This is a genomic window from Planococcus sp. CP5-4_YE, assembly GCF_019042655.1.
Lineage (GTDB): Bacteria > Bacillota > Bacilli > Bacillales_A > Planococcaceae > Planococcus.
In genome coordinates this window covers 1-230,686 of record NZ_JAHPZO010000005.1, presented here as the reverse complement: position 1 = coordinate 230,686, position 230,686 = coordinate 1, and the positions used below count along the sequence as shown (strand labels likewise).

Here is a 230,686-nt window from a genome sequence, read left to right as displayed (position 1 = left end):
CAGGCGGCACGATTGTTGAGCCGACTGCCGGCAACACAGGCATCGGGCTCGCGATAGCGGCAATCGGCAAAGGCTACCGCTTGAAGCTGGTTGTCCCGCAAAAATTCAGTATGGAAAAACAGACGCTTATGCGTGCATTAGGTGCTGAAGTGATCAATACGCCGACCGCTGAAGGCATCAAAGGCGCCATCAAAAAAGCGACTGAAATTGCCGAGCAAGAAGGTGCGTTCATGCCGGCGCAATTCGCAAACGCCGCCAATCCTGATGCCTATGTCCAGACGCTTGGCCCTGAACTTTGGGAGCAGATGGACGGCAAGATTGATATCTTTGTTGCAGGTGCAGGATCAGGCGGTACGTTTATGGGAACTTCCCGTTATTTGAAAGCACAAAACCAGGCAATCAAGACCGTCATTGTAGAACCGGAAGGCTCAATTTTAAACGGCGGGGAATCCGGCCCGCACAAGACGGAAGGCATCGGCATGGAATTGATTCCGCCGTTTATGGATACGCAGTATTTTGAAGACATCCACACGATTACAGATAAAGAGGCGTTTGCAGCTGTGAGTGAACTTGCACAGAAGGAAGGTCTTCTTGTCGGCAGTTCATCGGGCGCTGCATTTGTTGCCGCTTTGCGTGAAGCGCAATCAGCAAAACCGGGCAGCCATATCGCCACGGTCTTTGCCGATTCAAGCGAACGCTATTTGAGCCAAGATATTTACGGAGCTCTTTTTGAGGAGGAACAGCAATGAAACCGAAAACTAGATTGATTCACGGCGGGATCTTCGGAGACGAAGCGACCGGCGCTGTATCGACACCGATTTACCAAGTGAGCACCTACAAGCAAGAAGCTGTAGGCAAATTCAAAGGCTATGAATATTCACGGACAGGCAATCCGACGCGCCATGCGCTGGAAGAGTTGATCGCAGACGTAGAATACGGGCATGCCGGATTTGCATTCGGTTCTGGGATGGCGGCCATCTCTTCTGTCATGATGCTGTTTTCAGCAGGCGACCACGTCATTTTGACGGATGATGTGTACGGTGGGACTTATCGCGTTATCAATAAAGTGTTGAACCGTTTCGGTCTTGAGTTCACGTTTGTGGATACAGGCGATTTGGAACAAGTGAAAGCTGCCGTTCAGGAAAACACAAAAGCGATCTTTATTGAAACACCAACCAATCCGCTCTTGAAAGTGACGGACATTGAAACAATTGCGACTTTTGCTAAAGGAAATGGGCTATTGACGATCGTCGACAACACCTTTATGACCCCTTATTTCCAAAACCCGATTTCTTTAGGCGCTGATATCGTCTTGCATAGCGCAACGAAATACATCGGTGGCCATAGTGATGTCGTGGCTGGGCTTGTTGTTGTCAATACAGCACAACTGGCAGAGGAATTGCATTTCATCCAGAATTCCGTTGGCGCGATTCTTGGGCCACAAGATTCGTGGCTGCTGATGCGTGGGTTGAAAACACTTGGCATCCGCATGGAAGAGACCAACACAAATGCACAGCAAATCGCTGAGTTCTTAGATGGGCATGAGACGGTCGAAGCGGTCATTTATCCGGGACTCGACAGCCATTCCGGCAAAGCTTTGATGGAAAAACAAGCACGCGGCTTCGGCGGGATGATATCGTTTGATGTCGGCAGCAAAGAAAAGGCCGATGAGCTGCTTGCCAAGTTGAAATACTTCACCTTGGCGGAAAGTTTAGGTGCAGTAGAAAGTTTAATCTCAGTTCCGGCCCAGATGACACATGCTTCAATTCCTGAAGACCGCCGTGCAGAACTCGGAATTACCGAAGGCTTGGTACGCATTTCTGTTGGGATTGAAGATGTGGAAGATTTAATAGGAGACTTGCAGCAAGCTTTAGCGTAATTTTTGTAAAAGCGGACATTTGTCCGCTTTTTTTTAATGGAGTTCTATAGATTTTATTAAAAGATAAAGACTGTTAAATCAGAATATTAATATAATTAGCCTATTAAATATACATCTTTGGTATATCTAATATCCTGTACTTCGGGTAGCGAAATAAATAATTTACCCTATTCAGCAAGAACGAAAGAAGTGGTAATATTTAGAAAGAAAAAATATTCAGATATTTCTGGAAGGAGATACATATACATGAAAAAAAGCAAGTGGTTCCCTATTCTATCAGCGAGCGCATTGGCGCTTTCCCTATATTCCCCAGCAGCAAGCGCTGCACCGGTTGAGGGGTTGCCGTCACTCGGCGCTTGGGATGAGGATCGCTATGGCGAACGCATCGATATCGACCAAGAATTAAACCGGTTAACGAATGATGAATCGTTCCAAAAAGAAGCAGAGCAGCGCATCAAGGATCAAGCTGGTGCATTGAATGATGAATCAGCAGACAATGGTGAAGAAGATAAGGCAAGCGAACATTTTACATATGACGGGGGCACGAAAAAATTCTTGAACCGCAATTTATCATTTAAGGATTTCACGCTTCGCAGCGTCGGCGATAACGTGGAAATCTGGGTCGCCAATGATTTAGCGTACGGGCCAAACAACCCGAAACCGGCGGACATCGTAACACAAGCGCAAGTGGATAAGCTGCGTGATGAATTCGACAGCAATATTTATCCTGTCGCAACCGACTTTTTCGGCACCCCGGATTCGCTAGATGGTTCAAACTCGCCGCTTCCTGGCATGGTCGGCCTTCCGGAAGGGTACTACGAAGGTTCGGATAAAGTGATCATGCTCGTCGATAACGTCCAGGACGAAGGCTGGAACAATCCATCCTATCCGTTCTTTGTAGCCGGTTTCTTCTGGCAGACGCTTGAAAATTACACGGACCGCAACATCGTCACTATCGACACGAATTCATGGGAAACGCGCTTGGAGAGCACGTTCTTCGGCACGACAATCCACGAACTTCAGCATTTGATCCAAGCCGATAACGATGGTGGAGAAGAAACATCGGTTAACGAAGGCATGTCAACATTCTCTGAATTCCTCGGCGGATACGGCCACGGTGAAGGATCAATCAACTTCTATTTGGACCACCCGGAAAACTCACTCGTCAACTGGGATGAGCACGGAACAGCGGCAACCGGTCCTGAAACAATCGCAGATTACGGTCAGGTCTACCTGTTTACACTGTATATGTATGATAAATTCGGCCAGGAGTTCATTCGCGAAATTGCAACGGATGGAACGACTCAAGGCATTGCCAGCATCGATAAGGTACTCGAAGACTATGGCACAGACAAAACATTCACTAAACTATACCAGGATTTCATGACGGCATTGACGCTCGATGATGGCACTATCAGCCCGGATTATAAGTTCGATAGCATTGATTTGCGCGAACTGCCAGTCGGTGACGGCGTCCGCGGCAAGACCGTCGACTTCGAGAAAGCAAAAACTTTTGAAAAAGAAGGCGTTCCAGCATGGGGCGGCGACTTTAAGGAATTCAATTTGGACCGCACTGTCCGCGGCATGAAGTTTGACGGCGTGGATTTCCTGCCATTGCAATGGGAAACGGTTGCCAATCCGCTTGACGCTTCTGAGCAAGTGCTTCATGCAAACAATGGCGACGAAGCAGATCAAGCCTTGATCTTCGGGGCGACGGTTCCGATTGCCAACCCGACTTTGAGCTTTGAACATTATTACAATATCGAAGAGCAATGGGATTTTGCAGCAGTCCAAGTGTCGACGGATAACGGCGAAACGTGGAAATCACTCGAGAACGACAACACGCGTTCCGATGTAGTGGAAGAAGGTTACCCGACGATCAAAGAGAACGTTCCAGGCTTTACGGGCAATAAAACGAATTGGTCTACAGAAACCTTCGATTTGGCTGAATACGCAGGACAAGATGTTTTGGTCTCGTTCCGCAACATGACTGACTGGGGTTCTAACGAAGCAGGCTGGTTCATCAAAGATATCCAACTAGGTGATTTCTCGGCAGATGGAACGTCGACAGAGCCATTCCAATCACTTGGCCAGTTGAAAGGTGAGTATGTCGACTTTACGACAACATTCATCCAAACGAAGAAAAATGGCAAGCAGCGTGTATTCAATGTTGATCCGTACAATGTAACGGAAAAAGAAGCGCTCGACTTGCAGCAAGTACTGCGCGAAGGCAACCTGAAAATGATCACTTCTTATGCAGCAGCGCCAGACCAAAAAGAAGCGAAAGAATTCACGTACGAAGTACTGTACAAAGAAGATAAAAGCAAAGGCAAAGGCAAAGGAAAAGGCAACAACAAAAAATAAGTAATTAGAGAGCGGGCAGCTGCCCGCTCTTTTTTATTGTCTTTTTTTACAGCTATATCCGTTGTTACAGCAAAGTGCGAAGCAAATACTTGAATATATAGTACAGCAGGTGTACTATATAAAAATAAAATAAGTACAGGGGGTATACTAATGTCTCAGGAATTATTCACTGCCTACTCAAAATTCAGTGAAGCCATTTTGGAAGTGAATGCATATGTAGCGGACGTATTTGCTAACCACGAAGTGTTAAAAGCCTATTCTCCACAACAATTGCAGACTTTGCGGATCATCAAAAAAAACCCGGCCATTTCCCAAAGTGAAATCGCCGATATTCAAGGTGTCTTTAAAACAGCCATCTCCAATCGAATCAAGAAATTGGAGCAAGCCGGCTTAATTGCCATATTAACGAATCAGGATTTACGAAAAAAAGCCATTTCAATTACTCAAAAAGGAACTGAACTATTGGTAGTAAGTGAGACAGTCATTTTTGAAAATCTAAACGATTTGCTGGCAGAACGCTTTACGGGTGACGAAATCATAAAATTCACGAGTCAATTGGACGAGATCGTCCATTGCTTAAAAATGGAGAAGGACGGCGACAAACGATGATTCATGAACTGAAAACGGTTTTCTCGAAAAAAATGCTTATCATCTCGCTAATCGCCGTCATGTTTTTGCCGGTTATCTACAGCGCTTCATTTTTGACATCCATGTGGGACCCATATGGAAAAACAGAGGATCTCCCGGTTGCGGTCGTCAATGAAGATCAAGCAGCCGAACTCGATGATGAAAACATCCGAATCGGCGAAGAAATTGTGGCGGAACTAAAGAACAACGACGATTTTGAGTGGCATTTCGTCAATAGCAGTGAAGCGCACGAGGGCGTAGTCAAAGGTGATTATTATGCATCCATCACCTTGCCACAAGATTTTTCCGCTAACGCAGCCTCTCTTTTAACTGACAAGCCGGAGGAGATGACCTTGGATGTGGAAACCAATCCAGGCTATAGCTATTCCGGAAAATCAATTGCGGATCAAAGCATCTCGGCCGTAGAAACCACTGTGGCATCCCAAGTTCGGGAATTATATACCGAAAAAGTATTTGAAACAGTAAATGAGATGAATGAAGGCTACAAAGAAGCTTCATCCGGTGCAGAGGAGTTGACGGTTGGGTCACAGCAACTGGCAGAATCTGCAGGACAAGTAGGAGGTGGCATGGAAGCCCTTGCCGGACAATCGCCTTCACCTATCGCTGCAGAGCTGGCTAAATTGATAGAAGGCAACAAGCAAATAAGCCAAGGAATCGATGAGTTGGGAAGCGGATCGGCAAGTTTGAGTGATGAGCTGTCCGCAGCGTCGGAAAAAATTTCAGCTTATGCTTTTGAAACGGTAAATGCGGAGCTCATCAGCGAACCCGTAACGGTCAATAAAGAAACGGTAACGGAAGTCGAAAACTACGGACAGAGCTTTGCGCCTTATATCATTGCGCTCAGTTTATATGTCGGGGCAATCGCTTTTTCTACCATCTATCCTTTCCGGACACGCGATCAGGAATCAACCACACTGATTAGTTGGTGGGGCAGCAAGCTATCGGTCATATTGGCGCAAGGAACGTTCCAAGCGACTTTATTGGCCGTATTCATCTTAAAAGTATTGGATATCCCGGTTGAAAATATGGGGTCCTTCTTGCTGATTCTCTTTGTGATCTCGAACACATGGATGTTGATCTTGTCCTTTTTGGTTGCTGCATTCGATAAAGTAGGGAACTTCCTAGGAATCTTGCTATTGGTGCTGCAACTTGGTGCCAGTGAAGGAACGTTTCCCATCCAATTGACGAATGGTTTTTTCCAAGCCGTTCACCCGTATTCCCCGATGACATATGCAATCAAAGCGTTGAGGGAATCAATTTTCGGTTTTGAAGGGAACGTCCCGTTTGAACAGGCCATTTGGATTCTTGCAGCTATTTTATCGGGGATGATTTTGCTGTTAGGGGCTGTCTATTACTACCGATTCCAAAAAGAAATGAAAACTGCATCTGAACTAGCATAAAGAGGAGCGGGCGTCTGAGGCCTGCTTTTTCTTTTGGAAAAAATGGCGGTGTGATAAGATGGAGTCAGAATTTGTTTTTTGAAAGGAAGAGGACTGTGTCGAAAAAATTAGATGCGTTTTTGGAAGAAAACTTAACGGAATTGAAAGACCAAGGCCTATATAATGAAATCGATCCGGTAGAAGGCCCAAATGGAGCGATCATCAAAATCGGCGGCAAGGACCTAATCAACTTGTCATCGAACAACTACCTAGGGCTTGCGACTGACGAAGGTTTGAAAAAAGTCGCGATCGAAGCAATCGAAAAATACGGTGTCGGGGCAGGCGCTGTCCGTACCATCAACGGAACACTTGACCTTCACGTGCAATTGGAAGAGAAATTGGCTGAGTTCAAAGGAACAGAAGCAGCGATTTCATTCCAATCCGGCTTTAATTGCAATATGGCAGCCATTTCTGCAGTTATGGACAAGAACGATGCGATTCTTTCCGATCAATTGAACCACGCCTCGATCATCGACGGCTGCCGCTTGTCGAAAGCGAAAATCATCGCGTTCAAACACTCGGATATGGAAGATCTTCGCCAAAAAGCGAAAGAAGCGACTGAATCCGGCCAATACAATAAAGTCATGGTCATCACAGACGGCGTCTTCTCTATGGATGGCGACATCGCGAAACTTCCGGAAATTGTGGAAATCGCAAAAGAATTCGACTTGATCACTTACGTGGACGACGCGCACGGTTCAGGCGTCACAGGCAAAGGAAAAGGCACCGTGAAACATTTCGGCTTGGAAAAAGAAGTCGATATGCAGATGGGCACACTTTCGAAAGCAGTCGGCGTTGTCGGCGGTTATGTAGCCGGCAAGAAGCAATTGATCGACTGGCTGCGTGTGCGCTCCCGCCCATTCTTGTTCTCAACAGCGGTGACACCAGGAGACGTTGCAGCGACGACAGCTGCGGTCCAAAAAATCATCGATTCAACAGAACTGCACGACAAGCTATGGGACAACGGCGATTATTTGAAAAAAGGCTTGAAAGAGCTTGGCTTTGATATCGGCGATTCTGCCACGCCAATTACGCCATGCATCATCGGCGACGAAAAATTGACTCAGCAATTCTCGAAACGCTTGTTCGAAGAAGGCGTCTATGCGAAATCGATCGTCTTCCCGACAGTCCCACGCGGCACAGGCCGTGTACGCAATATGCCAACAGCGGCACATACGAAAGAAATGCTCGACGAAGCGATCGAGATCTACGCAAAAGTCGGCAAAGAACTGAACGTCATCAAATAAGACCAAACCCGCACAGCTCATGGAGTTGTGCGGGTTTTTTGATCTTATGAAATAGGAAATGTGAAGAATGGAGATTGCGCTCCAAGGGGCATGCTTGGGGCTCGCAGGATGCGACAGGGCGTCGCCATTTCGAAGATAGATAATAATAGAGCCGTAAGTGGAAGAGATTACGCTGCAAGGGGCACGCTTGCCGAGGGGCGGGTGTTGAGCCAATGTGCCGCAAAGAGCGCGGCACAATTGGCTCGCCAGCCCGCTCGGTCCCTCAGGCGTCGGCCCCTTTCCGCTTCATCTCTAGTTTTAGAGATGAAATATATTTCTTCTTGCACTGATAAAAAAGTGAGAAGCATTGATTAGCTTCAAACTTTCAAATTACATAGCAGGCGATTCATCTCACTACCAAGTCCAACTAAGCGTCTCCACCAACGGATGCACCCAATCAACAGCGACACTTTCTAGCACCTAATATCCAATGAAATCTAACAGCCGAACCGCGCACAAGGGCGAGCCGAAGCAATAAGACAAGTGCTCTTCTTGGCTTATTGCGGGAGGCATGCCCAAAGCGGGAGGCGGCTGCTTCGTGATGAATGAATCAATAGGCGATTCATCTCACTATCAAGTCTAAATAAGTATGATCCACCAGCGGATGAACGTGTGAAAAAGAGATACTTCATCACTCAAGAAATCCAATGAAATCTAACAGCCGAACCGCGCACAAGGGCGGGCCGTAGCAATGAGAAAAGTGCTCTTCTTGGCTCATTGCGGGAGGCCAGCCCAAAGCGGGAGGCGGCTACTTCACGATGAACTGATCAACAGGCGATTCATCTCACTATCAAGTCTAACTAGGCGTCTCCATCAGCGGATGCACCCAATCAAGGGCGATATTTATTCACATACAATATCCAATGAAATCTAACAGCCGAAAAGCGCACAAGGGCGAGCCGGAGCCATAAGACGAGCGCTCTTCTCGGCTTATGGCGGGAGGCATGCCCAAAGCGGGAGGCGACTGCTTGAAGATAAAACAACCAATGAACAATCCATCTCGCTCACTTGCCCATCCCTTTTCCGGTCAGCTTACACTAAAATCCCCCTCCAGCAATAAGCTGAAAGGGGGAATATGCTTTATTATTCTGCAGAATCGGTTTCTGCTTGCTGGGCGTTGAAATAGATGGAAGCGAACACTTTTGCGGTCGTATTCATCGCGTCTTCATTGAAATCGAAGTTTTCGTGATGATGCGGATAGACGAGCGCTTCATCTGCCATTTTTGCCCCGATGAAAAAGAATGCGCCTGGTCTCGCTTGGGTGTAATATGAAAAATCCTCCACTGGCATGATCGGATCGATGTCGATGACATTGTCTTCACCGACGATAGGTCGTGCGGAAGCGCGGACGATTTCTGCCGCACCCGGGTGGTTCCACAGCGAATCGTAGCCGGTCTCGACAATTACTTCGGCGCGAGCACCCATGGCAGCGGCGACGTTTTCTGCGACTGAACGCACACGTTCGCTGGCGAGCTTGCGCAGTTCCGGGTCGAATACACGGATGGTGCCTTCCATGACGGCTTTGCTTGGAATGACATTGTCAGCATCACCCGCATGGAATTTGCCGATCGACACGACGAGTTCTTTCAATGGATCGGCATTACGGCTGACAATCGATTGCAAGGCGACCATAATATGGCTCGCAGCAAGGATCGGATCGATGCCGGTATGAGGCTCGGCGCCATGGGTCCCGGCGCCATAGACGGTGATTTTGATGGCGTCTTCGGAAGCTTGCAAGTAGCCATCGCGAAGATAGACTTTGCCGGATTCCATTTTGCTTTGGAGATGCGCGCCGAACACGAGATCGACGCCATTGAGGCAGCCATCTTCGATCATCGCGCGTGCACCGCCAGGCGATAACTCTTCACCGAATTGATGGATCAGCACGATTGTCCCGGGCAGCTCATCTTTTATCGCCATCATCGCTTTTGCAAATCCCAAGAGACCAGCAGTATGGCCATCGTGTCCACAAGCATGCATGACGCCTGGGACCATCGATTTGTAAGGTGCATCTTTTTGGTCATCAATCGGCAACGCATCAAAATCTGCACGAAAAGCGATCGTCTTGCCGGGTTTGCCGCCACGGATGGTCCCAACGACGCCCCGTCCGCCAACGCCTCGACGCACTTCAACACCCATTTCCTCTAAACGTTCCGCAATATAGGCAGGCGTTTCGACTTCCTGATGGGATAGTTCGGGGTGCATATGCAGATGGCGGCGAATATCCACCATGTCCTGTTGCAAGGAATCGATCAATGTGTCGGTTTGATTTAGTAAATTCATTTTCGGCAAACTCCTTTATACTACAAAAATTTTAAATTACACTGACGCCATTATACGCCGTATTTTAGCAAGCTTCCAAATTATTGCGCTATTTATAAAACTTTTATAGTATAATCATACACGACTACTTATAAATGGGGGGCTTCATTATGAAAATTATACAAGCACGATTGCATGCAGTGCGTTTTCCTTTGCATGAACCATTCATTATCTCCTATGCGACCTATCCGGATATGCCGTCTTTGATTCTTGAACTGGAGACGGATAACGGTTTGGTCGGATACGGGGAGGCTGTACCGGATGAGCATGTAACAGGCGAGTATTTTACGGCGAGCTACGAAGTGCTGAAGGGATTGTTCTTGCCGGCCGTGATTGGCATGAACCCATTCGATATTGAAGCGATCCATCATAAAATGAACGGAATCTTGGCTGGTAATCCGGCGGCGAAGGCCGCAGTCGATATCGCTTGTTACGATTTAATGGGCAAAGCTGCGGGACAGCCGGTCTATAATTTACTTGGCGGGCAGTCAAAAGAACATTTGTCCTATCCGCGCGTTTTGAGCATCGAGTCGCCTGAAATCATGGCATCAAAAGCAAAACAAGCCGTCGAAGCGGGGTATGGTTCGTTGAAATTGAAAGTAGGGGCAGACAATGCACAATTGGACGTGGAACGTATTTTGGCCGTGCGGAATGAAGTGGGACCAGATATGCCGATCCGGGTTGATGTCAACCAGGGCTGGAAATCGGTCGGAACAGCTGTTTCGGCGATTCGCCAACTTGAAATGGCTGGGGTCAGCTGGGTCGAGCAGCCGATCCGCATGGGCGATATCCGCGGCTTAGCCGAAGTGAGGCAAAAAACAGCCGTTCCGATCATGGCAGACGAAACGGTACAATCGATGGAAGATTTGCTTGAAATCATCCGTCTCGATGCAGCCGATGTCATCAACATTAAACTGATGAAATGCGGCGGCATTTTCCATGCGGTGCAAATGGCGAAAACGGCAGAAGCGGCGGGCATGCTGTGCCAGATCGGTTCGATGGTGGAATCATCGGTCGCTTCAAGTGCCGGATATCACGCGGCGATGGCACGGATCAATATCGAAAGCACAGAACTGACAGGGCCGCTGTTATTCAGTGAAGAAATCGGCGACTTGAAGTACGAGCATCCACATGTACTCTTGAGCGGCAAGCCAGGACTCGGCATTGAAGTCGATCCGGAGAAGCTGAAGAAATTGGCGGTCGCATCTTGTATAGTAGGAGGCCAACCTGCATGACGATAAACCTGCAATTTTTGCTTATCAATACGGGGACGGCATCACCAATTCAATCATTCCGACATCTGCTTCTTTAATGGGATATTTGGCAGTAGCTGGAATCCCTTATGAAAAATGGGTGAAATTTGTTTGGAAACTGGTCCTCGTTTGGTTAGCGATTGCGCTTGTCGCACTTGTGGTTGCTGTTATGATCGGTGTTTCCTGAATAACATGAAAAACCCTCGGCGCTTGAGCGCCGAGGGTTTTAAATAGTGTCTGTGTTTTGGATTAGGTTCAAAAAGCGCTGTGTCCGTTCTTCTTTCGGATGATTGAAGACTTCGGCTGGGGTGCCGCGTTCAACGATGCGTCCAGCATCCATGAACAGTACTTCGTCTGCGGCGCCTTTAGCAAAGCGCATTTCGTGGGTCACGACGACCATCGTCATGCCTTCTTGGGCCAAATCTTTCATGACTTGCAGTACTTCTCCAACGAGTTCCGGGTCAAGTGCTGAAGTCGGTTCGTCGAACAGCATGACTTTCGGTTCAAGTGCCAGCGCACGGGCGATGCCGACGCGCTGTTGCTGGCCGCCTGATAGCTGATGTGGGTACGAATCGGCTTTATCCGACAGACCAACTTTCTCGAGCAATGCCAATGCTTTCTTTTTTGCTTCCGCTTTGTCCTTTTTCTGGACAGTGAGGGGGCCTTCTAAAATATTATCAAGTGCGGTCATATGCGGAAACAGATTGTAATGCTGGAAGACCATCGCCGATTGCTTGCGGAAGGCCATGATTTGTTTTTTCGACATCGGCTTCGAGAAATCAGCAACAAGCCCGCCGATTTCAACAGTGCCATCACTTGGTTTCTCCAAAATATTGAGGCATCGGAGAAAAGTAGTTTTTCCTGAACCGGAAGGACCGATGACGACGATGGTCTGTCCTTTTTCGACGTCAAGATCGATACCTTTCAGCACTTCCAGCTCGCCGAAGCTCTTATGCAAATTTTTAATTGAAATCATAATAAACTCCTATCTCTGGATCAATGTGGATTTAACGGGAAACATAGCGGTCAAAACGATTTTCCAATCGCCCTTGGACGAGTGACAGCAAGAAGCAAATGATCCAGTAGATCAAGGCTGCCTGCCCGTAAAGCAGCAGGAACTCGTAATTAGTCGCAGCGATCTGCTGGGCGACGCGGAACATTTCTGTCACCAAAATCAATGCAGCAAGAGAGGTATCTTTGACCAGGCTGATGAACGTGTTGGATAGTGGTGGCACCGAGACGCGCGATGCTTGAGGCAAGATCACGCGCCGCAAAGTTTGTGAATAAGACATGCCAATCGTATCGGCTGCTTCCCATTGGCCTTTTGGAATCGACAAGATCGCTGCGCGGATGACTTCAGAGGCATAAGCGCCGACATTCAAAGAAAACCCGATAACAGCTGCTGGGAATGGGTCAATGGTGACACCGACCGTCGGCAAGCCGTAAAACAGGATAAACAATTGAACAAGCAGCGGCGTGCCCCGGATGATCGAAACGTAGACGCGCGCAATCCATTGGAAAATCCGGACGGTGGAAATGCGGGCAAGTGCAGTGACGACCGCCAGGAAGAGCCCGAGTATAAAAGAAATGACCGAAAGCGGCAAAGTGAATTGCACAGCCGCTTCGATCAAAGGCAAGAAGGAGGACTGGGCGATGTCGCCTAGCCGCTCCAACCGTTCAGGGTTTGAGAAAATACTATTCAAGTACATTTTCGCCGAACCACTTATTGGAGATTTCTTCGTATGTGCCGTCTTCGATCATTTCAGCAAGAGCCTCATTTGCTGCTTCGACGAATGTTTCGTTGCCTTTTCTGAACAATAACGCACTTTGCGCCGCATCGTCAGATTTATCGACGACTTTGATGCCTGCGTCCGGACGTTGGTTCTGGAAGTCTAGGACCGTCAAATTGTCATTGATCGTCGAATCGACACGGCCCGATACCAATAACTCGATTGCCTGGTTAAAGCCTTCAACACTTTCAAGTTCTGCACCGTAGGAAGTAGCTGTTTCGGCGTAATTACTTGTCAATGATTGCGCAGAGAGCTTGCCTTCCAAATCATCAAAACTTTGGATTTCTTCATTGCCTTCAGCTACAACAAGAACTGCTGTTGAAGTGATGTACGGATCTGAGAAATCATAGCTTTCCTGACGTTCTTCGTTAATGCCGACTTGGTTGGCGACCATATCAAAACGCTCGGCATCGAGCCCTGCGAACATCGCATCCCATTGCGTTTCAAGGAATTCCGCTTCGACACCGAGACGGTCCGCGACTTCACGGGCAATTTCCACGTCAAAGCCTGTCAATTCTCCGCTGTCGTCATGGAATGTGAAAGGAGGGTATGTTCCTTCAGTCCCGATGACCAAAGTTCCTTCTTCCTGGATTTCGGCGAGCAAGTCCGTTTCGCCTTCTGAGTTGTTTGAGTCTGTGTTGTCTGCGCTGTCGGAAGATCCGCAAGCTGCTAGAAATAATGCAGCTGCGCCGACCGGCAGAAATGCCCATTGTTTCTTCATCGGTGGTTCCCCATTTCATTAAATTTTTGCCTTCATGGCGTTGTTGTTCTATTTAAACATAATAAAGCTTACCTGTATAGTAGGTTTAATCGGCTGTGTAAAATAAGCAAAAGCCATTGTTTTTTTAAAGAGAACAATTTATAATTAATTTAACGAAAAGCTTGATATGAAAGCATTTGAAAAGACAGCGTTGTCTTTTTAGAGTGGACAAATGTTTTATAGAAAAGGAGTGCTTGAAAAATGAAACGAATCATGGTGACAGGAGCTTTAGGGCAAATCGGCTCAGAATTAGTAGGCAAATTACGTGAAACTTATGGTGCGGAAAATGTATTGGCGACCGATATCCGGCCATCCGATAATCAAGACGGTCCTTTCGAAATCTTGGACGTGACAGATGCAGAACGTATGTTGACTTTAGCGCGTGACTTCGATGCCGACACAATGATCCATATGGCAGCGCTATTGTCTGCGACTGCAGAAGAAAAGCCACTGCTTGCATGGAACTTGAATATGGGCGGATTGGTCAATGCCCTTGAAGCGGCCCGTGAACTCGATATGCAATTTTTCACGCCAAGCTCGATCGGCGCATTCGGCCCTTCAACACCGAAAAACGACACCCCGCAAGACACGCTTCAACGGCCGACAACAATGTACGGTGTCAATAAAGTAGCAGGAGAATTGCTGTGTGATTATTACTTCACGAAATTCGGCGTCGATACCCGCGGCCTTCGTTTCCCTGGCTTGATCTCCAACGTGGCGCCTCCAGGGGGCGGAACGACCGATTACGCTGTGGACATCTATTACCAGGCAATCGAAAAAGGAAGCTACACCTCCTATATTGCTGAGGGCACCCGCATGGACATGATGTATATGCCGGATGCGCTTCAAGCGATCGTCGACTTGATGGAAGCTGATGCAGACAAGCTCGTTCACCGCAACGCATTCAACGTCACGGCGATGAGCTTTGAACCTGAAGAGATCGCGGCATCAATCCGCAAGCATCTCCCGGATTTCAAATTGAGCTATGATGTCGATCCAGCGCGCCAAGCAATCGCAGCCAGCTGGCCGGATAGTATCGATGCCAGTGCCGCAAAAGACGAATGGAACTTCAAAACTGAGTACGACTTGGATGCCATGACGGCAGACATGCTGGAAAAATTAAAACAAAAATTGCAGCAAGCATAATAAAAAGGCGCTTTTCCGAAACCGGAAAAGCGCCTTTTTATTGAGTTAAAACAATAAATGTGCAACACCCGCTATAATTGGCAAGGCGATAATTGTACGAAGCAGGAAGATAATAATTAAATCCACTATATTCACTGGAATCTTAGAACCGAGCAGCAGTCCACCAACTTCGGACATATAAATTAACTGGGTAACAGACATAGTAGCGACAACAAAACGAGTCATCTCAGACTCAATGCCAGCACCTAGAATAGCTGGTAAAAACATGTCCGCAAATCCAATGACCATCAATTGGGCAGCCTCAGCAGCTTCAGGAATTCCGAGTAAGTTTAAATAAGGCTCGAATGGAGTTCCAAGTATGGTGAATGTTGAAGTATACTCAGCAAGAATGAGTGCGATCGTTCCAAATGCCATTACAACAGGAGCGACTCCAATCCACATATCAAGAACGTTTTTGAATCCATCTTTAAAGAAGGTAACTACTGATCGATTGCGATCTGCTTTTTCTAATGCTTTTTCGATACCATGTGAAGCGACATTGTAACCTTTGGGTACGTCTTCTGTTTGAGAATCTTGTGCAGAGCCATCTATAAAAGTAGTAGGTTTGTTAGTTAGAGGGTAGATCCTTGGCATAATTAGAGCAAGTAATACGCCAGTAAGAATAACAGTTCCATAGTACGGAAGGAAATAATTTGCAAGACCGATTTCGCCAATAACAACAATAGCGAATGTAATTGATACTACTGAAAAAGTTGTTCCAATGATAGCGGCTTCTCGTTGCGTGTACTTATTTTCTTCATATTGTTTATTAGTTAAAAGTACGCCGATAGTCCCGTCGCCTACCCATGATGCTAATGCATCGATTGATGAACGACCAGGCAGTCGGAACAGAGGGCGCATAATTTTCGACATCATTGTACCAAAGAATTCTAGAAGCCCAAAATTCATCAATAATGGAAGTAGAAGTCCAGCAAATAAAAAGATTGTAAACAAGAAGGACAATAATCCGTCCTCACCATCTAATAAAAGACCACCTGTTGCATCGCTCCAGATAGCTTCTGGACCAACTTGAAAAAGAACCATAAATGCAAAAATAGCTGCCACTAATCTAGTTATTGTCCAGAATAAATTAACATTAAACAATTTGTTGAAAAATGCTACATTCCCATCAGTAACTGGTTTCTTTGTTATGTACAACAATGATCCTACAGCAGCGATAGTTAAAAGAATTAACAAAATCCACGGGACGATAGAGGTAATTTCTCCAGCCATCCAATTTGCTAAGACTGCAATAGTAACCATCCATTCTGTATCACCATCAGCATTTGTTGTGGGCACTGGAACAAGGAACAACAAGATCCCCAGGAATGACGGAATCAGGAATAATAACCAAGTAGAAGCTGAAAACTTTTTCAAAATAGTATTCCCCTTTTCTTTTTAATGTATGAATAAACGCATATTATACTAATTATACAACACCCTCCCCTTTGGAACCGCTGTCATTAGTAATGTTTATATTATCTGAAAACAGAAGAAAATAATAGTATTTTTGAGAAAGAAAATCTTATTGCTGAATATGGATAATATTGGCGGAGCATCTCCAGCTGTTTATTTTGGGTAGAAAGAGGAATAACGATACTGCTTGACCTGAGATTCGTCAGAAGGAATCTCTGAAGAAGTGTTTTGGAGAACAAAAAAATCCCGCCTAGCAGGTCTTTTCGACGTGCGGGGCGGGATTTGGCGGCATCCTACTCGAAATCCTGGTCCCAGCGGTAAGCGTAGAACCGTTCAAGGGTCAGCCAGTTTTCGGTTTCGGTATCGCCATTCTGCAGCTTGTGTTCCATTTCCTCGAGCATCCAAGCAGTTTGCGAAATATGGGCTTTCATTGAATTCATCTTATGCTCACGTACGGGCTTGATATCGTAGACGATGTCAGGCTCACCGAGCACACCCAGCGTATTGTTGGCGAATGCCACGCAATGAAGTTTCGGGCGGTCTTCCATGCGACGCACAGCACGAACTACGGCGCGCGCTGTTGCTTCGTGGTCAGGATGTACGGCAAAATCCGGATAGAACGTGATGATTAGGGAAGGGTTGGTCTCTTCAATAAGTTCTTCCATCATGCGCACCATTTTTTCATCGTCTTCGAACTCCAGGGTTTTATCGCGTAGGCCCATCATACGAAGGTCTGTCAATCCCATCGCTTCCGCAGAAGCAAGCAGTTCTTTTTTGCGGATAGCAGGCAAAGATTCACGCGTCGCAAACGGCGGGTTGCCAAGATTGCGGCCCATTTCGCCAAGCGTCAAACAAGCGTATGTAACGGGAGTTCCTTGTTGAATGTGTGTGGTAATCGTTCCCGACACTCCGAACGCTTCGTCGTCGGGGTGGGGGAAGATGACCAGTACATGTCGTTCTTTCGGGATGGTCATTATAATTCCTCCTTAATAGCTGAACGGTGTTTTGCTGAGTTGCAGCGCCACCGCCAATTTTCCAGATCCGTCGTGGCCGGCGAGCAGCAAACGGCCTTCTTCATCGATTTCAAAATGGGTAATGCCTTGTGCGTAAACCCAGCCATGCGGCAATTTCAGCCCGACGCGGTGTGGGCTGTCGCCGACAACTTTGCCAAGTTCGAAGTTGATGACGACATTGCGGATAAATGCGCCGGCATTGAAAAAGCCTTCATTGAAATGGCTGGCATAGCTGCCATTCGTTGTTTCCAGATGAAGGTAGACATCCTTGCCGACGAATGAATCGATCGCTGCTTGGAGTTGATTGACTTCTACTAGTTCCATGGTGTTCCTCCTAATTAAATCGGTATTCTATCAGTATAAGGAACTGCGCGGATGAATGCGATTAGTACGCACTGCGTTATGAAGAATAATGGGCGAACATTGAGCGGCAATATTCCCAGAAAGGATGCAAGCTTTCGCTTTAAAATACCTTTATTCGGATAAATGAACAGATAAAAAAGGAGGGCGCTTTGGCACCCTCCTTCTGATAAACTATTGGATTACAGTTCCACAACTTCCACTTCTGCTTTGTGGAATTTATTTGCCGCTCCATGCATGACAGGACCAACGTATTCGTTTAGCTTCCAGCCGTGCGCAATCGCTGTAGAGACAAAGATTTTCGCGTTGTAGACCGCATCTTTGACCGATTGGCCATTGGCAAGGTTGGCAGTGATCGCTGCAGCGAATGTGCAGCCAGCGCCGTGGTTGTAAGTCGTATCGGTTTTCTCGGCTGTTAAGAGGTAATGCTTTTCTCCATCGTATAGAAGGTCGGCTGCTTTTTTGTGCTTCAATTGTTTGCCGCCTTTGATGACCACGAATTTCGTTCCGTGTGCGTGGATTTTCTCTGCCGCTTTCTGCAAGTCTTCAACGGTATGAAGCGTGCCGAGCCCGGACAATTGGCCGGCTTCGACCAAGTTCGGTGTGACGACTTTTGCGTGCGGCAGCAAGTATTTGACCATCGCATCGACATTTTCAGGGAATAGCACTTCATCTTCGCCTTTGCATGCCATTACTGGGTCGATGACAACATCGGTGATACCGGATGCTTCGATGGCCTTGCCAGCCATCTCGATGATATCAACAGTCGGCAGCATGCCGGTTTTCAAGGAGTCGATCCCTGTCGAGAATGCCGTTTTCAATTGGGCATCGAGCGTGTCGAGCGCAATCGGGTGGATGCCATGGCTCCAATGGTTATCCGGATCCATCGTAACGATGACCGTCAACGCATTCATCCCGTATGTGCCGTGTTCCTGGAACGTCTTCAAGTCGGCCTGGATGCCAGCGCCGCCGGAAGTATCGGATCCTGCAATGGTGAGTGTCTTTTTGAGTGTCATAAGTCAATCTCCTTTAGGCTATTTAGTCGTTGAAATAATTTTATAGAAATTTCGATCCATTTACAACGGTTTGGGCCTGTGCGGCCAAGCTAAAGCAAGCACTGTCGCAATGGAAGCGAGCGAAAACAATAGCGTTATGCCCCCGATAACCCAATGGCCGCTAGTGAATAGGCCAATTGCCATCACTAATGTTAAAATGGCTGCTATCACAATTAAACCGATCAGGCAGCCCATGCCTGCGCGTTTCGCGCTTTCAGGAGCACTATCGCCTTTTGTTTTGGAAATATCAGAAACCCTTTGCCGCCAGTCTGCCATATGCTTTTCGCTCCTTTTTTCCATCGTAACACGTGGAACTCGTTAATTGAAGCGCTTGCAGACCGAGATGGCCAAGGGGAAATCGGGTATTGAAAAGAAAAATGACTTATCAAAGGAGAAGATCCAATGACTAAACAAATTTTCAGCAATGACTGGCAGGAAATTCTAGGGAAAGAATTCGGCAAAAGCTATTACCTGGAATTGAGGGAGTTCTTAAAAGAACAATATGCTAATGAAACCATCTATCCGGTAAAAGAGAATATTTGGAATGCCTTTGAACATACGGCTTACCGAGATGTCAAAGTGGTCATCCTTGGGCAAGACCCTTATCATGGGCCGAACCAAGCGCATGGCTTGAGTTTTTCCGTGCAGCCAGGCATACCCCATCCACCGAGCCTGCGTAACATTTTCAAGGAGCTTGCAGACGACATCGGCTGTGGAAAACCGGCGGACGGAACTTTGACGAAATGGTCAGACCAGGGCGTGCTAATGCTCAACACCGTCCTGACAGTCAGGAAGGGGCAAGCACATTCACACCAAAAAAGAGGTTGGGAGCAGTTCACGGACGAAGTGATCCAGAAACTGTCGGCACGAAAAGAACCGGTCATTTTCATTTTATGGGGCAAGCCGGCACAGATGAAAAAGCGGCTGATCGATACGGAAAGACACGATATCATTGAAGCGCCGCATCCGAGCCCACTGAGTGCACATCGCGGATTCTTCGGCAGCAAGCCGTTTTCAAAAGTGAACAAGCTGTTACAATCGCGCGGCGAAGCACCGATTGATTTCTGCCTGGACTGACGAATCCGGCAGGCACGTGGTAAACTGGATGGGACTAACAGCGAGAGGGGCCATGACACATGGGCATCGAAACGACACGCATTTTAGACGAAATCGATAAGCATACCGCCCGCGCAAGGGAAGGCGAACCTGAAAAGATCCGGGAATCCCTTGCCGCTATCCGCGCCTTATGCGACCTGCTTCTCGAAGACGGCATGCAAGCGCCGAAAAAACCGCGTGCCATGCCGCTTGCCGCAACGGAAACGGTGAACCGCCCCCAGTCGGTTCCAGCGGCGACAAGGCTTCAGGAAGAAGGGGCGAACGGCGATTCGCTTTTTGAATTTTAATATGAAAAGAGGACGAAGCAAATGAAGTTTTTCTTAATAGCGGGAGCAGTCAATGGGCTACTAGCCGTCGCTTTAGGCGCTTTCGGGGCGCATATGCTCGAAGGCCGCGTAGCGGATAAATATTTAGATACATGGCAAACCGCAGTGCAATACCAAATGTTCCATTCCATCGGCTTGATTGCTGTCGCCATTTTGATGAGCACAGCACTCATCGGCCCGCTCGGTTCACTCAACTGGGCCGGGTATTTGATGCTTGCCGGCATTGTGATTTTCTCAGGCAGCCTGTATGTCTTGAGCTTGACGGGAATCAGTGTGCTTGGCGCAATCACACCAATCGGCGGCGTTGCGTTCATCGCGGGATGGATTATGCTTATCATTGCCGCATCGAAAGCATTGTGAGTCGAAAAAGAAAACTGCCTGCATGGCATATGCAGGCAGTTTTTTTTGAACTCACTTCACTGAGTTTAATAAGGACTTTAATTTTTCGGGATCATCCACTTTCAATGCGATTTGCGAGATGGGGCGCGTCTTGCCGAAAAACAGCACTGCTTGCTGGGGCACGTTGAAATCGATTACGACTTGGGGTTCCGGTTCTTCAAAATCTTTGGCGACAAATTCCAGTGCATCGGCCTCTGGTTTTGCACCCCAGCGCACCGCTGCAATCGATTCGATCGGTGCACTGATTCGTTTGTTCAACCCTAACGATACATTCAAGTTTCCACCTTTGATGGTCAAGGGGTTCAATCGGGTGGCTTGAATATCGCCAATGAAATAAATGACGCTATAGACATTCAAGATGAGCAGGACAATAGAGAGTACAGCGGATTTATCATGGAGCCACCAATGGATACCGAGGGTCTCGATGACAATGGCGTGGATGAGCATGATGTTAAATGCGATGGAACTGGTGTTTTTATGGAGCGTGATGGATGTCGGGTCTTCTGGGGGACGTTTTTTCCATGTGAAGAAGGCATAGTAAAACGCAAGCGCTTCAGACAGCACGATATGAACGAGTGGATTCGGTTTGATGTTCTCATGCACTGCAGGAAATAAGCTGAACAGAGGGCTGCCCGATTGTTTGCTCATGGAACGCCGTATTTTAGGGATGTGGATGAGCAATATCACGAGCAAGGCCAGTTCTGCCGCCAACACAGATATTTCGATTATGAGGCCCATGTAGAATAGGGGGGCGAAAGGTTCGAAATACAGCGCTGGGATGATAAAGCGCGCGGCAATCAACCCCGTCGCTATGACCGCAAGCAATTGTTTCGCGTTTATGCGGAAAGAGAGCAGCCACAATAAAGGGATGACGATCGCAAAATCAACTAAAGAGCCGACAACGAGCCAAAAGCTATCTTCAGGTATCACACTGGAAGAAAAAGGGGAGCGGTAGACTAAGAAATTGCTGATGAGTACGAGAAACAAGAAAGCAAAAGTCCATCTTGCATAGCGTGTCTGGCGCATCATGAACATACAAACACCTCGTTTTTCTTTTAGTATACCCAGCAAATGAAAGGTGTCGATAGGAAAAGTATGGCGAAAAATAGAAATTATGCTCAAGTTTTATGGCATGGAATGCAAAAAAACGCCGCATCCTTCAATTGGGATGCGGCGTTTATCATACACTTATACTTCTAGGAATTTTGCGGTTTTTTCTTTGTCGAGAATCGTGCCGACATAGAATGAACCGAATTCACCGTAGCGTGCGGACACTTCATCGAAACGCATTTCGTAGACAAGCTTCTTGAATTGGAGAACGTCTTCTGCAAACAACGTGACGCCCCATTCGTAATCGTCAAATCCGACAGAGCCGGAAATGATCTGTTTCACTTTGCCTGCGTAGCTGCGGCCGATTTTGCCGTGCGACAGCATCAAATCTTTACGCTCTTGCATTGGCAGCATGTACCAGTTATCGTTGCCTTCACGGCGCTTGTCCATCGGGTAGAAGCAAATGTACTGGGAGCGTTGAAGCTCTGGGTACAGGCGCGAACGGACATGCGGATTTTGGTAAGGGTCTTCATTGCTTTCGCCTGATAGGTAGTTCGACAGTTCGACGACAGAAACGTAGGAATACGTCGGCACTGTGTAGGCGATCAAGGTCAATTTATTGTATTCGGTTTCGAGCTCGCGCAATTCATCCATCGTTTCACGCAATAACATAAGCATGAGGTCGGCTTTTTGGCCGATGATGGAATAAAGGGCGTGGGCACCGGTTTTGTTTTCGTCAGCTTGGTTAACTTTTTCCATGAAATTATTGAACTCGTCGATTGCGAATTGGCGCTCTTCGTCGTCGAGCATTTTCCAAGCGACCCAGTCCATCGAACGGAAATCATGGAGCACGTACCAGCCGTCTAATGTGATTGCTGCTTCATTCATCAGTAGAACACTCCTTTTATGTGAATCTCTCTTTCACAGTTTATCATATGCAAGACGCAAGTTCCTATCCGAATGCGGCCCGTCACCAATTTGACATGGGCGCAGCGCCTTTGCAGCCTGCACTGAAAAGGGTAAACTGAATACAGCGAACTTAAAAGAGGAGAATGACAGCATGGCTTTATTTATGGAAGAGAAGAAATGGCGCTTTTGGGACCAGTCGCTGAGCTCACGCAAACGCTCGGCGCTCGAATCGTTTGCGGCGGATGACACGCTATGTGAACTGGTCGGCTCGCAGAAAAGCGCGCCGACGGTCCGGACCTGGGTGCATGATGACACGGTCGTACTTGGCATCCAAGACCATCGCTTGCCCCATATCGATAAAGCGATGGCAGTACTAGAAGACAATGGTTACCAGGGAATCGTCCGGAATTCCGGCGGCCTTGCCGTGGTGCTCGATTCCGGCGTCTTGAATATCTCCGTCGTTCTATCGGAAAAAGAAGGCGCCATCGATATTCCGCAAGGCTACAATATGATGGTCGAACTCGTCGAAGCTTTGTTCCCGCAAGCGAAAATCGATGCCTACGAAATCGGCGGTTCGTATTGCCCAGGAAGCTACGATTTAAGCATTGGCGGCAAGAAATTCGCCGGTATCTCCCAGCGCCGCATACGCCGCGGCATCGCCGTGCAAGTGTATTTGTGCATCGAAGGAAGTGGCGCTGGGCGGGCGGAAGTGATCCGCGAGTTTTACGAAGCGGGCAAGCAAGGGGAAGAGACGAAGTTCAGCTACCCGGAGATCCAGCCTGAAGTGATGGCGTCGCTCAGTGAATTGCTCGGCCGCGACATCACAGTTCCTGAAGTGGTGCTCGATTTGCTTGCGTTGCTCGGCTCGCCGCCTCCGAAGCCGCTTCAGGAAGAAGAATTTGAATTGTATTCGTTTTATTTGAAACGGGTGCTTGAACGCAATGAAAAAATGCTCGAACGGACGCTTGAATGAGCGCCTGATTCGTGTAAAATAACCAGTACGATTCGAGGAGGAGTGCCCGTGAGCTACGCGACACAGAAATTAGCTGAAGAAAAAGTGTTCAAAGATCCGGTTCACCGGTATATCCATGTACGCGACCAAGTGATTTGGGATCTCGTCAATTCTAAAGAATTCCAACGCCTGCGCCGCATCAAACAACTCGGGACATCCTACCTCGTCTTCCACGGCGCGGAACATAGCCGATTCAGCCATTCACTTGGTGTCTATGAAATTGTTCGGCGCATCTCGGATGATGTGTTCCACGGCCGCCCGGAATGGGATGAAAGTGAGCGCTTGACGGTCTTGTGCGCAGCGCTCCTTCATGACCTTGGGCATGGCCCGTTTTCGCATTCATTTGAAAAAGTATTCAATGTTGACCACGAGGAATTTACGCGTGCGATTTTGACCGGCGATACGGAAGTGAACGGCATCTTGAAAAAGGTATCGTCTGATTTTCCTGGCCATGTCGCGGAAGTCATCGCGAAAATCTATTCCAATAAACAAGTGATCTCGCTTATTTCGAGTCAGATCGATGCCGACCGAATGGATTATTTGCAGCGTGATGCGTATTACACCGGTGTTTCCTACGGCCATTTTGACATGGAACGCATACTGCGCGTCATGCGGCCGCTTGATGACCAAGTCGTCATCAAATCGAGCGGCATGCACGCGGTCGAAGACTATATCATGAGCCGCTACCAAATGTACTGGCAAGTTTATTTCCACCCGGTCGCGAGAAGCGCCGAAGTCATCTTGCGGAAAATTTTGCAGCGAGCCAAGGAATTGAGCGAAAGCGGCTACGAATTTCAGCAGCCGCCGACACATTTTCTCGCCTTTTTCGACCGCAGCTTCACGCTCGACGATTACTTGGCGCTCGATGAAGGCGTCTTGATGACCTACTTCCAGTTGTGGATAAACGAGCGCGACCCGATCCTTGCCGATTTGTGCGAGCGGTTCGTCAATCGGCGCTTGTTCCAATATGTCGATTTCGATCCGGGGACGGATTATAAAAAGCTCGGGGAACTTTCGGCTTTGTTCAAAAAAGCAGGCATCGATCCTGAATATTATTTGATCGACGATTCGACTTCCGATCTGCCCTACGATTTCTATCGTCCGGGAGAAGAGGAAGAGCGTCTGCCGATCCAGTTATTGATGCCGAACGGCGATATCAAAGAGTTATCCAGATTATCCCAAGTAGTTGACGCCATTTCCGGCAAACGCCGGACCGATTATAAATTATATTTTCCAGCGGAACTGCTCATAGATGGCAAGAAAAAAGCCATCAAGCAGCAAATTCTGGAGATGCTCAGAGAAGGAGGGATTTAGTTGCTCCAAGAACACGCAAGAATCGTCGATTTCATCGCGACGGCCGAAGGAGTAACCGGCCGGAAGAAGCTGCAAAAAATGGTTTATATCATGAAAAAGCTGAACGTACCGTTTAGGGAGAAGTATGAATTCCACATTTACGGGCCATATTCGGAAGAATTGACGGCGCGCATTGAGGAATTATGCGATATGGGCTTTATTTCGGAAGCACTGGAAGACAAAGGTTCCTATGTCCAATATAAATACGCGGTTACGGACGAAGGCATGGAATTCCGGCAAGCCGTTGCCGCATCAATTCCGAAAAACCCTGAAGCCGCCGCTTTGCTCAATGCCAAAAGCGCACGCTTTCTGGAGCTCGCTTCAACTCTTCTGTATTTTGACCACCTAAAGCGTGACGAACAGATCGCCAAATTGCATAGTGTAAAAGGCAAACTGAACTTCACCGAAACTGAAATCGAAGAAGCCTACCGTTTTCTCGGTGAACTGGCACAATTAAAGCTCGCATGAGATGAGCCCATTCATTTACGCATAAAAAAACTCCCCGAGGGGAGTTTTTGTCTACTCTTCGCTTAATAGCTTGCCGTTGACCGCGTATTCGCTTTTCTTCAAGTCTTCGAGAAAAACGACGACTTTCTCGGTCGGGGCGCCGGTTGTTTCAGAAACAGCGGCTGTCACTTTTTCAACGAGTGCGCGTTTTTGTTCGTCTGTGCGGCCTTCAAGCATTTTTACAGTTACGTATGGCATAATGGATGCAGCTCCTTTTCATTGAATGTTAGGCTAATCATATACAGAATGGAGGAATTGTACAAATGGCAAATGAAGAAAAGCCCAAAAAGAAATTGGGATTCACTATTATAAAAGACGATCCGACAGACGGGCATAAAGGCTACGGCATCGGTTCCTTGTCACTTGAGAACGTGTCACCGCTCATCATCGACGTCGAAGAACAAGACGCGGTGCTTGATATCGGCGCGATGCATGCGAGAAGCCAGACGGAACGCGGCATCAAATTCACGACCAACCGCGAAGATTCCGCAGGCGGAAAAGATTATTGGCTCGTGTGGATCACGATCGACTTCAATCCGGCAGGCCCTTATTATGCCGGCGTCACCGCATGTGAAATGGTCGTCAACCGCGAGAAGCGGCGAGGCTATAAAATTTTGGCGGATCACGTCAATTTGATGGATAAGTCGATGAAGCGGAAAATCATCGTCGACCATATGGACGCACCGTCGAAAAAAGTGCTCGCCGAGTATTTGAAGACCCACAACCCTGAAATGTGGGAACGCAGCCTGGAACAATTGCACAATGATTTGTCACAATAAGGCTGGATTTTTGAACGAAATGTGAAAGATGAAATTCGGTTCTTCCGGCAGTTGAAGTTGAGCCGAAAAAAAAGTAAACTGAGAGTACAGCTTTTCAACTAGAAAGCTAGGACACCTGATAGCGGGCAAGTGCTATGAGCCATTGCGACAAACCCAAGCCCAATGCCTCATGTCACTTTCTCCGCGCCCATCAGGCCAAAAAGGTTTTCTGTGCAGGGAATCGATTCCCTTTGCAGAAAGCCTTTTTGCATGCATGAAAACAGAATCCGGGTTAAGTCTTCTAAGTAGGTAAGGTCCGCATTCGCCATGAATAGTCCACGCCAAATCGGGTAAAGAAAAGTGGCGGAAAAGAGTATTGCACTTTTGCGGAAAACACTTATACTTTGTAAAGTGATTTCAATCTGATAAATAAAGGAGTTTGATTATACATGGCAGGATTCTGGTATACCGAAAAACAAACTGAAAACTTCGGCATCACAATGAAAATCAATAGAACGCTTCATACAGAACAAACGGATTTCCAATATTTAGAAATGGCTGAAACAGCCGAATGGGGCAATATGTTGTTCTTGGACGGCATGGTTATGACTTCTGAAAAAGACGAGTTCGTCTATCACGAAATGGTGGCGCACGTCCCGTTGTTCACGCACCCGAACCCGGAGAACGTATTAGTCGTTGGAGGCGGAGACGGCGGCGTCATCCGTGAAATCCTGAAACACCCTTCTGTCAAGAAAGCGACGCTTGTCGATATCGACGGAAAAGTCATCGAGTACTCGAAGAAATTCTTGCCATCGATCGCATCCGGTTTGGAAGATTCCCGCGTTGAAGTAATCGTCGGCGACGGCTTTATGCACATCGCGGAATCGGAAAACGAATTCGATGTTATCATGGTCGATTCTACTGAACCGGTCGGGCCGGCAGTAAATTTGTTCTCGAAAGGCTTCTACGCTGGCATCTCGAAAGCCTTGAAAGAAGACGGCATCTTTGTGGCACAATCGGACAACCCATGGTTCACGCCGGACTTGATCAAACAAGTGCAAAGTGACGTGAAAGAGATTTTCCCGATTACGAAACTTTATCTAGCGAACATCCCGACCTACCCGAGTGGCTTGTGGTCGTTCACGATCGGTTCGAAAAAATACAACCCGCTGGAAGTGCCGGCTGAGCGTTTCCACGACATTGAAACAAAATATTACACACCGGAATTGCACAACGCGGCATTTGTTTTGCCGAAATTTGTGAAAGATTTGACGGGTGAATAAGATGCGCTTTGACGAAACTTATTCAGGAAAAGTATTCATCAAAAGCCATCCGAATTATGAAGAGTCGAAAGCAGTCCTTTATGGCATGCCGATGGATTGGACTGTCAGCTACCGCCCGGGATCGCGTTTTGGCCCGAACAAAATCCGTGAAGTCTCGATTGGGTTGGAAGAATACAGCCCATACCTTGACCGCGAACTTGAAGACGTAAAATTCTTCGATGCAGGGGACATCCCGTTGCCGTTCGGCAATCCGGAAAAATCCCTTCTCGAAATCGAAACATATGTGCACACGCTTTTGGCTGACGGCAAAATCCCAATGGGCATGGGCGGCGAGCATTTGGTGTCGCTGCCGGTCATGAAAGCAGTCGCGAGCCAATACGACGACCTTGCCATCATCCATTTCGATGCGCATACCGACCTGCGTGAAAACTACGAAGGCGAAGAATATTCGCATTCAACGCCGATCCGCAAAATCGCGGATCACATCGGCCCGAAAAATGTCTACTCGTTCGGCATTCGTTCAGGAATGAAAGAAGAATTCGAATGGGCGAAAGAGCAAGGCATGCATTTGTACAAATTCGAAGTGCTCGAACCGTTGAAACAAGTACTGCCCACACTCGACGGCCGCCCGGTCTATATCACGATCGACATGGACGTGCTCGACCCAGCACACGCTCCTGGAACGGGAACAGTCGATGCTGGCGGCATCACATCGCGTGAATTGCTTGCGTCCATCCATGCGATCGCAGCATCCGGCGTCAACGTCGTCGGCTTCGATTTGGTCGAACTGGCACCAGTCTATGACCATTCCGACCAAACCGCCAACACCGCAAGCAAACTCATCCGCGAAATGATCCTTGGGTGGGTTAAATAAGAAAAGCGGAAGCGGCTGTCCTGCCTCGACAGGCGTAAGACGGATGGCCGAAGCGGCGCTCTTCAGCCGCACGGGGCAGTCGGCTTACGACCCGAGAATCTGGGCGCTGGAGCTAGACAAGAAGAAATGCTGAAGCGGCTGTCCTGCCTCGACAGGCGTAAGACGGATGGCCGAAGCGGCGCTCTTCAGCCGCACAGGGTAGTCGGATTACGACCCGAGAGGCAAGCCGCTGGAGCTAGACAATAAGAAAAGCGGAAGCGGCGCTCTTTGCCGCATAGCTAAACATAAAAGCGAAACAGCCGGCCTGGCATCCAACAGGCCGGCTGTTTCGCTTTTTCTATTAATTGTGAAGCGTGAGGGGCCTTTTTCTCGAGATAGATGTTTACACAATCAGTTTTAGAGAAATGGGTAAGAAAAGAAATAAAAGGGGGATGCTGCTCCATGCATGATTTTAATGAAGTCTTCATACAAATATTGATTCTCCTGGCGATTGCAATTGCGGTGGTCGGGGTAGCGAGAAAACTAGGCCAACCTGACACGATTGCACTGGTCTTAGTCGGCTTGTTACTTGGGGTCAGCAATCTCCCGTTTCCCTTGATTGACCATGCAGAAGCGTTCATTACGCAGTCTGAAGTGTTCCAAGTCATTATCATTTCCTTATTTTTGCCGATTCTCTTGGGGGACGCGACGCTCAAGCTTCCTTTTCATCACTTGTATCAACAGAAGAACACAGTCCTTGGAATGGCGCTTGGTGGAACATTTCTATCGTTTGTACTGATTGGTTTCTCGGCGCATTACCTACTGGGGCTGCCCATTGCCGTCGCATTTACCTTTGCGGCATTGATGAGTGCGACAGATCCAATCAGCGTCCTGTCAATCTTCAAATCGGCTGGGGTTTCGCAGAAGCTGTCGACCATCATGGAAGGTGAATCTTTATTCAATGACGGAATCGCCATCGTTCTTTTCCAGATTTCCTCTATTTACTTGCTGACGTACATAGAAATGGGGTGGGCAGGTGTAGGAAGCGGCGTGTGGATGTTTTTAAGATTTGCGGTGGGTGGTGTATTGGTGGGCCTGATTCTCGGATTCATTTTTTCCCAGGTGATCCGCTTTTATGACGACTATCCGTTTGAAATTGCGGTCTCCGCATTGTTGTTTTTCGGCAGTTATTTTATTGCGGAGCAGCTCCATGTGTCGGGTGTTATCGCCGTAGTGGCAGGTGGATTTGTCTTTGGTGATTATGGCGGAAGAATTGGGATGTCGGAAACGACCGAACGCAACATCAATTCCTTTTGGGATGTCATCACTTTGATTGCCAATTCGCTTATCTTCCTTATTGTCGGGTTGGAGATCCGCAATATCGATTTCATGGGGCAATGGGGCATTATTGCATTAGCAATTGCTATCGTCATTATCGCAAGAATCATTGCACTGTTTATCAGCACAATGCCGGCGAAGAGCCTGAACAGGAAAGAACGGATTTTGCTGAACTGGGGTGGATTGAAGGGCAGTCTATCAATTGCCTTGGCTCTCAGTCTCCCGTCTAGTTTCGAAGGAAGGGAGACCATTTTGCTGTTAACTTTTTCTGTCGTGCTATTCTCCTTAATTGTCCAGGGGTTGACGATCAAGCCCTTGATTGGCAAATTGGGACTAAAAGAAAAGGTTTCTGGAGAAGACGCACATTAAGCGGGCTGGCTTGAGAAATTCAAGCTAGCTTTTTTTATGCAAGTAAATAGAGCTTTATCAGTTGAAGGTATCGGATAAAAATATTTTGGATTTTGCAGCAATCTTCAGGAGCTAAGAAGAGTAGTCCGGCTGTTGGTTATTTCACATAATGTCAAAATTGAAACTTAATTGAAAACACCCGTCAATTCGGGCTATAATGAAACGGTTATGAACAAACGGAGAGGCGGATGCATATGAAAAAATCGGTGAAAATCAAATTAACGACGATCATCCGCCAGCCGGGTGCCGAAGATCAAGTGATGGAGCTGCGTTCAGAAGGTGTCCTGACCGAGAAAAATGGTCGTCGCTATCTGCAATATGATGAGCGGCAAGACGAGCTCGATATCCGGACAACGGTCAAACTCGGCGAAACGGATGCCGTTGTGATGCGCAGCGGAGGCTTGCAGATGCGCTTGCCATTCCTGCTGGATAAAGAGCAGACCGGCAATTTGCGCCACGGGGAAGAATCGTTCATGCTGACGACCAAAGCGCATGAACTCATCATGACGGAAACCCGTTTCAAAGTGCGCTATGATCTAGCGCTCGGAAACGATTTTGCCGGCGAATACGAAATGGAAATACAGTTTACGGAGGGAACCAAATGAACGCAGTAGAACAAGTGCAGCAAAACATTAAACAGGCGATTGCCGAAGCGGTCCAAAAAGCGGGTCTTACAGAAGAACCGGTCCAGGTCCAATTGGAATCACCGAGAGATAAAGCGAACGGAGATTATGCGACCAACGTGGCGATGCAATTGACGAAACTTGCGAAAAAGCCACCGCGCGCAATCGCAGAAGCCATTGTGGAAAACTTGGATACACAGTCGGCGAAAATCGAAAAAGTCGAGATCGCTGGCCCAGGATTCATCAACATTGTCATCCAGAAAGATTACCTGAACGATGTGATCAAAACCGTACTGGAGCAAGGCGAGGAATACGGCCGCTCGAATTCGGGCAACAGCCAGCGCATTCAAGTCGAATTCGTCTCTGCGAACCCAACAGGTGATCTTCACTTGGGCCATGCCCGTGGTTCTTCTGTCGGCGATTCGATGTGCAATATTCTGGACCTTGCAGGCTATGACGTGTCCCGTGAGTATTACATCAACGATGCGGGCAACCAGATCAATAATTTGGCCTTGTCGATCGAAGGGCGTTATTTCGAAGCGCTTGGCAAAGGTGAAAGCATGCCTGAAGATGGCTACCGCGGACAGGACATCATCGATATTGCTGCGGCACTCGTTGAAGAACACGGCGATAAATTCCTTCATATGACAGAACAAGAACGCTATAAAGCATTCCGTGAACACGGTTTGAAAGTGGAACTTGCGAAACTGCAAAAAGACTTGGCCGATTTCCGCGTCCATTTCGACGTGTGGTATTCGGAAACATCCCTTTACGAAAACGGTAAGATCGACGCAGCATTGAAAAAACTGCGCGACAATGGCCATATCTACGAAGAAGATGGCGCGACTTGGTTCCGCTCGACGACATTCGGCGACGACAAAGACCGCGTGCTTATCAAAAATGATGGCACGTACACGTATTTGACGCCGGATATCGCTTACCATGAAGACAAAATCCAACGCGGCTTCGACAAGCTCATCAATATTTGGGGAGCTGACCACCACGGCTACATCCCACGTATGAAAGCAGCAATCGAAGCGCTCGGCTACGACCGCGATACGCTTGAAGTAAGCATCATTCAAATGGTGCAATTGTATAAAGACGGAGAAAAGATGAAGATGAGCAAACGTACCGGCAAAGCCGTTACGATGCGCGAATTGGTCGAATTAGTCGGACTAGACGCGGTCCGTTATTTCTTTGCGATGCGTTCTGGCGATTCGCATATGGATTTCGACTTGGATTTGGCCGTTTCCCAATCAAACGAAAACCCGGTTTATTACTCCCAGTATGCACATGCGCGCATCTGCTCGATCTTGCGCCAGGCAGCGGAACAGAACTTTACCGCTTCGACTGAGCATCTGGAGCTGTTGACGGACGAAAAGGAAATCGAAGTATTGAAGAAAATCGGTGATTTCCCGCAAGTCATCGCAGATGCTGCAAAACTTCGTGCGCCTCACCGCGTCACGACGTATATCCACGAATTGGCGTCGAACTTCCACAGTTTCTATAACGCCAACAAAGTATTGGATGCCAGCAATGAAGAATTGACGCGTGCGCGCCTTGCCTTGATCGAAGGCGTTAAGACGACACTCGCAAACGCTTTGAAGACAGTCGGTGTCCAAGCTCCTGAAAAAATGTAGAAGACAATTAGAACTTTCGGTGTATAATGGAGTCATCAAATCAACTGAATAGCAATCATGAAGGTGCTTATGTCTAAGAACATGAGTTAAAAGGGAAGCCGGTGCGATTCCGGCGCGGTCCCGCCACTGTATGTGAGAGCGAACTGCAACAAGCCACTGGGAAATCCCGGGAAGGCGCAGCGAGCGATGATCACAAGCCAGGAGACCTGCCTTCATGAACACCGAACCGAAAGCTTGCGAGGACAGGCCGGACGCGCTTGTTTTTGCGAACCGTCCTGTTAGTCCCCCGCAGTTTCACTGCAGGGGACTTTTTTTAATGAAATGTGGAAGCGGCCGTTATGCCTCGACAGGCGTAAGCCGGATGCCCGAAGCGGCGTTTTTCAGCCGCACAGGGCAGTCGGCTTACGACCCGAGAGGCAGGCCGCTGCAGCTAGACAACAAGAAAAGCGTAAGTGCCCGTTCAGCTCCGACAGGCATAAGACGGTCTGGCGAAGCGGCGCTTTTTGCCGCACAGCCAGAATGGCTTATGACCCGAGGAGTTGGGCACTGGAGTCTAGACAAGAAGAAAAGCGGAAGCGGCTGAGTGGAGGCTAAGCTAAGTGCGCGACGTCCTGTCGCAACGCTTAGCTGACCCACATCCTGTGGGCCCCCGACAGGCATAAGACGATCTGGCGAAGCGGCGCCCTTTGCCGCACAGCCAGAGTGGCTTATGACCCGAGCGAGCGCTTGGTAGGGGAAATACGAAAACAACAGGAGGAAAAAAGATGAAAAATACATGGAAATTCGGAGCGGCAGCAGGAATGGCCGCTATGGTACTGGCTGGATGCGGCGACGGGGCAGCACCTGTCGAAGATCAAGATGTAGAAACACCGGCTGAACCACCATCGGAAGTAGCGGAAGCGGAATTTCCGGTCACCTTAGTCGATGCAATGGGCGATGAAGTGGTCATCGAAGAAGAACCGGAGTCATTCGTTTCGATGATTCCTTCCAATACGGAAATCGCTTATGAACTCGGGTTGGGCGAAAAAATGGTCGGCGTTTCGGATTTTGACAATTATCCCGAAGAAGTAGCAGATCTTGAAAAGATCGGCGGCCAGGAATTCAATGTGGAGAAAATCATTAGCCTGCAGCCGGACGTTGTATTAGCGCATGAATCAGGACTCGGCATGGGAACAGAGGGATATCAACAGCTGCGTGATGCTGGGGTGAATGTCTTTGTGGTAGAAAACGCAGAAACATTTGATGAAGTATACGAAACGATTTCCGTTATCGGCCAAGTGTCAGGCGCAGTAGAAGCAGCAGATGGGTTAATTGAGGAAATGGAAGCGCAAGTCGCGGAAGTTGAAGAACTGGCGGCTGGTGTTGACGAATCCAAATCGGTCTTCGTGGAGATCGGCAGCGAACCGGAACTTTATACAGCTGGGACAGGTACCTTCATCCACGAAATGTTGACGATGATCCAAGCTGAAAATGTTGCAGGAGACCAGGAAGGCTGGATTAGCATGGATCCGGAAGCAGTCGTTGCGGCAAACCCTGAAATCATCATCACGACAGAAGGCGGTTATATCGAAAATGCTGCTGAATTGATCAAAGAGCGCAGCGGTTATCCAGATGTGACGGCCGTGCAAGAAGATGCCATTTATGAATTGAACCCTGATACTGTCACGCGTCCAGGCCCGCGTTTGACGGAAGGCTTGATGACTTTGGCAGAAGTGATTTATCCGGAGACTTTCAGTGAGTAAATCTGCACTCGCCTATGTAGTCTCCCTGATTTTATTGGGCGGGGCAGTAGTGCTCGGAGTGACGGTCGGGACGGTGCCAATTTCACCGGCGGTTATCTGGAACCCTTCATCGGACGAAGCAGCTGCGAATATTTTATGGAATATCCGCATGCCGCGTGTGGTGCTTGCGGGACTAGTCGGTGCGGCACTTGCGATTGCGGGCGCAGCTTTTCAAGGCTTGCTGAAAAACCCGCTCGCTGATCCATATACTTTGGGAGTGTCGTCCGGTGCCGCTGTCGGTGCCGTGATGACGCTTTTTTTCGGCATCTCTATTCCGTTTCTTGGCCTGTTCACCTTGCCGGTCATCAGCATGATCGGCGCATTGATCACGATGCTTGCCGTCATGGGCTTTGCACGGCTTGTCGACCGGTCGATGAAGATGGAAACAGTTATTTTGACCGGCATCATCTTCAGTTCATTCCTGGGGTCGATCATGTCCTTGATGATTGCGTTGACCGGTGAAGAACTGCGTCAGATTATCGGCTGGCTGCTTGGCAGCGTATCGATGCGTGGCTGGCCCTATGTTCAGATGGCGCTGCCGTTTGTGCTTGTCGGTTCATTCGTCTTATGGCTTTACCGCCGTGAATTAAACGCGATGCTATTCGGTGAAGAACGTGCACAACATTTGGGTGTAGACGTCAGGAAGAGCAAGATGGCGATTTTGATCGGCGGATCGGTCCTGACGGGATCAGCAGTTGCAGTATCTGGAACCATCGGCTTTGTTGGCTTGGTCGTACCGCACATCACGCGCCTCGTATGGGGCTCTGACCACCGCCATGTCTTGCCGTTATCGTTTATCAACGGGGCTGCGCTTTTAATCGTTTGCGACTTGGTGGCGCGGACGATCATTTCACCGACCGAATTGCCGATTGGTGTGATCACTGCGTTTATCGGGGCGCCGGTCTTTGCATTCATCTTTTTCCGCCAACGCAGAGGAGGGCTTTAAATGTTGCAAATTGAAAAGTTGTCAGGCGGCTATGGCGACAAGAAAATCGTTGACCGCATTTCATTCGGTGTCGAAAAAGGCCGCATGCTCGGCATACTCGGGCCGAACGGCAGCGGCAAATCTACCTTGATGAAATTGATTAGCGGCGTCTTGGAGCCGACAGCCGGCGTTGTCCGGATCGACGGCAAGCCGGTTGGCGATTTCCCAGCCAAGGAACTGGCCCGTAAGATGGCGGTCTTGCCGCAGCTACACGCGCATGCTTTTTCACACACCGTCCGTGAAACGGTTTCTCTCGGCAGGTATCCGCATCAAAGCGGCTGGTTTTCGTCTTGGTCCGAAGAAGATGAAGCGGCAGTCCAGGAAGCGATGAAGCTCATGGACATCAGCCACTATGAATCGACATTACTTGAAGAGATGTCCGGAGGCGAACAGCAGCGCGTTTTCGTAGCGCAAGCCTTGGCGCAAAACGCGGCGGTCTTGCTCCTTGACGAGCCGACCAACCATCTCGATATCAACCACCAGAAAGAATTGTTGGATACCATCAAAAAACAGGCGATCGAAAAAGAATTGACGGTCATCTCCATCTTCCATGACATCAATTTGGCTTCCATGTATTGCGATGAACTTCTACTGATGGACGAAGGAAGCATCGTCCGAAAAGGTGAACCCCATGAAGTTGTCAGGACGCATGATGTCGAATCTGTCTATCAGACGCGTGTCAGCAATCACCCCCATCCGGAGCTGCCGAAGCCGCAAATCACTTTATTGCCTGGTGTTCGCAGAAAACCGGCAGGGCAGCGAGTGAGAGCCAAAGATTTTCTTGTGACCCCGGAATTTGTCGCTTACCAAAGCCAGCTTCCACTGAAAACCGTTTCGTCTGCCGTCGTCAACGCGGGTTCAGGATGGTTCCGCAATTTCCTCAATCGACGCGTCGATGCCAGCTATAATATCGACAATAGTTTTGAGGAAATGGTCGATTATATCGAAGACAGCGGATTGAAAGCGACGAATACTGTAGCGATGATGACAGCTGTCCGCACAGAGCATGCCATTGTCCGTGAATACGCAAGTGGATTCGGCAGCATCGTCGTGGCGGTGACAGCAGGTGTCGGCAACGGCGTCGATGTATCGCGGGCCGTTGCGCGTGAACAGCGTGTCGGCACCATCAACACGTGGATCATGGTTAACGGGATTCTGTCGGATGAAGCTTTTATCCAAGCGATGATCACGGCGACAGAAGCCAAAACGAAAGCCTTGCAGCACGAAGAAGTCATCGATCCGCTAACCGGGACAATCGCGACGGGCACTTCAACCGATAGTTGCCTGGTTGCCGCTACGCAGCAAGGAGAAGCGCTGCCGTATGCAGGGCCGATTACTGAAGTAGGGAAACTCATCGGCACAGGTGTCTTCGAATGTACAGTGGAAGCGATCCACCTTTACCGCGAGGCGAAAAAGGCATGATCCAACATGTGTTGGCCATCGGCATCGGCCTATTGCTCGACCGCCTAATCGGGGATCCGCCGGCATGGCCCCATCCTGTTCGGTGGATCGGCATCTTGATCAATGGGTTAAAAAAACGGCTGAATGTACCACAGCATGCTTTTCGCAACGGCTTTGTCATGCTTTCGATTGTAGTGGCGATGGTCGCAACAGTTACGGTCGCGATCGTTACTGTTGCCTATTCGCTCCATCCGGTGATCGGAGTTTTAGCAGAAGCGCTGTTGATCGCTTCCGGTTTGTCGCAGAAAAGCTTGAAACAGGCAGCGGAAGATGTGTACACGCCGCTCGTCCAAGGTGATTTTGCGCTTGCCCGCAACAAGCTGTCATGGATTGTCGGGCGCGACACGGAAACTTTGGGAGAAAGCGAGATCACCCGCGGCGTCGTCGAAACGGTTTCCGAAAATACAAGCGATGGCATTACCGCTCCGATGTTTTGGGCGCTATTGTTCGGCGCGCCTGGGTTATGGATCTACAAAGCGGTCAATACGTGCGATTCGATGGTCGGCTATAAAAATGAAGAATTCCATGATTTCGGTTTTGCTTCCGCAAAATTCGATGATGTGTTGAATTACGTGCCGAGCCGTGTGACCGGCTTGTTGATCGTGTTATTCACCCGAAATGAAAGCGGCATGCCGTTGAAACAACGCCTGTCGATCTGGCTGCGCGATGCCAGGAAACATCCGAGCCCGAACAGCGGCTGGCTGGAAGCGGCAACGGCTGTGCAGTTGGGCATCGAACTTGGGGGCGTGAACTCCTATGGCGGCGTTCGGTCAATTCGCGCAAAAATGGGCGAACAATTGTTCAAACTCGAAGCAACACATATTAGAAGTGCAGTGAACCAAATGAATATTGCCGCAATCAGTTTTTTCGCACTGATTGCAATAGGGGGAATCCTGCTTGAAATTGCCTGAACACGGAGCCAATCCACATCGCCTCTATGAACAAGCGGGACACAAGCAACCTTCGGAAGTGATCGATTTCAGTGAAAACGTCCATCCGTTCGGGCCGCCCGTTTTTTTAAAAGAGCAATGGGGAGATTTTTACGATTTGCTCAGTTCATACCCGGATCCGCTAGCAGAGCCGTTTCGTTCGGCAGCGGCCGACTATCACGGCATCGGAAAAGAGCAGGTCGCTGCCGGAAACGGTGCTGCAGAAATCTTTACCTGGCTTGCAAATCGTTACCGCGGCAAACGGGTCGCCTTGGTGGAACCAGCATTTTCTGAATACCGGAGCACTTTGGAATCTGAGAATATCCATATATTAGAAATTAGTTTGAAGCCTGAAAGTGCGTGGCAATTAGAAGTAGAAGATGTAAAAAGACAGTTAGCACAGTGCGATGCATTGTATATTTGCAACCCGCATAATCCGACCGGGCGCTTGCTGGGCTTGGCGAAACTCGAAGAAATCGCCGCGTTGTGCAAAGGAAAGTGTGAGCTGGTAATCGATGAAGCGTTTATTGATTTTATCGGGGAACATACATCGTTCATTCCGCTGCTGAAACGGTATCCGCATGTCATCATCGTCCGTTCGATGACCAAAATGTATGCGCTTGCGGGTCTTCGGCTTGGCTATGTCATTGCCGAGTCCAGCATCATCCGCGAATTGACAGGTGCCGCCGCCCATTGGAATGTCAATGGTTTAGCGGCCGCAGCCGGTGCACGCTGTTTTTCTGAAGAGGCGTACCGGGAGCGAATTATCCGGGCGGCCGACAGTGAACGCACGAAAATGGAAGATTTTCTGGAAATGATGGGTTGTCCGTTCATCCCTTCAGCAGCCAACTTCCTGTGTTTTCAATTACCCAATCCGGTGCGTTCAGAGCCATTTTTCCATGCAATGCTAGAAGCAGGAATCGTCTTGCGCCATACTTATTCATTTAAAGGAATGGACGGCGAATGGTTTCGCATCGGCATGAAAAGCGCCTCAGCAATGGAACGGTTGAGAAAGGAGATGCAGCAATGGTTCAAGGACAATTAGTTTTTGTATCAGGGGGAGTGCGCAGCGGAAAAAGCGCTTATGCTGAAACGCTTGTCCGGCAGGCGACTGGGGGTCGCAATGTATATATTGCCAGTGGCATCGCACGCGACCCGGAAATGGCCGAACGCATCGCGCGCCACCGCAAAGACCGTGCACAAGACGGCTGGTGGACAATTGAACAGCCTCAGCAATTATCAGAAGCCTTGCCGCTCATCCGGCAAAATGACGCGGTGTTGTGGGATTGCGTTACGACCTGGCTCGCAAATGAACTGTATGAAGAGTTTGAGCAAGGCGGTTTATGCGCAGACACGCCCGGCTGCATGGAGCAAAAATGGCATGAGCTAAAAAACACCATCGATTCGATCCGCGCGAAAGCCGTTTATTTTGCCGTCGTTTCCAATGAAGTGCTGGATGAACCGCTTGTCGACCATACTTATCAAGAGTGGCTCGGAAAGATTCACCAATGGCTCGCAAGCCGCGCAGATCAGGCGGTTGAAATGGAGAATGGCCTTGCAATTCGAAGAAAGTGAAGGTGATGCGAATGGCGAATCGGACGCTTGGGGGCTTGCTGCTCGCATTTCAATTCTTTTCATCCATTCCGGTACATAAAGAGATTCCAATGAAAAAACCGCAAGTAACGGCAATGTACAGCTTGTTGCCTGTGGTCGGATTAGTGGCAGGGGCAATGGCTTCAGCCGCGATCTGGCTAATGAAGGAAACCACCGATATCGGTCCATTAATGATTGCGTTTTTGCTGGCTTCATTATTGTGGGCGATAACGGGGGGCTTGCATATGGACGGGCTGGCAGATACCGGCGACGCTTATTTTTCATACCAGAACAAGGATAAACGCCTGGAAATCATGGGAGATCCACGCATTGGCGCATTCGGAGCGATGGTGCTGATTTTTGCGATTGTCGGTAAGATCATCGTTCTTGCAGAACTGATTCCGACTGTGTCACTGATCGCTCTTGCCGCGGTGCCGGTCGTCAGCCGGGTCGGACTCTCTGCTTTATCCGCCACTGCAAAGCCGGCGAAAACAGAAGGGCTCGCGGCTTATTTTCAGCGTTTGATCGACCGCAAGACGATATTGTCAGCAATGTTCGCCTGGTCGCTGCTTATGCTTGCCATCTTATTTATATTCTGTGGCTGGACAGTGGCGATTGCCTTTTTGGTTGTTGTGCCCATTGCGACATTTGCTTATAAAAAATGGTGCGACAAGAATTTCGGCGGTGTCACGGGCGATTTGCTCGGGGCATACGCAGAAGGAATGGAGCTGTTGTTATGGGGAATGCTTTTGTTCTTCGTCTGATCCGCCACGCGCCGACCGCAGGGAATGTGCGGAGGGCATATATCGGCTGGACCGATGAACCGATTTTGCCGTTCAAAGCCAAAGCGGATCATACTATCAACCTCGTGTGGGGGAGCGATTTGCTGCGTTGCCGGCAAACGGCCCAGCTATTGTTTCCGAATGCCAGTTACCGGGCAGTTCCAAATTTGCGGGAACTGAATTTCGGGGATTGGGAAAATTGCACGTACAGCGAGTTGCAATTTAATGAACGCTACCGTAAGTGGATCGATGACCCTGAGGCCGTAAAGCCGCCGAACGGGGAAAGCTTCCAGCAACTGGCGGAACGGGTTGATCGAGCAATAGAAACTTTTTCCGATACAGGAAATTTTACGCTCGTCACTCACGGAGGGCCGATTCGCTACCTGCTGTCCAAAGCAACCGGACAGCCATTCTTTTCCCAGCAGGCAGCACATGGGCATTGTTATACCGTCACATGGGCGAGCAAGTCAGCGTATAAGGAGGGACATCCATGCGTATCGTATTCGGCGGAGCCTTTAACGGCAAACGCAAGTATGTAAAAGATCAGTTGAAGCTAGATTCAAGCGTTTGGCTCGAAGGCGAACTGCCGGCACCGGGTGAGTCCGCAGTGATTGCCGGATTGGAGCAATGGATCCGCAAGCAGCTGGAACAGCAACGCCCGGAACAGGATATAATAGCGGCGATCCGTGAACTTGCGGAAAGCGCAGGCGAACGTATCTGGATTTTGACTGACATCGGCCGCGGCATTGTGCCGCTTGATCAGCTTGAACGCGAATGGCGCGATGTCACCGGACGCAGCTATCAGTATTTATTCGGCAACGCGGAGCACATCACACGCATTTGGTACGGCATTCCACAAACAATCAAAGGAGATGGTCGAGATGAATATTTACACGAAAACCGGGGATAAAGGGCAGACAGGATTAATCGGGGGGCGGACGGACAAAGATGATCCGCGCGTGGAAGCATATGGGACGATCGATGAGGTAAATTCATTTATCGGAAAAGCGATGACAGAACTTGACCGCGATGTGTTCGCCGATCTATTGGAAGATTTGCAGATGATCCAAAATGAATTATTCGATTGCGGCGGCGATCTGGCGGATGTCCGCAACACGCCGCAATACAAGACAAATGAGGAATCAGTCGAACAGCTGGAACGCCGCATCGATGTATTGATGGACGAACCGCCGCTTCTTGAGCGTTTTATCCTTCCGGGAGGCACGCCCGCTGCAGCGACTTTGCATATCGCACGCACGATTACACGCCGTGCGGAGCGCCAAACTGTAAGCCTAGCAAAAACCGGCGAAGAATTCCCAGCGGTCATCCAGCGTTATTTGAACCGTTTGTCGGATTATCTTTTTGCAGCAGCACGCGTTGCCAATTCGCGAATGGATGTAGCGGACAATGAATATGTGCGCAGCGCCAAAGTCTTCAAGGACGGTGGGCGTTCGAAAAAGCGGGAGGAATGACAATGAAGACGCAGACCATTGCCCTGGCCGCTATTTTTATCAGCTTGTCCGCAATCGGCGGCATGGTGAAAATTCCGCTCGGCATCGCGTCGATTGCACTTGATGCCATGTCGGCACTCGTTGCCGCGCTGTTTCTCGCCGCACCGCTTGCCGGTTTTGTCGCCGCGGCAGGTCACTTATTATCGGCTTTATTCGGCGGCATGCCGCTCGGCCCGTTTCATTTATTGATCGCGCTGGAGATGTTTGCGGTCGTCTGGCTGTTCGCGAAACTGCATAGCAACGGCAAGACCTGGTGGAAATGGATAGCATTCATTATCGGAAACGGCGTGTTGGCGGCCGTGCCATTTTATTTCCTATTATCTCCTGCTTTTTTCTATGCCTCCGTCCCGGGATTGCTGTTGGCCGCATCGATTAATGCTGCAGTTGCTGCACTCGTCGCCCCGCTTGTTACAGCAGCTGCAAGGAGATTGGCCTGATGCGCAACGAATTGATGGTCGATGGGTTGGTCATCACGACGGATAACTCAGCCGCAATCGGAGAGAAGCCGCACGACATCGTAAACGTCCCGGATGAAGTCGCCGCGAAGTTCGCGACACGTGTCGCATTGGCAGAACAATGGGCGGCTGGAGGGGAAGCAACTGTCATCCTGCTCCATAATTTCAGTGGTGAAGAGCACTGGCCGCGTTATGTCTCAGGAATCACGCAATTATTTTCCGAGCTCGACATGCCGGTTCCGCCGGTTTCAGGAAGCACAGAAAGCAATATCGAGACGCTGCAATCGGCGCTGGCGGTGACGATCATCGGGCGAAAGCTTCGCATGCTCCCTGATCCGCATGAACTCGAATGGTTCATTTACGGAGAGCCGCTTGTCGGGGAAGCGGTCATTAATCATCCCGACCGGATCGCCGATTTGCGAATCGTAAAGAACGCATTCGACTGCAATCAAATCGAGCGAATCTGGCCGATTGGATCAGGGGGGATTGAGCGGGAAGCTGAAAAGCTGTTCGGCTACAGGATGCCGCTAGCACAAGGAATTGCCAAAGAAGCGTCCGGCGGTCCTGCGACTTGCTTGTTAGTCGGTCTCAAAACAAGCAAAGCCGAGAGAGCAAAACGCCTATTCGGAAAGTATTTTCGCGAATTAATTGAATAGCTCATGAGCCGCCTATCGAGCGGCTATTTTTTTTGGGAAAAAACAGCTGGAGAATGGAGTCATAAAGACCATCGTTGCAAAAGCAGCCGGATGATAGCTGCTTCAATTGTTTTGGCCAGCAGGAACGCAATAAGGGCATGTGGAATATCAGTTTTTGGAAATTATATTTCGGAAAGGCCATAGATTTCTATTGACTGAATGCTCATTCACTTTTAAACTAGAACATAGTATCGACATTCTGCCGCAGTTCACGTACACTTTGGATAAGAATAGGGGATTACACATTCAACAAGGGGGGACTACACGATGGAGTTTTTGCTCATCGCTAACTGGATTTTATTTATACTTGTAACCGCTTACGCTGTTTACTTGTTTATCTACTTGCTGAAGTCGCGCTATGAATACATCAAGCTCGGCAAAAAAGTGGAATTTGAAGAAAACTTCAATGAACGCGTCCGTAAAGTAATGGTCAACGTATTTGGCCAGAAGAAATTATTGAAAGATAAAAAGAGTGGCGCGATACACGTGATGTTCTTCTATGGCTTCCTGCTCGTACAGGCGAGCGCCATCGATTTCATCATTAAAGGCTTATCACCAGATTCACATTTGCCGCTTGGCCCATTGTATCCGGCATTTACGCTGTTTCAGGAATTCGTGACCTTGACCATTTTGGTCGCGGTCATCTGGGCATTCTATAGACGTTATATCGAAAAGCTAGTTCGCCTAAAGCGCGGCTGGAAATCAGGACTTGTCTTGATTTTCATCGGCGGTTTGATGGTGACAGTTCTTGTCGGCAACGGCATGGGCATGATCTGGCACGGGCACGAAGGCGCTTGGACAGAGCCGGTTGCAAGCGTCATCGCCGCAGCATTTGCTTGGCTCCCGGAAGCGGCTGCAGTCACCATCTTCTACGTCATGTGGTGGGCGCATCTCTTGTTCCTATTGACGTTCTTGGTCTATGTCCCGCAATCCAAGCATGCTCACTTGATCTTCGGGCCAGTCAATACATGGTTCCACCGTTTGGATCATGTCGGCCGCTTGAAGCCAATCAATTTTGAGGATATGGAAGAGGAAAACGAAGAAGACCCAGACGCGATGCCAACATTCGGTGTCGGAAAAATCACGGATTTTACGCAAGCCCAAATGATCGATTTCTACGCTTGTGTGGAATGTGGGCGATGCACGAATATGTGTCCGGCTACCGGAACCGGTAAAATGCTGTCTCCGATGGATCTGATCACCAAACTACGTGACAACCTGACGAACACGGGTGCTGTCATGACCCAGAAAAAACCATGGGTGCCAGCTATGGCATTCAGCAACACGCAAGGAAACCAATTGGCGATGGCTGCTGGCGCTGAAGGTATCTCTATTGATGAACTATACAGCCCGAGCTTAATCGGCGATGTTATCACAGAAGAAGAAATTTGGGCTTGTACAACATGCCGTAATTGTGAAGACCAATGCCCAGTTATGAACGAACACGTCGACAAAATCATCGACCTTCGCCGTTACTTAGTCATGACGGAAGGGAAAATGGACAAAGATGCCCAGCGCGCGATGACCAATATCGAAAAGCAAGGCAATCCATGGGGCTTGAACCGCAAGGAAAAAGAAAACTGGAGAGATGCTCGTCCAGATATCTCAATCCCAACGGTCAAAGAAGTCAGCAAAGCTGGAGAAGAGTTCGAGTATTTGTTCTGGGTCGGTTCGATGGGCTCATTTGACAGCCGTTCACAGAAAATCGCGCTTTCCTTTGCACGTTTGATGAACGAAGCGGGCATCAAATTCGCGATTCTCGGCAACAAAGAAAAGAACTCGGGCGATACGCCGCGCCGTCTCGGCAATGAATTCTTATTCCAGGAACTCGCAGCTGCCAATATTAAAGAATTCGAAAAAGCGGGCGTGACGAAAATCGTGACGATCGACCCGCATGCCTATAATATCTTCAAAAACGAATATCCTGATTTCGGCTTTGAAGCAGAAGTCTATCACCATACAGAAATGCTCTTTGACCTTGTCCAGCAAGGCAAGTTGAAGCCGCAGCATGCAGTGAACGAGAAAATCACTTTCCATGATTCCTGCTACCTCGGCCGTTACAACGATGTATACGATGCGCCGCGTGAAATCCTGAAAGCGATTGAAGGCGTCGAGCTCGTGGAAATGAAACGCAATCGCCAAGACGGCATGTGCTGTGGAGCCGGCGGCGGACTCATGTGGATGGAAGAAGACGCCGGACACCGCGTCAACGTTGCCCGCACTGAGCAGGCGCTTGAAGTGAGCCCGACGATGATTTCTTCCGGATGCCCGTACTGCTTAACGATGCTGTCAGATGGAACGAAAGCGAAAGAAGTCGAAGAGCAAGTCGGCACATACGATGTCGCTGAACTCCTTGAGATGGCTGTTCTCGGAAAAGACGCACCACCAGTTGAGGAAATCGTCCAATAAATAGATTTGCCAACTGACAGAAAATTGAGTAGAATAACAGCATAGAGAAAAAATGAAAGGGAGTGCTACACTCCCTTTTCTTATGTAATCAAGTCGAGCGAGCGTTCAGTCAACCAAGAAAAGCAAAACCAGCCGATTAGGTTCGACAGGCATAAGACTAACCGGCGAAGTGGCGCTATTTGCCACACAGCCGGGTTGGCTTATGACCCGAGAACCTGGCTGGAATTTGCTAGACACCAAGAAAAGCAAAACCAGCCGATTAGGTTCGACAGGCATAAGACGAACCGGCGAAGTGGCGCTATTTGCCACACAGCCGGGTTGGCTTATGACCCGAGAACCTGGCTGGAATTTGCTAGACATCAAGAAAAGCAAAATCAGCCGATTGTGGCTGAAAAAATTTTTATCGTTATGAAAACGTTTCCAAAATATGAGGAGGAATTGTAAATGGCAAAAACGGTCATCATTGATGGAGCACGCACAGCATTCGGAAAATTCGGCGGGGCACTCAGTTCATTCACAGCAAGCGACCTAGGGGCAGCGGCGATCAAGGAAGCGCTGAAGCGTTCAGAGGTAAAACCTGAAGATGTTCAAGAAGTCATCATGGGCAATGTCCTGCAAGCAGGCCAAGGGCAAATCCCTTCCCGCCAAGCGGCTTATAAAGCGGGCATTCCTTACAACGTCAAATCCGAAACAATCAATAAAGTATGTGCATCCGGTTTACGTTCTGTCACGCTAGCAGACCAAATCATTCGCTTGGGAGACGAAGAGTTGATCGTTGCAGGCGGCATGGAATCAATGTCGAATGCGCCTTATTATTTGCCGAAAGCACGCTTTGGCCTTCGCATGGGCGATTCTCAAGTCATTGATGGCATGGTCCACGACGGCTTGTCATGTTCATTCCATCCAGACAAAGTGCATATGGGCACATACGGCAACTCAACGGCAGAAACTTTCGAGCTGACACGTGAAAGACAAGACGAATGGTCAGCCCGTTCCCATGAACGCGCAATTAAAGCACGCGATCATTTTTCACAAGAAATTACGGCAATGGAAGTGCCTCAACGTAAAAGCGATCCAATTACAGTCGACCAAGATGAAGCGCCGCGTGAAGGCACAACATCAGAAGTGTTGGCGAAACTGCGCCCGGCATTCGGAAAAGACGGCACGATTACGGCGGGTAATGCACCAGGAATCAATGATGGAGCGGCAGCACTTGTATTGATGAGTGAAGAACGCGCCCAAAAAGATGGGAAAGCCGTATTGGCTCACGTCCTAGGACACACAGAAGTCGCGGTCGAACCGCACCGTTTCCCTGAAACGCCGGGGCTCGTCATCAACGAATTATTGAAGAAAACCGGCAAGACTTTGGAAGAAATCGATCTTTTTGAAATCAATGAAGCATTTGCGGCGGTTGCGCTGGCAAGCTCGAAAATTGCTGGTCTCGACGAAGAGAAAGTCAATGTCAACGGAGGATCCGTTGCACTTGGCCATCCAATCGGGGCGAGCGGAGCGCGCATCATCTTGACGCTCGCTTATGAATTGAAACGCCGCGGAGGCGGCATCGGAATTGCCGCTATCTGTTCAGGCGGCGGGCAAGGCGATGCAGTGATGATCGAAGTACCGAAGGAGGAAAACTAAAGATGTCTATCCAAAACGTCATGATCATCGGAGCCGGCCAAATGGGCTCCGGTATCGCGCAAGTCTGCGCGCAAGCTGGATTTAACGTAAAACTGAACGATATGAAACAAGAAGCATACGAACGCGGCATCGCGAGCATCTCGAAAAATTTGTCGCGCAATGTCGAAAAAGGCCGCATGACAGAAGACGAGAAGTCGCAAGTACTTGGACGCATCCAATCTTCATTGGATTTGAAAGATGCACACGATGTCGACATCGTCATTGAAGCCGCTGTCGAGAACATGGAAATCAAATCGACGATCTTCAAGACTTTGGACGAAGTGGCACCGAAGCATGCCATTCTTGCATCGAATACATCTTCACTGCCGATCACTGAAATCGCAGCAGCAACGAACCGCCCGGAACAAGTCATCGGCATGCACTTCATGAACCCGGTACCGGTGATGAAATTGGTCGAGATCATTCGCGGCCTTGCAACAACGGACGAAGTATATCAGGCAGTTGAAGACATGACAGTGAAATTATCGAAAACGCCAGTTGAAGTAAATGACTTCCCTGGTTTCGTTTCGAACCGCATTTTGATGCCGATGATCAATGAAGCGATCTTCACGCTGCAAGAAGGCGTCGCGACAAAAGAAGCAATCGACGAAGTGATGAAGCTCGGCATGAACCACCCGATGGGGCCTCTTCAATTGGCTGATTTCATCGGACTGGATACTTGCCTTTACATTATGGAAGTGCTGCACGACGGTTTCGGCGACAGCAAATACCGTCCAAGCCCGCTCCTGCGCCAATACGTGAAAGCCGGCTGGCTCGGCAAAAAGACCGGACGCGGTTTCTACGAATACAACTAAGATTTAGGGGGAGCCTTAATGGACCTGCATTTTACAGACGAACAATTGATGATGCGCAATATGGTGCGCGATTTTGCAAAAGAAGAAATCATGCCTTTTATCGAACGCATGGAAAAAGGCGAATTCCCGACGGAGATACTCAAGAAAATGGGCGGGCTCGGATTGATGGGCATCACCGCACCAGAAAAATACGGCGGCTCGGAAATGGATTTCACATCTTACATCACAGCCATACACGAATTGTCTAAAGCGAGCGGCGTTATCGGCGTCATTTTGTCGGTTCATACATCGGTCGGCACCAACCCGATCATCAATTTCGGAACGGAACAGCAAATTGCAAAGTACGTTCCGAAACTGGCGACGGGCGAATATTTGGGCGCATTCTGTTTGACAGAGCCATCGGCCGGATCCGATGCAGCGGCGCTGAAAACGCGTGCTGTTAAAAAGGATGGGAAATATATCCTGAACGGATCGAAAGTCTATATCACAAACGGCGGCGAAGCCGATACGTACATCGTGTTCGCATCGACCAATCCGGAAGCAGGCCCTCGTGGAGTTTCTGCCTTTATCGTGGAAAAAGATTTTCCAGGGTTTGTGGTCGGGAAAGACGAAAGAAAAATGGGGCTTCACGGTTCGCGGACCGTGCAGTTGACGTTTGAGAATATGGAAGTACCAGCTGAAAACCTGCTTGGGGAAGAAGGCAAAGGATTTTCGATCGCGATGGCGAACTTGAACGCCGGGCGCATCGGCATCGCCGCACAAGCTTTGGGCATCGCCGAGTCTGCTTATGAATACGCAGTAGCATACGCCAAAGAGCGTGAGCAATTCGGAAAACCAATCGCCCAGCAGCAAGGCATCGGGTTCAAACTTGCCGATATGGCGACTCAAGTCGAAGCGGCTAAACTTTTGGTTTATAACGCAGCCGATATGTACGCAAAAGGAATCGAGTGCAATAAGGAATCGTCAATGGCGAAGCTGTTTGCTTCAAAAGCGGCGATGGACATCACGACGGAAGCCATCCAAGTTTACGGTGGCTACGGCTACACGAAAGACTATCCGGTCGAGCGATTGTTCCGCGACGCCAAAGTCACAGAAATCTACGAAGGCACGAGCGAAATCCAACGCATAGTTATCAGCAAACAACTACTAAAATAATTGGGGGAAATAACACAATGAACTTTCAACTATCTGAGGAACATAAAATGATCCGTAAAATGGTCCGCGACTTCGCGAAAAACGAAGTGGCGCCGACAGCAGAACAGCGCGACGAAGAAGAAAGCTTCGATATGAAAATCTTCCATCAAATGGCGGAACTCGGACTGACAGGCATTCCGTGGCCGGAAGAGTACGGCGGTATCGGTTCAGATTACTTGGCATACTGCATCGCGGTTGAAGAGTTGTCCCGTGTGGACGGTTCTGTCGGCGTTATCTTGTCTGCCCACACATCACTTGCCGGATGGCCGGTCTATACATTCGGAACGGAAGAGCAAAAGCAGAAATACTTGCGCCCGATGGCTGAAGGCACAAAAGTCGGCGCTTACGGACTAACAGAACCATCTGCAGGGTCAGATGCAGGAAGCATGAAAACCAGCGCGAAAGAGGACGGCGACCATTATATCTTGAACGGTTCTAAAATCTTCATTACCAACGGTGGAATCGCAGACATTTATGTCGTTTTCGCTGTGACAGATCCGGACTCGAAACATAAAGGCACGACTGCATTTATTGTTGAAAAAGATTTCGAAGGCTTCTCAGTCGGCAAGAAAGAGAAAAAACTCGGCATCCGTTCAAGCCCAACAACTGAAATCATCTTCGACAACTGCCGCGTACCGAAAGAAAACGTGCTTGGCGAACTGGGCCAAGGCTTCAAAATTGCCATGCAGACGCTTGACGGCGGCCGCAACGGCATCGCAGCACAAGCTGTCGGAATCGCACAAGGCGCGATGGACGCAGCGATTGACTACGCGAAAGAGCGTGAACAATTCGGCAAGCCGATCACAGCGAACCAAGGGATTTCCTTCAAGCTTGCAGACATGGCGACAGGAATCGAAGCGTCTCGCCTATTGACGTACCAGGCAGCTTGGCTCGAGTCGAACAAATTGTCCTATAGCAAAGAGTCCGCCATGGCGAAATTGATGGCTGGCGATACAGCGATGAAAGTGACGACAGAAGCGGTTCAAGTCTTCGGTGGCTACGGTTACACGAAAGACTACCCGGTTGAACGTTTCATGCGCGATGCCAAAATCACGCAAATCTACGAAGGCACACAGGAAGTCCAGCGTTTGGTTATTTCCCGTATGGTCACAAAATAAACGGAGGGTCGGCCCATGACGAAAAAGCGTGAAATTCAGTCCTCCGTAAAAGACGAAAGCCTGATTGAAAAGCGCCGTGAACAGATGATCAGCGGCGCTGTCACGCTTTTTAAAGAAAAGGGCTTTCACCGGACGACGACGAGGGAAATCGCAAAAGCAGCCGGTTTCAGCATCGGCACATTGTATGAATATATCCGCACCAAAGAAGACGTACTCTATCTCGTGTGCGACTCGATTTACGACGAAGTCAACGCACGGCTCGACCGGCTGGATTTGGAGGAAGGGTCGCTTGAGACGCTGGTAAAAGCACTCGAGCAATACTATACATTGATCGACGATATGCAAGATGAATTCGTCGTCATGTATCAGGAGTCCAAATCGCTGCCGAAAGACGCACTGCGTTATGTGTTGAACAAGGAACTCGAAATGACGGCCTTGTTTGAACGGCTTCTGTCGAAATGCGCGGCGTCGGGGGAATTGCCCCTGTCGCAAAAAGAAATTGTCCTGGCTTCCCATCATTTGTTCGTGCAAGGACAAATGTGGGCATTTAGGCGCTGGGCAATGGATGAGTACACCATTGGGGAATTTATTGAAATGCAAACGAAGTTTCTGCTGCAGGGGATGGCAGGGGAAAAAATCACCATACAGGGGGCTTGACCATAATGGCTACTATACAAGAAAACACCACTTATCAGCCAAAGCACCACATTCGCTTTGTGACGGCATCCGCTCTTTTTGACGGCCACGATGCTTCGATCAATATTATGCGCCGCATTTTACAGGGGAACGGAGTGGAAGTAATCCACCTCGGGCACAATCGTTCGGTTGAAGAAGTCGTCAATGCGGCGATCCAGGAAGATGTGCAGGGAATCGCTATTTCTTCTTACCAAGGCGGGCATGTAGAGTATTTTAAATACATGTATGACTTGCTCCAAGAACGCGGAGCTGAAAATATCCGCATTTACGGAGGCGGAGGCGGGGTTATCTTGCCGCGCGAGATACGTGAACTGGAAGATTACGGCATTGCCGGCATTTTCTCGCCTGAAGACGGGCGTAAAAAAGGATTGCAAGGCATGATTGCGGAAATTGTCGAAGAATGCGATTTTTCAACAGCGAAAGAAGACGTTACGCTGGACGGTTTGACTGCTGAAAACCCGGTGGCGCTTGCCAATGTCATCACGACTGCAGAAGAAGCGCACACACGAAACCTCGATACGGGCGATTTGATGAAAGCGGTCCGTGAAAAATCGAAAAACACGCCAGTTCTCGGGATCACCGGAACGGGCGGTGCTGGGAAAAGTTCCTTGACGGATGAATTGATCCGCCGCTTCCTCACTGAACTTCCGGACAAAAAAATCGCTATCTTATCAATCGACCCAACAAAACAAAAAACGGGCGGGGCTCTTCTCGGCGACCGCATCCGCATGAATGCTATCTTCAATAAACGCGTATTTATGAGAAGCTTGGCCACGCGCGGGTCCAGAACGGAATTGTCCGCAGCCATCAGCGATGTTCTGGATGTCGCAAAAGCGGCTGGCTTCGACCTGATCGTTGTGGAAACGAGCGGAATTGGTCAAGGGGATGCCGAAATTGCCGGTATTTCTGATGTATCGATGTATGTCATGACGAGCGAATTCGGTGCGCCGACACAGCTCGAAAAAATTGACATGATCGATTATGCTGATCTGATTGTCATCAATAAATTCGAACGCAAAGGCTCAGAAGATGCACTGCGCCAAGTACAAAAACAGTACCAGCGCAGCCACCTGCTATGGGAAAACGAGTTGGATAACATGCCGGTTTACGGCACGATAGCAAGCCAGTTCAACGATAAAGGCACCAATGCCTTGTTCGCTGCACTTGTCGCGACGGTTAACAAGAAATGCGGCATGGACTGGGAAACAAGCTATGAAGCTTTCGCTAAAACACAAAAAGAAAATCTTATCATCCCGAACGACCGCCGTTATTATCTGCGTGAAATTACAGATGCGGTCCGTGGCTATCATGCGAGAAACGAAGAACAGGCCGATTTCGCACGCCGTCTGTTCCAGCTAGAAGGCGCCATTGAAGAGGTCCAGAAAAAAGCTCCGGATGACGCCCTGGTCCAATCCTTGCAATCACTCGCTACAGGCGTCCGCGATGAATTGACGGCTGAGTCGAAGCGCATCCTCGATAACTGGAATTCCCTTCAGGAAGATTACGCAGGCGACGAATTGGTGACGAAAGTCCGTGACAAGGAACTTCGCACATTGCTGCGGACAGAAAGCTTGTCCGGCATTAAAATTCCAAGGGTTGCTTTGCCGAAATTCAAGGATTATGGCGAAATTCTGCGCTGGGTCTATGCCGAAAACGTGCCGGGAGCTTTCCCGTATACGGCAGGCGTGTTCCCATTCAAACGTGCAGGTGAAGATCCGAAGCGTCAGTTTGCGGGAGAAGGAACCCCGGAACGCACAAATAGAAGGTTCCATTATCTGTCAAAAGGCGATGATGCGAAACGCTTATCAACGGCATTTGATTCCGTGACGCTTTATGGGGAAGATCCAGACCACCGTCCGGACATCTACGGAAAAGTCGGCGAATCAGGCGTTTCAATCTGTACACTGGAAGATATGAAGAAACTATATGATGGATTCGACCTTTGCGCACCGTCCACTTCCGTGTCGATGACGATTAACGGACCGGCGCCGATCATTTTGGCCATGTTCATGAACACGGCCATCGATCAGCAAGTGAAAAAGCGTGAAGAAGAACTCGGCCGCACATTGACGGTCGAAGAATTCACCGAGGTCCGTGAAGGCACCTTGCAAGTCGTGCGCGGAACGGTCCAAGCTGACATCCTGAAAGAAGACCAAGGGCAGAACACATGCATCTTCTCGACGGAATTCGCACTGCGCATGATGGGTGATATTCAGCAATACTTCATCGACCACAAAGTGCGCAATTATTACTCGGTATCGATTTCTGGCTACCACATCGCGGAAGCCGGCGCGAACCCGATTTCGCAATTGGCGTTCACCTTGTCGAACGGCTTCACCTACGTTGAGTATTATTTGAGCCGCGGCATGAACATTGATGATTTTGCACCGAACTTGTCGTTCTTCTTCTCGAACGGTTTGGATCCGGAATACACGGTCATCGGTCGTGTCGCACGCCGCATTTGGGCAATTGTCATGCGCGATAAATACGGCGCGAATGAACGCAGCCAGAAACTGAAATACCACGTCCAGACATCTGGGCGCAGCTTGCACGCACAGGAAATCGACTTTAACGATATCCGTACGACATTGCAGGCATTGATGGCGCTTCAGGACAACTGTAACTCGCTTCATACGAATGCTTACGATGAAGCGATCACGACGCCGACGGAAGAATCCGTACGCCGCGCGATGGCCATCCAGATGATCATCACGAAAGAGCACGGATTATCGAAAAACGAAAATCCATTGCAAGGCGCATTCGTGGTGGAAGAATTGACGCAATTGGTCGAAGAAGCCGTTATGACGGAATTCGACCGCATCAACGACCGCGGCGGTGTTCTTGGCGCAATGGAAACACAATACCAGCGCGGCAAAATCCAGGAAGAATCCATGCACTATGAAATGAAGAAGCATACCGGCGAATTGCCAATCATAGGGGTCAACACGTATTTGAACCCGAACCCGCAATCGGATGACGACATCAACGCGATGGAAATCGCCCGTGCGACAAAAGAAGAAAAAGAAACGCAAATCAATAATTTGCGCGCGTTCCAGGAACGCAATCCTTCAGATGAAGCGTTGAAGCGTTTGAAAAAAGTCGCAAAAGAAGGCGGCAATATTTTCGAAGAGTTGATGGATACCGTCAAAGTCGCAAGCCTTGGCCAGATCACTTCAGCTCTCTACGAAGTAGGCGGCCAGTACCGCAGAAACATGTAAGATCACATCCCTTTGCCTGGCAACAGGCAAGGGGATTTTTTTTTGCATTATTTTGAGCACAAGGTGTCATCAGCTTTGTGATGTTTTTCTGAATCGGAGTGTGGAGAAGTGAGCTGGACAGGTGAGTGGAATGGATAGTTCGTTGAATTATTTCATCACTAAATCGCCGCCTCCCGCTTGGGGCTGGCCTCTCACAATGAGCCGAAAAGAACGTTCGTCTCATTGCTTCGGCTCGCCCTTGTGCGCGGTTTGGCTAATAGAATTCACTATATTTTGCATGCGAGGAAGTGTCGCTGCTAGTTGACTTCATCCGCTGGTGGAGACGCTTAGTTGGACTTGAAAATTTCAGAGATACTTTATATCTGTTCAATTTGAATTTACGAAGTAGATTGAAGTTGCTGAAGCTTAATTCATTGAGAGACAAATTTCAATTCTTCTCTCAAACTAGAGATGGAGCGAAAAGGGGCGACTCTGGAGGGATCAGGACGAGCTGAAGACGCTGGACTGAGCGTTAGCGAGGGAAGCGGCTGAAGCCGGCCTCCGGGCAGCCGAAAACGCGACGTCCTGTCGCATCGGCTGCATGACCCGCATCCTGCGGGCCTAAAGCGTCGCCTTGTAGCGGAATCTCTTCTACTTAGTATTTCCTACATCCAGTGCTCGACAGATTTCATTCGTCACCATAGCAACAAATAGAATCATCCGGCACTTCGGTCGATTTGACGGGGCAAGTCCGTTATAATAGGAGAAGTTGAAACTCTAAAGAAAAGAGATGGATCATGCCATGCCTAAAGCTGCCCATTACGCCATTATTATTGTCGCGGTCGTGCTATTAATTGTTCTGTACAATAGAGCACTCGGTTCGATACCGTTTTTAATCCTGTCCGCCTATTTTTTTTATTTTGGCTGGGCTCAGCTTGCGCGCAGAAAAAAGAAATCTCGGTAGCGAACAGCAAGGACTTTGTATATAATGGATAGAGTTACGATACAAGAAGGGACGTGCACGAATGAACATCCGTGAATTAACGAAAGAAGAATTGCTAGAAGAGTCGTTCGTCGACTTAACATATGCCATTTTGGAAGAAACCAAAGAAACGAAAACCTTTTTAGAGCTTGTTGCGGAATTGCAGCGATTGATCGGGCTTTCCGAAGAAGAAATGAAAGCGCATCTTGCACAGTATTATACTGACATGAACATTGATGGCCGCTTCCTGATCCTTGGCGAAAATCGCTGGGGCCTTCGCGAATGGTATCCGGTCGAGCAGATTGAAGAAGAATCTGCACCGACGGTCAAAGCCCGCAAGAAGAAGAAATCGAAATCGACAGATGATGATTTCGACGATATGGATCTCGAGTTGGAAGATGAACTTGACTTTGAAGACTTCGGTGAAGATGATGGCGATGTCTCTTCGGATGATGACGATGATGACGATGATGATGAAGTGGCGGTCAAAGCACCGGTCGCTGATCTTGATTTCGATTCAACCGCCGATGATGATGATGAAGTAGAAGATGTCGGAGTTCTCGTTGAAGACCTTGATGGCAACATCATCGATGAAGAGGAAGACGATGAAGATGAAGAAGAAGAGGATGGGCTCAAGTAGTCTGAACTTTTTTTCACCTTGACGGAAACGGCTGTACAGGATAAGATTTTATTGGGCTCCTTAAAATAGGAGAGATGATTCGTATAGCTAACGCGCTCCCCCTGCACGCTTTGCAGGAGGAGCGCTTTTTATTTTTTAGTGCTGCTAAACGGCGGCAAATCAATGTGCCATCCACCTTTTAGGATGGCTAAAGCTTTTTATGGCTGAACGCGATTCGGGACTGTATGACGTGGAACAATCACATTTTATCTCATTACTCGAGGAGGAAACAGAGCATGACAAAGTATATATTCGTAACAGGTGGAGTGGTTTCATCACTAGGGAAAGGGATCACAGCAGCCTCTCTTGGGCGCTTGCTGAAAAACCGCGGCCTGAGTGTGACGATCCAGAAATTCGACCCATACATCAATATTGACCCGGGTACGATGAGCCCTTACCAACACGGAGAAGTCTTCGTTACAGACGACGGCGCGGAAACAGATTTGGATCTTGGCCATTATGAGCGCTTCATTGACATCAACTTGAACAAGTATTCGAACGTGACGACGGGGAAAGTCTACTCAACGGTCATCCAAAAAGAACGCCGCGGCGATTATTTGGGTGGAACGGTCCAAGTCATTCCGCATATCACGAATGAAATCAAAGACCGTCTATTGCGTGCAGCGAAAACAGCTCAAGCTGATGTGGTCATCACGGAAATCGGCGGAACGGTCGGCGATATCGAATCCTTACCATTCCTTGAAGCGATCCGCCAAATGCGTTCAGATCTAGGCCGCGAAGAAGTTATGTACATCCACTGTACGCTCATTCCTTACCTCGGCGCTGCAAAAGAAATGAAAACGAAACCGACACAACACAGCGTAAAAGAATTGCGCAGCCTCGGCATCCAGCCAAACCTGATCGTGGTACGCACGGAATATCCAGTGCCTCAGGACATGAAAGATAAAATCGCGTTGTTCTGCGATATCAAATCCGAAGAAGTCATCGAATCCCGCGACGTCGATGTCATTTACGAAATGCCGCTTCGCTTGCAGGAGCAGCACATGGACCAAATCGTTCTGGATCATTTCGGCATCGAAGCGCCGGAAGCGGACATGACGGAATGGAACGGCCTTGTCGAAAAAGTGAAATCCTTGAAGAAATCCGTGAAGATTGGCCTTGTCGGTAAGTACGTAGAACTCCAAGATGCTTATATCTCTGTCGTGGAATCCTTGAAGCATGCCGGTTTCGCATTCGACTCGGATATTGAAGTCGACTGGATCAACGCAGAGCACGTCAACGCTGAAAACGTAGCGGAAACGCTCGAAGGCTGCGACGGAATTCTCGTACCCGGCGGTTTCGGCGACCGCGGTGTGGAAGGAAAAGTTCTTGCCACGCAATATGCTCGCGAAAACAAAGTGCCATTCTTCGGCATCTGTCTCGGGATGCAGCTTGCTTCTGTTGAATTTGCGCGCAATATCATGAATATGGATGGTGCACATTCGTCAGAACTGGATCCGAAAACATTGTATCCGGTTATCGACTTGCTGCCAGAGCAAAAAGATATCGAAGACCTAGGCGGCACACTACGCCTTGGCCTATACCCAGCGAAGCTCGACAAAAATTCAAAAGCATATGAAGCTTATGGAGAAGAACTTGTTTACGAAAGACATCGCCATCGCTATGAATTCAATAACGAATTCCGCGAGCAGTTCGAAAAAGCCGGTTTCAAATTCACTGGCACGAGCCCGGACGGCCGACTGGTTGAAATTATCGAAGTCGCTGACCATCCTTGGTTCGTCGCTTGCCAGTTCCACCCGGAATTCATCTCGCGCCCGAACCGTCCGCAACCATTGTTCCGTGAATTTGTTCGCGCATCTTTGGGCAACCAGTAATCAGCACGTGAAAAGCCGCTTCATCTCCTGGAAGGCAGGCATCGATCAGATGAAAAAAGCCTTCCCTGTTCCAGGGGAGGCTTTTTTACGGCTTGTCAATCTACGAGCATTTCATCGATGGCCAATTTAACTGCATGGTAGACATACAAAGCACCGAGCCCATGGGGAATCATAATGCGCTCGCCGTCTTCGCCTGGCAGCAAGCCCTTGTCGATGTTCAAGGAGAGAAGAACATCTGCCGTTTCACTGCTATGGCTTTCAGCTGTCAGCATTGCGAACGGGATGGCGCATTTCGCCAATTCATGGGCCAAGGAGTCGCCTTCGTCTTTCCGAGCTAGAATCCACACCCGGTCAGCTGTCGACAGTTTAGCAGATGTGTCATAACGAACCGCTGATTGGAGCGTTTCAGGGCCGTTCAAAGCGGACGCCGAGACAGCTTCTAGTTCACCGAAAGCAGCCAGATGGATGCGGCCTTCACCGATGGCAGCTTGCGCGAGAAGTCGTGCCGTATCTTCGATGGCTTGTTCTTCCTTGGCGAGGCGCTGAAACAGGCCAGTCAATTGTGTCGTCAATATTTTCAAATGGGTTCACCTCAAACCGAGTATAGCAGAATGTGCTGCGCTTCGAAAAAGGTGGAAAGGAGTGGCTGATGTGAGAAGGATTCTAATAGTAGATGATCAACAAGGCATCCGCCTGTTATTGAAAGAAGTATTCGAGCGGGAAGGGTACGAGACCTTGATTGCCGGCAGTGGGAAAGAAGCATTGGAACTTATGGAAGAAGCATGTCCCGATATGGTGCTGATGGACATGAAGATGCCGGGCATGGATGGCATTGAATTGCTGAAGCGGTTAAAGAAGCGGAGACACGATTGCAAAGTGATCATGATGACGGCTTATGGCGAAATGGGCGTGATCGAAGAATTGATGAATTGGGGAGTGGTGCGTTATTTCACTAAACCTTTCGATGTTTTCGAATTGCGCGATGCCGTTCGCGAGCTGATTGGCGATTAAACAGGCACCGAGTGGCGAAACAGCGCCATTTTTGATATAGTGAAAAAGATATTGGGCTTGTGCCTATTCTGAGGAGGAAAAATAATAATGCCATTAGTTTCAATGAAAGAAATGATGATAAAAGGTAAGAAGGACGGTTATGCCATCGGGCAATTTAACCTGAACAACCTGGAATTTACACAAGCGATCCTGCAGGCGGCGGAGGAAGAAAAATCCCCGGTCATCTGCGGCGTCTCAGAAGGTGCAGCACGCTATATGGGTGGATTCACGACTGTCGTACATATGGTGAAAGGCCTAATGCATGATTACAATATCACAGTTCCGGTCGCTATCCATCTAGATCACGGTTCCAGTTTTGAAAAATGCAAAGAAGCGATCGATGCAGGTTTCACATCCGTGATGATCGATGCATCGCATCATCCATTCGAAGAAAATATTGAAATTACGCGCAAAGTGGTTGAGTACGCACACGCTAAAGGCGTTTCCGTGGAAGCGGAACTGGGCATAGTTGGCGGCCAGGAAGATGATGTCATCGCAGAAGGCGTTATCTATGCCGATCCGAAAGAATGCCAGACGCTTGTCGAACAGACAGGCATCGATTGCCTAGCGCCAGCGCTCGGCTCGGTCCACGGGCCTTATAAAGGCGAACCGAACCTCGGATTTGCTGAAATGGAAGAAATTTCACAGCTTTGCGACGTGCCGCTTGTCTTGCACGGCGGAACAGGCATCCCATTAAAAGATGTTCAACGTGCAGTATCCCTTGGTACATCAAAAATCAACGTCAACACGGAAAGCCAATTGGCGGCATCAAAAGCCATCCGTGAAAAATTGGCATCTGATGCAGATGTCTACGACCCACGTAAGTATTTGACGCCAGCACGTGATGCTATCAAGGCGACTGTCATCGGCAAAATGCGCGATTTCGGTAGTTCACAACAAGCAAATTCATAAAAACTTAGGGAGAGAGGCGGATCCGTCTCTTTTTCCACATATAGGAGGAAATCATTCATGAAATTTTTTATTGATACAGCAAACTTCGACGAAATTAAAGAAGCACACGCTTGGGGCATTCTCTCAGGTGTCACGACTAATCCATCACTTGTCGCAAAAGAAAAAGATGTCTCGTTCCATGACCGCCTGAAAGAAATCGCCGACCTTGTCGACGGATCAATCAGCGGTGAAGTCATCGCCCTTGATTCAGAAGGCATGATCAAAGAAGGCCGTGAACTGGCTGAACTTGCACCAAACATCACAGTAAAATTGCCGATGACTCCGGATGGCTTGAAAGCATGCGCGGTTCTTGCAGGTGAAGGGAAAAAAGTCAATGTTACATTGATCTTCAGCGCCAACCAAGCGCTTCTAGCAGCACGCGCTGGAGCAGCTTACGTTTCCCCATTCCTTGGGCGCCTTGATGATATCGGGCACAACGGCATGGATTTGATTGCACAGATTGCTGAGATTTTCGCAATCCACGACATCGATTCAGAAATTATCGCCGCATCGATCCGCCATCCGCAGCACGTGACAGAAGCAGCGCTTAACGGTGCGCATATCGGCACAATGCCGATGAAAGTGCTTGAAATGATGTTCAAGCATCCGTTGACGGATAAAGGAATCGAAGCATTCCTAGCCGATTGGGAAACCCGCTCTGTGAAATAAGGCTGACAGGGAAAAGGAGAAATACAATGGACGTTTATAAAATAAAAGGCGGCAAACGCCTTACCGGAACGATCAAAGTCAACGGTGCTAAAAACAGTGCCGTGGCGCTGATTCCAGCTTCGATTTTGGCGAATTCGCCAGTATCGATTGAAGGTTTGCCGGAAATTTCTGATGTGTGGACATTGAAAAGTATTTTAGAAGAAATTGGAGGTTCCGTCACATTCGAAGACGGCGTCATGCAAATCGACCCGACTGAAATGGTCGACATGCCTTTGCCAAACGGCAACGTCAAAAAATTGCGGGCTTCCTACTATATGATGGGCGCAATGCTTGGACGCTTCAAGCACGCTGCGATTGGCCTTCCAGGAGGCTGCTTCCTCGGGCCGCGACCAATCGACCAGCATATTAAAGGTTTCGAAGCGCTAGGTGCAAAAGTGACCAACGAGCACGGTGCGATTTATTTGCGTGCTGACGAACTCCGCGGCGCGAAAATTTATCTAGACGTTGTCAGCGTAGGCGCAACAATCAATATCATGCTGGCAGCTGTGCGTGCGAAAGGTCAGACGGTGATTGAAAACGCGGCGAAAGAGCCGGAAATCATCGATGTCGCGACGCTTCTCACCAATATGGGTGCGAAAATCAAAGGTGCTGGTACCAATGTCATCCGTATCGAAGGTGTCGATGAACTTCATGGTACCAATCACACCATCATTCCAGACCGCATCGAAGCCGGTACTTTCATGATTATGGCGGCAGCTGCTGGTGACGGGGTAACGATTGATAACGTTATTCCTTTCCATATGGAAGCATTAACTGCGAAGCTCCGTGAAATGGGCGTTGAAGTTCAGGAAGATGAAGAATCGATTCACATCCCGAAAACCGAAAATTTGCAGCCGATCGACGTCAAGACTTTGGTGTATCCAGGGTTTGCAACCGATCTGCAGCAGCCGTTCTCGGTCTTGATGACACAAGCACACGGATCTTCCATGATCACCGACACGATTTATTCGGCGCGCTTCAAGCATGTCGATGAGTTACGGCGCATGAACGCGGTCGGGCGAGTGGAAGGGCGTGCTGCGATTATCACCGGGCCGACGCCTTTGACTGCGGCAACCGTTGTCGCATCCGATTTGCGTGCTGGCGCTGCACTTGTCATCGCCGGCTTGCTTGCTGAAGGTGAAACGGAAGTGCGGGAAATCTATCATATCGAACGTGGCTATTCAAACATTATTGAAAAGCTGCGTGGCCTGGGCGCTGACATTCGCCGGGAAACGATTGACCCGGTGGCAAGCGGCAAGTCGTCCGACCTCAGTTCTGACATGAATTGACTCTCTAAAGGCGTTTAGATATATGCTACAATGTAAAATGGCATATACAAAGATTGAACGGAGGAAATGAATTATGGAACGAAGTCTTTCGATGGAATTAGTGCGGATTACAGAAGCGGCAGCAATCGCCTCTTCAAAATGGATGGGCCGCGGCCTAAAAAATGAAGCGGACGATGCGGCAACGGAAGCGATGCGCACTGTATTCGATACGATTCCGATGCGCGGTACCGTCGTTATCGGCGAAGGCGAAATGGACGAAGCACCGATGCTCTACATCGGCGAAGAACTTGGTTCAGGCGATGGTCCTGAAGTGGATGTCGCGGTCGACCCTGTAGAAGGCACGAACATTGTCGCTGCCGGTGGTTGGAATGCGATTGCCGTCCTGGCGATTGCGGACCGTGGAAATTTACTCAATGCACCGGATATGTACATGGACAAAATTGCGGTCGGCCCCGAAGCTGTCGGCAAGATTGACATCAACGCTCCGGTCATCGACAATTTGCGTGCAGTCGCTAAAGCGAAAAACAAGGATATCGAAGACGTTGTTGCCACGATCATTGACCGGCCGCGCCATGCGCAGATCATCAAGGAAATCCGCGATGCGGGAGCTCGTATCAAGTTGATTACCGACGGCGATATTGCAGGTGCTATCAATACGGCTTTCGACCAAACAGGTGTTGATATCCTGTTCGGGATAGGCGGAGCTCCAGAAGGGGTTATTTCTGCAGTCGGATTGAAATGCCTTGGCGGGGAATTTCAAGGCAAGTTGGTTCCTCAGGATGAAGAGGAACGGCAGCGGTGCCTGGATATGGGCCTAGAAGTCGATAAAGTGTTGATGATGGATGACCTGGTCAAAGGCGATGATGCTATCTTTGCAGCGACAGGGATCACCGACGGAGAACTTCTTCGTGGCGTTCAGCTGAAAGGTTCTTTTGCAGAAAGCCATACCTTGGTCATGCGTGCGAAATCCGGCACGATCCGTTTTGTCGAAGGGCGCCACAGCCTCAAGAAAAAACCGGATCTCGTCATGAAAGATTGATTTCCATACTCCAAACCTGAGTCCGGCTTTATGCCGGGCTCCTTCTTTACTGACTCCAGAACAATTGAAATTCCCCAGAAATCTTGAAACTAATGATAAGTGTGGTGTCCAACTAGATGGCAACGATGACAATTTCCGCATTGGAAAATATGACGCTCAAAGAGCTCTATAACTTGGCAAAAGAATACAAATTGAATAATTACAGCAAACTGACAAAAAAAGAATTGATTTTCGCCATTCTCAAAACCCGTGCGGAACAGGAAGGTTTCTTTTTCATGGAAGGTGTCTTAGAAATCATCCAATCGGAAGGTTTCGGTTTCCTTCGCCCGATCAACTATTCACCAAGTTCACAGGACATCTATATTTCCGCTTCCCAGATCCGCCGGTTCGACTTAAGAAACGGGGATAAGGTGTCAGGCAAGGTCCGGCCGCCAAAAGAAAATGAACGTTATTTCGGCCTGCTTCAAGTAGAAGCGGTGAACGGCGAAGACCCGGAAGTCGCTAAAGAACGCGTCCATTTCCCAGGCCTAACGCCACTGTATCCGGATCGCCATATCCTTTTAGAGACGGGACCTGAACATTTATCTACACGTATTATGGATCTCGTCTCCCCGGTCGGCTTCGGTCAGCGCGGGTTGATCGTTGCGCCGCCCAAAGCAGGAAAAACGATGTTATTAAAGGAAATTGCCAATGCCGTGACGACCAATCATCCAGAAGCGGAGTTGATCGTGCTGTTGATCGATGAGCGTCCGGAAGAAGTGACGGATATCGAACGCTCGGTTGATGCTGATGTGGTCTCATCGACATTCGATGAAGTTCCTGAAAATCACGTCAAAGTAGCTGAGCTGGTGCTCGAACGCGCCATGCGCCTTGTCGAGCATAAGCGCGATGTGATCATTTTGATGGATTCGATCACACGCTTGGCTCGTGCTTATAATTTGGTCATCCCACCAAGCGGCCGCACATTATCCGGCGGCATCGATCCCGCTGCATTCCACCGGCCGAAACGCTTTTTTGGGGCGGCGCGCAATATTGAAGAAGGCGGCAGCTTGACGATCCTCGCGACGGCGCTCGTCGATACCGGATCGCGTATGGATGAAGTTATTTATGAAGAGTTCAAAGGCACCGGCAATATGGAACTGCATCTGGATCGCAGTTTGGCCGAACGCCGCATTTTCCCAGCGCTCGACATCCGCCGTTCAGGAACTCGCAAGGAAGAATTGTTGATGAATCCGGAACAACTTGATAAACTATGGACTATTCGCAAAACCTTCTCGGATTCGCCGGACTTTACAGAACGCTTCATGAAAAAGCTCAGCCACTCCAAGACTAATGAAGAGTTTTTTGGGCAATTGCCAAGAGACGGCAAATCATCACGCACTCCGCGAAAGTCGATTTGATTACTTGCAAAAGCCTGTAGGTTTTGATATGATTATGAAAGTGAAATAAAACAGTACTATTGCATATACGGCCTAACGAGCCGTGTAAGGCAATAGGCAAAATAGATTAAACTCTGTTCCAGATGGTTCAGGGCGGGAGGAGAAAATATTATGAAAACAGGTATTCACCCAGAGTACAAAACAGCAACAGTGACTTGCTCATGCGGCAACTCATTCGAAACAGGTTCAGTAAAGGAAAACATCAACGTTGAGCTTTGCTCAGAATGTCATCCATTCTATACTGGACGCCAAAAATTCGCAGCTGCAGATGGCCGCGTAGACCGTTTCAACAAAAAATACGGCCTCAAAGAAGAAATCAACAACTAAGTCACTATTATACCCGTCCGTCGCGAAAACGCCGGATGGGTATTTTTTTTCGTCAAAGAACAGAAAAAATCAATTACATAGCAAAAAAATGATAGGCATATCCACCATTTTTGGTATGATATTAACAGTAAATGTTTGAAAGGGGTCTCCACTATGTACGTCATGAAACAGACCGGATGGGTTGAGGTGATCTGCGGCAGCATGTTTTCCGGAAAATCGGAAGAGCTGATACGCCGCATCCGCCGCGCGCAATTCGCCAAGCAGAAAATCGCGGTATTCAAGCCGAAATTGGACAACCGCTACAGCGAAGAAGCGGTTGTCTCCCATAACGGAACCACTGTGATCGCGCTGCCGATCGGGCATTCCGGCGAGATGAAAGAATATATAACCGACGAATTCGATATCATCGCCATTGATGAAGCTCAATTCTTCGATATGGAAATCGTCGACCATGTTCAAAAACTGGCCAACCACGGATTCCGTGTCATTGTCGCAGGACTTGACCAGGATTTTCGCGGTGAGCCGTTCGGGCCAATGCCGTCCCTGTTATCGATCGCGGAACAAGTGACCAAACTGCAGGCTGTCTGCACCGTCTGTGGATCTCCCGCAAGCCGCACACAGCGCCTGATCGACGGAAAGCCTGCCGGTTCTGATGACCCGATCATCCTAGTCGGCGCTTCCGAAGCTTATGAGCCGCGCTGCCGCCATCACCACGAAGTCCCGGCCGGCGTTACGGTTACAGAATAATTTGGTTTGAGAATGCATCAACTGGCTTAAAGAAGCTTTTTATTAAAAACAAATCACAAATTTCGAGAAGCTAATGGACTTGAATTTTGTAGGATTACTGATAAAAGATATGGAGCGAAATAGCGCAGACTCCTGAGTGAGCAGCGAAGTACTGAAATCCATTCGGGTGCCTAGCCCGAATTAGTTCAGTGCAAGCCCCCGGAAAGCCAGCTATTTCGCGTAATATCGTCAACAGTGATATCTTATGCACAGAATTATAGACTTTATATAGAAGAAACTAGAGGTGAAAACAATGTTTGACCGTTTACAGTCTGTCGAGGAAAGATACGACCGTCTCAACGAAATGTTGAGTGACCCGGATATTGTCAGCGATACGAACAAGCTGCGCGATTATTCCAAAGAACAATCCGATCTGCAGGAAACGGTGGAAACCTACCGCGAATACAAAGACGTTCAGACACAACTGGCTGATTCGAAAGCCATGTTCGAGGAAAAAATGGATGCCGATATGCGTGAAATGGTCAAAGAAGAAGTCGCAGAACTCGAAGGGCGTTCGAAAGAATTGGAAGAACGCCTCCACATCCTGTTGATTCCAAAAGATCCGAACGATGACAAAAACGTCATCATGGAAATTCGCGGTGCAGCAGGCGGCGATGAAGCAGCCTTGTTCGCAGGCGATTTGTTCAAGATGTATTCCCGTTTTGCTGAAGCCAATGGATGGAAAGTCCAAATCATGGACTCGAACCAAACCGAAATTGGCGGATTTAAAGAATTGGTCTTTATGGTGACTGGTAAAGGCGCCTATTCCAAACTGAAATATGAAAACGGAGCACACCGTGTACAGCGCGTTCCTGAAACCGAATCCGGAGGGCGCATCCATACTTCGACAGCGACGGTTGCATGTTTGCCGGAAGTGGAAGAAGTCGAAGTTGATATCCACGATAACGATATCCGCGTCGATACCTATGCATCTTCAGGTGCAGGGGGCCAATCGGTCAATACGACGATGTCGGCAGTACGCTTGACGCATTTACCGACGAATATTGTTGTTACGTGCCAAGATGAGAAATCCCAGATCAAGAATAAAGCGAGCGCCATGAAAGTGCTGCGTGCCCGCGTTTATGAAAAGTTCCAGCAAGAAGCACAAGCAGAGTATGATTCCGTACGTAAATCTGCTGTCGGTACAGGTGACCGTTCAGAGCGCATCCGCACATACAACTTTCCGCAAAACCGCGTGACGGACCATCGTATCGGATTGACTATCCAAAAGCTAGATCAAATCCTGCAAGGCAAGATGGATGAAATTGTTGACGCCCTGGTGATCGATGAACAATCAACGAGGATGGAGAGTTTGAACAATGAGCAAAGTTGAAACCTTAACGACAGTGGAATTTGTATACGAAGCCTTGGAGCAAGCGACAAGCTATTTAAAGCAATACGGCCGTGAAGAAACGCCGGCACGCATTCTGTTGCAGCATGAACTCGGAGTGGATTACTCCGGTTTGGTCGCGGCGATGCGTGATAAAATCGAAGAGCGTCAGTTTGAAGCCTATTGGGCCAATGTAGAAGAATTGGTTGAAGGCGTGCCTGTCCAGCATTTGACGGGAGTGGAGCAGTTTTACGGCAGAACCTTCCAAGTGTCTCCAGCCGTTCTCATCCCGCGCCCTGAAACAGAAGAGTTGATTGAAGAGACCTTGAAGTTGAAGCGTGAGCTATTCGGCACGGAAGAAGTGCAGGCAGCGGATATCGGAACGGGAAGTGGAGTCATTGCAATCACTCTGAAATGCGAATTGCCGGAAGCGGAAGTGATGGCGACGGATATTTCTGAAGAAGCTTTGTTTATGGCTGAACGCAACGCTGAAACTTTGAATGCAGATGTCCATTTCACAAAAGGTGACTTGGCAGCGCCGCTTACAGGGCGGAAATGGGATATCATCTTATCCAACCCGCCGTACATCGCTCATCATGAAGCACTGGGATTGTCCGATACGGTGCGTGAATTCGAACCGCATGAAGCGTTATTCGCTGACCGTGACGGGCTTGCGGCTTATGAAACATTGGCAGCGCAAGTGCCTGAATTGATCAGCCGCCCAGGTATCATCGGGCTTGAAATCGGCAGCAGTCAAGGCGCTGCCGTAACGGAATTGTTCCAGAAAGCTTTGCCTGAAGCACGTGTCTATTGCAAAAAAGATATCAACAAACACGACCGCATGGTATTTTGTATTTTAGAGTAATTTGTGCACAAATCACCTGATGTTAAGGGGTGTTATCCACAAAATGTGGATATTGTCGCCAAAACCTTATTGTACTGGAGATGTTTAGGTGGAAACAAAAACAATTCTTGTGGATGAAAATGTGAACAATGATGAAAGTTATGCACAAGCTGTGGATTACATCCGTGGGGGGGAAGTTGTCGCATTTCCGACCGAAACCGTTTACGGTCTCGGCGCAGATGCGATGAACGCGACAGCTGTCGATAAAATATTCGAAGCGAAAGGCCGCCCGACCGACAATCCATTGATTGTTCACGTGGATTCCAAAGAAACCGCCTTGGAATATGTTGAAGATGTTCCGGAAAAAGCTTTGCAATGCATGGACGCTTTTTGGCCTGGGGCACTGACTTTGATCATGCAGGCGAAACCGGATACGTTTGCCTCTAATGTGACAGCAGGTCTGCCGACAGTAGGCATTCGCGTGCCAAACCATCCTGCAGCGTTGAACTTATTGAAACGCTTGAAGCGGCCGGTGGCAGCACCGAGCGCCAATACGAGCGGCAAACCGAGCCCGACTTTGGCTGAGCATGTCTATTTCGATATGAACGGCAAGATTCCGCTAATTTTGGACGGTGGGCCGACACAGGTCGGCATCGAATCGACGGTGCTCGACATGACGAGTGCACCGCCAGTTATCCTGCGTCCAGGGCAAGTAACGAAAGAACAATTGGAAGAAGTGATCGGGACTGTCCGCTTGTCTTCTGAGACAAAAGGCAATACCCCGAAATCTCCTGGCATGAAATATGCCCATTATGCTCCACAAGCTCCGCTTTATTTGATTGAGCACAATAGTAAGCTCATCGAAAAGGCGATTGACCATATCCATGGCAAGAAGAAAAAAATCGCGGTGCTGAGCCGCGAAGATTTCGAGACAGCGGATTATTGCTTCCCGCTCGCTGTGGATAAGTTATACGATAGCTTGCGCAGATGCGACCAGACGGATGCTGATTTGATCTTGGCTTGCGTATTGCCGGAAAATGAAGACACTGCCCTGATGAACCGCCTTGAAAAAGCAGCGGACCATAAATGGTTCAGCTGATTCAAGCAAATGAATTAGATGACAGTATGCAAAACCACTGGGAAATATCCCAGTGGTTTTTTGTTATTTGAAATTTAGGGAGTGGGGTGAGATTCCGCTGCAAGTGGCACGCTTAGGGCTCGCAGGATGCGAGTCATGCAGCTGATGCGACAGGACGTCGCCATTTTGAAGATGGATAGTGGAGCTGTTAGTGGAAGAGATTCCGCTGCAAGGAGCACGCTTGGGGCTCGCAGGATGCGAGTCATGCAGCTGATGCGACAGGACGTCGCGTTTTCAGCTGCCCGGGGACGGGGCGGGTGTTGAGCCAATGTGCCGCAAAGAGCGCGGCACATTTGTCTCGCCAGCCCGCGCGGTCCCTCCGGCGTCGGCCCCTTTCCGCTCCATCTCTAGGTTTAGAAAGTAAGTCAAGTGCATCTGGCGCTGGAATTAGTGTGAATAATTTTGTTCTGCTTCGTAAGCCCAAATTGAATAGCTCTGGCAACTTAACAACTATCAAGTCTAGCTAGGCGTCCCCACCAGCGCATGAAAACAACTAACAATGATAATTCTTATATGAAAAATCCAATGAAATCTAAAAGCCGAACCGCGCACACGGGCGAGCCGAAGCCATGAGACAAGCGTTCTTCTTGGCTCATTGCCGGAGGCCAGCCCCAAGCGGGAGACTAATGCTTCACGAAGAGAAGATCAATGAACAATGCATTTCACTCTCACGTCCAGCTAAGCGACGATACTAGCGGATGAATCCAATCAACAGCGATACTTCCTCGCATACAACATCCAATGAAATCTAAAGCCGAACCGCGCACAAGGGCGAGCCGAAGCCATGAGACAAGCGTTCTTCTTGGCTCATTGCGGGAGGCCAGCCCAAAGCGGGAGGCGGCTATTTCACGAAGAAAAGATCAATGAATAATCCATTTCACTCTCACGTCCAGCTAAGCGACGATACCAGCGGATGAATTCAATCAACAGCGATACTTCCTCGAACACAACATCCTCGCTATCAAGTCCAGCTCTCCACAACGACTCTATACATGATGCCCCAAACCGCATCCATACAATAGCTTGATAAAATGCGGTATAATAAATAGGTAGAAACACGCTATCTTGACAGTTCACTGAACGCGAAAGATGGTGACACAGAAGCTTGAATAAGGGGGGATTGGATGAAAATTTTATTCGTCTGCACGGGAAATACGTGCCGCAGCCCGATGGCAGAAGCGATTGTGCATACCCGTGACATCGAGGAAATGGAAGCCCGCTCGGCCGGGATCTATGCAGGACAATCGCCACTGTCAGCCAATGCACAGAAAGTATTAAGAGAGCAGTCCATTGAATTTAAGCATATTTCGAAGCCGCTGAACCTGCGTGACGTGGAATGGGCGGAGTTGATCTTGACCATGACATATTCACATAAGATGATGCTCATGCAAATTTATCCTGAAGTGGCAACTAGACTGCATACAGTAAAAGAATTTGCAGAAGGTTCTACTGGCGATGTCAGCGATCCTTACGGCGGTTCTTTGAATGAATACCGGAGAACTTATGAAGAGTTGGAGCAATTGATCGACAAAATGGCAAGTCAATTAGATGAAAAATAACGGGAAAGAGCTGTCCTAGAGCGTAAGTGCATGTGCTAGAGGACGGCTCTTTTCGATGGCCGTGTCGCGAAGATTTTAGTTGCAGAAAGCGGGTACGGGGAAGTAACATGGAACTGTTTAAAAATGTTAGAATTAAATAAAAGCGGCGGGGCTGATATGAGAACTGTCCGCTAAATGAAAACGAAAAGAGGGTTAATCATGAGAATAGCAATTTCATCGGACCACGGCGGCAATAATCTGCGCAAGGAGATTGTCAATCTATTGAACGAACTGGGAATTGAATACAAAGACTTCGGGCCACAGACGGATGATTCTGTCGACTATCCGGACTATGCACAACCGGTAGCGGAAGGTGTGGCAAACGGAGAATTCGATAAAGGCATCTTGATTTGCGGGACTGGAATTGGCATGTCGATTTCTGCCAACAAAGTAAAAGGCATTCGCTGCGCGCTCGTACATGATGTATTCAGTGCGAAAGCGACGCGTGAGCATAACGATTCAAATATCCTCGCGATGGGCGAACGTGTCATCGGGCCAGGGCTCGCGCAAGAAATTGCGAAGACATGGCTGACCACTGATTTCGAAGGCGGGCGCCACGAAAACCGCGTACAGAAAATCAGCGCACTCGAAAACTAAGGAGGAGTAAGCATGCAAAGCTTATGGCAGTTGCAGCTTGAAGAAGTTCTCTCAGAATTGGAGCAACAGATTGCATTCAAGGAAGGCCAATTGTTCGTTATCGGATGCTCGACTTCTGAAGTGGCCGGTGAGCGCATCGGCACAGGTGGAGGTCTCGATATTGCAGAAAGCTTATTCGAGCCATTGCGTGCGTTTGCAGAACGCCATGGATTGTTTCTAGCGTTTCAAGGCTGTGAGCATATCAACCGCGCGTTGACGATCGAGCGTGCAGCTGCCGAACGCTACGGCTTAGAGCCGGTATCGGTGGTGCCAGTAGCAAAAGCTGGCGGCTCGATGAGTGCTTACGCCTTCATGAATATGAGTGATCCAGTCGTCGTCGAAGAAATTGCTGCCCACGCCGGAGTGGATATCGGGCAGACGATGATCGGCATGCATTTAAAAAGAGTCGCCGTTCCGGTGCGGACTTCTGTTAAACTAATAGGGGAAGCGATCGTCTCGAGTGCGACGACACGGCCGAAACTGATCGGCGGCGTCCGTGCAAGCTATGATCGCCAGGTACTTCAATCACGGGAGGGAAAGACAGATGGAATTGATTAAGGCGCAGGATCAGGCAATATATGAAGCAATGAACGCGGAAAAAGAACGCCAAGAAGCGAATATCGAGTTGATCGCATCGGAAAACTTTGTATCCCAGGCAGTTATGGATGCACAAGGATCCGTATTGACCAATAAATACGCAGAAGGCTATCCGGGCAAACGCTATTACGGCGGTTGTGAATTTGTAGATGTAGTGGAAAATATCGCACGCGACCGCTTGAAGGAAATTTTCGGGGCAGACCATGCGAACGTCCAGCCGCATTCGGGTTCTCAGGCGAATATGGCTGTTTACACAGCGATGCTTGAGCAAGGCGATACGGTTCTTGGCATGAACTTGAACCACGGTGGACATTTGACGCACGGCAGCAAAGTCAACTTCAGCGGCATGCAATACAACTTTGTCGAATACGGCGTCGATAAAGATACGCAATTGCTCGATTATGAAGCAGTTCGCCAATCAGCTCTTGAGCACAAGCCAAAAATGATTGTTGCCGGTGCAAGTGCATATTCTCGCACATTGGATTTTGCGAAATTCCGTGAAATCGCCGATGAAGTCGGTGCATACTTGATGGTCGATATGGCTCATATTGCAGGACTTGTCGCAACCGGCGCCCATCCGAACCCAGTGCCCCATGCCCATTTTGTTACTTCCACTACCCATAAAACCTTGCGCGGCCCACGCGGCGGCTTGATTCTTTGCAAAGAAGAATTTGCGAAAAAGATCGACAAAATCATTTTCCCTGGCATCCAGGGTGGTCCGTTGATGCACGTCATCGCAGCAAAAGCTGTGGCGTTTGGTGAAGCCCAGCAGCCTGAGTTCAAAGACTATATCGAGCAGGTCGTCAAAAATGCGAATGTTTTGGCTGACAGCTTGACGGCTGAAGGCGTGGACATCGTTTCTGGCGGCACAGACAACCATCTTTTACTTCTTGACCTTCGCTCGCTTAACTTGACGGGCAAAGTCGCGGAACATGTGTTGGATGAAGTCGGCATCACGACCAATAAAAACACCATCCCGTTCGATCCAGAAAGCCCATTCGTGACGTCCGGCATTCGTCTCGGAACAGCAGCAGTCACCTCCCGCGGCTTCAAAGAAGAAGAAATGAAGGAAATCGCTTCGATCATGGCGCTTCTATTGAAAAACCCAGAAGACGAAGCTGTGAAGAAGGAAGCGGCTGACCGTACTGCGAAATTGACAGCGGCACATGCTCTGTATAAATAAGCAGCTGGTTAGTTTAGATGAATATTGAAATGAATAAAGCCGCCGCATGCATTGGCGGCTTTTTTTCACCATACATACTGAGAAAAACTGGGAGGGACGCGTATGCATCAATATGAAATCCAGGAAGACCGGAAAGTGATCATAGATTGGCTGCGCCGTCTCGGGCTTGAATTCCACACGAGCTTTCTCGTCGTGAACCCGGAAATATCCGACCATCCAATCGCCTATGCAAATGAAGCGTTTTTTGAAATGACCGGGTATAAAGAAAAGGAAGTTATCGGAGAAAACGGTAAATTCCTTCATGGAACAAAAACCGACGCCAATATCAGCCGTCAGATCCGAGAGGCAACGGCATCGGCTAAACACGGCGTTTTTGAAATCGTCAATTACCGAAAAGACGGCACGCCTTTCTGGAACGAAATTACGGTCCAGCCTTTGGCATTTCCGGAAAAATCACTGCGTTATATTCTGATGCTTCAACGGGATATTAGCGATCGCCGGCGGGCAGAAACCTTAATTGATTTGCAGAAAGAAACGTATAAAGGCATTGAAAAAGGGCATATGCTCGGAATGCTCCTGCAGAACATCTGTGAAACAGCTGAATCGTTTTTCCTCGACGATTCACGCTGTACAGTCTTAATGGTGGACGAAGCGAAGCGTTTTCAGGTGGGGGCTGCGAAATCGATGCCGAGCGAATTCACAGTTAGGATGCGCGGGTTGGAAGTATCGGCTGATGTGAGCCCTTGCGGAGCGGCATATCTGCGCCAGCAGCCGGTCATTGTGGAAGACGCAGAACAAGATGCGCTTCTATGTGGCCATCAAGACATTCTCGACCGTTTCGGAATCAAAGCGATTTGGGCCGTACCGATTTTTAACGGCCAGGAAGAAGCAATCGGCACATTCGAGATTTATTTTCCGGCAATCTATAAGCCTTCTCAAAAAGATCTGATCTTTATGGAGGAAATCGCTTCGATTGTTTCGTTAGCAGTGAAGTTCTCGCGCCAACAGGAAGAAATTTTACGCCTTGCTTATATCGATGAGGAGTCAGGGCTGCCGAATCGCCATTATTTTCGCACCGAACTGAAAGAGCTTGTGAAAGATGGCAAAGAAGGCTTTATCGCGTTCATCTCTGCAGATGAATTCATTAAAATCAGCGACCAATACGGCCACCGGGCAGGCAATGATTTATGTAGAGAGCTTGGTCGCCGTCTTGTGCTGGCAGGAGGCGCTGGCGAAAAAATGGTCGCGCGTTTTTCTGACTCGAGACTGTCGCTATACAGCGCTATTCCATTAACGCGCGCACCTGAATTTCTGGAGGATATTCTAAGCACCCTGCGGGAGCCGGTGTCGATTGGCGAGATGGATTTATTCTTAACGGTCAAAGTCGGTGTAGCGATTGTCACGCCTGCCCAACAGAACGCAGAAGAGTTGGTCCGCTGCGCTGATAGTGCGTTATCGAAGGCGAAAGAACGAGTAGGCGAGGCGGTCTGCTATTTTGAAAATGAGCAAGACGAATTGATGATGCGTGATTTGCGAGTAGCCAATGCATTGACGGTGGCGATAAAACGAAAAGAAATCAGTGTCTTCCTGCAGCCGAAAGTGGCTCTCGAAAGCCGCGATATTCTCGGATTTGAGGCGCTGGCACGTTGGAAGTCGCCGGAACTTGGGGATATTTCGCCCGCAATTTTCATTCCGGCCGCGGAGAAGAACGGCAAGATCCGCCAGCTGGAACAGCATGTCATCGAACAAGTATTGTCTTGGTTGGAAAAGCGCCAGCAGCAGGGATTGGAGCTGCGCCAAGTAGCGATTAATATTTCAGCGGAACATTTCTTCCATCATTCGTTTATTCCTCATTTAATAGATGAAACAAATAAATTTAGTATAGACCCGAAATGGATTCAGCTAGAGATCACTGAGCGCATTGGCGTCGTCGATATCGATACGGCCGGAACGGTGTTCGACCAGCTGAAAAAATCGGGCTTTGCGACATCCATCGATGATTTCGGGACAGGTTATTCATCACTCAGTTATCTCCAGAAGCTGCCTGTCGAAGAAATCAAGATTGACCGTTCCTTCGTGTCCAATATAGAGGAACGCGGCACGCGTGCCGTTATCCGGACCATCATTCAACTGGCGGATAATCTAGGGCTGCGGGCAGTCGCGGAAGGCGTCGAAACAGAAAGCGACCGAACGCGATTGCTTGAGATGGGCTGCACTATCGCCCAGGGCTTTTTATTCCACCGGCCGATGCCGATTGATGAAGCACATCTACTCTAACCGGGGCATTGGCCCTGGTTTTTTATTTTGCTTAGGGAAGTTGACTGAATAATTCTAATGCAGAGGGGAAGCTCTAAACCTTTTCATTTTCTGTTATACTGTTTAGGAAAATGTATGAAAAAGGAGAGATACACTGTGGGAAAAGTATTCGTTTTTGATCATCCGTTAATTCAGCATAAACTGACGTATATCCGCGACAAATCGACTGGAACAAAAGAATTCCGTGAATTGGTTGATGAGATTTCAACTTTGATGGCCTTTGAAATCACACGCGAGCTTCCGCTTCAGGAAATCGATGTGGAGACGCCGGTGCAAGTTGCGAAATCAAACGTCTTGGCCGGAAAAAAATTGGGTATCGTTCCGATCTTGCGTGCAGGAATTGGAATGGTCGATGGCGTCTTGAAATTGATTCCAGCGGCAAAGGTTGGCCATATTGGCTTGTACCGTGATCCGGAAACTTTGCAACCAGTAGAATATTACTTTAAAATGCCTTCAGATGTCTCTGAACGCGAATTGATCGTCGTCGATCCGATGCTTGCAACAGGCGGATCTGCGATTGAAGCGGTTAACTCATTGAAAAAGCGCGGCGCGACGAAAATCAAATTCATGTGCATCATCGCGGCTCCAGAAGGCGTGGAAGCTTTGCAAAAAGCGCATCCAGATGTCGATATCTATATCGCGGCACTCGATGAGAAGCTTAACGAAAAAGGCTATATTGTGCCTGGCCTCGGCGATGCCGGAGATCGCTTGTTCGGAACAAAATAAGAAAGTGGGTTGATCAGAAGTGACGAAAAAATGGAAAGTGATGACGATTTTCGGTACACGTCCGGAAGCGATAAAGATGGCGCCTCTTGTGTTGGAATTGCAGAAGCATCCAGAAACGATCGAACCACTCGTAACCGTGACGGCCCAGCATCGCCAAATGCTTGACCAAGTACTCGAAACATTCGGCATCACCCCCGATTTTGATTTGAACATCATGAAAGACCGTCAAACATTAAGCGATGTAACGGTAAGAGCTATGCAAGGTTTGGACGATGTAATGAAAGAAGCGAAACCGGATATTGTGCTCGTCCATGGCGATACGACAACGACATTCGCGGCAAGTTTAGCCGCTTTATACAATCAGATCTCAATTGGGCACGTAGAAGCCGGGCTTCGGACCCACAATAAGTACTCTCCTTTCCCGGAAGAGATGAACCGTCAATTGACAGGCGTCATGGCGGACATCCATTTTGCGCCGACCGAGAAGTCTGCGCAGAATCTGCGTGATGAGAATAAAAAAGAAGAAACGATCTATATTACCGGCAACACGGCAATCGATGCCTTGCAGACGACGGTGCGTGATAATTATCATCACCCGGTGCTCGATAAAATCGGCAATGACCGTATGATCTTGTTGACTGCCCATCGCCGTGAAAACCTCGGCGAACCGATGCGCAATATGTTCCGTGCGATCAAGCGCTTGACTGAAGAGCACGATGATATTCAAGTCGTCTATCCAGTCCATATGAATCCGGCTGTGCGCGAAGTGGCTGATGAAGTGCTCGGGCGCGATCCGCGGATCCATTTGATCGAGCCTCTCGAAGTGCTGGATTTCCATAACTTCGCAGCCCAGTCCTATTTCATCCTGACTGATTCAGGCGGGGTGCAGGAAGAAGCGCCGTCTCTTGGAAAGCCTGTATTGGTTTTGCGTGATACGACAGAACGCCCGGAAGGCATTGATGCCGGAACTTTGAAGCTTGCAGGCATCGATGAAGAAACGATTTACCGCCTCGGCAAGGAATTGCTGACGGATGCATCCGCGTACGAAGCGATGTCGCAAGCATCGAATCCATATGGCGACGGAAAAGCATCACAGCGAATCGTGGAAGCTTTGCACAAGTATTTCGGCGAGTTGTAAGGAGCAGGGGAGCAGAGGGCTCACAGGATGTGGGTCAGCTAAGCGTTGCGACAGGACGTCGCGCACTTAGCTTAGCTTCCGCGATCAGGCGCTCTCGCTTTTCTCGGTGTCTAGCGTCAGCGGTCTGGCTCTCGGGTCGCAAGTCAACTTCCCTGTGCGGCTGAAAAGCGCCGCGTCAGCAAATCGTCTTGTGCTTGTCGAGGGCTCACAGGATGTGGGTCAGCTAAGCGTTGCGACAGGACGTCGCGTTCTTAGCTTAGCCTCCAATTGACCGCTTCCGCTTTTCTTGGTGTCTAGCTCGAGCGCCTAGCTCCTCGGGTCATAAGCCGTTCCAGCATTGCGGCAAAGGGCGCCGCATTGCTGATCCGTCTTATGCCTGTCGGAGCTGAACAGGCGCTCTCGCTTTTCTTGTAACAAATTTGTCAATCATATGTCGGTGGGATAGCGCTTGTGAAGTTTTTCACTACATGCAATTGACATGATTTTGCCCCTATTGTATGCTTACAAAGGGTCTGCATGAGAGGGTTTTCATACATAATGGATGTGCTATTGAAAGCCGGATGCGACTGCTCTTTTATGGGCGTGAATATCAAATCATTATGAATTTCGAGGGGTTTATCATGCACCCGAAAAAAAGTCCCTTACAAGCAATGGCGATTTATTCCGTCATTCTCTCACAACTTGTCGGGTCCGTACTAATCGGAGTCTTTACAGGGATGTGGCTTGATGAGCAATTCGGAACCGCCCCGCTCTTTTTGATCATCTGCCTGTTTGTCGGCCTTAGTGCTGGGGTGTGGGCGATGCTTCAGACCGTCCGAAAATTCGAATCAGGAGACATGTGAACAATGGAAGGACTTCAAGAGATCTATAAAAGATTGAAGAGGCTGATGTATTTCATCCTCGCCGCGTTCGTTTTAGGGTGGGGAGTCACTCCTTATCCAGAAGTGTTCGCTGGCTTGATCGTTGGATCTCTGTTCGGCATTTACAATATGTGGATCCTGGTCCGGAGAATGGAAAAGTTCGACCGGGCGGTGGAAGAGGGCTCGAAGGTCCGTTCTCTCGGAACGGCATTACGATTCGCATCAGGTGTAGCCGTTGTGGCGATCGCTATTTTGTTCGCTGAGCACATACATTTGGTCAGTGCGGTAATCGGGTTGATGATCCCATATGGTCTCCTTTTAGTGGAGCGGATCGTTTATCACATGAAACACCATTAAAGAAAGTGGAAAGAGAGGTGAATTTAACGTGGATCATGGCGCTCCAATGTATCAAGATCCGATATTCGGCATCTGGTTCAACCTATCGAACGTTATGATGCTGCTTGTAGCCGCTCTTATTGTGTTCCTTATCGCATTCTTCGCTACCCGGAACTTGAAGCTGAAGCCGACTGGCATGCAGAACTTCATGGAATGGGTTATGGACTTTGTCAAAGGAATCATTAAAAGCAATATGGACTGGCGGGATGGCGGACGATTCCATGTTCTTGGAATTACGCTGATCATGTTCATCTTTGTTTCGAACATGCTCGGGCTCCCATTTGCTGTCGTCGTCAACGGAGACCTTTGGTGGAAATCACCAACAGCGGATCCAGTCGTGACAATGACATTGGCTGCAACAATCATCATCTTGAGCCATTATTATGGTATTAAGCTGAAAGGCTTGAAAGGCTATAGTTCAGATTTCCTGAAACCGATGCCGTTCTTGTTCCCGCTTAAAATCATTGAGGAATTCGCAAATACGCTGACACTCGGTCTGCGTCTTTACGGTAACATCTACGCTGGTGAGATCTTGCTTACGTTATTGGCAGGGCTTGCTTCAGCAAGTATCTTCGGATTCGTCGGTGCAATCTTGCCGATGATGGCATGGCAAGGATTCTCGATCTTTATCGGGGCTATCCAAGCGTTCATTTTCGTTATGTTGACGATGGTTTATTTATCGCATAAAGTCAGCGAAGACCATTGAGTATAAACTGCCTTCGGGCAAAACAAAAAAACAATTATCCTGAGGAGGACATTTTAAAATGGGTTTATTAGCAGCAGCAATTGCAGTAGGATTAGCAGCACTAGGTGCAGGTATCGGTAACGGACTTATCGTTTCAAAAACAGTTGAAGGTATCGCTCGCCAGCCAGAAGCACGCGGCGTTCTTCAAACAACAATGTTCATCGGTGTAGCTTTGGTCGAGGCATTGCCGATCATCGCCGTAGTTATCGCGTTCATCGTAATGAACCGTTAATTTCGAAAAGCGAAAACGGCCGTTCAGCTCCGAAAGGCTTAAGACGGACTTCCGAAGCGGCGCTTTTTGCCGCATAGGAAAGACAGCTTAAGTCCGAGGAGTTGGCCGTTGGAGTCTGGACACTAAGAAAAGCGAAAACGGCCGTTCAGCTCTGACAGGCATAAGGCGAACCAGCGAAGCGGCGTAATTTGCCGCTCAGCTGGGTTGCCTTATGTCCCGAAGAGCTAGGCACTGGAGTCTAGACATCGCGCAAAGCGAATCTAGACAAAGCAACTTATTACTAAAAAGCTAAATGGCGAGAATGCTCCGGCATGTTTTTCGCCATTTATGCTTGTATGATGCATTTTGGATTTCGACAGCACATCTAACGATTTTAAGCAGCATATATAATAGAAGAAAAAGTATTTTAGGCTCTTGAAGGGAGTGAAACAATCGTGTTTTTTGATCACCTCGTACTCGGTGCAACCGGGGAGTTTTTGAACACTGGAGACATCATCGCAACATTGGTCATCTTTTTACTCCTAATGGCCCTGTTGAAGAAATTTGCGTGGGGTCCATTGATGGGCGTTATGCAACAACGTGAAGATTTGATCGCAAGTGAGATCGAAACTGCAGAAAAAAGCCGTCAGGAATCACAGCAAATGCTTGATGAGCAGCGCAACCTTTTGAAGGATGCCCGCAACCAGGCGCAGGAAATCGTTGAAAATGCTAAGAAACAAGGCGAAGTTTCCCGTGAGGAAATCATTACGACAGCGCGTGCTGAATCTGCTCGCATGAAAGAATCCGCAGTGGCAGAAATTGCTAACGAGCGCGAAAAAGCGATCGCAGCAGTTCGTGAAGAAGTTGTGGCTCTGTCCTTGTTGGCAGCTACGAGAGTACTCGATAAGGAAATCTCTGAGGAAGACAACCGTCAGTTGATTAACGAAACGATTGCGAAGGCAGGCGAAGTGCAATGAGCCAAGTCGCTGAGCGCTACGCATCGGCATTATTCCAGGTAGCCAAAGAGCACAATGTGACTTTGGAAATCGAACAGGATCTCCGTGAAGTACGTAAAGTTTTCAAGTTGACTCCTGAACTTTACCAATTGATCGTGTCGCCGAAACTTTCATCTGAAAAGCGCACAAACCTTATCGACGAAGTGTTTCAAGGGGCTAACCATTACCTTATCAATACGCTTCAGATGTTGGGTGATCGCAGACGCATGAACGAAGTCAGTGATATGACACAGGCATATATCAAGCTTTCGAACGAAGAGCAGGGAATAGAGGATGCAACAGTTTATTCAACTCGTCCGTTGACAGAAGAAGAAACAGCATCTCTTTCCACAGCTTTCGCGAAAAGCATCGGCAAGAATTCTTTACGGATTGAAAACGTAATCGACCCATCTTTGATTGGTGGATTGCGCCTTCAAATCGGGAACCGCATCTATGACAGCAGTGTCAGCACGAAACTTGCTCGCTTGCAGCGTCAATTGATCGGCTAATTTATGAAATTATGAGAGGGTGAAATACATGAGCATCAAAGCTGAAGAAATCAGCAATCTGATTAAGCAACAGATTGAAAACTATCAATCAGAGATGAAAGTTGACGAAGTCGGTACAGTCATCACAATTGGTGACGGTATCGCTCGCGCTCATGGCCTCGACAACATCATGGCTGGAGAACTTGTAGAATTCTCAAATGGTGTAATGGGTATGGCACAAAACTTGGAAGCCAACAACGTTGGTATCATCATCCTTGGACCATTCGCAGACATCAAAGAAGGCGATGAAGTACGTCGAACTGGCCGTATTATGGAAGTACCGGTAGGACCAGAACTTATCGGACGCGTAGTCAATCCACTAGGACAACCGGTTGATGGTCTTGGACCGATTAACACAACAAAATCTCGTCCTATCGAAAGCCCTGCACAAGGCGTTATGGCACGTAAATCCGTGCACGAACCGCTTCAAACGGGTATTAAAGCAATCGATGCTCTTGTGCCAATCGGCCGTGGGCAGCGTGAATTGATCATCGGTGACCGTCAGACAGGTAAAACATCTGTTGCAATCGATACGATCTTAAACCAAGGCGACCAAGACATGATCTGTATTTACGTAGCAATCGGCCAAAAAGAGTCGACTGTCCGTAACGTAGTTGAAACGTTCCGTAAAAACGGTGCGCTTGATTACACAATCGTTGTTACAGCGTCTGCTTCACAACCAGCTCCACTTCTATACCTAGCTCCTTATGCAGGTATCACAATGGCTGAAGACTTCATGTTCGATGGCAAGCACGTCTTGATCGTCTATGATGATTTGACAAAACAAGCGTCCGCTTACCGTGAACTTTCACTCTTGCTTCGTCGTCCTCCAGGCCGTGAAGCTTATCCAGGTGACGTTTTCTACCTTCACTCACGCCTTCTTGAGCGCGCAGCGAAGTTGAACGAATCACTCGGATCGGGATCAATCACTGCATTGCCGTTTGTTGAAACGCAAGCAGGCGATATCTCTTCTTATATCCCAACAAACGTAATTTCGATTACGGATGGCCAGATCTTCCTTCAATCGGATCTTTTCTTCGCCGGTGTTCGCCCAGCGATCAACGCAGGTCTTTCTGTATCCCGTGTAGGTGGTTCAGCACAGATCAAAGCGATGAAGAAAGTAGCCGGTACCTTGCGTCTTGACTTGGCTGCTTACCGTGAATTGGAGTCATTCTCCCAGTTCGGTTCCGACCTTGACCCAGCGACAGCTGCAAAACTTGAGCGCGGGAAACGTACAGTTGAAGTTCTCAAGCAGGACTTGAACAGCCCGATTAAAGTTGAAAAACAAGTTGTTATCTTCTACGCATTGACTCGTGGATTCCTCGACGATATTCCTGTACAAGACATCACTCGTTTCGAAGCTGAATTGACTAGCTGGTTGGATATTAACCACACAAACGTTTTGGATACCATCCGCTCAACTAAAGGGTTGCCATCTGACGAAGAATTCGGTGCAGCAATCAACGAATTCAAGCACACATTCGCAAAATCAGAATAAGCTCCCTGGCAGGATAGGAAGAAAAAATAACAAGGTGGTGAAATACCAGTGGCATCTTTACGCGATATAAAAACACGAATTACGTCAACCAAGAAAACAAGCCAAATCACGAAAGCGATGCAGATGGTTTCCGCTTCTAAGTTAAATAAAGCGGAAACGAGCGCAAAAGCTTTTGTTCCTTACATGGAAAAGATCCAGGATGTGGTCGCTTCGATCGCAGCCGGTTCTAGCGACGTGTCGAATCCTATGATGATGGCGCGCCCTGTAAAGAAAACGGCATATTTGGTCATTACTTCTGACCGTGGCCTTGTTGGCGGCTATAACAGTAACATCTTGCGTACTGTCATGGCGAAAATCAACGAGCGTCATACGTCAAGCGACGAATTTGTTATTCTCAGCGTTGGGCGGAAAGGCCGTGACTTCTTTGCGAAGAAAGGCTATAACATCATCGAAAGTTCAGTCGGGCTTCCAGACCACCCAGCGTTTGCGGATATCAAGGAAATAACGCGCAAAGCTGTTGGTATGTTCGCAGAAGGTACGTATGACGAAGTGTATATGTACTATAACCATTATGTTTCTGCCATCTCCCAGGAGGTTACCGAAAAGAAAGTGCTGCCGTTGACTGACATTCAGCCAACTGGATCGACTGCTTCTTACGAGTTCGACCCATCAGCAGAAGCGATTCTGGAAGTTCTTCTTCCACAATACGCGGAAAGCTTGATCTTTGGAGCCTTGCTGGACGGCAAAGCAAGTGAGCATGCTGCTTCCATGACAGCAATGAAGAGCGCAACAGACAACGCATCAGAATTGATCGGCGATCTGACGCTTGTCTACAACCGTGCACGCCAAGCTGCGATCACTCAGGAAATCACAGAGATCGTCGGCGGAGCTGCAGCGTTAGAGTAAGAAAAGCGAAAGCGCCTGTCCAGCTCCGACAGGCATAAGACGAATTCCCGAAGCGGCGCTCTATGCCGCACAGGGAAATTGGCTTATGACCCGAGGAGCTAGGCGCAGCAGCTAGACAATAAGAAAAGCGAAGACGGCCGTATAGGCCCGATGAGCTTTAAATAGGTTCAATAAAAGTAAGACAGGAGGGAACAGCATGAACACAGGACACGTTCTTCAGGTTATGGGTCCGGTTGTAGACGTTAAGTTTTCTAACGGACAGCTTCCAGCGATCTACAACGCCCTAACCGTTACTATCGATCGTCCCAACCAGGCGCCAACTACTTTGACTCTTGAAGTAGCGTTGCACCTAGGCGACGACACAGTTCGTACCATCGCAATGGAATCCACTGACGGATTGCAGCGCGGTTCAGCAGTAACCGATTTGGGCAGAGCAATTTCTGTTCCTGTCGGAGATGTTACACTTGGCCGAGTATTTAACGTACTTGGTGAAGTAATCGACTTGGGTGAGGAAATCCCGGCAACAGAACGCCGCGACCCGATTCACCGTTCTGCTCCTACGTTTGAGCACCTTTCCACTGAAGTTGAAATTCTTGAAACTGGTATCAAAGTTGTTGACTTACTTGCCCCTTACATCAAAGGTGGTAAAATCGGCCTCTTCGGTGGTGCCGGTGTAGGGAAAACCGTTTTGATCCAGGAATTGATCAACAACATCGCACAAGAACACGGCGGTCTTTCTGTATTCGCTGGTGTTGGCGAGCGTACGCGCGAAGGAAACGACTTGTTCCACGAGATGAGCGAATCCGGCGTTATCAAGAAAACTTCAATGGTCTTCGGTCAGATGAACGAGCCGCCTGGCGCACGTATGCGTGTTGCTTTGACTGGTTTGACAATGGCTGAATACTTCCGTGATGAGCAAGGCGCAGACGTTCTTTTGTTCATCGATAACATTTTCCGCTTCACGCAAGCTGGTTCTGAAGTATCCGCCCTTCTTGGCCGTATGCCATCAGCGGTTGGTTACCAGCCAACACTTGCAACGGAAATGGGTCAATTGCAAGAGCGTATCACGACAACTAGCGCTGGTTCTGTAACATCGATCCAGGCAATCTATGTTCCAGCCGATGACTATACGGATCCGGCTCCGGCAACAACGTTTGCCCACCTTGATGCAACAACTAACCTTGAGCGTAAACTTTCTGAGATGGGTATCTACCCAGCGGTGGATCCACTTGCTTCTACTTCACGCGCATTGTCTCCTGAAATCGTTGGCACTGAACACTACGGTGTTTCACGCCAGGTTCAAGAAACTTTGCAGCGCTACAGAGAGCTTCAGGATATCATTGCCATCCTTGGTATGGACGAATTGAGCGATGAGGACAAGCTGACGGTTAACCGTGCACGCCGCGTCCAAAACTTCTTGTCTCAAAACTTCCACGTTGCTGAACAGTTCACTGGCCAAAAAGGCTCGTATGTTCCAGTTCAGGAAACGATCAAAGGCTTCCAGGAAATCCTTGCAGGCAAATACGATCATCTTCCGGAAGATGCTTTCCGCCTAGTCGGCCGCATCGAAGAAGTTATCGAAAAAGCCAAAGGCATGGGCGTACAAGTCTAAAATCAGGGACCAGGAGGGAAAAAAATGAAGACCATTACAGTCAATATTGTCACTCCCGACGGCCCAGTATACGATTCAGAAGTTTCTATGGTGATTGCAGTTACAGCAACCGGTGAGATGGGCGTTTTGCCTGGTCACATCCCGACAGTAGCTCCTCTTGGAATCGGCGCAGTCCGGTTAAAGAAAGAAAACTCGACGGAATTGGTCGCTGTAAGCGGTGGGTTCCTTGAAATCCGCCCTGAAAAAGTGACGATTCTTGCTCAATCAGCAGAAACTGCGACTGAGATCGACTTGGCACGTGCGCAGGAATCTGCAAAACGTGCTGAAGCACTTCTTCAGGCAAGAAAAGATGAGATCGACTACAAACGCGCGGAGTTGGCGTTAAGACGTGCGACGAATCGTATCAACGTTTATGAGGGTAACATTTAATAAAAGGAGACGGACAGAAGCGATTCGCTTCTGTCCGTTTTTTTATTGAATTATAGGCAGGATTTCACGAAAAACTCATGAATTTTTATGCCATATGAAATAATTTCAGCTATACTAACAGCAGGGGTTTCAACAAATAAGATATGAGACGAAAGGAGAGTATAGAGTGGAATTATATATCGGGCAGCAGGCATTGATTTCAATCATTAGCCATATCTTTTTCACCGGTGTTTCCTTTTATGCATTGCGGTCTGTAATGTTCGACAAATGGATAGCGAAGCACCACGTATTGCAGGCGCAAATCTTATACATATTTTTAAGTATTGTGCTCGGAACGGCCGTCTCCAATTTTTTCTTGGAAATTTCTGCATGGTCTAGGCAATTGCCATACCTATTTTAGCATTGCCGATTTGCCATGGTAATGTGGATGCATGCCGTTCCTATGGCAAATCGGCAATGTTTTACTATTTCCCAGGAAATATTCACTGTATAAGGGTTTAATTCTATGGAAGTGGGGAAACAATTAACTGTAATCAATTTGTAATATTTCTTTTTTCGTAACGGACATAAAAATACCTATGTTTACGAACAACATGGAGTGTATTGAGTTTTTGATAAGAAAGCTTTGTAATGCTTGTTTCTTATTAAAAAACAAGGTATCATGGATAAGGTTTTCATTTTTTACTACCATAAACTACAGAGATTATTAAATGTGAAAATATACGTGAGAGCTGTATAAATTAGGGACTATTAAACACATGGAGGGTTATGCTTTGGATCATATCATCGTTAAAGGCGGAAAGAAATTAACAGGAAAAGTACGGGTAGAAGGCGCGAAGAACGCAGTACTGCCGGTATTGGCAGGTGCGCTTCTTGCAAGTGAAGGGAAGAGCATCATCACGGAAGTGCCGAATCTAGCAGATGTCTACACTATTCAAGAAGTATTGAGAAGCTTGAATGTCGACATCGAATATTTCCCAGAGAAAAATGAGATGCACATCGATGCTTCCTCGCAACTTTCAAGTGAAGCGCAGTTCGAGTATGTTCGTAAAATGCGTGCCTCGATTTTGGTCATGGGGCCGGTTCTTGCGCGCAATGGATTTGCCCGTGTTGCTTTGCCAGGCGGCTGCGCGATTGGATCCCGTCCAATCGATCAGCATCTAAAAGGCTTTGAAGCAATGGGAGCGAATATCACGTTCGGAAATGGTTTTGTTGAAGCCAAAACGGATGGCCGTTTACGCGGCGCTAAAATGTACCTCGATTTCCCAAGTGTAGGAGCGACAGAGAACATCATGTCAGCTGCAGCGCTTGCAGATGGGGTAACGATTATCGAAAACGCAGCGAAAGAGCCGGAAATTGTTGACTTAGCGAACTATATCAACGAAATGGGCGGAAACGTCAAAGGCGCAGGTACAGACACCATGCGCATCGAAGGCGTGGAAACTCTTCACGGTTCACATCACTCGATTATTCCTGACCGTGTGGAAGCCGGTACATTCATGGTGGCAGCTGCCATCACTGAGGGCGACGTCATCATTGAAAACGCTGTTCCGGAACATATGGCTGCCTTAATTTCAAAAATGGGCGAAATGGGAGTCGATATCCAAGAAACGGATGAAGGCTTGCGCATTCGCGCGACACGCCCGCTCCGTTCGATCGACATCAAAACAATGCCACACCCAGGCTTCCCGACAGATATGCAATCGCAGATGATGTCATTGATGTTGACGGCACAAGGAAGCGGCATTTTGACTGAAACAGTTTTCGAAAACCGCTTCATGCACGTAGAAGAATTCCGTCGGATGAATGCATCCGTCAAGATTGAAGGACGTTCAGTCATCATGGAAGGCCCTTCTAAATTGCAAGGCGCACAAGTTTCAGCGACAGACCTTCGTGCAGCTGCTGCATTGATCTTGGCTGGGCTGGCTGCTGAAGGAATTACACGCGTACACGAACTTTATCATTTAGACCGCGGATATGTGGATTTCCACTTGAAGCTTGAAGCTCTAGGTGCCGACATTGAACGCGTATCAACTGAAACAAGCGAAGTAAAAGAAGAGCAAATGGTTTAATTCATCAGGACTTATACTTCATAAGATTCGAAGCCTGCCGCACAATTAAGCGGCAGGCTTTTTTCGTAGAAAAACAGTCTGAAAGTATTTTCGGAGAATTTTGTCAGCCGTTGCAGGATTATGATAAGATTTTAACTAGACAAGTTGAATCGAAGTATTAGAAAGAGTGAAGGAAAGTGCTGATATCGCTCCAGGCGAACGTTTTCGTACCCATCGGTGTGGGTCATGCAGTTGGCGCGACAGGAGCGTATCCTTGCTCTTCGCCGTCTTCCACTCTTTCGCATATGGCTATTCATCTAATATAGAAGATTTGTAATATTGAGTTGCTTAGAAAAACTGAATTTCAATCAATATCGCAGAACAAAGGGAGGGACGGCTTTATGTTTTCGAAAGATATAGGCATCGATCTTGGAACGGCCAATGTGCTGATCTATGTAAAAGGCAAGGGCATTATTTTAAACGAGCCGTCCGTAGTAGCTGTCGAGAAAAAAACCAATGAGCTGATTGCCGTTGGCATGGAAGCCCAGAAGATGATGGGTCGCACGCCACAGCACATTGCGGTGATCCGCCCTTTAAAAGACGGCGTCATACATGATTTTGATATTACAGAATTGATGCTCAAGCATTTTATTCAAGTACTCAAACTGAAAGGCTTTATGATGAAGCCGCGTATCCTCATCTGTTGTCCGGCGAATATCACGAGCATCGAACAAAATGCCATCCGCGAAGTGGCTGAAAAAGCGGGGGCGAGAAAAGTTTATGTTGAAGTGGAGCCGAAAGTCGCAGCTATCGGGGCGGGGCTCGATATTTATCAGACGGATGCGAGCCTCGTCATTGATATCGGCGGAGGGACTTCCGATATTGCGGTTTTGTCGATGGGCGAAATCGTCAAAAGCGTAACCTTGAAAGTGGCAGGGGATCATTTTGACTTGGACATCCTTCATTACATCAAGAAGAAATACAAATTGCTGATCGGGGAAAGGACAGCGGAGAAATTGAAAGTCGAATTTGGATCGCTCAGCGATAATCAACAAGCCACGATGGATATACGGGGGCGGGACATGCTGACCGGGTATCCGCGGACAATTACGTTGAAGGCACAAGAGATTACAGAAGCCTTGCGTGGATCGGTCGAGCAAGTTGCAGAAAGTGTGCGCGTGGTGCTCGAACAAACGCCTCCTGAATTGGCATCGGACATCATCGACCGCGGGGGTGTGTTGACTGGCGGTGGTGCTTTGCTAGGCGGACTGGACCGGCTACTGACGGAGCGTCTCGGCATTCCGGTCGCCATTGCGGAACATCCGAAAGAATGCGTCGTTCTTGGAACCGGAAAAATGCTCGAAGCGAAACAGGATATTTTCCGTTCGAGGAGATAAAATTCAAATTTATGTTCCACAGCCCAAGCTTTTTAGTATAATGGCAGATAGTGAAGTAACTTGTATAGCATTGGGCATTTAAAGAGGAAAGGTTGACATAGCGATGGCACAATCACGAAAAGCTGGCTCGACACAGCCAGATAAACCGAATACGCAAACCGAAAAGCCACACAAGAAAACGCGCTGGGTGCAAATCCGCATGTTTCCGATTTGGCTGCGCATCCTCCTGGTCATTGCACTTCTCGTCGTTATGGCAGCACTGGGAGCTATGATCGGATACGGCGTCATTGGAGATGGCAATGCAGGCGATGCCCTTAAATGGGAAACGTGGCAGCACATCTTTGATATCATGCGCGGAGTCACTTGATCAGGAAACGATAAAGTCTGGAGACAAGCAGAAAGTTGTAGAAGGGAATGGAATTTATGTTGACGACAGAACAAGTACAGGCAATTTTGCCTCACCGTTATCCATTTTTAATGGTCGATCGGATCGTTGAAATCGAAGCGGGGAAAAAAGCGGTCGGGCTGAAAAACGTCACCGCTAATGAAGATTTCTTTAACGGCCATTTTCCAGGTTACCCTGTAATGCCAGGCGTCTTGATTGTTGAAGCTTTGGCACAGGTCGGTGCGGCTGCTGTTCTTCAAATGGAAGAAAACAAAGGCCGGCTTGCCTTCTTCACAGGCATCGATAATTGCCGCTTTAAGCGCCAAGTCACGCCAGGGGATCAATTGCGCCTAGAAGTCGAATTGACTCGCCTGCGTGGTTCTATGGGCAAAGGGCACGCAATTGCCACAGTAGATGGCGAAATCGCCTGTGAATGCGACATTTTGTTCGCGCTTGGGCCAGTCCAGGAAAAATAAGATGGAAAATAAAACTGCCTCCCGCAGCCAATTCGGCCGCAGGAGGCAGTTTTGTTATGTGGATTTACTTTCGTCTTTGCGCAATACAGGCCGTTCCCGCATATCGCTTTCAAAGCGCTCAAGCAAATCTTGTCCTTCGAGACCATCTTCCAACAGCTCTGACAATAAAGTTTCAGCGTATTTGCGGCGCGCCCGTTTCAAAGTTCCTTTCATCAACACAGAGACGTGGCCACCGATCGGTTTAACGGCATGAATGATCACTTCAAACGTGGCTGGTTCATTTCCTGGGTAGGAAATGACGACTTTGACATCATACACTTTGCCATTTTGTTTCATATCGAGAAAAATCGCTTCGTGCTTTTCGTCCACCAGCAGTTCAAGAACCCATGACCGCTGGGAATTTTCCTGGTTGATGATCAGGCCATCGTGGAGCGGGTAGTCTATAAGTTGTTCTCCATCTACAACGGCAAACGACAGCATTTTAAAGGTTTTCATGAAATTCCCTCCAGATAAAGCTTTGTTTCAGTATAGCATAGCGGGGAAATACCCGGCGAATGTCTATAGAAAAAACCTCTGCAACAAAATGGCGATTTTGCGTATAGGCTTGCCATTCCAGAAATGCTATAGTTCTTGCCGCGAAATGATCGAAAAAATTTTTTGTTCTTTTCGGAATTCCGCAAATGATGCCCGAAATCCTTTCAAATCCGCGATTTCCCACATTGCCAAGGAAATGGCGCTCTTAGTATGCTTTTATTACCGGCAGGACAGCAGGCAGGCCACAAGCCAGCAACTGAATCGGCCTGGCCGGCAGGGGGTGAAATCAATGAATCAAGTAGGCATTGTAGGACGATTGACGAAAGACCCATCGATGCGGGTGCTGGGGGAAGGGCGTGTACATACTACCTTCGTCGTGGCCATTTCCCGCAACTTCAGAAATCAGCGTGGAGAGATCGAAAGCGATTATGTCCTTTGCTCGACCTGGGGGCGTACTGCCCAAAACGTCGCTAAGTATTGCATGAAAGGCTCGCAAGTCGCCATTACGGGAAGGATTCAATCACGCCATTACGATAAGGAAGATGGCTCCCGCGTCTACGTAACGGAAGTGATTGGCGACCAAGTACGTTTCCTCGATAAACGAAAGCCCTCAGACGATCTCATCCCCAAGCGGACGGAAGCGGATTCTAATGTGGAGTTCGATTTTCAGCCGCCCGAAACTGAGCAGGTGAACAGTTGATGCATAAGGAGGCAAGTGGAATGCCGAAAGAACTTCAGCTCCAATTGGAAGTCCACATGGAGCAATTGATCAAACTGACCGCTTCACTTCATCAGCGCATGATTGAGGCGGAGCGGGAGCTGTCAGAACTGAAACGGGTCTTCGCCACAGGCGAAAAAAATTGATGATCGCTGTCCAAAAGAAAAAATCCGGCCAGGTGGGGTCCTGGCCGGATTTTTTAGAAGCTATACGTGAACAATTCTTTCAGCTCATCATCGGACAGGTCCGTCATCCATTGACTGGATTGGATAAACTGATCCGACATCGACTGCTTCTGTGTAAGCAGTGAATCGATTTTTTCTTCGATCGTACCAATCGTTACAAACTTATGGACGTGGACAAACTGCGTCTGGCCGATGCGGTATGCCCGATCGGTCGCCTGGTTTTCCACAGCTGGATTCCACCAGCGGTCTGCGTGCAAGACATGCGTAGCAGCCGTCAAGTTGAGCCCGGTTCCACCTGCTTTCAAGGATAGGATGAAGATCGGGAATTCGCCATTCTGGAATGCAGCGACAAGTGAATCGCGTTGGTTTTTCGGCATATGCCCAGTCAAGAACGGCACTTCATGCCCGTATAATTCATTCAGCGCCTGCTGTAGCAGATGCCCCATTCCGATGTATTGCGTAAAGATCAAGCATTGCTCCCCGCGTTCCGCGATTTCCCCCGCAAGTGTCACGATACGCTCGAGTTTCTGGGAGCGAGGCAATAACTCGTCGGCAGTCGTATACGGTTCTTTCAAATAAAGGGACGGGTGATTGCACAGCTGTTTCAGCTTACTGAGCATTTTCAGGACGAGGCCTTTTTTCTCAAAGCCAGTGAGCGTCCCCATCTTCTGCACCGTATCCTGGACAAGCCCCTCATACAGCGCGGCTTGCTCCGGCGTCAGCGGGCAATATTCCAATTGCTCCAGTTTTTCCGGTAAATTAAGCTGTAGTTCGGGATCTTTTTTCGTCCGGCGGAGCAAGAATGGCTGTATGCGTTGCCGCAGCTTTTCTTTCGCCTGTTCCGAATCATCCCGCTCAATCGGTACCATAAAGGCTTCCTGGAACTGCTTGATGCGGTACAGGTAGCCTTTATTGATGAAATCGAAGATCGACCATAGTTCGGACAATCGGTTTTCAATCGGCGTCCCGGTCAGCGCGATGTGATGCTGCCCTTTGAACTTGCGGATTGTCCGTGATTGTTTCGTATACATGTTTTTGATGTTTTGTGCTTCATCAAGCGTAATGCTCGTCCAAGTGATCGATTGGATTTCGACGCTGTCGGACGAAGCGATGCCGTACGTCGACAGCACGACATCCGGTTGTTCGGACGCCAGTGAGTCGAGGAAGGCTTGGCCTTTCGGGCGATTGCTGCCGTAATGCGTCGCAACTTTCAAATCAGGGGCAAAACGATCCAATTCCTTTTGCCAGTTGCCGAGGACCGAAGTCGGGCAAATGATGAGCGACGGCTTTTTCGGCTTTTCGCTGTGCACGTGCAGCAAGTAGGCAATCAATTGCACAGTCTTGCCGAGCCCCATGTCATCTGCGAGGCATAAACCGAAGCCTTCTTCGCGCATGAAGGTTAGATAATCGAAACCGGTCTTCTGGTAAGGCCGCAATTCGGTCATCAAGTTCCCTGGCAATGGCGTTTCCGGCAGGTCGCGTTTATCGAGTAGTTTATCGAGCAGGACTTTTAAGGATTTATTCAAATGGAACTCGACGAGCGGGTCATCTTCTTCTCCCGGTTCTTCGAGCATGACGTCCGGTACATTATGGAACAGCATGTCTTTCAGCGTCCAATCGGCGTCTTCCGCTTCTTCAATCATTTGGCGCAATTGCATCAACAAATTCGAGTCGACGCGTACCCATTCGTTGCCAACGCGGATAAATTCGCGGTTTTCCGTCACCAGTTGCTCGAAATCCTGCATGCTTAACTCGTGGCCATTAAGCGAGAACTTCCAGTCAAAGTTAATGATTTGATCAAGGCCAACGACGGATGCTTTTTTCGCCGGGGAGGTAACATTCGCTTTCACGCGTACTTTGGATTCCTGGACGGCTTGCAGCCAAGAAGGAATCGATACTTCCACGCCAAATGCCTGCAACAGGTCTGCATCATTGCGGAGAAAGTTCAATACTTCCGCATCTGTCCAACGCGCGATATACATCTGGTCCGCCTCATAGCGGTCGACAGAAGGACATAAGCTAAGGATCAAGCTTTGGCGCTCTTGGATTTCACTCGCATGGGCACGCCATTTTTCAGGCAAGACCTTTTCGATCACTTCGTTTTCACGGCGCTTCGAAGGCGTCCAATATGCGCTGCCGCGTTTAGTGCGCAGCGCTGTGCGGAAAGCCCATAAGCCGCTGTCGTCAGGTTCGGTCAATTGCATCGCCAGCACATAATCGTCCGCGGGTGCGAGCCCGTCCCAACCGGCATGTTCGACGAAATGCAAGAGGTAGGGCAAATGGGCGGGAGTGAGCCCTTTTTGGTGCAGCTGATGCTGGATAGTATCGGTCAAGAACGAGCGGATTTCCGCATCGCCATATGCCGAATCGATGGAAATAACGCCGTCTTCGACATGAACATGCTGCCACAGTGCCGAATCGTTCAAGGAGTCGGCGACGCGGCGCGCAAGTTTCAGCCAAGTTTCATCTTGCAGGCGGCGCCCTGAAAACTGAACGTAATGGTGAGGATCCTGTTGGAACAAACGGACAAAATCGGCTGGCGTCAATAATAGGTCCAAGCCATCTGTTTGAACGTTCATGCCGAAAAAGCTGTCTTTGTCGGCGAAAAACAGGAATGGCGACCAGATTTCCGGAGGGATCCGGTTGCCGCTGTCGTTATAAGCCTGAAGCCGGAACATGTCCGACTGGTCTATTTTCAAATAATACGTACGGCTTCCTTCAGTTTGGAATTGATTCATAACAGTTTTCCTTTCTCGATCTCTTCCTGGAGTGCGCGCAATCGTTTATAGCGATGTTGGATCTCTTTCATATAATCATTCCAAAACGGCAATTGCCCGCTTTTCTTGCACGCAGCTTTCATTTTTTTCCATACACGGACAGCTTGTTTGTAACTGGTCCGGCTGCGTTCTTCGAGATGCTGCAGCGCATAACGGTGGTACAGTGGCAATGCGAAATCAGGTGCGGCATTATGCACTTCCTTCAACCCGCATTCCTCAGCAAAATACAGGGGCGAGTTATGCAGCTGGTGAAGCTCCGCCCATTGTTTATACATGCCTTTTTCGACAAGATAAGCGGAATAGGCCGGCAAGCCGTAATGGCCAAACTGCGTAAACAAATCTTCCCAATCATCTTCGGTCAAATCAATCAATGAATACAGGCGGCTTAACACACGGACGTAGTGGTGGCGGTATTGCGTAAACAACCCGTCAAACAGGAACGTCCGAACGTGCGGCTTGAGAGCTATTAGAATAGCAGAAAGCCCTTGTTGATGGCCCTCTTCTTCCGCAAGCACCGCTAGTTTGACCCAGTCAGCTGCTGCGCCCGGTGCAATATTGCCAGGTGCAACTTCGTTTTCGAGCAGGATGGCGAAAAATGCCTGAACCCGCTCATCAGGACGCCGGAAATCTTCAAGGCCACTTAACCGTTCGCGCCTGGTGATGAATAATTCAGTCCAAAACAGCTGGTAAATGTCAAAGCGTTCGGAAAAAGAATCGTCATTCGTTTCGGTAAATTCACGAACCAGTTCCCGTAAATGGGTGAAAAAAGCATCCGATTCGAATGTGCGGTGCAGACCGCGCAATTGGCCGAGTAAATCACGAAGTGCATGCAATTCGTCCGCAAACCAAGTTTTGAAGAACGAGTGGTGCACTTCTTTAGTCCCCGCGCTGAACGTATTCCACACTTCTGTCAAAGAAATCAGGTGGGCATAGGTTTTATATAAAGTTTTCCATTCACGCTCAAGCGGCATGAAGGACAGGGCATTTTTCAAGCGCCCTTCGTATAATTGCTCAAAATAGAAATAATTGCGCGTGACGTAATCATTAATCGGTTCGCGCCACGTGCTGCGGATCAGTGCTTCCCATTGATCGGGTGAGCGTTTGTTCGTCAGTGTCGACAATTTCTCATTCTCCTTATCACGCCATTTCGCGACCCATTCGGAAAGCGAGTCGATTTTTTGGTAGAGCGAAAAAATGACCGCCAAGCGGTGACGGCAGGTTTTTTCCTGTGGACAAGCACACACGGCAGTAAGTTTCCCGAAATTGAGCACCACTTTTACCGAATGGGCATCTTTCACGCTCGCTTCAAGCAGCAGGCGTTCTTCATTGAAAGAATGGATCTGCACGCCATCATGGCGCACTAAAAAGACTGCTTTTCGAACCATTTCTTCATCTAACGCACGCGTAGGATGAAGCGACTTGTCGATAGCAGCCATATAATTGTGGATTGTGTCTTCGTATTGTTTTGCTAAGGATAAAACCGTAGCCATTTACATCGCCCCAAATAAAAACATTTCCTTCTATTATACGGCTTTGTGGCAATACAGTAAACGAAGAAGGAAAAAGAAGCGAAAATGCCATCGTTTATCCACACTTAATTCTATTCGAACCGTCCAATTTATGGTATGATTTATTTAAGCAGAATATTCTGAAATATAAGGAGGGGAGTCAGATGTTGCATGTAAAATTGATGAAGCCGTTTTATACAAAGAGAGAAGGGCATCGCATCAAATTTGTGTTCGCTTATCAATATTTTTCCATCCTGAAAGATGATGAAGTGTTTCACTTCATCCCTGTCGAGGGGAAGGAAATCATCGTCAACTTGAATACCTTCCAAGTAGAAAACCTTTCAGAAGTCTTTGTCTTCCAAAAAGGAAACCGCTTTATTCGTTTGCCGCTCTACCAATTGCTGCTGGTCTCGGATATCCACACACACCTTCAGAGCATATTGAAGGAAGAAAGGGCGGAATTGATCGAAGTGAACGAACAAACAAAGAAAGAAGCGACCGAAGCAATCCAGTTCCTGGAGCAGGAAAACTTCAACCGCATGATCGACCAGGCGTTAGCCGCGGGGGATAAGGAACTGTTTGAGAAACTGCTGCTGTCTCAGCAAAAACAATTACTCGATGGAGGTCTATGATGAAGCATACAACAGCCTATGGATAAGCAACGCCTGCCCAGGAATATGAGCGCAGGCGTTTTTATATGGAAGAAAACAAGCAAAAAGCCCTTTTCCATCAATCGGAAAAGGGCTTTTACGTATGTTCGGAAATCATAGGGTGCTCCTTTCTACATAAGCATGAAGTAATTAAGTGCCAACATTACAACTGCAGAACCCGTCACGCCCAGTGCAAGATCTCCCCACTGCATCTCCAGTACTTTTTCGAAATTATTCATGATGATCCGCTCCTTCTCTGTTTGTCGGGAAATCCTGTTTGCTAGTTATAGTGTCCAGTTGAACTATTTATAACTTATTTACAGTGTATAAGGGGCTGGAAGAAAATACATGAGACTAAATCACTAAATATTCTAAAAATTAAAATAATTTTCATTTAAAGGTTATTCAATCGAAGGCGGTAGTCAAGCGTCTGCTTCACTTTAGGGGAATTTAAAATTGGTTGAGAAGATTGGAAAAAATGTCGCCAGTGAAAAATAAAGAAAATCACTACAGAGTTACTGATTTTGCGAAGATACACTTAATGGATTGAACTTGTATAGGCTATCCATAAGAGTTTGAGGCGGTCTTTTGTGCACTTGTTGTTGGGCAAGCGGCAGCGCGTAGGTTTTTCTTTTTTTAACTAAGGAAAACTGATAGGTTTAAAGAGTGAAGAATAGAAAAAAGGAGTGAGTCATATGCGCATTATGCCAAAGCGGTTGCATTCAGGGGATACAGTAGGTGTCATTTCGCCGTCTAGCCCCCCGGATCTGGAAAGCTTAAACAAGGCACTACCGTTTTTAGAGGAATTGGGGCTAAAGGTGAAAATGGGTCAGTCTGTAACAGCCGTCAATGGTTATCTTGCTGGAACTGATGAAGAACGGTTAGCAGACCTTCATGACATGTTTGAAGACCCAGAAGTGAAAGGCATCATTTGCGCTGGGGGAGGATTTGGTTCAGCCCGGTTTGCAGAGTATATCGATTACGCAATGATCAAAGAAAACCCGAAAGTTTTTTGGGGCTATTCAGATGTTAGCTTCCTGCATCATGCAATTGGTATGTATGCAGAATTGATAACATTCCACGGTCCTATGTTAGCCTCCGATGTCGGAAAGCCGGAATTCCACGAACGCAGCGGACGCATGTTCGGCCAGATGTTCCGGCCATTCGAATTGCATTATGACGAAACGATATCATCCTTGGAGGTTTTGGCAGGCGGTGTGGCGGACGGTGAACTGGTTGGCGGCAATTTATCATCGATTCGAAGCAGCCTTGGAACCAAATTTGAACTCGATACAAAAGGTAAAATTCTTTTGATTGAAGATACTGGAAAAGAGCCGTACCAGATTGATGAAATGTTAAATCAGCTAAAGCAAGCCCGTAAATTCGAACAAGTTGCTGGAATTGTTGTTGGGGATTTCAAGAATGCAGAAGCTGCAGAGCCAGGGCAATCCTGGACGCTTGAGCAAGTGCTAGCTGATTATTTTGAAGATATGGCGGTACCAGTTGTCAAAGGCTTTAAAATCGGTCATTGCGAACCGAATTTCTCAGTTCCACTTGGTGCGCTGGCGCGGCTTGATGCAGCCAATAAAACCCTAACGATTTTGCCTGGAGTAGAATGACAAATGGATTGGATATCGGGGACTGAAGCCCCTCGGTGTGCTCTATAGTAAAAGTGCGCAGGACGGCCTTTATCAACTGCATAGAGAAATGAAACAGGTGAAATAACCATAAATTTATGCTATAATAGACAGATAATGTTTTCATTATAGAGAGGCGTGGATAACGATGGCATTTCAACCCCATGAAAAAGAAGTATCTGAATTTGTAGCGGCCCGCAAAATCGGCGAATGGATTTCATTCACCCGCAATGGCGTCGACGTTAACGGAACCATCTTCAAAATTATGGACAACTCGGTGATCGTCGAGATCTCACCAGAAGACGCCAAGGAAATCGGCGCTGCTTCCAACATGACCGTAATTTCACATAAGAAATACAAGATTGTCGCAGATCAATAAAACGAAACCTCCGCAGCCGCGGAGGTTTTTTCATTGTGTGAAATTAAGTGAAGTTAGCGAGTGTTTGTATGTGGAAATATTTCTATTTTCCATCTAAGCTCTGCCTTGGTAGCCACCGCCCTGCTTTGGGTGGGCCTCTTGCCGTAAGCCAGGAAGAACGCCTGTCTTACTGCATCGGCTCACCCTTGGCGCTGGCGGCTGATAGATTTCATTGAGAGAGGTGTGATTAGTTGAATCTGCTTCTGTAACTAGTTGCCGGCTAGTTGGGGATCACTTTCTGAAATGTGGCAAACTGAAAATCACACTCTCTTTGATCCAAATAATATGAGCTAAAAACATAATACATTTCCACACTTTGCTTTAAATGAACTGAAAAACGATCTTCCACTCTAAAATTAGAGACGGAGCGGAAATGGCTGACTCCTGGGGGACCGAGCGGGCTGGCGAGACAAACGTACCGCGCTTTTTGCGGGACGTTGGCTCAACACCCGCCCCATACCCGGGCAGCTGAAAGCGCGACGTCCTGTCGCATCAGCTGCATGACTCGCATCCTGCGAGCCCCAAGCAGCCATTGGAGCGCAGTCGAAAAGCGGAAGTTTTTCCAATGGCTTCTTCCTTAATCACTTCTTTTCCAATCACTTCTTTTTCATTACTTCACTCTTTCCCGATTTAAAATTCACCACAATCCTATGTCATTCGTCTCAAAGCCACCAAATATTGAAAATTGTGGCAGGGAATTCGTTTCAAAGCGCTTGGTTTTTTGGTAAAGTAAAACTAAGCAGAACGCCATTTGCCTGAAAGGACTTAGACGCATGATATCTGATTTTAAATTTTGGCATTTCTTCCTGAACCAAGGCCAACTCATACATAATTTGCGGCACACCGAAATGAGGCAAATTAACAAGCGATTGGCTGTTATTTTGGTGCTCGGCTTGATGGTCTTTGCCTTGCCTGAAATTTGGGGCATGAACACCGGATCGTTGACGCCGCTGCTTGCGGCAGGCATGTTCGACGGTTATACACTCGCACGGTGGACTTCGCTTGTCGGCACCTTGCTGTGGGGCGGCTTGTATTTAAGCTTCCATTTGTACATCGCTGCATATCTATACGGTCGGATCATCGGCATCCCGTGGAAGGCGATGATCGTCATGCAAGCTTACGTTACGGCATTGTTGGTGCTGGAAAAAGGCTTGATTTTCGGCATATTCGCCTGGAACGGCTACACAACAGCCTTTTCACCGTTTTCATTCGGGCCGATCGCGGCAACATTCCTGGAAAACAGTTACCTGATTTATTTCTTCAACCAATTGACTTTGTTTACCTCATTGATCATCGCGATTCAATACCGCTTCATCAAGAATTTTTCGCGTGTATCGCCGAAAATCATCTTGCTTTCACTGATCATCATCCACGTGATTTCGGCATTGATTGTCGCGCTGTTCAGCCAGATTCCGGTCGATGAAATGCTGCGTGACTTTATGCAAGGGGGGCCGATCCTATGAACCGCTTTTTCTTTATCGGCTTATCCATTGCCATCGTCGCTTTTTTGACTTCGAACTTCCTGTTGCTGTTCGGTGAGAAGAGCATCATTTCAAAGCAATTATATGTCAGTGAATATGAACAGGCGTATACCCATACATACACCGAAAATTTGCCGAAAGAAGCCTTGACGGCGCCGCAGGATACGATGGAAATCTATGTCCAGGACCACGAAGCACTTGAGCAATGGCTCGTCAAAGAAGGCGATGCCGTAACGGCAGGCGCTGAGCTGGCACGCTTGAACGAAAGTGAGTCAGAAGACCAGCGAGCGATTTGGCAGTCGGAACAAAGTGCGCTACAAACAGAACGCAATGAAGTTCAGTCAACATTGCAGGAATTGACGCAGGCGCGCGCATCGCAAGACAGCAGCGTTTCCGAAAACTCCAATAATAGCTCCAGCTATCCGGGGCTTGGAGAAGACATGGAACAGGAACTGCGCATGGACGTCAACGTCTCGGTCGGCGTGGAAGTGCCGGAAGACGGCTCGTATGCTTCAGGCATCGCGCAAGCCCAGCAGCGTCTGGCGGCCATCGATTCTGAACTGGCGGTCGTCGAAGCGCAGCTCGCGCAAAGCCAGGAAAATCCGGCGCTCATCAGCCCGGTCGAGGGGACGGTCGCAAGCATCAACCGTGACACCACGCCGCTCAGCATCGAAATTTACAATAATGAACGTGAATTCGTGACGTATTTATTGGAAGACGAATGGCACGAAGTGGAACAGGCCGACCGTGTATTCATCCAGGCGCCAGGCATTGAAGGCGCGATTCCTGGAACGGTCCGCAGCGTTTCTGAAATCCCGGCGGAAGAATCCAAGTGGTTCGAAGCGTACCGAAATCTCGGCCGCATCGAACAAAACAACCCGATCGCCTTTTACGAAGTGCGCATCGCCCCTGAAACACCTTTGCAGGACACGGTGCCTTATGGCAGCAACGCCAACGCAGAAATCACCTTGAATGAAGCACAAGATGCAATCGCCTTGCGCGACGGTTGGGTTTACGATGACGACGACACGTCGGGTATGGCCTATACCTTGAACATTGACGGCCGCCCGAATGCTGTTCCTGTCGAGATCGCCTTCACCCAACAAGGTCGCGTCGTTCTCGCAAGCGGCATGGAGGCAGGAGACCTGACCATCAATGAAGAGCAACTCCATGATTATCCAGGGAGACCGAAGCTCTTTATGCCGTTCCCGAGCCTGACGCCGGACTTTACTTATGCGAAAAATACAGAATGGCGCGCATATGTTGAATATTTATTGGCGCGCTAAGCAAAACCTCCGGAAATTTCCGGAGGTTTTTTTGTAGGAAATAAAAGATGAAAGTATAAACAGTTGCTATGGAAGTAAACGCATCGAAATGGCCGCTGAAACTTGCGCTTAATTTACAACCACCATTGGTGTACGATAGACACAACACATTACAGCCATTGATCGGAGTGGAGTATGCATGAAAGAAACAGATTGGCGCTTCCGCGTCGCGCACCGGGAAGCCTGGATCGGCCTCGGACTTGCGCTTTTCAATTTCGTTTGGTGGTTCGCTTTTGCCTACGGGCTTGGCAGTCGGCCAGTCGAGGAATATACGTACATATTCGGCTTGCCGGATTGGTTTTTCTATAGCTGCATCGTCGGTTTCCTGGTTATGGTCGTGCTTGTCACGGTTGTCGTCAAATTGTTCTTCATCGATGTGCCATTTGACGAAGAACAGGAGGAAAGTCGATGAACTATTCAGTCCTCATTCCTATGATCGTCTTTTTGATCATCATCTTTTTCATCGGCTATTGGTCGAGCAGAAAACTGGCCGGCTCTTCGAACTTCATCAGTGATTATTTCCTCGGTGGTCGCGAACTCGGCGGTTTTGTCCTGGCGATGACCATGGTCGCGACATACGGCAGCGCCTCGAGTTTTCTCGGAGGGCCGGGGACCGCTTATACGATGGGCTTCGGCTGGGTGTTGCTCGCGATGACGCAAGTGGTCACCGGTTATTTCGTCCTGATGATTCTCGGGAAAAAATACGCCATCATGGCGCGTCGCTATAACGCGGTGACGATGATTGATTTTCTCAAAGGCCGCTACAATAGCACAGCTGTCGTTTTGTTATCGGCGCTTAGCATCATCATTTTCTTATTTTCCGCGATGGCTGCCCAGTGGATCGGCGGCGCGCGGCTCATCGAGTCTTTAACAGGACTCAGCTATCAATCAGCGCTGTTTTTATTTGCCGTTAGCGTCCTCGTCTACGTGACCATCGGCGGCTTCCGGGCTGTCGCTTTGACCGATGCAGTGCAAGGGGCAGTCATGCTCGTCGGCACGCTGGTCCTGCTTGTTGCCGTCATCATCTCGGGCGGCGGGATTTCGAACATCATGCAGGACCTCATCAATGAAAACCCGAATTTGGTCACGCCGTACGGAGCGGAAGGCAATCTTGGCGCCGCCTATGTGTCGTCGTTCTGGATTCTCGTCGGTGTCGGGGTTGTCGGATTGCCCCAAATCGCGGTACGGGCGATGTCTTATAAAAACGCCCGCTCGATGCATCGCGCGCTCATCATCGGCATGATTGTCACCGGTTTCATCATGCTCAATATGCATTTGATCGGCGTCTTTGCGCGCCCGATCCTTCCGGGCATCGAAGTCGGCGATAAAGTCATTCCGCTGATCGCGCTGGAAACTTTGCCGCCCTGGGTTGCCGGAATCGTCTTGGCTGCTCCGATGGCGGCGATCATGTCGACGGTCGACTCGCTCTTGCTTCTCGTCAGCTCATCGATCGTCAAAGATGTCTACTTGAATTACGTGAAGCCGGATGCCAGCCTTAAAACGATTAAGCGCATGTCGTTCGGGGTGACCGGTATTCTCGGAGGAATCGTTTTCTTGCTTGCGCTCGATCCACCAGACTTGTTGATTTTCTTGAATTTATTTGCGTTCGGCGGTCTCGAAGCGGCGTTCATCTGGCCGATCGTGCTCGGCCTATACTGGAGATGGGGCAATAAATACGGTGCGATTGCGAGCATGGCGACAGGGATCATCAGCTACATCGCCTTACATTTCTACAACATCGAAAACGGCAATTTGTTCGGCGTCCATACGGTCACCGTGCCGGTCGTCTTATCGCTCCTCGCCTTTATTGCGTTCAGCCTGCTAATCAACAGACAGGCATATGATTACAATGCCATTCTATACAGAAACGAAAAATAAGCGTAAAATGAAGGGCTATATGTGGAATAAGGGAAAGAAGGGCTGCACTTTTGACTCCATGGAAAGTTTACGGCATCTTAACATCGGTGATGGTCGTGTGGGGATTCAACCTCGCGGCGGTTAAGTATTTATTGGAATTTGTTGATCCGGTCACGTTGACGGCGTTTCGGATTTTGCTAGCCGGGGTGACAGTGCTGATCATTTTGGCGTCGCTCGGCATGATGCGCTGGCCAAGGCGCAGTGATTGGAAATACATATTGCTTGGGGCATTGCTTAATGTCGTGGCCCATCATTACTTCCTGTCTCAAGGATTGGCGATCACTTCCGGAACAAACGCTGGTTTGATTCTTGGAACTGGGCCAATGCTGACGGCGGTATTGGTCTCGCTGATTATGCGTATTGTGCCATCCAGGCTGCAATGGCTGGGTGTCTTTATTGGTTTTGCCGGCGTCGCCATGACGGTGATGGTCGGAAGCGATTCGGCATCAGGCTTGAGCCTTGGGGATATATTGGTCTTCATCTCCATTTTGGCTCAAGTCTTCAGTTATATTGTCATAGCAAATGCGGCACGTTCGCTGGATCCGCGCCTGTTGACGGGATATATGCTCGTGACGGGGGCAATCGTCTTATTTATCATCGCGCTTATCCAGGAGCCGGGAGAAATCGCAGCGTTCGCGGAAGTTCCATCATCGTTCTGGCTGGCGTTCTTCTTTTCGGGGATGCTTGGCACAGCGGTCGGCCACATGCTCTATAATTACTCGATTGGCCAGGCGGGACCGACAAAAGCGGCAATTTTTATGAATTTGAATACGCTGTTCTCGCTCGTGGCAGCAAGCCTTATTCTCGGTGAAACGATTACGCCAGGCCATTTGCTCGGCCTTGTGCTCATTGTCATCGGCGTGATATTCGGATCAGGGGCAGCGGAGGATTTGCTTCGAAAACGCAGAAAACGGCTCCCAATATGAGCCGTTTTTTTCTATAGTGGAATAGCGAAAGGAGAATGAACGATGGCGGGTTTATGGGGTACACCACAACAACTGCGCCAGCTGACAGAGCAATTGGTCGGCTGGGAATCACAAGGGCTAACAGAAGGGGAAGTGAAATTCCCGGAACGATTAAAAGCCGAATTATTGAAAGTGGACTATTTCCACAATCACCCGGAATTCGTTTCTTTGGGTGAAGTTAATTGGGAGCGCCGTTATTTGACAGCCTTGTACAAGCATGAAAAAGCCTCACGCACCGTTGTTCTGCTCAGTCATTTCGATACTGTCGCTGTGCACGAATACGGAGATTTGGCACCACTCGCTTACCAGCCAGCAGAACTGGAAAAAGCATTTCAAAAGATTAAGAGCGAATTTAAGCCGGAGATGCAGGAAGATCTAGCATCCGGTGATTATTTATTCGGCCGAGGCATCATGGATATGAAGCCGGGGCTTGCGATCCATATGGCATTAATCGAGCGGGCAAGTTTGGAAAATTGGCCGATCAATATTGTGCTGATGTCGGTGCCGGATGAGGAAGTAAACTCCGCAGGTATGCGCTACGGCGTGTCTAAGCTGCTCGATCTCGAACGGCAGTATGGGCTGGAATATATACTGTTCTTGAACGGCGAGCCGGTGTTCGCAAAATCGCCTGGCGATACATCGCAATACATCTACACTGGATCGATCGGGAAAATCATGCCGAGTGCCTTGTTTTACGGCAAAGAAACCCATGCAGGAGAGCCGCTTGCCGGCATGACTTCGAGCTATCTATCGACGTATTTGACGCGGAAAATGGAATGGAATCCGGCGTTTTCCGAAACCGTGCACGGGGAAGAAACACCGCTTCCGGTAACCCTGACGCAAGGGGATATGAAAGAGGAATATTCGGTCCAGACGCCTTACCGGACAAAAGCGCTCTATAACGTCTTCACGATGGAAAGAAATGCCGAAGACATCATGGATATTTTCGAGAGCTTGGCGAAGGAATCCGCTGCGGAATGTGTGGAAGATTATCGTTCCTTGTGCGAAAAAGTCGGGATGGCACCGCATTTTGATGAAATTCGCGTCCTTCGGTACGAAGAACTTGTGGAGTACGCCAAAGCGAAATTCGGCCTTGATTATCTGAATCAATTGATTCGCGATACGCTGATGGATCCGGAACGGGATGTTCGCGAAAAATCGTTTCATATTGCGGACATCTTGCTGCTGAATTGCCAAGAGTTGACGCCAGGCATCGTCTTATTGTTTGCGCCGCCTTATTACCCAGCGGTCAATTCAAGCGAAGACCCATTCATCGGGAAATGTGTGGCACACATCACACATGATGCGCTCGAACGTTTTGATTTAGAGCTCGAGCAAGTGCATTTCTTTAATGGCATTTCCGACCTCAGCTATGTTAATTACGAGGGCACAGCAAGCGGCTGGATTAGCTACGAGAAAAACACGCCAGTTTACGGTGACCAATACAGCATTCCGTTCCAAACGATGCAACAACTTAAGGCGCCGGTCTTGAATATCGGCCCGTTCGGCAAAGATCCGCATAAACGCACGGAACGGCTCCATATCAAAAATGCCTTCGAGGAAATACCGGAAATCATCGCGAGCTTGATTTTGCATATTGGGGAAAGAGCGGATTGATACACGAGGATGAAACCCGCCTTTTTTAATCCGGTTTGTTTTGGGTAGAGAAGACAGGTACAATTCAAAAAGATGAAAATTTAAAGGAGCGGATCTTTTATGGACTTTAAACAGCAGACCGAAACTTATTTTGATCATTTTCATGCGCATCCGGAAGTCAGTTTCAAAGAGGTTGAGACGACAAAAAAACTCGCGCAGATCATGGATGAGCTCGGAGTAAAGTATCGGACATTCGATGATGTCACTGGCTTGTTTGCCGAAATTGGCGAAGGGGAGGAAGTGATCGCCGTGCGTGCGGATATCGATGCCTTATGGCAGGAAGTGAATGGCCAAGTGCAGGCCAATCATTCCTGCGGCCATGACGCCAATATGTCGATGGTCCTTGGGGCCCTCCTGCGTTTGAAGGACGAATCCTTGAATAAGCGCATCCGCTTTATTTTTCAGCCGGCTGAAGAGCAGGGCAACGGTTCGCTTGCGATGATTGAACGCGGCGCACTAGTCGGCGTGACGCATTTGTTCGGCGTTCACCTGCGCCCGCAGGAAGAGCTGCCGTTTGGCAAGGTGACGCCAGCGCTTCATCACGGGTCCGGAATTTTCCTCAAAGGCAAAATCACCGGCGAAGATGCACATGGGGCGCGGCCGCATCAAGGGAAAAATGCTATTGATGTGATCGCAGCGATTCATCAATTCGTGAAAACGATTTATTTTTCACCATTCGAATCGTATTCAGCCAAGCTGACGAATATCCAGACCGGCGGAGAAAGCTTGAATATCATTCCCGGAAGCGCAACATTCGCACTAGATGTGCGTTCACAGTCCAATGATTTGATGCACACAATGAAAGTCAGCCTTGAAGAAGGTTTGCGGGCGATCGCCGCGCTTCATGGCGTCGAAATCGATTTGAAATGGGATGATTACACGCCTGCTGCCGAAGTATCGGGCGAGGCGATGGAGATTGCTTCGCAGGCGATTCGCAATGTGCTCGGAGACGAGGCATTTGCTGAAGCAATCCAGACAACGGGGGCAGACGATTTCCATTTTTACACGATTAAACAGCCTGGGCTGAAAGCGGCGATGGTCGGAATCGGCGCTGATTTAACGCCGGGGCTGCATCATCCGGACATGAAATTCAACCGGGAAGCACTCGACATTGGCGCGCGCGTCTTGGCTGAGACTTTGCGCTTAGCGTAACAGCATGCCGGTGAGGTGCCGAAAATAGTTTCCCGGCACCTCATTAAGGGTATGTATCAAAGGCTTAAACTATAGTAATTTAAAGGGGTCATCGAAATGGATGCAATATTTAACGGGTTGACGTGGATCGTCGACGAAGGCAATAACTTATTATGGACATACATATTGATCGGGCTCTTGCTCGGTCTTGGTTTATACTTCACCATCCGCACTCATTTCGTGCAAGTGCGCTTGTTTGGCGAAATGTTCCGCGTCATTACCGAAAAGAAAGACGGAACCGGCGGAATTTCCGCATTCCAGGCATTTACGATTTCGACCGCATCCCGCGTCGGGACCGGCAATATCACCGGAGTTGCTTTGGCAATTGCCATTGGCGGCCCTGGCGCCGTTTTCTGGATGTGGGTCGTTGCCCTAATCGGGATGGCAACCGCGTTTATCGAAAGCACACTTGCTCAAGTCTACAAGATCAAAGACGGTGAGCAATTCCGTGGGGGGCCTGCTTACTATATGGAGAAAGCACTTGGCACACGGAAACTGGGTATTGTTTTTGCCATCCTCCTGACACTTGCATTCGGTTTCATTTTCAACTCGGTTCAATCGAACACTATTGCCCAATCGGTCGGTGAAGTATTGGACATCCCGAACTGGGTCGTCGGTGCAAGCTTGGTCGTTTTGTCCGCCATCGTCATTTTCGGCGGAGTACGCCGGATCGCGCATGTCACGCAAATTGTCGTACCTGTCATGGCAGTTGCTTATTTGGTTGTCGTCGCTTACATATCCATCCTTAATTTTACGGAAATTCCGGCGGTCTTCACCTTAATCATCCAAAATGCGTTTGGTCTTGAAGAAGTGGTCGGCGGCGGTATCGGTGCTGCGATCATGCAGGGGATACGCCGAGGTTTGTTCTCGAACGAAGCCGGTATGGGATCTGTGCCAAACGCTGCAGCTTCTGCAAACGTATCGCATCCTGCAAAACAAGGATTAGTCCAAAGTCTTGGCGTGTTCTTCGACACAATCATCATCTGTTCGGCGACTGCTTTCGTCATCATTTTAGCGGACTTGTACCGTACAAGTGAACAGGAAGGCATTTTGCTGACCCAAACTTCACTTGAGATGCATGTCGGAGCATGGGCCCCTTACTTCCTGGCGATCGCTATCACGTTCTTCGCTTTCAGCTCGATTGTCGGAAACTATTATTACGGCGAGACGAATATTGAGTTCATCAATGCACATAGCTTATGGCTGACGGCTTACCGCTTTGGCGTCCTTGCGATGGTCATGTTTGGGTCGATTGCACAAGTCCAGCTTGTCTGGAACATGGCGGATCTGTTCATGGGCATGATGGCCGTCATTAACTTGATTGTCATCGCCCTGCTCGGGAAGATCGCTTTCCGCGTCCTCGACGATTATATGGGACAAAGAAAAGCCGGCAAGAATCCGGTGTTCTATGCAAAAAATGTGCCTGGCCTGAAAAACACGGAATGTTGGGGAGAAGAAGCACATCGTCACGACGAATAACTTCTAACCTCTTCCGCATTTGCGGGAGAGGTTTTTCTTTGGGAACCCATCAAGCCATCGGGCGTCCTGTAACGAAACCGTAATGAAAAATACACCAAAACGATTTCTGCCTAAGGCTTTGCTATGGTAGAATGAACTATTGATAATATGTGAGTTGAACAAAAAATGAACCAGTCAAAGAGAGCGATGTAATCGTTACAGGCAGACGCTTTCCGCGGGCATGGCTTGAGCCTCCTCGGTCGCTGCGCTTCCTGTGGGGTCTCAAGACTCATGCTATTCCCGCAGGAGTCGCTGCCTTGCACTCTTAATATCTGGATCATATCAATAGATATGGAGCAAAATAGCGCAGACTCCTTGGGGATCAGCGAAGTGCTGAAATCCATTCGGGCAGCAAGCCCGAATTAGTTCAGCGCAAGCCCCCAGGAAAGCCAGCTGTTTTGCGGAATATCGTATGCAATGAAGTCTTAAAGAAAAAGTATTAGTTCAACTTATTTAACAAAACTATTGAAACAAATCTCTGCATGCAAAGCAGGAGATAAAAAATTACTGGCAATTGAGGAGAATTAACGAAATGGAAAAAATCTGTGTAGTGGGATTAGGATATATCGGCTTGCCGACAGCGGTCATGTTCGCAAACCATGGTTATGACGTGCACGGCGTGGACGTCAATCAAAAAGCAGTGGATATGCTGTCTGAAGGCCAAATTCATATCGAAGAACCGTTTCTTCAAGACTACTTGAACAAAGCGTTGGAAAAAGGCACTTTCTCGGTTTCAACACAACCTGCACAAGCGGACATGTTCATAATTGCTGTGCCGTCTCCGATCGCGGAAGACAAAACAGCCAATATGGATTACATCCGCGCAGCGACAGAATCGATTGTGCCGTTCTTGAAAAAAGGCGATTTGGTCGTCTTGGAATCGACTGTGCCGCCGCGCACTGTGCTCGATGTCATGATGCCGATTCTTGTGAAGAGCAATTTGGAAATCGGGACAGAACTATTTGTTTCGCATTCCCCAGAGCGCGTCATTCCAGGCAAGGTATTTGAAGAGCTCGTGAAAAATGACCGCATCATTGGCGGCATCAATGAGGAGTCTTCAAAACGTACGCAAGTATATTACGAATCATTCGTTAAAGGTGAATTCATTCTGACGGATGCGACTACGGCCGAAATGGTCAAAGTCATGGAAAACACTTACCGCGACGTCAACATCGCGTTCGCCAATGAAATCGCGAAAATTTCCGATAATGTAGGCGTCGATGCTTGGGAAGCGATTCGTCTCGCGAACCACCATCCGCGCGTCAATATTCATTTGCCAGGACCTGGTGTCGGTGGGCATTGCATCGCCGTCGATCCATGGTTCTTGGTCGAAAAAGAGAAGGATCTTTCACAGATCATCCATCTGTCGCGCATGACGAACGACGGCATGCCACAATACACGGCAGATAAAATCGATGAGATCCTAAAAGATGTGGCCGATGCGAAAGTCGCTGTCTTTGGTTTGGCCTTTAAAGGCAATATCGACGACATCCGTGAGAGCCCATCGATGGAAGTGCTGGAACACTTGAAGTCGAAAAACCTGAACATTTCTTCATTCGATCCGCACGTCAAAGAAAACAAAGCGCCATTCCAGACGCAATCTTATGATGAAGCAGTAGAAGGCGCGGACTTGATCGTTATCTTAACCGATCACAAGGCATTTAAAGAATACGACCCGAAAACAATGGGCGGAACGATGCGCCATCAAGCGATTTTTGACACGAAAAATGCCATCAGCCGCGAAGCTTACGAACAAGCAGGATTCACGGTTTACCGTCTTGGCGACGGCAAAGGCAACCCAAAAAATTAAAATACACGGCCGCATTTTCAAACCATTGGAAATGCGGTTTTGCATGGAGGCACGAACTACATGAAAGAAGAAATTTTAGGCGTTACCGTCAACAAAGAGACCGAACAGCAATTGCTGGATAAAATCCAAACCGATATCGAAACAGGTAGCAAATCGCGCATCGTCGCCATCAACCCTGAAAAAGTCATGATGGCTTCGAAAGACCCTGCACTGCGTAAGCTTTTGAACGAATCGACGTACCAGATTCCGGATGGCGTCGGCATTAAAATCGCTTCCCGCATGCGCGGAGGCGCGATTCGCGAACGTGTGACCGGCATCGGCATGATGGATGCGCTGCTTCAACTAGCGAATAAACACGGCCACCGAATCTTTATGTACGGGGCGAAAAAAGCGACAGTGGAACTGGCCGCACAAAACATCCAAGCGAAATATCCGAATCTCATTGTCGCCGGTACACTCGACGGTTATGAAAAAGACCCATCAAAAATCACTGAAGCCATCAATGCTGCGCAACCGCAAATCCTGTTCGTCGCGCTCGGCAGCCCAAAACAGGAATTGTTCATCCGTGAAAACATGGAACAATTGGACGTCAATATCTTCCAGGGCGTCGGCGGCAGTTTCGATGTTTACAGTGGCAACGTCAAACGCGCGCCGAAGTTATTCTTGAACACAGGCACTGAATGGCTCTATCGTCTTGCCAGCCAACCTACGCGCATTAAACGCCAAATGGCGCTTCCGCAATTCCTCATCAAAGCCGTGCGTGATAAAGGCGGAAAACGCTGATGAAAGTATTACATGTAATCAGCGGCGGTGAAACCGGAGGCTCTAAAAAGCATTTATTGCAGCTATTGACGAACTCTCCTGTAGAAGCAGAGTTGCTGTTATTGACCGAAGGCGCATTTGCAGAAGATGCACGCAAAGCGGGAATTCCAGTCACAGTAGTCCAGCAAAATAGCCGTCTAGACCGATCGGCTCCAAGAAAGATTTTGTTGGTCTTGAAAAAAGGTGGATTTTCCATTGTTCATTCTCATGGGGCGCGTGCCAATTTTTTGATTGATTCTGTCTATAAAAAACTAGGCATGCCGTGGTTCATTACAGTTCATAGCGACCCGACACTCGATTTTCTCCATCAGCCCAAGCCGCTTGCGAAAGTGTTTACCATCTTGAACCAGCGGGCGATGCGCCGCGCGGATCATTTGTTTGCCGTATCGGAGAAATTCAGGGATATGCTGGTCCAAATGGGCGTCGAATCGAAGAAAATCACTCCGGTGTTTAACGGGATTAATTTCCATGAAACCTTGCCGAAATTTGATCAACAGGCTATCCGGAAATCGCTCGACACCCAGGAAGATGAGTTTGTCTTTGCCATAGTGGCGCGTCTTCATCCGGTTAAAGGGCACGATATTCTTCTTGACGCTTTCGCCCAGATCCACCGGCCATGTAAATTGTGGGTCATCGGTGAAGGCAATCTGCGACAGAAATTAAGTGAACAGGCATCAGCACTCGGCATTTCAGAGCATGTGCAATTTTTAGGGGCGCGTAATGATGTGGACCAATTATTGTATGCTGCGGATGTATCTTTATTGACCTCGCATAGCGAAAGTTTTCCGCTCGTGCTTTTGGAATCTGCCGATATGGCCACACCGGTCATCGCCACCAATGTGGGAGGCGTGCCGGCACTTGTTGATCCTGGGAAAACCGGATGGATCGTGGAACCAGGGCGTGCAGATGCACTCAAACACGTGATGGAAAAGGCGATAGATGCAAATACGAGTGAAATGGGAAGCAGGCTTCGAAGCTTCGCAAAAGAAAATTTTTCCAATGAAAACCTGCAACGGGAAATCCGGAGCGTTTATAGTGCGGTTTTAAAGTTAAACTAGGTAATTAATCCTGTTTATTTTAAACTGTTAATTTTATGAAATATACCGTTCAGCCTATACGTGACGCGGTTTTTGAAGCCCTTTGAGCACTGTCTCAAAGGGCTTTTTGCTGTTCCTGTAACATAATTGTAATATTACTCTCATAAATTCAATGATAAACTCTGAATTATTCAGAATAAAAAATTGTTTAATAAATACAGATAAACGGACTATATAACTCAGGGGGAAGAAGAAGCATATGAAAATGACAAAATGGTTTGGAACAGTGATTGTCGCAACTGCTTTATCAATAACTGCTTTCGCTTCCACTTCAGAAGCAAGCGTTTATGAAAAGTTTGATCGAATTTCAGGAACAGATCGTTACGAGACGGCAATTCAAGTTTCGCGTGAGGGCTGGGGCTACCACAGTACAGACAATGTAGTGCTCGTTATCGGCAATAACTATCCAGATGCTCTTGCAGGAGCGCCACTAGCTAAAAAGCTCAACGCACCGATTCTGTTAGTTAAAAAAGACACTGTGCCAGCATCCGTCATGTCAGAAATCAGCCGGATCGGCGCAAAAAATGCCACAATCCTTGGAGGCGAAGGGGCAATCTCGGCAAAAGTTTTTAATGATTTGAGCAATGAAGGAATAAACGTTAAGCGGATCTCCGGCAAAAACCGTGCGGAAACTTCTGCTTTGATTGCTAAAGAAGTCGGAGGAAGTTCGGCTGTTCTTGCAAGTGGCTCAGGTTATGCGGATTCATTAGCAATTGCATCACACGCTGCTGAGACTGGTAAGCCGATTCTATTAACTTCTGGAGATAAGTTGTCGTCCGAGGTTGAAGCAACGCTTAAAAATTATAATAATGTCACAATTGTTGGCGGCGAGGGTGCTGTCAGCAAGGAAGTTTTTAATAAAATCAGCCAAACTGCAAAAGTTCAGCGGATTTCAGGAAAAGACCGATATGCAACAGCGGCAGCCATTGTGGCGACCTTGTACCCAAATACTGTCAATGACTCCCTGGTAGCGTCCGGGCAACAGTTTGCTGACGCTTTAACAGGATCTGCACTGGGTGGAAAACAGAAAAAGCCGATTCTATTGGTGCGTCAATCTGCTTTGCCATCCTCCACAAAAGATGTTATCAACACTAAAAATGTCACTAAACTTACTGTCATTGGAGGAACAGGTGCTGTATCTAAAGATGCCTTGAATCCAAATCCAGCCCCTGCCCCTATCCCGGTCGTGAAACCGTCTGTAGATATTCGCCAGGAAATTTTGACAGAAGCGAACAAATACAAGGGTGTACCATACCGTTGGGGCGGAACGACGCCAGCTGGTTTCGACTGCTCAGGATTTTTAATGTATGTATTCAACCAAAAGGGGATCACTATCCCGCGGACGACTGCTTTGATGGAGAAATCCGGGAAACCGGTCAGTTATTCAAATGCTAAACCTGGTGACATCATTTTATTGGATTTGGTCAGAAGCACTCCAACATCGCCTACTCATGCAGGAATTTATATTGGAGATGGAAAGATAATCCATGCTGGATCAAGCACAGGAGTCGCTATTACAGCACTTGATACTTCATGGGGCCATTGGGATAAGAAAATCGTTGCAGTGCGTTCTTATACAGACTAAAAATGGCTTCGGCCATTTTTTTTTGCCTTAGATAGGCAACTCTTGAATAAATTTTAACTAACAAAAAATATTGGTATAAATTACAAAAAAATATAAAATTTATATACCTTTATTCAAATGTTTGAAATATACTGTAAAAAAAGAGAGTGTTCAAACAGATAACGAGGGGGAAATAGAGTGAGAATGTTGTTGAAGAGTTTAGCTGTCTTGCTTTTTATTGGTGTTTTTGCGGGGGGAGCAGATAATGTGGCGGCTGCTGAAGATTTTACTGTCAAAGTTAAGCTGGTAAATCAACTGGGGGCTGCAAATAGTTATGAGTTTACGCCGCAAGGTTCTTCTCAGTTAAAAGAAGACAAAACGGTTAAACTTGAAAAAAATACTCGTTATAGCATTCAAGTTTCAAGCGGGAAACTGGTGTTGAAGCAAGGCGACAAAACTTTAAAAACGGGTTTGTCATCAGTAACGGTTGAGCCGGCCATCTATTCAAAGGCCAATCATGTATATCTTTACAAAAAAGGATCATCAACCATCTATCCTTATATGGGGACTATAGAGTTCCGCATGTCCGGCACAGGCAATATGCAGCCATTTAACTCTTTGCAATTCGAAGATTATCTAAAAGGAGTGGTTCCATCTGAAAGCCCGGCAAGCTGGGGAGCAAGTGGTGGGATGGAATCTCTGAAAGCACAGGCCATTACAGCGAGATCTTATATTTTTTCCAAAATGAACCAAAATTCATTGGAAATAGATGACACAACAAAATTCCAAGTTTATAAAGGATTTATCTGGGACCCAGCATCTCCTCTATATATGAATGCGTATAAATATACTAATCAAGCAGTGGATGAAACGAAAGGGCAAATTTTAACCTATAAAAAATCTAATGGCCAGACAGGCTTTGTCACGGCGTTCTTTTCATCGAGCAACGGGGGCCAAACAGAATTGCCTGAGCAATACTGGTCCGGGAAATTGCCGTATTTGTCCAAATCTCAGCCTGATCCTTTTGATACTAACAATGTTTTGTGGAAACTGAATTGGATGAAACGCCAATTGCCGGAAACAGCCGATTTAATGGCACCGGCAACTTGGTGGCAGACAACTGCTGAACACAACTTGAATAGCTCGCTTGTCAATGAGCAAAGCAAAGCAGCCTTCACTAATTTCAAAATGGATTTACTAAAAAAAGCAAAAGCAAAAGATCCAAGTGTTGAATCCATTAAAATTGCATCCATCGATAAAATTCAAGCAGAAACATACGAGAACACTGGGAAAGTTAAAGCCATCACATTAGAAATGGATTATTACGTCCGAAACAGTAAAAATGGGGCTTTAAGTTTTGACATGGAAGCGGGTGCTGCTTCCAAGACCTTAGTCGGGAAAGACCGCTACGAAACAGCTGTTGAAATCGCTAAAGAAACAATTGGGGAAGAAAAAGCACCAGCTATCGTTCTCGGGCGTGGAGATATTCCTGCGGATGCCCTTTCTGGAACAGTTTTAGCGCATAAACACGGAGCGCCAGTTTTGTTGACGAGAAGCCAAAGCCTGCCGCCAGTTGTTGAACAATTTCTCGATAACCAGACGAAACCGGGTGCCGTGATTTATTTATTGGGCGGAAAATCAGCAGTCTCAGAAGAAATTGAAACGGCATTAATCGGAAAAGGCTTTAATACAAAGCGCCTATCCGGCAAAAACCGTTCGGAAACGTCACTTGCAGTAGCTAAAGAAGTGGGGCAGATGCAGACTGTGCTTTTTGCCACAGGCAATGACGATTCATCAGATGCTCTATCTGCTTCTGCCTACGCTGCTAAACATCAATTGCCGATTATTATTCACAGAGGAGCAAAAAGCCCGGAGTCTACACTGGCGTTCCTTGAAGAACACAACACTGAAAAAGCGATTCTCATAGGGGGAACTGGCGCAGTTCCGGAAGCGGTGGCGATTGCTTTGGCAGAGCGCGACATTCAAAGTGACCGCATCAGCGGAAAAGACCGTGTTGCTACTAGTGTCGAAATTAACCGATTGCTGCCAATGAATGGCACCAATATTGTCATAGGAAATGCATATTCTTACGTGGATGCCCTTGCAGGATCGGTACTTGCAGCGAAAACAAATTCACCGATTTTGATGGTACATCCAGATCCGCAGCGGTTGCCGGTAGCTTACATGGAACAAATCAGCCAAGTGACAAAGGATCAGGCTTATTATTTGGGAGGCGAAATGCTTATCCCAGCTGCTTTGAAAACTGCCAGCAATCAATACATCGGGTCTGCATTGAAGAAGCATCACGCCTCTGTAACCTATAAAGCGGGTACGACGCCTAACATCACTGCATTCCGCACCTTGATCGGTGGAGCGAACTTGAAGAGTCTAGATTTTGAGGTAGCAGAAACCGCAGACCGTTTTATCTTAGATGGAAGCGGTTTTGGGCATGGCATTGGCATGAGCCAGTGGGGTTCTTACCGCCGTTCGCAGGCCGGGGAATCTGCTGATCAGATTTTGAAGTTCTATTATCAAGGTGTATCGATTGAGAACACCACTAAGTTCGTGAAGTAAGCAAAAAACAGCCGCCCTAAAAAGGGGCGGCTGTTTCAGCTTGTCGAGAAAGTTAAGAAGTCGTATTTTCCGAAGCTTATCGCTCGCTTTCCGCGGGCGGGAATCGAGCCTCCTCAGCCGCTATCGCGGCCTGCGGGGTCTCTCAAACCCGCTTTTCCCGCAGGAGTCGAGCGAACGCTTCTCCAAATACTTAGACACATCATTGATTATTGAATGTAGAAAAAACGACTCCATTCTAATTCGTAATGGATTAGTAGACTTCTTCAACACTCTGAAACAGCCGCCCTAAAAAGGGGCGGCTGTTTTAATATTGTTAATGCGAAATCCATTCCAAGGGATTTTCGGTTCTTTGATTTCAATGTTCCGATGGTGGGTGCGGCTTATTTTTGCTCGAAGGAAACTCAATGGTCCCAAATTATTTAATAAGATGACCAAAAAGAAATGTTTCTAGTGATTTTGTGCTATAAATCGGAATTTGACCCAAGCATTTTGCATGATAGCTTTACAAAAACTCAATACTATTGTAATAATATTCACAATAGTATTACAAGAAGTTATCCATCAAGAGGTGCTAATCATGTTGAAGAAACTTAAAAATAACCACCCGTTATTAGTGTTGACTATCATATCGTTTATCCTGCTCATTAAATTGGCAGTCTTTCGTATTCACGTATATGGAGAAGTGTCCTGGCTTCGGCTACTGGTAATTGATTTTCCTATTTGGATGCTGATTCCTGTAATGGTATTTTTTGTGATTCGTCGGGTGAGTCCTATTATATCGCTTATTTACAATGTATTCGTGTCAGCTTTAATGGTCTCCATCATTTGGTATGAGCGTTATTTCCAAACAGTGCCAAGTTATTTTGACTTAAAGCAAGGCGATCAAGCTGGTTCAGTAATGGAAACCGTCAGTTTATTGTATTCACCATTGGATCTCCTATTCTTTGCAGATATCGTCGTATATGTGGTGTTGTTCGTATTTTCCTTAAATCGCCAGCTGGCAATGAAAAATCGCAGGAAGATGGGGGCGGCAGCGGTCGCCCTCTTGGCTCTGAGTATCGTAACGACCGCTATTGCGATGCAGCAGCCCATTATAGATATGACCTTATTTGCTAAAGAGCGCGGGTTTATGCAAACGCAATTGGTTCAAGTGGCCAAGCAAAACAGTGCATCTGCCGAAATGAATCTTTTAACTGATGGAGAGTTGGCTAGACTTAAAGGCAACGAGTTTGTTCCGTATAGCGAGCACGAACGTTTTGGTATTGCAGAAGATCGTCATTTATTTGTCATTCAAGTCGAGTCCTTACAAAACTTCGCAATCAATCAAACGATTGACGGGCAAGAACTAACACCGAACATCAACGACTTGCTTTCAGACAGCCTCTATTTCGACCGGATGTTCCAGCAGATCGGTGCTGGCAATACCTCAGATGCAGAATGGCTTCTTCATACATCGTTGATGACCAAAGGACTGGATCCAACGGTTAATTACTTGAATGGCGAAGAGTTGCCTTCACTGGTCAATTTGCTTAACGATCGGGAATACTACACCACGACTTACCATGCAGACGAATTGAAATATTGGAACCGCGAAAACTTATACCCTGCACTCGGTTTTGATTACGCTTATTCGTTGGATGAAATACCAAATGAAGACATTATTGGGATTGGGCCATCTGATCGGATCATGTTCGAGTTTGCAGAAGAAGAAGTGAAAACGCAATTATCAGAAGGCAAGAAAATTTATGCGAATTTGATGACGCTGACGAGCCATACTCCGTTTAAAGTACCGGAGAAAGATGCGTATCTGGAATTGCCGGTATCTTACGAAGATACTTATACAGGGAATTATTTGCAATCGGTCCGTTATGTCGATGAGACGATCGGTGAATTTATTGCTTTCTTGAAAGAGGAAGGTATCTACGAGGAATCGATTATTGTCATCAATGGTGATCATTCTGGACTTCACGGAACCCCGATGAAAGTGAGCGACAATAAATTGATGGCCGAATTATTAGGCCACCCCTATACCTTTAAAGATCGTTTTCTATTGCCTTTTGTTATTGCTGCTCCCGGATTATTTGAATCAGAAGTGAATTCCAATTTTGGAGGGCAAGTGGATATGATGCCGACCATCATGAATTTGATGGGCATCGAACCGCAAGGGCCAATGATTGGGCACAATATGCTTCAGTATGAAAATAATTTACTTGCAGTCCGCTATTATTTGCCGGGCGGTTCATACATCACGGGCGATCACATGTATCTCGGGCAAAACGCCAGGTACCCTGAACGTTATTTTGACTTGAATACTATGGAGCGGATTGAACCCGATAAAGAAACCATTGAACAGAAGCAGGAAAACGCTTTGAAAATTTTAAGTCATTCTGATGCTTTGCTAAGCAATTTTTTGGACGAAGGCGAGAAAGAAGTGGAATCCGGAGAAGAGAGGTAACTCTTCTCTGGATTTTTTTGTCAATTCATTTGAGCGAATGATAATGCAAATTCATTGCATAATCAATAGAGTTTTTTTGGGTATAAAAGCATGTTTTTAAACACTCTATTGCTTTAATTACGTAATTTTAATAGGTCTTTTATCTTTGTGTGAGTGAAATTCACTTTTAAACGCTGTATAAAGAATCATTTTAAGAAAATATTGTAAAATTCTCTTGTTTCTCCTAATTTTCCCCCGTACTATTAGGTCAGAAAGAGGGGAATGTAGCATTGAAAAAGAAACTTTTGTTTGTGCTGTTGTTGCTGCTAGCCATTGGAATGGGAACCGGAACTGCTTCGGCAGCCGGTAAGCCAACTGTTATTTTAGATCCAGGCCACGGAGGGATTTACGGAGGGACGGCAGGTTATTCTGGAAACCGAACCGGTTATTATGAAAAACACGCCAACATGGAAGTGTCATATCGATTGAAATCCGAACTAGAGAAAAGAGGATTTGTCGTTATCATGACTAGAACATCCGATGTCCAGTTTTCACGCATTTCATCCGGTACAGATCTCATCGAGCGGATGAAAGTTGCAAACGGCATGATTGCAAGCGGGAATAATGATAATACCGTATTCATGTCCGTGCACCACAATGCTACAAGTTCACCTACATACGGTGGATACGAAACGTATTATTATGATAATAAATACGCAAGTTCATCTTATCCACCATCAGTATTACAGCGCCATTACTCGCCGGAGAGCGGACGTTTGGCAACAAACACGCACCGCGCTGTGATCAATTCAGGCGTTAAGGAAGGTCGCGGCATCATCGCGAACAATCTTTATGTAACGCGTACAGCGAACATGCCGTCTGTCTTGCTCGAAGTCGGTTATATGTCCAACCCGACAGAAGAAGCGATGATCAAGCAAGGCTGGTTCCAGCAAAAAGTTGCAGCGAATGTTGCAAAAGGAGTAGATGATTTTTTCAACGTTTATGTCGTCAACGATAAAAACGGAAAAGCGATCAAACATTACACATCAAAAACTGATGCGTTGAATTACTCTAAAACTGTTTCAGGAAGCTATGTGATTCATAAGAAAACCGGAAAAGTGGACGGGGCAGCGAAACCTGATCCGGAACCGGTTGACCGCCCATTAGTTTATGGCATTTATCATTCATCGGGCGATATTCCTGATAATCTATATGCTAGTGAACAAGAGGCAATCGATGCAGCGAAAAAATGGAAGAACACTCGTGTTGTCCATACCACCACTGGAATCGTAAGCTGGTCAAACTACCTGCCAAAGAAATATGTGGTACTTGATAGCAGCGATAAGGAAGTAGCGAGTTTTTATCAAAAAGAAGCAGCAATCGCTCATGGCGGAAAATTGCAAAAAGCTTCAGTCATCGATGAATCGACTCTTGAAGACGATATTGTCTGGTCGAACTTCAAACGCAAAAACTTCATTGTCCGTTCAAAAGACAAAGGAGAAATGATTCATTTCTATAACCGAGAAGAAGCTCGCGAGTATACGCGCAACTGGCCAAACTCCGAACTGTTTGATGTTTGGGCACAGAAGGTCATTTTCACGAATACAGATAAAACAAAATACTCGTACACACCACAAATTGTAAAAGGCAAAAACCGGATTGAGACTGCGATTGGTGTTTCAAAACTGTTGTATCCAAACGGATTTAGCTCAACAAAGTCTCCAAAAACAGTTGTACTGGCAACGTCACGCCAGTATGCAGATGCCCTATCAGCAGGCCCGTTAGCTGCCAGCTTCGACAATGCACCGATTCTATTGAGCACGTCGGAGACTTTGTCGCCAACGGTGGAGCAGGAATTGAAACGCTTGAAAGCGTCTAAAGTTACTATAGTAGGCGGAACAGGCGCTATCTCCACAACCATCGAAAACAAACTAAAGGGCATGGGGTTAAGTGTCGAACGTCTTTCCGGCAAGGATCGGTATGAGACAAACAGCAAAATCAATGCCAAGCTTCCAGCGGCAGACGGTATGTTTGTCACAGCGGGGAATAACTATCCTGATGCTCTAACTGCTGCGAGTGTTGCGGTTGTGAAAAAATGGCCGATAGTCCTGGTGCGTGATGGCATGGAATTGCCGAACGACTTGAAAACAGCCTATGGCGATGAAGTGGTCATCATTGGTGGTACCGGAGCAGTTCCGACTGCTTTGGAAACTGCGGTAAAACGTGAAATTGGAGCAGATGGTGTTCATCGCCTATCCGGTAAGAATCGTTATGAAACAGGTACTGCAACTATCGATCACTTTAGCGATGAGTTCATCTCGAACCGCTTGATCGTTTCTACGGGCACGAACTATCCAGATGCTCTCGTTTCGTCTGCTATCTCGGCACGCTACAATGCGCCGCTATTCTTGGTGCCAAACAGTGCTATGCCTGCTGCGTTAACTAGTTCTTTAACGCGACACAGCAAGGAAAAATTAATCAATCGCACGTATTACGTTGGCGGTGCAGTAGAGTCTTCCATTCAATCAACAATCAATGCAATGCAAAAATGATAAGGTGGTTATATATATGAAGAAATTCAGTGGGCTTTTGCTCTCAGCCGTCCTGCTTGGCGGATGCGGCACCGCTGTGACCGACTCTGCAGAAGACAATAACGTCAACGGTACAGGCGGCACAGAAACAACCGAAACCGAAACCACGGAAACAGAAACAACTGAAACAGATGTGGAAGCAACAGAAAATGCACCCATCGAAGTGACGGACCCAACAGGCCTTCAGCTGTACATGCCAGAACTGGGACTCGTCAAAGACTTCCAAGTGGAAGAATTCAAATTGACGCGTGAAGTGCTGGAAGTATCAGGGAATAAAGTGCTAGAAGAAATTACATTCGGCGAAGCTGCTACCGTTGAAGTGACTGAGTGGACAGAGTCATCCATGAACATGCTGATCGAAACATCTGAACTCGAAGGCGAGCGCGACATTTCGATTGAAGGTTTAGTGCCGATGAGTGCGCCGGTGGTCATGATCGACGAAGCCAACAGCACAGAAGGTGAATGGATTGTCACATCGAATGATGAAACACTTGAAACTCAAGCTGGCACATTAGAAGATGTATTGGTAGTCGAGCAAGTTTTGGCTTCTGAATCGTCCGATCAAGTAACGACAATGACGCGTTACTTCGCGCCGGGTCTTGGATTCATCCAGGAAAAAACAGTAATCGCTAACGGTGACGACAAACAGGAATCTGTAGTTGCTTTAGTGAGTTACGAATAAAAACGAAGAACCATCTGCCTTTTGGCGGATGGTTCTTTTTGTGGAATGAAATTGAATGAAGGAAGGGACGGATAGTCTGCCTCACTGATTTATAGTTCACGGAAAATTTAAAGAAGGACAGCAAATTCAAACATAATAAACAAATAAAGCGCTGGGAGATTACTGCAAGTAATTGCTGGAAAAATCAGGTGAATGATAAAAATATCCACTAATTTCTCTATAAATTTATTTGAACCCAAGCATATCTGTGAAAAAGGTTGTTTATACCTAGTAGGTGTAGAATCTTAAAAAAATAAATAGAAAAACGTAGAAATTATAATTACAAAGACCTACTATAATTCGATACCCGAAAATTTATTTTTACGAAAAGGTTCTATTAGCTCATGTATTTCTTAGGAATATATTGTGCGTTTAAACATCTTTTGTGCTTATGGGATTTCTATTAAATTCCAATAATTCTATTCTTAAGAATATCCAAATAACATATTGACATAATTGTATGACTATTGTTACTATTTTATCTGTGAGGAAATACATACATAAGTTTGGAAACATACATAGAATGAATTTCCTTGAAAAACATTAGGGGAGGCTACATTGTGCAAAACGGTTCAAAGACTTGGAAAAAGTTTGTATCTGTTGCTATGATCGCAGGTTTAGTTGCAAGTAACGGGGTTATGACTGCAAGTGCTACATCTGGCGACAAAGAGAAAGCCAGTGATCAAGATTTGCAGGCAATCAACGTTCTTTCCAACGAAAAAGCAGAGCTAATCAAGCAACTTAAGAAACAGGAAAGTCCTGACATGGTCCAAAAAGATGCACTAGACCCGAACGAAGAAGTTCGCGTTATTGTTGAAATTGAAGGACAGTCAGCAGTAGAAGTGGCATCTGCAAAAGGTGTCCAATACAAAACGCTTGCTAAGGCTGAAAAAGAAAAAATTGAAGCTCAACTAGTAAAAGCGCATGCGAACGTGAAAAAGACAATTTCTTCTAAAGGCGTTGAGTTGAATTCTCAATATGAATATACGACGGCTTTTAACGGATTCAGCGGCATGGTGAAATTCAGCGATGTTGAGAAGATCAAAGACTTGCCGAACGTTAAGAACGTATACATTGCAAATGAATATGAAAGACCAGAAGCTACACCGGATATGACGACGAGCCATGATTTCATCCAGTCGCGCCAAGTATGGGCTGACAGTGAATTCCAAGGTGAAGGCATGGTTGTAGCCGTTATTGATACAGGAATCGATCCTGATCATAAAGACTTCAATATTACGGACGATTCCCGAGTGGATTTGACGAAATCTGAAGTTGAAGGTCTTGTGTCGAAAGATGGATTAAGAGGCGCTTACCAAAACGTAAAAGTACCATACGCTTACAACTATTATGATAAAAACAATGAAATTCAAGATGACGGCCCTGATGCTTCCATGCACGGCATGCACGTTGCAGGAACAGTCGGCGCGAACGGCGATGAAAGTGAAGGCGGCCTGAAAGGTGTAGCACCTGAATCTCAAATCCTGGGCATGAAAGTATTCTCGAATGATGTTAACTTCCCATCGACGTTCTCTGATGTCTACTTGGCAGCAATCGATGATGCAGTAAAACTTGGAGCAGATGTCCTGAATATGAGTCTAGGCTCTACTTCTTCATTTTATAATGAAGAGAGTGCTGAAGATAAAGCGATCACAAATGCTGTAAACAACGGAATCGTTTCAGCTGTATCTGCCGGTAACTCTGGACACATCGGCTATGGCTACGACAACCCGCATTATGACAACCCGGATTACGGTTTGGTCGGTTCTCCAGGGCTAAACAAGGACACAATCCAAGTCGCAGCTACTGGAAACTTGGTCAACCTCTTCACGCATGCAGTGGATTTCGGTAATTTCTCAGTAGAAGGTTTCGGTGTCGATGACTGGACGGATTTCCAAGAAGATGGCGATGATTTTGAAGTCGTTTCGTTGAAGGAACTTTCAGGTAATCCAAATGCACTAGGAGCGGCTGCTGATTACGAAGGCATTGACGTTTCTGGGAAAGTGGTAGTCGTTGAACGTGGCGCTCATGCTTTTGCTGATAAAACCAAATGGGCAGCTGCAGCTGGTGCGGCAGGCATTATCGTTTACAACACTACGAATCCAGTATTCTACAAAGACCAAGGCGGCTGGGACATTCCGTTCATGAAGATTACGCGTGAAGATGGTTTAGAGCTTGAAGCGGCACTTTCTTCAGACGGTGAACTGGGTGCTAATGTTGAACAAACGGATAAAGAAGAAGGACCAGAAGTTGGACGCGCAACAGACTTCACTTCGTGGGGAGTAACACCGGACCTTGAGTTCAAACCGGAATTGTCTGCACCAGGCGGAAATATCTTGTCAACGCTTGAAAATGACAAATATGGCGTCATGAGCGGAACATCCATGGCAGCTCCACACGTTGCAGGCGGCGCAGCACTTGTCCAGCAATACTTGAAAAACCACGATGAGTTCAAAAATCTTTCAGTTGAAGAACGCACACGCCTAGCGAAAGTATTGATGCTGAACACAGCAGATATCACGCACGGCAAATCAGGCGATACAATTTCTCCTCGTCGTCAAGGCGCAGGTATGATGCAGTTGAACGGCGCGGTCACAACGCCAGTGATCTTAACTGAGAAATCAACAAACGAAGCGAAAGTGAATGTTAAGGACTTCACGGAAGATTCCTTCACCTTCACATTGACAGCTGAAAACATGTCTGACGAAGCGGCGACATACTCAGTCGACACATCAGTGCTCGTTGATATGTTCCAAGAAGATGGAGATGTAACGTCCAACTTGTTGCAATCAGGCGCACTTCAAGGAGCAAAAGTAACAGCTCCTGAAACAGTGACGGTACCGGCAAATGGTACAACGGATGTGACGGTAACGATCGATATCAGCGCCGGCCAAGTGCCTGGACTTGATAAAGATGGCAAAGAAATCACCAAAGCGCTTGAAGAAGATGTCTTTGTTGAAGGCTTTGTAAAATTGATGGCTGAAGAAGGTTCAGCAAACCCTGACCTTGTCTTGCCATACATCAGTTTCTACGGCGAATGGGATCGTCCGGACATCATCGACTCCTTCGGGGTTGAAGAAAAAGACGAGCCAATGTTCTATGAGCAATACCGTGAAGCCAATGATATTGGTGTAGCATATGATGGCATTGATTTCATTGACCTGGTTGAAGTGGATGGAAAACTGGTCTATCCGTTATCTCCAAACAACGACGGCTTGAATGATTCCATCAACGGCATCCCGACATTGTTGCGTAACGCTGATGAGCTTCAAACGAATGTCTTAAGTGCAGACGGCGATAAGCTGCGCACAGTTAATATCGAAAAAGACGTTCTCAAAAACTACTTCAATGGTGGCAGTGGTTCTTACTTTAGCTTTAATGGATCTCGTGCTTGGGACGGCAAAGTGAAAGGTGAAGTAGCTGCAGACGGTTTGTATGAATACGAGCTGAAAGCGAAAGTTGACTATGAAGAGGCAGATTGGCAGAGCAAATCATTGCCAGTTTACATCGATACAGTCGCGCCAGAAGCTTCTATTAATGTAAACGAAAAAGATAATACATTGGAAGTTTCCTTGTCTGACGAAGGAGTGGGTGTTGCATTCTTCTCCGTACAAGTTGACGGTAAACGTTTGCCTGCTGAAGGCTACTTCAATGCAGATGAAACGGTTATTGACCTTGATAAATTTGGCTTGAATGCTTCAGAAGCTGACTTGATTCAAGTTAACGTTTATGACCATGCATTCAACGGTGGCTATGCTATCTCAAATGCGAATGACACTGTGAAACCAGTCATCTATGTGGATGATAACGGCCCAGGAGCTCTTCGTTTATATAACAGCAACACTATACCGGTTAAAGGATATGTTGTTGAAGAAAACTTGAAGACTCTGAAAGTGAACGGCAAAGAAGTGAAATTCACTGAATCGGAAAGAGGCTTTGAATTCGATTCATCTATCGAACTTGAAACTGGACGCCAAGAAGTGAAATTCGAAGCGACAGATTACAATGGCAACACGTCTTCGATTATCCGTCCAGTCTATGTGGATACAGTGAACCCGACACTTGCCATCGACGCTCCTGGCGTTGTTGACCAAAATCAGGAATCAGTGGAATTCGACATCACAGTAAAAGATAACTTCAGCATGGTGAAGCTATCGCTTGATGGAGATGTTCTTTACAACCAAGATGTTTTTGATGAAATCACTGTAGCAGATCCAGTTAGCAAAACAGTAACAGCGAAAGTCGATTTGGCCCCTGGCATGAACTCGTTCATGGTTGTCGCTGAAGACGGCGCTGGCAACAAAGTCGAAAAAGAAGTGAAGATCGACCGCTCTGATTCTGAACTTCGTGCAGAACGCATTTCGGGAGTAAACCGCTATGCCACTGCAGTTGAACTAAGCAAAGAAGGTTGGGATTCTGCGGATACAGTCGTCTTGGCGACAGGAAACAACTATGCCGATGCATTAGCAGGTGTTCCACTTGCGAAGAAACACGATGCACCACTCCTACTATCACAATCGTCGAAATTGACAGCTGAGACATACGAAGAAATCAAACGCCTTGGCGCAAAAACAGTCTATGTAGTTGGTGGAACTGGAGCGATTTCTGAAGCTGTCGTGAAGCAGTTGAAATCTGATGGTATTGATGTGAAACGACTCAGCGGTATGGATCGTTATGAAACGGCTGCGAAAATTGCAGAGCAGTTCGGTAAATCTGAAAAAGCGATTGTTGTAAGCGGCTTGAACTTCCCGGATGCTCTTAGCGTAGCTAGCTATGCTGGTACAGATGGAACGCCGATCTTATTGACACGCAATAACGCTGTGCCAAATGCTACTAAAGCTGCATTGGTAAAAATGGGTGTTAAAAATACCCTAGTTATTGGCGGTACGGGCGCAGTAAGTGAAAAAGCAGCCTCTGAACTTCCGAATTCTTTCCGGATCCGTGGTTCAAACCGTTATGAAACTTCTCTAGAAGTGGCAAAATACTTCGGTAGCCCAACAGATACTGTTTACGTAGCAACAGGTAAAGGATTTGCAGATGCTCTAGCGGGCGGCGCATTGGCAGCAAAACAAAACACTGGAGTTTACTTGGTAGGAAATTCTGTACCAGCTGAACTTGGTGAGTATTTGCAGAAAAATGGCGTTGAATACGCAAAAGTCATTGGTGGATCTGGAGCAGTATCGAATGACATCATGAAACAATTGGATGAGTACTTGAACAATAAATAAATCAATAATAAAAACGGAGTGTCTTCGGACGCTCCGTTTTTATTATGCGCTTTTTTAAGAAAAGGCAGAGTTAATATTATAGAATGAATGTATTAAGCGAAAGGACAGCAACTGGAATGTGCTATTCATCTATTTGAATAAGCTTCTTTACAATACCGTTTTAGCAAATTAAGTAAAATTTTTTAGAGTGTTTAAAAAATGTAACCGTTTTCGAAATATTTATCAAAATTTTACTTACCTTCGAAATCTTTTGTAGTATTATGGGTAATAGGGACAAACGTCTTCATACATAGTTAGAAAGATACAGCCCTGAGAGACGTTCGTCAAAAAAATTTGATAGGATGGTGTAGCAATGCCGAAAAAGATTTTCACTTCTGTAATGGCGACAACACTGGCTTTAACAATCGTCGGGATTTACGATTCGCAAAAAGCGGAGGCAGCTGAAGGCGATTTCGAGTTAACGATCATGCACACGAACGACACGCACGGGAACTTGGACAACGCGCCGAAACGCGCAACCTTGATCAAAAAGCTTCGTGCGGAGAACGCGAACAACCTATTATTGGATGCAGGCGACGTCTTCTCAGGTACATTATATTTCAATACATTCCAAGGGCTAGCGGATTTGGAACTCATGAACTACATGGAATACGATGCCATGGTGTTCGGGAACCATGAATTCGATCTTGGAGCCAGTGCAGAAGGTCATGCAGCGCTTGCTGAATTCGTCGGCGGGGCAGACTTCCCGTTGGTCGGCGCAAACGTTGATTTCTCGAAAGACGCTAATATGTCACCACTTGTAGCAGGCGAAGCGTTTACGAAAACGGCTGCGAATGGCCAGATTTACAGCGGAGTTGTACAGGAAGTGAACGGCGAGGAAGTAGGGATCTTCGGTTTGACGACTGCTGAAACAGCAGACATCTCAAGCCCGAAAGATATTGCTTTTACAGATTATATCGACGCAGCAAATGAAGCAGTAGAGTGGTTTGAAGGGCAAGATGTCAATAAAATCGTCGCTTTGACGCATATTGGCTATGACGATAACGCGGCTATTGATAACGACCGCACACTAGCGTCTGAAGTTGATGGCATCGATGTCATCGTCGGTGGACATACACATACGAAGATATTGCCGCCAGTACAAGTGGAAGATACAGTGATTGTCCAAGCGAACGAATACAATAAATTCCTTGGCCAATTGGATGTAACATTCGATGAAGCTGGAAATGTTACAAACTTTGTCGGAGAGCTGCATGACGTTGCCGCGGCTGAAGTGGACGAAGAGGCAGCAGCTATCCTCAAGCCTTATGCCGATGAAATTGATGAATTGAAGAAAAAAGAAATTGGCGTGGAAGCAAACGTCTTCCTGAACGGCACACGTGGAGAGTTCGGAATCCGCTTGAGCGAGACGAACCTTGGCAACTTCATTACAGATGGCATGTTGGCAAAAGCAAAAACAATCAATCCTGATACGACGATTGCGTTACAAAATGGCGGCGGCATCCGTGCTTCCATCGATCAAGGACCAATCACTTATGGGGAAATCTTGACAGTCTTGCCATTTGGCAATGCCTTGGCAATCATGGAAGTAACTGGCCAGGAAATTAAAGAAGCACTTGAGCATAGTGTTCGTGAATATCCGAAAGAAAATGGAGGGTTCCTTCACGTATCGGGGATGTTCTTCAACTATGACGGCAAAGCGCCAGCTGGCGACCGCGTCTTATCTGCTTTTGTCGATACCGGAGATAATAACTTCGAAGAATTAAACTTGGAAGAAACGTATACAGTAGCAACGAATACATTCACGGCTAAAGGCGGCGATGGTTTCGCGTCGTTTGGAAAAGCTTATGAAGAAGGCCGTGTTACAGAGCCAGGCTTCACTGACTGGGAAATGTTTGAAGAGCATGCGCAATCCTTCGCTGATGAAGGCGTAGAACCATACGAAGAGCGCCGCATCAATCAAGTGCGCTTGTCTGGTGCAGACCGTTATGAAACAGCAATCGCCGTTTCAAAACAAGGCTGGGAATCTGCAGATACCGTATTCATCGCGAATGGCAATACTTATGCAGATGCTTTGACAGCAGCACCTCTTGCTGACCAGTATGAATCGCCAATTCTCTTAACGCGCTCTAATCAATTGGCAGCAGGCGTCACAGAAGAAATCGCTCGCCTTGGCGCGACCAAAGCAGTTGTCCTTGGCGGCAAAGGTGCCGTTTCCGACGATATTATGATGGCTCTTGATGAGATGGATTTGGAAGTTACACGTATTGGCGGGAAAGATCGCTACGAGACAGCTGTAGCCATCGCTTCTGAACTTGATACTGATGCAACAGATGCAGTAGTTGTCAGCGGTCTCAACTTCCCGGATGCATTGTCTGCAGGTGCTTATGCGGCATTGAATGACAAGCCAATCCTATTGACTCGCCCAGACCGCATTCCAGCGTCAATTGAAGAGGAACTTGAGTTTTACAACTCTTCGACAATCATTGGAGGAACTGGTGCCGTTTCTGAGGCAGTAGCGGAGCAATTGCCGAATGCAAGACGTGTGAGTGGGGCAGACCGTTACTTGACTTCAGCGGCAGTCGCAGAACTATTGTTTGATGGGGCTGTAGAAGGCTTTGCTGCAAACGGCCAAAACTTCCCGGATGCTTTGACTGGAAACGTTCTTGCTGCGGCATATGAAGCGCCTATGCTTCTTGTGCAGAAAGACGAAATCAACCCACGAATTGAAACACGTGCAAACTACTATGGAACAGTTTTCACTACAGGTGGCACAGGAGCTGTTTCACCTAAGGTTATCAAAGAGCTTCATCAATAATAATGAGATTGCCCGGCTATTTAATTAGCCGGGTTTTTCTATGGGAAAATTTAAGCATGATTCAAAAAGGCGATAGATTAAAAAACAAAAGCTGTATCGTTAGGAATGTGGAGTGCGAGAAGGGAAGATGCGGCAGGGGGAGATAAAATGAATGCAAAAAAAGAAACGCCTTTAGAGGGCGCTTCTTTTAAATGGATATAATTAGAGCCGCTAGTTAAACAAGTCAATTATCGGAAACCGAACTTAATTTACTTATTCGCTGACGGACGTAAAGAAAAACTTTTAAAAGCAGCTGATAGGCGACAAATACTGCTGTAGACATTGCGATAAACAAGATAAACATTAAGGGCTGGTTATACCTTGGGAACGCATAAAAGACTGAATTGAGCGCAGTGCTGTAGAATACTATGCCCGCTAGCAGCAAGTATTCTCTCCACCGATGCCGCATAAAGAAGATGGCAATTAGAGAAAAGATGGACCATTCGACGATGTAATCATGGATATCATTGATTACGGATTTTGAAAAGCCGTAAATTTCTATCCAATAAAATTGGGCATCCCATTGAATAATAGGCTTAGTCCTCAGGTAGGTCCTTAAGAAAGTATACTTATCGTCTTCCCACCAAATGCTGATTCGTTCTTTCGCGATTTCATCCTGTATCTTTAAATACAAGAATGCATTTTGGGATTCTTCTGGATACTGTTCTTTAATCATATCGACTGTTTCATCGTAGGATTCTCCATAATGGATACCCGATCCCTGATAGGTTCCTAAGAGAAGTGGATTGCCTCCACCGCCAGTAAGCGGTATAAATTCGCCGAACTGTACATAGTTTCTAGCCCACCATGGCCCAAGAACAACCAATAACATTATGGCGGCTACCGCAAATTGTTTGGCACCAACTTTTAATGGGTACTTTTTCAAAATGAAATAGAACAGGAGCAGGACCGGATATAGTGCAAATGTGGCTTTGAACATAATGACTGCCAAATAAGAAAGCATCAAAATGAAGAAGTATTTCCAGTTGCTTGGTTCGTTCGCAAGTTTAACCGAGTAATAGACAAGTAACAGAAGGACAAGCATAAAAGGCGTTTCCGTAATAAATAAGTTATCAGTCAAGATCTGAGGAATGAAGATAGCGAGCATTGTAGCGGAAGCGAGGCCGATAAATTTATTGCCGATAAGCTTTCCTAGTTTGTAGACCATGAATATATTCACGGTTCCGATCGCCACAAATATTAATTTCCCCATGAGGAAGCCAAAGCTTCCCTTGCCAAAGATGAGAAAAATGAATGCTAACAAAAATGATTGGCCTGGCATGATATGAACAGTCGGCATATCTGCCCGGTGATATGTAAGCATGCCGGTTTCAAGAAGTGTAAGAGCGCTTCTTACGTACCCCATGTCATCGCTATCGAGCGATAGGCCACTGCCATATTTCACGATTACGCCAATACGCAATAAGAACCCTACAGCGATAATAAAAATCAGCCAGTAATGTGATTTAATAAAGTTTAAAATTTTTGTATTCATAAACAGATTCCACACTCTTCCTAGTCAAAGTTAGGCGCTGATGAAAAACCGATAAATGAGACGCCAATCATAATCATTAACACACCTAAGATCTTCATCATAGATAAAGGTTCATTGAAGATGAAGTAAGCACCAAATACTGCAAAGACATAAGCCAGACTTTGAATAGGGTAGGCTACGCTTAATGGCACCCGGGTTAAGATGAAGAGCCAAAGCACAGTCGCAAATCCGTACATGGTCAGTCCTGTTACGATGTATGGAGACAGCATCAATTTGATGATTGCCCCGACTGAAGAAAAACTATCATCTTTGCCGGTCATCCCGAATTTCCATAAAAATTGTCCAGAAACGAGTATCATTGTATTAAGCAAAATAAGTAAATAGTTAACTAACATTTTTATTGTCCTCTTTTTTTCCTTCATTTCTGAGCTCATCGATATGTTTTGTAGCGTACGAGAGCTGCTGAGCAATCTGTTTTATTTGTATCTGTTGTTTAGTTATAGTTGTAGTTTGAAACACTAACATGGTGAGAATGATCAGAAAAGCAAGTACAAAAATAAGAGATGGCATATATTCAATTTCTAAAAACTGGGCGACATTATTCATGACAGGCAAGAAAAGGGCTAATAAAAGCCCGCTGAACGAAAGGATTAGCCAGATCAGCGCTTGTTGGTCTTGGAGTTTGTTTTTTGATGTATAAAATAGCACTTGTGCAAAGAACAGAATTGCCACTAAGATTGAGATTCCTTGAACCATGGATACCCTCCTAAAATACGGATCGCACGAGCGAGATATAAGTTACTTTAAACATATAGTAGATAGATTTTTTAGGCGTAATGGAAGATTTTCCTCCTTGACGCTGATTCATTTCGACTTTGATTTCTTTAATTTTATAGTTTTTTCTGGCCAAATTCACAAGAACTTCTACTTCAGGATAGTCAGTAGGATAATACTTACTGAACGATTCGATAATTTTCCGATTAACAATGCGATAGCCTGATGTCGGATCGGTGATCTTCATTTTTGTAAGCAGGTGAATGAAACGATAAAAATAATAAATCCCAATTCTGCGGGATAAAGTCCCCTTATAAGCACTTTGTTCAACAAACCTAGAACCGATAACCATATCATTATCCGTAGTTCTGATTTCGTCTATAAGATTCATCAAATCAGCCGGATTGTGCTGACCATCTGCATCGAGTTGAATGGCATAGTCATAGTTGTGGTCAAGGGCATACTGATATCCAGTTTGCATAGCTCCGCCAATTCCAAGATTGATTGGCAAATCTATATGGTTAAATTTATTTTTATCAAGCAGTTCACGAGTGCGATCCTTTGAACCGTCATTGACGACAATATAGTCAATATTGGTAGCAGCCTTAATGTTTCTTACTGTTTGCTCAATAGAATCTTCTTCATTGTATGCAGGAATAATAACGATTACTTTTGCTGACAATTCTAACCCTCCAAACGTTTAATACAAATTCCCTTAACTTATTTATAGTACATAATTTTACCAGCAGCGTCAATAAATTTGAAGATATCGAAAAGTCTGTCTATTTTTAAAACTTCTCTCGAAAATGTATATAATCTGTCTGTTTCCATTGAACAAAAAGAGAGAAAATACTGTTCCAAAGTAGTGCAAAGCTATGAACGAATGCCCAAGTTCATTTTAAGTTTGAAGTCTCATGCGCTAAATCTTTTGTTTAGAAGACGGTGAACTGGAAACATATGAAGCGTTTATCGAGTGAATAACAAACACCTATTCATTGTGAATGGGTGTTTGTTTTGTGACGAAAAAAGGGGAAGGAGATGCAAAAAATCAATGTTCAAACTCCTTCTGAAGGAATAGATTAAGTAGCTTCTTCCCATCGCTGTCCCCAACGATTGTGGAGACGGGAATGAGGTTAACAAGTACATTTAGATACGAAACGAAAATGAAGCTATCCAAATAATCGCGGAAAATACCAAGTTCATATCCGGTAGTAAGATCCAAAATTAAAGCACTGGCGAAGTTGAAAAGCACACCGCCTAAATAGAAGAGAATTCTCTGGAACTTACTAAGGACGTCAATATTTTTTGGAACCACTCTTCCGCCTGCGAAATAAGCTGTCCTGATGTAAAACCGCTTATAGTTCCATAAAACGTCACCGTTTCCAATACTGAATTCAGCTACTTCGCCGCCTGATAATTTCAAGAAAAAAGCGTGCCCGGCCTCATGTATAAACGCAATAAATGGGAAGATAAATAAGGCAATAACAATGAAATTAATAAAGAAATCCATAGAACTACTCCTCTACTGTTTGGCTTGAATCCATAAGATGAGTGTAATTTTTTACCATTACTATTTATACGGAAGAAAAGTAGAACAGTTTCATCAAATTAAGAAAAATGAGGATTTCAAATATCATCGACTACTTAAAGTAGAAGAGTAGCTGCTATCTTTCATTTCATGCAAACCCAACACAAGAAACAGGGAAGCGATTTCCCCGCTAGCCGGCAACTAACTAAAGAAAAACAGCTTAAACAACCAAAGCACCATGAAATCTCTCAGCCGCCGGCGCCAAGGGTGAGCCGACGCAGTAAGCCAGGCGTTCTTCCTGGCTTACTGCCGGAGGCCAACCCAAAGCAAGGCGGCGATTACTAGACTGAAGCTGAAATCAAACCCCATAACGATTCCACAAGCAAACCCTTGCTATCTCATACACACGTGATCCGGGAAGCGATTTCCCCGCTAGCCGGCAACTAACTAAAGAAACAGAACAGCTTAAACACCAAAGCACAATGAAATCTCTCAGCCGCCGGCGCCAAGGGTGAGCCGACGCATTAAGACAGGCGTTCCTCCTGGCTTAATGCCAAAGGCCAACCCAAAGCAAGGCGGCGACTACCAACATGAAGTACAAATAGAGCGCTGGAACAATTCAACAATCAAACCCTAGCTATCCTCTTTTGCATCTCCAAATAAAATTCCCAACCCACAAAAAACCCTTCTCCCGGAATCCCGGAAGAAGGGCAAACGTTAATACGAATCAACATCTGACTGCGACAAATGCCAATCAGCCAGCTCATCATAAGAACCCGTGCCAGTGAAATCCTTGATGACAAACGGCATCGGGCTATTGATATGGAAAAAGCCAGCTTTCTTCAATGCGCGGTAGCGCGGGCTATCTGGCACCGCCCAGCAATTGAGCGCATCCGCTTTAGTAAAACGACGGATCGCCTTCAATTGATCCGCAATGATTGCTTCATCATTCGGCCCGAACAAATCCACAATCGTTGTAAATGTCACACCGTTCGCTTTCGTTTCCTCATGCAGCACGCAATACGCTTCGGCATAGCCATTCTGCTCGAGCGTATATACTTGATAATCTTTCGTCGGATGGTCGAGGAAGCGACGCTGAATATATCCGCCGTTGCGCTTGGCGTGAAGCGGGTACTGGTTTTCAAAACGGTTATATAGCATTTCCGCTACTGACAGACGATCGCCAAGTTCACGTAATTGGTGTCTGCTCTTTTTTGGAACACTGATAGAAAATACTTTATCGAGTGGCGATTGGATGGCTCTCAACTTGCCGACCTTCGAAGCAAGCAAAGCTCCTGGTTTATTGACCGCAAGAAAGCGCGGGACATTTCCGAGATCTTTGCCGCCTGCTACTTTCATGAACACTTGCTTCGCTGTTTCAGCAGGAAAGCCGTACAGGATATCGAGCCCTTCCGCTTCACATTCCTGAATCATGCGGGAAACGATTTGCTTGTAGATGCCGCGGCCTTGGAAGTCTGGATCGACCATGATGTCGACCCGCTCGCCGAGCAGCAATTCCGTTCCTTGCTGGCGTGCTGTGAGTTTCAAGAAAGCGGCATGGCCATTGATAAAGCCATCTTCTTCGGAAATGACAATCGTGGCACTCTCCGGAAAACTTTCGTATTTCCATTGCCATTCAGCGAGTGAGCGCTTTTTACCGAACACTTTTTCATAAAGGGCGTTAATGCCGATTTCGTCGCCTGGCTGGTAAAGGCGAATCATAAAGTTTCACCGTCATCTGATAAGCCGAAATCTTCCCGGCGGGATGCTGCGGCTAGCAGGGCGAAGAACGCAAGTCCGAAAATGTCGGATTCCCATAAGTTGTAAACAAGGCCCATGAAGTACGCACCGAGCAAAATGCTGGCAGTCAGCGAATACAGATAGCTTTCTTTATGTTTTTTGCCATAGCGCCAAAGCATTGATAATAAGAAAGCGGCAAAGGCGATAACGCCAAGCGCGCCAGTTTGGACGATGATTTGGATATATTGGTTATCGGAATAGAACTTATGCCCGATTCCGTAATCGTCATAAAGTGGCGATCCATTCGAAAGGGTAGTGGAATCACCAAACGTGGCAAATCCAGTCCCGATGATCGGGTAATCCTTGAACACTTCAAAGCCAGTTTGGACAATGTACAGACGGCCTGAACTTTGGCTGCCAGTAACAGTGTCTTCGCTGAACGTGCTGCCGATGCGGTCGCGGAATCCTGATTCGCCGCCGACATCGAACTGCTGGATATTGGTGACTTTTTCAGTGCCTGTATCTGTGCTTTCAAAGTAATTGGTTAATAGGTTCAGTGGCAGAACCACGATCACGAGGGCAATCGCCGTATACTTGACGAAATCGATGAGCACACTCAATTTCCGTGTCATGATCAAGAAAGCGATAGCGGCGATCAAAAATCCTCCCCAAGTGCCACGAGAATAGGTCAGGACCAAAATACCGACCAGAAGGACATTCAAGATATCCATATAGCGCGGATTGAATTCCTTCAGTTTATTCTTCGCATAATAGAAAGCGATGAACGCGAACATTAAGTAAATGCCGAGCACGTTTGGATTTCCGAGCATGCCGTAGATGCGCACGCGGTTTTTCGCCGACAAAGCCATGGCTTGCCACGACTCGGGCAGGAACAAGTTGCGGATCGAAAGTTTTTCAGTAATGGCTTGGATAATGACTAAAATCGCTGTCCAGACAAAAATCCAAACGAGGTTGACCAAGTCTTTGCGGGTAATGCCAAGACGGTAGACAATATAATATACCAGATAAAAAAGCAGGAACTGCCGCAATTGCATGGCAATCAAAACTGGGCTGATGCCCATGATAAGTGCAGAAATCGAACCGATGATCAGAAAAGCGAAATAGGCGTATTCGAAATTCTTAAAATGGAATAATTTCCTAATTGATTTGCGGTTCATCCAAAATACTTGGAAAAGCGCACCGAATACGATGGCTTCGGTCAAATAGCTGAGTCCGGGGTTGTATTGCGTGACAAACTCGCGGACCGGGATGTAGACGAACAGCAGCAGGATGCCGTACTTGGGATTGATGAACGCAAAGGCGAACAACACAAGTGTCAGGGCATAGCCGATGACGGCTAGCTCTGAGTAACCTATTAGCATGATGGCGATCAAGGCGATGAGCCAAAACCATTTTTCGTTATCGTTCTTAAAAAAGTTCATAATATCCTCCAAATGCATTTATAATTAGCGGCTTTGATAAATCGCCTTTTTCAACTTTAAGTTCTTGAAGATGGCCCACCATAAAGTAACGGTGCGATTCGCTTGCTTGAAATGTTTTTCATACTGGCGGTCTTGCGTCTTCAAATGATCGGCCGCTTCGATGAATTGCTGCGGTGTGTTCTCGATGAAGGTTTCTACGTAGCGTGCGTGTGCATCGTTTGTCTGTGCAGTTTTGATCTCAGCGAGCGCCAAAAATCCATCGAACGCGATCACTTGGCTTTTGAATGCTTCGGTCGCCCGTTGCTTGAGCGGAAACTGATCGGTAATGTCCATAATACAATTGATCGCTTCCGGCGGTACAGGGCAATTGATCTCATATTCGCGGACGATTTTCGGCTGATGGTCCGTGTGTTTCAGGGCATCCGCCACCAAATGGGCGCTGTACACATGATCAGGATGGGCATCGATCAAGCTTGTCGTATAAATCGTATTAGGGCGGATCTCGTCGATCAGCTCCCCGAAACGTTCACTCGAAGTGACATCCTTAATTTCGCTATCGGGATAATCTAAGTAACGAACGTCCGTAAAGCCAAGCAGGTCTTGGATCGACTGCAATTCCTCTTTGCGTGTCTCTGCCAGCGTATCAGCTTCAACCGGAGCGGCATTACTATTTTTGCCATCGGTGATGATGGCGATGGTGACTTGTGCGCCGGAATCGGCATAGCGCCGAATGGTTCCGCCGAGGCCGATCGTTTCGTCGTCAATATGAGGCGCAAATACAAGCACGCGCTCCGCCGGTTCAAGAGGGGTAAGTGGCTTGTCCGCTTTGTAAAAGCGTTTCAAGGAAGTTTTAATCGCCGGATTGAGCACCGGCGCAGCGTTTTTCATTAATACCTGTTTCATAATCCGAAAAACTCCTTATGATTTTCTAAGCTTGCTGATAAGGAAGCGTGCGATTTCCGTCTTCAAGACAAGAGCCGCCGCAGCATAGACAATGGCGCCAATGATTGCCGTCAGGCCGAAACGGACATAGATATGTAAATCTTCGAGAAGTCCCGATACAAGCCATAACACCAGCAACATCGCAGCGGTCGCCACAAAAATCTTGGCAGCGTCTTTCACGATAAAGCGAGAGTTGAGCTTGCCTTGCGTTCGGTTGAAGACGACCCAATTGAGCGCAAAATAAACGAGCGCCATGACGGACGAAGCGAGTGGAATCGCCAGATACGAATCAAGCAACGCGATGAACAGGAAGTTCAATGCGACATTGAGCGCGATAGAGAACAAGGAAATGCGCAAAATGACATGGCCTTGTTTTTTTGAATAGAAAGCTTTGTTCAAGATGTTCTGCAAACTGAAGAACAATACTGATCCCATGTACAGATAACCAACACTTGCAGTGGCTGCTGTTGCGTCCGCTGTAAATGCGCCGCGTTCGTAAACGATCGTGATGAGATCTTGCATCAGCCACATCATTCCCGCTACAGCCGGCAGTAAAACCAAAAGTGTTAGCATCAAGCCGTATTCGATGCCTTGTTTGAAGCTTTTCTCATTAGCATTCGCAATCGCTTTCGCCAAAATCGGGAAAATGATCGTCCCAATGGTTACACCGATAATCGCTTGTGGGAAGTGGACGATATTCTTTGCATAGTTCACATAGTTGACCGCTGAATCGCTGAATGAGCTAGCAAAGATATTATCGATTGTCAGATTGACTTGGCCGACCATCACCGTAATAGCGACCGGGATGAAAATGATTGAAAAGGGCTTGATTTCTTCCCAGTCAAGTTTGCCGATTACTTTATGGCTTCCTTTAGGGACGAACCAGAGCCGTTTGGCGATGTACGATAATAGCGCACCGGCCAAATAGCCAAACGCCATTGAGTAGGCGCCGATTTCATCCGCAAACAATAAGGTGCTAAGAATGGTGCTGCCGATAACGATGATCTGTGAAATGACAGACAATGAAAATTTGTTTTCTGCGTCAAGATAGGCCTCATAAACCGAGTTTAATGACACAAGGAATACAGCTATAAAGAAGATGATAGCTAAAGCTACACTCAATTCAATTGCTTCAGCTCGAATATCGGTCTGAAGGTTGGGGAATTTAAATAGCAAAGGCACTAGCAGTGGTGCTGCCAATGCACCAATGACGGAGACAATTAATCCAAGCACCATAGTTCCACGAATAATTTGTGAAAAATGATGATGGCCTTTACCATCCGCCTGTGCGTGGATGAAACTTGGCACAAAAGCATTCTTCATGCCGGTAGTAAAAAATAAAATAAAGGTATTTGCCAAAGCGAATGCCGCGAAATACGCAGCTGATTGATAGGAATCCCCAAATTGGTAGGCAATAACCATATCTCGGAGAAGCCCGGAAACTTTCAAAAACAGCGACGCGATGACGAACAAAATGCCGGTAAGTGCGAGTTTTCTGCCCAAAACAAAATCCTACTTTCTTCAAATGGCCTAGCGGTAAAGCGCGCAACCAATTTCTTTCCTTATATATAGGAGCAATAATCTCCCAATTCCATTTCCCTATCTTATCATGAATCCTCTTGTTTAGACGCCTCTCAAAGAATTATGTTGCGGAAAAATTCACAACTAAAGAGTCGGAACAAGTTGAATAAAGTGTATAGATAAAGAATTCGAACAAAAAGAATGATCAGACTATTTAAAAGGTTAAAAAAGGAAATTATATGAGCATTTTGGGTATTAATAGTTAGAATTTACAAATTATTAATAAAACGCTTACAATTTTTTAGTATAATGGTTTCGTATGACAATAAATTACCTGAGGAGTGAAAGTTAGTGACAAAAAGCGCGTTCAGCAAAATCTTTTTGAGTCTCCTATTGGCTTTATCCACCGCCCTGCCTTATATGGCGACAGCCGATGCGGCAGAAACCATTTCGGTGGCACAAGCCATTGAAAACAATACAGGAACTGCAACGGTGAAAGGGTTTATCGTTGGCACTGCCAGCAGTAAAACAAGCTACGACCAGGAAGCCCCTTTCACAACAGCAAGCAACTTAGGATTGGCGGATTCACCGGATGAAACTGATCCGACGAAGATCTTGCCAGTTCAGTTGCCATCCGGTTCTATTCGTTCAGGCTTAAACTTAGTCGATAACCCAGCTAACTTTAAAGCCGAAGTGACGATCACTGGTTCATTGGAGTCCTATTTCACGACAGCAGGTTTGAAATCTCCAACAGCTTACACGATCCTGTCTGAAGGCGAAGAGCCACCAACAGCAACTCCTGTAGCCAATGTCCAGGAAGCTCGCGACTCGGAAGGCTTGATTTCTGTCGAAGCGACAGTAATAACTGAAACAGGCCTATGGGGCGGAAACGCTTTTTACGTGCAAGATGAAACAGCTGGGATTTATGTTTACACATCCAGCGCTACTGTCACGACAGGTGATATCGTCCGCTTAGTCGGCACTGTGTCCGAGTACGGCGGCGAACTTCAATTGCAGCCGAACACGGTAGAAGTATTGTCTTCTGGAAATGAATTGCCGGAAGCACAAGTGATTTCGCCAGCAGGCGTCAACGAAGAAACTCAAGGAGAACGCATTTCGATCGAACGCGTCGAAATCACCAACTTACAATCCGTTAACACATACGGAACGTTCGAATTTACGGCAGTCGCGGAAAACGGCGAGCAAGTCGTCGTACGCAATGACAACCGCAATGGCTTGACGTTCGAAGATTTCACGAAACGATTCAAAGAAGGCGACTTGATTTACCTTTCAGGCATCGCTTCGAAATTCAATGATGCGTATCAAGTGAAAACACTTGGCTTCGAAAGCTTTGAACTCGTCAACAAGCCGGCAGTGTATGCAGACATCTTCCCAGGTGTCGTTTCGGAAGGAACTGAAATCACGCTCGCAAGCGGATGGGACAATGCTGCGATCCATTTTACAACAGATGGTTCGACACCTACTGCGGACAGCGCAGTTTATGCTAAGCCGATTGTCCTGACACAAGATACAGTCATCAAAGCGATCGCTATTACAGATGAAACATCGGAAGTCTTTTCATTCCAATACACGGTCCTGAAAACAAAGGACTTGAAAATCCGTGACATTCAAGGACAAGGCCATTACTCAACGTATGAGAATGCTAATGTCAATGAAGTGACAGGCATCATCACACATTTCTATAACGGTGCAAATTTTGTCATTCAAGATACAAATGATGACGGCGACTGGACAACGTCAGAAGCGATCATCGTCAACAAATCCTCTGCATCCAGCAGCTTGGCTGTCGGGGATGTGGTATCAGTCACAGGAACAGTTGAAGAATGGTTCTATAGTGGCTATTCCGATATGAAAGAAAATGATTTGCCTGTCACGCGCATCCGCTCGACGGACGTCGTGAAAACAGGCACAGCGGAACTTCCTGAACCGATCGTTATCGGCGAAGACGTGTTCCCGCCAACACAAAATATCGACAACGACGGCTTGACGGAGTTCCAGCCGGAAGAAGACGGCATTGATTTCTGGGAATCTCTTGAATTGATGCGCGTCGGCGTAGCTGATGCACAAATCGTCGGCCCGCAAGATTACGGCGAAGTATTTGTCGTATCGAAAAATGCAACAAACAACGATTTCCACAAACAAGGCGGAATCTTGCTTGAAGAAGACGATTTCAACCCGGAACGCGTTAAGATTCAAACTAGTGAAGACCTCGTCGCAAAAGCGGGCGATACTTTCGCAGAAATGCCAGTCGGCGTTCTCGGCTACGGCTTCGGTAATTACCAGATTTGGACGGATGTAACGAAAGTGCCAGCAATTGTAGACGGCGGCACACGACCGGAAGAAACATGGATCGAGAATGCAGACGATAAATTGACGGTTGCGGCTTATAACGTCGAAAACTTCTCTGCAGACCCGAGCCATACAACGAACGAAAAAGCACAGCGCATTGCAGAATCATTCGTCAATGACCTGAACTCACCAGACGTCATCTCGATGATCGAAGTTCAAGACAGCGATGGTCCTATTGCTTCTGGCAACTCTGATGCTACAGCTTCTTATGAGCGTCTCATTGCAGATATTAAAGCAGCCGGCGGTCCAACGTATGCATGGACAGACATCGCACCGGAATACAACCAGGACGGCGGGCAGCCAGGTGGAAACATCCGTGTCGGCTTCTTGTATAACCCTGAACGCGTGACACTTTCAGAAGGCACAAAAGGTACATCTACACAAGACAACTCGTGGACAGAATCAGGAGATCTTGCCTTGAATCCAGGACGTGTCCAGCCAATCCCAATGCCTGGCACACGCAAACCACTCGCGGCACAATTTGAATTCCAAGGCGAAGAAATCGTCGTCATCGCAACGCATTTGAACTCCAAAGGCGGAGACCAAGGCTTGATGGGGCAAAACCAGCCGCCGGAATTCAAATCGGAAGTTGAACGCATTGAATTGGCACACGCCATCAATGGCTTTATCGAACAAGGGCTCGAAATCAATCCGGAACTGAATGTCGTCGTTACAGGCGATATGAACGATTTTGAATTCACTCCGGCACTTGAAGCACTCCAAGGCGACATCTTGACGAATAAAGTCAATGATGTGCCAGAAGACGATCGTTTCTCGTACCATTACCAAGGCAATACGCAAGTGTTGGATCACTTGCTTGTAACGAATAATTTGGCAGACCACACAGAACTTGATATGGTCCACATCAACTCGATGTTCATGGAACAGCATGGACGCGCATCCGACCATGACCCGCTTCTGGCACAAATTACATTCGGCAAGCCTCAAGTACCAGGCCAGCAGCAAGCTGAACCGGAATATACCAAGTTCTCAGCGATTGTCAAAGCAGCGGCCTTTGATGACAAAGGCATGTTGGATATCCATTTCACAGAAGATACTTTCACGCAAGTGCTGAACAGCGGCAAGAATTTACGCGTGGAACTGGAAGATGTGATTTTGACTTTGACTCCGAAAAACTTGAAGCAATTGGCCCAAAAAACGCCTCAAGGCATGACACTTTCTTTTGAGGCGGATGATACCAAGCAAGTTGGCTTCTGGCCGACTTTGACTGGACAGTTTGATATCGCGGTGCTGAATGCTTCAGGTACTGAACTGAACATGAAGTTTGAAGACACGGTGCAGTTGAGATTCGCGACTGATGCAAACGTCAGAGTCCAGTTCGGTTCACATGTCGACGAGCGCGGCAGATGGCAAGTCATGAAAGGCAGCAAAAACGGTTCGAGCTTTACACTAGAAGTAAAAGAGCTCGGCAATTACACAGTGGTCACCAATAGAGGACGATTGGTGAAAAACAGAAGGTAATTGACACGTTAAAAAGACTGAGGGAGCAAATGCTCCCTCAGTCTTTTTTTCTTAAAACGAAAATTTTAATGAGGAAACTTATCAAAATAAGGGTTCCAAGCCTTTTCTTTTTGATTTGGGGGTTGCTATAATGAACTCACAATAACGGAAGCGGGTTGAGACGATGGAAAAGCAGATGATGCAATGGCTGATGGTGTTCTTTGCGGCGATGGTCCTCACAGCTTGTGGAGGAACAGATACTCAAGCGCCGCCGGGGACAGAAACAGAACAGGGCGATTCACTGGTCGATACGGCCGCACAAGAAAATGGGGCCATGATCGCGAATGCGAAAACACATGTCTACACCATCTATACCGATTTCGAGCAAGGGTCCGGTTTTTTGTACAATGACCAAGGCGACATCTTGACGAATGCCCACGTCGTACGAGACGCGACGTTTATTTCACTCGTCAATAGCGACGGGCAAGAGTTCGCCGGCAAAGTAATTGGCATGTCACTCGACGAAGACTTGGCGCTAGTGCGTGTCGAAGACCTGGCAGGTAAAGACCCACTCGAACAGGAACTGGAACCGGTGGATATGGGAACGCCGGTCATTGCCATCGGCAGCCCTGAAAATGCGGCGAACACAGCAACTGAAGGGGAAATTACCGAGACCGGAGTCGATTTCTCGGAAGTCTTCGTCTATACGGATTTATATGAAATGAATGCATTGATCAAACAAGGCTCCAGCGGTGGGCCGCTTCTGGACGCAAGTTCTGGAAAAGTGCTCGGCATCAATTCGGTCATGCTCGAAGACAATCCCGAAATCGGCTATGCGATTCCGCTATATTTGAAAAAGGATATGCTGGATCGCTGGGCATCGAACCCAGATCCGCTTCCTGAGTCGCAATTAGTCGAACCATCCGTAAAAGATGCCTATTTTGACGAAGCGCTGCTGTCGAGTTTCATCGAAGCCTATTATGACTTATTGCCGTATTCAATGAACGAAGAAGAGCTTAATTATTACTCTTCGTATTTGGTGCCGGAAAGCCAGGCAGTTGAAGCGGTCGACAGCGTCGTCAAGGAGTATTCAGCAGATGGCCGAGTGTTCGATTCGGTCGTGCCAGACGTCAGTTCTGTTGACATTGAAGGCGACCGCGCGTATGTCGAAGCTGGCGCAGTGTTCAATTACCATGAAGCAGACGGCGAGACCGGAACGATTGACCATCAGCGGCGCTACACTGTGGTGATCGATTTATACGGGGATTATCAGATTGAATATGTCGAAGAAATGTAAGAGCCCCCGATTGTGGAGGCTCTTTTTTTACAGGTTATCTAACTACTTTACCTCACTTTAACTGGAAGCCTTTAAAATTAGAGCTTGAATATAGCTTTGAAGGCCACCAGCCAAAAAGATGAGGTGAGAACGGTGAAGGATATTTATTTCAGTAAAGAGTATGGGAAGCTTTACGAACAAATGGAAAACGGCAAATGTGTAAGTTTCACCCTCTATCATGCATTGGGATCAGTCCATCATTTATTTCTCAAGCGGGAAATTCCGATTGATTTACTCGGAAGAGGGCCTTATTATGATTTGATTACACCATACGGGTATGGAGGGCCAATCATCGAAGCTGCAGACGAGAACGACAAAAAAGAATTGGCACAAATTTTTTTCCGTGAATTTCGCAAGTATTGCCAAACAGAAAATATTGTCAGTGAATTCATTCGATTCCATCCGATATTGAAGAATGCTGCAGACTTCAAGGAATGGTATGCCACTGATTTCATGCGAAACACTATTCAGACAAGATTGGTCGAAACAGAAGATCCACTCATGACCGAATACTCGCCATCGGTCCGGCGATGCATCCGCAAGGCATTGGAGCAAGGCGTGGAGTATAAGGTATCCGTCAATCCACCCAATCTCGACCAATTCAAAGATTTGTACTTCCAGACGATGAACCGTAATAAAGCTGATGCATTTTATTATTTTAATGATGCGTATTTTGAGCAATGCCTCCACTTGTTGGGACCTCAATTGGTAGTCGTTGAAGTGAAGTGGAAAGGTCACATCATCGCCATGAGCCTGAATTTCGTCAGTAATGACCTCCTTCATGTCCACTTGACCGGAAGTCTGGAACAATACCACCATTTGTATGCACCACACATTCTTCAATACGCATTGCTGCGTTGGGGTATGAAAAATGGAATGAAACTGATTCGTCATGGCGGTGGGCGGACGAACGATCCAGATGATAAATTATACCTCTACAAAAAGAAGTACGGGCGGGCACAAGAGCTCGAATTCTATACAGGGAAAAAAATTTGGAATCTAGAAATTTACAACTCGCTATGCACAGAAGCAATAGTAGAAGATGATTGTTCTTTTTTTCCGGCCTATCGGAGGGGGCCTAAAATTAAGGGAGAAATCGAGTCTGAAGGGGAGCCCGGCAAATAAGGACTGGTTTCTTAACAAAACGCTCGCAAGAGAACTAGGAAAACTCAACTTAAGCAGCACTGCGGATAACCAGCAAAACTCCTGGTCAACCCGCTCTCATCCTGAACACAAAATTCACTTGCTCTTCAATACACTACATCAAAATTCAAAAAGTTTTGAATTCATAAGCCAGCTATGGTATTCTATTGCCGACAATAAAAAAATATCGCTATTCCACTAGGGGAGCCATGTTGGCTGAGACGGACAAGAGTCCGGACCCTTTGAACCTGATCTGGATCATACCAGCGTAGGGAAGTGGGCGAATTGTGAGCTTTTCTCCAATTTCTTCAGCTGACCTTTATCGCCGCTTTCCTACCTGGAAAGCGGTGTTTTATTTTGCCCAAAAAAGGAGAGAGCGACATGACATTTTGTAAAGAAGTCCGGTTGGAATGTGCAGATTTATGGGACGCCAGTTTTGAACACCCGTTTGTAAAAGGCATCGCGAAAGGCGATTTGCCGCTCGATGTCTTCAAATTTTACGTTATGCAAGACGCTTATTACCTGACCCATTTCGCAAAAGTGCAATCGATCGGCGCAGTGAAAGCGAAAGATTTGAAAACGACTCAGTCATTTGCGCATCACGCGGAACAGACCTGTGCCGCAGAACTCGCACTTCATGAATCATTCATGGAGCTGCTCGGTGTGACCGAAGAAGACTGGAAATTGTTCGAACCGTCGCCACACGCCTATGCCTATGTTTCACATATGTACCGCTCCGCAGAGGGCGATTTGGCGGACGTGCTTGCGGCTTTGCTTCCGTGCTATTGGCTATACTACGAAATCGGTGAACGCTTGAAGACGGCGACGCCCGAAGAACCGATTTTTCAGAAATGGATCGGCACATATGGTTCTGAATGGTTCGGGGAACTGGTGAATGAACAGATTGAACGGATGGACCAACTGGCGGAAGGGTTGCCGGAAGAGCGTCGCCAGGAATTGAAAACACACTTCAGAAGAAGCAGCTATTATGAATGGCAGTTCTGGCAGCAGGCGTGGACGATGGAAACTTGGGAACTGCCTGCGAAAAAGGAGCGTGTCCATCATGCTTAGGGAATTGCGTACACGAAAACCCTTAATTCATTGCATCACCAATCACGTCGTCTCGAACTTTCAGGCAAACGGCTTGCTGGCGCTCGGCGTTTCGCCGGTCATGGGCGATGAACAACAGGAAGTCGCGGAACTCACAGGACATGCCGATGCCTTATCGCTCAATATTGGCACGATCACGGAGCGCTCTTTTGAAAGCATGCTCATCGCGGGACGCGCTGCGATGGAAAAAGGCATTCCGATTGTGTTGGATCCGGTCGGTGCCGGGGCGACAGCTTATCGTTTACAGGCCGTGAAACGATTGCTGACGGAACTCGACGTTACCCTCCTGCGCTGCAACGCTGGCGAGCTCGCGGCCATTGCAGGAGCCGATTGGCAAGCGCGCGGCGTTGATGCGGGCGAGGGCCAGGGCGATTTGGGAATGATCGCCAAACAAGTGGCGGATGAATACCAAACAATTGTCGCGGTAACAGGCACAAGCGATTTAGTGACGGATGGTGAACGGACCGAGCACATCACAGGCGGAGACCCGTTGATGGCGTCGGTCACCGGAATGGGTTGTTTGCTCAGTGCGGTGCTTGCGGCATTCTTGACGGACAAAGAATCTACCCCGCTTGATGTGCTTGCCTATGGTTTGCAAATTTATGGGAATGCAGGAAGCCGCGCGTCGAAAGTTGCTTTGAACCCGGGAACTTTCCAAATGGCCTTTTTGGACGAACTATCCAAACGACAGGAGGCGGCACTTTATGGACGCTAAAGCCCAAGTATTGACGATTGCTGGATCTGATTCAGGCGGAGGCGCGGGCATACAGGCGGATTTGAAGACCTTTCAAGAACTTGGCACTTTTGGCTGTTCGGCGGTAACGGCGGTGACCGCCCAAAACACGCAAGGCGTTCACGGCATTTATCCCATGGACCGGCAAGCGGTCAAACAACAGCTCGATGCAATCGGAACCGACTTCAACATCCGCGCGCTTAAGACCGGCATGCTGTTTGACGCCGGCATCATCGAAGAAACGGCACTAGGCATCAAACGCTACAACTGGGAACAGCTCGTCATCGATCCCGTGATGATCGCAAAAGGCGGCGCTTCTTTGCTGCAACAGGAAGCGGTTGAAGCAATTAAAGTGATGCTCGTGCCGCTAGCTAAGATCATCACCCCAAATATCCCGGAAGCAGAAGTGTTGAGCGGCATAGACATCACAGATGACGCCTCGCGGAGAATGGCAGCGGAAGCGATTTTATCGCTCGGAGCAAAAGCCGTCGTCATAAAAGGCGGCCATAGCAGTGACCCTGACGTTGCAGAAGACTTTTATATGGATCAGCAAACGGTGATCTTGCTGCGCTCGGAACGGCTCAAAACGCACCATACGCATGGCACCGGCTGTACATTTTCAGCAGCGCTGACAGCTGAACTGGGCAAAGGCAAACCAGTGGAAGAAGCGTTGTTTACTGCCAAGGAATTTATTCAGGCAGCGCTCGCGTATCCACTGAACATCGGCCATGGACACGGCCCGACGCATCATGCGGCTTACAAAGAATCTATCGAAAAGGAAGTGGTTCATTTTGTTCGGGAATCCAGCGATTTATTTTCTAATGGGTACGACAAACGCCGGTACTAAAGAGCCGCTAGTGTTGCTCGAAGAAGCACTTCAAGGAGGTATCACCCATTTCCAGCTGCGCGAAAAAGGGCCCGGTGCATTAATAGGCGATGCACTCGTAGAGTTCGCTGCCAAGTGCAAGAGCTTGTGCGGTGAATACGGTGTTCCGATCTTCATCAATGACGATGTTGAGCTTGCCTGTACGATCAAAGCGGACGGCATCCATATCGGACAGGACGATATGGACTGTGGACAGGTAAGAAAACAAATCGGCGCGTCGATGGCTCTCGGCGTCTCGGTGCATTCAGTCAAGGAAGCGAACGAAGCGCTGACATGCGGCGCCACGTATCTTGGCATGGGTCCGGTATTTGGGACGCGCACGAAAAGTGATGCGAAACCGCCAGCAGGTGTCGCTGAAATCATCAAAGTGAAAACCCAATACCCAAATGTGCCAGTTATCGGCATAGGCGGCATCGAACCGGGCAACGCCGAAATGGTCTGGCGGGCCGGCGTCTCCGGCATCGCTGTCATTTCTTCAATAGCGCAGGCACAAGATGTTGCAGGGCAAATCGAGCGCTTCAAACAATCGGTTCCTGGGAGGCAGGTCGGATGAACACGAGAAAACTCGTCCTCATGGCGATGTTCGTTGCACTCGCCGTCGCAGGATCGGCGTTCGTCTGGTTCCCGGCCGGCATCGCTCGTGCCTATCCAGTACAGCATGCCATCAATGTCATCGCAGCTGTCGTCTTCGGTCCAGGTCCTGCGGTCGTTATCGCCCTATTGACCGGTGCGGTTCGCGTCTTGACGGGGACCGGCTCGCTGCTCGCGTTTCCGGGCGGCATGATCGGCGCCTTGCTTGCTGGTGTCTTTTACCGCTACAGCGGACGGCTCGGTTTTGCGGCAGCCGGTGAAATTCTCGGAACCGGTATCATCGCCTCATTAGTCGCGGTGCCATACGCACGTGTTCTGATGGGAACTGAAGTCGGTGCCTTGTTCTTCATGCCGCCATTTCTCGTATCAAGCATCAGCGGTGCCGTGCTTGGCGTTGTATTGATGTACCGTTTGGAGAAAACAAAAAGCAGTAAATTATTGGCTTGAAGAAAAGGATCGGCTTACAATGCCGATCCTTTTTTCGTCATGGCTCTTTATTCTTGAACTATGAAAACGATTATAGTATTATTAGTTTTTATAGAGGAGGTTCGGCGGTGAAAACTCGAATTATCCAGGCATTTATCGAAGAAACGAGAAACAATGGCATCAAGTTTACGATGGATGACTTGGCCAAGCGGCTTGGCATCAGCAAGCGCACTTTATACGAAAACTTTTCGTCCAAGCTGGAAATCCTGGAAACGATCATCGATCAGGCGTTTTCGGAATACGAACAACGGGCGCAAGTGATACGTGAAGACGACACTCTTAGCTTGCAGGAGAAAATTCACCAACTCATCGTCATGATTCCGAACCATAACGACTTTTTCGATTTGCGTGTCCTAGAGCAGTTGAGACGTTATTACCCGGAACAATGGCAGCGTGTCGATCGGGAAATGAATCAATGGGATGATTTGAAGCAATTGCTTGAAGAAGGCATGGAAACTGGCCTGATTAAGCGGCAGAACATCGACCTGTTAATGAAAATGATTTTGAATGTCGTCAATATTTCCTTGGACCAGCAGTTTTTCTCGGAACAAAGCATTTCCATTAAGGAAGCTGTTGAAACGATGAGTGAATTATTATTGGACGGGTTCGTGAAAAACGAATAGGGAAAATGCTGGCTGATTAGAAATAATTTCACTTAGATTTTATAGCTTTCGTCGGTCCGTGTTTTCCGAATCTTACTTCTCGCTTTCCGTGGGCTCGCGTCCAAGCCTCCTCAGTCGCTAAGCGCCTTGCGGGGTCTCGGCCGTCTCGCTGATCCACAGGAAAGATAAGGTCGACCGATGGGAGACCTTATCTTTGCGAAAGTAATGCGCAGCATTATTGAGCAGAAGGGTTTACGAGCAGACGATTCTCCAAACACTTAGATATTTCGTTGACAAGTGTTTCTAAGTATTTGCTTTAATCAAATCAAGCGTATAGGTTATATAAAAAATAAACTGGCTAACCAAAGCCAGTATTTCTTCGGACTGAAAAAACTAAAAAAACAAATATAGTTTTCATTGTTTTAGAAAGCAAGGAGGCAATTCAACATGGCACAACAATCTATTCACCGTCTCGATACCGAATCAGTCGGAAAGGCATTTATCCGCTATTTGGTGCCTTCAACCATCGGCATGCTGCTGATGGCCATCAATATCGTTGCGGACGGCATCATGGTCGGCAATCGCCTCGGACCGGTCGCACTGGGCGGCGTCGGCATCGCGGCACCGGTCTATACTTTATTCGTCGCGATGTCGCTATGATCGGCATCGGCGGCGCCACGAGATTTTCTGCTCTCATGGGGGCGAAGCGGACAGAGGAGGCGAGAATCGTCTTTTCGCACGCGATGGCCTCGATTTTTGCAGTGACGCTCCTCATCGGCCTCGTAGCATTTCCGTTCCGCACAGAACTCGCTTACCTGCTCGGGGCGAATGCGGAAACCTATCCATACGTCTCTGATTATTTATATTTAATGTTGTTGTTCGGCTTCGTCTTCACGATGGAAAATGCCCTCAGCATCATGGTGCGTAATGACGGCAGCCCGAACCTCGCGATGGTGTCGCTCGTCACGACTTCCTTATTGAACATCGGATTGAATTACCTATTCTTGTTTGTGTTGGACTTCGGCGTCAAGGGTGCAGCAGCTGCGACTTTACTCGCGGCATTTGTCGGTATGCTCGTGTTGTGCACGCATTTCTTCAAAAAGGGCAATCAATTGCGCTTTGTCCGGTTCAAACCGAACCGAAAATTGCTCCTCTTGATTCTAGTGATCGGCTTCCCGAGTTTCTTGGCAGAAGTCGGCATGTCGGTGTTTACCATTTCGCATAATAATGTCTTTGAACGCCTAGCGGGAACGGAAGGCGTTGCGGCATTCGCGATTCTCAACTACGTCCACAGCGTTATGTTACTCGCATTCCTTGGGATGGGTTCGGCTATCCAGCCGCTGGTCAGTTATTACAGCGGGGCGAAAGACCAGGCGAAGATCAAGAAGACGCTGCAACTCGCGATTGGGACGGCGTTTGTGGCAGGCTTGCTGTTTTTTATCTTCGGGCAATTCTTTGCCGCCACCATCGCCAGCGTATTCGGCGATTTCCCGGACGCCGTGATGAATATCGCGACTTCCGGCATTCAGTTGTTCTTTATCGCGTATTTGTTCATGGGCACCAATTTCGTCATGATGACTTATTATCAATCAACCGGCGAAATCCGTATGGCGACATGGATCACCGCAGCACGTGAAATTGTCGTGCTGTTGATTTTGCTGAGCATCTTGCCGGTATTTTTCGGTGTAACGGGCGCATGGCTTGCGATACCCTTATCGGAATTGATTGTCTTGTTAACGATCGTATATTATCAACTGAGACAGAAAAAGAAGCTGCAGTTCACTGCGGATATGATAGCTCCATATAAATAACCGATTCCAACAACTCAGGGGATGATGAGATGCAACTAACGAAACAGCTGTTTCAAGTAAAAGGCTTGGATTATTGCGTTCGAAGCGCGGAGATCCAAGATGCAGTGCAATTGGAGAAAGTCCGTTTACAGATCGACGGCGAGACGGAAAATATGGACCGCAAGCGGGGAGAAGCTTATTTGGATGCGGCGGCATTCGAAAGGCTTATCGAAGAGGATGCGAAAAGCAGCCTGAATTTATTTCTGGTGGCCGAAGTGGGTGGTCAGATTGCCGGGTTTTCCAGATGTGAAGGAAACGCGCTGAATCGGACCCAGCATCAAGTGGAGTTCGGTGTTGGGGTGCTCAAGAAATTCTGGGGTTACGGCATGGGCCGCAAGCTGTTGGAGGCATCGATCCACTGGGCGGATATGCAAGGAATCAAGAAGATAAGTCTAAAAGTCCTCGAAAGCAATGAAAAAGCCATCGAGCTATATGCAAACTGCGGCTTTAGAGTGGAAGGTGTGCTGAAAATGGACAAACGCTTAGCAGATGGCAACTATTACGATACCGTAGTGATGGGCCGTATCATTTAACAGATGGGTTATGAAAAAAGACCGTGTTGACGCTTAAGCGCAGGCACGGTCTTTAATTATTTGCTTATTTCCTTGCTTTGATAATAAAACTCGTCGGGAATTTCTGCGCTTTATAAAGCGAGTAATAACGGTCGGACGCTTCCGCCGCCACATCTTTCAAGTCATGTGGGACATCCGGCTCGACCACTTGCTCGATATTGAATCCGGCTTTCACCAAGGCGTTTAAATATGTGCTGAACTTGCGCTTAGGAATCGTCATCGGCGCATTCTCGCCTTTAAAATTGGCGTAATGCATGCTGTCTTCATCTTGATAGGATCCGTTCAATGAAACGAGCCCATCTTCGCTTTTCAAATGGACATAGAGCGGATGGTCCCAACTGAAGATGAATGTTCCGCCTGGCCGCAAATAGGAATAGATCAATCTAAACGTCCGGTCGAGATCAAGTGTCCAACCAATCGCATAAATCGAGTAGACGATATCGAAATAGGCTTCCGGAAGCCCAATATCTTCTTCCATCGCGGCGCAGTAAAGCTGCGCATCCCAACCACTTAATGTCTCTGTGGCCCGTTCGATTTGCGTATCGGACAAATCGACGCCCCAAATGTCCTTAGCGCCTTGTTTGTTCATGTAAAGCAAGGAATGGCCGCTGCCACAGCCGATGTCGAGTACGTTTTTGCCTTCAATCGAATCGAATAGGCGCAATTCGTCTTCACTTTGAGCGAAAGGGCCGTAGCCAGGCAGCGCATCGACGCCGTTAAAATGGCCTGCGACCGTGTTCCAGCTCGTGCGGTTTTGTTTCAAAATATCTGTACTCATTTAAAATCCTCCTGTCTCTTAATGATTCTCGAAATCGCAAGCCAATTCCTTCTTGTATAGATGGCTGCGAGGAATAACAGTTCCGTCAAAGGGTATTGAAGGAGAACAAGCTGAAAGCAGCAAGGAAAGAGGGGATGGCATGCCAAGGATTGTCCACGAAACTTATATGGAAGCACCGATCGAGCGCTGTTTCGATTTGGCCAGAAGCATTGACGTGCACATCGAAACTGTCTCAAAGACCAACGAACGCGCCATTGCTGGCACGACGAGCGGCCTGATGGAGCTTGGCGACTGGGTGACATGGAAAGCGACACATCTCGGTGTCCGTCAAAAACTGACATCGAAAATTACCGAAATGGAGCGGCCGTACCGCTTTAGCGATGAAATGGTGAAAGGCGCTTTTCATTCCTTCCACCACACGCATGAATTTACCGAGAGCGGCAGCGGTACGCTGATGAAAGACTGGTTCGTCTACCGGACGCCGTTCGGGGTTATCGGAAGACTTGCCGATAAATTATTTCTCAAACGCCATATGGAAAAGTTCTTGTCGACGCGCGCCGCCGAATTAAAGCGTATCGCTGAAAACCGATAAGCATACAAAAAATCCATCCGCATTTATGCCGCAGATGGATTTTCTTCTGGGGAATTTTAGTTTTTCGCAAATTCCAATTTGTGATAGCGCAAGGCCTGATCCAATTTATTGTAGACATCGATCTCGCCAAAGTTGATGCCTAATTGGATAGCGGTCTGGGCGATCTCTGGGCTGATGCCGGCAAGTGCTGTGCGCACGCCAATGATTTTCAGGCCTTCGATCAGCTGAAAGATTTGGTGGGCGACCATCGTATCGATGATTGGAACACCGGAAAGGTCGATGAACAGGCGCTCGATCGATTTCTCGTGGCATTGCTGCAGGACTTTCTCAAAGACGATTTTTGCGCGATATGTATTAATTTCGCCGATAAGCGGAAGCAATCCACTGTCTTTCGAAAGCAAAATGACCGGTGCACTCATTTCAACGATCATTTCCTGCTGTGCATTTAAGCGGCGTTCAGCGGCTTTCGTGTTTTGGTTGATAAATTCAAGAATGACCCCATTCATCGTATCGACAATAGACTGGTTCCATTTGTTAAGCTGCTCATGAGAAATCATTTCTTCCTGCTGGGTTGCAAAATCTTCGATCAGCTGCAAGTATTGTTTCTGTGTACGAAAAAATTCTTTAATGACAGCATTGAACGGCGTTGCGAGGTGGGCTTCATCGTTCGCTACACGAATAATCCAGTCATGGAAAATTTCGAGACAATCCTTCTCGTTTTCCCCGAAAGCTTTACAGAACAGCTCGTGAAATTCGTAGTTTTGCTGTTTTAATTTTTCGATTGCCTGAGGCTCAGTTTCACCATATACACCAGCTGAATCCTTATCGAGTGTTTCATACCATTGTTCAGTGAAGCCTTTTGTTTTCTTTAGCAAAAAATCCTGCAATTCAATATTTTTGAACATTATTTTTTCTTCTCCTCAATGGCGCGACTATCCCGCAATAATAGTTCATGCACAAAATAAATTTCACTAGTTCATATTAACGTCAATATATATATATTATAGCAGTTGAAAAAAATATGCACGAAGTCTGATGTTAGAATTACAGACAAATTTTTCAGGAGTGGAAAAATCTGCTGTAAACTACGCCTCATGGGGCGCTTTTTGTTGTGGGGCGAGCGACTTTCGCTCTAAAATAGGGCCGAGTTGGAACAGCAAGATGCCTGCGCTGATCAAAAGCACGCCAAACAGCGATTGCCAAGTGAATGGAACTTGCTCGAGCCCGAACCAGCCCGCCGTGTCCCACATCAAGCCGAAGAAAATTTGCGATACCATGACAATCGAGATCGCACGGCTCGGGCCCAATGCCTGGACGCCTTGTGTGACACAAACGACGACCCCAACACCGAGCACGCCGCTAAACCAAAACCACGTTTCCGCCTCAAAAAGGAATAAGCTCTTCCCGTTCACAGCAAGGCCCGCGATAAAAGAGCCGGAAAATCCAAGAAATAACACAAGTGCCGTCGTCGTCCAGACGCTGACGTGTTGTTTTACATTCGCGTTGAATATATTTTGCAGGCAGACAAAGACGCCGCCTGAAAGAGCCAGTATGATGCCAAGAACCATGGGAGTTCCTCCTATTCATAAATATTATGGCCCGCCTGTTCCAATAAAGCGTCCCGGTCGAGCAAATCGATTTTGCCGTTGTTGCGTTTAATCCAGCCGGACTGCTCGAATTTTTGGAGCACCCGGTTTAAATGGCGATAGCTCGTGCCGATCAAGTCGGCCATATCGACAAGCGAAGGCGAATCAAGCCTCGGTTTATCCGGTGTCATCGACAGTAAATAACTCGCCACACGCACATCGACTGCGTAGAGTAGATTGAAATTCAATTCTTGTGCTTTCGTGACGAACTTGCGTGTAATGGTCTCCAATAGGAATTGCTGGAATAGGGAATTGCCGCTCATTTCATGATCCAATGTACGATGCGGAACGCGCAGTAATACCAAGTCCGTCACGGCTTCGACTGTGTTGATGAATGGGCATTTCTGTACATATTCGATATCGCCGACGATATCAAAAGGCGTTTTGAATGCCAAAATCAGCCGCTTGCCTTCTGGCGATAGCATGGAAATCTTCAATTTACCTTCAACGAGCAAGTACAAAGTGTCCGCGGTGTCACCTTGTGAGAACAATCTATGTCCAGCCGCATACCGTTCGATCTGCATCGAATCGACGACGCCAGCAGGGAACAAATCTGCCAATCCATACTGCTGAAGATACTCGTTAATCGCCTGCATAGTTTTTCCTCCTTACCATTTCAATACAAGGATGCCGGTGATCATCAATAACACGCCCGCAATTTGCGTTTTTCCGACATTCTTCTTCGCCATATCGAACCAGCCTTTGCCATCGATAACGATCGCTGCGATCAGCTGTGCAATAAGGAACATGCTGATCGTCAGCGTCACGCCCATGCGATGGACAGCGGTCATATTACTGAACAAGATAAACGCTGCAAGCAAGCCGCCTGAGGCATATAGAGGGGAGACTTGTTTCAAATGTTTGATCGATGTGTCTCTTAGCGCCAAAACGATCAAGATTGCCAGCACAAAGCCCGTCAGCTGGGTCATTGCCGCTGCTTGCCACGTGCCGATTTGGTCACTGATCGTCGCATTCGCCACGCTTTGGAAGGTCAGGAAAAACCCGCCCGCCAGTGCAAATAAAATTCCTTTCATCCGGTCCACCGCCTTTCGTTAATTTAAGGATAATCGGCATTTTGAGTGGGTGGAAGGACATATGTCCCTATAGGAAAAAAAGAAATGCTAACTTTAAAGGAACTAAAGAAAAAGAAAAGATTTTTCATATGATCTTCAGTTATTTCCATTATTATGTAGATATTCCATCTGAGTCTTAGTATATTAAAGGAAATACGCTTTTAAATTCAATTTGTTTAGGAGAAATGCATATGGATTATATTCGTTTTAATGAAGAAGATCCTCTACTGCAACAAGTGCCTGAATATCGGTCGTCAGCGTTTCTTCTGCATCCATTTGTTCAGATGCCTAAAGGTTGGAGTGAGAAGAAAAAGTCACATCCAGATGAACATGTCTATCCAAGTGATGAAGAAATTTTAACGCTCGGTACTCCAGTCAGTTGGGAAACAGTCCGCACAATTTGTGGCTTTTCTTCTTTAAACGAAGTGGCCTTGGCACTGGGAACGGCCACCTTTAAAAGGCCATATCAACGGCCCGATTTAGAAAAGAAAGTAAGCGATTCTTTCTCATCAGATTTTTATTGGCCACAAGAAGATCGGATTCCGGTTTTTCTCAACAAGGGGATTTTGAATGACTTTTCTTCCAATGGAGCGCAAAACTTTTATTTTTCGGATCCAGTTTTCGATTCTTCCGGTCAGGTGTCGATTGAAAAGTGCACTTTTTCAACTATATCAGAATTAGCACCAGCTGAAGTCATCATCACCGATGAGAATTTGCAATCGGTATTTATCAGTCAGTATGATCGTTGCTACACAATATTTTTGTCAAAACAGCAAAATTTAGAGGAGAAAATAACTCTCAATAATTGGGAAGCGATTATTTGTAACATAGGTACAAAAATCGAGTGGTTTGTAAAAGGATAGCGAAAAGGTGAGGACATAAATGATGTTCAAAAAGAAGTTTTATGTCTGTTCAGTTTGTGGCTTTGACGGTCTTCGAGGACCCCTTTATAGAAATGGACTTCCCGATTATAGCTTGATCTGCACTTGTTGCGCTTTCCAACCAGGCTATGATGATTTAGACCAGGGCTACACATTTGAAACCTATATAACGGAATGGTTAGCAAATGGGGCCGAGTGGTTTATGAAAAAAGAGCAGCCGAAACATTGGAGTTTAAAGGAGCAATTAAAAAACATTGGCATCGAACTGTAAAACACATAACACCATTAACGAAAAGTTTGAAAGGGGAATTGCATGAAATTCAAAAACATCATTTACCTGATCGGCGCATTTTTGGTATTTATCTTTTCGACACTCGCCAGTTGGTATGAAGGTGGGCAATTGCGCGATATTTCCTGGGAATGGAAATACTCGGCTGTGTTCTCCACATGGCTAAACGGGCCAGTGAACGAGGCGGAAGATATTTTGGTGATCGACCATTTCGTTTACGCGGCAAAATTCGAGCCGCTGTTTCCGTTATTGATGGCAGCATCATTGCTGTTCATCGTTTTTCAGCTAGCAGGGTGGCTATTGGGAGACCGCAAAACGATGCACATCATTTTCTTATCGTTGATGGCAGTGGGCTTGCTCTTGATGAGTGCGATGCTGATTAATTCGCCGACGACCGGGCTCACTTTGTTCTCCGGCTTTTTCGGGCTATCAGGGCTCTTGACGCTCCTGCTGATCCTGTACCGCAACAATCAAAAATGGCTGCGCAGGACAGCTGAACGGACAAACTAAGAATTCTTAATTTGGAGGTGTTCAAATGGACTGGTTGGTGGATCTTGTTCCGATTCTCATCATCGCAGTGTTTGCTTACGGCGCATTTGGGCAAATCAAAGAATCTCTGGCTATTGCAAAATCGGTGACATGGGATTCGACAAACGATAAACGAATAATCGTTGGAAGTCACTTGTTTACTTTGTCCTATGCAGGATTCGTCGTGGCCTTGATCGTCAATTTAGCCGTCTATAATTATTCGTTTCCTCAACCCGCTAGTACAGCCAATGCCGCTAGCTTGACTGCGTTCTACTGCTTGTTGATGATGTTCGTTGCTGAACTTGGAATTACGCCAAAACGGCAAGGCCCTAAAAATTGTATTCATTCAAATAAAACAGCCTCCGGTTCGAATTCTCTTGTGGGCTCGAACTAGAGGTATTAAGTAGGTGTAATCTTCTTTGCAGCCGTGTAGAAAAACTAGTAGGGAAGGGAGTGTCAAATGAAATACGTCATTGTCTCAACCGGGCTATTTATTTCTGCCGCGATCATGTTTTCCGCTGCCTATATTGCATCAGCCATTCTCAGGTCAATTACCGGAAGTTACGGGCAAAGTATTCTTACGCCTGAAACTCAATCGCTTTATTTATTGAGCATAATAACTGCACTAGTAGCTATTTCATTATTAGCAATTGACTATTTTAAAAAAGACAAATAAATGGGATTCCATTTTTGCTAAAAGGCCTCTTACACCAATTTGGGTCAGAAGCCTTTGGCATGAGTAATTGTTCAGTCAAAACTCAAGTTGTGAGTGAGCTTCAAGAATCGGCACAAGAACATATATGCCACTAATGCCGAATAACAACCAAATTAAACAGCCTCCAGTTCGAGCCATAAATTGGTCTCGAGCGGAGGCTCTTTTTGAAATTAAAGAAGAAAAAGCAATACGCATAAGCTTACGACAGTGGCGCCGAACGAGATTTCGATTTTCGTTTCTTTCGCGCTGTCTTGCTTCACTTTATGAACGATTGACAGTACGAATAGGCTATAGAGGAACAAAAAGAAATAGACGATCCCGTATAAATTCCAGCGATAATTTGTGAGCCATTCATTCACCGAGGTGGTCAGTGAAGCGGCTATAAAAAGCATGACAGAAACCGCAAGCAACAGTCCCGACAGCACGTTCATCTTGTTCCACAAGGGATGCGACAAGAAACGTTCGCTTTTTTTGCTGTGAAAGATGAAAAACAAATGAATCAAGCTCGTGCTCAGCAAGATGAAGGTCAGTACGATCAGCATCGAGCTGATGGCACTGGAAGCGAGCGCGTTCCCGATATCAAGTGAATAAAGTTCGGCCACAACAGCCAGTGCGATCAGTCCTGCTAAAGCGGCTGCTTGGTAAAGAGTCCATTTTGTAAATAGCATGCAATTCTCCTTTATCGATGAGGTAAACCGGTCATTCTTTATTGGCTTCTGCATAACGAATGCGTGTAAAAGAAGGTTTCGTGTCTGAGCTCTTCACAGAATCCCGCACGTCTTCAACTTCTGGCTGCACAACAGGCAATTGTTTCTGCGTAAGCCCTTCAGCGATCGTGATAAAGCAATAAATCAAAATCATGAACACAGCCAAGGGAGGGAGGATCATCCAGAATTGATTGGTGGAGAAAACTTCCCGGGAAATAGCGATCATCCCCGATAGTTCGTAAATTTCCGGAATGAGCCGTGGCGAATCGGATTGGGCAAGAGCGCCGCCGACAAAAATGTTCAAGATGCCTAAGTGAACAAACATCTGCAAGACTTGAATGATGTGCTGCACCCACATCAACACGAGTTTCGGCCATAGCTCCGGCTGGATGTGCTTCGACAGGATCCAGCTCATCGACCCGCCCATCAAGACGGAACTGATGACATACTCTTTTTTCAAGGTCTCGTTCATTTCATTCCCGATGGCGCTTGTCGTGATCGGCAAGACGACGAGTGACATGATCAACCCTTGGAAGAGCAGACGCTCCGATAAGCTTAGATCCCATTGGCCGTAACTGATGAGGACTGGCAGCAATAAAATATAGGTCACTAAAGTCAGCGGCAAGAAATGCATGCCTTCTGCGATCGAATTGACGAAATGCCGCAATTTGTCGGTAAAGAAAAAAGTGTACACCACACCGAACAGATATCCGAAGACGATGCGCAAGCCGGCAATCAATAAACTCAAAACAATGGTGTATTTCATGCCGACCAATAATTGCTGGGCGATGGAATAGCCGTATGGGTCCGTTCCGAACAGGATCTCTGCAGAAGGTGAATGCGGCGCGCTGCTTTCAATGCTGCCCTCTTCGTCGTAAACATAATTAATTTGCGCAATGGCATCGCCTGTGAACACGGCATAAAGGACACTCGTTGTGAACAAGCCGAGCACGATAAATGAAGGAATCAAAATGCGCGGATTTTTGAGAGTTGCTAAGCGCGTCGAAGCGGACCGGCGATTGGCGAAAAGCGAACGGAAACCAGCTCGGATTTCGTTCAAGTCGAAAAGACGCAAATTGAATTTGCTAAATACCGCATTTCGCTCAATCTCGTATTTCCCAAGCCACAACTCCACTACGGCATAGAAAATGAAGAACGGAATGAACACCGTCAAGAGGATGAACGCAATGCCTTTCGGGCTGAAATCATTGCGCAAATAATACAAAATACCTTCGACCCCGAATAAATGCTCAATAATCAATAGTGCAGAAAGCGCCAGCCACACAATCGATTTGGATTGATAGAATGCGCTTTTCAATACATTGGACGTGCAATGCTTCCACAAGACCTCAAAACGGCTAAGCCCTTTGGAACGTGCAAGTTCCACATAAGGGTATCGCTGTTCTTCTTCATACAATAAAATGAACAGTTTCAAAAACAATACGGCGGGCACGACCGATAAACACACGACAGGCGCCAAGTAAATCTCCTCGCCGCCCAAGCTATAAAAGCTAAGAAGTAAAAACCCGGTCTGTTGAAAAATGGCGATGACGCCAATTTGAATCAAGAATATGTAGGCGAAGTCAGGGAAAGACTGAAGGACCTTAATGATTTCCAGCATCGAGCGTTTCAAGGCGCCTTTTGACAACAACACGGCAAAAGAAAGGATAAAGGCTGAAACAAAAGCTAATGCCAGTGCCATGAGGAAGATGGACATCGAATACACATACGGGCCGCTTAAAAACTTTTCGAAGGATACCGGAATCGTCTCAAGAGAACCCGGAATGCGGTAACTCAAGGTCCACTCAGAAGCAGTCGTAAACCCGGTGAAAATCATTTGCAAAGCCTTTCCGTATGAACGGAAATCCAAAAAAGAAGCCCCGTTGAATAAAGCTGGAGCAGCACTGATTAAAATGATGCCAATCACGCCGAAGAGAAATTTGGTGAAAATCGTCCAAAGCCTTTTCATATTCGCCCTCCCTTAATCAAAATGATCATCGCATCGTACTTAATTTAAAAAATACTCCCGGTAGGCGAAAAACGTAATCCCGACCATCAGCACCAAATACAAAATCGCCCCAATCAAAATATAGGAGCGATTGGAGACAGGCGCACTCTGTTCCATCCGGATGCCGGTCGCCCCTTGAATCGACATATCCAACTGGCGGCTGGCCATCCCGCCTCTCGATTTGAAAAAGAACACGATGACGACCGCAAGCCCTGCGAACGGGATGGCGATGTCCAAAAACCCGAGTGGCGTAAAAAAGCTTACAAGCCAATTGCCAAGTACGAGTACCAGCATGGTAATTGAGACGATGAGTATGTTTTTCATAAAGACCTCCAAGTGGTTTTTTGAAAAAAATGTTAATTCCTTTAACATACTGTACGGTATAATGAGTAAATAGTTTCAAACAAGCAGAATATTCAAGCACTGTATAATAAATCAATCTTCAAAAATGGATTATAGCTTACTAATCAGAAACAATAGGAGGGCATATGGCTCAAAACAATTCGAGAAAAAAAGACACTGTTACATTACTGGCGTACTTCTTATTGATCGGTGTTTCTTTCTATTTGATTGCTTACCTGAATATCTTTCCAGGAGCGGTCAGTTATGAAGAGAAGAGCGAAAGGATAGTAATCACACAAGGGAGTTTAGAGAAAAATTCGGTGACCGTAAATGTTGAGGATTATGAAACAAGTGATTGGCTGCGAATGAGCTTGTTGCAAGCCAATATTCGCACGCTGCAAAGCTTCTTAACGCTGTTTTCGGTACTCATCCCCATGAGCATATTCTTCTTGCTCGAGCACAAGCGCCTCGACTTTTTGAAAATAAGCAAGACGCTGAGAATCTTGAGTATTGCTTTGGTTTTCTTTGTCCCTTTTCTACTTTTAACAATCGGATATGTAGACATTTTGGAGAGAATTGAACAGGGGTTGGCAGCTATACTGATCGAAGGTTGAACAGAATATCAAAGCCGTCAAGATATGTGCCATCAATTTGGATAAACAAGGGGGACTGAACTTGCCGCAATGGGCTGTTTATATACTAACAATTTTACTGGGCGGCATCGCAATTCAAAATATATACGTGGCCATCAAGCCGATAAAAAATGGAGAGAAACAAGAGTTGGAGGAAATTTTTTCGTATGGAGATGGCCCTTTTTTCGTTGTAGGGTTCTTGTTCAGTTTCCTGTTTTGGTGCAGCGAGAAATTTTTCCCGGAAAGATTGCAACTCGCCGCTTTTCGATTGATCAGCTTGCTGGTAGCAGCTTTTTTAATCGGATTAATCCTTTTAATTTGGAATCTCGATATTGTGGCAGATTTTTTACTAAGCCTGTGAACAAGGGCGCGATTCCCCATCTTTGGTGGCATTTGCACCCAGAAAGAGCTATCATGAAATCAACTGATACAAGCCGCATGATCAGAAATTTTCATGGGAAACAGTCAGCTATCAATTTAAGAACTTACAATTTGCTGAAAGGGGAGTTGAACGGTGGCTTATCAATTAAGAGACAACTTCAAGCTATTTTCATTGAATTCAAATCAGGAACTGGCGCAGGAGATCGCGGATCATCTCGGCTGTGAGCTGGGCAAAAACTCCATCACCCACTTTAGCGATGGGGAAATTCAAATTCATATCGAAGAAAGCGTGCGCGGGGCGGAGGTCTATGTCGTCCAATCGACGTCGCAGCCAGGGCACGAGCATGTCATGGAATTATTGATCATGATCGACGCCTTGAAACGGGCATCGGCAGACTCCATCACAGCGGTCATTCCATATTACGGATACGCGCGCCAAGACAGAAAAGCGAGTTCACGTGAACCGATTACGGCAAAACTCGTGGCAAATATGCTGGTAAAAGCGGGCGTGGACCACGTCATCACGATGGATTTTCACGCACCGCAAGTACAAGGCTTCTTCAATATCCCGGTTGACCAACTGCTCGGCATTACCGAGTTATCGCAGCATTTCATCAATAAAAACCTCGAAGATGCCATTGTCGTAGCACCGGACAACGGCGGCTTGACCAGAGCGCGTAGACTTGCGGATCGATTGGACGTTCCAATCGGCTTTATCGACAAGCGCAAAATGCCAGAGGAAGCCGAGACGATGAATATCGTCGGGGACATCAAAGGCAAAAACGCGGTCATCATCGTCGACATCGTCGATACAGCGAAGACCATTTCCGAGGCAGCGAACCTGCTCGTGGAAAATGGCGCGAAAGCAGTCTACGCTTGCTGTACGCATGCCGTATTGTCTGGCGATTCCATTCAACGCATCCAAGACTCCGCGTTGACGGAACTTGTGGTCACCAACACGATCCACGTGCCGAAAGAAAAACGCATCCCGAAAATCACCATCCTCTCGATCGCGCCATTGCTCGCAGAAGCAATCGAGCACGTGCACAACGAAAAGCCCGTCAGTCCTTTGTTTGAAGGATGACAATAGAGCAATGCAGCGAACCCCAAATGAGTGCCAGTAAGACGGCGCGCAGTTGGGGTTCGTTTTGTTTGAGTCAGCTTATCCAAACTCAATCGGTGTATCTGATGGGAAGTAGCCGGCAAGATTTCTCGGTGTTGAGTACTTTTCTTCACAAGTATAAAGGTTAAATCCTTACCATCCTGATAAAAAAGATTCACCAGCTATCACATCTCTAAGAAGTATATCGATTCTGGAAGAAAACTGTTAAAGTTAAATTATGGAATTAAAGAGATGGAAGGTTCGGGACACTGCTTTACTGAGGAGGATCAAATGAAGAACATGCTGAAGCAATTTCGTTTAGCGATTCCAGTTGTGTTGCTCGCTATCAATCTTGTGCTATTTTCTTTTCTGCTGGAAGAGTTAGTAGACGCCTCACCTCCGAACTATGGCGGAGGGATGCAATTAATGACGCCGGTTTTCGGACTCGTTTCATTTCTCTACATCCGAAAGACGGAAGGCCCGAAACCATCCGGTATATGGATTCTCCAAGCTTTGAACTGGCTGTTCATTATTTTTCCGATTGCTGTCATTTTTATTTTTATGCTGGCATTCATCTGACTCGAAATAAAAACGAAACGCTTTTCCATTTTCAACTGTATATATAATTACCAATCAATATAAGGAGGAGAAGAAACAATGAAACGATTTTTCTATTACTTCATCTGGAGCATCGCGATCGCATTGGTTGTGTATGCAGGATTGCAGCTTCAACAATTATTGAGTGAAAAGGCAGCTTCAGAATTTGAGCCAAGGCCACTTTGGATTTATATAGCTATTTTCCCGATCATTATCGGCTTATTATTGCGGACGCCAAAGTTTATGCTGGAGAGAAAAGAAAGCCGGATCGGCGGATTCGATTGGAGCAAGTTCTTGGCGGTCGGCGTGCCAGCATTTATCGTATTAGTTTTATCTATTTTGCCTTTATTGCCTATCGAAAACCTGATTTTCTCTGATGAAGTCTATGTTCAAATTGACTTGCTTCTTTTTAGCAGTACCACAGCACAAACAATCGCCGGACTCGTCTTCGGCTATACATTACTCGACAGCTTCAAGAGCGAGGAGCGGGGATTCCAGGAATCAACTTCCGACCTGTTCAACGCGGTGATGAAGTTTACACCGAAAGGGTGAGTGAATGATGATTAGAAGAGCAAAACTTTCGGACGCGCGAGGAATTGCCAAAGTGCATGTAGACAGTTGGATTACCACTTACCGCAATATTGTCCCAGATGAATATTTGGATGGGCTGAAATACGAAGAAAGAGAGAAGCAATGGGAGCGCAACCTGCAGCATGCTACAGCGTTCGTAGCAGAAAATAAAACCGGTGAAGTCATCGGCTTTGCAGATGGCGGCAAAGAGCGCTCCAGCGACTACCCGGACATAGGCGGAGAAGTATATGCCATCTATATCCTGAAAGCTTATCAAGGGCAAGGTGTCGGCAAACTGTTGATGCAGGCAATAAGCAAAGAGCTATTGGATCGTGACATTCAGTCCATGATCGTTTGGGTGCTCAAGGAAAATCAATCCAGCGGCTTTTATGAAAACTTAGGCGGCAAAGTCATCGACGAAAAATACATAACGATTGCCGGCAAACAAATACCCGAACTGGCTTACGAGTGGGCAGATATCAACGTGATAGCAAAGCAAAATTGAGCGGCATTGTTTAACGCCGTTATGGACAAGGAGTGGCTTTATGTGAAAAAAGTGTTGATACTCGTTTCAGGATTGTTATTAATGTCCATGCTGACAGGCTGCATCGCCGAAGACTACGATGCGGGTGTTCCGAGAGCATATTTACTGGCAGATGATAGTTTGCGGGGCGAACCCATGCAATTAATAGAAGCCAACATCAGTTGGAATTCATCGAGTGGAGAAGTATCGGAAACGATAGAGGACATTGAAAAATTTGGCTCATCACAGGAGGCCATGCGAGTTTCTCCAAACCAACCGGCTTCTTTGGATTTCAAGGAGAATGAAGAAAACGGTGGAGACATTTGGACCGATCCGACAATCACGGCGGCCTTATGGAAAGATGGAGAAGAAACGGAGCTTGAACTAAACGATTCGAGAGAATTTCGCTTTCCGCAAACCGAAGGGAATTATGTATTAGCAGTGGAATTTATTGATCGAGACAATGAAGCTCAATATATAGGGAATATCGTCATTGAAGAAACTCCAGAGTAAAATGACGGTCAGCTTCCAAACTACACAGATATGGAAATGCCAACAATTACGAAGATGGCGTCTGCCGATTCAAACGGAGCGGTATTCGAGCATATTTATACCCAGGTGTGCTGGAACAATTGTTATGCTAACAGCAGCATGGACGGAGCAGAAACAATTGATTGCACCATTGCCGGAGGATAACGAGGTAGAAGCGTTAGAATCCTCCTCCCGGGAGCAAGAAAGCGAACCGTCACTCCTAGAAAAGACACTCTAATATTTTGGAAGTGAATTTGGAAGAGATAAAAAGCTGTATTTAGAAAAACAGAAGGGATTTTTTGTCAAAGATTAAAAGTGAAAAAAGGGATAAAATAGGGATACTAGCTGTAATTACTGTTGTAGCTTTAATGTTACTAGTTACAGCAGGCTTTGTAGTATTGCCCTTTTTTGGTATATACGGTTTATATGAGGTGTTAGAGGAATTAAATTTAATTAATGTCACCACTGGCGATAGTTTCATGGGAAATATAACGTATTTCACTTTTTTAATTTTTGTTATGTACGTTATTACACTTATTTTAGATTTAGTATCTAAAATAATAATTTATAAAAAGAAGAAGAAAGTAGCTATAACGAGAGGTAGTATGCTTTTAAATTATGGAATCCAAGTGGTAATTGCTGCTTGTCTATTTAAAATGTTACTCGATAATCTTTTCTCAAGAATTGACCTATCATTAGTTGGATCATTTATCTCTTTTATAATCATGTATTTAATTTACTTTGTGTTACTCGATGATTATGAAATAGAACAATAATTTAATTGTGAAATTAAGGAAATAAAAAAGATCATCAATCAAAGGATCTTTTTACGCTTATATACATAGGTTTCAAACTTTGAGAATAGTGGAAATGAATGTAACTTAAGTGCATTTAAGTTACATTCACTTTCCTAAAGTTTTCTATTTCTGAAATAAAAATTCTGAATATTTTAATAAAATTCACATTAAATTTAAAAATAATAAAAGAGACGGAATATTCGAATGGGGCGATGAAATGAAAGGTTTATTTTTAGCAATATTAGGGGCACTGGCAGCTTGGTTTGTAATTAGTTTCTTTACAAATGATTGGGATACCACTGGATTAATTTATTTGATCCTGGGGATTGTAGTAGGATACCAAGTTCGAAAGCAAAATACAGAGAAATCAGTTAATGATGATCACTAGTTACGCTAAATTAGTAAAGGTTTTAGAGTCTTGTTCTTAGAGAGGTGAATGTAACTTATTGTGAATTAAGTTACATTCACATTCAGACAAAAGGTTAATCTCTTTGGTCGAAATTTTGTAAGAGAACATCGAAAGAGGTGGAATGTTCCGTTATGAAATCCGAACAAAAAATAATGATTATCCAGGGATTTCTCGAGCAGGCTGGTCCGGATGCCATTGAGAACATTGCCACCTTTTTAGAAGACGAAGATCCTCATGTTATGTGGGTGGCCATCGAAGCTCTGGGAACATTACCGATCAGCGAAAAAATCAAAAACACCCTGCTGTCCCTAACCGCCAATCCGGATGAAGAAATTTGGTTTAAAATGCTCGAAGCACTGTGGGGTTATACGGGAGACGCTGTTTTAAACGCCGTGGTCAATCGATTGAAAGATGACGATGAACTCGTGCGTATTTCAGCGGTGGAAGCCTTAGGTGAGATGCGAGATAACGGAGGGAAACAGCATCTGATCGATGCCTTAACCGATGTGGAAGAAATAGTCCGTAGGGAGGCCGCAGAAGGGCTAGACAAACTTGGAGATGCATCAGCAGTCCCTGTACTGGAATCCTTTCTTCAGAACGAAACAAGCAGCACGGCGAAAGTCGGTTTCTATGCTGGTCTCTATCTTTTGGGTGCTGAATTCCGCCTGATATCTCTTTTGAATCTTTTGAAAGATCCATCCTATCAAGTGCGTTGTTCGTTTGCTAATTGCGTTTTGGACTTGGTCGATAAAGAAAATGAAAAGCTGATTCTAAAATCGCTAAATGCTGCACTCATAAGGGAAACGACAATTGCCGCCCGTTCCACTTTGCAAAGCGCACTAGAGGAACTTAATTCCTCAAATGATTTACTATGAAATGATTATGTAAACATTTGAATGTAACTTATTAGCAAGTAAGTTACATTCAGATCAAAAGACTATTCTATAAGGTTTTAGAGACGGAATCGTGAAGTGTATATTTTACATTTTAAGACCCATCAAGAGAAGGAGCTTCAAATGAAATTTTTCCACTTTATAGGAATAGATCGTTATTAAGTTTCGATGCTTTGGAATTAAAACTTCGATTCAATATGAGTCTTGCAAACTTGTTGAGTGGGGTATAGTTCGAAATTTCAGTATGGTATCATATGGATATTCCATAACTTTTAGAATAGGAGTATATATGAGTAAAATACTTTATGTTTTAAGTCTTCTAATTTTTGTTTTTCTGATTTATAGTCTTTTCAGCGACCGAGAAACTCCACCTGTTTTATTAATGATTGCAGTTTTAGTTGCTTATGTGATCTACTTTATATTTTTAAAAATGGATAAAAAGAAAGGCAATACATAAAAATCAATAAAACCTGGATTGCTCTACTAAGAGCGATCCAGGTTTTATTTTAGAGACAAAAAATAAAGTAAAGAGTCTCAATAATACCGTTAACCTTTTTACTAATTAATGTTTTTATAAAACGTAGACGAGAGCGTAAAATATTTTGTGTAAATAGATAAAAAGAGAATACTGTTCTGATATTTAGTTTACATATCATCTATTATCGGTAAGGAAGAAGCTAAATAAGCTTTTCCCCTCTTTTTTGGGGGGAAATATATTTTCAGGAAAGGATTGAAAAGGTCAAAAACATTTGAATACAATCATACAAAAAAACGCTACCTAAAGGCAGCGTCAATAAATTTCTTCATTCATTTCTGTAAGCAAGTCATCTTTATCCAGAAATTGTAGCTTCTCAATTTTTCCTTCTTTAGAAGTAATGGCTTCACCTTCGAAAGAATACGGATGGACTTCTCCGTTTGCTTTTTTGTAGTCCACTTGGAAAGTAAATTGATACATTTTCGGATTGTTTTCGTTCTGGGTGATCTTAATCTCCGACGCTGTCAGGTCATATTTGCCATCAAAACCACTGTACATAAAAGCAGGTGTGCCATTTAAAAAATTGTCATAGCCATTTTCTGTGAAATAAGCAGCATAGGTCTCGGCCATATAATTCATGTAATTTTGCCATACCGGTGTTTGCTGTAAGGCATCAAACACTTCTTGAGTGGTCGCATTGTTTTGAGCTTCCATAGCAGCTTCCCATACTTCTTTATACATCTCATCTGGTCCGTTGAATTCTTCTTCAATGACAGCTTGAATGATTTCTTTGCTTTTTTCTGCATCTACCTCTTCGCTTCCTACCAAAGCAGGTTCTTCATCCGTGTTATTTCCTTTTCCTGTCGACAAACCACTTTCTTCTTGAAAAATATTTTGTGAAAGGAACAGAACCCCGGCTACTAAAAGGATCGAGCACAGCACTAAACTAGAGGTGAATTTAAAGCCATTGAAAAACCGAGTTTTGGATTCCTGTTTATCCAAGTTAGATAAAATCTGAGAGTGCAGCTTTGCTTTGTGTTGCTGGTTCCAAATGATATCCTGATCCAATTGTTTCAACTGATTATCTAATGAGGTATGGGCACCATCAGTTTTTTTCATGGATAATTCCCTCCTTGTTTAACTGTTTTTCCAATGCGGAAAGGGCTCGGGAAAGGGTGTTTTTCACTTTGCTTTCGGACCAATTTAAAATTTCTCCGGTTTCTTGTATACTAAACTCCCTTATTTTCCTCAAAACAATAACTTCGCGATATGGACCTTTTAGCTGACTCAATGCCTCATAAAGTTCTGTAGAATTCTCTCTGATCTCCACTATTCCTTCAGGAAAAGTGCTCGTGCTTTTTCCGAGTAATACCAGTTCCTTTAACAGCTCCAAGGGCTTTTGCTTTCGAAGAAAATCAATAGTGAGATTGTGGGCAATGCGAAACAGCCAGGTTTTCGGATTTGCCTTTCGTTCAAAGCTCCCATAATGCCGGAATGCTTTAATAAACGTCTCTTGTGTTAAATCCTCCGCTTGTTGATGGTCGCGGACCATGAGCAATATATACCTGAATATCGAATCACCATGCTGCTGATACCAGTCAGTGATTTCGCTTTTTCTCTCGCTAGTCAATGAAACTCGCCCCCTAATTTATGGTTTCTACTTGTTAGACGTAATTAAAAAACAAAAGTCTTGTTTTTTGGAATATTTTTCATTTGCCTCGCCTATAAGCAAACTATATAAGAAGAATAGGTTTACATATGACACCTTATCGGAAGGAAAGAAGCTAGTAATATGGCTTCTTTTCTTTTTGCATTCATTTAAATTTAGATGCAAAAATTTACTCAGTAAAAATATTCCAATCGTAATAATTTCACCACAATAGAGCGTGTTGACATATATTCTATAATAATTTATTCTATATTTAAATATTCAAACGAGTATTAGATTATTGTGTTGAGATTTGAAGATTAAAGTCGTTGGTTAAACAATAAAGAAAAGCCGATTTTGTCTGAAAATGGTTAGACGGTCAAGCAGCTAGAAATGAAAGCCTTCTTATTTCGTGTGAATACCAGACTTCTTTCTCGATGAGAAGCACCAGATAGGAGAGAGGAAATGAAAGTTTCAGAAAAACAAACAGAAACAAGCTGCTGCACAGGTCCTTCCTGTACAAGTACAAACCAAACAGAAGAAATTCCAGAGAAAACGTCTTCATGTTGTGGAACCGATAAGGGCAGTTCCAATGACGCAATCATGAATGCTGAAGAACAAAAAATGGCTGGACAAACTCTCGATTCCTTCACCTATCAAATTCGTGGAATGGATTGCCCGTCTTGTGCGGCCACTATTGAGAAGAACCTACATACTGTAAAAGGAATTGAATCGGTGAATGTGAATTACAGCGCCGGAAAATTGAGGGTGGATGTCAGTGATTCCTCAGTGATCGATCAAATTCCGATACAAGTGAAAAAGCTGGGTTTTGAGGCAGACGCCATTGAAACGAAAAAAGATGGACAGGTATACCGGGTAGATGGAATGGACTGCGGGTCTTGTGCTGCAACAATTGAAAAGCATCTGTCAAAAAACCCGTCTGTCGAACACGTGAAAGTGAATTTTTCTACCGGAAAAATGCAAATTCTACACACTGCCGAGGATAAAGAAATCATCCAGGAAGTGGAGAGAGCCGGTTTTCAGGCATCGCTGATTTCAAAAGATAAAAAAATCGAGGAAAAAACGCAAAAAAGAATCACAGCTTCGAGCGTGGCCGGTTTGTTTTTAGCTACTGGATTTTTCGGCTCTTTCGCTGGCCTTCCTGACGTGCTGGTCACTATTTTATATGCGCTGACTATAGTCATTGGAGGCTACAAGCCTGCGAGAAGCGCTTATTATGCAGTGAAAAGCAAGTCGCTGGATATGAACGTGCTCATGGTTTCCGCAGCAATTGGCGCAGCCCTAATCGGCGAATGGTTCGAAGGCGCCACGGTCGTTTGGCTATTCGCTTTGGGCAACGCCCTCCAGAATCGTTCGATTGAACGCACAAGAGAATCCATCCGGGGATTGATCAATCTGGCACCTTCCGAAGCTCTAGTAAAAGTGGGAAGCCAGCTGATTGTCAAACCGGTTGAAGAAGTGGCGGTGGGGGACGCCATCGTGGTCAAGCCGGGTGAGAAGATTCCGCTTGATGGAGAGATCCTTTCCGGCGCGTCAAGCGTCAATCAGGCCCCGATTACCGGTGAATCGCTGCCGGTCGATAAAGAAAAAGACGATTCGGTCTATGCTGGAACAATCAATGAAAGTGGTTCCCTGGAAATTCGGGTGACCAAACTGGTGGAAGATACGACGATTGCCAAAATCATTCACCTTGTAGAGGAAGCACAAGAACAGAAAGCACCAACACAAGCCTTTGTTGACCGTTTTGCACGCGTTTATACACCGATCGTTTTTACGCTGGCGTTGCTCGTTATGGTGGCGCCACCTCTCACAGGTTTCGGCACGTGGGAAGAATGGCTTTATAAAGGGCTCGCTTTATTAGTGGTGGCTTGTCCTTGTGCACTGGTTATTTCGACTCCTGTTGCCATTGTATCGGCTATCGGGAACGCGGCTAAAAACGGCGTATTGATCAAGGGCGGAACGTTCTTGGAGAAAGCAGGAGCCATTAACGCCATTGCTTTTGATAAAACCGGTACCTTAACAGAAGGCAAACCGAAAGTTTCGGAAGTAGTGACAGTAGATGGAAGCGAAGAGGAACTGATCAGCATTGCCCGTACCATTGAAGAGCATTCTGTTCATCCGATTGCCAAAGCCATTATTTCTTATGCATCTGAACAGAACATCTCGGTGAAAACCGGCGATTCGTTCAAAGCCATTCCCGGGAAGGGCGCACAGGCGACCATCGACGGAGTCGACTATTTCGCCGGCAACCCGAAGCTATATCAGGAAATGGACGTGTCCTTGTCTGCCGTTGAAGATCACGTACAGACCTTACAAGATGAAGGACACACGTTAATTGTCATCGGCACCCGTACAGAAGTTTTAGGGATGATTGGCGTAGCTGATCCAATCCGCAGCATTACCGTTTCAGCCATCCAGCAGCTGAAAGACGTCGGCATGGAAGAAATGGTCATGCTGACGGGCGACAATAATGGGACGGCGAAAAAAATCGGCGCCCAAACCGGTGTCGACCGTTACTTTGCTGAATTGCTTCCTGAAGACAAAGTGACAGCCGTTAAGAAGCTGCAGCAAGAAGGCAAAAAGGTGGCGATGATTGGCGATGGCATCAATGACGCTCCGGCACTGGCAACGGCTGACCTCGGAATTGCCATGGGCGGCGCAGGGACGGATACGGCCATGGAAACTGCGGATATTGTGTTGATGGCCGATAATTTGGAGAAACTTCCGCACACGATCCGCTTAAGCAGAAAAGCCTTGACCATCATCAAACAGAATGTTTGGTTTTCGCTGCTGACAAAAGTGGCTGCCTTGCTCTTGATCTTCCCGGGACTTTTGACGTTGTGGATGGCTGTGTTGGCCGATACCGGAGCTGCCCTGCTGGTCATACTCAATAGCATGCGGCTGCTCAGACAAAAATAATTGTGGATCAATTCAATATGCAACTGCTGGCCACGGAGAGATGCAACGGACAAAATTAACAGCAAAAAAGCCTTTTCTCAACTTGAAAAGGCTTTTTTCTCGGGATGAAGGTGCGTTAACAAAACGCAGACTTCATTTTAATGAGACGCTATATTGTGTCCTGCAGCTAATTGTACCAGGCTGCGGATGTGATTATCCGGCAGGGAATAAAAGACCAATTTGCCTCTTTTATCATATTTTACTAACCCCATATTTCGCAAATAACGCAAGTGATGGGAAGCAGTAGCTGTAGTGGTATTTAAAATATTGGCAACATCACATACGCAAAGTTCTTTTTCCAAACTTAAAGCATAGGCTACTTTCAAGCGGGTGGCGTCGGACAATGCTTTAAAGAGCAACTCGACCCCGTCGACGTTTTCAAGCTTTGGTTGGATTCTTTCCACCACTTCTTCATCGTAACAAAATGTCTGGCAGGTATCTGTCTTTTTAGTGGCCTCAATTTTCACCATGGTTTCACCCCTTTATGATTTGTTGCTTATGATTAGTGTAGGGAGGAATTAAAAAGTTGTCAATTCCAATAATCAAATGAGTATATGAATGAAGAGCCTGGCTGTTAAAATAGAAGAGCCTGAAAAAAGGATATAAAACATCTGATGGAAATGAACGAAAAAGTGAACGTTTAATTTGGTGTCCACTAACTGACTCCCAATTAAGGCCCATTCATAAAGAAGCAATTTTTCTTCAATCAGTGAATCAATATATGTAAATAAGAGGTGCTGTTATGTTTCAGGTAATTGCTACATCATTTGTTTTGTATTTGGCGACTGCAGTGGACTTGATTGCCATACTGCTGATCTTTTTCGCAAGAGCCGAGACGCGAAAACAAGCGAGGAACATCTATATTGGCCAATATGTAGGGTCTTTGACGTTAATCGTTGTCAGTTTGTTTTTGGCTTACGTTCTGAACTTCGTCCCTGAGAAATGGATATTGGGACTGCTCGGTCTGATACCTATTTATTTTGGATTGAAAGTCGCCATAAGCGGTGATTCTGACGAAGAATATGTAGAAGACCGGTTAAGTAAACACGGTTTGAGCAAATTAGTAAAAACGGTGGCGCTCGTTACTATAGGCAGTTGCGGGGCGGATAATATCGGTTTGTTCGTTCCATACTTTTTGACTTTAGATACAGATGAACTGGTTATCACTTTAATTGTGTTTCTGATCCTGATTTACTTAATGGCCTTTACCGCACAAAAGATCGTTCATATCCCGGGTATCGGAGAAGTCATTGAAAAATACAGCAGATGGATCATGGCCATCATTTATATCGGCCTTGGCTTATTCATTATCTACAAAAACAACACGATTCAAAAAATCGTCTCCTTCTTTTAATAGAGAGTGGGGCAGACTGTCAATATGATTTAATGGTGGTACGTTTAGTTTAAGCAGTAGCACAACCGGCATTCTAAACAATACAGAAAAGAGGGTTACGATGAATAATGACAAGAAAACAACGAAGCCATCCGGCATGAAACTAGCGGTTCTCCTGACACTATTGGGCGTTGTGGTCCTGGCCGCAATCGTGATTTTGACGAATCAGCCCGAAACACAGCCAGCGGAAACAGCGCAAATGGATATCAGCGGACAGCCGACAATAGGCGATGAAGAAGCTCCTGTGACGGTTGTTGAATTCGGGGATTTCAAATGTCCGTCCTGCAAGGCGTGGGGAGAAATGATTTACCCCCAATTGGTTGAAGACTATGTAGAGACAGGAGATGTGAAGTTCTCCTATATCAACGTCCTTTTCCACGGGGAAGAATCCACTTTGGCATCAATAGCTGCAGAATCCGTTTATCAACAAAGCCCTGATGTCTATTGGGAGTTCCATAAAGCTTTGTATGCAGAGCAACCGGCACAGAACCACGACGCACTTTGGGTAACGCCAGAAAAAATGCTGGAAATAGCAAACGATTTCCCTTCGATCGACCAGGCGCAGCTGGAGGCCGACATGGAACAGCAAGCGACAATGGAGCAAGTGGAGATCGATGAAGTGCTGGTCGAAGAAGCTGAAGTAGCGCAAACCCCGACGATCGTGGTGAACGGCACAACATTGGACGACCCATTCGATTATGAAGCGATCAAAGCGTTGATTGAACAGGAACTGACAGGTGAAGAATGATGGAAAACAGAAAAACAGAATCAGATAACAGAGGTGTGTTGTTATACAGTGCCTGGTTCGTGTCATTGGCTGCGACACTCGGCAGCTTGTATTTCAGTGAAATTAAAGAATTCATTCCTTGTGAGCTTTGTTGGTATCAACGGATTGCCATGTATCCGCTGGTTTCGATTTTAGGGATTGCGACCTTTCGAAATGACGTAAAGGCATTCATCTATGTTTTGCCCCTGTCACTAATTGGGGGGACCATTTCGATTCTCCATTACCTGGAACAGAAAGTGCCCGGATTCGGAGGATTCAAACCTTGTGTCAACGGTGTTCCCTGCAGTTCCGAGTATATTAACTGGCTGGGGTTTGTGACGATTCCCTTCTTGGCGCTCGTTGCGTTCACCTTGATTGCAGCAGCAATGATCATCTTACTGGTCAAAAATAAAAGCAACTAAGCAATGAGTAATGGGTACCAGTTTGGTTAACATATGACCCCTTATCGGTAACTGCCCAAAATAAAGGGAGAGAAAATGCGCTTTAATCAGCCATCGACTCTCTGTTTTTTTTTATAAATGTGAACTTATATGACTGGTTTGTAATTATAGGCAATAGCCCATGACTCTTTTTGAAAATGTGCAATACCAAAGAGATTTTCAATTAAAAAAGATTAGCTACATCTACAAAGTTTCTTTTTCTTCAATATATACCTCATAATTTCTTCACAAGCTTTTGTTATGATAAGGGTGAGAAGAAGTGAGGAGAAGACATGAATATATACAAACTATTAATAGTAGATGATGAACAAGACATGAGAACACTGATTCGTTCTTTTTTAGTTGCAGAAGGTTACCAGGTGCTCGAAGCCTCCAACGGCGCAGAAGCGCTGATGCTACTTGAAAAGAATGCGCCGGATCTTATCCTTGCAGATGTTATGATGCCTTTTATGAATGGCTATGAATTAATAGAAGAAGTAAGAAAAACCCGTGATGTACCTGTCATCGTCTTATCAGCTAAGGGAGAAGAATGGGATAAAGTAAAAGGGTTAAAGCTTGGGGCAGATGATTATATAGCGAAGCCGTTCCACTCAGCCGAATTGATCGCCCGTATTGAAACGGTGTTAAGAAGAACGGATCCAAAGCGGCGAAAAACAAACTTGCTGCAAGCTGGCGTGTTTTCAATCGATCAAAAAAATCATCGGGCCTTTGCAGGGGACAACGAAATTTCCCTTACGATGAAGGAGTTTCAACTACTCGCTGTGCTGGTACAACACCCTAAAAATGTGCTTTCACGAAGAATTTTACTAGAGACGGTGTGGGGAATGGATTACGAGGGCACAGAAAGAACCGTAGATACCCACATCAAAACTTTGCGTCTGAAATTAGGAAATAATGGGGATGCCGTAAAAACCGTTTGGGGAGTCGGCTACAAACTAGAGGTGTAACAATTGAGAAAGAGAAAGTTAAGTTTCGGAGAGAAAAACATATTGCTGCTCATGGGAAGTGTAGCTTTTTCTATGCTTTTTGCTTTTGGGTTTCTCCACTTTCTCTATAAAGATTTGTATTTGAATACAATCAGGGAGTCAGTTGAAACGCAGGGACAACGGACAGCTACGCACTACCATTATGGAGAATTGACGGAAGATATCATTGAAAAGATTCATTGGTATAACGTGGTTTCCGATTATGAAGTCATTGTGGTCAATCAGCTGGATGAATTGAACACGTCCTTTCCTTACAAAATTGGAAAAACAAACTTACTGGAAGAAAGTGAACGAGAGGCTCTGATGAATGGAGAGCCAATTATGAAAGAAGGATACGTGGAACACTTTGAACGCGATGTAATTGGGGCGATTTATCCAATTACCGATGGATCTGCCCCCATTGGCTTCATTTTTATCTATGTGCCCTTAGCCGGTCTTTCGCAAGTATTTACCACCAGCATCCCGATACTACTGGTGGGTGGACTGCTATTTTTCGTAGGGATGGCCTATTTGATCAATCGCATTCGCAAGTCGCTTTTTAGACCACTGGTTTCTTTACAAGAGATGTCCAGGGAAGTTTCGAAAGGGAATTTTACAAATCGACTGACGGTCAAGCAATTGGATGAAATTGGCCAAATGTCAATGGCTTTTAACGAGATGACCGAAGCTTTGCAGCATCAAGAAGAGCAAAAGAGGGAGTTCTTATCCAATGTAGTTCACGAATTGAGAACACCATTGACGTATATTATGGGGTATGCCGAAATCGTGAAAAATGGCCTGTACACTTCAGCAGAGGAAGAAAAGAAATACTTGGAAACCATTGAACTGGAAGTGAAGCGACTAAAGAAACTATTGGCGGACTTAGCAGAGTTAACTTATTTACAGGATGAGTTTTATCATTTCCACCGGGAACCGATAGCTGTCGGCCAGCTTCTTTACGATACAGCCGAATTGTTTCGTCATTTAGCGCTCAAAAAAGGAATCGCTTATCAATTCCAAGTGGATGAAGAATTAATCATCGTCAATGACCCAAAGCGTATTCAGCAAGTCTTTTACAACTTGATCGATAACGCCATTAAATATGCATACGCCGATAGTGTCATTGAATACGCATTGAAAGAAACCGATGGCTGTTTGTCCTTTGAGATTACGAACAAAGGACCCACATTATCTGAACAGGAGATAAAACAGCTGGGGCAGCGCTTTTTCCGCACCGATAAAGCCCGTACACGCCACACAGGCGGAACAGGGCTTGGTCTATCGATTGTAAAAGAAATCATACAACTTCAGAATGGAACACTGGAAATTATCAATAGCGGTGGAGAACGGATTACATTTAAAGTTATCTTGCCTCTGGAGAATGAGAAAATGGCGAAAGAGGAAAGAGGGAGACAATGAGTGCTATGCGACAGCTTCGAATGTTGTTTTTGGGTCTATTGATTCTAACCTTAACAGGCTGCTCGTGGTTTCAAAAGGAAGGGCCAGTTGTTCAACCCTTTGAATTCACCGATCAGAACGAGGAACCATTCGGCATGAAGCAATTAGAAGGGAAAGTTTGGATTGCTGATTTCATTTTCACGAATTGCGAAACGGTATGTCCCCCGATGACTTTTACCATGGCTGAACTTCAGGAAGAACTGGGGGACCGAGGATTGGAAGTGGAAATCGTCTCCTTCAGTGTAGATCCGGCAGTCGACTCTCCAGATGTCCTTAAGAAATACATTGAGGGGTTTACGCAAGATCAAAGCAATTGGCATTTGCTGACAGGTTATTCGCAAGAAGAAATTGAAAAGTTTGCCTTGGATGAGTTTCAAACCTTGGTGCATAAACCAAGTGAAACCAACCAGGTTTTGCATGGAGTCAGTTTTTTTGTCATTAACCCAGAAGGAATGTTGATTGAAGATTATAGTTTTACCGATCCTGATTTGATTCCGAATATCATAGACGACGTGAAGCGTCATCAGCCATAAGACGAACTTTAGGAAAGCTCCCACGGGGAGTTTTTTTTTGAGTCTGGAAAGAAACGAATGTTTTGTGTCTGTATTTTAGAAATCTGCCTTATCTTATGAACTTTATCAAAGAGTTTCATTATTTCCTCACAATTCCTTTATAGACTTGAAGGAGAGCTATTAAAGCGGCCTGTAAAGTGGCGGAAGTTGATTGCAGTGCTTTAGTAAAGCCAACGAGCAAATGATGAGGAGAATCTTCGTGGAACATAAGAAAAAGAAAAGTAATTCAAGATCTTGGTATCAAACGATTTGGCGCTGGCATTTCTATGCAGGCTTATTTGCAGCTCCATTTCTACTCATTTTGGCATTCAGTGGGGGAGTTTATTTGTTCAAACCCCAAATTGAAGGCGCGCTTTATCAGGATCAGTATCAGGTAGAGGAAGTCGGAACGGAAACTCTCGATTCTTCAAGTATTATTGGAGCCGCACAAGACCGTTATCCGTCAGCAGTAGTGACCGCGCTGAAAATCTACGAAGAAGAAGACCGGACGGCAGAAGTCACGGTCATGGACGGCGCCATTGCAAAATCCGTGTATGTAAATTCCTATACTGGAACCGTTCAAGGGGAACTGGTTACCAGTGAAAAATTCACCGAACTGTTTAAAAAACTGCACAGTGAATTGATCGTCGGGGGAACATTTGCGAACAGGCTGGTGGAATTGGCTGCCTGCTGGACCCTGATCCTGCTTGCAACGGGTCTGTACTTGTGGTGGCCGCGCAATCAACAAAGCGTATGGGGAACCTTGCTTCCACGATTCCGTTCAAAAGGACGATTATATTGGCGGGATATGCATGCCGTTCCGGCGTTTTGGTTTTCAATCATGATCCTGATTTTAATCGCGACAGGATTGCCCTGGTCAGGGGTAATGGGTGAGCAAATCAACCGGTTGGCGGTTTCGACCAACACCGGATATCCAGAGTATGCGCATTCCTTTGGGGAAAAACCAGCATCGGCTGTCCGGGCAGGTGATGTAGCGGAAGATGTTCCGTGGGCTTCTCAAAATGATGTCGTTCCGGTTTCAGGAGGAGGATATCAGAGCATTTCAATGGATGATGTGGCAATGATCACTGCTATGGAAGAAATCGAAAAGCCGTATACGATTTCACTCCCTGTGGAGGAAGCAGGTGTATATACCATCGCGACTTCACACGCAGCGCCTTGGAAAAGCGCAACGCTTCACGTGGATCAGTACAGTGGGGCCATTTTGTCAGACGTCCGATACAACGATTATGGAGTGTTGGCAAAATTTATAACCGCGGGCATCGCCCTGCACGAAGGGCGTTTGTTTGGATGGTTCAACCAATTGCTTGGCTTGTTAACCTGTCTTGCCATCATCCTAATTGTCGTGAGTTCATTTGTGATGTGGCGCAAGCGAAAACCGGATGGATTGGGCAGCCCTAAAAAGCCTGTGAGTAAAAAAACCACTTGGATAGCGCTCGTTATCATGTTTGCCGGTGGTGTTCTGATGCCGTTGGTTGGCCTGTCGATTGTATTCGTCTTATTGGTGGATTGGCTGCTGGTTAGACGGATTCCAAAAGTTCATCGCTGGTTTCACGGAACATCACTTCGTTAAGAAAGAGGAGGATAAAACAGATGAAGTATATCAAATATTTAGTGCCATTTGCTGTTCTGCTGTTCTTGGCAGCCTGTACAGCAGGAGAATCCGGTGCCGGAGAAGTGCCTGAAGTTGTCGAAGCAGACATCCAACTGCCTGCGGAAATGAAGCCGGGCGAAAGCTATCAGCTGCAAGTAGAAGTGACGCAAGGCGGAAAACCGGTCGAAGAGGCTGATGAAGTGCTATTTGAAATATGGAATGATAGTGAAGGTGGGGAAAGCAGCCGAGTGGAAGCCAAGCATATCGGTGAAGGCATTTATCAGGTTGATGAAAATTTTGAAATAACAGGAGTCTATTCAGTCCAGACCCATGTAACAGCACGGGCGATGCACGTCATGCCGAAGCGCCAATTTCAAGTGGGCGATGTGACAGAAGAACAAATAGAAAATGCGAAAGAGAATGCACAAAATCAGAAGAGTACACATATGGATGATCACGGAGACGACAGTCACCATCATTAATGGAATTGAGTATTGAGAAACTGACATAGTAAGAAATAAGTAGTGAAGATCATCACGATTGATGCGTTGCTAGAGAAGGAACGGGGAGTATAACCGTTTCTTCTCTATTTTTATTGAACAAAAATTAGGACCTAATGATTAAGGATTGATCTTTCTTCTTTAAGTCTTAAAGAAGAAGCCCTAGAAAGACATCTTACGTGACGATTTTTTAAATTAAACATTTTACCAGAAATTAATTTTTAAAAAAGTGATCTAAAATGAAACCCGCACCGTTGAGCTTATAAGAAAACAAAAAAGAGGAGTGGTTAGATGAAAATGAAAAAGCTTTTATTACCAGTAGTAGGGGCATCCCTGTTAGTTCCGGGAATTGGTTCAACCGTATTGGCAGCTGAAGAAGCACCACCGACGGAAACAACAGGCGTTGAACTTCGCGCAACGTTGGACTCGCTATTGTCTGAGCACTATGCGCTTGCAGTGGATTCCATGATGAAAATTTATGATGGCGACGAAGCAGCAGAAGAAGCCATGGCAGCACTCGATGAGAACGCAGCCGACATGGAACCGGTCATCGCTTCTGTTTACGGGGAAGATGGCGGAGCGGCTTTCGTTGAGATCTTCGATCAGCACAATATGGGAACAGATGACTACGCAGCGGCCGTGAAAGCGGATGACGCAGCGATGCAAGAAGAAGCATTAGCTCAAATTCAGTCGTTCGTCGATGAGATGGGCGAATTCCTCGGCACGGCAACGGAAGGCAACCTTCCAGAAGACGGTGCGACAGCCGCACTTCGTGAACACGAAGATTACGTGCAAAATACGTTTGATCTTTATGTAGAAGGCGATTACGAAGCTTCTTATACGATGTACATGGAAGGTTTCACACAAATCTTCGGTGCAGGCAGCGCCATCAGTGGAGCGATTTCAGCTCAGTTCCCGGATCAGTTTTCTGATCCGAACACACCAGCAGGCGATTTCCGTTCGACAGTCAACCGCATTGCAGCAGAGCACTTTGCCCTTGCGCAATTGAGCCTGGCAAAAGGCTATAACGGTTCAGCTGACTTCGATTTCGTCAACTGGGCACAAGATCAAAACACAGAAGAGTTCCGTTCAGCGCTAGCTTCAGTCTACGGTGAAGAAGCGAGCAACCAGTTTGTCGAACTATGGAACAACGAACACATCGCTGTCCAAGGTGACTTGGCAAATGCGACAGCTTCAGAAGATGAGCAAGCGAAAGAACAAGCTGTTTCGACGTTGACGAGCACATTCGCAACAGACCTTGGTACATTCTTGAACACAGCAACAGAAGACCGTATGCCATTGGATGAAACGATTGCCGGTGTGGAAGCACACGAACAATCCGTTGTAGATACTTTCCAACAATATGTGAACGGTGACTATGCCGCGTCATATGACTCCTACCGTGCTGGCTATGCGATCATGTTCGATATCGGGAAAGGATTGAGCGGCGCCATCGTCGACCAATTCCCAGAGAACTTCGAGAACACAGCAGCTCCTGACAAGATGCCATCAACTGGATTCGGCGGCATGTCCGGCCAATCCAATACAATGATCTTGTGGGTTGCACTAAGTTCACTGATCTTAGCAGCAGCTGGTGGATTGACATACCGTCAAACTAGAAAACAATAATTAAATAAAAGAAAGTCTTCCTGATGACCACACCCCAAAATTTAGAGGTAATACTCTAATCTTTGGGGTGTTTTTTTTCTGTAGTGAAACACTGTAATAACTTTACTGGAAACTGGTCAATGAATACGTAGTTGGGCAGCGTAAAATATCTTGTGTTCATAAGTTTATTTTGAAAAAAATTCAGTTTACATATTGCGTGATTACTGGAAGGGAAGAAGCTAAACGCTTTTTCTCTTTCTTTGTTTGAAAAACTGTATTTTACGAACAGAGTGGGCTGGTAACTATAATGTATAAATTCTTTCTACTGGATATATATGTTAAAGTGAAAAAAATGACAGAGAAAGATGAAGAACTTCAAACGAAGGCGACAATCTAAATTTCGAAAGTAAAAGCAAGGAGGGTCTGAATTGAGAAAAACCGTGAAAATTATTCTAGGGATTTTAGGCTTTATTTTTCTAGGTGTGGTAGTGCTCGTCATATTATTTATCCTAAGCATGAAACCGGATCCTGATAGGGAAGAAAAGATACGGCAAGAAGCAGGGCGATACCTAGAAGCAAACTTCAATGATGATTTTGAGCTCTACGATACGTTATATGACAATATGGGGAATTTCGAATTTGAGTACGCAGCTAAGGTGCGAGTGATCCGAAGCAATACAGAATTCCTAGTGTATCGGGATGCTGAGACAAAACAGTTGGTGGATACATATGTTTCTGATAAATGGTCAGATGAACTTGAAGAGGAAATGAGCCCATACGTGCGCCAAGCTTTTGGAGAGTCGGCTGTAGTTTATGTATATATTGACGATGAGATAGGAGTTGCATTAAACGTCGATCCGCTCAACCCTGGAAGTTTCAAAAATTATAATCTCGAACCCACAGTCCGACTGGATATACCGAGGAAAAGACTGGAGGGCGATGAGGAACGTTTCACTGATTTCATTTCTTACTTAACGATTGAAGAAATTTTGCAACATGGTCAGCTGATCGTGTCCTATGTTGCTGAAACAGGTGAGATTTTGGAAGATAAAGAGTGGATCTGGGAATTTTAAACAATTATTTCATGTGTACTGGTGTTATTTATAACCTCGACATCGCTAAAATTCCAGATTAGTTGAGAAAACCGACGAGGCAGAATCTTATGTCTCCAAATGGAATTCAAGTGCAGTTAAGTTACATTCAGTTCTTGTGGAATGGACTAAATATTAAGGGATGAGAGTATTGAGGAATATATATAAATATCTAACTCTTGAACAAAAGAAAGAAGCTATAGAAAAATTGAGAACTGATAAGTTGGAGTTACAAAGAGAAGTGAATCGACAGATCGATGGATATCCTAAGATAGTTCGAGAAGTTCTCTTGCATACTTTAGATAACTGGAATTTCGAACTCGAAGAATTAGAAAACGAGATTAAAAATGGGCTAGATCATTAAAACAATATAAAACTGGAAAGTGAATGTAACTTAATGTGAATTAAGTTACATTCAAAATCCCAAAACAAAGAATTGAAAGAAAACGCCATCCCTTAATTAGGAGTGGCGTTTTAAGCTATGTTCCCTGATTTTATTGAACAACCATAACTAAATAAAAAAATGTAGAGTTACACTCGGGCAGCTAAAAATGCAATAGCGTCAACAATTTCCTTTAACTGGAATCCAATGAATATTCCTACGCCTGCTATTAGAAACAAAGCAACTAGTAGGATAATTCGAAAAATTGACTCACTGATAGGATGCACCCCCAATAACATTCTCGACTTACATATAATATTCTTAACGCTAACATATTTAGTTTAATGAATGTAATATAATGGGGATTAAGTTGCATTCAGTCTTTATATCTTTACTTATTTAAAAATTTTAGAATAGGCAAAGAAATAACGTATCCCACTAAAAAACCAATGTTGTACAGGAAAATATCCGAGACATCAAAAAGGCCGAAATTAAATTGGAACTGTAGATACTCAATTAAAAGAATAAATAGTTCAAAAATGAGAAACCTAGACCAAAATCCTTTAAGAATGTTGGCATATGCTAGCAAAAAATAAAAAGGGACAAAAATCAATAGATTGATGGCCATTACGTAAAAAGAAGCCTCATCGCCCGATATATCTGAAATAAAACCAAGTGGATTTAACCCGATTTCTCCAGTGGCGTACCGGTGCTGTGGATCGAGGCGCAATAGCCCTAAAATTAAGACCAATAAATAAAGACCTAGAAGAACATATCTTTCTTGTTTGCTGTCGATTCTAAGTAAAATCAGCAGCAATATGTAGGTAGTAATAACAATAATTAAAACGGCTAAAATGTTTTTTTCGATATTTTCCATATTACCGAAAAAACGAGGCAATAAGTTCATAAAAAAGCTTACATACAACCAGATTCCAATTAATGAACTCACCAAAAATAATAGAGTTTTTACTAGTTTCTTAGATTTCAATGTCTTGAACACGATTTCCCTCTCTCTTAGTGTTTTCACACTTCTTTTTATCTATTAGCGATCTTAGATGATTATACCAATATTTTTCCAGTCAAGTTCCATTTTTTATTAGATGTGAATGTGATATAAGGCTAAGTAAGTTACATTCAGATTCTTAACTTTATTGGCTTGATCAGAAGACAAATCGAAATTGGATCCGCTAAAATAAATGATACATTTAAGAAACTGTCCTATAAGGTTTTAGAGACGCAATTGTGAAGTGAATATTTTGCACATTAAGACCCGCCAAGAGAAGGAGCTTCAATTGAAGTTTCTCCCTCTTTTTTTACAGTAGTGTACTTTTACTAACGGTAATCTGACGAGTCATATTGTGTGAAAAATGAAGATAGCAATTTTTAATACATTCTATTCAGTATTTCGGAGAGATAATTATTTAATGGGAATTACTGGTATGATATAAATGATAAATAAGATGTAAAATTTAATAAGTTAAATTAGAAAAGTTATTAATTTTGAGTTGAAGAAGGGGGAATTCTATGAATAAAAAAGTTTGGGTATTTATTTTTTGGCTGTTGTTGTTAATATATATTTCCTATTCGGTGTTTATTAGTAATGATTCTCTGTGGGTTAGAGTTCTTGGGTTGTTTGTTGTAATTTTATGGGGAATGCTAACCCCACTTATTGATAAGAAAAAAAGTGAACAAGATGAATCAATACAGAGTTAAATTTCTAATCGAGATGAAATATGATCTGTAAACTAATTTATTTGTATGAAAGAACGATCTTTTTCACTTTTAAAGCACTTGCACATAATGTTTTAAGTTTTACGTATCATGAGGTTATCGGAAGCCGTTGAAAGAAAAAAGCAAGAAGAAGCTAATTCTAGCGATTCTTCTTGCCTTAATGATTATCTGCTAGCTAGTAGTTTTGACAGTGCGTCGGGGCATAGAAGAAATCACTGTGTCTTTCAATTATGACTAATTGTAAATAACTCGTTAGAGACTAAAATGGCAGTTGCTTTTATGAAGTCTATTTAGCATAGGTGTTTGATAAATTATTCTTTAACTGGCAAAAATTCTTCTTGATTCAGCTTGGTCCATTCAAGAACGGATAAGTCAGAGTGTTTAGCCAAATAATCTTGAACCCACTCATAACCTAATTTATACGTAGACCAGGTGGGGATCCCTTGTGCGTAGTCACCGTTGCGAAAAGTAGTTATGATCTCTCCATCCGTTGAATTGCGATGGTCCATGAATAGGGGAAGAACAGTGGCTTTCTCATCTTCAGTCATTGGTTCAGTCCAGGGTATCTCGACATCCGGATAGAGTAGCTTCGCAAATGAATCAGCCTTTCCTTCTATTATGCTGTACTCCAATAGGTCCTCTGAAGAATCCTCAGCAAGCTCCATGTAAATTGTATGGTGATATTCGTGAGCGACCGTATGTTTAATGACATCAATAGGAGCACGTGGATCAATGAAGATGAACAGCGCTTCCTTTGACCAGACAATTCCCGTGACAAAATTTACGGCCTCCATTGCAAGTGTCTCTTCAGGCAATGCAGGAAGGATATGGACAGTTTTACCCTCACCTGGCAATAGTCCAGCTGAATCCGTCAAAGCTTCTTCCACAGCTTGATCAATTTCTTTTTTGCGTTCGTTCAACTTATCCAGCGATTTTTCAAAATTCCCTAAATTGGTAGGAGCTGCAAACAGCCAATATTCCAGCTGACTGTAACCAACTTTATTATTTCGCAAGCTTTTATGGACGATTTCCCGATACAATGCTTCTCTTTCAAGTGGGGATTCTCGGGCTTCCATGAGGAAGGTTCTCATTTCCTCTTCATAATTCTCCACTGTGAATGTCTGTTCATTGTGGATTACAGTATGTGTGCTTTCCGCTGTAGATTCGACTTTTTGTTCTGTCTTACTTTGTTCTGTCTTATCTTCTTCTGTCGAACAGCCCGCTAGAAGATAGAGTGTAAAGACTGTTAAACAACTGAATTTCTTCAAATTCAATGCTTTAGAAATCATTTGATAGTTCCTCTCTGAAGTGAATTATAAAATAATATTTATTCAATAAATTTCTTTTTTTATGGAAATTATATCATTTAATTGAACATGCTGAAAATGAAATTACAGAATAAACAGTATAATGAATAGAAATGTTCTGAGTTAATATATGACGACTTATTGGAAGGGCTTCAGCGATACGTTTCTTCTTTTTCTTGCGCTTTCGAAAGGATACTTTCATAAATGTTTGAAAGTATCCATGTAACAATATGATAAGATAAAGCTTTTTAGATTCGTAGAATAAGCATATTTGCTATTTTGCCGACGGAATGAGGATATGAAAATGAATAGAAAATACAGCAAGTATTCGCTCTTTCTAGTAATCATAGGGATCTTTGTTGCATACATGATTTTTCCACCTCTCAATATAACTTTTGGGAAGTGGTCGATGATCGCCATACCCGTGGGTTTCGCTATTTATATAACAGGTGTAGTACTGGGAATAATTGCTTTCAATAAAAAAGAAAAAGGGTTCATTAAATATATTTCATTACTATCTATTTCATTGGGCATTTTGTATGTTTTTTTCCTATCTTTTCTATTTGGTGGAGAAATGTAAGTATCATCGATGAAAGTATTAAAAAGAGCAAAAGGACTTCCAACTGCTTGAAAGTCCTTTTGTCGATAGTGAAAGTTTAAAGATAAAGTGAATGCTGCTACTTTATAAAAATTTCACCGTCTATTATTGTGCAAAGGGGGATGAGAGATATGAAAAAATATTGGGTGTTTATGGTGATTGGAATTCTATTTATAGCAATAGTTATATTTAAACCATTTCGTTTAGAACCGCCGACTCCAAAAATTTCAGTAGGAGAGACAGAAGTTCCTACAACTCAAGGATCATATTGCTGGGATGCCATTTTACTTGCGCAGTGTGTAGATACCATTCATACTTCTCCAATCGATATGACAGAATCACATACTCCATCTATAGTGTCCAAAAATGACGAAATTGAAATTGAATTTCCGATAGGGTATCAACCCGAAAAACTAAGATTAGAGCAATGGCTTGATGAAAACAATTCAAAAATTATTGAAATAAATAATGAAAGAATTAAAGCGCCTGATGAAAGTGGCGTATATGCATATCATGTAATAGCTGACTGGAATCAGGGAGATGGAAATTATGCTTTTTTGATAGAGGTAGAATAACTTACCAAGCTTGATTATTTATAGATTCAGGACACAGAAAGTGAAGAGCATATTAGCAAGTTGTCATGGCATTAGGAGAGGGGTTAGTAAATGGTTGTCCAAACTTATGGCGGGAAACGGTCTGTAAGCAGTCGCATTCTCGAGAAATACTTGATATTGCGAGGTACAAAGAAGGGGTTTTCCAGTGTAGAAAACACCACAAAGTTCGTTCAGCAAAGAGGGACTGAAAATATCAAACCGTATGTGATTGAAAATATGAGCTTTACGAATTCATTGAAAGAAGAGATGTACGAAGACATACAGGTGTTTACCTTAAACGATCAGAATTCCCGGGAACAGAAGGTGGTGTTGTATTTGCACGGGGGCGCGTGGACGAACCAGCCTTTGTCTTTCCACTGGAAGCTGATGGATAAAATTGCGCAATCAGTGGATGCAAAGATCATCGCGCCTATTTATCCCAAAGTGCCCCATTTTAATTACAAGCATACATATCCGAAACTGTTGAGCCTGTACAAAGAGCTGCTTCGGACGGTTGAGAGCACTGGGCAATTAACCATTATGGGAGATTCAGCCGGCGGGAATATCGCGCTTGGGTTGGCACAACTGTTGAAAATAGATGATTTGCCTCAACCGAAGGATATCATTTTATTATCTCCAGCCGTTGATTTAACTCTTAATAATCCCCTTATCCCCAAATACGAAAAAAAGGATCCGATGTTATCGGCCGGGGGAATGGACGTGATTACTAATATTTGGGCCGATGATAAAAGCTTAGAGGATCCCTTAATTAGTCCAATTTATGGGGATTTAACTGGACTTGGCAACATTACTCAATTTATTGGCACACATGAACTGATCTATCCGGACGCAATGAAGTTGGACGAAAAATTAACAAAGCAAGGAATTGAAATCCAAACCTTTGTCTATCCTAAGATGAATCATGTGTTTGTGGTGATGCCGGTTCCGGAAGCTGACGATGCTCAACAGAAAATTATTAATTTAATCAATGGCTAGAATTTGATTTTCACAAAGACAAAACAGTTAAGTTCGGTCACATTCAAGCTATCTTATGTATAAGGCCACTATTGATATCTTAAGTCTAATACCATTTTTGAAACGGCGAGAACTTAGATAATAAGCGTTGATTTACTTATTGCAGGCTTAGATTGGTACGGAATGAATAAAAAGATGATAGTGGCCCCTTGAAGTTAGTTGCAAAACTGACGCTCTAACTTTAAGGGGCCACTATTTTTTGTATGCTCATTGAATGGTACATTAGCGCTCTTTGTCTGTCTTTACTCTTCATTTTCTTCCACTTCGTCTTCTACAGCATCTTCCACGCCTTCTTCTTCAATTTCTTCTTCTAACTCTCCAACCGGTTCAACTACATCCTCTTCTATATCATGTTCAAGTTCTTCTTCGTTAAGTTCTTCTTGCAAGCCACAGGCTCCAAGCAAACCAACGGATAAAGTTAAGCTCATTCCTAGTTTTAGTGGCCACTTCGAGTTTTTCACCGTAAACTCTCCTCTCTTCTATATTAATAAATTTTTCACTTTCTATATGATTACCCGGCTGAAAAAAACAAAAACATTACAAGTTTTTTTTTTGATTTAATAAATAATATATTGATAAAAATATTAGTTTTAATACTTTTTTTTACGATTAAAAATAAAAAGTTGGGGAATATGAGTGAAAAGAACAGAAATGAAAGGGATGAAAGATATGACAATTGCAAAAAAAACCATTGCCATTGGATTTTTACTTTCCCCTATCATCTTTCTAGGAGCTTGCGGTATCGAAGAAGAGGTCACACAGCCAGTTACAAGAGAAGCTATCGATTATCAAGGGCCGGTGGATGCCAACCCAGGGGGTGGTCTCGAAGATGAGAATATCGGCGGGAAAGTTTTTGGATTTACGGAATTTGAATTGGAAGTTGACTATACCGATCAAGATAATGCTTTACAAGTTGTCTATTTAGAAGATCGTGATCGTGTGGAAGCTGGATATGAAGATAAAATGGCAAATGAAACTTTGTCCGGAAATGATGCTTTTGATAAAATGAAACCCTTGTTGTCGGAACTTCAATTAGACGTTAATATGGCAGATGAGGAAGTCATCAGTCAAGTTATGGAAGTGTTTTCCGTAGATCAGGATTACGAATCACTTGAGCTTGAAGTAACTTATCCAGACGGTAACGAAAAAGAGTATACAGCCTCGGAAAGTTGAATATCCTTCCTAGTTTCAACTGAAAAAATGATGTTCTATTTCAATTAATGAATTTAAATATCACTTGTTTATTTTTTTGTCAAATGGGTATTATTTTAAATAAGTCGAATTTTTCGAAAGGTGGAGACTTTATGATACAAAATAAATGGATCAAGACAGGTGCTCTAGGAGTGCTGTCGATAAGTATTTTGGCCGCCTGTGGTGAAGACGAGACTTTAGAAAATGCTGAACCGGAAGAAGTTCTTGAAGCAGAAGAACAAGCGGATGAGTTAGAGGAAGAAACGGATATTGACGAAGAACAAGCAGATGAATTAGAAGAAGAGACTGATGTTAATGAAGAGCAGGCAGATGAAATTGAAGAAGAAACAGATGAAGCAGCAGAAGAAGTAATTGAAGAGATGGATTTGGGAAATATTGAATTGGCAGAGCTAGAAATGAATTATCTTACGCCACTTGACTGGACATTCGCAGAATTTGACTCTTATGTACAAGACGAACATGGAATGAGCGTTGCTGATTTTAACGATTTCGAAGATCTTGAAACTACAGTTGGACCAGTGGAAGACATCGAATAAGTTAAACAGTTCGCTGTATTCTCGTGAGCAGTTTAATAGTAGAGAAGGGTAGATCCTTCAATTCAATTAGTAAAAGAAACGAACAGTTGACTCCGTTTGACAGAGTGATGCATGGATAGCCCTTCAGTTATTCGGGGGAAATGAATTTAACAAAAAAATGGTGTATTAATTTAATACAGAAATTTTATCCCGCCTCAGATACTTGTAAAAGTAATGATGCGGGATGTTTAGTTTCTCACAAAAAAAGAAAATGTTAACTATTTAACTGGAAAAAAACGGAGGTAAATTTAGAGGGGGAGTATAAAGAAGCTGGGTTATTCGTATTATTATTCACCAGTTTGGGAATATACAGTCTTTTTGTGTAGCTTTTGCAGAATTAGCTGGAGGGCTATTGGACAATGAATTAAAAGTTTTAATAGGATTTTTTGGGGGCGAAGCGAAGGATAAGTGGAGAAGATTATTTTTCATCATCGCAGCGGTAGGCAGTTATAGTTGCCCAAGGGATGTTCTGCCCATATTTATCGCTGGTGCTATTTGGTTGATTCTTTGTTTGCAGACTCTTGGATAGAGCCTATGATAAAGCAACTACGATGTAAAGCCTGTCCGTGCAGTGCGGAACTTTTTGTCTTCAGGGTTTCGTGGAAGTAAGAAAAAGCTGAACGGTAAATTCAATAGGAGATGAAGTCTATGACAGTAGTCAAAAGCTTGTTGCTTACTTTGGGAGCGGTTATAGCAGCTTTGCTGGTCTGGGGATTTGTGGAACCCTATTTTGTTAATTTGAAAGAAGAAGAAGCCATTATTCCAAATTTACCTAAGGCCTGGGAAAATGAAGAAATTGCTGTCATCGGTGATTTCCAGATAGGAATGTGGCTAGATAATGATTCTATTGTAGAACAAATGGCGGAAAAGTTGGTGGAATTGAATCCTAGTGCCGTTCTCTTTCTAGGTGATTACATTTACCATTCAGTAGACAATCATGAAAAAGAACACCAGAGGGTAAAAGAGTTGATCAAGCCGTTGACAGATTCGGATATTCCGGTTTTTGCCGTCCTAGGTAACCATGATTATGACATGGCATCACAAACTGCGGACCCTAACGAAGAATTAGCAGAGAAAATGAAATCTGCACTGCAAGAAGTAGGGATAACGGTTCTAAATAATGAATCCGCGGCGCTTACACATACTGATAATGGGGTTGAAGTAGGAAATGCTTTATCTGAATCTCTTTATATTGTGGGATTGGGAGCAGAGTGGCCAGAACTTGCAGATTCTTCCGCCGCTTTTGCCGGAGTACCAGATTCAGCAGCGCGGCTTGTCATGATGCATAACCCGGAAACTTTCGGCACCTTGCCGGCTAAATCTGCGCCTGTTTCGGTAGCCGGCCATACACATGGAGGTCAGATGCGAATCCCAGGCACTCCTGGATGGTCCTATACGGCATTGATAAATGATAAAGAAGATGATTATATGTATGGGTGGATTGATGATTATGGGGCAACAGGCAACCACCTGTATATAAATCCAGGGGTGGGATTCAGTATCTTGCCACTTCGTATTAATTGCCCACCTGAAATTACCCTATTCAAATTGCGCTCTAATATTGGTCGTTAATTTCTATAAATGTGTCTCAATGAAAATACGATTTTTTCATTGAGACACTTCTAACGAGAAAAATTATACAATTTCATCATAGATGAAGCACAACCACTCGGTCTTGAGACTGAGAAAGATATTACAAAAGAACGGAGAGACTGGTAAAGGGAGTTTCACCGGATTTCTCAGGCTTCAAAATTCACAACAGAACAATTTCCTAGAATTATTTTTCATGTTCAAAGTAGACGTGGTTTTTAATTGGAAGAAATGTATAATATAGATAACAACGAAGCTTCTAAATTTGAGGGGGAATTGAGATAAAAAATACTGTAAACACTATCTACCTTATTTTAAGTATACTCGTTTCTTTGCTAATGATATTCCTAGATCCTATTGCAATTGCTTCTTCAGAAGTTATAGCCGGTTTGCTGATCTATCTCATTTTATTTGGAGCAGCCATCACGTTGATTTTTTCAATCCTGTTTCTTGTAAACAAAATTAAGCGCAATTTTGTTTCTATAGGTGCTTTTGTTATTACTGTCATTAACACAGTAGTTATTGCCATGGTATTAATTTTTGGTTCTCTCTTAACTTAAATATTTGGAGAGATTGCTAAAGAAAAGAGTGTTAAGCCATTCTGTGTATCACTATAAGAAGTGGGGGATTTATATCTGGCATCCAATTATATGGGGGATTCTCGTGCTGTCTCTGGCGGGTGGAGTTATCACTTTTTATATGAAAAGAAATGGGCGATTATTTTGGTCGCTGTTTGTTGTAGCGCTAACCAATCTTGTGTTGGGTATGTTTTTTCAAATTTCTGTGAATACTTTTGCCGGCCTAATACTTTCCGTTGTGGTGATAGCTATGATGGGATTCAGTATTTTACGCTCTCGACGAAGCAGCATTTGAATTGATTCCCTCTGATAGTTTTTAAGGACAAAAAAAGAGACCCTATACAATATAGGGTCTCTTTTCAAGCTATTATTAAGCTTTTGTAACGTTTGTAGCTTGTAGGCCACGTTGTCCTTCTTCGATATCAAATGTTACAGTTTGACCTTCGTCTAAAGATTTGAAACCGTCGCTTTGGATAGCTGAGAAATGTACGAATACGTCATCCCCTGCTTCACGCTCGATAAAACCAAAACCTTTTTCTGCATTAAACCATTTCACTGTACCTTGTTCCATAATTGTTGCCTCCTAGTGTGGATCTCCACACAATTTGTTACTATCCTTGCTCAAATACCTTAGACGAAAAACAAAATGTATTCTCAATCTGAAACCGAACAAAAATAACTCTTCCTAAAGGTAACACGTAAGTGGTGAAAAAGATAGTAAAAGGATTCGTTCTTATTTTTTAGGGATGATATTAATAGATGCCTTGTCGGCAAAATCGACCTGTACCCATAATTCAAGTGGAAGGTTTTGTGCAGGATAAGTGCCATAGACAGAAGAAACGAGGGAGAATAGATGCTCATTAACAAGAAGAGCTTAACTGCTGTTTTATTTATAGCTGTGTTGCTCCTTTCCGCCTGCAATAATTCAGTCTACGACGAAATGGAAGTGGACGAAAACAACATCCCTCATTTTATTGAAACGGAAAGATTTGAAGGCGCTAATAAGAGCCTAATTGTCGTGAAACTGACGACAGAAGGCTCTGGAGAAGAAGCGGCGAAGAAATCAATTGCAAATTCCTTTGCTTTGCTAAAAGAAGAATATAGGGCAGTATCCGTTGAATTGGAAGATGCGGATCAGGGAAACTGGTATGGAATTTATCTGCAGGATGATACAGCTATTCAAAACATACAACACTCAACGACCAAGTTGACGAGAGAAGAAAAAGCTATCATGAATTGTTATGAAGGCTTGGAAAATAAGGAATTCCCAATCGTCGAGTTTTCGGTAAATCCGATTTTACAATAATAGTGTTGCTGATTATAGATACAATAAGAGTTTGCATAACTTAAATGAAAAATTGCGGGGCGAAATAATGAAGGCCTTACAGAATTACTTTTTAGAAAACGAAAGCTTGCAAGAATAGGCGCGAAAAAGACCTTAGAACTCTACTTCTTTCCTGAAGTAGGGTTTTCGTATGGGCAAAAATAATTCATTACGATTCGATATTTCACTTTCGTTTGGATAGCTTTTAGATTTGGCAAACGAATTAATAGGTAAGGCCTTTGGAAGGAGTTATTAAATTGAATGAAAATCACACATGAAAACCTTGTGCAGGAACTAAAACGAAAAAATGAAGATGCTTTACGATTCGTGATTGATCAATACGGTGGATTAATTAAAAGCATCGTCACACATCATTTGTATCGATTCAGCCATGTTCATGACGAATGTATAGATGACATTCTATTAGCTGTTTGGGATCATATTGATTCTTTTAATGAAAAAACCAACTCTTTGAAGAATTGGTTAGCTGCTATTTCCAAGTATAAAGCGATTGATTATAAGAGAAGGTACATAAAGTTGGCTGAAAAACAGCAGCCTAGAGATTATGAATTGGAGACGAATCAAGTGGATGAGAGACAGCTGGTTATGAAAACGGAATTGAGTTTGGAAACAGAAGCCCTATTAGAACAGCTGACAGCAGAAGATCGACAGCTATTTATTGATTATTATATCGACGGAAAAGATACCACTAGTCTTGCAAACGAACTAAGTGTGAATAAGTCGGTCATCCATAACAGATTATCGCGAGGGAGAAGAAAATTAAAAGGGTTGAAACGAATTTTCGGAGATCAATAACACGGAAATGAGGTGTTGAAATGAAAGACGTTTATCAAATGTTGAATGAAGTTGACGTGGATACGATGGAATACGATATTCCAGAATTAACTAGCTTCGAAAAAAAGAGAATGAAAAAGCGAATAAAAAAGAAGATACAAAAGCGAACAACAAAAAGCCGTTCAAGATTATGGGCTATTTCAGCCGCAGCCTTAATCATAGTTTCATTGGGCATTGGAATGCAGCCCACTGCACTGGCGAAAATGCCGATTCTTGGTCCTTTATTGGAACATTATTTGGATATGGAAGAAGGCCAAAAATTGGAAAGTTACAAGACGATTCTCGGACAATCAATCGAAAATGAACAGGGCACTATTACCTTAAATGAAGTAATCATCGATGAGGGACGTTTATTGATCAATAGCACTTTTGAGACGAATTCCGAAAACATTAAGTTAGAGAAGGTCAATCCATTCCCGACCATATTAATCAATGAGGAGGAGGTTTCTGGGAATGGTGGTGGCGATGTGCTGCAATTGGGAGATTCCACTTATTCCTTATTCAGCTCTATGGATGTCCAAGCGCTGGAACTTGGCAAATCACTGGATATCAAAATCATTTATGAAGGGATAGTTCCAAGTATGTGGGACAAAGAGGAATGGACTTTTGAATTTAGGGCCTCAGGCGAAGCGTTGCTTGCAGTAAGCAAGACTATCCCCATCAACCAACAGTTTTCATTGGAAAATGGACAGCATGTCTTAGTGGAAGAATTAGTTTTGTCACCTGTCTCCAGCACCTTGAAATACCATTTATACAGCAATAATGACTTGGACTATGAGTTTGATGTCCGAATGTTAGTCGAAGACGGGACGGGTAAGGTCTATGAATCACAAGAAGAGCGTACTTTAGGAAAGGATGCCTATTTCCGATTTGAAGCGTTGGCAGAAGATGTCTCCACATTGAAGGTAACGCCTTTCGCCATTTCTGGAAAAGAAGGGGAAGAAAAAACTGACTATCACGAGGTGTTAAACGCGGAAGCCTTTGAGGTAGAGCTTAAGTGATGTTAGATAGCATTTGAGCAGCGGAACACTAAACAATCTAAGATGAGCAAAGTTTAACCTGTTTGCCTTTGCTCTTTTTTGAATACGCCGATTGTAAAATTAAGCTAGACAACTGAAAAAGCCATTCGTGGTACACTCACAATGTATTTTCCGACCAAAGAAAAACATAGGAGTGACCACGAATGACCTACACCCATCTTACCACGGACGAACTGGTGATGATAGAAGCTTATTTCCACCAAAACACGCGCGTGACAATCATCGCTGCACGCCTGAAGCGTTCCAGACAGCCGATCTACAATGTCATCAACTTTCTGAAATTAGGGCATACAGCCCTCGACTTTTACACACAGTACAAGAAAAACAAAAAGCGCTGCGGACGACGAAAGGTAGTCTTGCCGCAGAAACAACTCACTTATATTCAAGACAAAGTGGCTCAAGGCTGGACGCCGGATGTCATTGTCGGCCGTGCAGAAACGACAATCGATTGTTCTGTACGAACACTTTACCGCATGTTCAAAAATCAGGTCTTTGATGTCGCAACACTGCCTATGAAAGGGAAACGGAAACCTAATGGCCACCAGGAACGCCGCGGAAAGCAGGCATTCAAACGGCATATTTCCGAACGGGAAGCCGATTATCCTTCGTTCCAAAGAGAGTTCGGGCATATCGAAGGCGACACCATTGTGGGTGCCCGCCACAAAAGTGCGGTGATCACGCTCGTCGAACGGCTGACGAAAGTCATCATCGCCTTGAAGCCTGCAGGACGCAAGGCATACGATATTGAAACCGCGTTGAACCAGTGGTTTCAAGGGATCCCAAGAAATCTGTTCAAGTCCATCACGTTTGATTGTGGGAAGGAATTCTCCAATTGGAAGCCGCTGTGCAACCGGCATGACGTCTCGATTTATTTTGCAGACCCCGGCACGCCTTCCCAGCGCGCGTTAAATGAAAACTCCAATGGGCTTCTTCGAAAAGACGGATTGGCAAAGGAAATGGACTTTAATCAGGTGGATCAACCGTTCATTTCGACAGTAGCCGACAAACGGAATAACATCCCCAGAAAGTCGCTGGCTTATCGCACGCCCTTGGAGGCATTTATGAGTCACCTGAATGGAGTAGAGTTGTCTAGCTTATATTGACAAACGGAAATACCAAAAATAACACATCAGTTTAGCTATTTGATGTTAAGAGAAGAAAAGGGACAGAATCTAGAATTTATTTATTTACTGCTTTACGTGCAAATTCGCAAGAAGCCTTAAATTATAAGTAGATTGAAAATTAAAATAAGACGTCATTATTCTTCGTCATACTTACAGAAAATATTTTGTTTTGTGATATTGTATTTATATGGTTGGAATTCTAAATATAGTAATAAACTTCTTGGTCATCTTTTCGACTGGGTTTTATATTTAACGTGAATACACCTGACCTTATAGAATTATAAAAAATCGCATATAAAAATGAGGCTACTGACTTTAATGAGAAAAATAACTTTGGAAGTTAATAATCTAGTTAAGAAATACAGCGGTAGGGGATTCGAAGTTGAAGCATTAAAAAATGTTTCGTTCAGTTTGTATGCTGGGGAATTTGTCGCAATTATGGGGACCAGTGGATCTGGAAAAAGCACCTTACTCAATGTCATTGGCGCATTGGATGAACCGACCAGCGGTAAAATTCGATTGAATGGAATAGATTCGGAAGGTTTCTTTTCTGAACCGAAGGCGACGGACTACCGACGGGGAAATATCGGATTTATCTTCCAAGCCTATAACTTGTTAAAAGACTTAACGGTGGAAGAGAATATTTCATTGCCATTGCTCTTAAAAAACGAATCAAAAGAATCCATTGAGAGAAAAACGGCCAGTATGGTGGAACGGATGGGGTTAACAAAGTGGAAAGCACATCGTCCGGTCCAATTGTCGGGTGGGCAGCAACAGCGCATTGCTATTGGCCGGGCTCTTATCGGTGAACCACCGATACTTTTGGCAGATGAATTGACGGGGAATTTAGATGCCAATACATCCAAAGAGATTTTAGAGGTATTGACCTCCATGAAGGACGAACTTAAGCAAAGCATACTTGTGGTAACGCATGACCCAAAAGTCGCTACCTATGCAGATCGTGTCTTGTTTTTCCACGATGGCGCCATCATCAATGAGTACGAATGTATCGGTGAACAGGATCTTGAACACATCATGGAAATATCCCAGGATATTTTAAAAGGTTCGGCTATATGAAATCACTCAATCAATTGGCGTTCCGGTTATTTAGAGAAAACAAGTTTCTAGTCTTCACTTCGGTTATGAGCATTGCCATAGCCGTCTCTCTTGTACTGACAATGGCGCTATTTACCGTAAATGCGAAACAAACCCTGCAAGATGATCTGCGAAAGATGTATGGGGATATGGATATGGCCCTTGTTTATAGCGATAACAATCCCGTAGAGGATGAGCAGGAATTAGTGCAACTGATATCAGACCATCCTTCGACAGTTGCTGTTTCGCAAGCGCTGGTTACCCAAACATATGTAGAGCCGCTAGGCGGAGATGTTTACACTCTAGGAATCGAGAACGATCCAATTGCAAAAAGCAGGTATAAAACAAGCGTAGATTTAACAGAAGACACAGTCGCCATTACAGAAAATCTGGCAGGGTCTCTCAAGCTTTCAGTCGGCGATCAAATCGAAATTGAAAACGATTCATTTGAAATTAGTGAAATTTTGAAGAACGCTGAAGGAACAGGGATTGCACCTGATATGGTGATTTTCGCGTTGGAGAGAGCGAAGCTGTTTCACAAGGATGCAGCGCCATTCCTTAAAAACGAAACAACAGCTTTAATGGTTAAAACCGCAGAAGAAACCGACTTAACTGCAATGGCCAATGAAGTTAAAAAAATTCAGCCGGAATTACGAGTGGACATTATTGAAGAGGATGAAACAGCAAAAAATAACTTGAATTCCCTGACCTTATTTATTGGCATCCTTTCAATGCTCGTGTTGATCGTTACGGCTATCATGGTCATTTCCAATTTTGACTTGTTTATCTATAAAAATAAAAACCAGTTTGCGATTATGCGGGCGCTTGGTGCGAAAACTGAGCAGCTGTCTAACATTATCCGTATTCAAAGCACGATGATTACAGCTGCTGGCGCATTGCTTGGGTTGGCGATTGCTTATGCAGCGGATCAATTCCTGCAACCAATTTTAGGGAAGTGGTTTTCCGTTGCATTGACTCAAATGCCATTTGCCTGGGAAGTAGCGATTCCTGTATTGGCCATAGCGAGTCTGGTGATTCAATTGTTCCTCTATATTCCAGTTCTCAAATCTTCAAAAATTTTGCCATTGAGGATGCTCCAGGAAAATGAGGAGCTAGATTTTAAACACACTGGAATGCGCAAGACAGCAATCAAGTTCTTATGGATTTCATCCCTTGTATCGCTGCTATTTGGCGTTATTCTTGCTGTAGAAGAAAACGCGAGGGCGATATTGATTTTAGTTGGTGGTTTTTTGCTATTAGCTAGTCTTTTCTTAGTATTGCCCATGTGGCTGACTAAGTTATTGAATGTGCTAATACCAGTATCTGGGAAGCTGCCATCCCGCAATCTATTAATTGCGCTCCAGAATTTAAAGCCACACGTCAAAAAGAATAGCTTCGTGATTCTTTCAATTAGTGTGGTCATGATTATCGCTGTTTTCGGTTCAGTAATGCTGAGTACAGTTAAGCAGAATAATACAGACTATATCAATGAACAATTTCCCACTTCTTTGGTTATTACTAGCCGGATTCATCAATCTGAAATCAATCCGGTTAAACTTAGTGAAGAAGTACGTACCGAAGTCCAAGGCGCGCAAGTCGCTACTGTCAGCACTTTTGGCGGAGCAGAGTTGCTCGTTGATGACGGGACGATGTCTTTTGACTATACGCTGGGTGATTTAAAGGCGCTAGAGAGTGCAAATATTATACCGGAAATTGGAAAAGAGGATCTAGCATCAGCAGCAATCATATCCCCTTTGTTTGCTGAAAAGCACAATTTACAAGTCGGCGACTCCTTAAAACTTGGTATCTACTCGGATGAAAAGCAAGGCGCTGAATATGTGGTGACTATGGTAGTAAGTGCTGTTTCAGATGCAATTGATGATGGAGAAGTACTTTTTGATTGGCAAGCGAAGGCGTTAAATACTTCTTCAACTAACTTTGATAAAGCCTACGTGAATACATATGACGAATCAGCGGCCATCGATTCTCTTGAAACCTTGGCCAGTATGTATCCAGAACTCATGGTCAATACGCATGCTGCATCAATCGAAGAAGCTTCAGACATGTTCGTGCAGCGCTGGGCCATCTTCATTTTGGTGCTAATCATACTTATCGTTTCTGTTATGGCAGGTGTCTTGAACACCCTTGTGAATAATATTCTGTCGAAACGAAAAGAGTTTGCAGTACTCCGGACAATCGGCGTTAGGCCGATAGGAATCGTCAAAATTATTGTCTCACAAATCTCTTTCTATCTTTTGATTGGCCTTGTCTTCGGTGCGCTATGCGGGTTGGTGTTTTCTGTTATCGTTTCACTGATTGATTCTGGCAGCATAGCGATCGACTTTTCATTGATGATGTGGGTAGCCGCGAGTATGTGGGGTGGCAGCTTGTTAATCTTTGTGCCCGTAGGATGGGCTATAGGAAATAAAAAGATCAGCATGGAAATATTGAGTGACAATAAGTAAAGGGAGTTTTATAGCAGTGAATAAATTCGGAAATTTAAATGAAAGTTGTCTTCGATGCCCTCATCAAGTTTGCTATAAACTATGTCAACGGGGAGTTGTTCAAATTGTTTAAGTCCTATATAAAATTTGTAGAAAAGTATAATCCTTTAATCATTATATTTTTTTGTTCAATCTACCTACTTACTTCATGGGGAGATAATTGGGTTCTTACTTGGATTCAATTAGCTGCACTGATTATCATTCCGGTTATCGGCATTTCGAGCATGAAAGAATCAAAATCTCCCGAAGTGTAGTTCAACAGAATACAGGGAGTGAAGGAGACATGAAAACAGTTAGGTTGAATTCGACTCTTTGTTGCTATTTTTGTTCAATATGTTGAGGAGCTATCCCTTTGCCGAATAGAATTTCAGCATTATCCCCAGTTTCAGCACCCCAGAATCTTACTTGTTTTATAGTTGATTCAGTAATTTGATATTTATAGACTACTGTTGGTTCGTTATCAAAAATGACATGCAAAAATTTAACTTTCTTAATTTCATGGTCATCTGTATGAGAAATTTCCCAAGAGTCGTCTTTAAATGTAGTAGTTAAGTGAGCATCTAATTGCTGAATGGCATTATTGGTTTGACTCTCGACTATAAGAGGGCGTAAGGAATAAAAAATCATGGAGCTGACTAAAATAAAACCTGCTGTTGTTAAAATAAGTACTTTTAATGATTTCCTTAAAAAAAGGGCTACTACAGTCAGTAACCCAGTTACGACTAGAATAAGGACCATTTCAATGGCTGTGGTCGGGTGCATCCTTTTCTCCTCATTTCATTTCATTATGAATTAAATATAACAGCTAGATTGCATAGTAGTTATAGTATTCCGTAGACAATAACTCAAAAAATTGTTAATGGTGAATGCAGTTTACAGAGAAGTGAATGACATTCGGTTTCTAACAAAAATCAGTTTAGGAGGGATATCTTTGCATCCAGTGTTTCTAGCGGTCATTCTATTCTCTTTACTTACTTCTGCTCTGGTATGTCACAGGATCATGAAAACAAAAGCAAACAAAGGGACGCGGATTTTGGTTGCTTTTTCAGTAAATGCACTTGTACTGTCCATAGCTTCAGCATGTCTCTACAAATGGGACGTTCAAACGTTTCATAAACAAACCGAAGGCTTATTTGATTCGTTGGGGATAGTAACGCTAATATTTTTTGTTCCGATCAATGCGCTTATTAATATTTACATTATGGAATTCTTTAAAAATAAAAGGCAAGGCGCAACTCTAAATGTTAAGTAAGTTACCCATAACGGTAGACACATTTCTATCATAAATTAACAGAAAAATCTGACTTATATTATTCGTAAAATTGATAACATATCCTAAAAATAGTACAATTAATTTAAGAAAGCGCTTTCATCGTTATTGGATGAACTGATGCCATTCAAGGATTTCGATTATGGAGAGGAGGCTGCTGCAAGAGAATTTTTCAGGTCATCCGTCAATATAAAATTCTGCTTTTACCAAAAGGAGAATGAGAGAAATGACAAAGATGGAGTTACCGCGGGGGAAGAGTTACATTCGGCTCGATCAGATTAGTCAAGAAGATATCGATAATTTGATTTTGAGGGTCAATAGCTGTACGTGGCGGCAAACCTTTCATATCCAACCGGTTTCTGGGCTTCTCAATGATCCGAACGGCTTCTGTTTTTACAATGGTGAGTTTCATTTGTATTATCAATGGCATCCGCTGGGGCCGTTTCATGGTTTGAAGTATTGGTATCATACCAAATCGACAGACCTTGTAAACTGGCAGAATGTCGGCATCGCGATCAAGCCGGACGAGTATTTTGATAGCCACGGGGCTTATTCGGGAAGTGCGGTTGAACATGACGGGAAATTATACTTGTTATACACCGGCAATACGCGGGATGAGAATCTTGTGAGACATCCTTACCTGTGCATCGCGCTGATGGATGATGAGGGAAATATCATCAAATCGAAAAAATCCGTTCTTGATAAAGTGCCAGATGGATATACCGAGCATTTCCGCGATCCGAAATTATGGAAAGTAGAAGAGCGATACTATGCGGTCATAGGCGCTCAACGAACCGATGAAACAGGGGCCGTTTGTTTATTGAGTTCATCCGATTTATTGGAATGGAAGTTTGAAGGCGAACTGGCCACCAACTTGGATAATTTCGGCTTTATGTGGGAATGCCCGGATTATTTTGAGATGGAAGACCGAGGCATCCTGGTTTTTTCGCCACAAGGACTGGAGCCGCAGGGGGATCTTTATCAGAATATTTACCAGGCCGGTTATGTACTGGGCGAGAAAATTGATTTAGAGCAGCGGCAATTGATTCACGGGGATTTCGTCGAACTCGACCGTGGGTTTGACTTTTATGCTCCGCATACGATGAAGGATCCGAGCGGCAGACGGCTTATGGTCGCTTGGATGGGCTTGCCGGAAATCGAGTATCCGACCGATATTAATGGATGGGCGAATTGTTTGACCATCCTCCGGGAATTATCGCTCCGGAACGGGAAAATCATCCAAACGCCGATTCCGGAACTGGAGTCACTGCGTAAGGATAAAGCCGAAGCACAAGGTGAGCTTCTGGATGAAACAAAAATGGTGGAAGGATTCTCAGGGGTCACGTATGAGCTGATCTGTGAGTTTAAACGAGGAGATGCCTTGGAATATGGCATCGAATTCCGTGCGAGTGGGGAAGAAAAAACGGTGATCAAATTTGATGCCGCCCAAGGGAAAGTCATAATGGATCGCGCATCATCGGGCAAAGTGATCGGCAGCAAGCATGGCACCGAGCGCAAATGCCGAATTGATGGGGATGTGTACAAGTTTCAGTTGTTTGTCGATTCATCATCCGCTGAGATTTTCGTGAACGATGGTGAAGAAGTGTTTACCGCCCGTATCTTCCCAGACATTAGAAGCCAGGAAATCAGGTTTTTTGCGACAGGCGGCTCCGCTGCGTTTAAAGCGGTCAAATGGGACTATTGATGAATGAAAGCAAGAAAAAGGAGAGATGCCGAATGGGAAACTTGTTCTCGATTGGCGAAGTACTAATCGATTTTATTCCCCATCAAAAAGGCATCGCCTTAAAAGATGTGGAGTCTTTCACACGAGTGCCTGGAGGGGCACCGGCCAATGTGGCAGCGGCGGTCGCGAAGTTTGGCGGCACGGCTTCAATGATCACCAAAGTGGGACAAGATGCCTTTGGTGATTTTCTGTTGGAACGGCTTGCCGAGGCGGGTGTCAGAATCGATAAGATTCTACGGACGAAAGAAGCGAATACCGGACTTGCTTTCGTTTCGCTGCGGGAAGACGGGGAACGGGATTTTTCGTTTTACCGGAATCCTTCTGCCGATTTGCTTCTTGAAGCTTCAGAAGTGAATGAAGATTGGTTCGGGCAAGGGGATGTGCTGCATTTTGGTTCGGTCGATTTAGTCGAAAGCCCAATGAAAAAAGCCCATTATAACGCGATCACTGCCGCCAAGAGGAATGGCGCGATCATCAGTTTTGACCCCAATGTGCGCCTGCCGCTTTGGGATAACCCCAAGCAGTGCCGGGAAGCCATACAGGAATTTATTCCGAAGGCGCATATCATTAAAGTTTCCGACGACGAACTGGAATTCATCACCGGCATAGCGAACGAGTCCTTAGCTGTTGCCTCTTTGTTCACAGGGGATGTATTGGCAGTGGTATTAACGAAAGGCGCAAAAGGTGCGGATCTTTACGTACAAAACGAAAAGTATCCGTCACCAGGATATTCAGTGAAAGTCGAAGACACAACGGGAGCGGGAGATGCGTTCACTGGGGCTTTCTTGTACCAATTGCTGAAACGGGATGCAGTGCCAAGCAATCTGGAAGCCCTTTTTAATGAACATCACCAGGAACTGCTCGCTTTTGCGAATGCGAGCGGGGCCCTGGCCACTACCGGAAAAGGGGCTATATCTTCGCTTCCAACGAAAGATGAGGTCTTGGAGTTAATGGAATAAACCAATTGCAGAGGGAGGGCTTTGTCCGGAAAATACGCTATGAGTTGACAATGTGTGGCTTTTTTAACTATCTTGTCTCATTTTGCAAGAAGCATTTTAAACGTAGTTCATGTTTTAGCTACTTAGGCAGACGGGTAAACATAAGTAAGACAATACACCGGAGGCTGATTAGTATGAAATCGACAAACCATACGTTTGAAGTGGCTTATACTGAACAGGAACTTGAGGCAAAGGTGGAAGCATTGAAATCTCACGGGCATACAAAAAATGATATCCATGTTTTAGCGGAAAATGCGGATATTCTTAATGCCATTGAAACCCAAGAAGAAGTGCAGACGCACGAAACAGAAACCATTACAGACAAATTTAAGTCCATGTTTACCGGGAAAGATGCGGTACGTGAAGAATTAACTAAACTAAATTTAACCCAAACGGAAATTGAGAAATTTCATGACATTCTCGAAAATGAAGGAATTGTGCTATATGCAGAGCATCGACATCATCACCAATAGTCTCTGAACACGACGGGACTCAGTGTCGCTTTTACACTTTTTAACCCTTACAAATAGTTTTATGAAGAAAAATTTGATCGGGCAAAGCAAGAGATGAACTTGTCCTGCCTGATTCTATCAAATGGCTAAGCGGGCGCAAATGACGCCTCTATGTCAAATTCCTATCGGAAATAACAAGGGGAAATCGAAAAAACCCGCAACGTCACGTGCTCATTTGCACACGGCGTTGCGGGTTTTCGTGTTTCATTATTTCAAAAAATCCTTATCCAAATAACGCGGGTTCGGGTAATCGTAGAAACCTTTGCCGTTCTGGATGCCCAGGCGACCTTTGTCGAGGAATTCTGTCTTCAAATATTCCGCGACTTTTGCAGCTTCTCCGTCGCCGGCGTTCGCTCTCGCAACTGACAAGTGATACGGCGTATTGATGCCAATGACGTCCAAAATCGCGAAGGGCCCTCTCGGTGCGCCGGTTGCAATCATCCACGTTTTGTCGACGGTATGCGGATCTGAGATGCCGTTGACGACCAAATACTGCGCCGAATTCAAGAACGGCACGAGCAAGGTATTCAAAATATAGCCCGGCTGTTCTTTCTGGAGCGGCAGCGCGACCATGCCGATCGCTTGTGAAAACTCGACCACGTCATTGAAGACCGACTCATCCGTGCCGCCGTGGCCCATGATTTCTGCGGTATTGCTGCGCCAGATGTCGTTAGCGAAATGGAGCGCTAAAAATTTCTCGGGGCGTCCTGTGTATTCCGCAAACGCACTCGGCAGCATCGTTGACGTATTGGTCGCAAAGACCGTTTGCGCCGGGGCGACTTTCGCCAAGTTTGTGTAGAATTCCTGTTTGATATCGAGCACTTCAGGCACTGCTTCAATCAGCAAATCGGCATTTTTGACGGCTTCCCCTAAATCCGTATGAAATGACAGCCGGCTATAAGCCGCCTCCAACTCTTCATCCGTCGCTTTCAAGTCTTTCTTGAAATGCCCTTTAAGCACTTCGAAACGTTCTTTTGCACGAGTTAAAGCTTCATCGTTGATGTCGTATACCGCGACATCGAATCCATGATACGCAGACTGAAAAGCGATTTGGCTACCCAGCACACCGCTTCCTGCGACCGTAACATACTTGAAATCCATTCCATCCCACTCCCTTTGAATAGATGATGCCAGTCTTGGTGTATTGGCAAAAAAGGATGTTTCTGCCAACGATCTCTAATTTCCATAGTAGGGGAAATGAAGGGATTTCGCCAATATTAATTAAGAAACAAGCTTCAAACCGACCGCTGACCCGAGCACCATCGCGATAAATAGAATGCGCCGCCAATCTTTGGATTCGTTGTAAAACAGCATGCCGATGATCGCGCCACCTGATGCCCCTATGCCGGTCCAGATGGCATACGCCGTTCCCATCGGCAAGCTTTCCATCGCAACGGACAAAAATAAGAAGCTCGCGATAAAGCCGCCGAGGAGCATCGCGAGTGACTGCCATTTTCGGTCGTGATGCCATTTGTTGATCATCGCGACGCCGATCATTTCAAAAAGCCCTGCAAATATCAATGAAATCCAAGCCATTACGCTTCGCTCCTTTCAGGTGCTGAATCCGGTGTCACGAGTTTCAAGCCGATAACACCAAGCAGTAAAATCCCGACCAATACCAGTTTTGCGGTACTGACAGGTTCGTTGAAAAAGACGATTTCGGACAGTACTGTCCCGGCCGTCCCGAGCCCGACAAACACCGCATACACCGTGCCGACCGGCAATTTATTTCCGGCATCAATCAGCAACGTGAAGCTGACGGCGATTGCCACAATCGTGATCAGCCATTCGCCGAGCGAATCCGCATGCTTTAATCCCACAACCCACGCCACTTCAAACAATGCCGCGATTAATACTTTTCCCCATTGAAGATTCATTGGAATTCCTCCTAATATTAAATAAAGTAAGAAACTAAAAAGTAGATCAACTAATGAAGTCGCTGCAGGTGGACGCTTTCCGCGGGCATGGCTTGAGCCTCCTCGGTCGCTTCGCTCCCTGTGGGGTCTCAAGACTCATGCTATTCCCGCAGGAGTCGCCACCTTCCGCTTTTTCATCTAGGTTAATAAAATTCATAAAAACGAAGGTAACACGAATCCAAGTATGTTATTCGAGATAGTTTTTTCAACATATTTGCTGTAAAAAATCATGGTTTTATCCAATGCTTTCCCCATTGGAGATTCATTGGAATTCCTCCTATTTAATATTGCTGGATTTTAAGACAGTGAAGCCGTTTCGTTATCGAAGCGACATCTGCCAGATGACACCGGAAATGGTATAATGAATGTCTTCATTTCCGTTGAATAAAGCTTGTTTCTTTATAATTCCGATGCAATCGGTCCGAGGGTAAGCGAAAAAAGCCTTGCTTAAGGTCAACAGAGGAGGGATTGCATGGAAGTTTTTGGACTCATGGGCTTTATTTTCGGCATGTCTGGTTTTACTTTTGCGATTATTGCCTTTACCACCGCACTTAACAACAACAATCGCGTCAAAGAACTTGAAAAAAGAATGAACGAGTCAGAGAAACTCTCATGAACCGTGCCTCGGGCTGCTGGATTTTCTAAAGCTCGGACCATTAACGAGAACTTCCTGCCTGCAGGGGTTCTTTTTTAGTTTGTCCCGTTATTCCGTGTGGCTTCGTACTCAACATCGCTCGCAAAAGCAGCGGGTTTCAAAATAAAAAGCCCGGGAGAACTGTAAAAACAGTTTCTCCCAGGCTTTTGTCCCTCCGTGTCACAGCGGTGGCTGTGTGTTTTCTCTCGGACCAGGCCAGCTATGCTGCGGAACCCTAGAAAACTTTTTTTAGTCATTCAATTACTTTAGTTATATAAGAAATGGGTCTGAACTTCAAGTCATACGGGTCAGTGGGCTAGGGGCGTCTTTTGTCCATGACGTCTGCGACTTCTTCAGACAAAGGGTCACTCTCTTTGCGTAAGCCATCGACGACATGTTGGTAGTCTTCGGGCGACTGATTCTGGCTTAACTTAAATGCAGCTTGGATATCGGTGATGTGGAGCTTGAATCCGACGATGCCTTTAATGTCTTTTTCGAGCAACTCGGTCGGGAGGGTGTCCCAAAGAACCGGCTCGTCGCGGTGCTGTTCGTGCTTCTCGAGCAAGCTCACCAAATCCTCCCGCAGTTCATCTTCCGACAGCAACCGGCCTGTGCCGTACACATGCGCAGACTGGTAATTCCACGTCGGGATGTCTTTTTCTTCGTACCAGGAAGAGGTGATGTAGGAATGCGGCCCTTGGAACGTCACCAATACTTCATCCGCGTCTTCAATTGTATGCCATTGGGGATTGCCGCGTGCAAAGTGCCCGCGCAGCACATATCCGTCTTGTTCTTTTTTCAGTTGGAAAGGCAAATGCGTCGCAAGCGGTCGGCCTTTGCCAGCGGTAATAATCGTACCGAATGAATGGGCTTCGATAAACTCGCGAATCTCTTCCGGGTCGTTCACTTTATAATGTTTTGGGATATACATAGTAAGCCTCCTTATCTCTTTAATACTCTATTCAATAAAAGTAGAGAGGTATAAATTAATGAATTTTCAAAAGATATGGAGTGAAATTGCTTAGAAAACCGTACTGCTCAATAATGCTGCGCATTACATCGCAAAGGATTGTCCTCGCAAGCTTCGGTCAACACCTTTGCCGCGGGAAATGAATAAGCGAAGGGAAGCTGAGCTTATTCATTTGTGATGCTCGACCGTAGAGAGAGTTGAGCAAAGCTTTTCGAAGCAGTTTTACGGAATATCCATGCCTATTCTACTCTACAAAGTCTTCGTCAAAATCAAATCGGTCTGCTCGTCATCGCCCATGAAAAACGAATGGCTGCCGGTCTCGACAAAACCTTTCTTGTCGTAAAAAGCCCGGGCATTGTTGTTGTGCTCCCAAACGCCGAGCCATATTTTTTCTTTTCCCAGTTCTTTCGCCATCTCAAACGCCTGGTTCATCAATACTTTCCCAGCGCCGTTTTTCTGGAACTTTTTCTTGATGTAGATGCGCTCCACTTCGAGCGCCTGATCACCCATCGGTTCGGTTTGCGCTTCGTCTGTATTGATTTTCAAATAGCCCGCCACTTCATCTTCGACCATCGCGAAATAGAAATGGGAGGAAGGGGTGGCGAGTTCTTTCTCGAGCTTCGGTTTGTTATAGGCCGCTTCTAGATAGGCGTTCATGTTCTCTTCGCTATTGTGTTCGTCGAAGGTTTCCTTATAAGTGAGAATGCTGATGTCTTGCAGTTCTTGGAGATCGCTTGCTGCACATTTACGTAGGCTTGCCATGAAGATTCGCTCCTTTAGCTGATTAATAATTGCGCTTTCGGCCTTTTTTGACCGATTCGAAATCGACTTCGATATTCTCTCGGATGCGCCGCAAATAGAGTTCAATCTCAACCGCCTCCTGTTCCGAAAAGCCAGCGAGAGCAACTGCGTTGGAATGCTCGTTTTCCCGGATGATGAAGGGATAGGCCTTTCGAGCTTTTTCAGTCGGATAGATCTTTTTGATTTTCTTATTGCCTGGGTCACCCATTTTTTCGATAAAGCCGTGGCTCTCCAATTTCTGAAGCGCGCGTGTCGCAGTGGAGCGGTCGACTTTGATCAAATCGAGCAATTGCTCCTGGATGATGCCAGGATTTTCGCAGATGCGGACGAGGTAAAGATATTGCCCCTTCGTCAGCTCGAGCTCTTTGAATTCGATATTGCTGATGGAATCAAGGGCACGGGCAATCATGCCGATTTCACGAAGGATTTCTGCCATAGGATAACCCCTTTATTATATTGCATTTGCAACAATAATGAATTATATCGAGTGTACAAGAACCAGGCGGCCAATGCAAGAAGCGGGAGCGGAAAAATGAAATAATTCTTTTTTCGAGCTAATTCCAGTGGACCGCCTGACGCTTCTCGTAAAAGAGTTGGCGAAGACCACTCTGTTTTCTCTCCGAACCGCCATCTATTTTATATTCCTAGTCCTGGCGATCATGTTCGGGGTCCCGGTCAGCATCGGGACAGTGCTGACAGTCTGTTTCAGAGTGTTTATTTTGAATGTAATCATGCCGATAACGGAGAAGACTTTGGATCGTGTTTTGTAGCCGAAGCAGATAACTGGGTACCGATAATAGTATTCAAAATAATTAGTTAATTTATATTTTTATGTTAAGCTTTCTGTGGGAGGTGTTTTTTTGGAAGTTAACAGAAAAACAGCTATTCTTTTGTTTGGGTCAGGTGTGGCATCGACCTTGCTTGTTTTGCCGTTGCTTTACGCATTAGGTCTGCCATCTTTCGAAGTCGTGCTCATAAGCTTATTTGGTGAAGGAAACATTTGGGCACTGGTTTTTACAGTTGTGCTGATTCTGCTAATACTCTTCAGTTTACGAAAGTCGTTTAAAAGTCCGGAATGATAAATAGAAGTTCATATGAAGTCCAAAAGACACTGCCAGTACTAAAATCGCTGCTGATTCAGCTTTTTTATCATGGGTGGTGCTTTTTGTATTTAGTGAAAAATTGAATTAGGATTTTTTGCTTTTACACTTCTAAAGATAATTAATTGAGTATAAATGCAAAACACAATCATTGCGAGTATATATTTAAAATTCCTCTACTATTAATGGATTTTATTGGTATATTTAAAGGTATAAAGGAGTTTTAAAAGAACTGGAGGAGTATCTTATGGAGGAATTTTTAAGTGGATTTCGATTAGGGCTGGATTTAATGTGGAGCATCGCCACGGCGGAACCGCAATTGACAGGGTTTCTAATCATATTTGGTTTAGGGGCATTTTTGCTTGCATCAATCACCAATATTTTAAAAGACCGCAAACTAAAGCGATCCGGCATGCTGCAAGTGGATCAGATGAAAGGCAAGGAATTTGAAGACTATCTCCGCGTATTGTTTTTAGAAAGAGGCTATCACGTGCAGATGACACCGGGCACCGGAGATTACGGCGCAGACCTTATTTTGTCGAAAGCTGGGCTGAGAATCGCAGTTCAAGCGAAACGCTATAAAAAGAATGTCGGATTGAAAGCTGTACAAGAAGTTTCTACGGCGAAACTGCATTACAAAGTGGATGAATGTTGGGTGGTTACCAATAGCGGTTATACTGAGCCGGCAAAGAAATTGGCTGCGTCCAATGCAGTGAAATTGATAGACCGTGTGATGCTCATGAGATGGATGCTGGAGATGAATAAGGAAACTGCCATCAGCAAGGTAGCAACAACTTCAAAAATTAAAGGGGAAACCGCCAATAAAGAGAAACTATAATGAACGGGGGAATGGCAATGAATTACATCCAAGACATGCGCCAGTTGATCGGTTCGAATTTATTGATGACGGTTGGGTGCGGAATCATTCTGGAAAAGGACGGCAAAATTTTGCTTCAGCACCGAAAAGACCGAGACGTGTGGGGAATTCCGGGCGGAGTCATGGAGCCTGGCGAAACTTTTCTCGAGACGGCCGTCAGGGAAACATGTGAAGAAACCGGCCTGCATGCAGAGAACTTACAGCTATTCGGCCTCTATTCAGGGGAGCAAGGTTATGCCGAATACCAAAACGGTGACCAAGTTTATAGCGTGCAAATCATTTTTCACACACAGCAATTTTCAGGCGAGCTGATACAAGTTGGGGCAGAAAGCCACGAGCATCGCTTTTTCAAACCGGATGAACTGCCACAAATCAATTCGCATCAGGAACGCTTTATTTTGGATTGGGTAAACAAGGCGAGCTTGCCGATATTGAAATAAATGCGCAGCGAATGGGAGTGGAAGGGATGAGAGAATACTTAGAAGAAAACAAGGCCTACCATTTATCATTCCTCGCCGCTGTCATCATCGGGTATATAGTTGCCAAGGTCTTTGCCGACGGGGCAGTAAACGGCCTACTCCTCTGGGTTCTCGGCTTCTTTTTTGTAGCTGAGCTTGTGAAGTTCATCGTTTGGCGGATTGAGCAGGAAGAGGAATAACAATCGAATAAGGGGGCAAGCCCGATAAAGAAACTGGTCATGATCGCATTCGCAGCTTTTTTACTAAGTGGTTGTATTGGCGGAGAGCGATATCTTTATTCAGGAAAAAGCGAGAGTTGGAGCATGACATACAAAGTAGTCGAGGCACAAAGCGGCAGCCAGCAAGTAGAGGGGACGCTCGAGTATATAGGAGCGGGGACAGCACCCGAGACAATCGGTTATTCGATGAATTCGGTTATTCGAGGCCAATCAACAACGAATGTGCCGGTAACAGATGGGAAAGTGACGCTACAAAACGGAAGCTGCGTGGATTGTGGAATCATCCAAGAGCATACGAAAATTAAAGTCGAAGTCAAATGGGATGGGAAAACGGAATCCTTCAATTTGGATGAGGAAGAATCTTAATGAGGAGCATGTGCCCAATGTACATAAATCCTCAAAGCCGAAACGGATGAAAACTTCTAGCTCAACTCACTGCTTATCGCTCTTTTTTTCTAAACGGTTTACCTTTTTGAATAAAACCACCAATGCAATAACGATGCCGATTGGCAAAACCCAGGTGAATAGTGAAGTGAAAACGCCAGTCAGAAATACAGAAGTCATTGTATAATCTCCTCCTCATACTTTTTTCAGCAAAATAATGAATGAATCTGCTGCCAATTAATTGTTAATGAGACAAGCATATCATATGGAAGAAACAGGAGGTGCCCGATGGAAAATCAGTTTCTTGAAGAATATAAAGAATATATAAGCAAAATAGGGGACAGGAAGGCACTATACAAAGCTGTCGCAGCGGAATATAGCATTCGAACTGCGATTTACCCGGGTTCGTTCATTGATATTTCTCCGTCCCTGGTTATTCCTGACGTAACGTATATCGATAATTTCAAAGGCGCCATTCGATTTTTTAAGCAGATGGACGGCATCAAGAACTACGTAGAGGAAAACAAAGAGTATCCGGATGCCTGCAAAATTTCTTTTATCGGGCAGGACTATACACAGCCGCTTGAAATGGAACAAGTTGACTTGATCATCTCCCAGTATGCCGGATTTGTCGGGCAGGAAACGAAGCGGTATTTAAAGCTGGGAGGCATCCTATTATGCAATGATAGCCATGGCGATGCCACTTTGGCGAGGTTCGATCAAGACTTTGAATTTATCGGTATCGTCAATGGCAACAATAAAATCGAACAGGACAACTTGGAGCGGTACTTCCAGCTCGCGAAGGACAAGCCAGTTGACCTTAAGATAGTCAAAGAAAAAATGAAAGGATTGAACTACACCGTTGCGGCTGAAAACTATGTGTTTCGGAAAATATCTTAACAGATATATACGCTGTGTTCAGCCTGAGCGTGAGGGCGGTATAAAGAGTGTTTTCGGTACGGACTGCTAAAATGAATAAAAAAAATGACACAGCCATTTATCATCAGCTGTGTCATTTTCTATTTTTATCAAAAGGATAGCTCTACTTCTTCAAATAAGGGGATGCCGAAATAACTGTATTTAATATGGACGGTATGGATTTCTTCATCATGCATCACGCTGAGCCCGTAAGTTTCATCGTCTTCAGAAGCGGTGCCGTTGTTCTGTTTTTCCAGTGTCTCGGTAGGGGATGTGCCGGTTTTAATTGTGGCCTCGTCGAGTTCAGTGAAGCGGTACGGCTGTGCTTCAACGGACTCAAAATCATCTGTGATGATGAAACCTAGCATCGCATTGCTCATCTGGATTTTGCTTTCCGTCGGCTCTTCATAATTATTGACTGCGACTTCCGTCAATTGAATATCTCCCCATCCTTTATTGCCAAATCCGACAATGACAGAATGCTGGTTTTCGTTTGAAGCCAAGGTATTCGTCTCAAGCGGCGGATTGCTTTTCAAAAAAATAAGCGTCCCACCGACTAAAGCCACAAACACCATTAAGCTTAACACCACGATCAAGATTTTCTTATTCAACTTCCCCAATCCCTTCTGCTAATCACTCTTCTCAACCGAAAAACACTTGATACAAACTATAAGCAATCAACAAAATCACCAGCAGCAAAATAACTCCGCCGACTTCCCTCCATCCCATGCCGCGCGTATCCGGCATGCCGCTTTGCGCGCGGTTGGCCGAGTCGTTGACATTGCTGCCGGCATGTTCTTTTTGGTCCTTTAACTGCAGGCGGTCGCGCTGGTCTTCGGGTCTGTTGCGATTGGACATACTAGTTCCTCCTCCAATTATCATTTCGAAGTTAACTCTAATGAACTATACGAGCTTTGTTCCAAAAAGTTACATAAATCCTAGTCGCTTTTGCCCTAATTACTTAAGATTAACTATGTCCTGCCACAAATATGTATGATAATATTTATTTATCAATATTTTCCATAAAAACCATATTAATTGCAATGAATTAAAGGGGGCTAAATCATGGGTCCGGTTTCCATGCTCGTCATGCTGATTGTCACCATTGCGTTAGTGTATTTCGTAATGAAAGCGATTAAAAAAACGATGGATAGCTTTAAAGAGTGAAAAGTGTATAAATTTTTCGGGGATGGGAGTGGGAACAATTAAAAAGCTGCTTGGCTTATTGATCATTTCATCGATTTTAATGACAGGTTGCGGAAGTTTACACGGCACCGTGGCGGAAAAGACAGAGGCGAGTTTTATGCTGGACGTCCAAAGCGATGATGCACGGCAAGAACCCATTCAAGAGATTTTCCTTACCGACCATACCGAATTCATCGGTGCTGCAAGCTCGTTCGAGGAGCTTGAAGAAGGCGATCGCGTCAAAGTCACGCCATTCGACACGACACCGGATATTCCATATTTTCTTGCCTCAAGGGTCACAGTTGAATGAATATTAATGAAACGGGCAGAAACTTGTTATATACCAATCCTTCTCGCTCATGGTAATCTAGTGAAAATCAAAATTCAGTGCGATGAAGAGAACAGTAGCTGGCAATTCCTTTTTCTAGAGAGCTCCGGGGTGGTGGAACGGGGCAAAAGGATGCGAGTGAAACAAGCCTCTGAGCACCGCATCGGAACCAAAGGGGAATGATGCGGCGTCCGCTCCCGTTACAGAGCTCAGGTATAGATCTAATGTACCGAATGAGGCGCATATGGCGACATATGGGCGAACAGGGGTGGCACCACGACCGGAATCTCGTCCCCCAAGACAATTGTCTTGGGGGCGGGATTTTTTCTTTGCCTAAAAGAAGCGGGAAGTGGTGGGGGAGATGAAGAAGATAGGGAAAGACAATGAGTGGCGGGAAGTAGCCATGTTATTGACGGGAATTGGCATCGCCAACTTCGGTGGATGGGTCTATTTGATTGCCTTGAACTTGATTGTGCTCGACATGACCGGCTCGGCGCTTGCAGTCGCAGGGCTATACATTGTCAAGCCAGCTGCGACATTATTGACGAACTTTTGGGCAGGCAGTGTCATCGACCGGACGAATCAACGCAATTTGATGATCGTGCTCGATGTGCTTCGCGCCTTGCTCATCACTTGTTTGCCGTTTGCTTCTTCCTTGTGGCTAATTTATGCATTCGTGCTCCTCATCAATATGGCGGGATCGATGTTCGAGCCAGCCTCGATGAGCTACATTACCAAGCTAATTCCAGTGAAAAACCGCCAACGCTTCAATGCATTCCGCAGCCTGATCGACTCGGGCGCCTTTCTGATTGGCCCGGCAGTCGCAGGCGTTTTGTTCATGATGGGAACGCCCGTGACAGCCATTTACTTGAATGCAGTTGCTCTCCTCATCTCTGCGCTCATTTTGAGAGCCATGCCGAAGCTCGAACAAAAAGCAGCCGCCACAGAATTTCCTACGCGTATGTCCTGGGAAATAATCCGCGCTGACTGGAGAATCGTCATCGCCTTCAGCAAACGCTACGTTCTCATCATGACGGTCTTCTTTCTGTTCAGTTGCATGACGGTTATGGCCACAGCGATCGATTCGCAGGAAGCGACATTCTCGAAACGGGTGCTCGGCCTGACAGACGGCGAATATGGATTTCTCGTGAGTATTGCTGGGGCTGGAATCATTGCCGGGGCAATCGTCAACACCGTGTTTACGAAAAAATTAGGTATCGCTGCATTGATCGGCGGTGGGTCGGTGATGGTGTCGCTCGGCTATCTCCTCTATGCGTTCTCGAGTTCATTTGCCGTGGCAGCCATCGGATTTTTCATTTTGGCGTTCTCGCTCGCTTTCGCGAATACGGGATTTCATACCTTCACGCAAAACAATATTCCTGTCGAAGTCATGGGCAGGACTGTCAGCGTCTATAGTCTGCTTGAAGCGCTGCTTATCATCATCACGACCGCAATCATTGGGCTTGCGTCAGAAATTGTGACAGTTCAGCCGGTCGTCATCGCTTCGACCGCTGTCATGTTCGGGATCTCGTTGCTGCTATTGGCAGTGAGTTTCAAACAATCCAAAACAAGCGGCGCAGCTGAAGTTGCATGGGAAGGTGAAAGACCATCTACTTAAAAAGAAAGGAAGAAGTAAAATATGAAAAAGTTAATTATTCTAATTGGTGGGGTACTACTTGTATTTATTTTCTTCTTCTTCTTTGATAATACCTCTCCTAAAAGCGAACCTTATATTGAGGGTTATGTTGTAGAAGCAGATTTTAATAGAATCTTAGTCATTGAGGGTATAACTGAAGAACAATCTAAAAATATTAATGAAAAAGAAGCTTTAAATCTTGTTAATGTAGAAGCGATTTGGGTTAGCAAGTATAATTTTTTTCAGTTCAGAAAAGGACAAAAAGTAAGAGTTTGGGTAGGCGGAACAGTAGCTGAGTCTTTTCCAGCACAAGCGAAAGCAGATTATATAGAGATTATTAGTAAATAACTGCTTATGTTACAAGAAGTGAATTTTTAATTTGAGCCGATTGAGGCAAGAAAATGTGAAGAAAAAAGCACTCCGAATCGCAAAGAAGGTTTTGAAACCCTTGCGAAATGGGGTGCTTTTATGTGTTGTAAAATGGTGTATATTTGATGCTGAAATTGTTGTGAATTATTATGTCATTTAACTATTTTGCGTCTCTCAACTGAACGGATTACGAAAATCCGGCAAGTCTTTCTTTTGTGACATTGGATGCTTATTCTTCATTCTCCAAGTCTTCGATTAATTGCTTCATCTCGTCAATTTCCCTGCGCTGGGCTTCAATGATTTCATCTGCCAGCTGTCTCACGCGAGGGTCCGAAATGTTCGCGCGTTCACTCGTCAAAATCGCGATTGAATGGTGGGGAATCATCGCTTTCATCCAGCCAGTATCTTCAATGAGCACTTGGCTGCGCACGAGATAAAGCGATAAGGCGAAAATCAGCGCGCTTCCGGCAAGGATTCCGGCATTCGCTTTCTTGTTCTTGTACATCGGCCACATGAACAGCATCATGACGATCGCCATGACAGAGCCCATGATGAGCGCCATATACAAACGCGTTTCACTGTAGAAAATATGGTCGAGCTGGAACACATTCAAATACATCAGCCAATACATAATGAAAGTAGAAGTTCCGATCATTATGCCGAATTTTAAGTACTTGTTCATCATCTCTCTCTCCTTTATGAATTTTTTGTTGGGTTTTACTCCACAGGCGCTAATTCATCTTCTGTGACCCATTTGTGGTTGGTCACTTTCTCTCCGCTGTCAGTCGCATTGAAGTCAATCATATAGACGGTCATCTGTTCTGCAGAATCAACTGTCGCGGTCACGCCGTCCATGCCTTGCATATGGTCGGCATTCAGCACGACTTCATCGCCTTCCTCGAATGGGGCATCTTCGGCATTCTCCAATTCCTCGTGAATGACCCATTTATGGTTCTCAACCGGTTCACCGCCGCCAGCAGGCGTGTAACTCACCGCATAAACCGTGGTGTCGTAAGCTTCAACAATGGTCGCTTCGGCATCTTTCATTCCGTTCATGTGATCGGTCGTGATGATTGCTTGTGTGCCGACAGCGTATTCAGGGTTTTGTGCTTCCTGTAAATCATCCGGAACTTCTCCGGAGCCGGAATGGTCCATCATATGGCCGTCTCCGTCGTCCATATTCTCGTCCATTTGGTCGTTCATGTCACCGGAGTTCTCTCCCGTGTGATCATCCATCTGCTCGTCCATGTCCACCGGCGCGTCAGCCGGCGACGGATCTGCATTGCACGCCGATAGCGCCAAACCAGCCACAATCGACAGCGCACCCATCATCATCTTCTCTTTAACCATCTTCTACCCCTCTTTTCTTAGTTGTATACTTCTTGGAATTAAATTAAATATTATATAAGTTGAACTATAAACTTAGAGAAAGTGATGAAATCGCTGCAGGCGGACGCTTTCCGCGGGCATGGCTTGAGCCTCCTCGATCGCTGCGCTTCCTGCGGGGTCTCAAGACTCATGCTATTCCCGCAGGAGTCGCCGCCTTTCGCTTTTTCATCTGACTTACCCAACAGATATGAAGCAAAACAGCTCAGTTTCCTTGGGGGAGTAGCAACGGAAGTAACTTTCCAACTCCGTTTCAACGAAGTGCTGAAATCCATTCGGACACGTACCTAAATTAGTTCAGCACGAGAGTTGAGCCGAGCTTTTTATCTGTTTTGCGGAATAACGATTACGATGGAATCTACAAAATGGTAATTCAACTTATATAAGACGAGCAGATTACATTTTTGGCTTTCGAGACAATAGAGTACCGCAATGCAGACCCCCACAGTTTAAAGACTTCATCATGCCCTTATGGATAAGCTACCCCGAAGTTCTGCATAATGTGTGCAGGAACGGTGACAATTTATCTTTCTTGAAATTAATTAAGTTTTCCATGACAGAAGCAAACAGTTTTCCCCGGATATGCACAAAAACTCGAAACTTATCCGTTACACTAGACAGTAGACACAGCCTTGTCTCTATCTAGGGGGCAGGAAAAGGAAAACGCAGCTCGAAGTTAAGCATAAGATGAAAGCGCAAGCCTGATGAGATTCAGACTGATGCGCTGAAAGAGGGAGTATATGTTCAATCGACTGGCATTAAAAATCGGCTTATTGTTTTTCGTCTTCATCGTGGGCATTGAATTATTCTTGTTTTCGACACTTTACATCACCTATGTCAACGAACGCGTCGATGAAGTGATGTCAAACTTGCTCGCACGGGGCAACACCCATAGCGAAGTGCTCGAAGACAGTTTCGACGAATCGACTTTGTCCCACGTCGCGATGATGGAATCTTCTTCGGATTTTGTTGTCATCATTACGGATGAAGCCGGCAATGAATTGGCCCATTCCGACCGTATCGAGCCGCAGATGCTCGAGGTGCTCGGCCATACCGATATCGAACAAGTTTCGGAACAAGGCGAAATCCTCGAAGACAATTGGCAAGACGAGCGCTTTATCGCGACCGACAGCCCAATCACCATCGGCGGCGAGCATCGGGGCCATGTCTTCATGTTTGCGGAAACGAATCACATCAAGGAAATGGTCGAGCGCATGAGAAACCAATTTCTTCTCGGCGGCTTGATCTCAGTGTTATTGACGGTCATCACCATTTTCCTGTTGTCGCGCTTTATTACGTTGCCGCTCATCCGCATGAAAGAAGCGACCGAGCAACTCGGTAAAGGCCAAGGCGAAGTGGCGCTCCACATCGAACGCAATGACGAACTGGGCGAACTGGCCAACGCCATCACCCATCTATCCGATGACTTGGACCGGCTAAAGCAAGAACGCAACGATTTTCTCGCGAGCATCTCACACGAACTGCGCACGCCGCTCACCTATATGAAAGGCTACGCCGATATCGCAAGCCGGCCTGGGCTGACGGAACAAGAGCGGGAAGCGTACCTCGCGATCATCCGCGAGGAAACTAGCCATTTGACGAAGCTTATCAAGCAATTATTCGAACTGGCACAGCTCGACCACAACCAGTTCTCGATCCAGAAAGAACAGGAGCCGATCGATGCTTTGTGCCATTCGGTCGCTGCGCTCGTGCGCCCGGCGTTCAATGAAAAGAACATCATGATATCGGTCGACTGCGAACCGGAAATCACCGCATGGATCGACCCGGCGCGTTTCCAGCAAGTCTTGCTCAATATCCTCGATAATGCGCGCAAGCATTCCGAAGCTGGAAGCCAAGTCACTTTGCAAGGGCGACAAGACGACAAATCGATTACTATTACCGTGACCGACGCGGGCGAAGGCATCCCGCAAGAAGACTTGCCGTTCGTCTTTGACCGCCTGTACCGCGTCGACAAATCCAGGTCGAGGCAGTACGGCGGCAGCGGGCTGGGGCTCGCGATCGCCAAGGAATTGGTCGAATCGCACGGCGGGCAAATCCATATCGACTCTGCGCCAAACACCGGAACAACCGTGACGATTACTTTGAAAAGGGGGGACGGGCGTGCATAAAATCTTATTGATCGACGACGAGCAGCGCATGCTCGATTTACTGTCCTTGTATTTAACGCCCCATCAGTACCAATGCACAAAAGCACAAGGCGCAAGGGAAGCGCTGCGCTATTTGGAAACGCAGGCGTTCGATATCGTCCTGCTCGACATCATGATGCCCGAAATGAGCGGCTTTGAGCTGTGTGCGAAAATCCGCAGCTTTTCCGATGTGCCGATTATCATGCTGACGGCGCGCGAGCAGCAAGAAGACATCGTCAAAGGGCTCAAGCTCGGCGCGGATGATTACATCACCAAGCCGTTCAATGAAGAAGAATTGCTCGCCCGCATCGAAGCGCTGCTCAGGCGGCAGGCGCCGAAAAACATCATTGAAGTGGGCGGCTTGAAGTGGGACGAAGAGCGCTTTGAGCTGAGCTATTTGGGCACGTCGATCAAACTGACGCCGAAAGAATTCTTCATGGTCGGGCAATTAGTGAAAAACCCCGGCAAAGTATTTTCGCGAGACCAATTGATTGTGCTCATTTGGGGCTATGACTCGGAAACGGAAGGGCGCACGATCGATTCGCACGTCCGCAACGTCCGGGAGAAAATCCGCCAATCCGGCTTTCCGGTCGATAAGCATTTTCTGACCGTTTGGGGCGTCGGCTATAAATGGTTGAACGAAGCCGAATAAATGTAAAAAGAGCCAGTCGGACACGCATTCCGGCTGGCTCTCTCTGTCTCTGGTCAGTGAATAATTGGGGTGGGCAATACACTAAGAAAAATATATAGTAAAGCTAATAAAACACGGGTAATTACAAAAGCCGGAACGAACGGAGAGATGGAATGGAGTTTAAAAAACTAGCGTTGCAAGCAGCTGGGAAGTACGCGCAAATCCCTAATATAGAAGCGGTCATGCTCGCGGGATCGGTGTCACGGAATTGGCAGGACGAATTCTCGGATATTGAATTGCTCCTCTTTTGGAAGCAAGCGCCATCAGAAGAAGAGCGCATACAAATCATCGATCAATTGGACGGCAAATTATTGGAGTTTCACCCGTACGAAGAGGAAGAATGGGCGGAAACCTATACAGTGGACGGCGTGAAATTCGAAATCAGCAGTTTTCTCACCGAAACGATTCGCCAAACCATCCATCAAGTAATCCGAAAATTCGACGTCAACCCAGACCTGCAGTGCATCGCCGCGGCCGTACAACACGGCATTGCGCTTTATGGCGATAAGACGGTCAAGCAATTAAAGAAAGAGATTGAGCATTATCCTCCAGGACTACAGGAAGAAGTGATTAACCACTATAGCGACTTCGGGAGCCGTTGGAACAATCGGAAAGCACTCGTTCATCGGAAGGATTGGCTCATGTTCTATAAAGTGATCGTCTCAGTCCAAACGAACATCATGGGGCTGCTATTCGGATTGAATCGCCAATTTATTTCCCATCCGGCATTCAAATGGCAGCGCAACTCGCTCGCGTTAATGGAAATCAAACCGGGCAATTGTGCGGCCCGTCTGGAATCGGTGTTTTTTCAAGAGCCGTCTGAGGCCATCAAAGAACTGGAAACGCTCATTGAAGAAATCTTCGGGCTGATCCATCACGAACTCCCGCATATAGACCTTTCCGACGCTGCCCGCAAAGCTGCGTTTGTCAGGCCAAAGACTTGAGCGAACGCGTTGTCTCCCTTTTTCGCAAAAGTTCATCGAACAGGAAAAACACTACAGCCACGATTAACGCGAAATACATGAGCGGGCCGAGAAATAAATAAGACAATAAGCCGAATCCTATATGGATGAGGAACGCGAGCGGAAAGCGATAGCGTTTCACACCGGAAGTCGCCAAATCAGAAAATGATGAAACGGGAATTCCGTAAACGACGGATCCAAATAGGAAAATCAAGAACAAAAAAACGGTAAGCCATAACGCTGCGAAATCTGCACCGTTACCCATAATCATTGAACCAATAGTCGAGAGCAATATGAAGGCGGTCAAAAGCAGTGAAGCATAAATCGCTGCTTTGCCTTTTCGAAATAGCGCCTCGTCGTTATAGAGTTTTTTGCTAATAACCGGCAAAAACGTCAATGCAATCAAACTTATAGTGATTTTCACCTGTATCCAGAAGAAACTCCCCCATACAATGAATGCCAATATTGAAAAAACTAATATGTATAAAAATACTTTGTACATGCAGATTCCCCCTGTTTTCAATGTAACGAGCCGAACTCTATAGAACTATACAAAATAAAGCTGACCGAAATGAGAGTGTACAGGCAGAGCCAAAAAAAGGACAAAGCAGCTGCTTTGTCCCTTTTGCGCATTCGGCGGCGCAAATCAGTATCTCGTGCCCACCAGTTTTAGGCAATAGCCGCAATCACCGGTTCCCCAGCTTCATATTGTGGCTTTTCGTCCTGTTCGCCGCATCCTGCAAGCAATAACGTGCCGGCTAAAAACAGCACAGACAAATGGCGCTTCATCGGAACCCCTCCTCAAATTTTATGTAACGAGCTGTAAAGGAGGGTGAATCGAATTGCGCGGCTGCCGCCTGGCGTTAGGCATGCATATCTTTATAGTTGATGATTCTATTATACCACTCGAGATGACAAAAACCCGACACTTTGTACTGAATAATCTATAAAAATGCGTTACACTAGAAATAACCATATTTTCAATATTATCTAATTTTGGTGTTTGCGAATGCAGTCGTATTATTCAAAGACAAGGGGAGATCCAATGATCTTACACACAGAAAGTTTCGGTAAAGGGGTGCCGATCGTTTTCCTTCATAGCGGGCTGCAAACGGGGCTCACAGATTTTGAATTCCATCGTGATTATTTCAAGGAACAGTTCCAGATCATCGTGCCGGACCTTCGTGGGCATGGAAACTCCGTGACTGGGGGTGTAAGTAATTTCTTTGAAGACAGTGCCAAAGATCTTTCAGAGTCACTCGAACATTTAGGGGTTCAATCGGCCCATATTGTCGGAGCGTCGCTCGGGGCATTAGTAGCCATCTTTTTTGCGAAGCGCTTTCCGGAAAAAGTAAAAAGCCTGACCATCTCTGGGGTGACCGCAGAAAAGCCGGACGACTGGACGCAATTGCATGAACAAGAAACGAGCAACCAGCAACAACTGCTCCAATACGCAGAAGCGACTGCCTATTTCGATCAATTGCACCATGGCAATTGGCGGCAATTCTTTGAAATGGCGAAACACGAAAGCTGGTATCCGTTCGAAGAAACGAAGGATCTATCGGCCATCGATTCGCCGATCCTCTACATCGCAGGCGAAGGCAACCCGAATGAAACGAAAAGCGTCCTTTATTATCCTAGCAAGCATGACCATGTGCGCGTCTCGATTATTCCATTCGCATCCCATTTGGTTCATGCCGAACAAGCGGAATTGCATGCCAAAACATTGGAACTGTTCCTTAGCCACGTCGACTAATCAGTAGGGGGCGCGTATGTCATGAAAAAACTTGGTTCACTTTTGGCTGTACTGCTCATTGTTATCGGCTGTTCGGAAGCCGACCGTTACGATTTCAAAGGAAGCAGCGATAACTGGGATGTCTTCTACACCGTTGACACCACCTCGCAAGACAGCAAGGAAGCGACGGGGAAAATCGTCTATACCGGCAAAGAGCCGGCTCCTGAAACCATTATCTATTCGATAGAATCGACTGCTGGCGCATCGAGCGGGAATGTCTCGGTCGATGAAGGCGAAGTGCTGGTCGGCAAGAGCACCTGCGAAGGCTGTGCGGTGATCCAACAAGATGAAGAGTTGGATGTGGAGATCAAATGGGACGGGCAAGTTGAGGAATTCGAGCTGACGACGGAATGAACGTATTCGATGGATTTTATGGATGAAGCATGACGGAGGAGAGTAGCCGATGAACACAACAAGAAGCCATGGTTTTCGATTTCTCGACTTTCTATTTATGGAGGAACATGAGATCCATCAGTTTGAATCAATTGCAGGTTCATTTGCAGTCATTAGATGCAGCGGCAAAACGCTCATGGTTTACAACAAATGGCGGGAGCAATGGGAATTGCCAGCGGGCAGGAGAGAAGGCAGCGAGACGTCGAAAGAATGTGCCGTAAGGGAATTGTACGAAGAATCTGGCCAGGTCGTTGAAGACTTGGAATTCAAAGGCTTGCTCAAACTACAGCATACGGGTACTAAGGAAATCAAATACAATCCGATTTTTCTTGGAACGGTAGAGAAATTGCAGCCCTTTATTCCAAACGACGAAACAACGGAAATGAAGCTTTGGGATACAAAAGAGGAAATTGGCGTACTCGATGAAATGGATATCAAAATTCTCGATTATATTTAAGGCATAAAACTACTATGGAGGGAAGACCTGTGAAAGAAACGAAAAAAGTTTGGCAGGGTGCGGCTGGAGTGGTGATCGACCAAGACAAGATCCTCATGGTGAAATCGAAGGCTTCTGGCAAATGGAGCATCCCGTCCGGAGAAATAGAAACAGGTGAATCCCCGCAACAAGCGTGCGTGAGGGAAGTGTGGGAAGAAACCGGCTTTCGCATCGATGTGAAGCAACAGCTTCATACAAAAAATGTGCAGATCGGCAACTACGAAGTCACCAGCCATTATTTTCTGTGCGAAGTTCTCTCAGGCAATGTTTGTTTCCGGGACCCCGACAACGAAATCGAGGAAATCACGTGGAAAACAGAAGCCGAATTGAAAGAACTGCTTCACGATTACCCAGAAGACCAAGAACACCTCATCAGGTTCATGAATCGCGCGGCTTCTATTTAATCATTCATTTTCACTAATCATACGAACGGAGTTGCGCATGTGAACAGAGTAGCGGTCATGACGGTCGGCAAAACCCATAGCGGCAAAACAACCTTCGCCAAAGCGCTCGAGCGGCAGCTTGTCAATGCCATCGTCGTTGACCAGGACAATCATGCAGAAATCCTGCAAAGCTATTACCCGGCGCTGGTGCCAAAAGATGGAGCAAATGCGATCAAGTATGCACTGACGCAGACCATCGTCGATCATGCGGTCGATCAAACCGATTGCCACCTCATTTTGTGTGCAACGCCAATCGAAACCGCCAAGGCCGTCTGAAGCTGCTGGAGTTTTACCGAGCGAAAGGCTTCACGACCATTTTGGTTCACTTTAGCATCGCGGGCGATGTTTTGGAAACGAGAATCGATCAAGCCCAGCGTGACACTGCCATCTTGCGCACCGTTTCTTCATTTAAAGATGTCCTCGCCCGTCAACAAGCTGAATCCGTCGATAACTCAGGCGTCACACCCGCGCCAGGCGAAGCGGATTATTTGTTTACCGTAGCGAATGAACAACAAATCGAAGCCGCTATTTCAGCAATCCTCGAACTAGCCGCAAGGGGAGAAGGCTCATGAAGAAACTGCCAGTCGTGCTTATGTGCTTGTTCGTAGCCTTCATCTTGTCAGCCTGCCAGAACGGTTTGATTAGTGCTGAACAACAGGACGCTGACAAACTCGTCTTATACCAAATGGAACGCTTCGGGGAAGTGAAAGAAAACACGCGAACTGAAGTGACGGATGCACAAACGATCGAGTTGTTTGCCGGTGCCATCTCGCGTGCCGATAAACTCCAAGGCATCGCGAATGTAGTAGATCCGGATTTTGAACTGAAGTTCGGGGGGAAGACATTCTATCTATGGGTGGCAAAAGATCAAGGTTCCGTCATGGACGAGTCGGATACCCATACGCTCTATACGATAGAAGAAAAAGATGCCGAGGCACTCTATAGCTATCTGTCATCAGAAAATTTACTCGATGGATTGGCTGAATATAGATGAAGAAGTTTTTCATATCAATAGCTGGAGGCCTCGCCCTGGGGCTCCTCTTATCGTTCAGCTTCATGGATTATGAAAGCAGTTGGGCACACCATATCCAACGGGCTGGCGTCGACCAAGTGGTGCAAGAGATGGATTTCGATTTTGTCTTTATTGCCTCGCTCCTAGTTCTCGGAATATCCGCTTTGATTTTTGCCGTTTGGAGTTTCATTGAAAAGAAGAAGGATGAAAAGTTTGTCAGAGACTTTGAGAATGACAAAAATCGAGACAACTAAATACACTCCCGGGGCATCTTGCAGAAGATGCTTTTTTCTATGCCGTTATTTTTTTGCCTAAAAGGGGATACAAGGAAAAGCAGTAGAATTTATCAACGAAATTAAAGGAGGACGATCATATGGACAAACCGATCAAAGCGTTTGTCTTCGATGTGTACGGCACATTGTTCGACGTCATCGCCATCAAAGAGCAATGCGAGGAAATTTACCCTGGACATGGTGAAGCCATCAGCCAGACCTGGCGCACGAAGCAAGTCGAATATTTCATGATGCGCCAACTCATGGGGAAATACGATACGCTTTACGCGGTCACCCGCAGCGCCTTGAAATACGCACTCGAAGACGAGGGGCTCGAATCGACGGAAGACATCGAGCGCCAATTGATGGACGCCTATTTGCATCTGCCGCTTTACGAAGAATCACAAGCGGTATTGAAACAGCTGCAGGACCACCAGCTCGTCGTGTTCTCGAACGGTTCTCACGATATGCTTGACCCGTTAATCGAAAACGCAGGCATCAAGGACTTGCTCGACAAAGCCGTAAGCGTAGACGAAATCAAGCAGTTCAAGCCGGCACCAGCCGCTTATCAATACGTCTTGGACCAATTAAATATCGAGCGCGACGAAATTCTGTTCATGTCTTCAAACGGCTGGGACATTTCCGGTGCGAAGAATTTTGGTTTCCGCACCGCCTGGATCAACCGCAAAGAGGCGCCGGTCGAACAGCTTGGCCTAGAGCCAGATTATGTCTTTGAAGATTTAAACGGCTTATTGAAATGGAAATAAATCCTATAAAAAGATTAAAGCCAATTATTCCGGGTAAACTACTTATAGATTAAGAGGAGGCATTCACATGAATAGACTACAATTAGGGGATTTAGCCCCATCATTTACATTGCCGCGCGCTGAAGGCGGAGACTACTCACTGCAACAGGACTTAAGCGAACGCCCAGGCTGGCGCTTCGTCATTTTCTTCAGAGGCTCATGGTGCCCAGCATGTAACGAGGAATTGCAGGACCTTCAGGACAGCCTGTCGTATTTCGAAGACAAGGACATTCATTTCACGTTCTTGTCCACAGACAACCAGCAAGACCTCAACGAAATGAAAGAAAAACATGGTCTGACCTCTCCAATCTTGGCCGATGCAACAGAAGACATCCTGAAACAATATGGGGTCTATTACCACGGCGAAGATTCACCGTACGAAGACCACGGTATTCACGGCGAGCCAGCCTATTACTTGCTCGATGAAGAAGGCAAGGTCATGTACCAGCAACAGCAAACGAGCCCATTCGGCCGTCCGCACGCAAAAGAATTGCGTAAAATCGCTGCATACATCCGCAAAAACTTAAAATAAGACCCTATATAAAAGAGCTTGGAGGTAATCCTCCAAGCTCTTTTAAGTTATCAAGAAACCGTATTTTCCGAAGCTTATTGTCCGCTTTCCGTGGGCTCGCGCCCAAGCCTCCTCAGCCGCTTCGAAACCCTTGTGCTCAACTCTCACTGCGTTCGAGCATCGCAGAAAACCTGCTTGCTCCCACATCTGCACGGCAGATGCGTCGCAAATGAATGAGCTCTGCTTAGCTTCGCTCATTCATTTCTTGCGGGGTCTCGGTCGTCTCGCTGTTCCACTGGAGTCGGACAAACGCTTCTACAAATACTCAGCTAAAACATTGATTTTTTAGATTTAATAAAAAGCAGTTCCCATTTTTGTTTATGATAGAACATTTACTTCTTTGGATTCTTTTATCTTGTTTCAATTCAACTCCAACACCGCGAAATAATTGTCTTCTGCATCCGCAAAATTGAAGGTCCGACCCGTCGGCATCGCAACAATGTCACCGACTGTGACGTCTTTTTCGGTTAATTCATTTCGCAGCTGTTCGAAATTGTTCACGTAAAACAATAGCGACGGCGTTTCCAAACTTAAGCCCGTATCCATCTGCTCAAGCAAATTTTTGTCTTGCAAGACGATGCTCGTCTCCGCATCTTCCCGAGGCACAATTTCGACCCACCGCATGCCCTCGTTTTCGACATCTTGCATAACCGTAAAACCCATCTTCTCCGTCCAAAAAGTCACCGCTGCGTCCTGGTCACGCACGTATACCATGACCTGCCCGATTTTTGAAATCATTGATTTTCCACCTCCGAATATAATGATGAATCTTGTCATCCTAATAATTCGATGGGGACGCGGAAAACCCTTTTATAGCAAACAGTCACTTAGGAGCTACGTTTTAACCCAAGGGAAACAATAAAGTTATCGATAAAAGAAAGGATTCCAACTAGAAAGCAAGCAAATGTCAGAAGGAACACTTCAATCCAAGAAGCCTCCAAGAACCGGAATAATAAGATAGAAAGAATTCCAACGATAAAATAAACTGGGATGAATTTCTTGGACAATAATAGCTGGTTCAGATAAATCACTCCTTTTTCGGCTCAATTCTCGAATCAGATAAAATAAACTGTTAGATACCATTTTTCCATAAAAATGGAACAATCTCAATTCAAGCTACATAAGTTTGATACACTAATTAGAGGAAGTATAAAAGAGGAGGAGACCGATGAAAAAAAACACCGAAACTCATTCTATTCTTTGCTCTCGGCATCATCACCGGGTTGATCGTGTCGTACTTGTTCAGCAGATAAGGAGGCAATTACATAATGGACATCCGTAAAGCATTAGCACAAGACGCAGCGGGCATTCGGGCAGTATGCGCAGCCGGCAACCGCAGTACTTATCCCGGCTTATTGCCGCAACACGAAATCGAACGCGTTATCGAGAAGTTTTATAACGAACAACGCATTTTGGGTGAAATTCACAATATCAGACAAGACTGGAACGGCTGGTTTGTGGCAGTGGAAAATGGAGAAGTGATCGGAGCGGGCGGTGGCGGCTTCACCGATAAAACCGTAGCGGAGGTCTATGTTCTCTATTTGGATCCGGAGCGTAAATATCAAGGCATCGGCACGAAACTCCTGGAAGCAATCACACAAGACCAGATAGCCCGTGGCGCCGAAATGCAATGGGTCGCGGTCTTAAAAGGCAATGGGATGGCGATTCCGTTTTACGAAGCGCGCGGCTTTGTGTTCCAATCCGAGGAAGCGGCTTACGATATGCCCGAAGGCGAAAGCCAGCGCTCGCTTCGTTACAAGCGAAGCATCTGATTTGGATGATAGAAACTGAATTCACGCTAACAAAACAGCGACTCCCGGAACAAGCATAAGTTGCTTGAACCGGGAGTCGCTTTATATGAATTCAACCGGATGCAAACCCGGATTGAAGTATCGCTTGGGAAATGAAAGCGGGTTATTGCACCTGCTTGCGTTCAATGAAAAAAATCATGTCTCCAAGGCGCTGAAGGCAGCGGACAAGCGGGCTGCGAAATCTTCTGGCGCTTCGACCGATTCCATGCAGACACTGACGATATGTGGATTGACCTGTTGCCATTGGCGGTAATCGGTCGGCAAAGGGATGCGGAAATCCTTCCAAGCAAACAGGAAAGAAGGACACTCTTCTGGCAATAGGAAAATCTCTGCACGGTTCAATGCCGTGCCGTCAGCGTTTACTTTCCCGAACGAGATATCGTGCTCAATCATGCATGTAAAGCATTGCTGATCACGCCAAATCTGCATTTCACGAGATTTTTTAACGAATGTCTGGCCTGCAGTAATTTCCACCTCAGCATCCAAATGGGATTTGACCTGTTCCACTGCATTTGCTGTTAAAGTGTCCATGTCATTCTTCCTTTCTGTGAGTACTAGGTCAAGCTAGTGAAAATCAACTAAATTGAGATTGTTTCTGCCAGCATCTGTCCAGAAAATCTTTCGTCTCATGAGTTGAGCACATTGCCTGGGAAATATGTTCTTCCTGGACGGATTGAAGAAGGGAGTTGCCGATTCCCCGGTTGCGGAAGGAAGGATGAATGGCGATGTGATGGACAGCGAAAGTCTGTTGCTGCAGGTGGATGCCAATCACTCCAACCACTTTGTCACTTTCCTTCCATACATATAGACGGCGCTCAGCCAGCCCTTCGTAAGTGTTGAGTATTTGCTGAACTGGAACTCCTTTACGGGCCGATGGTAAATGGGAAAGCAAGCGCAAAACGGTTTCCCGGTGGCATGATTCGTATTCGATCATCATTCAAACCCCTCCTTCTCAAGTATGCTTCATCAGTGAACAGGCCATTAAAAAAGCGCCAAAAAGAATGTTCTATTC

The 230,686-nt window shown here is 46.0% G+C and carries 231 protein-coding genes, 2 pseudogenes, 3 riboswitches and 1 other annotated feature (1 of these 237 cut by a window edge); of the genes and pseudogenes, 177 read left to right on the top strand and 56 right to left on the bottom strand.

What is annotated here, in order from left to right; all coding sequences use genetic code 11:
- The 6 genes from KTG14_RS08915 to KTG14_RS08890 all read left to right on the top strand — a co-directional run.
- Window positions 1-749: the 3' portion of a PLP-dependent cysteine synthase family protein gene (locus tag KTG14_RS08915; protein ID WP_216970598.1), read on the top strand. 187 nt of this gene lie to the left of the window's left edge; 749 of the gene's 936 nt are visible here — the last part of the coding sequence; the start codon falls outside the window, past its left edge; it ends in the stop codon at window positions 747-749.
- Window positions 746-1,879 carry a bifunctional cystathionine gamma-lyase/homocysteine desulfhydrase gene (locus KTG14_RS08910; RefSeq protein WP_216970597.1) on the top strand — a complete coding sequence of 378 codons (1,134 nt, stop codon included), beginning with the start codon at window positions 746-748 and terminating at the stop codon, window positions 1,877-1,879. Before KTG14_RS08915 ends, KTG14_RS08910 begins: the two co-directional genes overlap by 4 nt.
- A gap of 246 nt (window positions 1,880-2,125) precedes the next feature.
- The gene (locus KTG14_RS08905; RefSeq protein WP_216970596.1) at window positions 2,126-4,243 is read left to right on the top strand and encodes an immune inhibitor A domain-containing protein; all 2,118 of its coding nucleotides are present in this window, start codon (window positions 2,126-2,128) and stop codon (window positions 4,241-4,243) included.
- A gap of 150 nt (window positions 4,244-4,393) precedes the next feature.
- Window positions 4,394-4,852, top strand: coding sequence for a MarR family winged helix-turn-helix transcriptional regulator (locus KTG14_RS08900; protein WP_216970595.1), 459 nt, complete (start codon window positions 4,394-4,396; stop codon window positions 4,850-4,852).
- Window positions 4,849-6,291, top strand: coding sequence for a YhgE/Pip family protein (locus KTG14_RS08895; protein ID WP_216970594.1), 1,443 nt, complete (start codon window positions 4,849-4,851; stop codon window positions 6,289-6,291). The genes KTG14_RS08900 and KTG14_RS08895 overlap by 4 nt, the downstream gene beginning before the upstream one ends.
- Before the next feature lie 95 nt (window positions 6,292-6,386).
- Window positions 6,387-7,577, top strand: coding sequence for a glycine C-acetyltransferase (locus tag KTG14_RS08890; RefSeq protein WP_216970593.1), 1,191 nt, complete (start codon window positions 6,387-6,389; stop codon window positions 7,575-7,577).
- A 1,122-nt stretch (window positions 7,578-8,699) separates the two neighbouring features.
- Here KTG14_RS08890 and KTG14_RS08885 read toward each other — a convergent pair.
- Window positions 8,700-9,899, bottom strand: a complete 1,200-nt coding sequence (locus KTG14_RS08885; RefSeq protein ID WP_216970592.1) for a M20 metallopeptidase family protein — start codon at window positions 9,897-9,899, stop codon at window positions 8,700-8,702.
- A gap of 149 nt (window positions 9,900-10,048) precedes the next feature.
- Here KTG14_RS08885 and KTG14_RS08880 point away from each other — a divergent pair, with 149 nt between their 5' ends.
- Window positions 10,049-11,173 carry a mandelate racemase/muconate lactonizing enzyme family protein gene (locus KTG14_RS08880; protein ID WP_216970591.1) on the top strand — a complete coding sequence of 375 codons (1,125 nt, stop codon included), beginning with the start codon at window positions 10,049-10,051 and terminating at the stop codon, window positions 11,171-11,173.
- A 10-nt stretch (window positions 11,174-11,183) separates the two neighbouring features.
- Window positions 11,184-11,378, top strand: a pseudogene (locus KTG14_RS08875) (YfcC family protein); the annotation flags it as partial.
- A 39-nt stretch (window positions 11,379-11,417) separates the two neighbouring features.
- Here KTG14_RS08875 and KTG14_RS08870 read toward each other — a convergent pair.
- Genes KTG14_RS08870 through KTG14_RS08860 form a run of 3 tightly spaced genes read right to left on the bottom strand, consistent with a single transcriptional unit; the run spans window position 11,418 to window position 13,702 of the window.
- On the bottom strand, window positions 11,418-12,167 hold the full coding sequence (locus KTG14_RS08870; RefSeq protein WP_216970590.1) for an amino acid ABC transporter ATP-binding protein: 750 nt from the start codon (window positions 12,165-12,167) through the stop codon (window positions 11,418-11,420).
- A 31-nt stretch (window positions 12,168-12,198) separates the two neighbouring features.
- Window positions 12,199-12,900, bottom strand: coding sequence for an amino acid ABC transporter permease (locus KTG14_RS08865; RefSeq protein WP_068464337.1), 702 nt, complete (start codon window positions 12,898-12,900; stop codon window positions 12,199-12,201).
- Window positions 12,887-13,702, bottom strand: a complete 816-nt coding sequence (locus KTG14_RS08860) for an amino acid ABC transporter substrate-binding protein (protein ID WP_216970589.1) — start codon at window positions 13,700-13,702, stop codon at window positions 12,887-12,889. Before KTG14_RS08860 ends, KTG14_RS08865 begins: the two co-directional genes overlap by 14 nt.
- A 240-nt stretch (window positions 13,703-13,942) precedes the next feature.
- Here KTG14_RS08860 and KTG14_RS08855 point away from each other — a divergent pair, with 240 nt between their 5' ends.
- Entirely contained in the window at window positions 13,943-14,887 is a 945-nt protein-coding gene (locus tag KTG14_RS08855) for an L-threonine 3-dehydrogenase (protein ID WP_216970588.1), read from the top strand.
- A gap of 45 nt (window positions 14,888-14,932) precedes the next feature.
- Here the strand turns inward: KTG14_RS08855 and KTG14_RS08850 are convergent, their stop codons facing one another.
- The 5 genes from KTG14_RS08850 to KTG14_RS08830 form a co-directional block, all read right to left on the bottom strand.
- Window positions 14,933-16,303 carry a YjiH family protein gene (locus tag KTG14_RS08850; protein ID WP_216970587.1) on the bottom strand — a complete coding sequence of 457 codons (1,371 nt, stop codon included), beginning with the start codon at window positions 16,301-16,303 and terminating at the stop codon, window positions 14,933-14,935.
- A 332-nt stretch (window positions 16,304-16,635) separates the two neighbouring features.
- Window positions 16,636-17,316, bottom strand: a complete 681-nt coding sequence (gene bshB2 / locus KTG14_RS08845; RefSeq protein WP_216970586.1) for a bacillithiol biosynthesis deacetylase BshB2 — start codon at window positions 17,314-17,316, stop codon at window positions 16,636-16,638.
- 12 nt (window positions 17,317-17,328) lie between these two features.
- On the bottom strand, window positions 17,329-17,679 hold the full coding sequence (locus tag KTG14_RS08840; protein WP_216970585.1) for a YojF family protein: 351 nt from the start codon (window positions 17,677-17,679) through the stop codon (window positions 17,329-17,331).
- 218 nt (window positions 17,680-17,897) lie between these two features.
- On the bottom strand, window positions 17,898-18,731 hold the full coding sequence (gene thiD / locus KTG14_RS08835; RefSeq protein WP_216970584.1) for a bifunctional hydroxymethylpyrimidine kinase/phosphomethylpyrimidine kinase: 834 nt from the start codon (window positions 18,729-18,731) through the stop codon (window positions 17,898-17,900).
- A gap of 60 nt (window positions 18,732-18,791) precedes the next feature.
- On the bottom strand, window positions 18,792-19,046 hold the full coding sequence (locus KTG14_RS08830; RefSeq protein WP_216970583.1) for a hypothetical protein: 255 nt from the start codon (window positions 19,044-19,046) through the stop codon (window positions 18,792-18,794).
- A gap of 126 nt (window positions 19,047-19,172) precedes the next feature.
- Here KTG14_RS08830 and KTG14_RS08825 point away from each other — a divergent pair, with 126 nt between their 5' ends.
- From KTG14_RS08825 to KTG14_RS08815, 3 genes are read left to right on the top strand one after another with little or no spacing between them, the layout of a single operon-like run.
- Entirely contained in the window at window positions 19,173-19,847 is a 675-nt protein-coding gene (locus KTG14_RS08825) for a uracil-DNA glycosylase (protein ID WP_216970582.1), read from the top strand.
- Window positions 19,848-19,906: 59 nt separating this feature from the next.
- On the top strand, window positions 19,907-20,173 hold the full coding sequence (locus KTG14_RS08820; protein WP_216970581.1) for a YwdI family protein: 267 nt from the start codon (window positions 19,907-19,909) through the stop codon (window positions 20,171-20,173).
- Window positions 20,174-20,194: 21 nt separating this feature from the next.
- Complete coding sequence (locus KTG14_RS08815) at window positions 20,195-20,572, top strand: DUF423 domain-containing protein (RefSeq protein ID WP_216970580.1); 378 nt, start codon at window positions 20,195-20,197, stop codon at window positions 20,570-20,572.
- 51 nt (window positions 20,573-20,623) lie between these two features.
- Here KTG14_RS08815 and KTG14_RS08810 read toward each other — a convergent pair whose 3' ends face one another.
- Window positions 20,624-21,640: a beta-carotene 15,15'-monooxygenase gene (locus KTG14_RS08810; RefSeq protein WP_216970579.1), complete on the bottom strand. Its 1,017-nt coding sequence runs from the start codon at window positions 21,638-21,640 to the stop codon at window positions 20,624-20,626.
- 159 nt (window positions 21,641-21,799) lie between these two features.
- Window positions 21,800-22,549: a hydrogen peroxide-dependent heme synthase gene (gene hemQ, locus KTG14_RS08805; RefSeq protein ID WP_101191342.1), complete on the bottom strand. Its 750-nt coding sequence runs from the start codon at window positions 22,547-22,549 to the stop codon at window positions 21,800-21,802.
- Between the two features lie 172 nt (window positions 22,550-22,721).
- Between hemQ and lipL the strand changes: the two genes are divergently transcribed.
- Genes lipL through KTG14_RS08790 form a run of 3 tightly spaced genes read left to right on the top strand, consistent with a single transcriptional unit; the run spans window position 22,722 to window position 25,403 of the window.
- Window positions 22,722-23,543 (top strand): octanoyl-[GcvH]:protein N-octanoyltransferase, encoded by an 822-nt coding sequence (gene lipL / locus KTG14_RS08800; RefSeq protein ID WP_216970578.1) that lies wholly within the window; start codon window positions 22,722-22,724, stop codon window positions 23,541-23,543.
- Window positions 23,544-23,591: 48 nt separating this feature from the next.
- Complete coding sequence (locus tag KTG14_RS08795; protein WP_216970577.1) at window positions 23,592-24,896, top strand: HD domain-containing protein; 1,305 nt, start codon at window positions 23,592-23,594, stop codon at window positions 24,894-24,896.
- Window positions 24,897-25,403 carry a YwgA family protein gene (locus KTG14_RS08790; protein WP_216970576.1) on the top strand — a complete coding sequence of 169 codons (507 nt, stop codon included), beginning with the start codon at window positions 24,897-24,899 and terminating at the stop codon, window positions 25,401-25,403.
- 51 nt (window positions 25,404-25,454) lie between these two features.
- Here the strand turns inward: KTG14_RS08790 and KTG14_RS08785 are convergent, their stop codons facing one another.
- A complete protein-coding gene (locus KTG14_RS08785; protein ID WP_068464286.1) occupies window positions 25,455-25,640 on the bottom strand; it encodes a 2-hydroxymuconate tautomerase in 186 nt (61 codons plus the stop codon).
- Between the two features lie 65 nt (window positions 25,641-25,705).
- Between KTG14_RS08785 and KTG14_RS08780 the strand changes: the two genes are divergently transcribed.
- The 28 genes from KTG14_RS08780 (at window position 25,706) to KTG14_RS08645 (ending at window position 57,139) form a co-directional block, all read left to right on the top strand.
- Window positions 25,706-26,221 carry a YwhD family protein gene (locus tag KTG14_RS08780; RefSeq protein WP_058382916.1) on the top strand — a complete coding sequence of 172 codons (516 nt, stop codon included), beginning with the start codon at window positions 25,706-25,708 and terminating at the stop codon, window positions 26,219-26,221.
- A gap of 428 nt (window positions 26,222-26,649) precedes the next feature.
- Complete coding sequence (gene speE, locus KTG14_RS08775; protein ID WP_216970575.1) at window positions 26,650-27,483, top strand: spermidine synthase; 834 nt, start codon at window positions 26,650-26,652, stop codon at window positions 27,481-27,483.
- 1 nt (window position 27,484) lies between these two features.
- A complete protein-coding gene (gene speB / locus KTG14_RS08770) occupies window positions 27,485-28,357 on the top strand; it encodes an agmatinase (RefSeq protein ID WP_058382918.1) in 873 nt (290 codons plus the stop codon).
- Between the two features lie 441 nt (window positions 28,358-28,798).
- The gene (locus KTG14_RS08765) at window positions 28,799-30,043 is read left to right on the top strand and encodes a cation:proton antiporter (protein WP_216970574.1); all 1,245 of its coding nucleotides are present in this window, start codon (window positions 28,799-28,801) and stop codon (window positions 30,041-30,043) included.
- A 233-nt stretch (window positions 30,044-30,276) separates the two neighbouring features.
- Window positions 30,277-30,687, top strand: a complete 411-nt coding sequence (locus tag KTG14_RS08760) for a YwiB family protein (RefSeq protein WP_121298403.1) — start codon at window positions 30,277-30,279, stop codon at window positions 30,685-30,687.
- Complete coding sequence (argS, locus tag KTG14_RS08755; protein WP_216970573.1) at window positions 30,684-32,345, top strand: arginine--tRNA ligase; 1,662 nt, start codon at window positions 30,684-30,686, stop codon at window positions 32,343-32,345. The genes KTG14_RS08760 and argS overlap by 4 nt, the downstream gene beginning before the upstream one ends.
- A gap of 44 nt (window positions 32,346-32,389) precedes the next feature.
- Window positions 32,390-32,573, top strand: a riboswitch (cobalamin riboswitch).
- An 88-nt stretch (window positions 32,574-32,661) separates the two neighbouring features.
- Window positions 32,662-32,928, top strand: coding sequence for a hypothetical protein (locus tag KTG14_RS08750; RefSeq protein WP_216970572.1), 267 nt, complete (start codon window positions 32,662-32,664; stop codon window positions 32,926-32,928).
- A 181-nt stretch (window positions 32,929-33,109) separates the two neighbouring features.
- Entirely contained in the window at window positions 33,110-34,087 is a 978-nt protein-coding gene (locus KTG14_RS08745) for an ABC transporter substrate-binding protein (RefSeq protein WP_216970571.1), read from the top strand.
- Window positions 34,080-35,072, top strand: coding sequence for a FecCD family ABC transporter permease (locus KTG14_RS08740; RefSeq protein WP_121298397.1), 993 nt, complete (start codon window positions 34,080-34,082; stop codon window positions 35,070-35,072). Before KTG14_RS08745 ends, KTG14_RS08740 begins: the two co-directional genes overlap by 8 nt.
- On the top strand, window positions 35,073-36,533 hold the full coding sequence (locus KTG14_RS08735; protein ID WP_216970570.1) for an adenosylcobinamide amidohydrolase: 1,461 nt from the start codon (window positions 35,073-35,075) through the stop codon (window positions 36,531-36,533).
- Window positions 36,530-37,483: an adenosylcobinamide-phosphate synthase CbiB gene (gene cbiB / locus KTG14_RS08730; protein WP_216970569.1), complete on the top strand. Its 954-nt coding sequence runs from the start codon at window positions 36,530-36,532 to the stop codon at window positions 37,481-37,483. The genes KTG14_RS08735 and cbiB overlap by 4 nt, the downstream gene beginning before the upstream one ends.
- Window positions 37,470-38,546 carry a pyridoxal phosphate-dependent aminotransferase gene (locus KTG14_RS08725; RefSeq protein WP_216970568.1) on the top strand — a complete coding sequence of 359 codons (1,077 nt, stop codon included), beginning with the start codon at window positions 37,470-37,472 and terminating at the stop codon, window positions 38,544-38,546. Before cbiB ends, KTG14_RS08725 begins: the two co-directional genes overlap by 14 nt.
- A complete protein-coding gene (locus tag KTG14_RS08720; RefSeq protein ID WP_216970567.1) occupies window positions 38,528-39,076 on the top strand; it encodes a bifunctional adenosylcobinamide kinase/adenosylcobinamide-phosphate guanylyltransferase in 549 nt (182 codons plus the stop codon). The genes KTG14_RS08725 and KTG14_RS08720 overlap by 19 nt, the downstream gene beginning before the upstream one ends.
- Window positions 39,077-39,087: 11 nt before the next feature.
- Window positions 39,088-39,858 carry an adenosylcobinamide-GDP ribazoletransferase gene (gene cobS, locus KTG14_RS08715; protein ID WP_216970566.1) on the top strand — a complete coding sequence of 257 codons (771 nt, stop codon included), beginning with the start codon at window positions 39,088-39,090 and terminating at the stop codon, window positions 39,856-39,858.
- Entirely contained in the window at window positions 39,831-40,415 is a 585-nt protein-coding gene (locus KTG14_RS08710) for a histidine phosphatase family protein (protein WP_216970565.1), read from the top strand. The genes cobS and KTG14_RS08710 overlap by 28 nt, the downstream gene beginning before the upstream one ends.
- Entirely contained in the window at window positions 40,367-40,786 is a 420-nt protein-coding gene (locus KTG14_RS08705; protein ID WP_216970564.1) for a bifunctional adenosylcobinamide kinase/adenosylcobinamide-phosphate guanylyltransferase, read from the top strand. Before KTG14_RS08710 ends, KTG14_RS08705 begins: the two co-directional genes overlap by 49 nt.
- The gene (locus KTG14_RS08700; RefSeq protein WP_216970563.1) at window positions 40,758-41,348 is read left to right on the top strand and encodes a cob(I)yrinic acid a,c-diamide adenosyltransferase; all 591 of its coding nucleotides are present in this window, start codon (window positions 40,758-40,760) and stop codon (window positions 41,346-41,348) included. The genes KTG14_RS08705 and KTG14_RS08700 overlap by 29 nt, the downstream gene beginning before the upstream one ends.
- A 2-nt stretch (window positions 41,349-41,350) precedes the next feature.
- The gene (locus KTG14_RS08695; RefSeq protein WP_216970562.1) at window positions 41,351-41,824 is read left to right on the top strand and encodes an ECF transporter S component; all 474 of its coding nucleotides are present in this window, start codon (window positions 41,351-41,353) and stop codon (window positions 41,822-41,824) included.
- Complete coding sequence (locus KTG14_RS08690; RefSeq protein ID WP_216970561.1) at window positions 41,824-42,498, top strand: alpha-ribazole-5-phosphate synthase; 675 nt, start codon at window positions 41,824-41,826, stop codon at window positions 42,496-42,498. The genes KTG14_RS08695 and KTG14_RS08690 overlap by 1 nt, the downstream gene beginning before the upstream one ends.
- A 306-nt stretch (window positions 42,499-42,804) precedes the next feature.
- On the top strand, window positions 42,805-44,946 hold the full coding sequence (locus KTG14_RS08685; protein ID WP_216970560.1) for a (Fe-S)-binding protein: 2,142 nt from the start codon (window positions 42,805-42,807) through the stop codon (window positions 44,944-44,946).
- A gap of 444 nt (window positions 44,947-45,390) precedes the next feature.
- On the top strand, window positions 45,391-46,584 hold the full coding sequence (locus KTG14_RS08680; RefSeq protein ID WP_216970559.1) for an acetyl-CoA C-acetyltransferase: 1,194 nt from the start codon (window positions 45,391-45,393) through the stop codon (window positions 46,582-46,584).
- Window positions 46,585-46,586: 2 nt separating this feature from the next.
- Window positions 46,587-47,438 (top strand): 3-hydroxybutyryl-CoA dehydrogenase, encoded by an 852-nt coding sequence (locus KTG14_RS08675; RefSeq protein ID WP_216970558.1) that lies wholly within the window; start codon window positions 46,587-46,589, stop codon window positions 47,436-47,438.
- Between the two features lie 18 nt (window positions 47,439-47,456).
- Complete coding sequence (locus KTG14_RS08670) at window positions 47,457-48,593, top strand: acyl-CoA dehydrogenase (RefSeq protein WP_216970557.1); 1,137 nt, start codon at window positions 47,457-47,459, stop codon at window positions 48,591-48,593.
- 17 nt (window positions 48,594-48,610) lie between these two features.
- Window positions 48,611-49,750, top strand: coding sequence for an acyl-CoA dehydrogenase (locus KTG14_RS08665; protein ID WP_216970556.1), 1,140 nt, complete (start codon window positions 48,611-48,613; stop codon window positions 49,748-49,750).
- Between the two features lie 15 nt (window positions 49,751-49,765).
- Window positions 49,766-50,407 (top strand): TetR/AcrR family transcriptional regulator, encoded by a 642-nt coding sequence (locus KTG14_RS08660; protein ID WP_216970555.1) that lies wholly within the window; start codon window positions 49,766-49,768, stop codon window positions 50,405-50,407.
- Window positions 50,408-50,412: 5 nt separating this feature from the next.
- Window positions 50,413-53,664, top strand: coding sequence for a fused isobutyryl-CoA mutase/GTPase IcmF (icmF, locus tag KTG14_RS08655; RefSeq protein WP_216970554.1), 3,252 nt, complete (start codon window positions 50,413-50,415; stop codon window positions 53,662-53,664).
- A gap of 1,004 nt (window positions 53,665-54,668) precedes the next feature.
- Window positions 54,669-55,265 (top strand): DNA-directed RNA polymerase subunit delta, encoded by a 597-nt coding sequence (gene rpoE, locus KTG14_RS08650; protein ID WP_216970553.1) that lies wholly within the window; start codon window positions 54,669-54,671, stop codon window positions 55,263-55,265.
- Window positions 55,266-55,540: 275 nt separating this feature from the next.
- Window positions 55,541-57,139: a CTP synthase gene (locus KTG14_RS08645; protein ID WP_216970552.1), complete on the top strand. Its 1,599-nt coding sequence runs from the start codon at window positions 55,541-55,543 to the stop codon at window positions 57,137-57,139.
- A 95-nt stretch (window positions 57,140-57,234) separates the two neighbouring features.
- On the opposite strand, the gene KTG14_RS08640 is transcribed toward KTG14_RS08645, so the two are convergent.
- Complete coding sequence (locus KTG14_RS08640; RefSeq protein ID WP_216970551.1) at window positions 57,235-57,720, bottom strand: DUF2529 family protein; 486 nt, start codon at window positions 57,718-57,720, stop codon at window positions 57,235-57,237.
- Window positions 57,721-57,790: 70 nt separating this feature from the next.
- Here KTG14_RS08640 and KTG14_RS08635 point away from each other — a divergent pair, with 70 nt between their 5' ends.
- The 33 genes from KTG14_RS08635 to fabZ all read left to right on the top strand — a co-directional run bounded on the left by KTG14_RS08635 (window position 57,791) and on the right by fabZ (window position 88,743).
- Window positions 57,791-58,150 (top strand): response regulator, encoded by a 360-nt coding sequence (locus KTG14_RS08635; RefSeq protein ID WP_216970550.1) that lies wholly within the window; start codon window positions 57,791-57,793, stop codon window positions 58,148-58,150.
- Window positions 58,151-58,237: 87 nt separating this feature from the next.
- Entirely contained in the window at window positions 58,238-59,101 is an 864-nt protein-coding gene (locus KTG14_RS08630; protein ID WP_216970549.1) for a class II fructose-bisphosphate aldolase, read from the top strand.
- A gap of 57 nt (window positions 59,102-59,158) precedes the next feature.
- Window positions 59,159-59,809, top strand: coding sequence for a fructose-6-phosphate aldolase (gene fsa, locus KTG14_RS08625; protein ID WP_216970548.1), 651 nt, complete (start codon window positions 59,159-59,161; stop codon window positions 59,807-59,809).
- A gap of 26 nt (window positions 59,810-59,835) precedes the next feature.
- Window positions 59,836-61,137, top strand: a complete 1,302-nt coding sequence (locus KTG14_RS08620) for a UDP-N-acetylglucosamine 1-carboxyvinyltransferase (protein WP_216970547.1) — start codon at window positions 59,836-59,838, stop codon at window positions 61,135-61,137.
- A 73-nt stretch (window positions 61,138-61,210) separates the two neighbouring features.
- Entirely contained in the window at window positions 61,211-62,176 is a 966-nt protein-coding gene (glpX, locus tag KTG14_RS08615) for a class II fructose-bisphosphatase (RefSeq protein WP_216970546.1), read from the top strand.
- A gap of 116 nt (window positions 62,177-62,292) precedes the next feature.
- The gene (gene rho / locus KTG14_RS08610) at window positions 62,293-63,576 is read left to right on the top strand and encodes a transcription termination factor Rho (protein WP_216970545.1); all 1,284 of its coding nucleotides are present in this window, start codon (window positions 62,293-62,295) and stop codon (window positions 63,574-63,576) included.
- Between the two features lie 150 nt (window positions 63,577-63,726).
- Window positions 63,727-63,942: a 50S ribosomal protein L31 gene (rpmE, locus tag KTG14_RS08605; RefSeq protein ID WP_211655020.1), complete on the top strand. Its 216-nt coding sequence runs from the start codon at window positions 63,727-63,729 to the stop codon at window positions 63,940-63,942.
- A 153-nt stretch (window positions 63,943-64,095) separates the two neighbouring features.
- On the top strand, window positions 64,096-64,689 hold the full coding sequence (locus KTG14_RS08600) for a thymidine kinase (protein WP_216970544.1): 594 nt from the start codon (window positions 64,096-64,098) through the stop codon (window positions 64,687-64,689).
- 292 nt (window positions 64,690-64,981) lie between these two features.
- The gene (gene prfA / locus KTG14_RS08595; RefSeq protein ID WP_254178062.1) at window positions 64,982-66,061 is read left to right on the top strand and encodes a peptide chain release factor 1; all 1,080 of its coding nucleotides are present in this window, start codon (window positions 64,982-64,984) and stop codon (window positions 66,059-66,061) included.
- A complete protein-coding gene (prmC, locus tag KTG14_RS08590; protein ID WP_216970542.1) occupies window positions 66,048-66,923 on the top strand; it encodes a peptide chain release factor N(5)-glutamine methyltransferase in 876 nt (291 codons plus the stop codon). Before prfA ends, prmC begins: the two co-directional genes overlap by 14 nt.
- Before the next feature lie 88 nt (window positions 66,924-67,011).
- Window positions 67,012-68,001: an L-threonylcarbamoyladenylate synthase gene (locus KTG14_RS08585; protein ID WP_216970541.1), complete on the top strand. Its 990-nt coding sequence runs from the start codon at window positions 67,012-67,014 to the stop codon at window positions 67,999-68,001.
- A gap of 1,163 nt (window positions 68,002-69,164) precedes the next feature.
- Complete coding sequence (locus tag KTG14_RS08580) at window positions 69,165-69,599, top strand: low molecular weight protein arginine phosphatase (RefSeq protein WP_216970540.1); 435 nt, start codon at window positions 69,165-69,167, stop codon at window positions 69,597-69,599.
- Window positions 69,600-69,797: 198 nt separating this feature from the next.
- Window positions 69,798-70,235: a ribose 5-phosphate isomerase B gene (gene rpiB / locus KTG14_RS08575; protein ID WP_216970539.1), complete on the top strand. Its 438-nt coding sequence runs from the start codon at window positions 69,798-69,800 to the stop codon at window positions 70,233-70,235.
- Between the two features lie 12 nt (window positions 70,236-70,247).
- Window positions 70,248-70,832 carry a TIGR01440 family protein gene (locus KTG14_RS08570; RefSeq protein ID WP_216970538.1) on the top strand — a complete coding sequence of 195 codons (585 nt, stop codon included), beginning with the start codon at window positions 70,248-70,250 and terminating at the stop codon, window positions 70,830-70,832.
- On the top strand, window positions 70,819-72,054 hold the full coding sequence (locus KTG14_RS08565) for a serine hydroxymethyltransferase (RefSeq protein ID WP_216970537.1): 1,236 nt from the start codon (window positions 70,819-70,821) through the stop codon (window positions 72,052-72,054). The genes KTG14_RS08570 and KTG14_RS08565 overlap by 14 nt, the downstream gene beginning before the upstream one ends.
- 102 nt (window positions 72,055-72,156) lie before the next feature.
- Complete coding sequence (locus KTG14_RS08560) at window positions 72,157-74,331, top strand: bifunctional diguanylate cyclase/phosphodiesterase (protein ID WP_216970536.1); 2,175 nt, start codon at window positions 72,157-72,159, stop codon at window positions 74,329-74,331.
- Between the two features lie 135 nt (window positions 74,332-74,466).
- Window positions 74,467-75,096 carry a uracil phosphoribosyltransferase gene (gene upp, locus KTG14_RS08555; RefSeq protein ID WP_058382961.1) on the top strand — a complete coding sequence of 210 codons (630 nt, stop codon included), beginning with the start codon at window positions 74,467-74,469 and terminating at the stop codon, window positions 75,094-75,096.
- Window positions 75,097-75,115: 19 nt separating this feature from the next.
- Window positions 75,116-76,234 carry a non-hydrolyzing UDP-N-acetylglucosamine 2-epimerase gene (gene wecB / locus KTG14_RS08550; protein ID WP_308461970.1) on the top strand — a complete coding sequence of 373 codons (1,119 nt, stop codon included), beginning with the start codon at window positions 75,116-75,118 and terminating at the stop codon, window positions 76,232-76,234.
- 620 nt (window positions 76,235-76,854) lie between these two features.
- Window positions 76,855-77,076 (top strand): AtpZ/AtpI family protein, encoded by a 222-nt coding sequence (locus tag KTG14_RS08545; protein WP_216970535.1) that lies wholly within the window; start codon window positions 76,855-76,857, stop codon window positions 77,074-77,076.
- A gap of 3 nt (window positions 77,077-77,079) precedes the next feature.
- Window positions 77,080-77,451, top strand: coding sequence for an ATP synthase subunit I (locus KTG14_RS08540; RefSeq protein WP_216970534.1), 372 nt, complete (start codon window positions 77,080-77,082; stop codon window positions 77,449-77,451).
- A gap of 28 nt (window positions 77,452-77,479) precedes the next feature.
- A complete protein-coding gene (gene atpB, locus KTG14_RS08535; protein ID WP_216970533.1) occupies window positions 77,480-78,196 on the top strand; it encodes a F0F1 ATP synthase subunit A in 717 nt (238 codons plus the stop codon).
- Between the two features lie 58 nt (window positions 78,197-78,254).
- Entirely contained in the window at window positions 78,255-78,467 is a 213-nt protein-coding gene (atpE, locus tag KTG14_RS08530; protein WP_008433003.1) for a F0F1 ATP synthase subunit C, read from the top strand.
- Between the two features lie 434 nt (window positions 78,468-78,901).
- Window positions 78,902-79,423, top strand: coding sequence for a F0F1 ATP synthase subunit B (gene atpF / locus KTG14_RS08525; RefSeq protein WP_216970532.1), 522 nt, complete (start codon window positions 78,902-78,904; stop codon window positions 79,421-79,423).
- Complete coding sequence (locus KTG14_RS08520) at window positions 79,420-79,950, top strand: F0F1 ATP synthase subunit delta (RefSeq protein WP_216970531.1); 531 nt, start codon at window positions 79,420-79,422, stop codon at window positions 79,948-79,950. Before atpF ends, KTG14_RS08520 begins: the two co-directional genes overlap by 4 nt.
- 28 nt (window positions 79,951-79,978) lie before the next feature.
- Entirely contained in the window at window positions 79,979-81,487 is a 1,509-nt protein-coding gene (gene atpA / locus KTG14_RS08515; RefSeq protein WP_068464138.1) for a F0F1 ATP synthase subunit alpha, read from the top strand.
- Between the two features lie 48 nt (window positions 81,488-81,535).
- A complete protein-coding gene (atpG, locus tag KTG14_RS08510; protein WP_068464136.1) occupies window positions 81,536-82,393 on the top strand; it encodes an ATP synthase F1 subunit gamma in 858 nt (285 codons plus the stop codon).
- 196 nt (window positions 82,394-82,589) lie between these two features.
- Window positions 82,590-84,005: a F0F1 ATP synthase subunit beta gene (atpD, locus tag KTG14_RS08505; protein ID WP_068464133.1), complete on the top strand. Its 1,416-nt coding sequence runs from the start codon at window positions 82,590-82,592 to the stop codon at window positions 84,003-84,005.
- Window positions 84,006-84,029: 24 nt separating this feature from the next.
- Window positions 84,030-84,434, top strand: coding sequence for a F0F1 ATP synthase subunit epsilon (locus tag KTG14_RS08500; protein WP_068464131.1), 405 nt, complete (start codon window positions 84,030-84,032; stop codon window positions 84,432-84,434).
- 166 nt (window positions 84,435-84,600) lie between these two features.
- Entirely contained in the window at window positions 84,601-84,834 is a 234-nt protein-coding gene (locus KTG14_RS08495) for a DUF1146 family protein (protein ID WP_216970530.1), read from the top strand.
- A 373-nt stretch (window positions 84,835-85,207) separates the two neighbouring features.
- Window positions 85,208-86,506 carry a UDP-N-acetylglucosamine 1-carboxyvinyltransferase gene (murA, locus tag KTG14_RS08490; RefSeq protein ID WP_216970529.1) on the top strand — a complete coding sequence of 433 codons (1,299 nt, stop codon included), beginning with the start codon at window positions 85,208-85,210 and terminating at the stop codon, window positions 86,504-86,506.
- 380 nt (window positions 86,507-86,886) lie between these two features.
- The gene (mreB, locus tag KTG14_RS08485; RefSeq protein WP_216970528.1) at window positions 86,887-87,882 is read left to right on the top strand and encodes a rod shape-determining protein; all 996 of its coding nucleotides are present in this window, start codon (window positions 86,887-86,889) and stop codon (window positions 87,880-87,882) included.
- A gap of 103 nt (window positions 87,883-87,985) precedes the next feature.
- Window positions 87,986-88,249: a DNA-directed RNA polymerase subunit beta gene (locus KTG14_RS08480; RefSeq protein ID WP_216970527.1), complete on the top strand. Its 264-nt coding sequence runs from the start codon at window positions 87,986-87,988 to the stop codon at window positions 88,247-88,249.
- A 56-nt stretch (window positions 88,250-88,305) separates the two neighbouring features.
- Window positions 88,306-88,743 carry a 3-hydroxyacyl-ACP dehydratase FabZ gene (gene fabZ / locus KTG14_RS08475; RefSeq protein WP_101191249.1) on the top strand — a complete coding sequence of 146 codons (438 nt, stop codon included), beginning with the start codon at window positions 88,306-88,308 and terminating at the stop codon, window positions 88,741-88,743.
- Window positions 88,744-88,797: 54 nt separating this feature from the next.
- On the opposite strand, the gene KTG14_RS08470 is transcribed toward fabZ, so the two are convergent.
- Window positions 88,798-89,238 (bottom strand): YwpF family protein, encoded by a 441-nt coding sequence (locus KTG14_RS08470; RefSeq protein WP_216970526.1) that lies wholly within the window; start codon window positions 89,236-89,238, stop codon window positions 88,798-88,800.
- Window positions 89,239-89,566: 328 nt separating this feature from the next.
- On the opposite strand from KTG14_RS08470, the gene KTG14_RS08465 reads away from it, so the two are divergent.
- Both KTG14_RS08465 and KTG14_RS08460 read left to right on the top strand, forming a co-directional pair.
- Window positions 89,567-89,977, top strand: a complete 411-nt coding sequence (locus tag KTG14_RS08465) for a single-stranded DNA-binding protein (RefSeq protein ID WP_216970525.1) — start codon at window positions 89,567-89,569, stop codon at window positions 89,975-89,977.
- A 20-nt stretch (window positions 89,978-89,997) separates the two neighbouring features.
- A complete protein-coding gene (locus tag KTG14_RS08460) occupies window positions 89,998-90,141 on the top strand; it encodes a hypothetical protein (protein ID WP_167358041.1) in 144 nt (47 codons plus the stop codon).
- A 53-nt stretch (window positions 90,142-90,194) separates the two neighbouring features.
- Here KTG14_RS08460 and KTG14_RS08455 read toward each other — a convergent pair whose 3' ends face one another.
- Window positions 90,195-92,918 carry a DEAD/DEAH box helicase gene (locus tag KTG14_RS08455; RefSeq protein WP_216970524.1) on the bottom strand — a complete coding sequence of 908 codons (2,724 nt, stop codon included), beginning with the start codon at window positions 92,916-92,918 and terminating at the stop codon, window positions 90,195-90,197.
- Window positions 92,915-94,447 (bottom strand): hypothetical protein, encoded by a 1,533-nt coding sequence (locus KTG14_RS08450; protein WP_216970523.1) that lies wholly within the window; start codon window positions 94,445-94,447, stop codon window positions 92,915-92,917. Before KTG14_RS08450 ends, KTG14_RS08455 begins: the two co-directional genes overlap by 4 nt.
- Window positions 94,448-94,629: 182 nt before the next feature.
- On the opposite strand from KTG14_RS08450, the gene KTG14_RS08445 reads away from it, so the two are divergent.
- From KTG14_RS08445 to KTG14_RS08345, 21 genes are all read left to right on the top strand, one after another.
- Window positions 94,630-95,097 (top strand): transcriptional regulator, encoded by a 468-nt coding sequence (locus KTG14_RS08445; RefSeq protein WP_216970522.1) that lies wholly within the window; start codon window positions 94,630-94,632, stop codon window positions 95,095-95,097.
- A gap of 713 nt (window positions 95,098-95,810) precedes the next feature.
- Complete coding sequence (locus KTG14_RS08440; RefSeq protein ID WP_216970521.1) at window positions 95,811-96,734, top strand: S66 peptidase family protein; 924 nt, start codon at window positions 95,811-95,813, stop codon at window positions 96,732-96,734.
- Between the two features lie 166 nt (window positions 96,735-96,900).
- Window positions 96,901-97,131, top strand: a complete 231-nt coding sequence (locus KTG14_RS08435; RefSeq protein ID WP_058382988.1) for a DUF2187 family protein — start codon at window positions 96,901-96,903, stop codon at window positions 97,129-97,131.
- 887 nt (window positions 97,132-98,018) lie between these two features.
- On the top strand, window positions 98,019-98,633 hold the full coding sequence (locus KTG14_RS08430; RefSeq protein WP_216970520.1) for a hypothetical protein: 615 nt from the start codon (window positions 98,019-98,021) through the stop codon (window positions 98,631-98,633).
- Window positions 98,630-99,937 (top strand): efflux RND transporter periplasmic adaptor subunit, encoded by a 1,308-nt coding sequence (locus KTG14_RS08425; protein WP_216970519.1) that lies wholly within the window; start codon window positions 98,630-98,632, stop codon window positions 99,935-99,937. The genes KTG14_RS08430 and KTG14_RS08425 overlap by 4 nt, the downstream gene beginning before the upstream one ends.
- Before the next feature lie 178 nt (window positions 99,938-100,115).
- Window positions 100,116-100,388: a YhdT family protein gene (locus tag KTG14_RS08420; protein ID WP_216970518.1), complete on the top strand. Its 273-nt coding sequence runs from the start codon at window positions 100,116-100,118 to the stop codon at window positions 100,386-100,388.
- On the top strand, window positions 100,385-101,854 hold the full coding sequence (panF, locus tag KTG14_RS08415) for a sodium/pantothenate symporter (protein ID WP_216970517.1): 1,470 nt from the start codon (window positions 100,385-100,387) through the stop codon (window positions 101,852-101,854). The genes KTG14_RS08420 and panF overlap by 4 nt, the downstream gene beginning before the upstream one ends.
- A 50-nt stretch (window positions 101,855-101,904) precedes the next feature.
- Complete coding sequence (locus KTG14_RS08410; RefSeq protein WP_216970516.1) at window positions 101,905-102,819, top strand: DMT family transporter; 915 nt, start codon at window positions 101,905-101,907, stop codon at window positions 102,817-102,819.
- A 42-nt stretch (window positions 102,820-102,861) separates the two neighbouring features.
- Window positions 102,862-104,475: a M20/M25/M40 family metallo-hydrolase gene (locus KTG14_RS08405; protein WP_216970515.1), complete on the top strand. Its 1,614-nt coding sequence runs from the start codon at window positions 102,862-102,864 to the stop codon at window positions 104,473-104,475.
- Between the two features lie 99 nt (window positions 104,476-104,574).
- On the top strand, window positions 104,575-105,666 hold the full coding sequence (locus tag KTG14_RS08400) for an amidohydrolase (RefSeq protein ID WP_216970514.1): 1,092 nt from the start codon (window positions 104,575-104,577) through the stop codon (window positions 105,664-105,666).
- 96 nt (window positions 105,667-105,762) lie between these two features.
- The gene (locus KTG14_RS08395) at window positions 105,763-107,184 is read left to right on the top strand and encodes an alanine/glycine:cation symporter family protein (RefSeq protein WP_216970513.1); all 1,422 of its coding nucleotides are present in this window, start codon (window positions 105,763-105,765) and stop codon (window positions 107,182-107,184) included.
- 571 nt (window positions 107,185-107,755) lie between these two features.
- Window positions 107,756-109,033, top strand: a complete 1,278-nt coding sequence (locus tag KTG14_RS08390) for a nucleotide sugar dehydrogenase (RefSeq protein ID WP_216970512.1) — start codon at window positions 107,756-107,758, stop codon at window positions 109,031-109,033.
- Window positions 109,034-109,093: 60 nt separating this feature from the next.
- Window positions 109,094-109,816, top strand: a complete 723-nt coding sequence (locus KTG14_RS08385) for a WecB/TagA/CpsF family glycosyltransferase (protein ID WP_216970511.1) — start codon at window positions 109,094-109,096, stop codon at window positions 109,814-109,816.
- The gene (locus tag KTG14_RS08380) at window positions 109,816-110,913 is read left to right on the top strand and encodes a glycosyltransferase (protein ID WP_216970510.1); all 1,098 of its coding nucleotides are present in this window, start codon (window positions 109,816-109,818) and stop codon (window positions 110,911-110,913) included. The genes KTG14_RS08385 and KTG14_RS08380 overlap by 1 nt, the downstream gene beginning before the upstream one ends.
- Window positions 110,914-111,151: 238 nt before the next feature.
- Entirely contained in the window at window positions 111,152-112,537 is a 1,386-nt protein-coding gene (locus KTG14_RS08375; RefSeq protein ID WP_216970509.1) for a cell wall-binding repeat-containing protein, read from the top strand.
- A 183-nt stretch (window positions 112,538-112,720) separates the two neighbouring features.
- The gene (locus tag KTG14_RS08370; protein ID WP_217341204.1) at window positions 112,721-115,090 is read left to right on the top strand and encodes a SpoIID/LytB domain-containing protein; all 2,370 of its coding nucleotides are present in this window, start codon (window positions 112,721-112,723) and stop codon (window positions 115,088-115,090) included.
- 577 nt (window positions 115,091-115,667) lie between these two features.
- Entirely contained in the window at window positions 115,668-117,545 is a 1,878-nt protein-coding gene (locus tag KTG14_RS08365; protein ID WP_216970507.1) for an LTA synthase family protein, read from the top strand.
- Between the two features lie 269 nt (window positions 117,546-117,814).
- Complete coding sequence (locus tag KTG14_RS08360) at window positions 117,815-120,076, top strand: cell wall-binding repeat-containing protein (RefSeq protein WP_216970506.1); 2,262 nt, start codon at window positions 117,815-117,817, stop codon at window positions 120,074-120,076.
- 16 nt (window positions 120,077-120,092) lie between these two features.
- Window positions 120,093-120,797: a hypothetical protein gene (locus KTG14_RS08355; RefSeq protein WP_216970505.1), complete on the top strand. Its 705-nt coding sequence runs from the start codon at window positions 120,093-120,095 to the stop codon at window positions 120,795-120,797.
- A gap of 599 nt (window positions 120,798-121,396) precedes the next feature.
- The gene (locus tag KTG14_RS17940; RefSeq protein ID WP_308461969.1) at window positions 121,397-126,064 is read left to right on the top strand and encodes a cell wall-binding repeat-containing protein; all 4,668 of its coding nucleotides are present in this window, start codon (window positions 121,397-121,399) and stop codon (window positions 126,062-126,064) included.
- A 352-nt stretch (window positions 126,065-126,416) separates the two neighbouring features.
- Entirely contained in the window at window positions 126,417-128,882 is a 2,466-nt protein-coding gene (locus tag KTG14_RS08345) for a cell wall-binding repeat-containing protein (RefSeq protein ID WP_216970504.1), read from the top strand.
- 223 nt (window positions 128,883-129,105) lie between these two features.
- Here KTG14_RS08345 and KTG14_RS08340 read toward each other — a convergent pair whose 3' ends face one another.
- The 9 genes from KTG14_RS08340 to murJ all read right to left on the bottom strand — a co-directional run bounded on the left by KTG14_RS08340 (window position 129,106) and on the right by murJ (window position 138,345).
- Window positions 129,106-130,416 carry a glycosyltransferase family 39 protein gene (locus KTG14_RS08340; protein ID WP_216970503.1) on the bottom strand — a complete coding sequence of 437 codons (1,311 nt, stop codon included), beginning with the start codon at window positions 130,414-130,416 and terminating at the stop codon, window positions 129,106-129,108.
- Window positions 130,417-130,436: 20 nt separating this feature from the next.
- Entirely contained in the window at window positions 130,437-130,811 is a 375-nt protein-coding gene (locus tag KTG14_RS08335) for an EamA family transporter (RefSeq protein WP_216970502.1), read from the bottom strand.
- Window positions 130,801-131,172, bottom strand: a complete 372-nt coding sequence (locus KTG14_RS08330; RefSeq protein WP_211654973.1) for a DUF2304 domain-containing protein — start codon at window positions 131,170-131,172, stop codon at window positions 130,801-130,803. Before KTG14_RS08330 ends, KTG14_RS08335 begins: the two co-directional genes overlap by 11 nt.
- A gap of 10 nt (window positions 131,173-131,182) precedes the next feature.
- Entirely contained in the window at window positions 131,183-131,872 is a 690-nt protein-coding gene (locus KTG14_RS08325) for a glycosyltransferase family 2 protein (RefSeq protein ID WP_211654972.1), read from the bottom strand.
- Between the two features lie 366 nt (window positions 131,873-132,238).
- Window positions 132,239-132,700: a site-2 protease family protein gene (locus KTG14_RS08320; protein ID WP_216970501.1), complete on the bottom strand. Its 462-nt coding sequence runs from the start codon at window positions 132,698-132,700 to the stop codon at window positions 132,239-132,241.
- A gap of 735 nt (window positions 132,701-133,435) precedes the next feature.
- Entirely contained in the window at window positions 133,436-134,440 is a 1,005-nt protein-coding gene (locus tag KTG14_RS08315) for a GNAT family N-acetyltransferase (protein ID WP_216970500.1), read from the bottom strand.
- On the bottom strand, window positions 134,437-135,900 hold the full coding sequence (locus KTG14_RS08310; protein WP_216970499.1) for an O-antigen ligase family protein: 1,464 nt from the start codon (window positions 135,898-135,900) through the stop codon (window positions 134,437-134,439). The genes KTG14_RS08315 and KTG14_RS08310 overlap by 4 nt, the downstream gene beginning before the upstream one ends.
- A 24-nt stretch (window positions 135,901-135,924) precedes the next feature.
- Window positions 135,925-136,803, bottom strand: coding sequence for a PIG-L deacetylase family protein (locus tag KTG14_RS08305; RefSeq protein WP_216970498.1), 879 nt, complete (start codon window positions 136,801-136,803; stop codon window positions 135,925-135,927).
- A 15-nt stretch (window positions 136,804-136,818) separates the two neighbouring features.
- Complete coding sequence (murJ, locus tag KTG14_RS08300) at window positions 136,819-138,345, bottom strand: murein biosynthesis integral membrane protein MurJ (RefSeq protein ID WP_216970497.1); 1,527 nt, start codon at window positions 138,343-138,345, stop codon at window positions 136,819-136,821.
- A 369-nt stretch (window positions 138,346-138,714) separates the two neighbouring features.
- Here murJ and KTG14_RS08295 point away from each other — a divergent pair, with 369 nt between their 5' ends.
- The 11 genes and pseudogenes from KTG14_RS08295 (at window position 138,715) to KTG14_RS08245 (ending at window position 151,464) form a co-directional block, all read left to right on the top strand.
- Complete coding sequence (locus tag KTG14_RS08295) at window positions 138,715-142,215, top strand: DUF6359 domain-containing protein (protein ID WP_216970496.1); 3,501 nt, start codon at window positions 138,715-138,717, stop codon at window positions 142,213-142,215.
- A 163-nt stretch (window positions 142,216-142,378) separates the two neighbouring features.
- Window positions 142,379-143,491, top strand: a complete 1,113-nt coding sequence (locus tag KTG14_RS08290) for a S1C family serine protease (RefSeq protein ID WP_216970495.1) — start codon at window positions 142,379-142,381, stop codon at window positions 143,489-143,491.
- A 132-nt stretch (window positions 143,492-143,623) separates the two neighbouring features.
- Window positions 143,624-144,655: a GNAT family N-acetyltransferase gene (locus KTG14_RS08285; RefSeq protein WP_216970494.1), complete on the top strand. Its 1,032-nt coding sequence runs from the start codon at window positions 143,624-143,626 to the stop codon at window positions 144,653-144,655.
- Between the two features lie 208 nt (window positions 144,656-144,863).
- A riboswitch (TPP riboswitch) is annotated at window positions 144,864-144,965 on the top strand.
- 89 nt (window positions 144,966-145,054) lie between these two features.
- Complete coding sequence (tenA, locus tag KTG14_RS08280; protein ID WP_216970493.1) at window positions 145,055-145,744, top strand: thiaminase II; 690 nt, start codon at window positions 145,055-145,057, stop codon at window positions 145,742-145,744.
- A complete protein-coding gene (gene thiM, locus KTG14_RS08275; protein ID WP_216970492.1) occupies window positions 145,737-146,498 on the top strand; it encodes a hydroxyethylthiazole kinase in 762 nt (253 codons plus the stop codon). Before tenA ends, thiM begins: the two co-directional genes overlap by 8 nt.
- Window positions 146,488-147,363: a bifunctional hydroxymethylpyrimidine kinase/phosphomethylpyrimidine kinase gene (gene thiD, locus KTG14_RS08270; RefSeq protein ID WP_216970491.1), complete on the top strand. Its 876-nt coding sequence runs from the start codon at window positions 146,488-146,490 to the stop codon at window positions 147,361-147,363. Before thiM ends, thiD (KTG14_RS08270) begins: the two co-directional genes overlap by 11 nt.
- A complete protein-coding gene (thiE, locus tag KTG14_RS08265; protein WP_254178061.1) occupies window positions 147,338-147,955 on the top strand; it encodes a thiamine phosphate synthase in 618 nt (205 codons plus the stop codon). Before thiD (KTG14_RS08270) ends, thiE begins: the two co-directional genes overlap by 26 nt.
- Window positions 147,952-148,440, top strand: a complete 489-nt coding sequence (gene thiW, locus KTG14_RS08260; protein ID WP_216970489.1) for an energy coupling factor transporter S component ThiW — start codon at window positions 147,952-147,954, stop codon at window positions 148,438-148,440. Before thiE ends, thiW begins: the two co-directional genes overlap by 4 nt.
- Window positions 148,441-148,547: 107 nt before the next feature.
- Window positions 148,548-149,102 carry a TetR/AcrR family transcriptional regulator gene (locus tag KTG14_RS08255; RefSeq protein WP_216970488.1) on the top strand — a complete coding sequence of 185 codons (555 nt, stop codon included), beginning with the start codon at window positions 148,548-148,550 and terminating at the stop codon, window positions 149,100-149,102.
- A gap of 426 nt (window positions 149,103-149,528) precedes the next feature.
- Window positions 149,529-150,892 (top strand): annotated as a pseudogene (locus tag KTG14_RS08250) (MATE family efflux transporter).
- 29 nt (window positions 150,893-150,921) lie between these two features.
- Window positions 150,922-151,464, top strand: coding sequence for a GNAT family N-acetyltransferase (locus KTG14_RS08245; protein ID WP_216970487.1), 543 nt, complete (start codon window positions 150,922-150,924; stop codon window positions 151,462-151,464).
- A 64-nt stretch (window positions 151,465-151,528) separates the two neighbouring features.
- Here KTG14_RS08245 and KTG14_RS08240 read toward each other — a convergent pair whose 3' ends face one another.
- A complete protein-coding gene (locus KTG14_RS08240; protein WP_216970486.1) occupies window positions 151,529-152,281 on the bottom strand; it encodes a class I SAM-dependent methyltransferase in 753 nt (250 codons plus the stop codon).
- A gap of 139 nt (window positions 152,282-152,420) precedes the next feature.
- Here KTG14_RS08240 and KTG14_RS08235 point away from each other — a divergent pair, with 139 nt between their 5' ends.
- Window positions 152,421-152,873: an SRPBCC family protein gene (locus KTG14_RS08235; RefSeq protein WP_216970485.1), complete on the top strand. Its 453-nt coding sequence runs from the start codon at window positions 152,421-152,423 to the stop codon at window positions 152,871-152,873.
- A 56-nt stretch (window positions 152,874-152,929) separates the two neighbouring features.
- On the opposite strand, the gene KTG14_RS08230 is transcribed toward KTG14_RS08235, so the two are convergent.
- From KTG14_RS08230 to KTG14_RS08215, 4 genes are all read right to left on the bottom strand, one after another.
- The gene (locus KTG14_RS08230; protein WP_216970484.1) at window positions 152,930-153,778 is read right to left on the bottom strand and encodes an STAS domain-containing protein; all 849 of its coding nucleotides are present in this window, start codon (window positions 153,776-153,778) and stop codon (window positions 152,930-152,932) included.
- A gap of 180 nt (window positions 153,779-153,958) precedes the next feature.
- Complete coding sequence (locus KTG14_RS08225; RefSeq protein ID WP_216970483.1) at window positions 153,959-154,441, bottom strand: DMT family transporter; 483 nt, start codon at window positions 154,439-154,441, stop codon at window positions 153,959-153,961.
- Window positions 154,442-154,452: 11 nt separating this feature from the next.
- Window positions 154,453-155,115 carry a Crp/Fnr family transcriptional regulator gene (locus tag KTG14_RS08220; protein WP_216970482.1) on the bottom strand — a complete coding sequence of 221 codons (663 nt, stop codon included), beginning with the start codon at window positions 155,113-155,115 and terminating at the stop codon, window positions 154,453-154,455.
- Window positions 155,116-155,127: 12 nt separating this feature from the next.
- Entirely contained in the window at window positions 155,128-155,553 is a 426-nt protein-coding gene (locus KTG14_RS08215) for a DMT family transporter (RefSeq protein ID WP_216970481.1), read from the bottom strand.
- A gap of 230 nt (window positions 155,554-155,783) precedes the next feature.
- Between KTG14_RS08215 and KTG14_RS08210 the strand changes: the two genes are divergently transcribed.
- The 5 genes from KTG14_RS08210 to KTG14_RS08190 all read left to right on the top strand — a co-directional run bounded on the left by KTG14_RS08210 (window position 155,784) and on the right by KTG14_RS08190 (window position 157,966).
- Window positions 155,784-156,455, top strand: coding sequence for a DUF2711 family protein (locus tag KTG14_RS08210; RefSeq protein ID WP_216970480.1), 672 nt, complete (start codon window positions 155,784-155,786; stop codon window positions 156,453-156,455).
- Window positions 156,456-156,474: 19 nt separating this feature from the next.
- A complete protein-coding gene (locus KTG14_RS08205; RefSeq protein WP_216970479.1) occupies window positions 156,475-156,744 on the top strand; it encodes a hypothetical protein in 270 nt (89 codons plus the stop codon).
- 42 nt (window positions 156,745-156,786) lie between these two features.
- Entirely contained in the window at window positions 156,787-157,272 is a 486-nt protein-coding gene (locus KTG14_RS08200) for a DUF4306 domain-containing protein (RefSeq protein ID WP_216970478.1), read from the top strand.
- A 25-nt stretch (window positions 157,273-157,297) separates the two neighbouring features.
- Window positions 157,298-157,684, top strand: coding sequence for a hypothetical protein (locus tag KTG14_RS08195; RefSeq protein WP_216970477.1), 387 nt, complete (start codon window positions 157,298-157,300; stop codon window positions 157,682-157,684).
- 66 nt (window positions 157,685-157,750) lie between these two features.
- Window positions 157,751-157,966: a hypothetical protein gene (locus tag KTG14_RS08190; RefSeq protein ID WP_216970476.1), complete on the top strand. Its 216-nt coding sequence runs from the start codon at window positions 157,751-157,753 to the stop codon at window positions 157,964-157,966.
- A gap of 209 nt (window positions 157,967-158,175) precedes the next feature.
- Here KTG14_RS08190 and KTG14_RS08185 read toward each other — a convergent pair whose 3' ends face one another.
- The 3 genes from KTG14_RS08185 to KTG14_RS08175 are packed head-to-tail and all read right to left on the bottom strand — an operon-like array spanning window position 158,176 to window position 161,044.
- The gene (locus tag KTG14_RS08185; RefSeq protein ID WP_216970475.1) at window positions 158,176-158,673 is read right to left on the bottom strand and encodes a hypothetical protein; all 498 of its coding nucleotides are present in this window, start codon (window positions 158,671-158,673) and stop codon (window positions 158,176-158,178) included.
- 31 nt (window positions 158,674-158,704) lie between these two features.
- Window positions 158,705-160,681: a hypothetical protein gene (locus KTG14_RS08180; protein ID WP_216970474.1), complete on the bottom strand. Its 1,977-nt coding sequence runs from the start codon at window positions 160,679-160,681 to the stop codon at window positions 158,705-158,707.
- Between the two features lie 39 nt (window positions 160,682-160,720).
- Window positions 160,721-161,044, bottom strand: coding sequence for a hypothetical protein (locus KTG14_RS08175; protein ID WP_216970473.1), 324 nt, complete (start codon window positions 161,042-161,044; stop codon window positions 160,721-160,723).
- A 164-nt stretch (window positions 161,045-161,208) separates the two neighbouring features.
- Here KTG14_RS08175 and KTG14_RS08170 point away from each other — a divergent pair, with 164 nt between their 5' ends.
- The 10 genes from KTG14_RS08170 (at window position 161,209) to KTG14_RS08125 (ending at window position 167,479) form a co-directional block, all read left to right on the top strand.
- Entirely contained in the window at window positions 161,209-161,676 is a 468-nt protein-coding gene (locus tag KTG14_RS08170; protein WP_216970472.1) for a hypothetical protein, read from the top strand.
- 61 nt (window positions 161,677-161,737) lie between these two features.
- Entirely contained in the window at window positions 161,738-162,055 is a 318-nt protein-coding gene (locus KTG14_RS08165; RefSeq protein WP_216970471.1) for a hypothetical protein, read from the top strand.
- Between the two features lie 153 nt (window positions 162,056-162,208).
- Window positions 162,209-163,159, top strand: coding sequence for a ribose-phosphate diphosphokinase (locus tag KTG14_RS08160; protein ID WP_216970470.1), 951 nt, complete (start codon window positions 162,209-162,211; stop codon window positions 163,157-163,159).
- A 309-nt stretch (window positions 163,160-163,468) separates the two neighbouring features.
- Window positions 163,469-163,756 carry a hypothetical protein gene (locus KTG14_RS08155; protein WP_216970469.1) on the top strand — a complete coding sequence of 96 codons (288 nt, stop codon included), beginning with the start codon at window positions 163,469-163,471 and terminating at the stop codon, window positions 163,754-163,756.
- A 78-nt stretch (window positions 163,757-163,834) separates the two neighbouring features.
- The gene (locus KTG14_RS08150; RefSeq protein ID WP_216970468.1) at window positions 163,835-164,326 is read left to right on the top strand and encodes a hypothetical protein; all 492 of its coding nucleotides are present in this window, start codon (window positions 163,835-163,837) and stop codon (window positions 164,324-164,326) included.
- A gap of 7 nt (window positions 164,327-164,333) precedes the next feature.
- Window positions 164,334-164,849 (top strand): GNAT family N-acetyltransferase, encoded by a 516-nt coding sequence (locus tag KTG14_RS08145; protein ID WP_308461967.1) that lies wholly within the window; start codon window positions 164,334-164,336, stop codon window positions 164,847-164,849.
- A gap of 42 nt (window positions 164,850-164,891) precedes the next feature.
- Window positions 164,892-165,380, top strand: a complete 489-nt coding sequence (locus KTG14_RS08140; RefSeq protein ID WP_308461966.1) for a hypothetical protein — start codon at window positions 164,892-164,894, stop codon at window positions 165,378-165,380.
- 317 nt (window positions 165,381-165,697) lie between these two features.
- A complete protein-coding gene (locus KTG14_RS08135) occupies window positions 165,698-166,174 on the top strand; it encodes a hypothetical protein (protein WP_216970466.1) in 477 nt (158 codons plus the stop codon).
- A 238-nt stretch (window positions 166,175-166,412) separates the two neighbouring features.
- Window positions 166,413-166,583, top strand: a complete 171-nt coding sequence (locus tag KTG14_RS08130) for a hypothetical protein (RefSeq protein ID WP_216970465.1) — start codon at window positions 166,413-166,415, stop codon at window positions 166,581-166,583.
- Window positions 166,584-166,735: 152 nt separating this feature from the next.
- Window positions 166,736-167,479: a HEAT repeat domain-containing protein gene (locus tag KTG14_RS08125; RefSeq protein ID WP_216970464.1), complete on the top strand. Its 744-nt coding sequence runs from the start codon at window positions 166,736-166,738 to the stop codon at window positions 167,477-167,479.
- An 808-nt stretch (window positions 167,480-168,287) separates the two neighbouring features.
- On the opposite strand, the gene KTG14_RS08120 is transcribed toward KTG14_RS08125, so the two are convergent.
- Window positions 168,288-169,091 (bottom strand): hypothetical protein, encoded by an 804-nt coding sequence (locus tag KTG14_RS08120; RefSeq protein WP_216970463.1) that lies wholly within the window; start codon window positions 169,089-169,091, stop codon window positions 168,288-168,290.
- Entirely contained in the window at window positions 169,078-169,602 is a 525-nt protein-coding gene (locus tag KTG14_RS08115) for an RNA polymerase sigma factor (RefSeq protein WP_216970462.1), read from the bottom strand. Before KTG14_RS08115 ends, KTG14_RS08120 begins: the two co-directional genes overlap by 14 nt.
- Before the next feature lie 483 nt (window positions 169,603-170,085).
- On the opposite strand from KTG14_RS08115, the gene KTG14_RS08110 reads away from it, so the two are divergent.
- Complete coding sequence (locus KTG14_RS08110; RefSeq protein WP_216970461.1) at window positions 170,086-172,560, top strand: heavy metal translocating P-type ATPase; 2,475 nt, start codon at window positions 170,086-170,088, stop codon at window positions 172,558-172,560.
- Window positions 172,561-172,697: 137 nt separating this feature from the next.
- Here the strand turns inward: KTG14_RS08110 and KTG14_RS08105 are convergent, their stop codons facing one another.
- Window positions 172,698-173,069 (bottom strand): ArsR/SmtB family transcription factor, encoded by a 372-nt coding sequence (locus KTG14_RS08105; RefSeq protein WP_216970460.1) that lies wholly within the window; start codon window positions 173,067-173,069, stop codon window positions 172,698-172,700.
- A gap of 272 nt (window positions 173,070-173,341) precedes the next feature.
- Between KTG14_RS08105 and KTG14_RS08100 the strand changes: the two genes are divergently transcribed.
- From KTG14_RS08100 to KTG14_RS08055, 10 genes are all read left to right on the top strand, one after another.
- Window positions 173,342-173,953, top strand: coding sequence for a CadD family cadmium resistance transporter (locus KTG14_RS08100; RefSeq protein ID WP_216970459.1), 612 nt, complete (start codon window positions 173,342-173,344; stop codon window positions 173,951-173,953).
- A gap of 100 nt (window positions 173,954-174,053) precedes the next feature.
- Window positions 174,054-174,740: a DsbA family protein gene (locus KTG14_RS08095; RefSeq protein WP_216970458.1), complete on the top strand. Its 687-nt coding sequence runs from the start codon at window positions 174,054-174,056 to the stop codon at window positions 174,738-174,740.
- Entirely contained in the window at window positions 174,740-175,180 is a 441-nt protein-coding gene (locus KTG14_RS08090; RefSeq protein ID WP_216970457.1) for a disulfide oxidoreductase, read from the top strand. The genes KTG14_RS08095 and KTG14_RS08090 overlap by 1 nt, the downstream gene beginning before the upstream one ends.
- A gap of 311 nt (window positions 175,181-175,491) precedes the next feature.
- Window positions 175,492-176,166, top strand: coding sequence for a response regulator transcription factor (locus KTG14_RS08085; RefSeq protein WP_216970456.1), 675 nt, complete (start codon window positions 175,492-175,494; stop codon window positions 176,164-176,166).
- A 51-nt stretch (window positions 176,167-176,217) separates the two neighbouring features.
- Entirely contained in the window at window positions 176,218-177,603 is a 1,386-nt protein-coding gene (locus KTG14_RS08080) for a sensor histidine kinase (RefSeq protein WP_254178066.1), read from the top strand.
- Window positions 177,600-178,175 carry an SCO family protein gene (locus KTG14_RS08075; protein ID WP_308461965.1) on the top strand — a complete coding sequence of 192 codons (576 nt, stop codon included), beginning with the start codon at window positions 177,600-177,602 and terminating at the stop codon, window positions 178,173-178,175. Before KTG14_RS08080 ends, KTG14_RS08075 begins: the two co-directional genes overlap by 4 nt.
- A 238-nt stretch (window positions 178,176-178,413) precedes the next feature.
- On the top strand, window positions 178,414-179,787 hold the full coding sequence (locus KTG14_RS08070) for a PepSY-associated TM helix domain-containing protein (protein ID WP_308461964.1): 1,374 nt from the start codon (window positions 178,414-178,416) through the stop codon (window positions 179,785-179,787).
- Between the two features lie 20 nt (window positions 179,788-179,807).
- A complete protein-coding gene (locus KTG14_RS08065; protein WP_216970453.1) occupies window positions 179,808-180,290 on the top strand; it encodes a FixH family protein in 483 nt (160 codons plus the stop codon).
- A 309-nt stretch (window positions 180,291-180,599) separates the two neighbouring features.
- Window positions 180,600-181,937 carry a hypothetical protein gene (locus KTG14_RS08060; protein ID WP_216970452.1) on the top strand — a complete coding sequence of 446 codons (1,338 nt, stop codon included), beginning with the start codon at window positions 180,600-180,602 and terminating at the stop codon, window positions 181,935-181,937.
- 407 nt (window positions 181,938-182,344) lie between these two features.
- Window positions 182,345-182,989 (top strand): hypothetical protein, encoded by a 645-nt coding sequence (locus KTG14_RS08055; protein WP_216970451.1) that lies wholly within the window; start codon window positions 182,345-182,347, stop codon window positions 182,987-182,989.
- Window positions 182,990-183,780: 791 nt separating this feature from the next.
- Here KTG14_RS08055 and KTG14_RS08050 read toward each other — a convergent pair.
- On the bottom strand, window positions 183,781-184,389 hold the full coding sequence (locus tag KTG14_RS08050) for a VanZ family protein (RefSeq protein ID WP_216970450.1): 609 nt from the start codon (window positions 184,387-184,389) through the stop codon (window positions 183,781-183,783).
- A gap of 524 nt (window positions 184,390-184,913) precedes the next feature.
- Here KTG14_RS08050 and KTG14_RS08045 point away from each other — a divergent pair.
- The gene (locus KTG14_RS08045; protein ID WP_216970449.1) at window positions 184,914-185,102 is read left to right on the top strand and encodes a hypothetical protein; all 189 of its coding nucleotides are present in this window, start codon (window positions 184,914-184,916) and stop codon (window positions 185,100-185,102) included.
- Window positions 185,103-185,431: 329 nt separating this feature from the next.
- On the opposite strand, the gene KTG14_RS08040 is transcribed toward KTG14_RS08045, so the two are convergent.
- Complete coding sequence (locus tag KTG14_RS08040) at window positions 185,432-186,409, bottom strand: DUF2268 domain-containing putative Zn-dependent protease (RefSeq protein ID WP_216970448.1); 978 nt, start codon at window positions 186,407-186,409, stop codon at window positions 185,432-185,434.
- Between the two features lie 747 nt (window positions 186,410-187,156).
- On the opposite strand from KTG14_RS08040, the gene KTG14_RS08035 reads away from it, so the two are divergent.
- A complete protein-coding gene (locus KTG14_RS08035) occupies window positions 187,157-187,600 on the top strand; it encodes a hypothetical protein (protein WP_216970447.1) in 444 nt (147 codons plus the stop codon).
- Window positions 187,601-187,690: 90 nt separating this feature from the next.
- Window positions 187,691-188,614: an alpha/beta hydrolase fold domain-containing protein gene (locus KTG14_RS08030; RefSeq protein ID WP_216970446.1), complete on the top strand. Its 924-nt coding sequence runs from the start codon at window positions 187,691-187,693 to the stop codon at window positions 188,612-188,614.
- Between the two features lie 281 nt (window positions 188,615-188,895).
- On the opposite strand, the gene KTG14_RS08025 is transcribed toward KTG14_RS08030, so the two are convergent.
- A complete protein-coding gene (locus tag KTG14_RS08025; protein ID WP_216970445.1) occupies window positions 188,896-189,114 on the bottom strand; it encodes a hypothetical protein in 219 nt (72 codons plus the stop codon).
- Window positions 189,115-189,289: 175 nt separating this feature from the next.
- On the opposite strand from KTG14_RS08025, the gene KTG14_RS08020 reads away from it, so the two are divergent.
- From KTG14_RS08020 to KTG14_RS08010, 3 genes are all read left to right on the top strand, one after another.
- A complete protein-coding gene (locus KTG14_RS08020) occupies window positions 189,290-189,826 on the top strand; it encodes a YusW family protein (protein ID WP_308461963.1) in 537 nt (178 codons plus the stop codon).
- 131 nt (window positions 189,827-189,957) lie between these two features.
- Window positions 189,958-190,401, top strand: coding sequence for a hypothetical protein (locus tag KTG14_RS08015; RefSeq protein ID WP_216970444.1), 444 nt, complete (start codon window positions 189,958-189,960; stop codon window positions 190,399-190,401).
- A gap of 687 nt (window positions 190,402-191,088) precedes the next feature.
- Complete coding sequence (locus KTG14_RS08010; protein ID WP_216970443.1) at window positions 191,089-192,012, top strand: metallophosphoesterase; 924 nt, start codon at window positions 191,089-191,091, stop codon at window positions 192,010-192,012.
- A 966-nt stretch (window positions 192,013-192,978) separates the two neighbouring features.
- On the opposite strand, the gene KTG14_RS08005 is transcribed toward KTG14_RS08010, so the two are convergent.
- Window positions 192,979-193,179, bottom strand: coding sequence for a cold-shock protein (locus KTG14_RS08005; RefSeq protein ID WP_058383049.1), 201 nt, complete (start codon window positions 193,177-193,179; stop codon window positions 192,979-192,981).
- A gap of 282 nt (window positions 193,180-193,461) precedes the next feature.
- Here KTG14_RS08005 and KTG14_RS08000 point away from each other — a divergent pair, with 282 nt between their 5' ends.
- The 6 genes from KTG14_RS08000 (at window position 193,462) to KTG14_RS07975 (ending at window position 200,511) form a co-directional block, all read left to right on the top strand.
- Window positions 193,462-193,914 (top strand): hypothetical protein, encoded by a 453-nt coding sequence (locus KTG14_RS08000; protein ID WP_216970442.1) that lies wholly within the window; start codon window positions 193,462-193,464, stop codon window positions 193,912-193,914.
- Between the two features lie 279 nt (window positions 193,915-194,193).
- Window positions 194,194-194,748 carry a sigma-70 family RNA polymerase sigma factor gene (locus KTG14_RS07995; protein WP_216970441.1) on the top strand — a complete coding sequence of 185 codons (555 nt, stop codon included), beginning with the start codon at window positions 194,194-194,196 and terminating at the stop codon, window positions 194,746-194,748.
- Window positions 194,749-194,768: 20 nt separating this feature from the next.
- On the top strand, window positions 194,769-195,788 hold the full coding sequence (locus KTG14_RS07990) for a DUF4179 domain-containing protein (RefSeq protein WP_216970440.1): 1,020 nt from the start codon (window positions 194,769-194,771) through the stop codon (window positions 195,786-195,788).
- Window positions 195,789-195,970: 182 nt separating this feature from the next.
- Window positions 195,971-196,930, top strand: coding sequence for an IS30 family transposase (locus tag KTG14_RS07985; RefSeq protein WP_216970439.1), 960 nt, complete (start codon window positions 195,971-195,973; stop codon window positions 196,928-196,930).
- 339 nt (window positions 196,931-197,269) lie between these two features.
- On the top strand, window positions 197,270-198,028 hold the full coding sequence (locus tag KTG14_RS07980; protein WP_216970438.1) for an ABC transporter ATP-binding protein: 759 nt from the start codon (window positions 197,270-197,272) through the stop codon (window positions 198,026-198,028).
- Window positions 198,025-200,511, top strand: coding sequence for an FtsX-like permease family protein (locus tag KTG14_RS07975; RefSeq protein WP_216970437.1), 2,487 nt, complete (start codon window positions 198,025-198,027; stop codon window positions 200,509-200,511). Before KTG14_RS07980 ends, KTG14_RS07975 begins: the two co-directional genes overlap by 4 nt.
- A gap of 357 nt (window positions 200,512-200,868) precedes the next feature.
- On the opposite strand, the gene KTG14_RS07970 is transcribed toward KTG14_RS07975, so the two are convergent.
- Complete coding sequence (locus KTG14_RS07970) at window positions 200,869-201,312, bottom strand: hypothetical protein (RefSeq protein WP_216970436.1); 444 nt, start codon at window positions 201,310-201,312, stop codon at window positions 200,869-200,871.
- A 169-nt stretch (window positions 201,313-201,481) separates the two neighbouring features.
- On the opposite strand from KTG14_RS07970, the gene KTG14_RS07965 reads away from it, so the two are divergent.
- The 4 genes from KTG14_RS07965 to KTG14_RS07950 all read left to right on the top strand — a co-directional run bounded on the left by KTG14_RS07965 (window position 201,482) and on the right by KTG14_RS07950 (window position 205,035).
- A complete protein-coding gene (locus KTG14_RS07965; RefSeq protein WP_216970435.1) occupies window positions 201,482-201,802 on the top strand; it encodes a hypothetical protein in 321 nt (106 codons plus the stop codon).
- Between the two features lie 253 nt (window positions 201,803-202,055).
- Entirely contained in the window at window positions 202,056-203,525 is a 1,470-nt protein-coding gene (locus KTG14_RS07960) for a glycoside hydrolase family 32 protein (RefSeq protein ID WP_216970607.1), read from the top strand.
- A gap of 32 nt (window positions 203,526-203,557) precedes the next feature.
- Window positions 203,558-204,523, top strand: a complete 966-nt coding sequence (locus tag KTG14_RS07955) for a carbohydrate kinase family protein (RefSeq protein ID WP_216970434.1) — start codon at window positions 203,558-203,560, stop codon at window positions 204,521-204,523.
- A 173-nt stretch (window positions 204,524-204,696) separates the two neighbouring features.
- A complete protein-coding gene (locus KTG14_RS07950; RefSeq protein ID WP_216970433.1) occupies window positions 204,697-205,035 on the top strand; it encodes a general stress protein in 339 nt (112 codons plus the stop codon).
- 246 nt (window positions 205,036-205,281) lie between these two features.
- On the opposite strand, the gene KTG14_RS07945 is transcribed toward KTG14_RS07950, so the two are convergent.
- From KTG14_RS07945 to KTG14_RS07935, 3 genes are all read right to left on the bottom strand, one after another.
- Window positions 205,282-206,175, bottom strand: a complete 894-nt coding sequence (locus KTG14_RS07945) for a 3-hydroxyacyl-CoA dehydrogenase (RefSeq protein WP_216970432.1) — start codon at window positions 206,173-206,175, stop codon at window positions 205,282-205,284.
- 120 nt (window positions 206,176-206,295) lie between these two features.
- Window positions 206,296-206,610: a DMT family transporter gene (locus KTG14_RS07940; RefSeq protein ID WP_216970431.1), complete on the bottom strand. Its 315-nt coding sequence runs from the start codon at window positions 206,608-206,610 to the stop codon at window positions 206,296-206,298.
- A complete protein-coding gene (locus KTG14_RS07935) occupies window positions 206,610-206,951 on the bottom strand; it encodes a DMT family transporter (protein WP_211654907.1) in 342 nt (113 codons plus the stop codon). Before KTG14_RS07935 ends, KTG14_RS07940 begins: the two co-directional genes overlap by 1 nt.
- Window positions 206,952-207,462: 511 nt before the next feature.
- Here KTG14_RS07935 and KTG14_RS07930 point away from each other — a divergent pair.
- The gene (locus KTG14_RS07930; protein ID WP_216970430.1) at window positions 207,463-207,606 is read left to right on the top strand and encodes a hypothetical protein; all 144 of its coding nucleotides are present in this window, start codon (window positions 207,463-207,465) and stop codon (window positions 207,604-207,606) included.
- Window positions 207,607-207,778: 172 nt separating this feature from the next.
- Window positions 207,779-207,874: riboswitch (guanidine-I (ykkC/yxkD leader) on the bottom strand.
- A 66-nt stretch (window positions 207,875-207,940) separates the two neighbouring features.
- Here KTG14_RS07930 and KTG14_RS07925 read toward each other — a convergent pair.
- The 3 genes from KTG14_RS07925 to KTG14_RS07915 all read right to left on the bottom strand — a co-directional run bounded on the left by KTG14_RS07925 (window position 207,941) and on the right by KTG14_RS07915 (window position 209,831).
- The gene (locus KTG14_RS07925; RefSeq protein WP_216970429.1) at window positions 207,941-208,555 is read right to left on the bottom strand and encodes an FMN-binding negative transcriptional regulator; all 615 of its coding nucleotides are present in this window, start codon (window positions 208,553-208,555) and stop codon (window positions 207,941-207,943) included.
- A gap of 288 nt (window positions 208,556-208,843) precedes the next feature.
- Entirely contained in the window at window positions 208,844-209,356 is a 513-nt protein-coding gene (gene paiA / locus KTG14_RS07920) for a spermidine/spermine N(1)-acetyltransferase (protein WP_216970428.1), read from the bottom strand.
- A 22-nt stretch (window positions 209,357-209,378) separates the two neighbouring features.
- Window positions 209,379-209,831 carry a MarR family winged helix-turn-helix transcriptional regulator gene (locus KTG14_RS07915; RefSeq protein WP_216970427.1) on the bottom strand — a complete coding sequence of 151 codons (453 nt, stop codon included), beginning with the start codon at window positions 209,829-209,831 and terminating at the stop codon, window positions 209,379-209,381.
- A gap of 424 nt (window positions 209,832-210,255) precedes the next feature.
- Here KTG14_RS07915 and KTG14_RS07910 point away from each other — a divergent pair, with 424 nt between their 5' ends.
- The 5 genes from KTG14_RS07910 (at window position 210,256) to KTG14_RS07890 (ending at window position 212,435) form a co-directional block, all read left to right on the top strand.
- The gene (locus KTG14_RS07910; RefSeq protein WP_211654902.1) at window positions 210,256-210,474 is read left to right on the top strand and encodes a hypothetical protein; all 219 of its coding nucleotides are present in this window, start codon (window positions 210,256-210,258) and stop codon (window positions 210,472-210,474) included.
- Window positions 210,475-210,742: 268 nt separating this feature from the next.
- The gene (locus KTG14_RS07905) at window positions 210,743-211,333 is read left to right on the top strand and encodes a restriction endonuclease (protein WP_254178059.1); all 591 of its coding nucleotides are present in this window, start codon (window positions 210,743-210,745) and stop codon (window positions 211,331-211,333) included.
- Window positions 211,334-211,350: 17 nt separating this feature from the next.
- Window positions 211,351-211,812: an NUDIX hydrolase gene (locus KTG14_RS07900; protein ID WP_216970426.1), complete on the top strand. Its 462-nt coding sequence runs from the start codon at window positions 211,351-211,353 to the stop codon at window positions 211,810-211,812.
- Between the two features lie 26 nt (window positions 211,813-211,838).
- On the top strand, window positions 211,839-212,030 hold the full coding sequence (locus tag KTG14_RS07895; protein ID WP_216970425.1) for a hypothetical protein: 192 nt from the start codon (window positions 211,839-211,841) through the stop codon (window positions 212,028-212,030).
- 123 nt (window positions 212,031-212,153) lie between these two features.
- Window positions 212,154-212,435, top strand: coding sequence for a hypothetical protein (locus tag KTG14_RS07890; RefSeq protein WP_216970424.1), 282 nt, complete (start codon window positions 212,154-212,156; stop codon window positions 212,433-212,435).
- 66 nt (window positions 212,436-212,501) lie between these two features.
- On the opposite strand, the gene KTG14_RS17935 is transcribed toward KTG14_RS07890, so the two are convergent.
- Complete coding sequence (locus tag KTG14_RS17935; RefSeq protein ID WP_258048444.1) at window positions 212,502-212,633, bottom strand: hypothetical protein; 132 nt, start codon at window positions 212,631-212,633, stop codon at window positions 212,502-212,504.
- Between the two features lie 108 nt (window positions 212,634-212,741).
- On the opposite strand from KTG14_RS17935, the gene KTG14_RS07885 reads away from it, so the two are divergent.
- A complete protein-coding gene (locus KTG14_RS07885; RefSeq protein WP_216970423.1) occupies window positions 212,742-213,353 on the top strand; it encodes a hypothetical protein in 612 nt (203 codons plus the stop codon).
- 128 nt (window positions 213,354-213,481) lie between these two features.
- On the opposite strand, the gene KTG14_RS07880 is transcribed toward KTG14_RS07885, so the two are convergent.
- Both KTG14_RS07880 and KTG14_RS07875 read right to left on the bottom strand, forming a co-directional pair.
- Window positions 213,482-213,982, bottom strand: a complete 501-nt coding sequence (locus KTG14_RS07880; RefSeq protein WP_216970422.1) for a hypothetical protein — start codon at window positions 213,980-213,982, stop codon at window positions 213,482-213,484.
- A gap of 31 nt (window positions 213,983-214,013) precedes the next feature.
- Window positions 214,014-214,229: a DUF6366 family protein gene (locus KTG14_RS07875; protein ID WP_216970421.1), complete on the bottom strand. Its 216-nt coding sequence runs from the start codon at window positions 214,227-214,229 to the stop codon at window positions 214,014-214,016.
- 337 nt (window positions 214,230-214,566) lie between these two features.
- Here KTG14_RS07875 and KTG14_RS07870 point away from each other — a divergent pair, with 337 nt between their 5' ends.
- From KTG14_RS07870 to KTG14_RS07860, 3 genes are all read left to right on the top strand, one after another.
- On the top strand, window positions 214,567-214,866 hold the full coding sequence (locus KTG14_RS07870; RefSeq protein WP_216970420.1) for a hypothetical protein: 300 nt from the start codon (window positions 214,567-214,569) through the stop codon (window positions 214,864-214,866).
- A gap of 73 nt (window positions 214,867-214,939) precedes the next feature.
- Window positions 214,940-215,183 (top strand) — a binding site (T-box leader).
- Window positions 215,184-215,245: 62 nt separating this feature from the next.
- Window positions 215,246-216,502 carry an MFS transporter gene (locus tag KTG14_RS07865; RefSeq protein WP_216970419.1) on the top strand — a complete coding sequence of 419 codons (1,257 nt, stop codon included), beginning with the start codon at window positions 215,246-215,248 and terminating at the stop codon, window positions 216,500-216,502.
- A gap of 21 nt (window positions 216,503-216,523) precedes the next feature.
- Window positions 216,524-216,868 carry a YobA family protein gene (locus tag KTG14_RS07860; RefSeq protein ID WP_216970418.1) on the top strand — a complete coding sequence of 115 codons (345 nt, stop codon included), beginning with the start codon at window positions 216,524-216,526 and terminating at the stop codon, window positions 216,866-216,868.
- 250 nt (window positions 216,869-217,118) lie between these two features.
- On the opposite strand, the gene KTG14_RS07855 is transcribed toward KTG14_RS07860, so the two are convergent.
- A complete protein-coding gene (locus KTG14_RS07855; protein ID WP_211654893.1) occupies window positions 217,119-217,571 on the bottom strand; it encodes a DUF305 domain-containing protein in 453 nt (150 codons plus the stop codon).
- Window positions 217,572-217,606: 35 nt separating this feature from the next.
- A complete protein-coding gene (locus tag KTG14_RS07850; RefSeq protein WP_216970417.1) occupies window positions 217,607-218,239 on the bottom strand; it encodes a YdhK family protein in 633 nt (210 codons plus the stop codon).
- 776 nt (window positions 218,240-219,015) lie between these two features.
- Here KTG14_RS07850 and KTG14_RS07845 point away from each other — a divergent pair.
- The 3 genes from KTG14_RS07845 to KTG14_RS07835 all read left to right on the top strand — a co-directional run bounded on the left by KTG14_RS07845 (window position 219,016) and on the right by KTG14_RS07835 (window position 222,057).
- Window positions 219,016-220,404, top strand: coding sequence for a sensor histidine kinase (locus tag KTG14_RS07845; protein ID WP_216970416.1), 1,389 nt, complete (start codon window positions 219,016-219,018; stop codon window positions 220,402-220,404).
- On the top strand, window positions 220,397-221,074 hold the full coding sequence (locus tag KTG14_RS07840; protein ID WP_216970415.1) for a response regulator transcription factor: 678 nt from the start codon (window positions 220,397-220,399) through the stop codon (window positions 221,072-221,074). Before KTG14_RS07845 ends, KTG14_RS07840 begins: the two co-directional genes overlap by 8 nt.
- A 152-nt stretch (window positions 221,075-221,226) precedes the next feature.
- Window positions 221,227-222,057 (top strand): DUF4037 domain-containing protein, encoded by an 831-nt coding sequence (locus tag KTG14_RS07835; protein ID WP_216970414.1) that lies wholly within the window; start codon window positions 221,227-221,229, stop codon window positions 222,055-222,057.
- Here KTG14_RS07835 and KTG14_RS07830 read toward each other — a convergent pair.
- Complete coding sequence (locus tag KTG14_RS07830; RefSeq protein WP_216970413.1) at window positions 222,041-222,577, bottom strand: hypothetical protein; 537 nt, start codon at window positions 222,575-222,577, stop codon at window positions 222,041-222,043. The genes KTG14_RS07835 and KTG14_RS07830 overlap by 17 nt on opposite strands.
- Window positions 222,578-223,120: 543 nt before the next feature.
- Here KTG14_RS07830 and KTG14_RS07825 point away from each other — a divergent pair.
- The 10 genes from KTG14_RS07825 to KTG14_RS07785 all read left to right on the top strand — a co-directional run bounded on the left by KTG14_RS07825 (window position 223,121) and on the right by KTG14_RS07785 (window position 227,824).
- Window positions 223,121-223,831, top strand: a complete 711-nt coding sequence (locus KTG14_RS07825; RefSeq protein ID WP_216970412.1) for an alpha/beta fold hydrolase — start codon at window positions 223,121-223,123, stop codon at window positions 223,829-223,831.
- A 21-nt stretch (window positions 223,832-223,852) separates the two neighbouring features.
- Window positions 223,853-224,224, top strand: coding sequence for a hypothetical protein (locus KTG14_RS07820; protein ID WP_216970411.1), 372 nt, complete (start codon window positions 223,853-223,855; stop codon window positions 224,222-224,224).
- Between the two features lie 49 nt (window positions 224,225-224,273).
- Complete coding sequence (locus KTG14_RS07815; protein WP_216970410.1) at window positions 224,274-224,720, top strand: NUDIX domain-containing protein; 447 nt, start codon at window positions 224,274-224,276, stop codon at window positions 224,718-224,720.
- 29 nt (window positions 224,721-224,749) lie between these two features.
- Window positions 224,750-225,163: an NUDIX hydrolase gene (locus KTG14_RS07810; protein ID WP_216970409.1), complete on the top strand. Its 414-nt coding sequence runs from the start codon at window positions 224,750-224,752 to the stop codon at window positions 225,161-225,163.
- 39 nt (window positions 225,164-225,202) lie between these two features.
- A complete protein-coding gene (locus KTG14_RS17815; RefSeq protein WP_254178057.1) occupies window positions 225,203-225,478 on the top strand; it encodes an ATP-binding protein in 276 nt (91 codons plus the stop codon).
- Entirely contained in the window at window positions 225,427-225,774 is a 348-nt protein-coding gene (locus tag KTG14_RS17810) for a hypothetical protein (RefSeq protein WP_254178056.1), read from the top strand. The genes KTG14_RS17815 and KTG14_RS17810 overlap by 52 nt, the downstream gene beginning before the upstream one ends.
- Entirely contained in the window at window positions 225,771-226,196 is a 426-nt protein-coding gene (locus tag KTG14_RS07800) for a YhfM domain-containing protein (protein WP_216970408.1), read from the top strand. Before KTG14_RS17810 ends, KTG14_RS07800 begins: the two co-directional genes overlap by 4 nt.
- Window positions 226,193-226,468, top strand: a complete 276-nt coding sequence (locus KTG14_RS07795; protein ID WP_216970407.1) for a hypothetical protein — start codon at window positions 226,193-226,195, stop codon at window positions 226,466-226,468. The genes KTG14_RS07800 and KTG14_RS07795 overlap by 4 nt, the downstream gene beginning before the upstream one ends.
- A 119-nt stretch (window positions 226,469-226,587) precedes the next feature.
- Window positions 226,588-227,253, top strand: a complete 666-nt coding sequence (locus KTG14_RS07790; RefSeq protein ID WP_216970406.1) for a haloacid dehalogenase type II — start codon at window positions 226,588-226,590, stop codon at window positions 227,251-227,253.
- Window positions 227,254-227,320: 67 nt separating this feature from the next.
- Window positions 227,321-227,824 carry a peroxiredoxin family protein gene (locus KTG14_RS07785; RefSeq protein ID WP_216970405.1) on the top strand — a complete coding sequence of 168 codons (504 nt, stop codon included), beginning with the start codon at window positions 227,321-227,323 and terminating at the stop codon, window positions 227,822-227,824.
- A 399-nt stretch (window positions 227,825-228,223) separates the two neighbouring features.
- Here the strand turns inward: KTG14_RS07785 and KTG14_RS07780 are convergent, their stop codons facing one another.
- On the bottom strand, window positions 228,224-228,601 hold the full coding sequence (locus KTG14_RS07780; RefSeq protein WP_216970404.1) for a VOC family protein: 378 nt from the start codon (window positions 228,599-228,601) through the stop codon (window positions 228,224-228,226).
- A 530-nt stretch (window positions 228,602-229,131) separates the two neighbouring features.
- Here KTG14_RS07780 and KTG14_RS07775 point away from each other — a divergent pair.
- A complete protein-coding gene (locus KTG14_RS07775; RefSeq protein ID WP_254178054.1) occupies window positions 229,132-229,635 on the top strand; it encodes a GNAT family N-acetyltransferase in 504 nt (167 codons plus the stop codon).
- A gap of 174 nt (window positions 229,636-229,809) precedes the next feature.
- Here the strand turns inward: KTG14_RS07775 and KTG14_RS07770 are convergent, their stop codons facing one another.
- Window positions 229,810-230,205 carry a hypothetical protein gene (locus KTG14_RS07770; RefSeq protein WP_216970403.1) on the bottom strand — a complete coding sequence of 132 codons (396 nt, stop codon included), beginning with the start codon at window positions 230,203-230,205 and terminating at the stop codon, window positions 229,810-229,812.
- A gap of 43 nt (window positions 230,206-230,248) precedes the next feature.
- On the bottom strand, window positions 230,249-230,611 hold the full coding sequence (locus KTG14_RS07765; protein WP_216970402.1) for a GNAT family N-acetyltransferase: 363 nt from the start codon (window positions 230,609-230,611) through the stop codon (window positions 230,249-230,251).
- Window positions 230,612-230,686: the final 75 nt, after the last annotated feature.

Excerpts from the sequence above, each read along its gene's own strand:
- glpX (WP_216970546.1), top strand. The coding sequence starts at position 61,211 with ATGGAACGAAGTCTTTCGATGGAATTAGTGCGGATTACAGAAGCGGCA.
- rpoE (WP_216970553.1), top strand. The coding sequence starts at position 54,669 with ATGAACATCCGTGAATTAACGAAAGAAGAATTGCTAGAAGAGTCGTTC.
- KTG14_RS08675 (WP_216970558.1), top strand. The coding sequence starts at position 46,587 with ATGTCTATCCAAAACGTCATGATCATCGGAGCCGGCCAAATGGGCTCC.
- KTG14_RS08215 (WP_216970481.1), bottom strand. The coding sequence starts at position 155,553 with ATGAAAGGAATTTTATTTGCACTGGCGGGCGGGTTTTTCCTGACCTTC.
- panF (WP_216970517.1), top strand. The coding sequence starts at position 100,385 with ATGAACTATTCAGTCCTCATTCCTATGATCGTCTTTTTGATCATCATC.
- cobS (WP_216970566.1), top strand. The coding sequence starts at position 39,088 with ATGGCGAATCGGACGCTTGGGGGCTTGCTGCTCGCATTTCAATTCTTT.
- KTG14_RS08425 (WP_216970519.1), top strand. The coding sequence starts at position 98,630 with ATGAACCGCTTTTTCTTTATCGGCTTATCCATTGCCATCGTCGCTTTT.
- KTG14_RS08155 (WP_216970469.1), top strand. The coding sequence starts at position 163,469 with ATGAAGAACATGCTGAAGCAATTTCGTTTAGCGATTCCAGTTGTGTTG.
- KTG14_RS08445 (WP_216970522.1), top strand. The coding sequence starts at position 94,630 with ATGTTGCATGTAAAATTGATGAAGCCGTTTTATACAAAGAGAGAAGGG.
- speE (WP_216970575.1), top strand. The coding sequence starts at position 26,650 with ATGGCAGGATTCTGGTATACCGAAAAACAAACTGAAAACTTCGGCATC.
- KTG14_RS08200 (WP_216970478.1), top strand. The coding sequence starts at position 156,787 with ATGAAATTCAAAAACATCATTTACCTGATCGGCGCATTTTTGGTATTT.
- KTG14_RS08905 (WP_216970596.1), top strand. The coding sequence starts at position 2,126 with ATGAAAAAAAGCAAGTGGTTCCCTATTCTATCAGCGAGCGCATTGGCG.
- KTG14_RS07915 (WP_216970427.1), bottom strand. The coding sequence starts at position 209,831 with ATGGCAGAAATCCTTCGTGAAATCGGCATGATTGCCCGTGCCCTTGAT.
- KTG14_RS08810 (WP_216970579.1), bottom strand. The coding sequence starts at position 21,640 with ATGATGCGCCAGACACGCTATGCAAGATGGACTTTTGCTTTCTTGTTT.
- KTG14_RS07990 (WP_216970440.1), top strand. The coding sequence starts at position 194,769 with ATGAAAGACGTTTATCAAATGTTGAATGAAGTTGACGTGGATACGATG.
- KTG14_RS08120 (WP_216970463.1), bottom strand. The coding sequence starts at position 169,091 with ATGAAAAAAACTGATGGTGCCCATACCTCATTAGATAATCAGTTGAAA.
- speB (WP_058382918.1), top strand. The coding sequence starts at position 27,485 with ATGCGCTTTGACGAAACTTATTCAGGAAAAGTATTCATCAAAAGCCAT.
- KTG14_RS08840 (WP_216970585.1), bottom strand. The coding sequence starts at position 17,679 with ATGGAACTAGTAGAAGTCAATCAACTCCAAGCAGCGATCGATTCATTC.
- KTG14_RS07860 (WP_216970418.1), top strand. The coding sequence starts at position 216,524 with ATGAAAAAGTTAATTATTCTAATTGGTGGGGTACTACTTGTATTTATT.
- argS (WP_216970573.1), top strand. The coding sequence starts at position 30,684 with ATGAACGCAGTAGAACAAGTGCAGCAAAACATTAAACAGGCGATTGCC.
- KTG14_RS07905 (WP_254178059.1), top strand. The coding sequence starts at position 210,743 with ATGGAGGAATTTTTAAGTGGATTTCGATTAGGGCTGGATTTAATGTGG.
- KTG14_RS08035 (WP_216970447.1), top strand. The coding sequence starts at position 187,157 with ATGAAAAAATATTGGGTGTTTATGGTGATTGGAATTCTATTTATAGCA.
- KTG14_RS08710 (WP_216970565.1), top strand. The coding sequence starts at position 39,831 with ATGGGGAATGCTTTTGTTCTTCGTCTGATCCGCCACGCGCCGACCGCA.
- paiA (WP_216970428.1), bottom strand. The coding sequence starts at position 209,356 with ATGGCAAGCCTACGTAAATGTGCAGCAAGCGATCTCCAAGAACTGCAA.
- KTG14_RS07980 (WP_216970438.1), top strand. The coding sequence starts at position 197,270 with ATGAGAAAAATAACTTTGGAAGTTAATAATCTAGTTAAGAAATACAGC.
- prmC (WP_216970542.1), top strand. The coding sequence starts at position 66,048 with ATGAGCAAAGTTGAAACCTTAACGACAGTGGAATTTGTATACGAAGCC.
- KTG14_RS08685 (WP_216970560.1), top strand. The coding sequence starts at position 42,805 with ATGGAGTTTTTGCTCATCGCTAACTGGATTTTATTTATACTTGTAACC.
- KTG14_RS08480 (WP_216970527.1), top strand. The coding sequence starts at position 87,986 with ATGGCACAATCACGAAAAGCTGGCTCGACACAGCCAGATAAACCGAAT.
- KTG14_RS08210 (WP_216970480.1), top strand. The coding sequence starts at position 155,784 with ATGGATTATATTCGTTTTAATGAAGAAGATCCTCTACTGCAACAAGTG.
- KTG14_RS08005 (WP_058383049.1), bottom strand. The coding sequence starts at position 193,179 with ATGGAACAAGGTACAGTGAAATGGTTTAATGCAGAAAAAGGTTTTGGT.
- KTG14_RS08100 (WP_216970459.1), top strand. The coding sequence starts at position 173,342 with ATGTTTCAGGTAATTGCTACATCATTTGTTTTGTATTTGGCGACTGCA.
- KTG14_RS08150 (WP_216970468.1), top strand. The coding sequence starts at position 163,835 with ATGAAACGATTTTTCTATTACTTCATCTGGAGCATCGCGATCGCATTG.
- KTG14_RS07885 (WP_216970423.1), top strand. The coding sequence starts at position 212,742 with ATGGAAAATCAGTTTCTTGAAGAATATAAAGAATATATAAGCAAAATA.
- KTG14_RS08465 (WP_216970525.1), top strand. The coding sequence starts at position 89,567 with ATGAATCAAGTAGGCATTGTAGGACGATTGACGAAAGACCCATCGATG.
- KTG14_RS08095 (WP_216970458.1), top strand. The coding sequence starts at position 174,054 with ATGAATAATGACAAGAAAACAACGAAGCCATCCGGCATGAAACTAGCG.
- KTG14_RS08205 (WP_216970479.1), top strand. The coding sequence starts at position 156,475 with ATGATGTTCAAAAAGAAGTTTTATGTCTGTTCAGTTTGTGGCTTTGAC.
- KTG14_RS08420 (WP_216970518.1), top strand. The coding sequence starts at position 100,116 with ATGAAAGAAACAGATTGGCGCTTCCGCGTCGCGCACCGGGAAGCCTGG.
- KTG14_RS08560 (WP_216970536.1), top strand. The coding sequence starts at position 72,157 with ATGCATCAATATGAAATCCAGGAAGACCGGAAAGTGATCATAGATTGG.
- KTG14_RS08580 (WP_216970540.1), top strand. The coding sequence starts at position 69,165 with ATGAAAATTTTATTCGTCTGCACGGGAAATACGTGCCGCAGCCCGATG.
- KTG14_RS08310 (WP_216970499.1), bottom strand. The coding sequence starts at position 135,900 with ATGAACTTTTTTAAGAACGATAACGAAAAATGGTTTTGGCTCATCGCC.
- KTG14_RS08190 (WP_216970476.1), top strand. The coding sequence starts at position 157,751 with ATGAAATACGTCATTGTCTCAACCGGGCTATTTATTTCTGCCGCGATC.
- KTG14_RS07995 (WP_216970441.1), top strand. The coding sequence starts at position 194,194 with ATGAAAATCACACATGAAAACCTTGTGCAGGAACTAAAACGAAAAAAT.
- KTG14_RS08880 (WP_216970591.1), top strand. The coding sequence starts at position 10,049 with ATGAAAATTATACAAGCACGATTGCATGCAGTGCGTTTTCCTTTGCAT.
- hemQ (WP_101191342.1), bottom strand. The coding sequence starts at position 22,549 with ATGAATGAAGCAGCAATCACATTAGACGGCTGGTACGTGCTCCATGAT.
- KTG14_RS07795 (WP_216970407.1), top strand. The coding sequence starts at position 226,193 with ATGAAGAAGTTTTTCATATCAATAGCTGGAGGCCTCGCCCTGGGGCTC.
- KTG14_RS08375 (WP_216970509.1), top strand. The coding sequence starts at position 111,152 with ATGAAAATGACAAAATGGTTTGGAACAGTGATTGTCGCAACTGCTTTA.
- fsa (WP_216970548.1), top strand. The coding sequence starts at position 59,159 with ATGAAATTTTTTATTGATACAGCAAACTTCGACGAAATTAAAGAAGCA.
- KTG14_RS07950 (WP_216970433.1), top strand. The coding sequence starts at position 204,697 with ATGAAATCGACAAACCATACGTTTGAAGTGGCTTATACTGAACAGGAA.
- KTG14_RS08000 (WP_216970442.1), top strand. The coding sequence starts at position 193,462 with ATGCTCATTAACAAGAAGAGCTTAACTGCTGTTTTATTTATAGCTGTG.
- KTG14_RS08085 (WP_216970456.1), top strand. The coding sequence starts at position 175,492 with ATGAATATATACAAACTATTAATAGTAGATGATGAACAAGACATGAGA.
- KTG14_RS08175 (WP_216970473.1), bottom strand. The coding sequence starts at position 161,044 with ATGAAAAACATACTCATCGTCTCAATTACCATGCTGGTACTCGTACTT.
- atpA (WP_068464138.1), top strand. The coding sequence starts at position 79,979 with ATGAGCATCAAAGCTGAAGAAATCAGCAATCTGATTAAGCAACAGATT.
- KTG14_RS07825 (WP_216970412.1), top strand. The coding sequence starts at position 223,121 with ATGATCTTACACACAGAAAGTTTCGGTAAAGGGGTGCCGATCGTTTTC.
- thiD (WP_216970491.1), top strand. The coding sequence starts at position 146,488 with ATGGACGCTAAAGCCCAAGTATTGACGATTGCTGGATCTGATTCAGGC.
- KTG14_RS08870 (WP_216970590.1), bottom strand. The coding sequence starts at position 12,167 with ATGATTTCAATTAAAAATTTGCATAAGAGCTTCGGCGAGCTGGAAGTG.
- KTG14_RS08645 (WP_216970552.1), top strand. The coding sequence starts at position 55,541 with ATGACAAAGTATATATTCGTAACAGGTGGAGTGGTTTCATCACTAGGG.
- KTG14_RS08860 (WP_216970589.1), bottom strand. The coding sequence starts at position 13,702 with ATGAAGAAACAATGGGCATTTCTGCCGGTCGGCGCAGCTGCATTATTT.
- KTG14_RS07875 (WP_216970421.1), bottom strand. The coding sequence starts at position 214,229 with ATGTCCAATCGCAACAGACCCGAAGACCAGCGCGACCGCCTGCAGTTA.
- KTG14_RS08470 (WP_216970526.1), bottom strand. The coding sequence starts at position 89,238 with ATGAAAACCTTTAAAATGCTGTCGTTTGCCGTTGTAGATGGAGAACAA.
- KTG14_RS08865 (WP_068464337.1), bottom strand. The coding sequence starts at position 12,900 with ATGTACTTGAATAGTATTTTCTCAAACCCTGAACGGTTGGAGCGGCTA.
- KTG14_RS07835 (WP_216970414.1), top strand. The coding sequence starts at position 221,227 with ATGGAGTTTAAAAAACTAGCGTTGCAAGCAGCTGGGAAGTACGCGCAA.
- KTG14_RS07945 (WP_216970432.1), bottom strand. The coding sequence starts at position 206,175 with ATGGATTTCAAGTATGTTACGGTCGCAGGAAGCGGTGTGCTGGGTAGC.
- KTG14_RS08760 (WP_121298403.1), top strand. The coding sequence starts at position 30,277 with ATGAAAAAATCGGTGAAAATCAAATTAACGACGATCATCCGCCAGCCG.
- KTG14_RS08900 (WP_216970595.1), top strand. The coding sequence starts at position 4,394 with ATGTCTCAGGAATTATTCACTGCCTACTCAAAATTCAGTGAAGCCATT.
- KTG14_RS08825 (WP_216970582.1), top strand. The coding sequence starts at position 19,173 with ATGACTAAACAAATTTTCAGCAATGACTGGCAGGAAATTCTAGGGAAA.
- KTG14_RS08820 (WP_216970581.1), top strand. The coding sequence starts at position 19,907 with ATGGGCATCGAAACGACACGCATTTTAGACGAAATCGATAAGCATACC.
- KTG14_RS08885 (WP_216970592.1), bottom strand. The coding sequence starts at position 9,899 with ATGAATTTACTAAATCAAACCGACACATTGATCGATTCCTTGCAACAG.
- KTG14_RS08170 (WP_216970472.1), top strand. The coding sequence starts at position 161,209 with ATGGCTCAAAACAATTCGAGAAAAAAAGACACTGTTACATTACTGGCG.
- KTG14_RS08330 (WP_211654973.1), bottom strand. The coding sequence starts at position 131,172 with ATGGTTCAAGGAATCTCAATCTTAGTGGCAATTCTGTTCTTTGCACAA.
- KTG14_RS08440 (WP_216970521.1), top strand. The coding sequence starts at position 95,811 with ATGCGCATTATGCCAAAGCGGTTGCATTCAGGGGATACAGTAGGTGTC.
- KTG14_RS07930 (WP_216970430.1), top strand. The coding sequence starts at position 207,463 with ATGGAAGTTTTTGGACTCATGGGCTTTATTTTCGGCATGTCTGGTTTT.
- atpE (WP_008433003.1), top strand. The coding sequence starts at position 78,255 with ATGGGTTTATTAGCAGCAGCAATTGCAGTAGGATTAGCAGCACTAGGT.
- bshB2 (WP_216970586.1), bottom strand. The coding sequence starts at position 17,316 with ATGACCATCCCGAAAGAACGACATGTACTGGTCATCTTCCCCCACCCC.
- KTG14_RS08895 (WP_216970594.1), top strand. The coding sequence starts at position 4,849 with ATGATTCATGAACTGAAAACGGTTTTCTCGAAAAAAATGCTTATCATC.
- KTG14_RS08765 (WP_216970574.1), top strand. The coding sequence starts at position 28,799 with ATGCATGATTTTAATGAAGTCTTCATACAAATATTGATTCTCCTGGCG.
- KTG14_RS08570 (WP_216970538.1), top strand. The coding sequence starts at position 70,248 with ATGCAAAGCTTATGGCAGTTGCAGCTTGAAGAAGTTCTCTCAGAATTG.
- KTG14_RS08395 (WP_216970513.1), top strand. The coding sequence starts at position 105,763 with ATGGATGCAATATTTAACGGGTTGACGTGGATCGTCGACGAAGGCAAT.
- KTG14_RS08500 (WP_068464131.1), top strand. The coding sequence starts at position 84,030 with ATGAAGACCATTACAGTCAATATTGTCACTCCCGACGGCCCAGTATAC.
- KTG14_RS07895 (WP_216970425.1), top strand. The coding sequence starts at position 211,839 with ATGAGAGAATACTTAGAAGAAAACAAGGCCTACCATTTATCATTCCTC.
- KTG14_RS08705 (WP_216970564.1), top strand. The coding sequence starts at position 40,367 with ATGCGTATCGTATTCGGCGGAGCCTTTAACGGCAAACGCAAGTATGTA.
- KTG14_RS08700 (WP_216970563.1), top strand. The coding sequence starts at position 40,758 with ATGAATATTTACACGAAAACCGGGGATAAAGGGCAGACAGGATTAATC.
- KTG14_RS08370 (WP_217341204.1), top strand. The coding sequence starts at position 112,721 with ATGTTGTTGAAGAGTTTAGCTGTCTTGCTTTTTATTGGTGTTTTTGCG.
- thiD (WP_216970584.1), bottom strand. The coding sequence starts at position 18,731 with ATGACACTCAAAAAGACACTCACCATTGCAGGATCCGATACTTCCGGC.
- prfA (WP_254178062.1), top strand. The coding sequence starts at position 64,982 with ATGTTTGACCGTTTACAGTCTGTCGAGGAAAGATACGACCGTCTCAAC.
- KTG14_RS08380 (WP_216970510.1), top strand. The coding sequence starts at position 109,816 with ATGAAAGTATTACATGTAATCAGCGGCGGTGAAACCGGAGGCTCTAAA.
- KTG14_RS08830 (WP_216970583.1), bottom strand. The coding sequence starts at position 19,046 with ATGGCAGACTGGCGGCAAAGGGTTTCTGATATTTCCAAAACAAAAGGC.
- KTG14_RS08315 (WP_216970500.1), bottom strand. The coding sequence starts at position 134,440 with ATGATTCGCCTTTACCAGCCAGGCGACGAAATCGGCATTAACGCCCTT.
- KTG14_RS07865 (WP_216970419.1), top strand. The coding sequence starts at position 215,246 with ATGAAGAAGATAGGGAAAGACAATGAGTGGCGGGAAGTAGCCATGTTA.
- KTG14_RS08670 (WP_216970557.1), top strand. The coding sequence starts at position 47,457 with ATGGACCTGCATTTTACAGACGAACAATTGATGATGCGCAATATGGTG.
- KTG14_RS07845 (WP_216970416.1), top strand. The coding sequence starts at position 219,016 with ATGTTCAATCGACTGGCATTAAAAATCGGCTTATTGTTTTTCGTCTTC.
- KTG14_RS07800 (WP_216970408.1), top strand. The coding sequence starts at position 225,771 with ATGAAGAAACTGCCAGTCGTGCTTATGTGCTTGTTCGTAGCCTTCATC.
- KTG14_RS08105 (WP_216970460.1), bottom strand. The coding sequence starts at position 173,069 with ATGGTGAAAATTGAGGCCACTAAAAAGACAGATACCTGCCAGACATTT.
- KTG14_RS08335 (WP_216970502.1), bottom strand. The coding sequence starts at position 130,811 with ATGTTAGTTAACTATTTACTTATTTTGCTTAATACAATGATACTCGTT.
- cbiB (WP_216970569.1), top strand. The coding sequence starts at position 36,530 with ATGATCCAACATGTGTTGGCCATCGGCATCGGCCTATTGCTCGACCGC.
- KTG14_RS08620 (WP_216970547.1), top strand. The coding sequence starts at position 59,836 with ATGGACGTTTATAAAATAAAAGGCGGCAAACGCCTTACCGGAACGATC.
- KTG14_RS08145 (WP_308461967.1), top strand. The coding sequence starts at position 164,334 with ATGATTAGAAGAGCAAAACTTTCGGACGCGCGAGGAATTGCCAAAGTG.
- KTG14_RS08400 (WP_216970514.1), top strand. The coding sequence starts at position 104,575 with ATGGACTTTAAACAGCAGACCGAAACTTATTTTGATCATTTTCATGCG.
- KTG14_RS08040 (WP_216970448.1), bottom strand. The coding sequence starts at position 186,409 with ATGATTTCTAAAGCATTGAATTTGAAGAAATTCAGTTGTTTAACAGTC.
- KTG14_RS08435 (WP_058382988.1), top strand. The coding sequence starts at position 96,901 with ATGGCATTTCAACCCCATGAAAAAGAAGTATCTGAATTTGTAGCGGCC.
- rpmE (WP_211655020.1), top strand. The coding sequence starts at position 63,727 with ATGAAAACAGGTATTCACCCAGAGTACAAAACAGCAACAGTGACTTGC.
- KTG14_RS17935 (WP_258048444.1), bottom strand. The coding sequence starts at position 212,633 with ATGACTTCTGTATTTCTGACTGGCGTTTTCACTTCACTATTCACCTGG.
- thiM (WP_216970492.1), top strand. The coding sequence starts at position 145,737 with ATGCTTAGGGAATTGCGTACACGAAAACCCTTAATTCATTGCATCACC.
- KTG14_RS08180 (WP_216970474.1), bottom strand. The coding sequence starts at position 160,681 with ATGAAAAGGCTTTGGACGATTTTCACCAAATTTCTCTTCGGCGTGATT.
- KTG14_RS08815 (WP_216970580.1), top strand. The coding sequence starts at position 20,195 with ATGAAGTTTTTCTTAATAGCGGGAGCAGTCAATGGGCTACTAGCCGTC.
- KTG14_RS08245 (WP_216970487.1), top strand. The coding sequence starts at position 150,922 with ATGCAACTAACGAAACAGCTGTTTCAAGTAAAAGGCTTGGATTATTGC.
- KTG14_RS08690 (WP_216970561.1), top strand. The coding sequence starts at position 41,824 with ATGCGCAACGAATTGATGGTCGATGGGTTGGTCATCACGACGGATAAC.
- KTG14_RS08225 (WP_216970483.1), bottom strand. The coding sequence starts at position 154,441 with ATGGTTCTTGGCATCATACTGGCTCTTTCAGGCGGCGTCTTTGTCTGC.
- KTG14_RS07765 (WP_216970402.1), bottom strand. The coding sequence starts at position 230,611 with ATGATGATCGAATACGAATCATGCCACCGGGAAACCGTTTTGCGCTTG.
- KTG14_RS08665 (WP_216970556.1), top strand. The coding sequence starts at position 48,611 with ATGAACTTTCAACTATCTGAGGAACATAAAATGATCCGTAAAATGGTC.
- KTG14_RS07975 (WP_216970437.1), top strand. The coding sequence starts at position 198,025 with ATGAAATCACTCAATCAATTGGCGTTCCGGTTATTTAGAGAAAACAAG.
- KTG14_RS08195 (WP_216970477.1), top strand. The coding sequence starts at position 157,298 with ATGGACTGGTTGGTGGATCTTGTTCCGATTCTCATCATCGCAGTGTTT.
- KTG14_RS08110 (WP_216970461.1), top strand. The coding sequence starts at position 170,086 with ATGAAAGTTTCAGAAAAACAAACAGAAACAAGCTGCTGCACAGGTCCT.
- KTG14_RS07970 (WP_216970436.1), bottom strand. The coding sequence starts at position 201,312 with ATGCACCCGACCACAGCCATTGAAATGGTCCTTATTCTAGTCGTAACT.
- KTG14_RS07770 (WP_216970403.1), bottom strand. The coding sequence starts at position 230,205 with ATGGACACTTTAACAGCAAATGCAGTGGAACAGGTCAAATCCCATTTG.
- KTG14_RS08695 (WP_216970562.1), top strand. The coding sequence starts at position 41,351 with ATGAAGACGCAGACCATTGCCCTGGCCGCTATTTTTATCAGCTTGTCC.
- KTG14_RS08460 (WP_167358041.1), top strand. The coding sequence starts at position 89,998 with ATGCCGAAAGAACTTCAGCTCCAATTGGAAGTCCACATGGAGCAATTG.
- KTG14_RS07790 (WP_216970406.1), top strand. The coding sequence starts at position 226,588 with ATGGACAAACCGATCAAAGCGTTTGTCTTCGATGTGTACGGCACATTG.
- KTG14_RS07820 (WP_216970411.1), top strand. The coding sequence starts at position 223,853 with ATGAAAAAACTTGGTTCACTTTTGGCTGTACTGCTCATTGTTATCGGC.
- KTG14_RS07985 (WP_216970439.1), top strand. The coding sequence starts at position 195,971 with ATGACCTACACCCATCTTACCACGGACGAACTGGTGATGATAGAAGCT.
- KTG14_RS07925 (WP_216970429.1), bottom strand. The coding sequence starts at position 208,555 with ATGTATATCCCAAAACATTATAAAGTGAACGACCCGGAAGAGATTCGC.
- fabZ (WP_101191249.1), top strand. The coding sequence starts at position 88,306 with ATGTTGACGACAGAACAAGTACAGGCAATTTTGCCTCACCGTTATCCA.
- KTG14_RS08080 (WP_254178066.1), top strand. The coding sequence starts at position 176,218 with ATGGGAAGTGTAGCTTTTTCTATGCTTTTTGCTTTTGGGTTTCTCCAC.
- KTG14_RS08015 (WP_216970444.1), top strand. The coding sequence starts at position 189,958 with ATGATACAAAATAAATGGATCAAGACAGGTGCTCTAGGAGTGCTGTCG.
- KTG14_RS08305 (WP_216970498.1), bottom strand. The coding sequence starts at position 136,803 with ATGAAACAGGTATTAATGAAAAACGCTGCGCCGGTGCTCAATCCGGCG.
- KTG14_RS08540 (WP_216970534.1), top strand. The coding sequence starts at position 77,080 with ATGGAAGGACTTCAAGAGATCTATAAAAGATTGAAGAGGCTGATGTAT.
- KTG14_RS08745 (WP_216970571.1), top strand. The coding sequence starts at position 33,110 with ATGAAAAATACATGGAAATTCGGAGCGGCAGCAGGAATGGCCGCTATG.
- KTG14_RS08240 (WP_216970486.1), bottom strand. The coding sequence starts at position 152,281 with ATGAGTACAGATATTTTGAAACAAAACCGCACGAGCTGGAACACGGTC.
- KTG14_RS08065 (WP_216970453.1), top strand. The coding sequence starts at position 179,808 with ATGAAGTATATCAAATATTTAGTGCCATTTGCTGTTCTGCTGTTCTTG.
- KTG14_RS08060 (WP_216970452.1), top strand. The coding sequence starts at position 180,600 with ATGAAAATGAAAAAGCTTTTATTACCAGTAGTAGGGGCATCCCTGTTA.
- rho (WP_216970545.1), top strand. The coding sequence starts at position 62,293 with ATGGCAACGATGACAATTTCCGCATTGGAAAATATGACGCTCAAAGAG.
- KTG14_RS08455 (WP_216970524.1), bottom strand. The coding sequence starts at position 92,918 with ATGAATCAATTCCAAACTGAAGGAAGCCGTACGTATTATTTGAAAATA.
- KTG14_RS08630 (WP_216970549.1), top strand. The coding sequence starts at position 58,238 with ATGCCATTAGTTTCAATGAAAGAAATGATGATAAAAGGTAAGAAGGAC.
- tenA (WP_216970493.1), top strand. The coding sequence starts at position 145,055 with ATGACATTTTGTAAAGAAGTCCGGTTGGAATGTGCAGATTTATGGGAC.
- KTG14_RS07850 (WP_216970417.1), bottom strand. The coding sequence starts at position 218,239 with ATGGTTAAAGAGAAGATGATGATGGGTGCGCTGTCGATTGTGGCTGGT.
- KTG14_RS08600 (WP_216970544.1), top strand. The coding sequence starts at position 64,096 with ATGTACGTCATGAAACAGACCGGATGGGTTGAGGTGATCTGCGGCAGC.
- KTG14_RS07815 (WP_216970410.1), top strand. The coding sequence starts at position 224,274 with ATGAACACAACAAGAAGCCATGGTTTTCGATTTCTCGACTTTCTATTT.
- KTG14_RS07780 (WP_216970404.1), bottom strand. The coding sequence starts at position 228,601 with ATGATTTCAAAAATCGGGCAGGTCATGGTATACGTGCGTGACCAGGAC.
- thiE (WP_254178061.1), top strand. The coding sequence starts at position 147,338 with ATGGGTACGACAAACGCCGGTACTAAAGAGCCGCTAGTGTTGCTCGAA.
- KTG14_RS08345 (WP_216970504.1), top strand. The coding sequence starts at position 126,417 with ATGCCGAAAAAGATTTTCACTTCTGTAATGGCGACAACACTGGCTTTA.
- thiW (WP_216970489.1), top strand. The coding sequence starts at position 147,952 with ATGAACACGAGAAAACTCGTCCTCATGGCGATGTTCGTTGCACTCGCC.
- KTG14_RS08680 (WP_216970559.1), top strand. The coding sequence starts at position 45,391 with ATGGCAAAAACGGTCATCATTGATGGAGCACGCACAGCATTCGGAAAA.
- lipL (WP_216970578.1), top strand. The coding sequence starts at position 22,722 with ATGGCTTTATTTATGGAAGAGAAGAAATGGCGCTTTTGGGACCAGTCG.
- KTG14_RS08385 (WP_216970511.1), top strand. The coding sequence starts at position 109,094 with ATGAAAGAAGAAATTTTAGGCGTTACCGTCAACAAAGAGACCGAACAG.
- KTG14_RS08735 (WP_216970570.1), top strand. The coding sequence starts at position 35,073 with ATGTTGCAAATTGAAAAGTTGTCAGGCGGCTATGGCGACAAGAAAATC.
- KTG14_RS08520 (WP_216970531.1), top strand. The coding sequence starts at position 79,420 with ATGAGCCAAGTCGCTGAGCGCTACGCATCGGCATTATTCCAGGTAGCC.
- atpD (WP_068464133.1), top strand. The coding sequence starts at position 82,590 with ATGAACACAGGACACGTTCTTCAGGTTATGGGTCCGGTTGTAGACGTT.
- KTG14_RS08720 (WP_216970567.1), top strand. The coding sequence starts at position 38,528 with ATGGTTCAAGGACAATTAGTTTTTGTATCAGGGGGAGTGCGCAGCGGA.
- KTG14_RS08785 (WP_068464286.1), bottom strand. The coding sequence starts at position 25,640 with ATGCCATACGTAACTGTAAAAATGCTTGAAGGCCGCACAGACGAACAA.
- KTG14_RS07855 (WP_211654893.1), bottom strand. The coding sequence starts at position 217,571 with ATGAACAAGTACTTAAAATTCGGCATAATGATCGGAACTTCTACTTTC.
- KTG14_RS08355 (WP_216970505.1), top strand. The coding sequence starts at position 120,093 with ATGAAGAAATTCAGTGGGCTTTTGCTCTCAGCCGTCCTGCTTGGCGGA.
- KTG14_RS08660 (WP_216970555.1), top strand. The coding sequence starts at position 49,766 with ATGACGAAAAAGCGTGAAATTCAGTCCTCCGTAAAAGACGAAAGCCTG.
- KTG14_RS08090 (WP_216970457.1), top strand. The coding sequence starts at position 174,740 with ATGGAAAACAGAAAAACAGAATCAGATAACAGAGGTGTGTTGTTATAC.
- KTG14_RS08235 (WP_216970485.1), top strand. The coding sequence starts at position 152,421 with ATGCCAAGGATTGTCCACGAAACTTATATGGAAGCACCGATCGAGCGC.
- KTG14_RS07955 (WP_216970434.1), top strand. The coding sequence starts at position 203,558 with ATGGGAAACTTGTTCTCGATTGGCGAAGTACTAATCGATTTTATTCCC.
- KTG14_RS07940 (WP_216970431.1), bottom strand. The coding sequence starts at position 206,610 with ATGGCTTGGATTTCATTGATATTTGCAGGGCTTTTTGAAATGATCGGC.
- KTG14_RS07935 (WP_211654907.1), bottom strand. The coding sequence starts at position 206,951 with ATGAATCTTCAATGGGGAAAAGTATTAATCGCGGCATTGTTTGAAGTG.
- icmF (WP_216970554.1), top strand. The coding sequence starts at position 50,413 with ATGGCTACTATACAAGAAAACACCACTTATCAGCCAAAGCACCACATT.
- KTG14_RS08450 (WP_216970523.1), bottom strand. The coding sequence starts at position 94,447 with ATGGCTACGGTTTTATCCTTAGCAAAACAATACGAAGACACAATCCAC.
- KTG14_RS07900 (WP_216970426.1), top strand. The coding sequence starts at position 211,351 with ATGAATTACATCCAAGACATGCGCCAGTTGATCGGTTCGAATTTATTG.
- KTG14_RS07785 (WP_216970405.1), top strand. The coding sequence starts at position 227,321 with ATGAATAGACTACAATTAGGGGATTTAGCCCCATCATTTACATTGCCG.
- KTG14_RS08340 (WP_216970503.1), bottom strand. The coding sequence starts at position 130,416 with ATGAATACAAAAATTTTAAACTTTATTAAATCACATTACTGGCTGATT.
- KTG14_RS08125 (WP_216970464.1), top strand. The coding sequence starts at position 166,736 with ATGAAATCCGAACAAAAAATAATGATTATCCAGGGATTTCTCGAGCAG.
- KTG14_RS07830 (WP_216970413.1), bottom strand. The coding sequence starts at position 222,577 with ATGTACAAAGTATTTTTATACATATTAGTTTTTTCAATATTGGCATTC.
- KTG14_RS07960 (WP_216970607.1), top strand. The coding sequence starts at position 202,056 with ATGGAGTTACCGCGGGGGAAGAGTTACATTCGGCTCGATCAGATTAGT.
- KTG14_RS08030 (WP_216970446.1), top strand. The coding sequence starts at position 187,691 with ATGGTTGTCCAAACTTATGGCGGGAAACGGTCTGTAAGCAGTCGCATT.
- KTG14_RS08130 (WP_216970465.1), top strand. The coding sequence starts at position 166,413 with ATGAAAGGTTTATTTTTAGCAATATTAGGGGCACTGGCAGCTTGGTTT.
- rpiB (WP_216970539.1), top strand. The coding sequence starts at position 69,798 with ATGAGAATAGCAATTTCATCGGACCACGGCGGCAATAATCTGCGCAAG.
- KTG14_RS08430 (WP_216970520.1), top strand. The coding sequence starts at position 98,019 with ATGAGGCAAATTAACAAGCGATTGGCTGTTATTTTGGTGCTCGGCTTG.
- KTG14_RS08405 (WP_216970515.1), top strand. The coding sequence starts at position 102,862 with ATGGCGGGTTTATGGGGTACACCACAACAACTGCGCCAGCTGACAGAG.
- mreB (WP_216970528.1), top strand. The coding sequence starts at position 86,887 with ATGTTTTCGAAAGATATAGGCATCGATCTTGGAACGGCCAATGTGCTG.
- KTG14_RS08545 (WP_216970535.1), top strand. The coding sequence starts at position 76,855 with ATGCACCCGAAAAAAAGTCCCTTACAAGCAATGGCGATTTATTCCGTC.
- KTG14_RS08780 (WP_058382916.1), top strand. The coding sequence starts at position 25,706 with ATGGCAAATGAAGAAAAGCCCAAAAAGAAATTGGGATTCACTATTATA.
- KTG14_RS08010 (WP_216970443.1), top strand. The coding sequence starts at position 191,089 with ATGACAGTAGTCAAAAGCTTGTTGCTTACTTTGGGAGCGGTTATAGCA.
- KTG14_RS08230 (WP_216970484.1), bottom strand. The coding sequence starts at position 153,778 with ATGTTCAAAAATATTGAATTGCAGGATTTTTTGCTAAAGAAAACAAAA.
- KTG14_RS08855 (WP_216970588.1), top strand. The coding sequence starts at position 13,943 with ATGAAACGAATCATGGTGACAGGAGCTTTAGGGCAAATCGGCTCAGAA.
- KTG14_RS08320 (WP_216970501.1), bottom strand. The coding sequence starts at position 132,700 with ATGGATTTCTTTATTAATTTCATTGTTATTGCCTTATTTATCTTCCCA.
- KTG14_RS08390 (WP_216970512.1), top strand. The coding sequence starts at position 107,756 with ATGGAAAAAATCTGTGTAGTGGGATTAGGATATATCGGCTTGCCGACA.
- KTG14_RS07775 (WP_254178054.1), top strand. The coding sequence starts at position 229,132 with ATGGACATCCGTAAAGCATTAGCACAAGACGCAGCGGGCATTCGGGCA.
- KTG14_RS08290 (WP_216970495.1), top strand. The coding sequence starts at position 142,379 with ATGGAAAAGCAGATGATGCAATGGCTGATGGTGTTCTTTGCGGCGATG.
- KTG14_RS08220 (WP_216970482.1), bottom strand. The coding sequence starts at position 155,115 with ATGCAGGCGATTAACGAGTATCTTCAGCAGTATGGATTGGCAGATTTG.
- KTG14_RS08045 (WP_216970449.1), top strand. The coding sequence starts at position 184,914 with ATGAATAAAAAAGTTTGGGTATTTATTTTTTGGCTGTTGTTGTTAATA.
- KTG14_RS08365 (WP_216970507.1), top strand. The coding sequence starts at position 115,668 with ATGTTGAAGAAACTTAAAAATAACCACCCGTTATTAGTGTTGACTATC.
- KTG14_RS08185 (WP_216970475.1), bottom strand. The coding sequence starts at position 158,673 with ATGCTATTTACAAAATGGACTCTTTACCAAGCAGCCGCTTTAGCAGGA.
- KTG14_RS07890 (WP_216970424.1), top strand. The coding sequence starts at position 212,154 with ATGACATACAAAGTAGTCGAGGCACAAAGCGGCAGCCAGCAAGTAGAG.
- KTG14_RS08565 (WP_216970537.1), top strand. The coding sequence starts at position 70,819 with ATGGAATTGATTAAGGCGCAGGATCAGGCAATATATGAAGCAATGAAC.
- KTG14_RS08910 (WP_216970597.1), top strand. The coding sequence starts at position 746 with ATGAAACCGAAAACTAGATTGATTCACGGCGGGATCTTCGGAGACGAA.
- KTG14_RS08075 (WP_308461965.1), top strand. The coding sequence starts at position 177,600 with ATGAGTGCTATGCGACAGCTTCGAATGTTGTTTTTGGGTCTATTGATT.
- KTG14_RS08750 (WP_216970572.1), top strand. The coding sequence starts at position 32,662 with ATGAAATGTGGAAGCGGCCGTTATGCCTCGACAGGCGTAAGCCGGATG.